Source organism: Aliivibrio sp. EL58 (genome assembly GCF_900312675.1).
Taxonomy (GTDB): domain Bacteria; phylum Pseudomonadota; class Gammaproteobacteria; order Enterobacterales; family Vibrionaceae; genus Aliivibrio.
In genome coordinates this window covers 288357-519042 of sequence record NZ_OMPC01000001.1, presented here as the reverse complement: position 1 = coordinate 519042, position 230686 = coordinate 288357, and the positions used below count along the sequence as shown (strand labels likewise).

The 230686-nt window shown below is 38.3% G+C and carries 181 protein-coding genes, 3 tRNA genes and 1 pseudogene (2 of these 185 only partly in view); 92 read left to right on the top strand and 93 right to left on the bottom strand.

Annotation, left to right across the window (positions count from 1 at the left end):
- The 3 genes from ED622_RS02160 to ED622_RS02150 all read right to left on the bottom strand — a co-directional run.
- On the bottom strand, positions 1–936 hold the 5' portion of the coding sequence (locus tag ED622_RS02160; RefSeq protein ID WP_122032321.1) for an alpha/beta fold hydrolase. The gene continues 372 nt to the left of window position 1, outside the view; 936 of the gene's 1308 nt are visible here — the first part of the coding sequence; its start codon is at positions 934–936; its stop codon lies off the left edge, out of view.
- Positions 937–1013: 77 nt separating this feature from the next.
- The gene (locus tag ED622_RS02155; protein WP_122032320.1) at positions 1014–1361 is read right to left on the bottom strand and encodes a RidA family protein; all 348 of its coding nucleotides are present in this window, start codon (positions 1359–1361) and stop codon (positions 1014–1016) included.
- Between the two features lie 355 nt (positions 1362–1716).
- The gene (locus tag ED622_RS02150; RefSeq protein WP_122032319.1) at positions 1717–3702 is read right to left on the bottom strand and encodes a replication initiator protein RctB domain-containing protein; all 1986 of its coding nucleotides are present in this window, start codon (positions 3700–3702) and stop codon (positions 1717–1719) included.
- Between the two features lie 1144 nt (positions 3703–4846).
- Here ED622_RS02150 and ED622_RS02145 point away from each other — a divergent pair.
- Positions 4847–6070 carry a ParA family protein gene (locus ED622_RS02145; RefSeq protein ID WP_105056535.1) on the top strand — a complete coding sequence of 408 codons (1224 nt, stop codon included), beginning with the start codon at positions 4847–4849 and terminating at the stop codon, positions 6068–6070.
- A 3-nt stretch (positions 6071–6073) separates the two neighbouring features.
- On the top strand, positions 6074–7048 hold the full coding sequence (locus ED622_RS02140) for a ParB/RepB/Spo0J family partition protein (RefSeq protein WP_122032318.1): 975 nt from the start codon (positions 6074–6076) through the stop codon (positions 7046–7048).
- A 103-nt stretch (positions 7049–7151) separates the two neighbouring features.
- On the opposite strand, the gene ED622_RS02135 is transcribed toward ED622_RS02140, so the two are convergent.
- Positions 7152–7724 (bottom strand): nucleoside triphosphate pyrophosphohydrolase family protein, encoded by a 573-nt coding sequence (locus ED622_RS02135; protein ID WP_122032317.1) that lies wholly within the window; start codon positions 7722–7724, stop codon positions 7152–7154.
- 154 nt (positions 7725–7878) lie between these two features.
- On the opposite strand from ED622_RS02135, the gene ED622_RS02130 reads away from it, so the two are divergent.
- From ED622_RS02130 to ED622_RS02110, 5 genes are all read left to right on the top strand, one after another.
- Positions 7879–9984: a GNAT family N-acetyltransferase gene (locus tag ED622_RS02130; protein WP_122032316.1), complete on the top strand. Its 2106-nt coding sequence runs from the start codon at positions 7879–7881 to the stop codon at positions 9982–9984.
- A gap of 208 nt (positions 9985–10192) precedes the next feature.
- Complete coding sequence (locus ED622_RS02125) at positions 10193–11584, top strand: HlyD family type I secretion periplasmic adaptor subunit (RefSeq protein WP_122032315.1); 1392 nt, start codon at positions 10193–10195, stop codon at positions 11582–11584.
- A 30-nt stretch (positions 11585–11614) separates the two neighbouring features.
- The gene (locus ED622_RS02120; protein ID WP_371413423.1) at positions 11615–12277 is read left to right on the top strand and encodes a transglutaminase-like cysteine peptidase; all 663 of its coding nucleotides are present in this window, start codon (positions 11615–11617) and stop codon (positions 12275–12277) included.
- A 4-nt stretch (positions 12278–12281) separates the two neighbouring features.
- Complete coding sequence (locus ED622_RS02115; protein WP_122032313.1) at positions 12282–14207, top strand: EAL domain-containing protein; 1926 nt, start codon at positions 12282–12284, stop codon at positions 14205–14207.
- A gap of 1 nt (position 14208) precedes the next feature.
- A complete protein-coding gene (locus tag ED622_RS02110) occupies positions 14209–16323 on the top strand; it encodes a type I secretion system permease/ATPase (protein ID WP_122032312.1) in 2115 nt (704 codons plus the stop codon).
- A gap of 80 nt (positions 16324–16403) precedes the next feature.
- Here the strand turns inward: ED622_RS02110 and ED622_RS02105 are convergent, their stop codons facing one another.
- Positions 16404–17009: an OmpA family protein gene (locus ED622_RS02105; RefSeq protein WP_122032311.1), complete on the bottom strand. Its 606-nt coding sequence runs from the start codon at positions 17007–17009 to the stop codon at positions 16404–16406.
- Positions 17010–17011: 2 nt separating this feature from the next.
- Complete coding sequence (locus ED622_RS02100; RefSeq protein ID WP_174213425.1) at positions 17012–18316, bottom strand: TolC family outer membrane protein; 1305 nt, start codon at positions 18314–18316, stop codon at positions 17012–17014.
- A 550-nt stretch (positions 18317–18866) separates the two neighbouring features.
- Between ED622_RS02100 and ED622_RS02095 the strand changes: the two genes are divergently transcribed.
- Together ED622_RS02095 and pdxH are read left to right on the top strand one after the other, a co-directional pair.
- Entirely contained in the window at positions 18867–26477 is a 7611-nt protein-coding gene (locus tag ED622_RS02095; protein WP_162922422.1) for a cadherin domain-containing protein, read from the top strand.
- Positions 26478–26591: 114 nt separating this feature from the next.
- Positions 26592–27227 carry a pyridoxamine 5'-phosphate oxidase gene (gene pdxH, locus ED622_RS02090; protein WP_122032308.1) on the top strand — a complete coding sequence of 212 codons (636 nt, stop codon included), beginning with the start codon at positions 26592–26594 and terminating at the stop codon, positions 27225–27227.
- A 60-nt stretch (positions 27228–27287) separates the two neighbouring features.
- Here the strand turns inward: pdxH and punR are convergent, their stop codons facing one another.
- Positions 27288–28196 (bottom strand): DNA-binding transcriptional activator PunR, encoded by a 909-nt coding sequence (punR, locus tag ED622_RS02085; protein WP_122032307.1) that lies wholly within the window; start codon positions 28194–28196, stop codon positions 27288–27290.
- Between the two features lie 130 nt (positions 28197–28326).
- Here punR and punC point away from each other — a divergent pair, with 130 nt between their 5' ends.
- Entirely contained in the window at positions 28327–29520 is a 1194-nt protein-coding gene (gene punC / locus ED622_RS02080; RefSeq protein WP_122032306.1) for a purine nucleoside transporter PunC, read from the top strand.
- Between the two features lie 95 nt (positions 29521–29615).
- On the opposite strand, the gene ED622_RS02075 is transcribed toward punC, so the two are convergent.
- The 3 genes from ED622_RS02075 to arfB form a co-directional block, all read right to left on the bottom strand.
- Complete coding sequence (locus ED622_RS02075; protein ID WP_122032305.1) at positions 29616–31256, bottom strand: DUF342 domain-containing protein; 1641 nt, start codon at positions 31254–31256, stop codon at positions 29616–29618.
- A gap of 109 nt (positions 31257–31365) precedes the next feature.
- Complete coding sequence (locus ED622_RS02070) at positions 31366–33285, bottom strand: ATP-dependent DNA helicase RecQ (protein ID WP_122032304.1); 1920 nt, start codon at positions 33283–33285, stop codon at positions 31366–31368.
- Positions 33285–33698, bottom strand: a complete 414-nt coding sequence (arfB, locus tag ED622_RS02065) for an alternative ribosome rescue aminoacyl-tRNA hydrolase ArfB (RefSeq protein WP_122032303.1) — start codon at positions 33696–33698, stop codon at positions 33285–33287. The genes ED622_RS02070 and arfB overlap by 1 nt, the downstream gene beginning before the upstream one ends.
- 86 nt (positions 33699–33784) lie before the next feature.
- On the opposite strand from arfB, the gene ED622_RS02060 reads away from it, so the two are divergent.
- The 5 genes from ED622_RS02060 (at position 33785) to ED622_RS02040 (ending at position 40700) form a co-directional block, all read left to right on the top strand.
- The gene (locus ED622_RS02060; protein WP_122032302.1) at positions 33785–34141 is read left to right on the top strand and encodes a YibL family ribosome-associated protein; all 357 of its coding nucleotides are present in this window, start codon (positions 33785–33787) and stop codon (positions 34139–34141) included.
- Positions 34142–34285: 144 nt separating this feature from the next.
- Entirely contained in the window at positions 34286–35248 is a 963-nt protein-coding gene (rlmF, locus tag ED622_RS02055) for a 23S rRNA (adenine(1618)-N(6))-methyltransferase RlmF (protein WP_122032301.1), read from the top strand.
- 177 nt (positions 35249–35425) lie between these two features.
- On the top strand, positions 35426–36544 hold the full coding sequence (locus ED622_RS02050; RefSeq protein ID WP_122032300.1) for an efflux RND transporter periplasmic adaptor subunit: 1119 nt from the start codon (positions 35426–35428) through the stop codon (positions 36542–36544).
- A gap of 1 nt (position 36545) precedes the next feature.
- Positions 36546–39698 (top strand): efflux RND transporter permease subunit, encoded by a 3153-nt coding sequence (locus ED622_RS02045; RefSeq protein ID WP_122032299.1) that lies wholly within the window; start codon positions 36546–36548, stop codon positions 39696–39698.
- Positions 39699–39902: 204 nt separating this feature from the next.
- Positions 39903–40700 carry a Cof-type HAD-IIB family hydrolase gene (locus tag ED622_RS02040; RefSeq protein ID WP_122032298.1) on the top strand — a complete coding sequence of 266 codons (798 nt, stop codon included), beginning with the start codon at positions 39903–39905 and terminating at the stop codon, positions 40698–40700.
- 81 nt (positions 40701–40781) lie between these two features.
- Here the strand turns inward: ED622_RS02040 and ED622_RS02035 are convergent, their stop codons facing one another.
- Entirely contained in the window at positions 40782–42332 is a 1551-nt protein-coding gene (locus tag ED622_RS02035; RefSeq protein WP_122032297.1) for a DHA2 family efflux MFS transporter permease subunit, read from the bottom strand.
- 21 nt (positions 42333–42353) lie between these two features.
- A complete protein-coding gene (locus ED622_RS02030; RefSeq protein WP_122032296.1) occupies positions 42354–43373 on the bottom strand; it encodes an HlyD family secretion protein in 1020 nt (339 codons plus the stop codon).
- Positions 43374–44182: 809 nt separating this feature from the next.
- Here ED622_RS02030 and ED622_RS02025 point away from each other — a divergent pair.
- Positions 44183–44521: a cytosolic protein gene (locus tag ED622_RS02025; protein WP_122032295.1), complete on the top strand. Its 339-nt coding sequence runs from the start codon at positions 44183–44185 to the stop codon at positions 44519–44521.
- Between the two features lie 121 nt (positions 44522–44642).
- Here the strand turns inward: ED622_RS02025 and ED622_RS02020 are convergent, their stop codons facing one another.
- The gene (locus tag ED622_RS02020) at positions 44643–44966 is read right to left on the bottom strand and encodes a Fis family transcriptional regulator (RefSeq protein WP_122032294.1); all 324 of its coding nucleotides are present in this window, start codon (positions 44964–44966) and stop codon (positions 44643–44645) included.
- A gap of 197 nt (positions 44967–45163) precedes the next feature.
- Entirely contained in the window at positions 45164–45601 is a 438-nt protein-coding gene (locus ED622_RS02015) for a PACE efflux transporter (protein WP_162922421.1), read from the bottom strand.
- A 138-nt stretch (positions 45602–45739) separates the two neighbouring features.
- Here ED622_RS02015 and ED622_RS02010 point away from each other — a divergent pair, with 138 nt between their 5' ends.
- Positions 45740–46639, top strand: coding sequence for a LysR family transcriptional regulator (locus tag ED622_RS02010; RefSeq protein WP_122032292.1), 900 nt, complete (start codon positions 45740–45742; stop codon positions 46637–46639).
- A 42-nt stretch (positions 46640–46681) separates the two neighbouring features.
- Here ED622_RS02010 and ED622_RS02005 read toward each other — a convergent pair whose 3' ends face one another.
- The 6 genes from ED622_RS02005 to ED622_RS01980 form a co-directional block, all read right to left on the bottom strand.
- The gene (locus tag ED622_RS02005; RefSeq protein ID WP_122032291.1) at positions 46682–48109 is read right to left on the bottom strand and encodes an aspartate kinase; all 1428 of its coding nucleotides are present in this window, start codon (positions 48107–48109) and stop codon (positions 46682–46684) included.
- A 102-nt stretch (positions 48110–48211) separates the two neighbouring features.
- Positions 48212–48598 carry an ectoine synthase gene (locus tag ED622_RS02000; protein WP_061003912.1) on the bottom strand — a complete coding sequence of 129 codons (387 nt, stop codon included), beginning with the start codon at positions 48596–48598 and terminating at the stop codon, positions 48212–48214.
- Positions 48599–48612: 14 nt separating this feature from the next.
- Positions 48613–49878, bottom strand: coding sequence for a diaminobutyrate--2-oxoglutarate transaminase (ectB, locus tag ED622_RS01995; RefSeq protein WP_122032290.1), 1266 nt, complete (start codon positions 49876–49878; stop codon positions 48613–48615).
- Positions 49879–49903: 25 nt separating this feature from the next.
- Positions 49904–50437, bottom strand: coding sequence for a diaminobutyrate acetyltransferase (gene ectA / locus ED622_RS01990; RefSeq protein WP_162922420.1), 534 nt, complete (start codon positions 50435–50437; stop codon positions 49904–49906).
- A 251-nt stretch (positions 50438–50688) separates the two neighbouring features.
- A complete protein-coding gene (locus ED622_RS01985; protein WP_122032288.1) occupies positions 50689–51114 on the bottom strand; it encodes a MarR family winged helix-turn-helix transcriptional regulator in 426 nt (141 codons plus the stop codon).
- A gap of 5 nt (positions 51115–51119) precedes the next feature.
- The gene (locus ED622_RS01980; RefSeq protein ID WP_122032287.1) at positions 51120–51758 is read right to left on the bottom strand and encodes a cytochrome b/b6 domain-containing protein; all 639 of its coding nucleotides are present in this window, start codon (positions 51756–51758) and stop codon (positions 51120–51122) included.
- Positions 51759–51890: 132 nt separating this feature from the next.
- On the opposite strand from ED622_RS01980, the gene ED622_RS01975 reads away from it, so the two are divergent.
- Positions 51891–52322 carry a cytochrome c gene (locus ED622_RS01975; RefSeq protein ID WP_122032286.1) on the top strand — a complete coding sequence of 144 codons (432 nt, stop codon included), beginning with the start codon at positions 51891–51893 and terminating at the stop codon, positions 52320–52322.
- A gap of 59 nt (positions 52323–52381) precedes the next feature.
- Here ED622_RS01975 and ED622_RS01970 read toward each other — a convergent pair whose 3' ends face one another.
- Both ED622_RS01970 and ED622_RS01965 read right to left on the bottom strand, forming a co-directional pair.
- Positions 52382–52999 (bottom strand): LysE family translocator, encoded by a 618-nt coding sequence (locus ED622_RS01970; RefSeq protein WP_122032285.1) that lies wholly within the window; start codon positions 52997–52999, stop codon positions 52382–52384.
- A 104-nt stretch (positions 53000–53103) separates the two neighbouring features.
- Positions 53104–53988: a LysR family transcriptional regulator gene (locus ED622_RS01965; protein WP_122032284.1), complete on the bottom strand. Its 885-nt coding sequence runs from the start codon at positions 53986–53988 to the stop codon at positions 53104–53106.
- Positions 53989–54136: 148 nt separating this feature from the next.
- Here ED622_RS01965 and ED622_RS01960 point away from each other — a divergent pair, with 148 nt between their 5' ends.
- Complete coding sequence (locus ED622_RS01960) at positions 54137–54823, top strand: cation transporter (protein ID WP_122032283.1); 687 nt, start codon at positions 54137–54139, stop codon at positions 54821–54823.
- Here ED622_RS01960 and ED622_RS01955 read toward each other — a convergent pair.
- Entirely contained in the window at positions 54804–55247 is a 444-nt protein-coding gene (locus tag ED622_RS01955; protein ID WP_122032282.1) for an Lrp/AsnC family transcriptional regulator, read from the bottom strand. The genes ED622_RS01960 and ED622_RS01955 overlap by 20 nt on opposite strands.
- A gap of 108 nt (positions 55248–55355) precedes the next feature.
- Between ED622_RS01955 and ED622_RS01950 the strand changes: the two genes are divergently transcribed.
- Together ED622_RS01950 and ED622_RS01945 are read left to right on the top strand one after the other, a co-directional pair.
- Positions 55356–55943, top strand: a complete 588-nt coding sequence (locus ED622_RS01950) for a LysE family translocator (protein WP_122032281.1) — start codon at positions 55356–55358, stop codon at positions 55941–55943.
- 101 nt (positions 55944–56044) lie between these two features.
- A complete protein-coding gene (locus ED622_RS01945; protein ID WP_122032280.1) occupies positions 56045–56884 on the top strand; it encodes a hypothetical protein in 840 nt (279 codons plus the stop codon).
- Positions 56885–56893: 9 nt separating this feature from the next.
- Here ED622_RS01945 and ED622_RS01940 read toward each other — a convergent pair whose 3' ends face one another.
- Positions 56894–57796, bottom strand: a complete 903-nt coding sequence (locus ED622_RS01940) for a LysR family transcriptional regulator (protein ID WP_122032279.1) — start codon at positions 57794–57796, stop codon at positions 56894–56896.
- Positions 57797–57973: 177 nt separating this feature from the next.
- On the opposite strand from ED622_RS01940, the gene ED622_RS01935 reads away from it, so the two are divergent.
- Positions 57974–58495 carry an NADPH-dependent FMN reductase gene (locus ED622_RS01935; RefSeq protein WP_122032278.1) on the top strand — a complete coding sequence of 174 codons (522 nt, stop codon included), beginning with the start codon at positions 57974–57976 and terminating at the stop codon, positions 58493–58495.
- 293 nt (positions 58496–58788) lie between these two features.
- Entirely contained in the window at positions 58789–60393 is a 1605-nt protein-coding gene (locus tag ED622_RS01930; RefSeq protein WP_122032277.1) for a mechanosensitive ion channel family protein, read from the top strand.
- A 61-nt stretch (positions 60394–60454) separates the two neighbouring features.
- Here ED622_RS01930 and ED622_RS01925 read toward each other — a convergent pair whose 3' ends face one another.
- Together ED622_RS01925 and ED622_RS01920 are read right to left on the bottom strand one after the other, a co-directional pair.
- The gene (locus ED622_RS01925; RefSeq protein WP_122032276.1) at positions 60455–60670 is read right to left on the bottom strand and encodes a hypothetical protein; all 216 of its coding nucleotides are present in this window, start codon (positions 60668–60670) and stop codon (positions 60455–60457) included.
- 120 nt (positions 60671–60790) lie between these two features.
- Entirely contained in the window at positions 60791–61717 is a 927-nt protein-coding gene (locus ED622_RS01920; RefSeq protein WP_122032275.1) for a LysR family transcriptional regulator, read from the bottom strand.
- Positions 61718–61948: 231 nt separating this feature from the next.
- Here ED622_RS01920 and ED622_RS01915 point away from each other — a divergent pair, with 231 nt between their 5' ends.
- The 3 genes from ED622_RS01915 to ED622_RS01905 all read left to right on the top strand — a co-directional run bounded on the left by ED622_RS01915 (position 61949) and on the right by ED622_RS01905 (position 64522).
- Entirely contained in the window at positions 61949–63466 is a 1518-nt protein-coding gene (locus ED622_RS01915) for a DUF1254 domain-containing protein (RefSeq protein ID WP_122032274.1), read from the top strand.
- A 345-nt stretch (positions 63467–63811) separates the two neighbouring features.
- Positions 63812–64021, top strand: coding sequence for a cold-shock protein (locus ED622_RS01910; protein ID WP_012552262.1), 210 nt, complete (start codon positions 63812–63814; stop codon positions 64019–64021).
- A gap of 291 nt (positions 64022–64312) precedes the next feature.
- Positions 64313–64522 carry a hypothetical protein gene (locus ED622_RS01905; protein WP_045104442.1) on the top strand — a complete coding sequence of 70 codons (210 nt, stop codon included), beginning with the start codon at positions 64313–64315 and terminating at the stop codon, positions 64520–64522.
- A gap of 38 nt (positions 64523–64560) precedes the next feature.
- Here the strand turns inward: ED622_RS01905 and ED622_RS01900 are convergent, their stop codons facing one another.
- From ED622_RS01900 to ED622_RS01855, 9 genes are all read right to left on the bottom strand, one after another.
- Positions 64561–65223 (bottom strand): HAD family phosphatase, encoded by a 663-nt coding sequence (locus ED622_RS01900; protein WP_122032273.1) that lies wholly within the window; start codon positions 65221–65223, stop codon positions 64561–64563.
- A gap of 1 nt (position 65224) precedes the next feature.
- Complete coding sequence (locus ED622_RS01895; RefSeq protein WP_122032272.1) at positions 65225–66244, bottom strand: ABC transporter ATP-binding protein; 1020 nt, start codon at positions 66242–66244, stop codon at positions 65225–65227.
- Entirely contained in the window at positions 66244–67029 is a 786-nt protein-coding gene (locus tag ED622_RS01890) for an ABC transporter permease (protein ID WP_122032271.1), read from the bottom strand. The genes ED622_RS01895 and ED622_RS01890 overlap by 1 nt, the downstream gene beginning before the upstream one ends.
- Entirely contained in the window at positions 67016–67903 is an 888-nt protein-coding gene (locus ED622_RS01885; RefSeq protein WP_122032824.1) for an ABC transporter permease subunit, read from the bottom strand. The genes ED622_RS01890 and ED622_RS01885 overlap by 14 nt, the downstream gene beginning before the upstream one ends.
- Positions 67903–68721, bottom strand: a complete 819-nt coding sequence (locus ED622_RS01880) for an alkaline phosphatase family protein (protein ID WP_122032270.1) — start codon at positions 68719–68721, stop codon at positions 67903–67905. The genes ED622_RS01885 and ED622_RS01880 overlap by 1 nt, the downstream gene beginning before the upstream one ends.
- 9 nt (positions 68722–68730) lie before the next feature.
- Positions 68731–69783 (bottom strand): ABC transporter substrate-binding protein, encoded by a 1053-nt coding sequence (locus ED622_RS01875; RefSeq protein ID WP_045104437.1) that lies wholly within the window; start codon positions 69781–69783, stop codon positions 68731–68733.
- 216 nt (positions 69784–69999) lie between these two features.
- Positions 70000–71238 (bottom strand): ferric reductase-like transmembrane domain-containing protein, encoded by a 1239-nt coding sequence (locus ED622_RS01870; protein ID WP_122032269.1) that lies wholly within the window; start codon positions 71236–71238, stop codon positions 70000–70002.
- Between the two features lie 471 nt (positions 71239–71709).
- On the bottom strand, positions 71710–72249 hold the full coding sequence (locus ED622_RS01860) for an NAD(P)H-dependent oxidoreductase (protein WP_122032268.1): 540 nt from the start codon (positions 72247–72249) through the stop codon (positions 71710–71712).
- Positions 72250–72334: 85 nt separating this feature from the next.
- Complete coding sequence (locus ED622_RS01855; RefSeq protein WP_122032267.1) at positions 72335–72769, bottom strand: carboxymuconolactone decarboxylase family protein; 435 nt, start codon at positions 72767–72769, stop codon at positions 72335–72337.
- A 126-nt stretch (positions 72770–72895) separates the two neighbouring features.
- Here ED622_RS01855 and ED622_RS01850 point away from each other — a divergent pair, with 126 nt between their 5' ends.
- A complete protein-coding gene (locus tag ED622_RS01850; RefSeq protein WP_122032266.1) occupies positions 72896–73792 on the top strand; it encodes a LysR family transcriptional regulator in 897 nt (298 codons plus the stop codon).
- Positions 73793–73798: 6 nt separating this feature from the next.
- Here ED622_RS01850 and ED622_RS01845 read toward each other — a convergent pair whose 3' ends face one another.
- Positions 73799–74686: a LysR family transcriptional regulator gene (locus tag ED622_RS01845; RefSeq protein WP_122032265.1), complete on the bottom strand. Its 888-nt coding sequence runs from the start codon at positions 74684–74686 to the stop codon at positions 73799–73801.
- Positions 74687–75056: 370 nt separating this feature from the next.
- Here ED622_RS01845 and ED622_RS01840 point away from each other — a divergent pair, with 370 nt between their 5' ends.
- The gene (locus ED622_RS01840) at positions 75057–75227 is read left to right on the top strand and encodes a hypothetical protein (RefSeq protein ID WP_122032264.1); all 171 of its coding nucleotides are present in this window, start codon (positions 75057–75059) and stop codon (positions 75225–75227) included.
- A 28-nt stretch (positions 75228–75255) separates the two neighbouring features.
- On the opposite strand, the gene ED622_RS01835 is transcribed toward ED622_RS01840, so the two are convergent.
- The gene (locus ED622_RS01835) at positions 75256–77142 is read right to left on the bottom strand and encodes a methyl-accepting chemotaxis protein (protein WP_122032263.1); all 1887 of its coding nucleotides are present in this window, start codon (positions 77140–77142) and stop codon (positions 75256–75258) included.
- 251 nt (positions 77143–77393) lie between these two features.
- Here ED622_RS01835 and yddG point away from each other — a divergent pair, with 251 nt between their 5' ends.
- The 3 genes from yddG to ED622_RS01820 all read left to right on the top strand — a co-directional run bounded on the left by yddG (position 77394) and on the right by ED622_RS01820 (position 80204).
- Entirely contained in the window at positions 77394–78281 is an 888-nt protein-coding gene (gene yddG / locus ED622_RS01830) for an aromatic amino acid DMT transporter YddG (protein WP_122032262.1), read from the top strand.
- A gap of 62 nt (positions 78282–78343) precedes the next feature.
- Positions 78344–79417: an AI-2E family transporter gene (locus tag ED622_RS01825; RefSeq protein WP_122032261.1), complete on the top strand. Its 1074-nt coding sequence runs from the start codon at positions 78344–78346 to the stop codon at positions 79415–79417.
- A 145-nt stretch (positions 79418–79562) separates the two neighbouring features.
- Complete coding sequence (locus ED622_RS01820; RefSeq protein WP_122032260.1) at positions 79563–80204, top strand: acetyltransferase; 642 nt, start codon at positions 79563–79565, stop codon at positions 80202–80204.
- 50 nt (positions 80205–80254) lie between these two features.
- Here ED622_RS01820 and ED622_RS01815 read toward each other — a convergent pair whose 3' ends face one another.
- The gene (locus ED622_RS01815; RefSeq protein WP_122032259.1) at positions 80255–81112 is read right to left on the bottom strand and encodes a PA4780 family RIO1-like protein kinase; all 858 of its coding nucleotides are present in this window, start codon (positions 81110–81112) and stop codon (positions 80255–80257) included.
- Positions 81113–81430: 318 nt separating this feature from the next.
- Between ED622_RS01815 and pepE the strand changes: the two genes are divergently transcribed.
- A complete protein-coding gene (gene pepE, locus ED622_RS01810; protein WP_122032258.1) occupies positions 81431–82168 on the top strand; it encodes a dipeptidase PepE in 738 nt (245 codons plus the stop codon).
- Positions 82169–82234: 66 nt separating this feature from the next.
- Here the strand turns inward: pepE and ED622_RS01805 are convergent, their stop codons facing one another.
- Positions 82235–83341, bottom strand: coding sequence for an FAD-dependent oxidoreductase (locus tag ED622_RS01805; RefSeq protein ID WP_122032257.1), 1107 nt, complete (start codon positions 83339–83341; stop codon positions 82235–82237).
- Positions 83342–83360: 19 nt separating this feature from the next.
- The gene (locus ED622_RS01800; RefSeq protein ID WP_122032256.1) at positions 83361–84023 is read right to left on the bottom strand and encodes a cupin domain-containing protein; all 663 of its coding nucleotides are present in this window, start codon (positions 84021–84023) and stop codon (positions 83361–83363) included.
- Between the two features lie 129 nt (positions 84024–84152).
- On the opposite strand from ED622_RS01800, the gene ED622_RS01795 reads away from it, so the two are divergent.
- Positions 84153–85058, top strand: a complete 906-nt coding sequence (locus ED622_RS01795; protein WP_122032255.1) for a LysR substrate-binding domain-containing protein — start codon at positions 84153–84155, stop codon at positions 85056–85058.
- A 225-nt stretch (positions 85059–85283) separates the two neighbouring features.
- Entirely contained in the window at positions 85284–86258 is a 975-nt protein-coding gene (locus ED622_RS01790) for a DUF3187 family protein (RefSeq protein WP_122032254.1), read from the top strand.
- Positions 86259–86261: 3 nt separating this feature from the next.
- Here ED622_RS01790 and ED622_RS01785 read toward each other — a convergent pair whose 3' ends face one another.
- Complete coding sequence (locus tag ED622_RS01785; RefSeq protein ID WP_122032253.1) at positions 86262–87218, bottom strand: AEC family transporter; 957 nt, start codon at positions 87216–87218, stop codon at positions 86262–86264.
- Between the two features lie 454 nt (positions 87219–87672).
- Positions 87673–88068: a hypothetical protein gene (locus ED622_RS01780; protein WP_122032252.1), complete on the bottom strand. Its 396-nt coding sequence runs from the start codon at positions 88066–88068 to the stop codon at positions 87673–87675.
- A gap of 304 nt (positions 88069–88372) precedes the next feature.
- Between ED622_RS01780 and ED622_RS01775 the strand changes: the two genes are divergently transcribed.
- The 4 genes from ED622_RS01775 to ED622_RS01760 all read left to right on the top strand — a co-directional run bounded on the left by ED622_RS01775 (position 88373) and on the right by ED622_RS01760 (position 94246).
- Positions 88373–90373: a hypothetical protein gene (locus ED622_RS01775; protein WP_162922419.1), complete on the top strand. Its 2001-nt coding sequence runs from the start codon at positions 88373–88375 to the stop codon at positions 90371–90373.
- An 89-nt stretch (positions 90374–90462) separates the two neighbouring features.
- The gene (locus ED622_RS01770; RefSeq protein WP_122032250.1) at positions 90463–91194 is read left to right on the top strand and encodes a hypothetical protein; all 732 of its coding nucleotides are present in this window, start codon (positions 90463–90465) and stop codon (positions 91192–91194) included.
- Positions 91195–91229: 35 nt separating this feature from the next.
- Positions 91230–91943, top strand: coding sequence for a hypothetical protein (locus tag ED622_RS01765; RefSeq protein ID WP_122032249.1), 714 nt, complete (start codon positions 91230–91232; stop codon positions 91941–91943).
- Between the two features lie 440 nt (positions 91944–92383).
- The gene (locus tag ED622_RS01760; protein WP_122032248.1) at positions 92384–94246 is read left to right on the top strand and encodes a PhoX family phosphatase; all 1863 of its coding nucleotides are present in this window, start codon (positions 92384–92386) and stop codon (positions 94244–94246) included.
- Between the two features lie 83 nt (positions 94247–94329).
- Here the strand turns inward: ED622_RS01760 and ED622_RS01755 are convergent, their stop codons facing one another.
- Both ED622_RS01755 and ED622_RS01750 read right to left on the bottom strand, forming a co-directional pair.
- Positions 94330–94722: a 3D domain-containing protein gene (locus ED622_RS01755; protein WP_122032247.1), complete on the bottom strand. Its 393-nt coding sequence runs from the start codon at positions 94720–94722 to the stop codon at positions 94330–94332.
- A gap of 138 nt (positions 94723–94860) precedes the next feature.
- The gene (locus tag ED622_RS01750) at positions 94861–95727 is read right to left on the bottom strand and encodes a LysR family transcriptional regulator (RefSeq protein ID WP_122032246.1); all 867 of its coding nucleotides are present in this window, start codon (positions 95725–95727) and stop codon (positions 94861–94863) included.
- A 115-nt stretch (positions 95728–95842) separates the two neighbouring features.
- On the opposite strand from ED622_RS01750, the gene ED622_RS01745 reads away from it, so the two are divergent.
- The 5 genes from ED622_RS01745 (at position 95843) to ED622_RS01725 (ending at position 100444) form a co-directional block, all read left to right on the top strand.
- Positions 95843–96217: a nuclear transport factor 2 family protein gene (locus tag ED622_RS01745; protein ID WP_065592004.1), complete on the top strand. Its 375-nt coding sequence runs from the start codon at positions 95843–95845 to the stop codon at positions 96215–96217.
- A gap of 81 nt (positions 96218–96298) precedes the next feature.
- Positions 96299–97174 carry a DMT family transporter gene (locus tag ED622_RS01740; RefSeq protein WP_122032245.1) on the top strand — a complete coding sequence of 292 codons (876 nt, stop codon included), beginning with the start codon at positions 96299–96301 and terminating at the stop codon, positions 97172–97174.
- A gap of 52 nt (positions 97175–97226) precedes the next feature.
- Positions 97227–97658: a GNAT family N-acetyltransferase gene (locus ED622_RS01735; RefSeq protein ID WP_122032823.1), complete on the top strand. Its 432-nt coding sequence runs from the start codon at positions 97227–97229 to the stop codon at positions 97656–97658.
- A gap of 442 nt (positions 97659–98100) precedes the next feature.
- Entirely contained in the window at positions 98101–99588 is a 1488-nt protein-coding gene (locus ED622_RS01730) for a SulP family inorganic anion transporter (RefSeq protein ID WP_122032244.1), read from the top strand.
- Between the two features lie 10 nt (positions 99589–99598).
- A complete protein-coding gene (locus ED622_RS01725) occupies positions 99599–100444 on the top strand; it encodes a universal stress protein (protein ID WP_122032243.1) in 846 nt (281 codons plus the stop codon).
- 76 nt (positions 100445–100520) lie between these two features.
- Here the strand turns inward: ED622_RS01725 and ED622_RS01720 are convergent, their stop codons facing one another.
- Positions 100521–101621, bottom strand: a complete 1101-nt coding sequence (locus ED622_RS01720) for an alkene reductase (RefSeq protein WP_122032242.1) — start codon at positions 101619–101621, stop codon at positions 100521–100523.
- A 165-nt stretch (positions 101622–101786) separates the two neighbouring features.
- On the opposite strand from ED622_RS01720, the gene ED622_RS01715 reads away from it, so the two are divergent.
- Positions 101787–102713: a LysR family transcriptional regulator gene (locus tag ED622_RS01715; RefSeq protein ID WP_122032241.1), complete on the top strand. Its 927-nt coding sequence runs from the start codon at positions 101787–101789 to the stop codon at positions 102711–102713.
- 83 nt (positions 102714–102796) lie between these two features.
- Here the strand turns inward: ED622_RS01715 and ED622_RS01710 are convergent, their stop codons facing one another.
- Complete coding sequence (locus tag ED622_RS01710; protein ID WP_122032240.1) at positions 102797–104146, bottom strand: magnesium transporter; 1350 nt, start codon at positions 104144–104146, stop codon at positions 102797–102799.
- A gap of 163 nt (positions 104147–104309) precedes the next feature.
- The gene (hdfR, locus tag ED622_RS01705) at positions 104310–105170 is read right to left on the bottom strand and encodes an HTH-type transcriptional regulator HdfR (protein ID WP_162922457.1); all 861 of its coding nucleotides are present in this window, start codon (positions 105168–105170) and stop codon (positions 104310–104312) included.
- Positions 105171–105301: 131 nt separating this feature from the next.
- Here hdfR and ED622_RS01700 point away from each other — a divergent pair, with 131 nt between their 5' ends.
- Entirely contained in the window at positions 105302–105640 is a 339-nt protein-coding gene (locus ED622_RS01700; RefSeq protein WP_122032238.1) for a DUF413 domain-containing protein, read from the top strand.
- A 62-nt stretch (positions 105641–105702) separates the two neighbouring features.
- Here ED622_RS01700 and tesA read toward each other — a convergent pair whose 3' ends face one another.
- Complete coding sequence (gene tesA / locus ED622_RS01695; RefSeq protein WP_122032237.1) at positions 105703–106320, bottom strand: multifunctional acyl-CoA thioesterase I/protease I/lysophospholipase L1; 618 nt, start codon at positions 106318–106320, stop codon at positions 105703–105705.
- 160 nt (positions 106321–106480) lie between these two features.
- On the opposite strand from tesA, the gene ED622_RS01690 reads away from it, so the two are divergent.
- Together ED622_RS01690 and ED622_RS01685 are read left to right on the top strand one after the other, a co-directional pair.
- Positions 106481–107158 carry an ABC transporter ATP-binding protein gene (locus ED622_RS01690; RefSeq protein ID WP_122032236.1) on the top strand — a complete coding sequence of 226 codons (678 nt, stop codon included), beginning with the start codon at positions 106481–106483 and terminating at the stop codon, positions 107156–107158.
- Position 107159: 1 nt separating this feature from the next.
- On the top strand, positions 107160–109637 hold the full coding sequence (locus ED622_RS01685) for an ABC transporter permease (protein WP_122032235.1): 2478 nt from the start codon (positions 107160–107162) through the stop codon (positions 109635–109637).
- Between the two features lie 110 nt (positions 109638–109747).
- Here the strand turns inward: ED622_RS01685 and ED622_RS01680 are convergent, their stop codons facing one another.
- Positions 109748–109999, bottom strand: coding sequence for a hypothetical protein (locus tag ED622_RS01680; protein WP_122032234.1), 252 nt, complete (start codon positions 109997–109999; stop codon positions 109748–109750).
- Positions 110000–110406: 407 nt separating this feature from the next.
- Here ED622_RS01680 and ED622_RS01675 point away from each other — a divergent pair, with 407 nt between their 5' ends.
- Together ED622_RS01675 and ED622_RS01670 are read left to right on the top strand one after the other, a co-directional pair.
- Entirely contained in the window at positions 110407–110778 is a 372-nt protein-coding gene (locus tag ED622_RS01675; protein ID WP_122032233.1) for a YgiW/YdeI family stress tolerance OB fold protein, read from the top strand.
- Positions 110779–110875: 97 nt separating this feature from the next.
- Positions 110876–111313 (top strand): cytochrome b562, encoded by a 438-nt coding sequence (locus ED622_RS01670; RefSeq protein ID WP_122032232.1) that lies wholly within the window; start codon positions 110876–110878, stop codon positions 111311–111313.
- 55 nt (positions 111314–111368) lie between these two features.
- Here ED622_RS01670 and ED622_RS19915 read toward each other — a convergent pair whose 3' ends face one another.
- The 7 genes from ED622_RS19915 to ED622_RS01640 form a co-directional block, all read right to left on the bottom strand.
- Complete coding sequence (locus ED622_RS19915; RefSeq protein WP_162922418.1) at positions 111369–111536, bottom strand: hypothetical protein; 168 nt, start codon at positions 111534–111536, stop codon at positions 111369–111371.
- Positions 111537–112117: 581 nt separating this feature from the next.
- Positions 112118–112345 (bottom strand): glutaredoxin family protein, encoded by a 228-nt coding sequence (locus ED622_RS01665; RefSeq protein ID WP_045104395.1) that lies wholly within the window; start codon positions 112343–112345, stop codon positions 112118–112120.
- A gap of 41 nt (positions 112346–112386) precedes the next feature.
- A complete protein-coding gene (locus ED622_RS01660) occupies positions 112387–112935 on the bottom strand; it encodes a DUF1415 domain-containing protein (protein WP_122032231.1) in 549 nt (182 codons plus the stop codon).
- 86 nt (positions 112936–113021) lie between these two features.
- Positions 113022–114914, bottom strand: a complete 1893-nt coding sequence (locus ED622_RS01655; RefSeq protein ID WP_122032230.1) for an EAL domain-containing protein — start codon at positions 114912–114914, stop codon at positions 113022–113024.
- A 142-nt stretch (positions 114915–115056) separates the two neighbouring features.
- Complete coding sequence (locus ED622_RS01650; protein WP_122032229.1) at positions 115057–115701, bottom strand: sugar transferase; 645 nt, start codon at positions 115699–115701, stop codon at positions 115057–115059.
- A 15-nt stretch (positions 115702–115716) separates the two neighbouring features.
- Positions 115717–116901: a glycosyltransferase family 2 protein gene (locus ED622_RS01645; protein WP_122032228.1), complete on the bottom strand. Its 1185-nt coding sequence runs from the start codon at positions 116899–116901 to the stop codon at positions 115717–115719.
- The gene (locus tag ED622_RS01640) at positions 116898–117986 is read right to left on the bottom strand and encodes a glycosyltransferase (RefSeq protein ID WP_122032227.1); all 1089 of its coding nucleotides are present in this window, start codon (positions 117984–117986) and stop codon (positions 116898–116900) included. Before ED622_RS01640 ends, ED622_RS01645 begins: the two co-directional genes overlap by 4 nt.
- 334 nt (positions 117987–118320) lie before the next feature.
- Between ED622_RS01640 and ED622_RS01635 the strand changes: the two genes are divergently transcribed.
- Positions 118321–119529, top strand: coding sequence for a BamA/TamA family outer membrane protein (locus ED622_RS01635; protein ID WP_122032226.1), 1209 nt, complete (start codon positions 118321–118323; stop codon positions 119527–119529).
- Here ED622_RS01635 and ED622_RS01630 read toward each other — a convergent pair.
- The 15 genes from ED622_RS01630 to ED622_RS01560 form a co-directional block, all read right to left on the bottom strand.
- On the bottom strand, positions 119453–120952 hold the full coding sequence (locus ED622_RS01630; RefSeq protein ID WP_122032225.1) for a chain-length determining protein: 1500 nt from the start codon (positions 120950–120952) through the stop codon (positions 119453–119455). The genes ED622_RS01635 and ED622_RS01630 overlap by 77 nt on opposite strands.
- The gene (locus ED622_RS01625; RefSeq protein WP_122032224.1) at positions 120949–122094 is read right to left on the bottom strand and encodes a glycosyltransferase; all 1146 of its coding nucleotides are present in this window, start codon (positions 122092–122094) and stop codon (positions 120949–120951) included. The genes ED622_RS01630 and ED622_RS01625 overlap by 4 nt, the downstream gene beginning before the upstream one ends.
- Positions 122084–122851, bottom strand: coding sequence for an acyltransferase (locus ED622_RS01620; protein ID WP_122032223.1), 768 nt, complete (start codon positions 122849–122851; stop codon positions 122084–122086). Before ED622_RS01620 ends, ED622_RS01625 begins: the two co-directional genes overlap by 11 nt.
- Positions 122852–122953: 102 nt before the next feature.
- Complete coding sequence (locus tag ED622_RS01615; RefSeq protein ID WP_122032222.1) at positions 122954–124390, bottom strand: O-antigen ligase; 1437 nt, start codon at positions 124388–124390, stop codon at positions 122954–122956.
- Positions 124387–125838 carry a lipopolysaccharide biosynthesis protein gene (locus tag ED622_RS01610; RefSeq protein ID WP_122032221.1) on the bottom strand — a complete coding sequence of 484 codons (1452 nt, stop codon included), beginning with the start codon at positions 125836–125838 and terminating at the stop codon, positions 124387–124389. The genes ED622_RS01615 and ED622_RS01610 overlap by 4 nt, the downstream gene beginning before the upstream one ends.
- The gene (locus tag ED622_RS01605) at positions 125835–126998 is read right to left on the bottom strand and encodes a glycosyltransferase family 4 protein (protein WP_122032220.1); all 1164 of its coding nucleotides are present in this window, start codon (positions 126996–126998) and stop codon (positions 125835–125837) included. The genes ED622_RS01610 and ED622_RS01605 overlap by 4 nt, the downstream gene beginning before the upstream one ends.
- Positions 126995–128272 carry a glycosyltransferase family 4 protein gene (locus ED622_RS01600; RefSeq protein WP_122032219.1) on the bottom strand — a complete coding sequence of 426 codons (1278 nt, stop codon included), beginning with the start codon at positions 128270–128272 and terminating at the stop codon, positions 126995–126997. Before ED622_RS01600 ends, ED622_RS01605 begins: the two co-directional genes overlap by 4 nt.
- Positions 128273–128448: 176 nt before the next feature.
- Entirely contained in the window at positions 128449–129477 is a 1029-nt protein-coding gene (locus ED622_RS01595) for a glycosyltransferase family 4 protein (protein WP_371413417.1), read from the bottom strand.
- On the bottom strand, positions 129458–130936 hold the full coding sequence (locus tag ED622_RS01590) for a sigma-54 dependent transcriptional regulator (RefSeq protein WP_122032821.1): 1479 nt from the start codon (positions 130934–130936) through the stop codon (positions 129458–129460). The genes ED622_RS01595 and ED622_RS01590 overlap by 20 nt, the downstream gene beginning before the upstream one ends.
- A gap of 68 nt (positions 130937–131004) precedes the next feature.
- The gene (locus tag ED622_RS01585) at positions 131005–133272 is read right to left on the bottom strand and encodes a response regulator (RefSeq protein ID WP_122032218.1); all 2268 of its coding nucleotides are present in this window, start codon (positions 133270–133272) and stop codon (positions 131005–131007) included.
- 45 nt (positions 133273–133317) lie between these two features.
- Positions 133318–134856, bottom strand: a complete 1539-nt coding sequence (locus ED622_RS01580; protein ID WP_122032217.1) for a SpoIIE family protein phosphatase — start codon at positions 134854–134856, stop codon at positions 133318–133320.
- Between the two features lie 2 nt (positions 134857–134858).
- Entirely contained in the window at positions 134859–135566 is a 708-nt protein-coding gene (locus ED622_RS01575; protein ID WP_122032216.1) for a CpsD/CapB family tyrosine-protein kinase, read from the bottom strand.
- Entirely contained in the window at positions 135566–137677 is a 2112-nt protein-coding gene (locus tag ED622_RS01570; protein WP_122032215.1) for an SLBB domain-containing protein, read from the bottom strand. The genes ED622_RS01575 and ED622_RS01570 overlap by 1 nt, the downstream gene beginning before the upstream one ends.
- A 1-nt stretch (position 137678) precedes the next feature.
- Complete coding sequence (locus tag ED622_RS01565) at positions 137679–138512, bottom strand: OmpA family protein (RefSeq protein ID WP_122032214.1); 834 nt, start codon at positions 138510–138512, stop codon at positions 137679–137681.
- Positions 138513–138547: 35 nt separating this feature from the next.
- The gene (locus tag ED622_RS01560; RefSeq protein WP_122032213.1) at positions 138548–138865 is read right to left on the bottom strand and encodes an STAS domain-containing protein; all 318 of its coding nucleotides are present in this window, start codon (positions 138863–138865) and stop codon (positions 138548–138550) included.
- A gap of 415 nt (positions 138866–139280) precedes the next feature.
- On the opposite strand from ED622_RS01560, the gene ED622_RS01555 reads away from it, so the two are divergent.
- Complete coding sequence (locus ED622_RS01555; RefSeq protein ID WP_122032212.1) at positions 139281–141392, top strand: LruC domain-containing protein; 2112 nt, start codon at positions 139281–139283, stop codon at positions 141390–141392.
- Between the two features lie 15 nt (positions 141393–141407).
- Complete coding sequence (locus ED622_RS01550; RefSeq protein WP_122032211.1) at positions 141408–141869, top strand: hypothetical protein; 462 nt, start codon at positions 141408–141410, stop codon at positions 141867–141869.
- Positions 141870–141950: 81 nt separating this feature from the next.
- Here ED622_RS01550 and ED622_RS01545 read toward each other — a convergent pair whose 3' ends face one another.
- Together ED622_RS01545 and ED622_RS01540 are read right to left on the bottom strand one after the other, a co-directional pair.
- The gene (locus ED622_RS01545; protein ID WP_254052572.1) at positions 141951–143702 is read right to left on the bottom strand and encodes a response regulator; all 1752 of its coding nucleotides are present in this window, start codon (positions 143700–143702) and stop codon (positions 141951–141953) included.
- A gap of 9 nt (positions 143703–143711) precedes the next feature.
- A complete protein-coding gene (locus ED622_RS01540) occupies positions 143712–146399 on the bottom strand; it encodes an ATP-binding protein (protein ID WP_122032209.1) in 2688 nt (895 codons plus the stop codon).
- 1006 nt (positions 146400–147405) lie between these two features.
- On the opposite strand from ED622_RS01540, the gene ED622_RS01530 reads away from it, so the two are divergent.
- Both ED622_RS01530 and ED622_RS01525 read left to right on the top strand, forming a co-directional pair.
- The gene (locus ED622_RS01530; RefSeq protein WP_122032208.1) at positions 147406–148287 is read left to right on the top strand and encodes an RNA polymerase sigma factor RpoD/SigA; all 882 of its coding nucleotides are present in this window, start codon (positions 147406–147408) and stop codon (positions 148285–148287) included.
- Between the two features lie 49 nt (positions 148288–148336).
- On the top strand, positions 148337–149932 hold the full coding sequence (locus tag ED622_RS01525; RefSeq protein WP_122032207.1) for a GGDEF domain-containing phosphodiesterase: 1596 nt from the start codon (positions 148337–148339) through the stop codon (positions 149930–149932).
- Positions 149933–150041: 109 nt separating this feature from the next.
- On the opposite strand, the gene ED622_RS01520 is transcribed toward ED622_RS01525, so the two are convergent.
- The 8 genes from ED622_RS01520 to ED622_RS01485 form a co-directional block, all read right to left on the bottom strand.
- Complete coding sequence (locus ED622_RS01520) at positions 150042–151109, bottom strand: porin (protein WP_122032206.1); 1068 nt, start codon at positions 151107–151109, stop codon at positions 150042–150044.
- A gap of 1 nt (position 151110) precedes the next feature.
- Entirely contained in the window at positions 151111–151548 is a 438-nt protein-coding gene (locus tag ED622_RS01515; protein WP_254052587.1) for a hypothetical protein, read from the bottom strand.
- 47 nt (positions 151549–151595) lie between these two features.
- On the bottom strand, positions 151596–154748 hold the full coding sequence (locus ED622_RS01510; protein ID WP_122032204.1) for a response regulator: 3153 nt from the start codon (positions 154746–154748) through the stop codon (positions 151596–151598).
- A 153-nt stretch (positions 154749–154901) separates the two neighbouring features.
- Positions 154902–157040, bottom strand: a complete 2139-nt coding sequence (locus ED622_RS01505; RefSeq protein WP_122032203.1) for an ATP-binding cassette domain-containing protein — start codon at positions 157038–157040, stop codon at positions 154902–154904.
- Positions 157037–158623 (bottom strand): ATP-binding cassette domain-containing protein, encoded by a 1587-nt coding sequence (locus ED622_RS01500; protein ID WP_122032202.1) that lies wholly within the window; start codon positions 158621–158623, stop codon positions 157037–157039. Before ED622_RS01500 ends, ED622_RS01505 begins: the two co-directional genes overlap by 4 nt.
- Positions 158613–160064, bottom strand: coding sequence for a TolC family protein (locus ED622_RS01495; RefSeq protein ID WP_122032201.1), 1452 nt, complete (start codon positions 160062–160064; stop codon positions 158613–158615). The genes ED622_RS01500 and ED622_RS01495 overlap by 11 nt, the downstream gene beginning before the upstream one ends.
- Entirely contained in the window at positions 160039–162270 is a 2232-nt protein-coding gene (locus ED622_RS01490) for a response regulator (RefSeq protein ID WP_254052571.1), read from the bottom strand. Before ED622_RS01490 ends, ED622_RS01495 begins: the two co-directional genes overlap by 26 nt.
- Before the next feature lie 3 nt (positions 162271–162273).
- Entirely contained in the window at positions 162274–163623 is a 1350-nt protein-coding gene (locus tag ED622_RS01485; RefSeq protein WP_122032200.1) for an HlyD family type I secretion periplasmic adaptor subunit, read from the bottom strand.
- 397 nt (positions 163624–164020) lie between these two features.
- On the opposite strand from ED622_RS01485, the pseudogene ED622_RS20150 reads away from it, so the two are divergent.
- The 9 genes and pseudogenes from ED622_RS20150 to ED622_RS01450 all read left to right on the top strand — a co-directional run.
- Positions 164021–172540, top strand: a pseudogene (locus ED622_RS20150) (tandem-95 repeat protein); the annotation flags it as partial.
- A 48-nt stretch (positions 172541–172588) separates the two neighbouring features.
- Complete coding sequence (locus ED622_RS20145) at positions 172589–177841, top strand: tandem-95 repeat protein (protein WP_371413422.1); 5253 nt, start codon at positions 172589–172591, stop codon at positions 177839–177841.
- Between the two features lie 147 nt (positions 177842–177988).
- Positions 177989–178318: an Hpt domain-containing protein gene (locus ED622_RS01475; RefSeq protein WP_122032198.1), complete on the top strand. Its 330-nt coding sequence runs from the start codon at positions 177989–177991 to the stop codon at positions 178316–178318.
- Positions 178319–178359: 41 nt separating this feature from the next.
- Positions 178360–179487, top strand: coding sequence for a hypothetical protein (locus tag ED622_RS20030; protein WP_254052570.1), 1128 nt, complete (start codon positions 178360–178362; stop codon positions 179485–179487).
- On the top strand, positions 179390–180817 hold the full coding sequence (locus tag ED622_RS20025) for an ATP-binding protein (protein WP_254052569.1): 1428 nt from the start codon (positions 179390–179392) through the stop codon (positions 180815–180817). Before ED622_RS20030 ends, ED622_RS20025 begins: the two co-directional genes overlap by 98 nt.
- A gap of 44 nt (positions 180818–180861) precedes the next feature.
- Positions 180862–181761: a diguanylate cyclase gene (locus ED622_RS01465; protein ID WP_122032197.1), complete on the top strand. Its 900-nt coding sequence runs from the start codon at positions 180862–180864 to the stop codon at positions 181759–181761.
- A 159-nt stretch (positions 181762–181920) separates the two neighbouring features.
- Positions 181921–182011: transfer RNA gene (locus ED622_RS01460), tRNA-Ser, on the top strand.
- A 51-nt stretch (positions 182012–182062) separates the two neighbouring features.
- Positions 182063–182138 (top strand) — tRNA-Thr (locus ED622_RS01455).
- A gap of 30 nt (positions 182139–182168) precedes the next feature.
- A tRNA-Asn gene (locus ED622_RS01450) sits at positions 182169–182244 on the top strand.
- A gap of 257 nt (positions 182245–182501) precedes the next feature.
- Here ED622_RS01450 and ED622_RS01445 read toward each other — a convergent pair.
- Positions 182502–182981: a DUF1097 domain-containing protein gene (locus ED622_RS01445; RefSeq protein WP_122032196.1), complete on the bottom strand. Its 480-nt coding sequence runs from the start codon at positions 182979–182981 to the stop codon at positions 182502–182504.
- Positions 182982–183503: 522 nt separating this feature from the next.
- Between ED622_RS01445 and ED622_RS01440 the strand changes: the two genes are divergently transcribed.
- On the top strand, positions 183504–186149 hold the full coding sequence (locus ED622_RS01440; RefSeq protein WP_162922417.1) for a beta-N-acetylhexosaminidase: 2646 nt from the start codon (positions 183504–183506) through the stop codon (positions 186147–186149).
- A 97-nt stretch (positions 186150–186246) separates the two neighbouring features.
- Here ED622_RS01440 and ED622_RS01435 read toward each other — a convergent pair whose 3' ends face one another.
- Together ED622_RS01435 and ED622_RS01430 are read right to left on the bottom strand one after the other, a co-directional pair.
- A complete protein-coding gene (locus tag ED622_RS01435) occupies positions 186247–186975 on the bottom strand; it encodes an oligogalacturonate-specific porin KdgM family protein (RefSeq protein WP_122032194.1) in 729 nt (242 codons plus the stop codon).
- A 66-nt stretch (positions 186976–187041) separates the two neighbouring features.
- Positions 187042–188598, bottom strand: coding sequence for a sulfatase-like hydrolase/transferase (locus tag ED622_RS01430; protein WP_122032193.1), 1557 nt, complete (start codon positions 188596–188598; stop codon positions 187042–187044).
- 411 nt (positions 188599–189009) lie between these two features.
- On the opposite strand from ED622_RS01430, the gene agaR reads away from it, so the two are divergent.
- From agaR to ED622_RS01375, 11 genes are all read left to right on the top strand, one after another.
- The gene (gene agaR / locus ED622_RS01425; protein WP_060993199.1) at positions 189010–189786 is read left to right on the top strand and encodes a transcriptional repressor AgaR; all 777 of its coding nucleotides are present in this window, start codon (positions 189010–189012) and stop codon (positions 189784–189786) included.
- 47 nt (positions 189787–189833) lie between these two features.
- Positions 189834–191135 carry a tagatose-bisphosphate aldolase subunit KbaZ gene (gene kbaZ, locus ED622_RS01420; RefSeq protein WP_122032192.1) on the top strand — a complete coding sequence of 434 codons (1302 nt, stop codon included), beginning with the start codon at positions 189834–189836 and terminating at the stop codon, positions 191133–191135.
- Entirely contained in the window at positions 191132–192301 is a 1170-nt protein-coding gene (locus tag ED622_RS01415) for an SIS domain-containing protein (protein WP_122032191.1), read from the top strand. Before kbaZ ends, ED622_RS01415 begins: the two co-directional genes overlap by 4 nt.
- Positions 192302–192315: 14 nt before the next feature.
- Positions 192316–192816: a PTS N-acetylgalactosamine transporter subunit IIB gene (gene agaV, locus ED622_RS01410; RefSeq protein ID WP_061012464.1), complete on the top strand. Its 501-nt coding sequence runs from the start codon at positions 192316–192318 to the stop codon at positions 192814–192816.
- A gap of 10 nt (positions 192817–192826) precedes the next feature.
- Positions 192827–193591 carry a PTS N-acetylgalactosamine transporter subunit IIC gene (gene agaW, locus ED622_RS01405; RefSeq protein WP_060993203.1) on the top strand — a complete coding sequence of 255 codons (765 nt, stop codon included), beginning with the start codon at positions 192827–192829 and terminating at the stop codon, positions 193589–193591.
- Entirely contained in the window at positions 193581–194489 is a 909-nt protein-coding gene (locus tag ED622_RS01400) for a PTS system mannose/fructose/sorbose family transporter subunit IID (protein WP_122032190.1), read from the top strand. The genes agaW and ED622_RS01400 overlap by 11 nt, the downstream gene beginning before the upstream one ends.
- Before the next feature lie 87 nt (positions 194490–194576).
- Entirely contained in the window at positions 194577–195014 is a 438-nt protein-coding gene (agaF, locus tag ED622_RS01395; protein WP_060993205.1) for a PTS galactosamine/N-acetylgalactosamine transporter subunit IIA, read from the top strand.
- Position 195015: 1 nt separating this feature from the next.
- Positions 195016–196158 carry an N-acetylglucosamine-6-phosphate deacetylase gene (nagA, locus tag ED622_RS01390; RefSeq protein ID WP_122032189.1) on the top strand — a complete coding sequence of 381 codons (1143 nt, stop codon included), beginning with the start codon at positions 195016–195018 and terminating at the stop codon, positions 196156–196158.
- A gap of 52 nt (positions 196159–196210) precedes the next feature.
- Positions 196211–197041 (top strand): 5-dehydro-4-deoxy-D-glucuronate isomerase, encoded by an 831-nt coding sequence (kduI, locus tag ED622_RS01385; RefSeq protein WP_122032188.1) that lies wholly within the window; start codon positions 196211–196213, stop codon positions 197039–197041.
- Between the two features lie 69 nt (positions 197042–197110).
- Entirely contained in the window at positions 197111–197866 is a 756-nt protein-coding gene (gene kduD, locus ED622_RS01380; protein WP_122032187.1) for a 2-dehydro-3-deoxy-D-gluconate 5-dehydrogenase KduD, read from the top strand.
- A gap of 23 nt (positions 197867–197889) precedes the next feature.
- Positions 197890–198939 carry a glycoside hydrolase family 105 protein gene (locus ED622_RS01375; RefSeq protein WP_122032186.1) on the top strand — a complete coding sequence of 350 codons (1050 nt, stop codon included), beginning with the start codon at positions 197890–197892 and terminating at the stop codon, positions 198937–198939.
- An 85-nt stretch (positions 198940–199024) separates the two neighbouring features.
- On the opposite strand, the gene ED622_RS01370 is transcribed toward ED622_RS01375, so the two are convergent.
- Positions 199025–199855: an FTR1 family protein gene (locus ED622_RS01370; RefSeq protein ID WP_254052568.1), complete on the bottom strand. Its 831-nt coding sequence runs from the start codon at positions 199853–199855 to the stop codon at positions 199025–199027.
- A 183-nt stretch (positions 199856–200038) separates the two neighbouring features.
- Here ED622_RS01370 and ED622_RS01365 point away from each other — a divergent pair, with 183 nt between their 5' ends.
- Complete coding sequence (locus tag ED622_RS01365) at positions 200039–200968, top strand: cation diffusion facilitator family transporter (RefSeq protein ID WP_122032184.1); 930 nt, start codon at positions 200039–200041, stop codon at positions 200966–200968.
- Positions 200931–201347 carry a MarR family winged helix-turn-helix transcriptional regulator gene (locus tag ED622_RS01360; RefSeq protein WP_122032183.1) on the top strand — a complete coding sequence of 139 codons (417 nt, stop codon included), beginning with the start codon at positions 200931–200933 and terminating at the stop codon, positions 201345–201347. Before ED622_RS01365 ends, ED622_RS01360 begins: the two co-directional genes overlap by 38 nt.
- Before the next feature lie 65 nt (positions 201348–201412).
- On the opposite strand, the gene ED622_RS01355 is transcribed toward ED622_RS01360, so the two are convergent.
- Positions 201413–203821 (bottom strand): polysaccharide lyase 8 family protein, encoded by a 2409-nt coding sequence (locus ED622_RS01355; protein WP_122032182.1) that lies wholly within the window; start codon positions 203819–203821, stop codon positions 201413–201415.
- A gap of 230 nt (positions 203822–204051) precedes the next feature.
- On the opposite strand from ED622_RS01355, the gene ED622_RS01350 reads away from it, so the two are divergent.
- From ED622_RS01350 to ED622_RS01310, 9 genes are all read left to right on the top strand, one after another.
- Positions 204052–205284, top strand: a complete 1233-nt coding sequence (locus ED622_RS01350; RefSeq protein WP_122032181.1) for an anaerobic sulfatase maturase — start codon at positions 204052–204054, stop codon at positions 205282–205284.
- A 41-nt stretch (positions 205285–205325) separates the two neighbouring features.
- Positions 205326–206939 carry a sulfatase gene (locus ED622_RS01345; RefSeq protein WP_122032180.1) on the top strand — a complete coding sequence of 538 codons (1614 nt, stop codon included), beginning with the start codon at positions 205326–205328 and terminating at the stop codon, positions 206937–206939.
- A gap of 72 nt (positions 206940–207011) precedes the next feature.
- The gene (locus ED622_RS01340) at positions 207012–208529 is read left to right on the top strand and encodes a DUF2264 domain-containing protein (protein WP_122032179.1); all 1518 of its coding nucleotides are present in this window, start codon (positions 207012–207014) and stop codon (positions 208527–208529) included.
- Positions 208530–208739: 210 nt separating this feature from the next.
- The gene (locus tag ED622_RS01335; RefSeq protein ID WP_122032178.1) at positions 208740–211379 is read left to right on the top strand and encodes a molybdopterin-dependent oxidoreductase; all 2640 of its coding nucleotides are present in this window, start codon (positions 208740–208742) and stop codon (positions 211377–211379) included.
- A 256-nt stretch (positions 211380–211635) separates the two neighbouring features.
- A complete protein-coding gene (locus ED622_RS01330; protein ID WP_061036864.1) occupies positions 211636–212490 on the top strand; it encodes a tagatose bisphosphate family class II aldolase in 855 nt (284 codons plus the stop codon).
- Between the two features lie 97 nt (positions 212491–212587).
- Positions 212588–213550: a sugar kinase gene (locus ED622_RS01325; protein ID WP_122032177.1), complete on the top strand. Its 963-nt coding sequence runs from the start codon at positions 212588–212590 to the stop codon at positions 213548–213550.
- Positions 213540–214184, top strand: coding sequence for a bifunctional 4-hydroxy-2-oxoglutarate aldolase/2-dehydro-3-deoxy-phosphogluconate aldolase (locus tag ED622_RS01320; protein ID WP_122032176.1), 645 nt, complete (start codon positions 213540–213542; stop codon positions 214182–214184). The genes ED622_RS01325 and ED622_RS01320 overlap by 11 nt, the downstream gene beginning before the upstream one ends.
- On the top strand, positions 214181–214762 hold the full coding sequence (locus tag ED622_RS01315) for a DJ-1/PfpI family protein (protein WP_122032175.1): 582 nt from the start codon (positions 214181–214183) through the stop codon (positions 214760–214762). The genes ED622_RS01320 and ED622_RS01315 overlap by 4 nt, the downstream gene beginning before the upstream one ends.
- Positions 214763–214905: 143 nt before the next feature.
- Positions 214906–216861, top strand: coding sequence for a CHASE3 domain-containing protein (locus tag ED622_RS01310; RefSeq protein ID WP_122032174.1), 1956 nt, complete (start codon positions 214906–214908; stop codon positions 216859–216861).
- A 129-nt stretch (positions 216862–216990) separates the two neighbouring features.
- Here ED622_RS01310 and ED622_RS01305 read toward each other — a convergent pair whose 3' ends face one another.
- A complete protein-coding gene (locus ED622_RS01305; protein ID WP_122032173.1) occupies positions 216991–217443 on the bottom strand; it encodes a hypothetical protein in 453 nt (150 codons plus the stop codon).
- 385 nt (positions 217444–217828) lie between these two features.
- Between ED622_RS01305 and speF the strand changes: the two genes are divergently transcribed.
- Together speF and potE are read left to right on the top strand one after the other, a co-directional pair.
- Complete coding sequence (gene speF / locus ED622_RS01300) at positions 217829–220021, top strand: ornithine decarboxylase SpeF (RefSeq protein ID WP_122032172.1); 2193 nt, start codon at positions 217829–217831, stop codon at positions 220019–220021.
- Between the two features lie 53 nt (positions 220022–220074).
- A complete protein-coding gene (potE, locus tag ED622_RS01295) occupies positions 220075–221394 on the top strand; it encodes a putrescine-ornithine antiporter (protein WP_060993223.1) in 1320 nt (439 codons plus the stop codon).
- Between the two features lie 62 nt (positions 221395–221456).
- Here potE and ED622_RS01290 read toward each other — a convergent pair whose 3' ends face one another.
- Entirely contained in the window at positions 221457–222695 is a 1239-nt protein-coding gene (locus ED622_RS01290) for a hypothetical protein (RefSeq protein WP_122032171.1), read from the bottom strand.
- Between the two features lie 75 nt (positions 222696–222770).
- The gene (locus tag ED622_RS01285) at positions 222771–224138 is read right to left on the bottom strand and encodes a transglycosylase SLT domain-containing protein (protein ID WP_122032170.1); all 1368 of its coding nucleotides are present in this window, start codon (positions 224136–224138) and stop codon (positions 222771–222773) included.
- A 140-nt stretch (positions 224139–224278) separates the two neighbouring features.
- Here ED622_RS01285 and ED622_RS01280 point away from each other — a divergent pair, with 140 nt between their 5' ends.
- From ED622_RS01280 to ED622_RS01270, 3 genes are read left to right on the top strand one after another with little or no spacing between them, the layout of a single operon-like run.
- Positions 224279–224815 carry a DUF2589 domain-containing protein gene (locus tag ED622_RS01280; RefSeq protein WP_162922416.1) on the top strand — a complete coding sequence of 179 codons (537 nt, stop codon included), beginning with the start codon at positions 224279–224281 and terminating at the stop codon, positions 224813–224815.
- Between the two features lie 28 nt (positions 224816–224843).
- Positions 224844–225695 carry a DUF2589 domain-containing protein gene (locus ED622_RS01275; protein WP_122032169.1) on the top strand — a complete coding sequence of 284 codons (852 nt, stop codon included), beginning with the start codon at positions 224844–224846 and terminating at the stop codon, positions 225693–225695.
- Between the two features lie 13 nt (positions 225696–225708).
- Entirely contained in the window at positions 225709–225981 is a 273-nt protein-coding gene (locus ED622_RS01270) for a hypothetical protein (protein WP_122032168.1), read from the top strand.
- Between the two features lie 30 nt (positions 225982–226011).
- Here ED622_RS01270 and ED622_RS01265 read toward each other — a convergent pair whose 3' ends face one another.
- From ED622_RS01265 to ED622_RS01255, 3 genes are all read right to left on the bottom strand, one after another.
- Complete coding sequence (locus tag ED622_RS01265) at positions 226012–226395, bottom strand: Mor transcription activator family protein (RefSeq protein WP_122032167.1); 384 nt, start codon at positions 226393–226395, stop codon at positions 226012–226014.
- Positions 226396–226781: 386 nt separating this feature from the next.
- On the bottom strand, positions 226782–227393 hold the full coding sequence (locus tag ED622_RS01260) for a toxin-antitoxin system YwqK family antitoxin (protein ID WP_122032166.1): 612 nt from the start codon (positions 227391–227393) through the stop codon (positions 226782–226784).
- 213 nt (positions 227394–227606) lie between these two features.
- Positions 227607–228476 (bottom strand): LysR family transcriptional regulator, encoded by an 870-nt coding sequence (locus ED622_RS01255; RefSeq protein WP_122032165.1) that lies wholly within the window; start codon positions 228474–228476, stop codon positions 227607–227609.
- A 112-nt stretch (positions 228477–228588) separates the two neighbouring features.
- On the opposite strand from ED622_RS01255, the gene ED622_RS01250 reads away from it, so the two are divergent.
- Entirely contained in the window at positions 228589–229782 is a 1194-nt protein-coding gene (locus ED622_RS01250) for an MFS transporter (protein ID WP_174213416.1), read from the top strand.
- Between the two features lie 15 nt (positions 229783–229797).
- Here the strand turns inward: ED622_RS01250 and ED622_RS01245 are convergent, their stop codons facing one another.
- On the bottom strand, positions 229798–230686 hold the 3' portion of the coding sequence (locus tag ED622_RS01245) for a sensor domain-containing diguanylate cyclase (protein ID WP_122032163.1). The gene runs 701 nt beyond the window's last position; only the last 889 of its 1590 coding nucleotides appear in the window; the start codon falls outside the window, past its right edge; its stop codon occupies positions 229798–229800.

Sequence of the window (230686 nt, the reverse complement as noted above, 5' to 3'; positions counted from 1 at the left end):
ACTCCCTCTCACTCGATGTGCTGACCACTTTGAAGCATTATGTTGACAATAAATCGACTCATGTAAAATCGCATACAGTGGATTAGTTAAATGCGCTTGTTGTGAAAGTACATAATTTAAAAAACCATAACCTAGCTCTTGTTGGCCATTTACATCGACAAAAGCCGTTTCTAATTGAAAATAGAGCTCTTCTGCTCCTCCCGCCATACCAAAACAGATCCCCATTTGTTGAAATTGCTCAACGGTGAAGATCTGGCCATTAGGCAAAGTAACCGAGTGATCTAGTAAGCTGTTCGCAATGCAATCACACAGCTCTTGCGCTCGTGGAAAGCGAGCAAAGAATTCACTATTTTTATCTAACGTTCGCTTATATGTCGCATGGTAAACATCATCAATATTACGTGTAATAGAAGGGATCCCACCTGTAATATACGAAGCCAGTAAACTATCTGGAAATAATGATAAATATGTTAGAGAACAGAAACCGCCAAAACTCTGGCCAATAATCGCCCACTTATCAACGTTAAAATGCTTTCTAATCGCTTCAGCATCACGAACAATGTTATCTGCTCGAAAGTGGCTTAAATATTCTGCTTGTTTTATCGGATCTAAATGTTGGATCGTTTGAGTTGTGATCGGAGAGCTTAATCCAGTACCACGCTGATCCAATAAGATCACACGATATTGTTCTAAGGCACGCTTTAACCAACCAGAATTACTGAGTGGACGAGCAGCAGGAAAACCAGGCCCACCTTGAAAATAAACTAAATACGGAAGATCAAGATCGCTATTTTCTGCTTTTACTAATTCTCGAGCATAAACGGAAACATGATCAGGGGTAGCGGTGTAATCATCATAATTAAGAGGCAAAGAAAAATGATGAGATTGATACTTTACACCGTCAAGATAAAACGCGGGTTCTGAATGATTGAGCATGACACTTCCTTATATCAAGCTTACTTAGCTACCCAAAGATAAACTAAGTAAGTTATTATTTTAGTTATCTATTTTTATTATTTTTCAGCGGCAACTACTGATATTTCAACAAGAAGCGCTTCACGAGCCATGCTCGCTTCAATACATGCACGCGCTGGAGCGTGACCTTCAGGCACCCATGCATCCCAAACCGCATTCATTTCAGCAAAATCTTTCATATCTTTAATGTAGATCGTGGCTGACAACATATGCTCACGAGAGCTGCCTGCTTGATCTAACAGTAGATCTACTTTATCAAGCATGGTTTGCGTCTGTTCTGCTATGCCCTTCGTCGCATCTGCACAAACTTGACCACATAGATAAACCGTCCCGTTATGTTTAACGATACGACTCATACGCTGCTTTGTTTCTTGACGTTCAATCATGCTTACCTACTTCTAAAATATTAAGGTGTAATTTAGAGTGCTAGAGTAATAAAAAATGAAAGAAAATACGAGGACTCTTCGCGTTAAAGCCTTATTTCATAATGGAAGAATGATCATGGTCCCATAAGATACGGGAAGTGCGGTAAGGATTTATTAGCAGATAAAAAAACGGCGAGCACTAGGCTCGCCAATACGATTATTGAAACCAATAAAAGTTAAGATGTGTAACAATATGAGCCAATCTTTCGATTGGTAAAGGACAAAGGTTGTCTATTCGTTAGAGATAATAACCTTTGAGCATATTGTTTTGTCATCGCTTTGTCAGGGTAAGGCTATAAAGCTGTCAATAGTTTGACTATCCTGCCATCTCGTCCAATGCGCGTAATACATCTTGATCATAGTTCTGTGAAAACACTAATTTACAGATCTTTCTTCGTACCGCTAAACCTGCGATCAAGTTCTCGATTGATAAGTGCTTACCATGATCTTGGCTATTATAGAATTCAATTGTCTTACTTAGTGTCTCATAAGGTAAAACCTCACCTGCCACCTGCAAATAATCTAATTTTTCCAACAGTTCTTTACACTCCTCTGAAATGGATGAAGAACTGTGGCCAGTCATCGCTGATAATGCAGTGATACTTCTTTCTAATGCTTGCTCAGATGTATATTTAGTCAATGTGATCGTTAATTCATCCGCATTAATCTCAGCAGAATGTTTACGGAGCTTCACTCTGCGACCTAAACGACCTGATTTATTAAGGGTATTTCGTTTAATGGGTTCAAACTCACCATCGATGATCGTTGACAGTTGATCTATCGCTTGTTTTGGCATGATCTCATTACGTAATGGGTTTGGCATTGTTGGTGCCATATTACGTTTACCAGCATTCGTCGTTCTTGCTCGCGAATAACGGATCACTTCTTCAGGATCACAGCGAATATCTACTTGATAATCTGGTAATTTTTCATTGCTATCCAGCATCGAGATCGTAAGGTGATAACCCCATAAGTTCACAATAAATAATTCATCAGTGACTTTATCTTTGGCTAATTTTTTTAACTCACGAATAAGATCTAATGAAAATCGTCTCCATTCGACGTTACGGGCGAGTTTCTGATTTATTTCACTTAGGAGTAAGTTATCAGTCATTCGACGCGCTAGACGGCTTCTGAAGAAGCTATAGAGCTGAAATACCAACGTATGTTGCTTTAAGATCTCAGGTGGGAACAAAAAGAAGTAATCTTTGGTTAGTAATTCATCGTAAAACGAAGGTTCCCACACCAAAATATACAAGTTAGGCTTAATTTTGATCTCGCCATCTTTGCCTTCTTTTGGCGCTTCATCAGATGCGGTAATAGTTCGAGCTAAGAAACGAAATCGATCACTTTTAAAGCCTTTAGGCATATTCTCACTTAACCAACGGCCAGTAAGTTCATGTAGTTGAAAGTCTGTAAATTCAATACGATCAATACTTTCGCGGATAGAATCACGTGCAGGTCCAGAATCTTTCTTACCACGTAATGTTAAGATATCGGTAATATAAATCGGTGTTTTATTACCCATTGTTTTGGTTTGAATATGATAATCATCTTGATGGTGATCATGATATTGGACTGTTAGAGTGAACAGAGCAAACAACGTCATCAGATCATCAACAGTCATAATATTTTTTGATGATCTTGTTTCAATGATCGCTTTAGTACCTGAAATGGCAACCATTGCTTTTTGATAGTTCTTACGAGTACGTGGTGGCGCTAAAGCTTGATCTATGATCCCTGCCCAATTCGTCGGAGATACAACAAATTGATCAGCTTCATCCCTCATGCTTGGTGGGATACCTAAACCATGCTCAGTAAGAAATTGACGATTTACTTGGGTCTGAGCAAGTGCTTTAGAGCGTTTTTGTTTTTCTTGTTCATGACTTTGTTCAGATTTTAAACTTGTAATACCTAATGTCGAAATTAACGAGGACGGATTAATAAACTTATGTAGCATTGTTTTTCCAGCTAATCCTTGCTCAAAACGAACTGGATATTGCTCAAATAATCCGATACTTACGGCAGTTCGTAATCGTTGCTGGATAGCTGCTCGTGTTAGATGTCCATCTGTTGTTTCGATAACTTCAGTTGTTGAAACTAAACCATCAGGCGAAGAGAATCCTTTTAATGAAATTAAATTCATTAATTCTAAAATACTTTTCGTAACACCTTTAAAATGTTGATATTGAGTGATCCAATCAACAAGGTTTGTTGGTATTTCGAATAAGTGTCCACCCTTGTGATCTCTTGGAAGAGGGATGTAGATCTTTTCGTTATCTGCTGTTTTTATATGATTCATTTTCAACTGACATTCATTGTATTTTAATCATTCTTTCGTATAGATTAAAGGAATTAGATCTTTAAAGAAAGAAAAAAATTATTATTCTTTTAAACTGATCTTTATGATTAATACTGATCTATATGATTATATTGATCTATGATCTGAACGGTTTTTTGCTTGCAAGTTATTGTATATAAATAACTATTTTTATTGCGCAATGAAAGCATGATCAAGGTTTTTTTGAAAGCATGATCATTATTGGCTCGGATCTATGATCACAAAACGACTAAAAGCATGATCATAAGCCTATTGAATCAATGATCATCATTTTTGTGAAGAATGATCAAGGTCTAAACACAACTTATCCACAGATATGATCTTATTCTTATCTAAAATGATAATTTTTGAGTTTATTTAAAGAGTGTTTTTGTTCGTTTCTGTGTTCTTGCTATTTTATTGGATGTTTTACACCATTTTTTTGTACATAGTTAAAGCTAATCTAGATCCAGAAGAATGATCAAGTAATTCATTAACTGGATCTATTTCTCTATTTTTTTATTGATCTTGCGTTAACCCTTATAGAATATACATTCTCTGTAATTTATATAGCTCTTATCATGCTTCCGTGATTAATTTTATCTTGATCATGCTTCCTTTAATTACAATTCAATTTACAGGGAATATTGCTTCTCAATGCGATTATTTTGCCCTTGATCATGCTTCATTATTTCCTTTTTAGAGCGCCTTACTTAATCCGGGTTCGGGTAATAATTCATTTTATTTCTAATAAGTAAGAATTTAAGTGGTAGATTAATGTTATTAATAGCGGTAGTTATTCTAATAAAAGATACTTTTTTAATATTATTTTCATTTTTTATATTGAAAATACATAGCCCGTAATTTGTTTGATATTTATCACGCTTCCGTAAATTTACACTGTAAATTTACCACTAGGTGACAGTGTAACATTTTAAGTTTTGTGATGTTCGTACCGAGTTATAGCCTAAATATTAAGTCTGTATTTAACATAAATGACAGCTTTGTTAGTATAATTATCTCTTTTTAATGTATATCACATTATTAAATTCACGTTCACCAATTTGTTGTAATTGACCTTCATTGCTGTACAATTAATTTCATAGTTACATTAATGGCGAATATTATGAACAGAGAAAAAACCATTGCTAATTTAGCTGCATTGGCAGAGCAGACCCAACAGGTACAATCCGACCGTATCGAACTGGTTCTTGAAGAAAGAAATAACGAACATTTCCCTCCAATGTCAAAAGCAATGATGGAAACTCGTTCTGGCTTAACAAGAAGAAAACTTGATGAAGCAATTACTCGTTTAGAGTCTGAGGGTCATCAATTTACGAAGAATAATGCAAATCATTATTCGATTTCATTAACAGAAGCACATATGTTGATGGATGCGGCAGGAATGCCAGCGTTTCATGAACAGAAAAAAAATGTGAACAATAAGCCTTGGGTTGTAAATGTTCAAAACCAAAAAGGTGGTACAGGTAAGTCAATGAGTGCTGTGCACCTTGCTGCTTGTTTAGCTCTAAATTTAGAAAAGCGTTATCGTATTTGTTTAATCGATTTAGATCCTCAAGGGTCACTTCGCCTTTTCTTAAACCCTCAAATTAGTGTTTCAGAGCAGGACACCATCTATTCAGCTGTAGATATTATGTTGGATAATGTCCCTGAAAATGAAGTTATTGATGGTCAGTTTATGGCTAAAAATGTACTTCTTAATACACAATATCCAAATTTAAAAACCATTTCTGCTTTTCCTGAAGATGCGATGTTTAATGCAGAAGCGTGGCAGGATTTATCAACTAATGGTTCTCTTGATATTGTTAAGTTATTAAAAGAAAAGGTTATTGACCCAATTGCTGATCAATTTGATGTGATCATGATTGATACAGGTCCGCACGTTGATCCATTAGTTTGGAACGCAATGTACGCATCAAACTCACTGTTAATTCCATGTGCTGCAAAACGTTTAGACTGGGCATCAACAGTAAACTTTTTCCAACATTTACCAACTGTGTATGAAATGTTCCCTGAAGATTGGCATGGATTAGAGTTTGTTCGTCTTATGCCTACGATGTTTGAAGATGACAATAAAAAACAAGTTTCAGTATTAACTGAAATGAATTATTTATTGGCTGATCAAGTGATGATGGCGACTATTCCACGAAGCCGTGCATTTGAAATTTGTGCTGATACTTATAGTACGGTTTTTGACTTAACAGCGGCAGATTTTGAAGGTGGTAAGAAGACATTGGCTGTTGCTCAAGATGCAGTTAAGAAAAGTGCATTAGAATTTGAGCGTGTTCTTCATAGTCACTGGAATTCGTTAAATAAAGGGGAGTACTAATCCATGGCAATTAAAACTTCTGATTTAAATGCAAAGCTATTTGGTAAGACAAATAAACGCCGTGCAACAACACCAGTTGAAGCTCAAAAAGCAGCAAAATCGCAAGCTCAAGTGATTGAACTTGCGGTTGCTGGTGAAGATATGGTGACTTTTGAGTTACGTAAAATTCCAGCAAAAGACGTACGTAACTCTACGGTTGTTTTTGCTGAAAATGCTCGTGAACAATCATTTTTAACCGAACATGCTTTATCGGATATTTTAACTACACTGCGTGATCGTGGTCAGCAATACCCAGCTGTGGGTCGTATTGTTGAAGGTGGAAAAATTGAGGTTCTTGACGGTAGTCGTCGTCGTATGTCATGTATTTTGGCAGAACAAGACTTCTTAATTTATGTTGCCGAAGGCATTAATACCAAACACGCTAAATTTCTTTCTGATGTAGCGAATGCTCATAAGCCATTATCACTGTACGAACGTGGTAAAGAGATGCATGCAATGCTTGCTCGTGGTGACGTTGCTGATCAAAAAGAGCTAGCGAAAGTATGCCAGTGCAGTGAAGCATTAGTGAGTGGCGCATTAAAAGCGGCGACATTACCTTTAGAATTGCTACAAGCGTATCCAAGTGTGAGTGAAATTGGTCGTCCAACCGTTGTTAAGCTTCATAAGCTCTATAATACGTTGTCTGACGAGGAACAAAAAACCTTACTTGGACAATGTGCTGGCGAGCAAGGAGCAGTTTGGACGCGTTCTACTGCGCTTGGCGTGAGTAGAATGACGAAAGAAGTGACAGAACTTATTGAAGTTTGGGTTGAAGATTTATTACCAAAAAGAGAAGCGGCTAAGCCATTAAGTACTGAATTGGTAAAAGGCCGAGCTTCATATAAACGTAAAGGTTCGGCTTTGACTCTTAATTTGAAAAAAGTCGATGATGCATTAATGGAAGATATTTTGGCGTACATTAGTCAAAAAGTATCTTAATACGTTTTTTAGCCATTAATTATAATAATAAAAAAGAGCCCGATTTAGTTAACTAAGCCGGGCTCTTTTTTGTATTTGAATCGTTGTTTTTTTTATTCTTAGATTATACTAACGGCGCAAGATCTGCCGGTCGGTAGTTTACTGATTTTAAAACCTTACCTTGCTTAATTACTTTGTTATCTAATTCTACGTTTTTAGCGCATTTAGCGATGATGAATCCACCTTTTTCAGTCGACATCAGTTCAATTCCTTGCTCTGCATAGAATGTTTTTGTCGCTTGGTATTCATCTTCTGTTTTACACACTTTACTCATGTTGCTTGAATGTACTTCATCCCAACATGGTACAAAATCGATATCTAAGTTTTTTGCAACGTTTAAGAGAAGGTCAATTAAGTACGAGATACTTAGATTGTCTTCTAAATTCTTCGTTCCTAAATGTACCGCACGTCCCATTAAGACATAAACTGTATCCACAATGGCATCAGCTTGTTCAAGCTTGCTGTCTGCTTCTGCTAATTCTGTTAACTCTTCGATCGCTAACGAGGTGTGTAATAAGTCATTTTTTTCATCTAATGATTCAGGTGCTTCTACTGCTAAGTCAAAGGTACTTCTAAATTGTTCGATGTCTTGATATAGCTTTTGGTAGATAGGTTGAGTAAGTTGACTTAAATGCATGGTCATTCCTAAATGATGAAGGCTTAAATGTAGCAAGCATTATACCTTCTCCCGATTTGTTTCGTCATACTTTCTTTTCTTAATAGATAGAAAATATTCATCTCATGCTACAATTTACGCATAATATCTTCTTATGTTAATGGACTTTTCTGCAATGCTTTCTGCGCTGTCATTTCTAAATTCGGTATCTTCTTATGCTGCTAGTGGTTATATCCGTTATCCCATTCTGCTTGAAGGTTCAAAGCAATGGTGTGAATCATTATTAGACTCTTTTTTTTCTCAGCAAAGTTCACGATTTGCCAACGTTGAGTTGTACGGTGATTTGACTATTCCTGAGTATGTTCCTTTTCCTATTAAGTCTGCTTTAAAGAAGTTAGGTCAAGAAACCGATTGTTTGGTGATTGATATTTCCCATGAATTTAATGCGAATGCCATTAATGCAATATGTGGAACCGTTGTTGGTGGGGGGCTCGTTTTTTTTATTCGTACTGATAGCTCTTCACTTTCTTTAGCGGTTAGTCAGTGGCTATCGCACTTTATGACTCAAATGGTGTGCTTAAAAGAAACGGATATTGACTACGTATTACCTGAGCGTCCTCTTTCTCTCGATAATATCTCTAAATGGCATGACGCGGTTTATCGTTCAGCGGATCAAGAATTAGCAGTAAAAGCGATTCAAAAAGTCGTTTCTGGTCATACAAAGCGTCCACTTGTCATGACTGCAGATCGCGGAAGAGGAAAGTCATCAGCGATTGGACTAGCCATTGCTGAGTTAGCGATGGAACGACCATTAATTATTGGCGTAACCGCACCACAGCGTGCAAGTGTCGATGAAATATTTATACATGCCGAACGTATTGCCCAGCTCAACTTTGATGTTGTAACGAAACAAAAAAATCAGTTAATGATTAATGACTCTCAGATTATTTATCTTGCACCCGATGAGTTACTTCGAAATCCCCAGACGCTGGATTTATTATGCGTTGATGAAGCGGCCGCAATCCCTGCTCCAATGTTACTTTCATTAGTCGAACAATATTCTCGCATGGTTTTTTCTACCACTATTAATGGCTATGAAGGTACCGGGCGAGGTTTTGAGATTAAGTTCAAAAAACAACTTCATAAGAAAAGACCAAATTATCGTTCAATTGAAATAAAGCAACCTATTCGCTGGAATAATAACGATCCGTTAGAAGAGTGGTTGTCGTCTGTATTTTTACTTAACCACAATAGAGCTGTAGATTCTGTTCAGACAGTTGAACCTTTAGCAAAGATTGATTATCACTGTTTACCTGTGTCTCAGTTAGTTAATGACAGTACGCTTTCTCAGGCTTTATTTTCTCTTTTAGTATCGGCTCATTACCAAACATCGCCAAATGATTGGATTTCTTTATTAACAGACCCAACGTTATTTTGTTGGGTTGGAATAGAAAGAAGCAATAGGCAGTTAGTGTGCTGTGCTTTAATGTCTAAAGAGGGAGAGTTAGAACTCGATTTAATTCATGCAGCTCAACTTGGAAAGCGACGACCAAAAGGGCATTTAGCTGCGATATCACTAACTCAAACATTATGTATTGATGAGCCAGCCATTCAATCGAGTTTTCGTATTATGCGAATTGCTGTCGATCCAAGTTTTCAACAACGAGGCATTGGCTCGGAATTTATTCGGGCGATAGAAAATAAATATAAACAAGAGGGGTTGGATTACCTTAGTACCAGTTTTGGTTCGACTGCGGAGTTGAATTATTTTTGGCAAGCTCTCGGCTTTCACTTTGTTCGTTTAGGTATAACAAAAGACAAAGCGAGTGGAACACACTCTTTATTAGCAATGAAACCATTAAGTCAAAAAAGTATTAATTGGGTCTCTATTGGCGATGAGTATTTTTATACCTCATTCCCTGAGCAGTTAATGTCGACATTTTCTGAACTGCCATACAAGGATGTACTTAGTCTTTTAGGTGGCGTTTCAATCAAAGATACTATGTCACCTTTAATTATTAAACGACTGACTACTTTTGCGTTAGGTGGCTTAGGATATGAATTACTTCAATATGAACTACGTCAATTCATTCTTAGTAATCTATCAATGCTTATTGATTTATCTGAGCCTCAAAAAGAACTGGCAGTGACCAAAATCATTCAAACCAAAGAATGGTCTGTCGTTATAGAAGAGTGCAATTTAATTGGTAGAAAAAATGCGGAGTTGCAATTGAGAGAGCTCATTAAATGTATGTTAGATAATTTACAGTGTAAATTGTAAACCCACTCATTCTACTGTCCTAATTTACAGTGTAAATTGAATTTATAACCTACACTCAATTTACACTGTAAATCATACCTTCTTACTTCTTCAGAAATGATTCAAGCTTCAAAATATAACTAATAAACCTTAGTGAGTTACAGTGAAATACGATATTCTAATGTAATGGAAATGTTATTCATTAACACGGTAGTCTAGGGAATTGGAAATGAATGAAAAGGGATTGAATCGCCTTAATAAAGAAGAGCTGGAATTTGTTGATGACAAAACGGCAGCGCTACTTCTTAACACCCCAACAAACGCTAAAATTCTCCTGTGGATTATTGCCGTCTTTTTCTGTATTGCTATTGCTTGGGCTTCATGGGCTGAAATAGATAAGGTAACCGTTGGACAAGGAAAGGTAATTCCATCATCTCAATTGCAAGTAGTGCAAAACCTTGAGGGTGGTTTAGTAAAGGAGATGTTGGTTAAAGAAGGGGATCAAGTCAAAAAAGGTCAACAGCTATTATTAATTGATGATACTCGTTTTCGTTCTGACTTTAGAGAGCGTAAAAAACAACTCGTCAATTTGACGGCAAGCGCTATGCAATTATCAGCATCAATGGACAGTATTTTAATTCAAGATATTAATAGTCGTAAGCGTTGGAAAGATTCTGTCATTATCTCAAAAGGTAAATTGAAATTTGATGCTGAGTTTATGGAAGAAAATCCAATCGTAGTCAAAAGACAGTTAGCTGAATATAACGCGGATATGAATAACTTAAAAAACCGTATTTTTGTATTTGACCAGCAAGTCAGTCAAAAGCAGCAAGAGCTTGTTGAAATTAAATCTCGAGTGAGAAGCTTGAAAGCAAGTTATGGTTTAGCGAGAAAAGAATTTGATATAACAAAGCCATTGGCTGATGAAGGTGTCGTCCCTCGAATAGAGTTACTTAAACTACAGCGTCAAGTTAATGATACGAAGCGAGAGCTAACCTCAACAGAATTAAAAATCCCAGTGTTAAGCTCTGCTATTCAAGAAGCAGTGTTAAACCGAATTGATGCAGCTCTTAAGTTTCGCTCTGAACAGCAAGAAAAATTGAACAGCATTCAAGATAAGCTTTCGGCATTAACTGAATCACAAGTGGGCCTAAAAGATAAAGTTAATCGAACCGTTGTTCTTTCTCCTGTGACGGGAACCATCAAGAAAATTTATATTAATACGGTAGGGGGGGTTATTCAGCCTGGTATGGATCTGATTGAGATTGTTCCTACCGAAGATACATTATTGATTGAGGCCAAGATAGCCCCACAAGATATTGCATTTCTTCGTCCTGGGTTAGCAGCGATAGTTAAATTCAGTGCTTATGACTTTACTCGTTATGGTGGTTTAAAAGGAACACTAGAGCATATTAGTGCGGATACGATTCAAGATGAGGAAGGAAACAGTTTTTATTTAGTTCGTGTTAGAACATCACAAGATGACTTAGCTGAGAAAACTCAATTCTACATTATCCCAGGAATGACAACGTCGGTAGATATCATTACAGGAAAGCGCAGTATTCTTGATTATCTACTTAAACCTATTATTCAAGCAAAAAGCTCGGCATTAAAAGAATAGTATGGATAGAGAGAGTAAAAACAGATGAGGATAAAATGGTTGTTCATTTTACCTCTTGCCATATTCTCACTCACATCTATCGCTTTAACCAAGCAAGACAACAGTTGGATTAAAGCCGTAAAAGATGAGTATGGTGAGAGAGCATCGAGGCGAGTGACTGCATGGCGTGAGCTGATAGCAACGCTTGATAATAAAAATGAAAGAAAACAGCTTGAAGAAATTAATCTATTTTTCAATCAACTTTATTTTGTCGATGATATTCGGTTATGGGGAAAGAAAGATTATTGGGCAACGCCTCTGGAGTTTTTAGGAAGTAACGCCGGAGATTGTGAAGACTTTACCATTGCGAAATATTTTTCCTTATTAGAGCTTGGTGTCCCCGATAAAAAATTAAGATTGATTTACCTTAAAGCTTTAGATTTGAATCAATTTCATATGGTACTTGCTTATTACCCAACACCATCTTCAGTACCATTGATTTTGGATAACATTGATAAAGAAATAAAACCAGCAACAGAGCGTACCGATCTATTACCAATTTATAGTTTTAATGGTCAACATCTATGGCTAATGAAAGGTAAAGGAAACGGACAGCAGGCAGGAAAATCATCTCGATTAAGTTTATGGAATGATTTACGAGCAAGAAACAAAGGCCTGAGATTAAACCACCCAATTATAAATTATGATGAGTAGCGATATGACATTATATAAACAGCTAGTTTCATGGATGACAGCCGTCTTTTTACTATTGATGATCTCTGTCTTTGCGATTGAATTTCGTAGTACACAAACGTTTCTAGAAAACCAGCAGCGTTCAGAAGTGAATAATACGATTAATACGGTAGGGCTTGCTCTTGCGCCTTATTTAGAAAATGAGGATAAGGTTGCTGCAGAGTCTGTGATTAATGCGCTATTTGATGGTAGTTACTATTCTGCAGTACGATTAACGTTGTTTAACACTAATGATGAAATTGTTCGTGTTTATCCATTAACGGTAGATTCTGTGCCTGAATGGTTTTTAGATTTTAATTTATTCAGAACTATTTCTGAAAGCAGAGTTATAACGAGTGGATGGTTACAATTGGCTGAGGTCGAAATTGTGACTCACCCAGGTTATGCTTATCAACAACTTTGGAAGGCATTAACTGAGTTGGCGTTTACTTTTGCTATCGTAATTGGATTAGGCATTATTATTATTTCGTTTGTTGTGAAGCGAGCATTAGCACCTTTACAGCAGATCATTATAAAAATGAAAGAAGTAGCAGAAAATAATTTTAGTAATGAATTAGCTAAACCAAAAACGAAAGACTTAGAAGCGGTAATTAATGGTATTAATACGATGTCATTACAGATAGCGCAAAGTTTCCAATCACAAGCAAAAGAAGCTGAGAAGCTAAGAGACAAAGTCTACCTCGACCCAACTTCTGGATTAGGTAACCGGTCGTTTTTTATGGCGCAGTTAAATACATGGTTATCTGAATCTTCAAAAGGTGGTATTGCTTTATTTCGCGTAAATTTTATTAATAAAGTATATGAGGAAGAAGGGTATGAAGCTGGAGATAAAAAAGTTAAAGAGTTATCTGATTTATTAAAAGCGACACTGCCTTCATCGAACATCATAATGACACGATTAAATACTTATGAATTTGGTTTTATCTTTCCAAGCATTGAAGAAGAAGAGTTAAAAGTAACTGCTGAAAATATCATTGCTTATACGCAAGATATTAAAGGTGATCCGACAGCTACGGCTCCTATTGATGCTGACTTAGGCGTTATATTTAATGAATCAAGAAAAACATCAACAGAGATCCTTTCACTTGCTGATAATGCGCTAGCTCAAGCACACTCTACGCCTGAGTTATTATTTGGTTATATTGCTGATGAAAGTGCCCATGAACTGATGGGTAAACAGCAATGGAAACAGTTTGTTGATGAGGCAATTAATGAGCATTTATTTAATTTCACATTACAGCTAGCCACAACTCAATCGGGAAGTATTTTCCATCAAGAAGTCTTTTCTGCAATTGAAAAAGATAACCAACGGTATTCTGCGAATCAATACTTATTTGCACTTGAACAACTAAATGAAACTACCTCGTTTGATCAATTTGTTATACGCACGATGGTTGAACGTATTCTTGCTGAAGAAATTACTCAACCGGTTGCAATTAACTTGGCCAATAGTAGTGTTGAAAATCCAAGTTTTGTCCGTTGGTTAACTAACTTACTTAAAAAACATAAGCCTATTGCCTCACTGCTGCATTTTGAAATTCAAGAATCATCGTTTATTGAAAATGAAGATCACACCGCTTTATTATGTAACGTGATCCGTTCTTCAGGGGCTGAGTTTGGGGTTGATAATTTTGGACGTAACTTTGAATCTCTAGAGTACATTAAGCTGTTTAGACCAAAATATGTAAAACTTGATTATTTATTTACTCACCAATTAGATGATGAAAAACAACGTTTTATTTTGGCATCTATTTCAAGAACAGCACAAAATCTAGGGATCATTACTATTGCCTCACGAGTAGAAAACAAACAGCAGTTAGAGTTACTAGCTGAACATAATATTGATATTTTCCAAGGATTTTTTGTTAATGAAAAAGTGAAGGGTCAATAATATGAAAGATTCATTATTACACTCTTTATGCTACGTAGGGCGCTATTACGGCCAGGTAAACTCACCTGAAGCGTTGATTAATGGTTTACCCTTACAAGATGGTAAATTAACCCCTTACTTGTTTTCTCGTGCTGCAGAGCGCGCAGGATTAGTGGCAAAGGAAAATCAAGCACCTTTATTAAGTATTCCACGCTTAGTTTTACCTGTTGTTTTGTTACTTCAGGGAGGAGAGTCGTGTGTATTAATTGGCTTTGATGCTGAAAATAAGCAGGCTGAAATCATTACTGAAAGTTCAGATATGTTGCCGATTTCTATCTCAATTGAAGAGTTAGAATCGCAATATATTGGGCGATACTTTTTACTTAAAAAACAATTTAGATACGATGAACGCTCCCCTGAGATACTAAAGAAACGTGAAGGCCACTGGTTCTGGAGTACTTTATTAGAATCTAAACATATTTATCGTGATGTGTTTATTGCTTCTATCTTGATTAATATATTTGCGATTGCAACACCTATGTTTACTCGTCTTGTTTATGACAAAGTCGTGCCTAACCTTGCATTTGAATCTCTATGGGTATTAGCTTCTGGTATTTTTGTTGTCTTTATTTTTGATTTTATTCTTAAATACGTTCGAGGATATTTCATTGATATCGCAGGGAAAAAATCGGATGTATTGATATCGTCTAAATTATTTCAGAAAATATTGGGGATTAGAATGGAGGCTCGTCCTCCTTCGGTTGGTGCTTTTGCTCGACACCTACAAGAGTTTGAATCGATCCGAGAATTCTTTACGTCAGCAACCATCGCGTCTCTTATTGATTTACCCTTTGCTTTACTTTTCTTATTCGTGATTTATCTGATTGCGGGCCCAATTGTCTTAGTACCGATTGTTGGGATCCTATTACTACTTATTCATGCGGCGATTATTCAAGGACCATTAAAGAAAACAATTGAAGAAGGCTCACGACTTGCTTCTCAAAAGTACGCTAATTTAATTGAGAGCTTAGTTGGCTTAGAAACACTAAAAATCTTCAATGCTCAAAGTAAATTTCAATATAAATGGGAAGAGGCGGTTACTCATATCTCGAATTGGAGTATTAAAAGTCGACGCATTACAGATTCCATCCAGAATATGGCGGGCTTTGTACAACAGGCCGTTAATATAGGTATGATCATTGTTGGTGTTTATCTTATTGCTAATGGTGATCTGACGATGGGAGCATTGATAGCATCAACTATGCTGAGTGGTAAAGCTATTGGTCCACTTGTTCAAATTTCACTACTATCAACACGTTATAATCAAGCTAAATCATCGATGACTATCATTGAGCAATTAATGGCAATGCCTGATGAACAAGAGGAAGATAAGCGCTATATTCATCGTCCAATTCTTCAAGGGAAAGTTGAGTTAGATAAAGTGAGCTTTAACTACCCTGAATCTCAAGTCTCTGCAGTTCGGGACATTAGTCTTACTATTAATCCTGGAGAAAAGGTAGCGATAATTGGCCGAATTGGTTCAGGCAAGACAACCTTAGAAAGGCTAATTATGGGCCTGTATCAAGCCACAGAGGGCTCTGTTCGAATAGATGATACCGATATCTCCCAACTTCATCATGTCGACGTACGACGTAATATAGGCTGTGTACCGCAAGATATTACTTTGTTTTATGGTTCAATCAGAGAAAACATCATTTTAGGGCGAGAATTATCTGATGATGCCGAAATGATGGATGCTGCAAACCGTGCTGGTGTTACCGCATTTACTCAGCAGGATCCTGCAGGATTAGAGCGTCAAGTTGGTGAGGGTGGTTTGTTATTATCAGGTGGTCAGCGTCAGTCAGTGGCTATTGCTCGTGCTCTAATTGGTCGTCCACCCGTATTACTAATGGATGAGCCAACCAGTAGTATGGATAACCGATCTGAGTTGTTATTTAAGAATCAGCTATCCCATCTAAAACCATCAGAAACCTTAATACTGATTACTCATAAATCATCTATGTTAGAAGTTGTAGATAGAATTATAGTGATGGAAAAAGGGCATATAATTGCTGATGGGCCCAAAAATCAGGTGCTTAATGAGTTGAAAACGGGAAAAGTAAAAGCAGCTAGTTAATATTTTTCTTCTGGAAAACAAAAAGGCAGTGATAATTCACTGCCTTTTTTATTAACTCGATTTAGTAAATTTAAGAGAGGTTATTTCTTTTTACGTGTAAATATATTCCATTCGTTTACTACATCACCTTTAAAACCTACAACCGTTGCAACAACACGACGGTTTAATGCATGGCTTACTGCTGAATCACCTTTCGCGGTTAATAGCGTGTCTCCAAAACCAATAGTTTCAATTCTATCGGGATCAACACCGTATTCAATTAAAGCAACGCGAACTGCTGCTGCACGTAGTTTTGATAAGTGGATATTATATTCAGCGTTACCTTGTTGGCTCGCAAAACCTTGAAGTTGAATGGATGTGTCTGAATATTCAGTAAGAAACTCAGCCATTGTTCTGATCTCTGTTTTAAAGATCGGAGAGATCTCTGATGAATCATTAGCAAAAAGGATCTTAAGATCTTTTTTATCCGAATGTTCTACATATTCAGCACAACCATCGTTATCTATTTCTGCACCACGCGGTGTACCTGGGCAAATATCTCGAGCATTAATAACACCATCATAATCATCATCTCTTAGATCGGCGATTTGATCTGACTTAGGCGTTTCAATGTAATCTTTATCACCTGAGACGCAACCAGTCAAAAATAGAGAAGCAATAATTGCAGGGTAAATTACTGTTTTCATTATTATTTATCCTCTTTTTTGGATTGCGTAGAATCCCATTCTTTTGGTGTATCGATTAACAATGAAGGTAACAGTGTCCCTGTTGCATGTAATACTCTGAATTTAGCAAATTGCTCTGAATAGTGAGCGTCTAAGTAGGATTTACGAGCTTCAAACAACTCATTTTCAGTATTTAATAAATCAAGTAGTGTACGCTTTCCTATACGATATTGTTTTTCGTATGCAATGACGGTATCTGAGGCTGCATCAACATGATCAGCTAGAAATTCTTTTTGTTGTAGAGTTAAATCTAAGGCACTCCAAGAAAGTCGAAATCCTTCTTCAACATTACGATAAGCACTGTCACGAAGATCTTTTGCCATGTTTAATTGATAAGCACTTTTATCTGATCTTGCACTGTCACTACCACCGTTATATAGGTTGTAACGCATTCTGACCATCGCAGAAAACTCATCACTATTACCCTCTATACCACCAGCATCATCGCGCCATGTTTGGGCGGCTTCAATTGAGAAGGTTGGGTAATTTGCACTTTTTGATTGAGCATATTGAAACTTAGCGGCTTTAATATCTGACTGAGCCGTTAAGATGACAGGATGATGTTCGTAAGCTCGTTCAATACCGTCCTGCAAACTCAAGGGTAAGGTTCTTGAATCAGCTCGAGGATAAATAAGACTTTGAGGAGGTGAGCCTACAATTTGTGTAAAGACGGTATGTGTATCAAATAAGTTGTTTTGAGCAGCAAGTAAATTACCGTGTGCTCGAGCAATACGTGCTTCTACTTGAGATACATCTGCAGTTGAGCCTACACCAGAGTTTGCTCTTTTCTTAATATCTTTGTAGATTTTCTTATGAATAGCGAGATTACTTTCAGAAAGCGCGAGGATCTCGGTCGCTTTTACTGCATCTAAATAGACTTGTGAAACATCAAGTGCTTTATTTTCAGCTAGAGAGATAAGTTGCAAGCGAGCTGATTCTGATTCAGCCTCTGTTCGATCCATATCATTAATTGTATTTGAACCATCCCAAATTAATTGAGTTAGCGATAAAGTTGCATCTTTTCGGGTCATATCTGTAGAGCTACCATCTGCAGGGTTGATGCTTTCCAATCCAATACCGGCATCTAAATCAATCGATGGTAAGTAATTACCTGAGACACTCTCACTATCCGCAACAAAGCTCAAATAAGAATTATATGCTTTTTTTACTTCTGGGTTTGTTGTTAGAGTTTGAGAGATTGCTTGCTCTAACGTTTGAGCTTGAGTAGATACGCTCAAAACAAGCAAACTACTGGTTGCAAGTTTCATCCATTTCAAAGTGTTTCTCCTAATCATCGTATCTTCTTTTCTGAACGTGACGGTTAAAATGCACAGGATTAATATAGGTAATTATTTAGCGTTAAACCAATGTGTGTGCTTTGTTTTATGCTTATTAAATAAATGCTACGTCATGTCTAATTAAAAAGCAAAAATCAAGTTATTGAATCTTATTAATTTAATAGTCTCTCACGTTTTAAAATCTGTTTATTTGATGAACTTTTGAAATTCGCAATATAAATCCGAATAAAAGAAGTCTTAAAATTAAGATTGTGCAAAGTTAAATTTTATAATTTGTTTCTAGATCTGTTTTTATTTGTTTTTTGATACACGAATTATGGAATTAATGTCACATTTTGTGATGAGTGTAATATTTTTATAAATTAAAATGATTTTTAAGTCATGATATTCGATATTTCGCCATTTATTAGTAATTCTCATATGTAGCTACAGTGTTAACTATGTGATAAATTTCATTGATAATATTAATGTCTGCATTGCAAAGTGGTGCTACTGGTAAATGGATTTGGGAATTAACGTCATGGCTTCTAAAACATCAGAAAATACTAAACAAAACATTGTAATTGATAAGAATGGTAATTTAAAACTGATTAATGCGGGCGAACCGCTTTTACCAGGTGAAATCGTTATTGGAAATGAATTAGGTGATTTTTCAGTAGAAGCTTCTGATTTTCCAGGAAAAAATGATGATGTTAATGAAATTTTAGATGCGATTTCTGATGGAGAAGACCCAAGTTTAGTTACTGAGGCCCCGGCTGCCGGTGAAGACAGCGGTTCAAGCTTAACGGCTTCTACTGAGATTGAAAGAATAGGAAAAAGCACGGTAGCTGAAACTAGCTTTGACACATCTTCTTTAGAGTCCATAGGTTTATCAAAAACCCAAAGTTTAACATTATTAGAACAATATAAGGTATATAGAGAGACTGGAGATCTTCAGGTTCCTGATCCAAGTAATGGCCTAGTTAAAACAGCGCCAAGTATTTCTATTGCTGAAATTGATGCAAATGGCGTGATTAATGAAGAGAGTGCTGCGAATGGTATTCAAGTTGAAGTGACGCTGCCTGCAGGAACAGATAAAGGCGACATTATTGAGTTGCGTGATGGTGCTGGAACAGTGGTTGGAACACACCCGATTACTGAAGATGACATTACGAATGGCAAGGTAGAGATCACGGTACCTACTCCTGATGCTGATGGTAATTACGAATATGTGGCAGACATCACTGACCCAGCAGGCAACACGGGCCCAGTGTCAGATAAAGTCGGTTTTGAATTAGATACGATAGCTGTTGGTCCGGTGAGCGACAGCGACACAGACAATAATACTGTCTCTGAGAATGCGGCGATTGGGGACGTGGTTAATATCACGGCGACAGCTACCGATGCAGATGGCGACACGGTGAGTTACAGCTTGAGTGATGATGCCAATGGTTTGTTTGCGATTGACCCAATCACCGGTGTGGTGACGGTGGCAGGCAACTTAGATTTTGAGATGGCGGCTAGCCACAACATTACAGTGGTTGCGACGTCAACCGATGGCTCAACGAGTAACAAAGAGTTCACCATTGGTGTGGATAACGCGGATGGGTCGACTCCAGGTCAAGGCGATACTGATAATGCGGTGGGTCCGGTGAGCGATAGCGACACAGACAATAATACTGTCTCTGAGAATGCGGCGATTGGGGACGTGGTTAATATCACGGCGACAGCTACCGATGCAGATGGCGATACGGTGAGTTACAGCCTGAGCGATGATGCCAATGGTTTGTTTGCGATTGACCCAATCACCGGTGTGGTGACGGTGGCAGGCAACTTAGATTTTGAGATGGCGGCTAGCCACAACATTACAGTGGTTGCGAGCTCAACCGATGGCTCAACCAGCAGCAAAGACTTTACGATTGGCGTGGASAAYGCYGATGGSWCRRCTCCAAGTCAAGGTGACACCGATAATGCGGTGGGTCCGGTGAGCGACAGCGACGCGGACACCAATACCGTTTCAGAGAATGCCGCGATTGGGGACGTGGTCAACATCACGGCAACAGCCACCGATGCAGATGGCGAYACGGTGAGCTACAGCTTGAGTGATGATGCSAATGGTTTGTTTGCGATTGACCCAATCACCGGTGTGGTGACGGTGGCAGGCAACTTAGATTTTGAGATGGCGGCTAGCCACAACATTACAGTGGTTGCGAGCTCAACCGATGGCTCAACCAGCAGCAAAGACTTTACGATTGGCGTGGACAACGCGGATGGGTCGACTCCAAGTCAAGGCGATACCGATAATGCGGTGGGTCCGGTGAGCGATAGCGACGCGGACACCAATACCGTTTCAGAGAATGCAGCGATTGGGGACGTGGTTAATATCACGGCAACAGCGACAGATATTGATGGAGATACGGTGACGTACAGCCTGAGCGATGATGCGAATGGCTTGTTTGCGATTGACCCAATCACCGGTGTGGTGACGGTGGCAGGCAACTTAGATTTTGAGATGGCGGCTAGCCACAACATTACAGTGGTTGCGAGCTCAACCGATGGCTCAACGAGTAACAAAGAGTTCACCATCGGCGTGGACAACGCGGATGGGTCGACTCCAAGTCAAGGTGACACCGATAATGCGGTGGGTCCGGTGAGCGACAGCGACGCGGACACCAATACCGTCTCTGAAAATGCAGCGATTGGGGACGTGGTCAACATCACGGCAACAGCCACCGATGCAGATGGCGATACGGTGAGCTACAGCTTGAGTGATGATGCSAATGGTTTGTTTGCGATTGACCCAATCACCGGTGTGGTGACGGTGGCAGGCAACTTAGATTTTGAGATGGCGGCTAGCCACAACATTACAGTGGTTGCGAGCTCAACCGATGGYTCAACCAGCAGCAAAGACTTTACGATTGGCGTGGACAACGCGGATGGGTCGACTCCAAGTCAAGGCGATACCGATAATGCGGTGGGTCCGGTGAGCGATAGCGACGCGGACACCAATACCGTTTCAGAGAATGCAGCGATTGGGGACGTGGTTAATATCACGGCAACAGCGACAGATATTGATGGAGATACGGTGACGTACAGCCTGAGCGATGATGCGAATGGCTTGTTTGCGATTGACCCAATCACCGGTGTGGTGACGGTAGCAGGCAACTTAGATCATGAAACGGCGACCAGCCACAACATTACAGTGGTTGCGAGCTCAACCGATGGCTCAACGAGTAACAAAGAGTTCACCATCGGCGTGGACAACGCTGATGGGTCGACTCCAAGTCAAGGTGACACCGATAATGCGGTGGGTCCGGTGAGCGACAGCGACGCGGACACCAATACCGTTTCAGAGAATGCAGCGATTGGGGACGTGGTCAACATCACGGCAACAGCCACCGATGCAGATGGCGATACGGTGAGCTACAGCTTGAGTGATGATGCCAATGGTTTGTTTGCRATTGACCCAATCACCGGTGTGGTGACGGTGGCAGGCAACTTAGATTTTGAGATGGCGGCTAGCCACAACATTACAGTGGTTGCGAGCTCAACCGATGGCTCAACGAGTAACAAAGAGTTCACCATTGGTGTGGATAACGCGGATGGGTCGACTCCAGATCAAGGCGATACTGATACCGCGGTGGGTCCGGTGAGCGACAGCGACACAGACAATAATACTGTCTCTGAGAATGCGGCGATTGGGGACGTGGTTAATATCACGGCAACAGCCACCGATGCAGATGGCGACACGGTGAGCTACAGCTTGAGTGATGATGCGAATGGTTTGTTTGCGATTGACCCAATCACCGGTGTGGTGACGGTGGCAGGCAACTTAGATCATGAAGCGGCGGCAAGCCATACCATCACTGTGGTTGCGACCTCTACCGATGGTTCAACCAGCAGCAAAGACTTTACGATTGGCGTGGACAACGCGGATGGGTCGACTCCAAGTCAAGGTGACACCGATAATGCGGTGGGTCCGGTGAGCGACAGCGACGCGGACACCAATACCGTTTCAGAGAATGCCGCGATTGGGGACGTGGTCAACATCACGGCAACAGCCACCGATGCAGATGGCGAYACGGTGAGCTACAGCTTGAGTGATGATGCSAATGGTTTGTTTGCRATTGACCCAATCACCGGTGTGGTGACGGTGGCAGGCAACTTAGATTTTGAGATGGCGGCTAGCCACAACATTACAGTGGTTGCGAGCTCAACCGATGGCTCAACGAGTAACAAAGAGTTCACCATCGGCGTGGACAACGCGGATGGGTCGACTCCAAGTCAAGGTGACACCGATAATGCGGTGGGTCCGGTGAGCGACAGCGACGCGGACACCAATACCGTTTCAGAGAATGCCGCGATTGGGGACGTGGTCAACATCACGGCAACAGCCACCGATGCAGATGGCGATACGGTGAGCTACAGCTTGAGTGATGATGCCAATGGTTTGTTTGCGATTGACCCAATCACCGGTGTGGTGACGGTGGCAGGCAACTTAGATCATGAAGCGGCGGCCAGCCACAACATTACAGTGGTTGCGACCTCTACCGATGGTTCAACCAGCAGCAAAGACTTCACCATCGGCGTGGATGATATAGATGAAGTTGCACCAGATGTACCAGTAATCACAAACATTACAGATGACTCAGCTGTAAGTGATAACTCTATTGTTACTATTCACGGAACAGGTGAACCAGGTGCAACCATTACCATTTATATCGAAGACAGTTATGGTAAAGTTCAACAAGGAACTGCATTAGTTCAGCCTAATGGTACTTGGACATCTGACTTTAGCGGCTTAGATGAGATGGTTAATTATCAAGTAACCGTTGATCAAACAGATGCTGCGGGTAATACAAGTGAAGAATCAGATTCAATTCAATATTTCAACGGAGATTTCACGAGTACAGATAACCTTGATGATTATGCTTTCCTAGGAGACGGCAATGACACCTTCTATCTAAATGACGATGACTTAAACGATCATGTAGTTGTTGATGGTGGTGCAGGTACCGATACCGCAGTACTAGATTCGAATTTATCAGATTGCAAAGTTAGCCTTAATGAAAACGGTGAAATTGTTATTGTTGATAGAGAAGGTGATAAAAACATCTTCCGCGACTTCGAACAATTTGAATTTGAAGATAAAGATGGTCCTCAATCGGTATCAGATCTATTTAAGCCTGTAGTCACAATTGTTGATGATAAAAACAATGATGGCGTTATTAATAAATCAGAGTTAGAGGGAAAAGTAACCGCAACCTTTACGCTACCTCCAGCAGCTGTAGCCGGAATGATTTTATTGATCACAATTGATGGTAATGCAGAACCTTACATACTAACGGAAGCAGACATAGAGTCGGGTACAGTCACTCGTGAGATTGATGTTCCAGAAAAAGGCGAATCAATTAACGTTGATGCAAGCATGAGTTATGAAGGGCAAACCTTCTCAGATACTGATAATGCAGTTATGGATTCAAACTCAACTCCTGACGCTGTCGATGATGTATTTTTTAATAATCCAATTAATGGCCTATCAGGTAGTTACTACGGTTATAACGATAAAGGGGCTGATAAAGATGGTAATAATTTGTCATCAATAGAACAGGTTCTTGAGTTTATTAATGGAAATGATCCTGATGCCACTTTTATAGCGAAAGAATTAGATTATGAGCGTGAATCTAATGATCTTGGTGAAGGTGATACTTTGCAAGATTTCTTAGGTGATGATGCGGATTCGTTATCGAATGATCCAGAAGATTCGACTGATGCAATCTTGCATATTGAAGGTCAAGTCGAACTAGAGCCAGGAAAATATGGTTTTAAAGTAACAGCAGATGATGGATATTTGATTAAGATCGATGGTGTTATTGTTGCTCAATATAATGGAAATCAAAGTGCTTCAACCACTAGACCTGGAGAAGATGGCCATATTTACTTTGATATAGATACTTCTGGCTCTCATGAGATTGAAATTATTTATTGGGATCAGGGTGGTGCTTGTGAACTTTCTATTGAGCTAGGAAAGTTTGATGAAAATAATCAATTAATAGAATACAAAGATTTAGGTGATTATCCATTATCACATCAAGGTGTTTTAGCAACAGAAGATAATATAGTCACTATTACGGCAGAAGATTTATTAGTAAATGATACCGATGCAGATGGAGACGAATTAACAATCGTAGGTGTATCAAATCCAACGAATGGAACCGTTTCGATTAATGATAACGGTGAAATTGAGTTTAAGCCAAATCCTGACTTTAGTGGTAAAGCCTCATTTGAATACACAATCAGCGATGGAAAAGATGGTAGTGATACAGCAACAGTAACAATCAATATTGATGCTGTCGCTGACGTACCTACTTTAACTATTGTATCTAAAACTGAGACTATATTTACTTCTAGCTTTGAAGACCAAGCTGGAGATGATAAAAAACAGTTCTCATTAGAAGTTGATGGATGGACTCCGATAAATGGTGAAGAAGCCATTGAAACTTGGGAAAGTGGCGTAGATATGAGCGATGGAGGAATCGTTAGTGCGAGTGATGGTAATCAATTTATCGAACTCAACTCAGCTTCTCATTTTGAATCAGCTAAAGGAGTAGAAAGAGAGATTAATACTGAAGAAGGGACTCTTTATACACTTACTCTCGATGTTGCACCAAGACCTGGCTTTGGCGAAGAATATAACTCATTTGATATTATTGTTGATGGGGTTGTTGTTGGCTCGTGGAGTGGTTCTAGTCCGAAAGAGCAAGGCTTAGATTGGAGTTCAATTGAAGTTAGTTTCTATGGTTCATCAGAGCCTCAGAATATTCAGTTAGTATCGACAGGTACTCATCATGATTCAGGTCGAGGCGTATTAATTGATAATCTAGCTATTAAAGAAGTGAATGATATTTCACTTGGTAATAATGGATTCGTCACTGATATCATATTAAGCAATTATATGGATGGTGAATTAACGGATACGGATGGTTCAGAGACGTTAAGTTATGAATTATCCAATCTTCCCGCAGATGCTTTAATATTAGTTGGAGATGAATTTATTCCAATTAATAATGGAATGGTTGAGCTAACAGCAGATCAATTATCAACAGCTAAAATTCAATTACCATTAAGCTATACAGGTAAAATTTCGGTTTCAATTGTTGCTATTTCAACTGAAGCGAGTAATGGCGATCAATCAAGAAGTGAAGCGCAAATCATTGACTGGGTAGTTACAGATATTCCAAATGTCGATAATGCAGATGTTAAATCAGAAGGTGACTTGGTTGATGCTGTCCAGGTATATGGCTCTATAGGAACAGATACTGAAAAAGTTCAGTGGAATGGAATTGATGTACCTAATCCATCTGAAGGGCTAATTATAGATGTTGGTGCTGCTGGTGATTCTGTTTACCTTGGTTCTGGTAATGACACTATTTATTTAGGTGACAGTCATGCTGGTGGGCTTGATGTTGACCTTAATGACTCTAAGCTTGCTGATGCGCATCATACACTTGATAGATTTAGTAGTGGTAGTGATTTAAGTCAGCTTCAGGGCAGTACCGAGGCTGGTTCACTTTTACTTGATAGTGAAAGTAAAGCTTATGTCGATCTCGGTCATGGCGGCAGTGGTAATGACAAGATCTTTGGTCAAAACGGCGTTGATATTATGTTCGGCGGTGAAGGTGACGATTACCTAAACGGAGGTAATGATAATGATGGTCTTCGCGGTGGTACTGGTAATGATATTCTTGATGGCGGCTCAGGTAACGATATCCTAATTGGTGGACTTGGAAATGATATTATTACTGGTGGTACTGGTGAGGATATTTTCAAATGGGTTGATCAAGGAGCTGATACAGGTACAGACACTATCAAAGATTTCACTGTCGGTGAGGACTTAATTGACCTAACCGAAATTATCGGTGGCGATGATGACGTTATTAATATGGAAGATCTACTTTCCCACATTACTGTTTCTGAAAGCGGAGATGATCTAACTCTATCCATTACAGACGATGCAGGTAAAGCTCATGAAATCATTGTTGAAGGTGCAGTTGATTCATTTGGATTAGAAGACGCTAACTTCTCTAATCAATCAGAAATACTGACTAAGTTGTTGAACGATCAAATGTTCAAATTAGATGATATTACTTAATTAGTGTATCAATCTTAAATTAAGGGCCTGTTTTGGCCCTTTTTTATTTTATCCCCTTGTTTAAAGGCGTTCAAAAGAGCACAATTTCAACAAACAAGTCGAAGTGAGATTTACATGGAATTAGAAGATATTCGTCGTGATTACAGCCTTGGAGGCTTACGTAGAGCTGATTTACCGCAAGAGCCCGTTGATTTATTTGAACTGTGGTTGAAGCAGGCGGTAGAAGCAAAATTGACTGACCCAACAGCGATGACTGTGGCGACGGTTGATAAAAATGGACAACCCTTTCAACGCATCGTGCTATTGAAGCATTTTGATAAAACAGGATTTGTTTTTTATACCAATCTTGCTTCTCGAAAAGCACAGCACCTGGAAGATCACAGTAAGATTTCTTTGCACTTTCCTTGGCATCCTCTTGAACGACAAGTTCATATTACTGGTACGGCAGTGAAGCTTTCAGCATTGGAAAACATGAAGTATTTCACTTCAAGACCAAAAGAGAGCCAAATTGCAGCATGGGCTAGTAAACAAAGTAGCCGATTAACCGCTCGTTCAGCGCTTGAAGGCAAGTATCTTGAGCTTAAGCAGAAGTTTGCTAAAGGCGAGATCCCTGTTCCTAAATTTTGGGGCGGCTTTAGAATTAATATTGAATCAATAGAGTTTTGGCAGGGTGGTGATCATCGTCTGCATGATCGATTCATATACAGTAAAGATCAAAGTGAATGGGTGATCGACAGATTAGCGCCATGATCTTGACGTGATTGCTATGATTTAAGAAAAATGCCGATGATCATAAGATCATCGGCATTTTTATATCTCTTTTAACCATTCAGTATTCAGTTTCTCTGTTTCCCCGAGATAATCCAATAACCACTGAATCGCAATAGATTGATTGTTTGTATTCCACGCTAAGCAGCACGGACTTGGAGCAATGTTATTTTCAATTTGTTTATTAATAATCTTTCTAGTCGAGAGTAAGCGCTTAGCTTTATGGCTTGGCATTACTCCAACACCTAAACCATCAATAAAACATTGCTCAGCACTGTGCCAGTTAGGAACGATTAAACGACGTTGATTATCCAATTGCCAGGTTGTTCTTTTTGGCAGCATACGGGATGTATCTTCTAAACATATTACGGGGTACTTCATTAATTCAGAATCTGGAATCGCACCATCATAATCTGCGAGCGGATGAGAAGTGCTCATGACAAAATCCCACGAAAGCTCTCCCATAGGACGATAAGAGAAATTACCACCAATAGGGATAGTTGCCGTAGCTCCAATACCAATATCCGCTCTGCCTGTCATTAAGGCATCCCACACACCATTAAATACTTCCATGGTGAGTTGTAGCTCGATATCAGGAAAAGTAGCGTAAAAATCACGTACTAATTGATTGACACTATCTTCACGAACCACATTATCCAAAGCAACCGACACACTTTGCTGCCATCCATTAGCGACACGTTGTGTATTTAAACGGATATCCTCCATTTCTTTAAGTAACTTTCTTGCTTGTTCTACAAAATACTCACCAGCAGCAGTTAATACGACTTTGCGATGTAAACGAGTGAAAAGAGTCACCGTTAATCGGTCTTCTACAGACTTAATTGTATAGCTAATTGCACTTGGAACTTTGTGTAACTCTTCAGCTGCGTGGCTAAAGCTACCAAGACGAGCAACGGACTCAATTGTGATTAATTCATGATAAGAAAACATAGAAAACCTGATGGTGAATTGTACACATCAAAAATATTGATACTAAGTGCAAATTATATCGTTTCACAAGAGTAGCAACTAGCACATAGAATGCAACGGATTTTAAATATGTTCAGCTTTGGAGAAGAACATGGAAAACAAAAAACAATCTATTCCTTATATCTGGCTTGCTGGCCTAAGTATGTTGGGATTTTTAGCAACAGATATGTATTTACCTGCATTCGATATTATTCGTGGTGATTTGGCAACAACCGAAAGTATGATTGGTTTAACCCTTAGTATTTTCTTGTTCGGTATGGCGATAGGTCAACTTTTTTACGGTCGTTTGACTCAAAAACTAGGCACTAAAAAATCGTTAATCATTGGTTTAAGCATTTTTGCAATCAGCAGCTTGGCTGCTTCATTTTCAACCAGTGTCGAAATGTTACTTGTTGCGAGATTCTTCCAAGCATTAGGTGCTTGTAGTGCTAACGTAATTTGGCAAGCAATGGTGATCCAACGTTATGATGCAAAAACATCTCAACGTATTTTCGCAACGATTATGCCACTAGTTGCTCTTTCTCCAGCATTGGCTCCTTTACTGGGTGCAGCTATTGAGAAGTTTTATGGTTGGTCGATGATTTTTGTTACGTTAACTATTATTGGTGTTGGCCTAGCAGTAAGAACGTTTGCGGATAAAGAGCCAGCTCAAGTAGTAAGCTCTAATGCGAAAACCATTACTTTCCGTGATGTTATCAAGTCAAAAAAATTCACAGGTAATATGCTAATTTATGCAGCAAGCTCTGCAATTTTCTTTGCATGGTTAACTGGATCACCTTTTGTTATGACTCAAATGGGTTATTCAGGTGCTGATATCGGTTTGAGCTACATTCCACAGACAATTGCATTTATTGTTGGTGGTTATGGCTGTCGTTGGGCTCTAGAGCGTTTTGAAAGCCAAAAGGTACTTCCTTGGATCTTAAAGCTATCTATTGCAAGCGTGAGCGTGGTGTTCTTAATTGCATGGCGCATGGAACCTACATCAATCATTCCAATGCTAATCCCATTCTGTTTCTTAGCAGCAGCGAATGGCGCGGTTTACCCTATCGTAGTAAACAATGCATTAATGGACTTTAAAGAGGGCAGCGCAGTGGCTTCAGGTCTATTAAACTTTTTACAAATGCTATTTTGTGTAGCGGCAAGTGCGATGGTATCAAGCATTAGTTATTTAGGTCCAATCTCAATGGGTAGCGTGATGCTATTGCAATTAGTATTCTTATTTATTGGTGCGGTTTTGGTATTTAAATCAAACAAAGAAGAAAACATGGTATTAGCTGGGCAATAATCTGCTTAGAACTTCTACCCTGTTAGAGTAAATAAAAATAGCATTGAGCGTAATTGCCAATGCTATTTTTTTGTTTGTAGAATACTAAACGATGTTTATTTTTTGCCTATCATCACCGGTTCAATATCAATGTTATATCCAGAATAAGAAACCTTACTTGGGCTATACTCTCTTTTTGTCACTAGGTGCTCTGTATTGAATTGGATATCTACTCGTGGAAATATTTTATTCGTCACAAATATATTATTTTTCTTAAGGTTAGAGTTAAAAGAGGTTTGTTCTTGTTTTAATGCCGATCTTAACGTCAGTAAATCCTGATTGGATTTTTCTTTTGAACGGAGGATTTTTTCTGCTAATTCAGGGGATTGTCGTTCAATATTAATTTGTTCAATTTTTATGATTTGTGAACTTACATCATCATAGCGTTTTTGAAGTGCGTGAAGCGTCTCTTTGTGAGTATTAAAATCGTGGAAAGCATGGATTTTAGTATAAGCCCCACCTTCAATACCTAAGTTTGCAGTCTTAATAAAACCATTAGCTGTAGCCTTTCCTCCACTAATCGTGCCGTGTTTTTCTGTATTATCAATAACAAAAATAGAGCCTAAGGACTCAAGGATACAGTGGTTTGCATGCAGAGTAATATGAATGTCGTTGTGTGCCATTATATGTGCATTTTGAGCCAGTTTTGTTGTTACTTTCCCCTCAGCCGTGACACTACAAGTTAGTGGGTCTTCGTCCGCTACAGGTCGACCAATGATGCCATTCATCACGGTAATATCACCTTTTGCGTTTACTTCTGCATTTTCAATAAATCCGCCAACCGTAATACTTCCTTCTGCGGATACTTTCATGCCGGGTTCAATATCTTCCTGAACGAAAATACTGCCGTTAAATGAGACATGACCTGATGTTGCGTTAATACTTTTTACCGTCAGAAGATTATCAATAGCGATACCTGAGGCATGAATTAGAGGTGTACCATCAATATCAGCAACCAGTAAATTTGAATCGATTGGTGAGATAGAAGAACCAGGGTAAAGTTGAAAATCAGAATCTATTCCAAAAGTCGCTATGATGGGTTTCCCTGTGATAGTAAGACCGTTTGTCCCTGGAGTTGCTGGGATTCTTTTCATTAAAGGTGTATTTTTTTTAACGCTAATTACCTCACCGAGGTTTCGCATGTCTACATGCCCATCATCGGTTTCTTGTGGCTTTAATACACGTTCAAGAATATTAGGAACAAGTGATTTAAAAATAGTGTCTTGCCCTGCTATTGGTTCACGCCCAATAGCAATAATATCTGAAGCTGTTTCTCCTGGTGCGAGATCTTTGCTTTTTAGTAATAATGCTTTGAGGTTGTCTTTATTAATACCCTTTAAAATTTGTTTATTTGTTAGTTCTTCTATTATTAATGGGCCGCGTAATGGTACGCCTCCATAAGCACCTGTTACTGTCATTGTTGCTGTCATTTCATCTTCTTGTACCTCAATGGATAACTGCGCATCTAAACGTTGTGAGATTAGAGTTCCATTCACGTTAGATATATTTCCATTTTTAATCGATGAAATTATGTTTTTTATTTCACTATCAAAGAGATAATAGTTATTTGTGCCTGTATTTTTTAAGGCTTGATAAATATGAATTGCTTCAATTTGGTGGGGTAATTCAGTATGTTCAGGAAGAGTAAAATGTACGGTAGATTTGTTATCTGATAAGACTAAGAACTGCTCAATCATATTCTCTCCAAAGAAACTTTTATAGTTTATTGAAGAGAATATTATCACTTATAACGTATGGGGTTTACATTATGTGTTGTAAGTGCAAACAGACTCACAATTTATAAATTTAACCATTCAGTTTTCCAATTAATTCAAGCACTTCAAAAAATGGTTGAGACTCAAATTTTGCGTAACCTGACATTTTATTTGCTTTTATTTTAGTCGTCAGTGGTGTTGGAATACCGCATAAAAATCGAGCAAAAACGGCATTGGCTAATGGGTCTTTACTGTTGTTTTGTAGCTCTTGGCACCAATGTTTTACTTGTTCATCATCAGCAATAAAATGAGCAGTATCTCTTGGTAAATGAGCGCCTTCAGAGCGACAAGCTGAGCAGTGACCACATTGTTCTGGTGCATTAAAGTCGGCAAAATAATTCGCTAAAGAATGACTTAAGCAAGTTTTAGTTTCAAAGAAATCAAGCATCGCATGAATTCGCTTAATTTCGCTTTCTTCTTTATTTTTAAACAGTTGGTGTTGTTCTTGAGAAAGAACATGAGTACTTTCTACTTTATTGAGTACTTGATAAACCTCAGTCATTAATTTGCTTTCAAGTTCTATCCAACCTTGTTCATGGAAATAATCTAGTGCTGCAATTACGCGTTTACGCTCCCCTTGGTATCCCATCCAAAGCGCATCAAAATCAACTGTGTGCCATGTTTTGGCTTTTGGCGAACACTGAAAAATAGTCGATACAAAATGCTGACGTTCTGTTTGAAATTTAGCAAGAATGTCATTAATTGGAATTAAGGTTTTGAATCGATAGTCCGCGTAATAGCTGAACTTTGCTTGAATGATCTTTTTGAGCTCTAAGTACACCAGTAATGTTTTTAAAGGCAACTGACGAACATTACTGTCTTTAGATAAACGAAGTAATTGGGTTTCCCATGTATCAGAAGATTTATAAATATCATCCAGTACATATTGAATCGCTTCTCTATCAGGCGTATCACCATAAACAAAGTTTTCTAACACGTTTAAGCCAGACGTATTCGCTAGGACAGTACAAAAAGAAGGATTACCGTCTCGTCCTGCTCGCCCAATTTCTTGAGAGTAGTTTTCAATCGATTTAGGTAAATCAAAATGGATCACTTGACGAATATCTGATTTATCAACACCCATACCAAAAGCAATCGTCGCAACAATGCAATTGATCTCACCATTCATGAATTGATGCTGTATCGTCTCTCTGATGTCGTGCTTTAACCCTGCATGATAGGCTTTTGCTTGGATGCCATTACTTTGCAGCCATTGAGCTACGTTTTCAGCGGTTTGTTGTAGCGTGACATAAATAATACTTGGTTGATTTGGTCTCTGTTGAAGTGTCGCATAAAGAGCTGAGCGCTTTTGTTCTTCTTCAACAGGAATAATGGAAATATCTAAGTTCGGACGATAGAAACCCGTAATCACAATATCGTCTTTTTCAATTTTGAATTTTTTACTCATGTCTTCAATAACGGCAGGCGTTGCTGTTGCCGTCAGAAGTAAAACATGAGGAATATTTAACGCCTCTCTATCTTGAGGTAGTTTAAGATAATCTGGTCTAAAGTTATGACCCCATTCAGAAATACAGTGAGCTTCATCTACCACTAATAAAGAGATATTAATTTGAGCAATGAATTGACGAAAGCGTTCATTCTTCAAGCGTTCCACTGAGATCATTAAAATCTTAATCTCCCCGTTTCTAACCCCTTGTAAGATGGCTTGGGTCTCTTCACGAGTTTGAGTCGAGTCAATAGACGCCGCTGAAATGCCTTTACTTTTAAGAAAAGTAATCTGATCTTTCATCAAAGCGAGTAAAGGGGAGATAACAAGCGTGAGGTTAGGCAATAATAGTGCGGGTAATTGATAGCACAAAGATTTTCCTGAACCCGTCGGAAAAATAGCAGCAGACGAGTGACCATCAAGCACTTTCTCGATAACTTGTTGTTGGCCGCCTCTAAGAGAATCAAAGCCAAAAACCTCTTTTAATGTCTGCTGATACGTCATTAGTAATCTACCTTTTTTCTCATACTTTTAGTTTGGCCGCGTTGGGTTTTGTTATCTACTCGTTTGCGCTGAGAGTTGCGTGTTGGTTTTGTCTCTCGACGTGCTTTTTGCGTCTCAGCGGCCGATTGAATTAATTCTTTTAAACGTTCCAGTGCATCATCTCGATTTTTTTCTTGAGTTCTAAACTGTTGCGCTTTAAGTACTATTACCCCTTCCTTAGTGATACGACTATCTTTCATTTTTAATAGTCGTTCTTTATAGAAGGCAGGTAACGTCGATCGTGCAATATCAAAGCGTAAGTGAATGGCACTTGAGACCTTATTCACATTCTGTCCACCCGCACCTTGTGCCCGAATTGCAGTCAGCTCTATTTCCCAATCGGCTAATTCGACTTGGTTTGAAATGGTTAACATGTAATAAACCTATGATCGTTGTTCTAATAGAGGTTATACTATCAGGTAGCGTCGATACGCACCATTTTCAATACAAAGGTAATTTCATGAGTGTAAAAGAAGAACTGCAAAAAATTCATAACCGTTTAGATCGTTGTAAGCACCGTTTAGATGCTGCACGAAAGCGTGACGATCAGCCAATCGTTAAACAGTTTTTGCATGAAATCCAAACGCTAGAAAAGAAAGTAGCAAAATTAAATGGTAAAAAGCAGTTTGAAACAGGTAATAAGGGAACAGAAGTTCGCAACCTTGAGTTCAAACGTGCAATTACTAAAGCAGAACAAGCTGATATGGGTAAACTGAAAAAATCAGTTCGCGGTTTAGTTGTTGTACACCCAATGACTGCGCTTGGTAAAGAGCTAGGACTTAAAGAAATGACAGGGTTCGCACCACAAGCGTTCTAATAACTTTTCATTTCAGACTAAAAACACAAGTATGTGTTGAAATATAAATAGCCATGATATCGATAAGAGCATGGCTATTTTTTTAAGTAATTCATTCATACATCAGCTATGATGTCCGCTATTATTCATTATCAGTAAACTTACATGACTCATTCTAAATCTGCTCCTACAAAAACACCGATGCATCCTCGTAATAAACATAATGCTAATTATGATTTTCCTGCGTTGATTGCAACATCTCCTGAACTGAAAGCATTTGTTGAAACGAATCAATATGGTAATGAATCAATCAACTTTTCAGATCCTCTTGCTGTTAAAGCATTGAACAAAGCACTGTTAGCGCATTTCTATGATGTACCATTTTGGGATATCCCAGAAGGTTACTTATGCCCACCAATTCCTGGCCGTGCGGATTACATTCATAACATTGCTGATTTACTTGCAATCACTAATGACGGTGAGATCCCAACAGGTAAAAACGTTCGTGGTTTAGATATCGGTGTTGGCGCTAACTGCGTGTACCCTATCATTGGTCACCGTGAATACAAATGGAACTTTGTTGGTTCTGATATTGATGTTCAAGCACTAAAAATGGCGTCGTTCATTGCGAACAACAACCCAAGCCTGAAGAAGGGTATTGAGTGTCGCCAGCAAAAAAATGAAGAGAATATCTTTAGAGGTGTTATCAAGCCACAAGATGAATTTGCGTTCACTATGTGTAACCCTCCGTTCCATGCATCAGAAGCAGAAGCAACAGCAGGTTCAGAGCGTAAGCAACAGAACTTAGCGACAAATAAATCGAAGAAAGGTCACGCTTACAATGAATTAAAAGGCGTGAAAAAACTGAACTTCGGTGGCCAAAAAGCAGAACTTTGGTGTGAAGGTGGTGAGCTTGGCTTCATTACTCAAATGGCGAAAGAAAGTTGTGAATTTGCACTGCAAGTTCAATGGTTTACAACATTGATTTCTAAGAAAGAAAACGTAGAAGCTTTACATCAAGAGCTTGCACGATTAGGTGTTAAAACTATTAAGACGGTTGATATGGCTCAAGGCCAGAAAATAAGCCGTTTTGTTGCTTGGACATTCCAAGCGAATGTAAATTTGTAAGCTTTTAGATTTCGATTTAATTCATTATCTATCAATGGGTTAGTTGTAAATCGTTTCTAAATTTGACTAAACGTAAATTGCAGACACATTCAGTAACAATCTCTGCAATTTAACATTAATAATTTCAACCATTTAACTGTCAGAATATGCAGAATCCGACAGTTAAATGGTTATTTTATGAAATCTAAAACTCTTCTTGCTTCTTTAATTAGCGCAGCTTTACTTGTAGGCTGCAGTGATGAAGCGACGACTAAAACGGCTCCTCCAGCGCCTCTTGTAGCAGCTCATACCGTTGAATCAATTCAATATCAACAAGGTAAAACTTATATTGGTCGTATTGAAGCAATGGAAGATGTGTCTATTGTTGCCCAAGTTTCTGGTTATATTCAGTCTCGCTCGTTCAAAGAAGGCCAAATGGTTGAAAAGGGCGATGTACTTTTCCAAATAGATCCCTCTACCTTTGAAGCTCAAGTAGCCAATGCCAAAGCGGGTATAACCCAAGCTAATGCGGCACTCAAAAAAGCACAGTTAGATTTTGAACGTGGTCAGAACCTGCTTCCAAAAGGCAATATTAGTAAAGCTGAATTTGATGGTTTAACTGCACAGTTATTAAGTACTGAAGCACAAGTTGAATCGGCTCAAGCCCAGCTACGAATTGCTGAAGTGAACCTGTCTTATACTCGCATTATTGCGCCATTCTCTGGGCGTATCAGTGACAGCAAAGTCAGTCTTGGTGATCTTGTTTCTCCTGCTTCTGGTGCATTAACAACTCTAGTGAGCTTAAACCCAATTCATACTCGTTTTACTATTAGTGAGCGTGAACGTTTATTGATGGGGATCGATCAAGTGAAAGGCGATGGTACTGGTGCATCAAATCAAGTTGAAGTGGTACTGAATCTTGAAAATGATAAAGAATATAACCACTTAGGTAAGATTGATTATATTGGTAACCGTATCGACCAAACAACAGGCACATTAACCCTTCGTGCTTTGGTTCAAAACCCTGATTTCACATTACTGCCCGGTCAACATATCAACGTCAACCTACGTGAAAAGAAACCAACCAATGTAATTGTTACCCCTCGACGTGCGGTGCAAAGTGACTTAGAAGGCAGCTTTGTGATGATATTAACGGAAGGAAATATCGCAGAAAGACGCAATGTGACCTTGGGTAAGCAGTTACCAGAAGGGGTGATCATTAGCTCTGGTTTAGAAGCAAATGAGCAAGTACTGGTTAAAGGATTGCAGCGTGTTCGAAATGGTGTTCAGGTTCGTTTAGAAAATACGGAGTCTTAATATGTTAAGTCGTTTTTTTATACAGCGTCCTAAATTTGCTCTGGTTATTTCTATTATTCTCACTCTTGCCGGAGCGATTGCGCTAGCCATTCTTCCTGTGGCGGAATATCCAAAAATCAGCCCACCTTCGGTAAGCGTGAATGCGTACTACACAGGGGCAAGTGCAGAGGTAGTAGAACAGGCCATTGCCGATCCAATAGAAACCTCGGTCAATGGGGTTGAGAACATGATTTATATGTCCTCAAAAAGTGCCAATGATGGGTCGTACTCCCTTAACGTTACCTTTGATGTGGGTACCGATCCCGACATGGCTCAGGTTAACGTTCAGAACCGTGTGGCGCAGATTGAATCTAAATTGCCACAAGAAGTACGCATGGTCGGTGTCACCGTTAAAAAGCGCTCACCTGACTTATTGATGGTACTGAACTTCTACTCGCCAGAGGGTAAGTATGACGATCAGTTCTTGGTTAACTACGTTAATTTGAATATCAAAGATCAGTTAGCGCGTGTTACCGGGATCAGTGAAGTGGGTGTTCTTGGTGGTGGTGAATACGCAATGCGTGTTTGGCTCGACCCAGATAAAATGACTAACTTAGGGTTAACAACCTCTGATGTACATGCCTCACTAGCGGAGCAAAACGTACAGGTTGCTGCAGGTAAAATTGGTGCAGCGCCTTATGCCAGTGCGCAAGATGTGCAGTTTAACTTGGTAACAAAAGGGCGTTTAGAATCAGTTGAAGAGTTTGAAAACGTCGTACTTCGTGCAAATAACGATGGTTCATCAGTTTATCTAAAAGACATTGCTCGTGTTGAGTTAGGTAAAAAATTCTACGATGGTAATGGTCAATTTAGAGGAAAAGATGCCTCTATCGTAACCTTATCTTTGCAATCCGATGCTAACGCATTAGAGAGTGGAAAAGCCGTAATGGAGATGCTGGATAAACTCAGCGTTACTTTTCCTGAAGGCTTAGCGTATGAGACCAGTTACGACACGACCTTGTTTGTTGCAGAATCAATTAAAGGGGTTATTAAAACCTTAATTGAAGCGATTTTATTGGTAATCGCGGTAACGTATCTGTTTTTAGGAAGTGCGCGTGCCACTCTAATTCCAGTCGTTGCCATTCCTGTTTCGTTAATTGGTACGTTTGCAGTCATGCTTATGACCGGATTTACCATTAATACCGTGACCTTGTTTGGTCTTATCTTGGCCATTGGTATCGTGGTGGATGACGCCATTTTGGTTATCGAAAACGTCGATACCATCATGAAGCGTGATCCCTCGTTAAGCCCAAGAAAAGCGACGTTAATTGCGATGAAAGAAGTAACCGGCCCAATCATTACCTCTACCTTGGTTCTGCTTGCGGTGTTTATTCCGGTAGCAATGCTTCCGGGTATTACGGGTATCATGTATCGCCAGTTCGCATTAACCATCTGTATTGCGGTAATTATCTCATCGATTAATGCCTTAACACTGTCTCCTGCATTGTGTTCTTTGGTGCTTAAACAAGGTGGTGATAATACCGCTCGTTGGTTTAAAGCCTTCAACCGTGGCTTAGATAAAGTGACCAATAAATATGGTGATATTGCTGGCTTTTTTGTTCGAAAAACAATGATATTGATGATGTTCTTTGCTGTAGCGCTTGGCTCGGTAACGTACCTTGCGAAAAACACATCAACGGCATTTGTTCCTCAAGAAGATAAAGGGATCTTACTGGTTAACGTGCAGTTGCCAGATTCAGCATCACTTTCTCGTACTGAAGAAGTGTCTGCAAAATTACTAGAGATTGTAGAGCAAGAGCAGGGTGTAGATGGCGTTACCATCGCCAATGGTTATGCGTTCTTAACGGGTGCAGCGGCATCTAATGGTGCTTCTTTATTCATTAAATTAAAGCCTTGGGATGTTCGTAATGAGATGGAAGGGGATAACTCTTCATTCGCAATTACCAATCGCATTAATGGTCGTGCTGCAATGGAACTACCAGAAGCAGTGATCTTTGCGATGGGTGCACCTGCCGTTCCGGGTATGGGCGCAGCCTCTGGTTTTGAATTTGTGCTGGAAGATACGTTAGGTCGTAATCGTACTGATCTTGCTAATGTAATGAATGAGGTGATCCAGACAGTAAATAAGCAGCCTGAAATCCAATACACATTCAGTACCTTCCGTGCCAATGTTCCGCACTACTATGTAGATATTGATCGTGAAAAAGCCAAACAACTTGGTGTATCACTTGGTTCTATTTTCCAAACGCTGCAAGGTAATTTGGGGTCGATGTACGTCAATGACTTCACCATGTTTGGTAAGAACTTCCGCGTAACAATGCAAGCGGACAGTGAGTACCGTAGCAGCATGGATGATTTAGATAAATTCCACGTGCGTGCGAGCTCGGGTCAAATGGTGCCATTAAGTACATTAGTGACTTATGACACGGTATTTGAACCTGATGTAGCGTGGCGTTACAACATGTATCGTTCAGCCGTTATTCAAGGCCAACCTGCTGAAGGCTATTCAAGTGGTGATGCGATTGCTGCAATGGAGCGTGTTGCCGCTGAAGTGCTCCCTCATGGCTACCAATACGAGTGGACAGGCATGGCTTACCAAGAAGTGAAAGCGGGTAACCAAGCGATTTATGCATTTGCTTTAGCCCTGATCTTTATCTATCTATTTATGGTGGCACAATACGAGAGTTGGAGTATTCCACTTGCGATCATTTTAGTGGTTCCTGTGGCGACATTAGGATCCTTTGTGGCCTTGAATTTAGCCGGAATGCCATTGAATCTATACGCTCAAATTGGTTTGGTTCTCTTAATCGCGCTGGCCGCAAAAAATGCCATCTTGATTGTAGAGTTTGCGAAAAACGAGCGTGAAGAGAAAGAGACGGATTTGGATAACGCATCAGTAAATGGCGGTCGTCTACGATTCCGCGCGGTTAACATGACATCGTGGTCATTCATCTTAGGTATTCTACCATTGGTGTTTGCATCAGGTGCGGGTTACATCAGCCAAAACTCTCTGGGTGTGTCACTGATTGGCGGCTTACTGTGTGTATTATTGGTCGGTACGCTACTTATCCCTGGTTTCTATGCCATGGTACAACGCCGTCGTGAGAAACTGCATGGTGGCAGTACCAAGCTTGTTCATATTGATGATGAGTAATTTTACGATACATTGAAATTAACGCATTATGCGATTAAATCAAAAGGGGCCTTCGAGGCTCCTTTTTTATTTACAAAAAGAGTGATATTAACCTCTCATTTTGCACTAGAGTGGTTCGGTTCAAATAATCTGAAGGTATATACTCTTTTGTCATTATCACGCCTCAGCGCATTCAATTTTCCAATTTATTCTGAGTATTAATCAATGCAAAAACACAACGTAAAATTTATTGCTGCCGATATGGATGGCACGCTACTTAATGAACAGAGCCAATTAGACCCAAGTTTCTTCGATTTGTATAAACAACTAGAAAACAAAGGCATTATGTTTGCCGCAGCGTCTGGACGTCAATACTACAGCTTATTAGAAACCTTTGAGCCAGTGAAAGATCGCATGATGTTCATTGCAGAGAATGGCACGCTAGTGATGCATCAAGGTAAAGAGCTATACAGTTGCTCGATGGACATGCCGTCGATCATTAACATCATTCAAACAGCGCGTTCAATCGAAGGTACGCAGATTGTACTTTGCGGAAAAAACTCAGCCTATATTGAAACCCAAGATCCAAAAGCGTTGGCTGAGTTTTCAAAATATTATCAACGTTGCCAATATGTAGACGATCTTCTTGCGGTTGATGATGAGTTTATCAAAGTGGCGATTTGTCATTTTGATGGTACAGAAGAACATGTCTATCCAACCATTAACGCTAAATTTGGAGAGACTCACCAAGTGGTGGTGAGTGCTAAAATTTGGTTAGATATAATGAATGCAGAAGCCTCAAAAGGTGCCGCTATTAAACATCTACAAAACACACTTGGCTTTAGTTTTGAAGAGACAATGAGCTTTGGTGATTACTTAAATGATTTAGAAATGCTGCAAGAGAGCTACTATTCTTATGCGATGGAAAATGCGCATCAACAAGTAAAAGAGACGGCCCGTTTTATGGCACCAAGTAACAAAGAGGCTGGCGTGTTTACGGTGATTAAAGAGAAAGTGCTATAAAAATCAGAATTTGAATAGTACGGATTGAATAGAATGCCATAAGTTGATACTCACCAACTTATGGCATTTTTTATTGAATTATCAGGCTTCTTTTATCTCTTGCTCTTGGTTTACCATCTTTTTCTTAAACAATGCTATAAAAGGAATAAGCAGTAAATAAGAGACCAAGATAAAACCAAAGGTAGAAACAAACGCCATCATTGTCGATTGCTGGTGCAACAATGCTTGGATGTGCGCTAAGAACGAAGGATCCGTTATTTGAAGCCCTTGAGAGTGAGCCGCTTGCTGTAATGCCGGATTACTGAGCGTTAGATCCCCACCTAAAGCGTTCCATTCCTGTTGTTCCATACGACTGAAGTAAGTATTCACTATTGAAATACCAAATGACCCCCCAATGGTACGGAACAGGTTAAACACCACCGCGCCACTCACCGCATCTTGTTTTGATAGCGTAGAGTACGCCAATTGACTTAATGGCGAGAACACCAAACCCATACCTGCGCCTTGAATAATACTTGGGAATAGAATCCAAAACATATCGATATTTAATGAGTATTTTATCATTAAATAAGTACCGTAAGCATTGAGCAGTAAGCCAATGACAATCAATACTTTCGCATTCAGTTTATCCATGTAACCGGCGAGCATCACTAACACAATGGCAGAGGTTAACCCTCGTGGCGCCATAGCAAGACCCGTAGTATCAACAGGGTAGTTTAATAATTGCTCTAACATCATTGGTTGCAGCTGGGTAATACCAAACATTCCCATAGCAAAAGCGCCCATAACTAAGCATGATACGGCTAAGTTACGGTCTTTTAATAACCATACGGGAGCAATATCCCCTTTGATTTTAAACGAACGGCGAACAAAATAAGCAATAGAAATAGCACTAATGATTGAAGAGAATAAAATCAAATTAGAGCTAAACCAGCCTTTTTCATTCCCCTGATCGAGCACCATTTGCAATAAACCAATCCCTAGTGCCATACCAATCACAATCGGCCAGTCGATCTTTGTTGGTCCTTTATTTTCAATCTTCACATAAAAGAAAATCAGAGATAAACAGATAAGACCAACAGGGAGATTGACATAAAATATCCAACGCCAATCCATATTCTGAGTAATTATACCACCCAATGTTGGGCCAAGAATGGGGCCGAGTAATATCCCAACACTAAACAATGCCATCGCTTTACCACGTTGTTCTGGAGGATAAATTTGGATCATAATCGACTGTGATAATGGAATAACAGAGGCACCAAATGCCCCTTGCATGATCCTAAACGTCACCATTTCAGCCAATGAATCAGCCTGACCACATAACGCAGAGGTGATAATAAAACCAGACACCGAAATTAATAGTAGTTTTCGAACCCCGACTTTTAACGCGAGAAAGCTGGCCAAAGGAATGAAGATAGCCTCAGCCATTGAGTAGGAAGTTAGCACCCAGGTTACTTGCTCTGAAGTGACTCCTAATGCGCCCATCATGTGTGGAAGGGCAACATTAGCAATTGTCATATCAAGCAATACCATGATGGCTGAAAGCATAATCGCGAGGGTGACTAAAGTTCGTTTAGAGTCGCCTTTATCCTTCAAGCTTTCTTCTGCCGGTGTAATGACATTAGTCATGATGGTTTCCTTTTTTGCCGGTTATTTCGCTAGAGGCGCTAATGTATCAACCGTTACCGATGCGCTAGCACCAACACGTAAAGGAAATTTCAGTTTGTTTTGGTCATTATCAAGTTTTATGCGAACCGGGAAGCGTTGCGGTACTTTTACCCAGTTGCCCGTTGCGTTTTCAGGTGGCAGTAATGAAAACGAAGCGCCACTGGCAGGAGAGATAGCCTCAATCACCCCTACATACTTAACGCTAGGATAAAGATCTAAGGTGATAGTGACTTTCATGCCTTTTGTTACACGGCCAACATGAGTCTCTTTAAAGTTGGCTTGAACCCAATAAGAGTTTGCCTCGACAAGAGGAGTTAAAGCTTGCCCAGGAACCACAACACTACCAGGATGAACTTGAACTTTACCAAGCGTACCATCGTGATCTGCAAATATATTTGTGTAAGACAATGATAAGCTAGCCTGACTTAATGCGGCTGCCGCTTTTTTAACTTCAGGTGATGCATCACCTTTTGCACCTTGAGATTTGATGAGCTGAGACATGCGTGCTCTTGTTGCGGTAACATTGTTTTCTGCGGATGATAATTTTTGACGGGCATCATCTAAGTTTTGTTCAGGCAGTAAATTTTTCGCCGCTAATTCTTTGATTCTTTTATATGAAATTTGAGCGTCGCTAAGGGTTGCCATTGCACTTTTTACATCTGCACTGGCAGCTAATATTGCGTCATCTGTTGCAGCGTTATTTGATGTTGCCATCTCATAGGCTGCTTTTGCTTCATCGAGTTTTGCTTGGTATGGGGCAGGGTCAATTTGTACTAATAAATCGCCCTTACTTACCGAGGCATAATCAGTCGCGTTACTAGCGATGATTTTGCCACTGACTTGTGGTGCCACATATACAATGTTGGCATGAACATAAGCATCATCAGTACTTGGAAATTGTTCTTGATGCTTAACGTAGAAGTATCCGGCGGTAATTAGTCCAGCTGCGATACAGCCAGCAGCAAGTAAGTTTCGAGCGAAATGAGTGTTTTTATTGTTCATGTTAAATCCTAACTTACTGTATTTTCTTATTTAGGAATAAATCACAGAATATTAACATCATGAATAAATATAAGGTTAAACATGTTGTTAATTTAAAGTGAATAGTAAATTTATATAAGTTTGATTATATTTATTGTTGTTATACATAAATTAGAATAATTAAATTATGTGTAACTTCTAGAATCTGTATATTATTATATGGATATAAATAAAGTGCTTGGTTTAACTAACCGCAGTCTATATAAACTATGGACAGTCTTAGATCAAAGAGTATCAATTCATTTATAATAAAGAGTTAAATATCACTTTTGATGTATTAACAGTCAGGTTTTGCAGTGCTTCCGACGTTTTTTAAATTCTGAAGTGACTATGTGGTACTGGTGGTTTTAGGTGAAAACCTTGGATAGGAATGTTCTTTGATAAAACAAGAAATAGGTTTCTGCTGTATTATTTTTCATGTTCATATTATCTATGTTTTTAGGTTAGGTTCCTGATTCTTTATTTAGAATGTTCCTCATTTTGCAAAATGTCTAGCGATAAATATAAATAAGATTTTAAGTTATCACTTGGTAAATAAAAAACTTGTACCCTATAATATAAAGCAAACGTTTATATTGGTATCTTATTTTTTGAAAATGAAGAAAGTTGATCTCGCAGTTAAATTCTTACGTTAGTCTTGTGTTTGTTGTTCAGATGGCCTAGCTAATGTCCGGAAATGGCACAGAATTACTGCCTTTAGTAACTAAATATCTACTACGATCTCACCTGATAGTGATACAATTTCCGCACCAGAATAACCGAGAAACTTTATGTTTATCCATCATGTTAACGACATCGACTGGCTGGTGATTACAGCTTTTGAAGAACTGAAAACGATGTTCATCGAAGAAGCCGGTGCGATCCCTTCTTGCTTCTCTACCGCCAGTGAATTGAGCTTGATTGCTCAAGCTAAGCGTACTTATGGATACTTGCCTACATTCAGCGGCGTAATCACCGATACAGGCACTTTTCAAAGTCAGGATAACGAAGAAGATTTGCTTCCACAGCTTGCTTGCCTAGTTGAGGGGCGCGGTCGAGTACTTATCTATCACGGCGGCTTTGTGGCTTTTGTGGATGACGAGCAAACCTTTATTACAAGAATGGACTGAAAATTATTCAGTAAGTTGAAATCGGTGAATTGGCACCCTTACTCAGAGGGCTGACATTAGCCTTCAGGCTTTATATCAAAACTCGTAATATAAAGCCTTAGCTCCCCACTAGAAACTCGATTCACTTTCTTTGATGAGCGCCCTCGTGATTTTCCTTTGTATCGTAACTGATGTGCTTATCTACGTTCTTTAGTTGGACTCCAGCCTTATTAAACGCCTTTTGGATAGTGGTTGAAACATGAAGCTGGTCTTCTCCCATTAAAAAATTTGCTCTATCTTGATTCGTTTCGAATACGCAGACGATTTTTAAGCTCTCTGGAAAAGAAGAAAATTTGACCGTATGAGTCACCCAAAGAAAACCATCGTAGCCTTTTAACGTATCTTCACAAACTTCGGTTAATACATATCTAATTTGATTTTCTATCTTCTTATCTGATTTACGCATAAAGCAAACCTCCTATTCAACATCTTTAAAAAGTTTTCGGTCAACATTGTCTTAAACGATATTGAGCACTGTGGCTGTTTCAAATGCAAAGTATTTAAAGTCACACAGTGTGGAGGTGTAATTGTAGTGGTCAAGTAAAACGACCCACCAATCAGCGGGTTGTTTACTATCTGGTTCTCTACATCACCTTCAATGCATTATGCAGCGATCGACTCATCTCTCGCCATTCTTCTCATCAATACAGCTCTTACATTGTCATATACCCAGTTAAAGGTGAATGCGTAAATGGTGATAAAAATAGTCACGCCAATATCCATCACAAACGCTTCCCAGGTGCCTACGTTTAATAAGTAAGCCATAACGGGAACAGTTGCGAACAATAATCCTAATTCAAACAAAACAACGTGGAAGATACGCAAAGACAGGGTGCGCTGTGTTTTCTCGCCAGTGAAGAATTGATCGAAAATCCAATTGTAAATAAAGTTCCAGATCATCGCGATAGTGGCAACAACTATCATAGTTCCTGATAGGACAGTAACATCGTGATTAGTAAAAATAGTTAACCCAAGAATAGACAGAGATACCGCCAATACCTCAAATAATACAGCGTGGAAAATACGTTCAGTTGTTTTCATAGCGATGACTCTTAATTATTATTGATACATTTAAAAATAATGAATCAGCGATTATAGAGAGCGAATAAAATAGATAAAGTTAACAGTCATCACGAATCGTGATAGTTTGGTGTTTAATCCAATTACTAAGCTAATGCCATGTACAGTTTTGAGCAATTGAAAATCTTTGTCACCGTGTGTGAGTGCGGCTCTTTCTCTGCTGCCGCTCGCCAATTAAAGCGCGCTCAATCCGGTGTGAGTCAGGCTATTGCCAATTTAGAGATCTCAATTAACCAAGAGTTGTTTAATCGTGATAAAAACACGCCTGTGCTAACAGAGAAAGGCAGAGCGTTATTGCCGATTGCTCAATCTATTTTGCATCAACAAAAATACTTTGACCAAAAAGTTGAATCGTTAGAAAGAGAGCACGAATATGAGTTAGTCATCGCCATTGATGAGAGCTTAATGAATGACGATGTATTACAAATATTGGCGGCATTGGCAGATAAGTTTCCTGTGACGGATTTTGAGATCATCACAACCTCAACCTTTGATGTTGAAGAGTTAGTAAAAAAAGGCAAAGCCCAAGTAGGGATTGTCTATGCAGATGGCGAGCTAAAAGTGGACATGGATTTCTTTACTCTAGGTCATGTGCGCTTTCTGACGGTAGTGTCTCCAGAGCATGATCTAGCCAGTTTGCCTGTCGTGAATGATGCGGCATTGAAAGGACATCGACAATTAGTACATCGTAGCTCAAAACGAAAAGAATTGTGGTTCAGTTATGGGATAAGCTCAAAGTTGTGGTACGCCAATACGCATCAAACTTTGATGGATCTTGCTTGTAAAGGGGTTGGTTGGACGATAGTACCAGAACACAGCGTAATGAGTTTGCTAGATCAAAATAAGCTAGTGGCGCTGCCGATTGCTCATGAATTTGATGGTTGGTTTACCCCAATGGGTTGCTTGGTATCGCGCAGTCATGTTTTTGGCCCTGTATTAGAAGAGTTATTGTCCTCTTTACAAACGATTAGCCAAAAAAAACCGCCAGCTCATCATTAATGAACTAGCGGTTGAGGGTTTATTTACACTGTAAAACGGAATTTAAGCGACTTGTTCAGTTTTTACTTGTGTGGTGGCTATATCTTCACAAAACTCGTGGTGTAGTGCTCGAATAGCATTTTGATAGTCTTGATCGCTTACTACAAATTGCACGTTTACGTTACGCATAGAAGCGTGCAGGGCTACAGGGGTGACGTCATTATTCATCAATGATAAAACCCCTTTTGCTAATGCTTTGTTGGTATCAATCTGAGAGCCAATCACCGAAATTAATGCCACCATACGACCTTTAATAGAGGCGTTTGGATAGCGTTTTTCTGCTTTGTATAACAACTTATTCAGGTTTTCAGTGCTACCGCCAAGATAATAAGTAATTGAATTTGCATTCATTTCTTTACCAATTAAACTAACTTGTGCGTCTGAGATAATTTCCATTAACTCATAACCGACATTATCCACTTGGCCGACCATTGCTTGATCAAACAGATGTAAGGCAAACACTTTTTCTTTACCTGCAATGATCTCGACTTTGTTGGTTTCTGGTTGGTAATCTGATGAGATCAATGTGCCTTTGTGCTCTGGCTCAAACGTATTTTTAATCTGAATTTCAATATCGCTCTCACGAAGCCCTGCCGCTGCATTAGGGTGAATAGCTTCCATTCCTAAGCTTGCTAATTGATCAGCAACATCGTAATTGGTGCGTCCAATTGGGAATACTTTATCTGTGCCTACAACACGCGGATCAGCTGAGCTTAAGTGATATTCTTTATGGATAATCGCCAAATCAGCATGAGTAAGTGAGGCGATGCGGCTAAAGGTCATTTCACTGTAACCACGATCGTATGTGCCCATTAAGCCTTCTTTGCAATAGGCATAGCCAGTAACAATTGGCAGCTCTGTGGTGACATCTATATCTTTAAATACATCAGTGATGGTTTCATCTAATGTTCTCGGAGTTTGGTTGTCCCAACCAGAGAGATCGACGAACTTCGCGTTAATTCCAACGGTTTTTAGCTTTAATGCCGTGTTAAAGGCGCTGTGCGCTTCACCAATAGAAGATAGAAATTCACGAACTTGAGGTAAATAGCGACGTAATGAAAATTGACCGTATTGACAGGTTTCAAGAATATTAGAAATACACGTTTTAGCTTCATCAATTCGTGAGCAAATGAATTTATCAGCTCTTAATCTGTTCAAAGGGTCAATAAATAGATGTTCATTGGTTAATAGCATACGATTTTTCACATACTCTAATGCTTCATCCCAGCTATCATCACGTTTAGCGATAAGCTTATAAACACCTGGTTTGCCTGTTTTCTTACATTCAAGCAATGAATCGGTAATGCCGCCATAGGCAGATACAACAAAAACACGGTTATATGGATTTTGAGGGCGAAGAAAGATGTTGTCTAAAACGGCGTCAAACGCAGTCATAGAAGTACCGCCGATTTTTTCTACGGTATAAGTCATGAAGAAGTCCTTTTTGACTTTAAAGAGAGTATCAACTTGGATCTTTATGGATCCAAGTTGATATTTATACCATCCTAAATAAATACTAAGGGGATTTAGTGTTTAATCTAAGATAGGGTAAACGCCGTTTTTATCGTGAACTTCAGCACCAGTGATCGGTGGATTGAAGACACACGCCATGACCATTTCTTTGTCTTTATAAGCACGTAAGAAGTGTTCGTCATGCTTATCAAGAATATACAAAGTGCCTGGTTTTATTGGGTAGGTTTCGCCGCCAATAACTTCGATCTCTCCTTCACCACTCATACAATATACCGACTCTAAGTGGTTCTTGTAGTGAATGTGAGTTTCTGTGTTTTCATAAATAGTCGTAATGTGGAAAGAGAAACCCATGTTGTCATTCTTCAACAACATTCTTACGCTTTCCCATGTTTCTGATGCTACGCGTCGTTCGCTATCACGACATTCGTCTAGTGTTCTAACAATCATTGTTTCGTCCTTGATTAAGATGCTTTTTTGAAGTGTTTTTCTGCAATATTGTCAATTGCGTTTTCAAAGATGGTTAGACCCTCTTCTAGCTCTGACTCAGTGATCGTCAGTGGGCAGAAGAATTTAACAACTTCATCAGATGGACCTGCAGTTTCAATGATCATGCCGTTCTTAAAGCAATCTTTAGCGATATCACTTGAGATAATGCCGTCTTTACACTCAATACCAATCATCATGCCGCGACCTTTTTGCTGAACAAACAGCTTAGGGTAGCGTTTTACGGCACGAAGAATGACATCACTGACTTTTTGAGAGATCTGTTTAATATGCTCTTCAAAATTTGAATTTGACCAGTAAATCTCTAGTGCTTTTGCAGCAGTAATGAAAGCGTGATTGTTACCACGGAAAGTACCGTTATGCTCACCTGGTTTCCATTCATCTAATTCTGGTTTTAGTAAGACAACCGCCATTGGTAAGCCGTAGCCACCAATAGATTTAGATAGCGTAACCATATCTGGTTTAATACCTGATGGTTCAAAACTGAAGAAGGTGCCAGTACGACCACAGCCAGCTTGGATATCATCAACAATCATTAGAATATCGTTGGCTTTACAAATCTTGCTTAAACGTTGTAACCATTGATTTGATGCGACGTTTAATCCACCTTCACCTTGTACAGTTTCTAAAAGCACAGCAGCAGGTTTATCTAGACCACTTGAGTTATCAGATAGCATGGTTTCAAACAGGTTAAGGCCATCGATATCGGCATAACCTTCAAAAGGAATGCGAGTGATGTTGTTTAAGCTAAAACCTGCACCTTGGCGATGGTGTTGATTACCTGTCGCTGCTAATGCTCCTGCAGTACACCCGTGGAAACCATTAGTGAAGGCGACAATGTTAGTTCGATTGGTGACTTTACGTGCCAGTTTTAAAGCGGCCTCAACGGCATTGGTTCCGGTTGGACCGGTAAACTGAACCTTATAATCTAGATTTCTAGGTTCAAGAATATAGTTATTCAATGCATTCAAGAAAGTGGCTTTTGCACTTGAGTGCATGTCTAAGCCGTGCGTAATACCATCTGTTTCGATGTATTCAAGTAAAGCTTGCTTTAAGACTGGGTTGTTGTGACCGTAGTTGAGTGATCCGGCTCCAGCAAGGAAGTCTAAGTAACGTTCGCCGCTTTCGGTTTCTAGCCAACATCCTTTTGCTTTTTGAAAGATAACTGGAAAACTGTTTGAGTATGAACGTACTTTTGATTCTTGCTTCTTGAAAATATTCATGATGAGTCCGTTTATGATTCCTATTTTATTTTAGAGCGATACGATACAAATATTCAGTATCGTGCTTGCCTTTGAAATGAGCTTCTTTGTCTAGAAACGTAGTCACTTCACCTCGGTTACCATGCTCGGCATCCAGCTTTTTAAATAGCGACCAAGAGGCGTCGTTGGCTTTGGTGATCGTTGTTTCTAAGAATTCTGTGTGCTTGAGGTTTTTTCGCTGTAAAAGCTCATTTAGCATGGAGTAAGCTAAACCTTTACCTCGGTAGCGAGGAGAGACTGCGACTTGCCAGATGAATAATGTTTTTGGGTCATCAGGCTTATGGTAACCAGAGATAAAACCAGCAAGGTTGCCGTCTTTCTCTGCTAAAACGCAGGTCTTACTGAAATGTGTAGATTGAAGGAAATTACAGTATGAAGAGTTGATATCAAGAGGGGGACACTCGGTGATCAATGCATAAACATCGTCACCGTCTGTCCTTGATGGTTCTCTAAATGTCCATTTTTTGCTGGGTTCAATATCCATGCTTGAACACAAGATTCTGGGCGCTGCAATAGTCATATGTAAATACATATCCTTTGTACTCTAATTAAATTCCTTTTTATTATGGGCATTTTTAGAGATGCAAAGGCAAGCTAATCACAAAAAAAGCGTGTTTCTTAGCCGTTTAATGCGACATTGATCTCACTTTTATGTTTTTATTTAGTTAGAGTTCTATGTATTTTGTTGTGTGAAATAGATCAATTTCGTGTTTTTTTATAAAAAAATAGCCCATTCTAGTGGGCTATTTATCGTGTTTTGTTAGAGATAATTTATACAGCAGCGACCATTTTCTGCAGTAATCGAATCATCTCTTTTTGCTCCTTTAGATCAAGAGAGCTAAGCACTTCTTTATTCACCTTCACAGGGATCGGCAAAAGTGTTTCTTTTAATGCTCGGCCTTCATCTGTGAGGTAAATACGAAATGAACGACGGCTGTTGGGATCTGCTTGTCGCTCAACAAGGCCAAGTTTTTCTAATTTATCTAATGTTCGTGTTGTTGTGGAGTTTTCCACTTTTGATTTTTCAGCAATATCACGTTGAGTTACTCCTTCTTCTTCCCATAAACACATCATGGTTGGCCAAAGAGCAACAGTTAAACCGTGCTGTTTTAATTCTGCTTCGAAATTCTTTGAGGCTTGGTTGGCAATAACGTTAATCATCCATCCAAAGCTGCTTTGACGATCAAATTCTTCCATTGTGTTTAAACTCCTGCGCTTACAACTATTGCAATGGTAACTAATCCGGTGGCAATAAGCACCAATAATGCACGTCTATTTGATACAAACATCAGGTTCGACGAGGCTTGATTTTCTGTCAGTTTCTTCTGTACGCCAGAGATCATTGCCCAAACAAGTGGTTTTGAGCGTAGTTTATAAAAGAGAATAGCAATTAAGTGCAAGATGACTAATGCCGGTAGTAAACGTGCACATATTCCATGCAGGGTAACGAAAACATCAAAGACATCATCATTTAAGACGATATCAGCGTAAGGGATGTGATCGAATAACCCCGCTAACGCTATGCCGGTAATACATTGAATAAATAAGGTACAAATTAATCCGATAACCATCCAAGATCCAGCTGGATTATGGCCTATTTTTGATGGTTCTTTTCCTGATAAATAACGAATGGTACGTTTTGGGGAAGCAATAAATTTTTTAAAACGACTCGTATCACTGCCGATAAATCCCCATACAATTCGCCACATAATAAGAGTAAATAGCGCTAAACCTAAATAGATATGTGGCCCTTCACCGTTAAAGCCACTTGCGGCTAATCCGATAAAAAGCAGTGCTTGAAGCCAATGATATATGCGTGTTGGTAAATCCCAAATCTTCATTTTCTTGTTCCTAATTGATGGATGTTTTAACTAACGGAAAACAATTTACATCACAATAGTTGCATGAGCAATTATTGTGATGTAAATTAAATGCAACTTGAAGCGAGACAGACATCTATTAGAGATAAAGTAATGAAAAAATTAGTACTTAGTTTATGTGTTTTACTACCAAATATTGCATTTGCTCAAGCGAGTGTTGACCTCATTAATACAAGACAACAGGCTTTTGTACATATCGAAAATCAATCAGAGCAAGTTGAAGGCATGATTGATGAAGATGCACCTAAGTGGAACGAAATTGAATTGATCAGCCATGAACTTTCTAAACATAGCCAATTACTAACTACAGCATTTCCGGAAGGTAGCCAAGATGGCAGTAAAGCAAAAGAAGCGATATGGAATAAACCTGAAAAGTTTAATCAATTGATGCAAGAGATGGATAGTGGCTTTGTTCAACTTTATCAAGCAAGCCAACAACAAGATAAGGCATTAGCAGAAGTGGGTTTAGAGCAAGCACAAGATACTTGTAATGCGTGTCACCGTTCTTACCGTTCACGTTTTTAAGTTAAAAAAAGGGTTGAAGATATGCTCACTTCAACCCTTATTAACGTTTTAGAACGGTATTAGTTAGTCAGCGCTAACTTAGCCCCAAAACCAACCAATAAAGAGCTTAAGCCATACTTAAGTAAGTTAGAGAATGCTTTGCTTTCTGCTATTACGGTTCTGAATTTAGCCGCAAAAACAGCAATGCAAATAAACCACATTAGCGCAATGATAGCGGTTGTTATTCCCAGCATTCCTATCATCGAAGGCGATGAGGTTTCAGGTGTTAAAAACTGAGGAATGAAAGCAACGAATGTCAGACAAACCTTAGGATTTAGCGCATTAGTAAGTATGCCTTGGCGGTATACTTTTAAGTCTGAAACACGATTAGCTTCTTCAACTTCACCGATCCCACCTTTAGCGGTAAACATTTTAAAGCCGATATAGCATAAGTAAGCTGCACCAATGTATTTAATGACAGTAAAAGCCGTCGCTGACGATAGCAATAAAGCACTTAAACCAATAACAGCTAAAAAGGTATGAAATAGAACCCCAGTAGCGACACCGAAAGCGGCATATATACCAGTTTTAGCTCCGCCTCCTAAGGCTCTTGAAAGGACAAAAAAGAAATCAGCGCCAGGCATTGCGCAAAATGCGAACATGCCAGCAATAAATAGAAGATAGGTTTCAATGCTCATAATGATCCATGTATCTAGGTATTAAAGATGTATGTTTTCTAAAAAGCTCAACTGAGCTTGAGAATTGCCGCTAATTTACTTCTTATTGAGCAATATATAAACCGTTATTCTGACACTTCGAGTAAATAATCTTCAACTTGCTCAGATAACCAATCAATAATTACGCCACGAGGCATACTTGTTTTTGTCATTTCTGCAAAAGATTGCCAGTTCATTGCTCGATTATGCTTTAACACTTTCAAAGTACCATCACGTAAATGCTCATTAATTAATAAAGCAGGAACTGATGACCACCCTGTTTTATCTAATACTGCATTTCGTAGATGCTCATAAAAAGTCAGAGCAATGTACTTACTTGATTTAGGTTCAGTCACCATTAATTCATCTTCATCAATGTAGTTCATTATGATTTCAGTATTACTTTCTAAATCGGTTCTACTGACTTTTCTAAGTTGGCTTAATGGATGATCTTTATGTGCAACAGACATTAAACGGATCTGGCCTAGTTCGTTTTGTTGAACATGCATCAACTCATTATTAATTGGCAGTAAACCATAAGCGACATCAACAATATTTTGCTCAACCATTTCTTCTAATTCAGGAGAAGGAGCAACATAGATTGAAATACTTGTGCTTGGAAATTTACGACTCATTCGGCCTAAGATCTGACGCCAAATCGTCTCAGGTAAAGCATCGTCACGTACAATTCGAATGGTTGATGCAACCCCATGATTATATTGAAAGCATTTATTCTCGATGTCATTACTGATGAGTGAAATTCGTTGGAAATCGTGAACTAAAGACTCCCCAATTTCTGTAGGAGTAATTCGATTACCTGTGCGATTTAACAGAGTAACGCCTAATTCGTCCTCGAGAGTATTGAGTGCTGCACTGACAGTGGTACGACTTTTCTGAAGCTTACGTGACGCTTCTGCGATTGACCCAAGCTCAACAGCATATAAGAACATCTCAATTTGACTGGTTTTCATTATGTATACCCGATAAAGAGGACAATAAAAGATGAAAAAACACTAGCGACGAATAAGTCGACGCTGACTGATTATCCTATCACCAATTTTAGATATATGATGCGTTGTATAAATAAAAAAGACGAAAAATAAGTCGATGGAGAGCAAAATGTCATATTCAATTAAGAAAGAAAGGCAATTATTATTGGCCTCAACGTTTTCAGCGTTGTTGTTTGCCATGATAGGAATTGTATTAGGTACACTGATCCATTCATTAGTTATTGTGTTTGATGGTGTCTATTCATTAGTTAGTTTATTTTTAACATTAGTGTCATTAGGTGCGGTGTTCTACATTCGAAAAGAAGAGGTAGCGAAAAACATTAAGCGCGTTAAGGTAATTGAGTCTGCTGTGATTTTAGTTAAAGGGATCGCAATTACCTTAATGTGTGTATTGTCATTTATTGCCGCAGTTCAAGCGATAATGCAAGGTGGTCGTGAAGTAAATACTGGTGTCGCACTCGCTTTTGGTGTGTTTAGCATGATCGGTTGTTATGGCAGCTATTGGTTAATGAAAACCCAAGGGGAAGAGGTTAATTCGGCACTAATCGATGCAGAAGCAAAGCAATGGTTAATGGATACCGTTATTAGTGCCGCCGTTTTTGTTGGCTTTATGATTGCGAAAATATTATTACTAACATCACACGCGCATTATGCTCAACTAGCCGATCCAATCATGGTGGTATTGGCTTCAATTTACTTCATCATAGTACCTGTAAAAATGGTTATTAATTCAGTAAAAGAGTTACATAAATTAAAAAACCATTCATTGGTAACCACTAAGTTCGCTCGTCCTTAGGGGAATCCATAACAACTAAGGTTCCGATTGAGTTGACCTGAGAGATCTCTCCAAGTACGTTTGAATGAAACTGCTTATAAGATGAGAGGCTCTCAGTCTCAACACGTAATAGATATTCATTTGCTCCCGTAATATTGTGGCATTCTGTCACTTCTTTAGACTCCATTATCTGAGCTTCAAAATCTTTTTGTGATTTTTTACTGTGATTAGATAATCCAATTGTCACATACGCAACAAATCCCACTCCGCATTTTTTTGGATTCAATACCGCTCGGTAGCCTTGAATCGTTTCATTTCGTTCTAATTCTTGTACTCGTCGAAGTGTGGCTGATGGTGATAATCCAATGCGCTCTGACAGCTCCACATTAGTTAATCGACCATTTCTTTTTAACTCTTGCAATATTCTTTCGTCAAACCTATCCATAGCGACTAATCCTTGCGTATTAAATTTATTTTAAGCAAATATAGACAGAAAATTTACTCAGTCTCGCATTAAGATACAAGCAGAATTTATTTTTATAAGATGTTTATTATGGATTACACCTATTTACTTGCTTTAACCACATTTGCTTTTGTTGGCGCGTTTACGCCTGGTCCAAATAACATCATGTTGATGACTTCTGGGGCGAACGTTGGTTTTGTGAGAACTATTCCTCATATGCTGGGTGTGATCTTCGGTTTTGCGTTTATGCTGATATTAGTAGGATTTGGTTTGGTTCAAATTTTTCAGACCTATCCACAACTAGAGAAAGCATTACAAATTATCAGTGCTGTCTATTTATTATATTTGGCGTATAAAATTGCGAGCAGTAAGCCTGTAGATAATATTAATGGCGATTATAAACCGATGTCTTTTTTACAAGCCGCGAGCTTTCAGTGGATCAACCCAAAAGGCTGGTCAATGGCGTTATCGGTAATGAGTATTTACGCGACCAGTGCTGATATGTTTAGTGTGTTTCTGATCGCATTCGTGTTTATTTGTATTAATGTACCAACCGTTAGCTTTTGGACTGCCGCAGGAAAGCAGTTACAAAAAAGATTAACGAAACCGAGTCATTTGAAAATGTTTAACTACAGCATGGCAGGGTTGTTAGTTGGTTCTATGGTGATGGGGTTTTAATTATTTCTAGCGGATTGCCTTGTTAATACAATGTAAGCGACTTGGATATGTTATCTTTAAATATATCCATCCGTAATTACACGATTAATAAGGCCAATTTTATGATTCGACCTCTCTTTCTGCTTGCCATGCTTATTTTTACCTCGCTTTCAATTCAAGCTGAAGAGGTGAGTTACTCAGAACAAGAGTACTTAGATCGTCCATTAATGGAGCGCTACATTCTTGATGAATTAAAAGCATTACGAACAGATCAGCAAGATTTAGAAAAAAGAATGATTATCCAAATTACAGACAGGGAGCTTGCTGTTGCGGATAAGTCTCTTAATTATTCAAATGTAACCGTGACCTATTTTTTCTATGTTATTGCAGCCGTTGCTTCTTTAGTTGCCTTGATTGGTTGGCAATCTCTAAAGGAAATGAAGCAAAATACGAGAGAGATGGCAGATAAGCAACTTAATAAAATTGCCCAAGATTATGAAAAGAAGTTTGTTGCCTTAGAGCGAGATTTAAAGCGAAAAACTCGAATTATTACTGAGAATAATCGTGAAATTGAAATTATCAATGAAGTGCATAATCTATGGCTGAGAGCTCAAAGTGTTCAAACGGCCGAACAGAAAATGGATGTTTATGATGAGATCTTAACGGTTAGACCGGGTGATTTAGAAGCATTAACGTATAAAGCCGATGCAGCAATGGAAATGCGTGAGTTCCATTGGGCATTAAACCTGTGTAATCGAGTGCTAGAAGTGGATGACCAAAACGCACATGCACTATTTCAACGTGCGTGTGCGTATGCTCAATTGGGTGCGGAAGTTCAGGCTATTGATGATTTACAACGTTCTATTAATGCAAGTTCTTCAATGCGTGAGCTTGTTGTTGAAGAAACAGATTTTGACCCATTACGAGGCCTTGAACGATTTGAAGCCTTGTTAGAAGAGTAAATTTATACATTATTCTCCAAGGTGTTCAGTGATGAAATCTAAAAAGCAGCGCACCTTGGCAGACATATGTTTACGACTTGGATACACAAAAAACACATCAATCGTAAGTTTGGGATAATCTGAAAACAGTTCAACTAGCTTTCCAGTTTCTAATTCATCAGTTAAGTGGAATTGAGGGATACGAGTGATCCCTTGTCCTGCCAAGCATAATGATAACTCCATAAATGAATTATTGGTGATGACCTGACATTGCAATGGTACAGCAATAGGTTGGTTGTCTTTATCTACAAAATCCCAAACAGCTCCTTGTTTTACATACGCATAACCAATGGTTTTATGTTCTGATAGTTCATTAGGGTGCAATGGTGCGCCATGCTTTTTTAGATAATCAGGAGAAGCAATAGTGATGGCTCTTGAACGTAAGAATCGACGGCTGATTAAGCTAGAATCTTCAAGTTGATGTGATGCTCGGAGCGCCATATCAAATCCTTCTGCCACAATATCAATTTTTCTATCATTTAAATCTAGCTCAAGCGTGATGTCTGGATATAAATCCGTAAATTTACCAAGAATAGGGCGTAAACGAGAAAGGGCAAAGCCAACAGGACAACTGACTTTTAATCGACCTTTAGGCTTTTCTTGCTGTCCGGAAATCGCATTTTCAGCCATTTGTGCATCTTCGATAAGTTGTTGGCATTGTTGAAAATAAAGTTCACCTTCAGGAGTTAGACGTAAAGTTCGAGTCGTACGGTGAAGCAGACGTACGCCTAAACGCTCTTCTAGTTTTCCGATCTCTTTACTAATGTAAGAGGTCGAATGCCCACTGTTTAATGCTGCTTGCGTAAAGCTGCTACTAGTAACAACTTCAACAAAAATAACCATGCCATCAAATAATGCTGAATTAAAGGCCATATTTACTTACTCACATTTTCATTACGAGTCATATGGAAATAATCATTGCACATTTAGGTTATTAATTAAAGTTTGTGGATGAACTATAGTTACTCCATCGCAAACAAGAACAATAAATTTGAAAAGAGCAGAGCATTAACTACTCTTTTTACTTAAATAGAATATGAAGGTAGGCCTATGAAAATTTTAGCATTAGCAGCAAGTAGCAGTTCAACATCAATTAACAAACGCTTAGCAACGTATGCAGCAGGCCTTGCGGCAAATGCTGAAGTTGAGGTTCTTGATTTAAATGATTTTGAAATGCCTATCTTCAGTGAAGACAAAGAAAAAGAGTTAGGACAGCCAGAGCAAGCAAAACGTTTTTTCCAAAAAATTGGTGAAGCCGATGCCGTTGTTATCTCTTATGCTGAACACAATGGCTCTTATGCTGCGGCATTTAAAAACGTGTTTGATTGGACTTCTCGTATCGATATGAAAGTCTACCAAGGCAAGCCTGTAATTATGCTAGCAACATCACCTGGCCCTGGTGGTGCAGCGACAGTACTTGCAGCAGCAACAGGATCTGCACCTTACTTTGCTGCTGATGTAAAAGGCTCTCTTTCTATTCCAAGTTTCTACGATAACTTTGATATGGAAAAAGGTGAGCTACGTAACGAAGAACTTGCAGCACAATTAACAGCAGTAATGTTTGCCTTATAGTTGCTTTGAGTTAGTCACAACCCAACACGAAAGCGCGTTCATTCTATTTTTTAATAATAAAAATAGTTGAACGCGTTTTTTTGTCGCTATCTATCAAAGAATATAGCAATAAAAAAGATGATAAATAGAAACAATAAACCTTAAAATTCAATTCAGATAAGTCCTTTTGATTTCACAAAAAAGCAACAGTTGAACGAGTTTTCAGCATTTAACGCTATTAATAAGAAGAGATATAGAACAGAATAGATAAGCTTAGATTATTATATGGTCATGATTTAAATAGGACGTTTTTTATGATTAAGAAATATGTGGCTTTGTTGCTATTGATGGTGAGTTTTATTGCACCAACGTATGCTCAAAGTATTGATGAAATGAAAGTAACACAGCAGAACTTACAAGAGCGTTTAGTTCAATTATCTACTGCTGATCCCGCCGATAAACTCTTTTTTGAAGATGTACTTCGTCGTCAAAATGAAGACATTAGAAATGAGATCGCTGTAAAAATTCAAAGCGATAGTAAAACCCCAGGTTTAGTTGCTGCAGTTCGTTCTGAAATGGTATTGGTTAATCAATTATTATCTTATAGCCAAAAAGAACTTGTACGTATTACTAAGGCATCAAGAAAAGCAAGCGGTGATGAAAAAGCAGATTTAGAATTTGCAGCTCAAAAACGTCTAACGATGATGGACCAGTATTATGTTGAGGCCTTTGAAACGTTAACGTGGGGGGAATCATTAAATATCGATTTCACCAATGAAGAACAAACGATTTTAAAAGAGTTAGAAACCCGTGCAGATCTATTATTCAATGTGATTCATTATCTTGATTCCCAAAGAAATGATATTGCTCAGCGTTTGAAATTTGCTTCTACTGAACAAAAAGAGACATTAAAGCAAACAGCAGTGACGATGACTGAACGCATTTCATTAATGGTCGCGAGCTTAGAAGCAACCACGACGTTAATGGAAGAGAATGGCATTGATATTACAAAATATAAGCAATTAATATTCTCTATTACGGGTGATATTAATAGTGATGTATTGGACGTTAGTGTTGCTTATGGTTTGACTGAAGAGTGGGTTACAGGCTTTAAAGATTGGGCAGTAGAAAATGCACCGTCGATCATCGTTAAACTTATAATCTTTATTATTATTCTTTGGGTTACTCGAATTCTTTCTCGTGTTGCAAAAGCAGCGATTAAAAAGAGTGTTTCTCATTCAAAGATGAAATTTAGTCACTTGATGCAAGATTTCTTTGTATCAATGGGGTCTAAGTTTGTCATGATGATCGGTATCTTAATTGCCCTTTCTCAAGTTGGCATTAATTTAGGTCCACTGCTTACTGGTTTTGGTGTAGCGGGTGTCGTGATTGGTTTTGCCTTAAAAGATACCCTTTCTAACTTTGCATCGGGCATGATGATCTTGATCTACCGTCCATTTGATGTGAATGACTTAGTTGAGATAGCTGGCATTACTGGTAAAGTGAGCCACATGAACTTGGTGTCAACAACCGTTAAAACCATTGATAACCAACAATTGGTTTTCCCAAACAATAAGATTTGGGGGGATGTGATTAAAAACGTGACAGCTGAAACTGTGCGCCGTGTTGATATGGTGTTTGGTATTGGCTATCAAGATGACATTGAAAAAGCGAAAGCTATCTTTAATGACATTTTAAGTAATCACCCTGCAGTTTTAAAATCACCAGAGCATATGGTGAAGTTACATACTCTGAATGAATCATCAGTTGATTTCATTGTGCGCCCTTGGGTGAAAACAGACGATTATTGGGATGTATACTGGGAAGTAACAGAAACGGTTAAGAAACGTTTTGATGCGGAAGGTGTAAGTATTCCATTCCCACAACGCGATGTTCATGTTTATAAGCACGATGCATAAACATATAGTGAAGTAGAAGTAATAAAAAAGAGTGGCCAAACGGTCACTCTTTTTTTTGGTATTAATCTAGGTTGTCTTCAGATTTTATTGCTATCGGTGTTGTTTTTTTGAATTTCTTAACGATGAGTGAAATAACAAAACAGATAGCACCAACAATAAGAGCTGAGCGTAAAATAGTGAAGCTATCGTGCTCTAATTGCTGAATATGAGGACCGACAGAAGCAAATAAGCGCAGGCTGAAAAAGGCGAGTAAGATAAATGGGACAATTTTTTTCATGCGTTAATGCTCCGCTCAATGGGATGATGATGTTTAATTAATAAAGTTATCATAACCAAAGCGGAGCGTAATTTAATCGTTTTTATCGGTAATGTTAGATTACGATTTTGCGCAGCGAGGTTATTCATTTTTTTTGGGGAAATGATTTTTTATTACGTTTTTAATAACTGTTTCTATTTGTGTAATGATTGGATGTTGGTAATAAGAGCGGTGGTACTGCATACCTAAATCAAACTTCATTCTTTTTCCATCGAGTTTTAATGGTACTTTTACTACGTTTGTTGGTAACTCTGTATCTGATGAATCAAATGAGACAAAAATGTGATGACCTTTAGCTACGCACGCCAAAGCAATAGAGGTATTTGCTACGGTGAGGTTCTGTTGTAATCGGATGCCTGTTTCAGTAAATATTCGTTGATAATAACGATGTGTATCAACACTTCCCATCGTTATTCTAACGGTTGCTTGGTTTTCTAGTTTCTTTAACTCAATAAATGAATTATCTGCTAATGGATGTTTTTTAGGTAAATAAACAAAAAGCGCTAAGCTTCCTAGTTTTTTATCAATCACACGATGATTGACGGTTTGTGGGTATCCAGTAATTCCAACAGGTAACGAATTCTTTTTTGGAGATTCGATATCATTTAAAGCCCAGTCTTGAAAAGCTAGTTTAGCTTCAGGATCTTGCTCTAAGGCATGCTCTATCAACCGCAGAGAGAATATTTCATTTAAGGTTGTAGGCAAATAAAAAGCCAACTCGATTTTCTTTTTCTTGGAATAAAGAGTGGTTGATATTCCATTGATATCATTTAAAAAATTTAATGGTTCTTCTATTTCCTTATGCAGATTAACCATGAATGCTGTGGGTTCATACTTCCCTTTCTCTGCAATAAATAGCTCATTTTCAAATAAATCTCGGCAATCAGACAAATGTCGATTAAAAGTGGCCTTGCTGATATCCAATTTATGTATAGTTTTATCGCCCGTTTTCCATTGATAAAGCGTGGTTAAAAATCGATATAGATTTAAATCAATACTGCTTGTCATCTGCGCGTCCTTTTTAATTGGCACCCTTAAAAATCAGTATGGCACAAAACTCAAATTTAAAAGCGTTCATTATCAAAAATGAGTTCATTAATTGATTAAGATAAATTCAGTTATTAAGAAGTAGCGATAATAATCAGCAGATTATCGATAGTGAACTAAGATTTATGTAACGTGAGCGCCACTGTAGTAATTAATAATTTTGGGGCGAATATAAATGATTGAGGTAAAAATATGATGACATTTAAGTTGAAGGCTCTGGCATTATTTACAGGGATCGTTTTTTCAAGCAGTGCGGTATCTACGGAGAACTATAATACTGATATTCCTAAAAGCATAATGACGCCAGATAACGTAGAAACCAGTATTGGTGAGCTTGAATTTAAAGATGGTGCACCAAGTTTAGAAACGACTCAAAAGATTTACGACAACCTTGATACTATTCGTGCTACTGAGGTTTTTTTAAATGCGGTTCCTATGGCTTCAATAGAGGCATTAAGGCTTGGCCATGAAGAGTTAGGAGTCACTAAATCAAATCAAGTGGTTCTCTTTGATAAGTTGATGGATTCAAATCCACTATTTTTGACAGGGAATACTGATACTGTTTATGCATCAGCCTTTTTGGATTTAGAGAGAGATGGCCCTACGGTCATTGAAGTTCCTGCAGGTATGGGACCGACCACGGTTAATGATGCTTTTTTTCGATTTGTGACAGACCTAGGTATTGTTGGTCCTGATAAAGGCAAGGGAGGGAAGTACCTTATTTTGCCACCAAATTATAAAGGAGAGGTACCTAAAGGGTACTTTGTATCACAATCAACAAGTTATACTAATTGGTTTATCGCGCGTGGTTTCTTAAAAGATGGGAAAACGGATTCAGCGGTAAATGCATATAAAAATAAGTTAAAAATTTATCCGTTAGCGAAAAAAAATGTAAAACCAAAAATGGAATTTATCTCTGGTAGTAATAAATCATTTAATACGGTTCATGCTAACGACGCTCATTTTTATGCGGAGCTTAAACCTGTATTAGATAAAGAACCAGTGAGTTTTCTTGACCCTGAATTAAGAGGTTTGATGGCAAGTATTGGCATCCAAAAAAGTAAACCATTTATGCCAGATGAAAGGATGCAAGAGATCTTGCAAGATGGCGTAGCGATAGGGAATGCAACCGCTCGTACTTTGATGTTCCAGCCAAGAGATAAAAAAGCGTATATCTATGAAGACCGTTTATGGAAAACAGCATTTATCGGGAAAGATTATCAATGGCTAATTGATGGAGGAGAAGGTGGGCGCAATCTAGATGCTCGTACTTACTTCTTCTATATGGCTACGGTTAATACTCCTGCGATGGCATTAAAAATGATAGGCAAAGGATCTCAATATGCCATGGTTGATAAAGCAAAAGGTGGCGAGTATTTAGATGGTGGTAAACATTATACATTGAATATTCCTGCGAATGTGCCTGCGAAGAATTTTTGGTCGGTTGTGGTTTATGATCCTCAAACTCGCTCTGAATTACAAACAACTCAATCATTGCCAAGTAAGAATAATCAAAGGGATGATTTTGTGAAGAACCCTGATGGTTCGGTAGATATTTTCTTTGGCCCAACCGCGCCAAAACAAAGAAAAGAGAATTGGATACAAACTGTGCCAGGGAAAGGATGGTTCACGTTATTGCGTTTATATGGCCCTGAAGAGGCATGGTACGATAAAACATGGAAACCCAGTGATATCGAGTTGATTGATTGAAATAGACTTTAAAAACAAGATTATGCCGCCTTTAATGTTACGGGTTTGTTGGTAGATATCGGCGGTATTTGTATGAGACTGATTTATTTGAGTTATGGCTTCAGGCCTAAGAAACGTTAAAATAACTAAAGAAAGTACTTTACAATTTTTAGCACTAAGGTATTATTCATCTCGCTCTGTTGCTCAGAGTTGTTAATGAACATCAAGTAAAGTAAGCCTTAGTATTTCTTCGTAATGTCGTTATTCTCAGTGTTTCCCTTAGCTTTGTCGTCACATTTAATAATTCAAGCTCTAAGCACATCGCATTATGCGATTTTTTATGAATTTAAATATAAGGGACATTACATGTCTAAAACAACTGGTATCGTTAAATGGTTTAACGAAGAGAAAGGTTTCGGTTTTATCACTCAAGATAACGGCGGCGCTGACGTATTCGTACATTTCCGTGCTATCGCTTCAGAGGGTTTCAAAACTCTTGCTGAAGGCCAAAAAGTTTCTTTTGAAGTTGAGCAAGGCCAAAAAGGCCCTCAAGCTGCTAACGTTGTAGCTGCTTAATTTCAAATAAGTTGCGCAGGTGGTATTAGTACCATTTGCGCTACTTTTAAATGTTCTATTAATACTCGATTTAGTTCTACTTTGTAAGATATCAACATTTCAAACATCCACTCCTGTTTTGTACTTGTCAAAAAATCTCTTAGTTACTTCTACCATCTTAGTTTTAATCCAATCATTTTTCTGTAATATTTATCAACTACTCTATATTAAATAATTTTTAGCCTCATTTTATCTTAAATCTATGAGCTCAAAATTAACTATTTTTCTTATCTATAAAATCAAAGGTACTCAATGAAAGTAAATTTTACTATTTTTAAAAATAATGTGTCATGGAATGCACTAATTCACCAACTAAACAGCGATGTTTTATTACGAAATGTTCTGATGAAGGGCAATTTAGACTCGTTTGATATCGGTTTTTCATACTGTGAAGAGACTGGTGAAGGAAATATTACCAACAGCAATAACCAGGCTATTGGCAATTTTTCGATTGCTTATTAATCAATTATTATTCTTTATAATCACAGTATTTGGGTTATTCACTCCCCCCAAAGCAATATAGGCCAATTCTTTTTATCTGAATAAGCCGCCAACTGTTCGCAAGGATTTACTAAGTACGTATGGCTCGCGTACAAACATAATGGTAAATCATTAATAGAATCAGTATAAAAATGTATTTCAGAATAGGTTTTATCCCCTCCACTTAACCATTCTGATAAACGTTCTACTTTTCCTTCTCTGTAACTCGCAACACCTAATATATGACGTGTATAGAGTTCCCCTTTTTCTTTTAAATCAATCCCAATCGCATGCTCTATACCAAGGCGGTCTGCGACAGATTTAACTAAGAAAGCGACAGATGCAGAGATAATTATCATGTCGATATTATCGCGTTTTAATTGAGTAATAAGCGTTTTAGCCTCTGGAAATAATAGAGGTAAAATCCGTTCCTCGACACATTCATGAGTAAGTTGTGCTATTTTTTCTCTTGGTATTGTTTTTAATGGCTGCATTGAAAAGGACAAATAATCTTCCATATCCATCAAACCACGAGAGTATAGAGCCATTAAGCGCTTATCTTCGTCTAGAAAGTCGGGATCAGTCACTATTCCTTTATCAACTAAAAACTCATTCCAAATCATTGCACAATCGCCGTTAATCAAGGTTTCGTCCATATCAAAAACGTATAATGGTTGCGTCATACTAAGCTCTCACTGGTTGAATTTCATTAAGGTTGAAGAGTAAGTCTAGTGTACTTCCTGCGGCTAATAGTCTTTCTGATGAGCGATTGAGTAAATCAACAGTCAAACTGCAATCATTTACTTCTACTTGGTATCGTATTACATTTCCAAGTAATTGGTGGTTTTTAATAATACCTTGTTTGGGTGTTGATATATGATCTGCATAATGGCGTCCTTCTTCTTTTACATAAATAGATTCTGGTCGAATAGCGACTTTCCACTCGGTTTCAATATTAAATAATTGCTTGGCCTTTAGTGCGTCAACTAAGTTGTAATGTCCCATGAATCCAGCAACAAACTCATTAGCTGGTTGTGTGTAGATCTCTTCGGGTGATCCTTGCTGCACTATCTCACCTTGGTTCATTAAAAAGATGCGATCCGACATGATCATGGCTTCTTCTTGATCGTGAGTGACAAAAATTGTGGTTAAATTCAGCTCTTTTTGAATGTCTCGAATCTGTTGACGAAGGCGTTTTCTGATCTTGGCATCTAGTGCGGATAAAGGCTCATCTAATAACAATATTCTTGGTTTGACGACTAATGCACGAGCCAATGCCACTCGTTGACGCTGTCCGCCTGATAATTGATGTGGGTAGCGATTTTCTTTACCGTTTAAATCTACTAATTCAATGACTTTATTTACTTCCTTTTCAACGGTCTTTGCATCAATTTTTTTCATTTTTAGTCCAAAAGCGATGTTTTCTGTTACCGTCATATTTGGAAATAATGCATAAGATTGAAATACCATTCCAATACCACGTTGTTGTGGTGTTTGGTTTGTAATATTTTCACCGTTAACCCAGATTTCGCCATTATTGAGAGGATCTAACCCTGTTAAGCTGCGAAGTAGAGTTGATTTTCCACAACCGCTTGGACCTAGTAGTGTTATGAACTCGCCTTTTTCTATATTGAAATTTATGTTTTCAAAGACTGTGTTATCACCAAATGATTTCGTTAATTGACTTACGCTTACATAGCTCATTATTTAATGCCTCGGCTAAAACGACTTGCTAACCAAGTCAGTAAAAAGATGAATAAGAAATAGGTCATCACTAAAGCAGACGTAAAGTGCCCGCTGGTTTGACGCATGTTATAAAGGTAAATTTGTAAGGTCTCGTAACGAGTACCAACTAATATGTTGGCGAAAACAAACTCCCCGAGTAAAAAGGAGAAGGATAAGAAGATCGATGCCATTAATCCTTTCTTTAAATTCGGAAGAATGATCAAGAGAAATGCTTTTGTCGTACTAGCACCAAGCAAGTGGGCTGCATCCATAAGATCGTTTAGATTAATGGCTTCAAAGCTGTTTGCTACGGCGCGATACATAAAAGGAAGTGCAATTGTAAAGTAGGTTCCAATCAGTATCCAAGGAGTACCAACTAATGGAATTGTGCTGTCGGCATAGAGTTGTAATAAGCCAACGGAAGAGACGACAGGCGGAACAGCAAAGGGCAATAAGATAAGTATATTCATTACTTTATCTAGCTTGGGGAAGTAATAAAAAACCACAAAAATAGCAGGAATAATAAGAAAAACACTTAGCGCTAACGCTGAAATACCAATGAAGAGTGATCGTCCAAAGGCTGCAATAAAGCGTTGATCTGTTAGTAGTTGACCGTACCACGAGAAGGTAAAACCATCAGGTAATATGGTTGCGCCCCAACGTGAAGAAAGAGAGTAAACTAAAGTGGCGATAATAGGGATTATCATGATCCCCACAATAGAATAGACGATTGATTTATGGAATATAGAATTAACGTTTTGCATGATAACTCCTAGCGATAAGCCACTGATTAATGATGGTAATAAAGGCTAAAATCAGCATCAAAATAACAGAAATTGCAGCGGCTAAGTTTGGTTCTAGGAATAAGTCTCCAGAGACAAGGCTAGCAATACGAACGGTAATAACGTTGTAGTTACCATTAGTTAAGGCGTATACGCTAGCGTAAGCACCAATCGCGTTGGCAATGAGAATAATAAACGTACCTAGTAATGCTGGAGATAACACGGGTAATGCTATTTTGAACCAATACTGCCATGTTTTGGCACCAAGAAGGGCTGAAGCGCCTTGCCAATCGTCACTTAATGCATCAAAAGCAGGATAGAGTAGTAACACAGCTAATGGAATTTGAAAGTAGATATATAAAGTAAGTAATCCCCATTTTCCATAGAGATTAAAATCATCAATCAAACCATATTGTTTTAGTAATAAAGTAAATGCGCCATTAACGCCCAGAATAATAATAAAAGCAAAAGCGAGTGGTACGCCTGAAAAATTACTACTCATATTAGTAAATGCGATAACGCCATCTCGGATCTTGCTATTTATTCTTCGAAGCGATGAGACTAATAAGGCAGCAATAGAAAGCCCAATGAAACTAGACCATATCGCTAACCATAAGCTGTTACTGAACCCTTGCAGCATAAAACTGGAATCTAGTATTTCATGATAGTTTTCTAACGAGAACACATCTTCATAAATAAAACTATTAATGAACACCCACAGCATGGGAGCAAGTTGAAATAGATAGAAAAACAAGGCGAGAGGAGCTAACCAAATTGCTGGTTTGAGTTTTTTTAGCCTGTTTTTGGGCGAGATAATTGATGTTCGTTTAGATTGAGTGACAACTGAACTACTCATCATGCTAATAATTCCTGAGGGTATGATTTATTGTGCTCAAGTGCTAATAATTGACACACTGCACCACAAATATCTGTTTGCTTAATCTTCATATCTTTCAGCGTAGGGTCTTGATGACTGAAGCGATTACCAATAACAAAGAGTGGAATTTCGCGCTCTTCTGGTAAAATACCACCGTGTGATAAGTCGTTGTTCATACCATGATCGCTGGTGATAAGAATTTGATAACCATTGTTAATCCAATCATCAATGTAGTTGGATAAAATAATATCAGCGGTACGTGCGCTGTTTCTGTATTGACGAGAATCTAAACCAAATTTATGTCCTACATCATCGATGTTCATCGGATGGATCAATAGAAAATCAGGCTGATGTGTTTGGCGAAGGTACTCTGCATCCAAAAAGAGCGCTTCATCTGGGTAGTGATCCCAATGGTAGAAACACGCGTGTTGAATGTTGAGAGCTTTATTATTAGTAAAGCGATCACGAACAGCATGATAAGGGGAAATATTGTAGAGTTCACTGACCCAATGATATGCCGCTGCTGCCGTTGTTCTGCCTTGTTGTGTAGCTAAGCTAAATATGGAATCTTGATTAGATAAGCGCACAATATTGTTATTCACAATGCCACTGTTTACTGGTGATACGCCTGTTAGCAAGCATTCGTACAATGGACGTGACATCGAGGGTAGCTCTGATTGAATTTTATATAGTGTTGCTCTTTGGTGCTCAATTAACCCAGTTAAGTAACCCATGCAATCATGGGCTACTTGGTAATTAAGGCCATCGAGAACAACAAGAATCGTCTTACTGCTCATTGTGATCTCTTATTGTTGGTTAATTAATACGTTTTCTTGCCATTGACGAGGCAGTTTTCTTGCTGATTTTTCCCATGCGTTGAAGTCAGCAACAGGATGAACGTTAGTGTATTGGTCGTTAGGAATTAATTTATCTTGAATAGACTGAGGCAACGTAACATCACTGCGTATTGGACGCGCATAGCCTTCAGCTAAGTTGATTTGTCCTTGATCACTGAAGATATATTCACGAGCCAGTTTTGCTGAGTTTGGATTTTTTGCGAATTTATTGATAATGGTGGTGTAGCCTGAAATAACAGAACCATCTTGAGGAATATTGACACTGAATCGTTCACGACCTAGTTTATCGCGGTAATTAAGAGCATTAAAATCCCATAATACTGCCACTTCAACTTCGCCTTTTTCTAAGTTTGCTAAGCCTGGGTCGGTATAAGAAAGGCGACCTTGTTTTGCTAGTTCAGCAAAGAATTTAATTGCAGGTTTTAGATTGGCTTCATCGCCACCGTTTGCAAAAGCAGCCGAGAGTACGGCATTATTTGCTTGGGCTGCAACACCAACATCACCGATGCTTACTTTGTATGAACCTTCTAATAAGTCGTTCCAAGATCTTGGGGCATTTTTTACTAATTTGTTGTTAGATATAAAAGAGATTGTGCCTGTATAAGCTAATGCCCAGTGACCTTCTTTATCTTTTGCCCAATCAGGAATTGAGTTCCACGTTGTTGGTTTGTATGGCTGTGTTACGCCTTTTTTTACAGCAACTCGTGCAAATGCAAAGCCCACATCACCAATATCTGCCGTGGCATTTTTCTTTTCTGCGGCAAATTTTGCGATTTCTTGAGCTGAACTCATGTCAGTATCTTGATGTTTTAAACCGTAGATACTGCTTAGATCATTCCATGTATCTTTCCAGTTTGCCCAGCTTCCAGGCATGCCTACACTGTAAACTTGGCCTTCTTTTTTTGCCGCATTCACCAGAGATTGTATGTCTGTATCTTTGGCCAATACCTGCGTTGATAATGTTGCTGTAATTAAAGTGACACCAGTTAATAATGTTTTCATTTGTCTCTATCCTTTGGACTACATCAATAATTTGATTGTCATCCTAGAGAGAGTTTGTGACGGTTTTGAGGCGGATTTCTGACAGTTTTAGTGAATTTTAATGTCATTAATGTTTCACTGTAGAGTAAAGAAAGTCTTTATGTTTGTTGAAAAGCATTAAATTATACTGCTCATAAAAGTAAGCAGTATAGTTTCACGTTTAGTCTTCATGGATATTTAACGCATGGCAAAATTTTCATTATGCCATTGTGTCTCTTTCATACCTTTTTTACTTAACTGAGATTTTAATGCTTTTAGCATAGGAGTGGGGCCACAAGCAAAAACTTGGTGTTGGGTCAATTCCTGATTAATAACAGTAGATATTTTATCTCCTGTTAAAAAGTCATTTTCATTTTCTTGTTTATGCAATTTCACTTTATCTGATGTGATCAGTGCAGTGAGCTTAGCCAGCATAATGCCGTATAACTTGCCACGACCCGTATAAAATAAGTGAACTTCTTGGTTTGTCGTTTGGCTTTGTTTTAACCAAGAAACAAAAGGGGTGATACCAATTCCTCCCGCTATCCAAATTTGTGGTTTATTCATGTCTCTTTTTGTATGTAAACGCCCATAAGCACCATCAATTTTTACTGTTTGTCCTACGGTCACTCGTTGCTGTAGCTCAGAAGTATGCTTACCTAAAGATCGAATAATAAAGCTTAAATCTCTTTCATGTGGTGCAGAAGTGATGGTAAATGGATGATAATGTTCAATACTATCAAAGCCAAAATCAAGATAAGCAAATTGGCCGGAATGATATTGAATTGATTCTTTATGAGCTATTAGACTCACTTCAATAGCATCATCTAATGGTATGATTTTACTTACATGATAGGTTTTGACTGTTCGTTTTTTAAATAAAGTTTTATATATCCAACTGATAGATCCAATCAAAGAGACAATGAATAAAGCGATGCCTGTTTGACTATTAAATTCAAAAGGAACATCAGAGAAAAAGGTATGATAAACCGAGATTAAAAAGATAGGCCCCATTAATTTATGAGTATAAAACCATAAGCGATATGGAATTTTTCTGACCATGCTAATACCACCTAGCAGTAATAAACCATACATAGCGAATTGACCGAATTCTTCTCCTATGTCTGCTAGCTGAGGGTTTATACCATTGCCAGCAGGTCCTGGGACTAATAGCCAATGAAATGAAGCGCCAATTAAGCCTGTAATACCTAACCATTTATGCCATACATATGCCTTATCCATTCCTCCAGTAATCGGTTCTATCCATTTAGGACGAGCACTTATAAGCATAGCAAGTGCCATGCAGATCATTGAGATTGCAGCAAAAAAGGCAGGGATTTTTCTTACTAACTCAAGATTATCAGGGAGTAAAAACCATAAACCAATGGATGCTATGATGATAAAGCAAGGAAATAAAAATCGTTTTAATGTATTCATAATAAAATTCCTAAGGCATTTTATTGTATGATATATCATTTAATGTGAATGAAAGGTGAATGGATTATTCATCAAGTTATAATAAATGTGGTTATCTTCTTTTAAGAAGACAGCATAAAAAATTGTTACATAGATCATAAAATATAAGTAAAAAAACGAAGTACGTTTAAAATTACGTGATCTTGATCCTCGCAAAGAGCTCAACTCTACTATAGATTGAATAGGTCATTAAGAATTATGACAGCAGCTCAAAGATGAGCGAGTGATTAAAGGAAGTATTTTATGAAAAGAACAAGAAAAGCCCAATTGCAACGTGCGCGAATTCAATATTGGAAAGACACTGCAAAAGACACGGCTAAAAAGTGGTAAAAATAGAAAACTCCTGATGGTCAGGAGTTTTTTGGTTTTAGAGCTTTGTAAAACATTAAGACACTGCTGAAATACCCACGCTCGATATAATAAACCTTTCTTTTATTCTTCAGACAACAACGCATTTATTTTATCCATACAATGAGTAACGTGAGGGGCTAATCGACCTTCTTCTACTGCTGTTCTTGAACCATATAGAGTAATTGGCTCGAGATAATTTAATCCTGTATCTTGAGCCATTTTCTCAATAGGCATTAATAAGGTTTTCAGGATTGACTCTTGGCTATCATCTGGTTGATAAGCTGAAAGCGGGCTGCCTGTACTTGTCATGCATAATAACGTTTTACCGTGAAGTTTATTGCCTTTAGAACCATAAGCAAACCCATATTCTAAAACGCAATCTTGCCACTCTTTTAATAAAGACGGACTAGAGTACCAATAGATCGGGAATACAAACACGATAACATCATGACAAAGCAGCAACTCTTTCTCTTTCTCTGTATCAATCTGGAAATCTGGGTAGGTTTGGTACAAGTTATGTGTAGTCACTTGTTCATGCTTAGATAATGCTTCTACCAGCGTGCGGTTAATCGTAGAGCTTTCAATTAAAGGGTGGGCAAGTAAGACTAAAATACGTTTCATGATGTTCTCATTTTATGGCGAAAAAGCTAGCCATGATCATTGGAATAACCAACGAACGTGACTAGAAGGGCAGTAATGTGGCTGATTAGTGCGTCATTTGTGTTGCTAATGCAAAGCGATTCCAAGCATTAATCATGATTACTTGCATCATTGCTTGTGCTAGTTGTTCTTCACCCAGAACCTCTAAAGCTTCTTGATAGACTGTATCTGAAACACCATCAAGAGCGATTAGTGTCATGTCATCTGTTAATGCTAATACAGCACGTTCTGTTGCGTTGAATAGTGGTGACTCTTTCCATGCTGCTAGAGCAAACAGTTTTTGTGCTTCTACACCTGCTTTTTCTGCTTCTGGCACATGCATTTGAATGCAGTAAGCACACTTATTGATCATTGAAGCGCGGATCTTAATTAGCTCTTTTAATTCAGCAGATAACGCCACGCCAGCTAGGTAAGATTCAATAGAAAGCATTGCATTTAAAGCTTTTGGTTGGATTTTTGCAATATCAATACGTGTAGTCATAATTAATCTCTCTTTATGTTTTTTGTTAGCGCTTTATTGCGATGTGTGTATTGTGCATAATTCGATAAAAAGAGAGAATAGTCATTAAAGCTGAAATAATTTTGCATAAAACGCAAAGGTGGGGGCATGTTAGATTTAATTCGAGTATTTGATCAGGTGGTAGAGTCTGGTAGCTTTTCTCAAGCTGGCCATGCGTTACATATGGCGCCATCATCGGTTGCGAGAAACATCGATAACCTTGAAAATAAAGTGCAGACGACATTATTTAAAAGAAGTACACGCCAGTTAATTTTGACTGAAGAGGGGCTTTATTTTCACCAACAATCAATTAAGTTGCTGCAAGAGAGTGATAAGTTATTGAGTGAAATGAAGGGGCATAATGAAGAGCCTGAAGGTATGTTACGTATCTCTGTCTTTGAAAGCTTTGGTAATTTAGTACTCGCTTCTTTAATTCCTGAGTTTTTATCTTTATATCCAAAAGTACAGATAGAGTTAGAACTAGATAACAACTTGGTGGATCTTAATAGTGAAAATATCGATATAGCGATACGTATTGGCACCCCTCAAGATAGCCGTTTGAAAGCTCGTAAGTTAATGGAAAATAACACATCTTTAGTGGTTTCCCCTGATTACCTAGCGAGTCATGAGACAATAGAGAAGCCGGATGATTTGATTCATCATAATTGCTTACTTATTACTCATGAAAGGCAGAGAAACCACTGGTATTTTAAAAAAGGAAATACATCGAAAAAGGTCACAGTCTCGGGGAATTTAATTTCTAAAGGAGGTTCGCCACTATTGAACGCAGCACTAAAAGGGACTGGGGTACTGCTGCTCTCTGATTGGATGACGGCGGATTACATTGAAAGTGGTGTATTAATTCCAGTATTGCCTAAGTGGACAGTGACTCATGGTGAAAATGGCAGTGGTGAGATTTTTGCGATTTACAAAAGCGCTCAATATCCTAAGCCATATATTCGTGCTTTTTTGGATTTCATCATTGAGAAAGTGAAAGAAAACTAATTCAACTTATCTCAGTGTTTCTTTAAGCTTTTGAATCAGAGTTTGGTATCTCTTCGGTAAATCTCTATTTCTCTTTTGTACTAAAAATAAGCTCTCTAAAACCGGGGTTGTTGGTTGATGTATATGTAGATCCTGCTTGTAAGGAAAGGCATCAATCGCACTTTGTGGAAGAACCGTAAAGCCAATCCCTTGAGCAATAGGTAACAGGATTTGGCTTAATTGATTAATGTAACTGGTTACTGGAATTTCATTCACATTGCCTTTTTCTAGGGCTACATCTTGGCAAAGATCAAAATAAAGTGACAGATAATGCTCTGCATCGGGGTGTTTTATTAATCCTAATGCCTGTAAGACCTCCCAAGTTATGGCGGTGTTTTTATGGTGTTTTGGTAACACTAAGCAGAGTGGCTCTTTACTAACTTCTTCACTACGAAATAGATTTGGCGTTGGTTGATGAGTTACGATCCCAATATCAATTTGTCCGCGTTGGACCTCATCTAATATTTTACTATTTGGTGCAACTTCAACATGAGTTACTAAATCAGGGTGACTCTTTTGTAGATTGATAAATTCTGGGTACAGAGATAATGCTAAGGCCCCTGAGCAAGCAAACTTACACAATCCTTTATATGGGTCATCAAAACTTAATGCTTCAACTAGGTTGGCTGCATCGCGTCGCTGCTGGTGTGCATAATTGTATACTAGGCGGCCTTGCTCGGTGAGCTCGACGCTTTTCCCCTCTCGCTTTAACAGATCATACCCACACGCCAGTTCTAGCTTCTTAATGTGCTGACTAACCCCAGGCTGAGTCATAAAGAGTTTTTCTGCCGTGTGAGTAAAATGGCCGATATCAACCAAAGTACAAAAGGTATTGAGCCAAAGAGGATTAAGCATAAATCACCAAGAAAATGAGACTAAAAACAGATAACAAAAGATTATTAGATTAAGAGTAATTGATAATTTCTAGTTTGATAAGAGGGTGGTGTGATTTATTTCGTCTGTAAGGTGATGACTTTTTGTTTTAGGTGATTTAACCTCAGCTCGGGATAATCTAAGCCATTCAGCACTGTTTCTTTAGCGCCTAACTACTTTAAAATCAACGCAATAGGCAAGCTATTGACTTATGATTTTGCCTTGTTACGCATCTAAATTAACATTACTGACTTATTGGTTTAATTTAAGTGTATGAAAAATATATTCTCGACTTTCTTATCCCGAGTTGAGGTTAATTATACTCGCCGAAAATAGTTAAGAGGAATGAAAAATGGACTGCCCAAGTTGTGAAGAACATATTGGCTGGGAATGGGTTGAAGAAGAAGCCATTGAGTCGAATGAGATTTTTGAATGTCCAGAGTGTGAAGAATCGCTACGTTATCTGATAGATGAAGGGACGTATTTAGGTCCTCAACATAAAACGGTAGAAGTGGTGAGTTAAGTATCACTCCTACCATTTAGACTGCTTATTATGAAAGCTTAAAGGTAGCTACTTTTTCACTTAAATTAACGGCTTGCTCTTTGAGTGAATGGGATTGATCTAAACTATCTGTCGAATCGATAACAAGTAGGTCTGTCACATCTTTAATGGATGTGACATTTTGAGTTATCTCACCAGTTACGTGAGTTTGTTCTTCAGCGGCTGTCGCAATTTGAGTCGCCATGTCGCTGATTAAAGTAACTGACGAGCTAATTTCTTCGAGTGCTAGTGTTGCTCTATCTGCGTCTTCTACAGAGCTATTTGCCAGATCAGAGCTACTTTTCATCAAGTTAACGGCACGACTTGTTGTTTGTTGAAGGATATCAATTGTCGATTTAATCTCTTCTGTTGATGTATGAGTTCGTTGAGATAACACTCGAACCTCATCAGCAACAACAGCAAAACCTCGCCCTTGCTCTCCTGCTCGTGCGGCTTCAATGGCTGCATTTAACGCAAGTAAATTCGTTTGTTCTGCAATACCTTGAATCGTCGCCAATACAGTATTGATTTCTTGAGAGTGTTGCTGAAGCTCACTGATTACCATGCTGGCTTCATTCACTTCATTTGCTAGGTTATTGATTGATGCTTTTGTTTCAATAACAAGAGAATGACCTTTTTGGGTACTGCTTGATGAGTTTTGTGCAGCTTCTGCCGTTTGTTCCGCGTGAGACGCAATTTCACGCGTAGCTGATGCCATTTCAGTTACAGCGGTAGCAACCATGGTGATTTCTTGCTGTTGAAGGTTTAATTCTTTCACTGAATTATTTACACGACTAGTACTTTGTTCTGAACCTTCAGTAAGTTGCTGCGATTGTAAACGGATATGTTGAATTAGTTGCTGAAGGCTCTCTACAAATGTGTTGAAGTTATTAGCCAGTTCACCAACTTCATCTTTATTTTCAACATGAATTCGTTGAGTTAAATCTCCACTACCATTGGCAATTTGAGCAAGGGCTTGAGAGACATTATTTAATGGACGGAATAAAATACTACACAGTAAATTGAATAGTAACGTACAGATAATGACGACAATCGCTGTGACTAGAACCTGTCCTGATACGGCATCAAATAGAGGGACAACTAGCGAGTCATAATAAATTACACTAATAGTGATTAAACTTGTGTCTTCAATTTTTTGAGCATACATAATGTATTCATCACCATCTATCTCAATAGAGATATTAGAGTGACTATTTGTTGCTTTTTGAATGGTGGAGAAGTCCAAGCCTAAAGTAGAAACTGATTTATTTAGTAATTTTGTATTCGGGTGTGTAAAAATATTACCTTTATCATTAGCAATGAACATAAACCCAGAACCAGGAATAATTACTTTTTCCATGCTGTTTAAGATATCAGTAATCTCAACGTCTGCGCCAAGAACCACTTGCTGACCGTGAAGGCTTAATGCCTTCCCTAAAGAAACAACATTTGCTCCAGTTGCAGCAGCAATGGTTGGATTATCCATAAATACTTTTGACGGTGTGGCAACTGCGTTTGTGTACCACCCCCACTTTCTTGGGTCATCATTACCAGGAGGTAGGATCACCCCATTCGCATTAGCTTGAGAACCATCTGGGTACGCAAGAAAAACGTTATCAAATTTTGCCGAGTCGCGGACTTGTTTTAAATGCACTTCAATAGTGTCAGCATTGGCTTCTTGAGGAAGTGCTGTGATGGCTCGTTCTTTTGATAAAATCCAATCAGTGACGTATTGATTATATGATGCAGTTGTACTTTCTAAGCGTTGTTCTACTTCGATATCTAAACGATCTAAAGAGGCTTTAAATGATAAAGCTTCAACTAATACTCCCCCAAGTATAATGGCCGCACTGGCTGAAATTGCGAGTTTATTTTTTAGCGATAAATTTTTTAGCATAATGTGTTTCATCTTTTGTTGTAATGATAATTATATAAATAATGTGTATTTAATATTTTAGTAATAATTTTTAGCTTCGAAATAAATAATGACACAAATAGTATATTGAAGATAATATTAGTGGCGAAAGAAGTATTTCTATTGTGAATCATTAAGCATTGTTCATACCGTTTCCATTTTTATTTTGAATATATGGATGACTTCAATGGTAAAATATAGTTTCTCTCTTTGTTCATTAGGATATTGTTAAGTTGAATACTTCATATAAATACACCGTAGCAGGTTGCTCTGCCATTTTATTATGGAGTTTAATTGTTGGGTTAATTCGTAATGTGACCGAGCAATTAGGGCCGATTGGCGGTGCCGCAATGATATACAGTGTTGGCTCGCTGTTTTTAATGATTGTTATTGGGTTACCAAAACTTAGTTTGTTTTCACCGCGTTATTTGCTGATTGGTGGTGGTCTATTTGTTAGTTATGAAATGTGTTTATCGCTAGCGCTTGGTATGGCAAACAGTCGTAATCAAGCCGTTGAGATGAGCATTATTAATTATTTATGGCCTTCATTAACGGTGCTCTTTGCTGTGCTTGTGAGCAATAAACCCGTAAGTAAGGTGATTTATCCTGCAATATTATTGTCTTTTTTTGGGGTTGCATGGACATTGAGTGGCGATAAAGGTTTATCTGCTTCTCAACTAATGGCTAATGCAGCAACCAATCCTATCAGCTATATGTTGGCATTTACGGGCGCATTTCTTTGGGCCATTTATTGTAATGTCACTAAAAAACTAGCTAATGGAAAAAATGCAATTACTTGGTTTTTTATCGCAACGGCAGTTTCCTTGTGGTGCAAATACGCAATCAGTGATGAAGGTGCAATCGTGATGACGAGTGATGCCATAATTGATTTATTGTTTGCTGGAATAGTGATGGGCAGTGGCTATGCGTTATGGAATATCGGGATTATTGGCGGCAACATGGTACTGTTAGCAACGTTCTCATATTTTACACCTATCTTTTCAACGTTCTTTTCTGCGTGGATTCTAGACATTGAGCTAACAATGCAGTTTTGGCAAGGCGTTATAATGGTGACATTAGCGTCATTAATTTGTTGGTGGTTTACTCGAGAACAAAAGTAATTATTGGTAAATATAAGCTATACATAGTAAGTGAAGCCCTTTATTTGCAACAAGGAATGTTTATGAAACTCGGACACAATTTCTCCAACCAAGCTATTGATGCGTTTATTAAGATCAGCGCACTTTCTGTTTTGGTCTTATGGTGCTTTTCTATTCTTAAGCCTTTCTTATTATTGATGGTGTGGGGTGGTATTATTGCGACTGCTCTCTACCCAATTGTTGATTATCTTGGTAAAAAAATGCCAATCAGTGAAAGTAAGTTGAGCATACTCTTAACCATTATTGGTGTCGCATTACTGCTTATTCCTTTAGTCGCGTTATCTACAGGAATTTATACCAGTGGAACGGAGTTATTTTTAGGGTATCAGGATGGGACTATTGCGATACCTAAACCAAAAGAGAGCATGCAAGAGTGGCCAATTATTGGGCATGAGGCGTATTCATTTATGTCTCTTGCGTCTTCAAATCTTGAAAGCCTGTTATTTAAATACAGCGCAGAAGTGAAAGTCGTTGCGAGTAAGGCTGCTTCTTTAGTCGGCTCTCTTGGTGGTGGTTTTATTCAGTTTATTATCTCAACCATCATTGCGGGTGTTTTCATGGCAAATGCCGCTAAATGCGAGCGTGCCTTCATTCTTATTTCAAATCGCTTAACCGGAGAGCATGGTGAAGCGCTAACTAAACTATCGAAAACGACGGTGAGAAGTGTCGTTCAAGGGGTTATTGGTGTTGCCGTGATACAAACTACCATGGCCGGACTTGGTATGGCGGTTATTGGTATTCCTGCGCCAGCACTTGGTTTGTGGGTATTTTTAGTACTTGTTTTTGCTATTATTCAATTGCCACCGATTTTAGTCCTTTTACCTGTTATCTTTTATGTTTTCAGTGTTGATACAACAACATCAGGCGTGTTATTTGCTGTTTGGTGTGTATTGGTGAGCAGCAGTGATGCGGTATTAAAACCAATATTATTGAGTCGTGGCTCTCATATTCCAATGATCGTTATTTTACTTGGGGCATTAGGAGGGATGGCGATGTCTGGTATCGTTGGTTTATTTGTAGGGGCGGTAGTTCTGAGCTTAACCTATCAATTACTAACAGTATGGTTGAATAGTGAAGCGGAAGGGAAGAATACGTAGTTCTGGGCTGTGGGTTAACTCTATACATTGATGATCACAGTTATGTATATGATTTATTGTTAATTGTAATAAATCATATTTATAGGCTATGAGAACTATTTCCTCCTGATATAGTCTTATTAAGAGTTAATTTTGGGAGTAGATAATGGCGAACATAGTTGTATTGCATGGTTTATATATGCATGGCGTGGTAATGAAGCCTCTTGCGGAACGATTGAAAAAGAAGGGGCATACCGTACAAGTCATTAGCTATAATTCACTGCGTATTAATGAAATGGTACTGTTTAAACGCATTCATAGTTGCCTATCGGTGTCTAAAAAAAACGTAGTACTTGGACACAGTTTAGGTGGCATTTTAGCTGTGCATTTTGCTAACTATCATCAAGACATTAATACCCCTTTAGACTCTATTGTAACCATTGGTTCTCCGCTTCAAGGGGCTTCTATTGCGAAAGAACTTCAAAGTAAAAAGTTGGGTTTTATATTAGGAAGCTCAAAGCAGCAGGGCTTGGTAGATGTGGCTAAATTGACAGCCAATTGTCCTATTGGCTCTATTGCAGGGACATTACCTATTGGTTTACGCCCGCCAATGATACGAGATCATCAACCTTCAGATGGGACAGTGACAGTTCAAGAAACTCTACTTCCAGAGCTGACAGATCATTTGTGTTTAAAATATTCCCACACGAGTTTGCTTTATGCGACAGAAACAGCAAATCAAGTGGATTACTTTATTGAGAATCATAAGTTTAAAAAAGAAGAGAAGTCAGAGGAAGAGGTGGCATGAGAAAGTAGATAGTCCGTTATCTACTTCTATCGTGTTTGATAAAGTATGGATTAATCCAATTCTTGATCTTCAAGCTGGCGCTCTTTACGTAATCGAGCTTCTTCCATTACGGCGTTGATTTCAGCCATCAAACCGTCAACATCGGCATCTGCTCCATCATCAATAAATACACCAGTAAGCTTGGTGTTTGGAGTCAGTTCGCCTATTTCATACAGCGCCCACATTTCTTTAGCGTATTCAGTGCCAAGTAATTCAGGTGCGTATTGTCCATAGTACGTCGTCATGTTATTTACATCACGCTCAAGCATCCACTTTGCATTGTTGTTTGCAGAAGCATCTACCGCTTGAGGTAAATCGATGATCACAGGGCCAAGATGATCGACTAAGACGTTAAATTCAGATAAATCTCCATGCACAATCCCCGCACATAACATACGAGTGACGTATTGGATCATTAAATCATGGTCACGTAGCGCTTGTTCTTTGGTTAATGTAATGTCGTTTAAACGAGGGGCTACAGAGCCTTCATCGTTTGTCACTAATTCCATTAAGAGAACACCATCAAAACAGCCATAAGGCGTCGGTACACGAACGTCAGCTTCAGATAGCTTGTATAGCGCATCAATTTCTGCGTTTTGCCATACCTTCTCTTGCTCGTCTCGTCCGAATTTAGAGCCTTTTTCCATTGCCCGAGCTCGACGACTGTTTTTTACTTTTCGTCCTTCACGGTACGCTACCGCTTGTTTAAAGCTACGTTGTTCAATCTCTTTGTAGACTTTGGCACATTGAATATTATCGCCACTACGTACAATGTAGACCGAGGCTTCTTTACCACTCATTAATTGGGTTAGAACTTCATCTATTAAACCATCTTCAACTAATGGTAGTAATCTGTTTGGTATTTTCATTGCACCTCATATGAGCATAGATAGACGTCGCAACTTGTGACGTATTTTGAGCTATGTATAAACTTCAGTAGGGCATTATGCCTATATTTCTCTTGGTCACAAGTTTTGGTTAGTAGTTATTTATTGTCTTGTTTGTGATCACGCTGCGATTTCTTTTTGTTCAGAGATAATTTATAGACTACAGATCCGATCTAACACAAGTTTTTCAGAGGTTATTTCTGGTATGTTTTTTATCTCTTTCGTAATCGCATTGCTTATTTTTCTTAGATTGAGAATAGGGTAAGTAGCGATGTTAAATAGACATAAGGCAGTTAGAAGATGGATATTTTATTATTAAGTAACGGTAAGATCGCGGGTAATAATTTTGTGATGGAATTTGCAAGTGAAGCGATTGTTGAGCAAATTCAACGAACAAAAGCTAAGAATCTTGTGCTTATTCCTTATGCCGTTATTCGCTCTAGTCATGATGATCGTGTTGCCTTGGTTCAACAAACATTTGATCATCTTGGGTTAGATTGTAAAGTTACCGGTCTACACCGTTCAGAAGACCCAGTAAAAACCATTCAAGAAGCGGATGGTATTTTAGTGAGTGGCGGTAATACCTGGGTGTTAAATAAAACGCTGCATGATTTAGGCTTAGTTGGCCCAATTCGTAAAGCGGTATTAACTGATGGTGTTCCATACATTGGTTGGAGCGCTGGAACTAACATCGGTTGTCCAACGATTCGTACGACCAATGATATGCCTATTATTACAGGGGCTATTCTTCCTTCATTGAATCTAGTGCCATTCCAAATTAATCCTCATTATCTAGAAGCGTCTGTTGAAGGGCATTTTGGTGAAACTCGTGATGAGCGTATTCAAGAATTTCTAGAAGTGAATAAACATGAGCCAGTGGTAGGGATCCCAGAGGGCACATGGTTACATATCCATGATGGTAAACTGAGTTACCACACAGCCAATGAAAAGCCATTGAAGTTGTTCTCTCACGGTAAAGATCCTGTTTATTACACTGCTGAAGACGATGTACAGTTCTTAATGGAACACAGCTGCTAGTCATGAGCTTATAAAGTGATAAATTAAGAGAAGGCCAAGTTATCAAATAACTTGGCCTTTTATTTTTTAGCTGTTACTGAGACTTGAAAGTACCACATCGGCTGCTTCTAATGCGCCTTCTAAATAACCACCATTCTCTTGTGCGGCTTCTGTTCCTGCAAAATACCAATGAAATTTATTCAACGCTTTTGCTGATGCCGGTAATCCATAGTGAGGGTGAGTGCTAGGAGCTTGATGATCAGCTTCTGTTGCCGTTAATGTTTCTTGGCTCCAATCTAAGAGTTTAATATCAATGGGAGTACTAGCTTTTGAACCAAAGATCCTCGTTAGTTGCTCAATGGCTGCTTGTTTGATTAATGCCTCACCTGCTTTTGCACGAGTAGCCGCATCAATACCAACAAATCCAAATAAAGCCCCTACACCTTCAAAGGTACTTGCGTCATGAATTTCAACTAAGGGTCCAACACGACTGCTTGCTGAGCCTGATAATCCTTCTTCGCGCCAGAAAGGAGATTCATAGATAGCAAAGAACTTTGCGTGTGCAGCCATCCAAGTGGTGGTTGCAGAAAAACGCTGTGTTAACTCATAAGGTAACGCTGGAGTAAAAGAAATACTTTCAGCTAATAAACGTAAAGGCAGGGCAAAAATGACCTGTTCAGCTTCAATGCTTTCCTGTTTATTATTGTGATTTATCGTTACAGTGGATTGGTTTTTCTCATGGTATTCAACATGGGTTACTTTACGGCTAAGTTGTACTTTATGACTTGGGAGCGCCGCTAGTAAGGTATCTACCAAGCATTGCATTCCCCCTGCAATTCTCATTGATGTTGGTGATTGCTCAAACCCTGACTCATAACGAATAGGCGCGCTGTTTGATTGGTTTTCTAATAAATAAGCACCTTGTGAGTACTGTGGAAAAATAGGTAGCATTAAATCATCAATCAATTGAGTGATGCGAGGATGCATTTGCGGCCAAAACCAAGAAGGGCCCATATCTACCGTATTGAGAGGTGAGGTTGGTAACTCAAGACCAGTAATAGATGAGGATAAAATACGGCCACCAACACGTTCTCTGGCATCAAGTAATAAGTAGTCTTTACCCATTTTTTCAAGTCGATATGCCGTGTATAACCCACTAAGGCCCGCGCCAACAATAAGATGTTTAGTTTTCATTCTTCGTTCCCTACGCTTGTTACTGATGTAAGTGGTGACCTGTTTTTATCCATACGAGACACTCTGTTTGAGCCGTCGTAGCCTGCAGTGAGTGCCCGATAGGTAGACGTAACCAATCAAATTTTTGATAGTTACTGCCTTGGTGAGTAAATTCGCCCTCTACGACAAGAATTTCTATTCCACCGTGGTTTTCTAGCGCAATATTTTGGTCTTCTTTCCATTTTTCAAGGCGAACGCTCTCTTGCTTAAAGTTGTGTAGAGGCTGAAATAATACCCCTGTACGATTATCGTCTTTAACAAACTCTTGTTCTTGAGTTTTGATATGTACCGGTGCGGTATCCCCTTCTTGATATTGACCTAGCTTTACTAAAATCATGCAGCCATCTTTTACTATTGGCGCGTGAGATGTGCCGATAGGGTTGCGCATATAAGTGCCAACAGGATAACTGCCATGTTCGTCAGCAAATATCCCCTCAAGTACTAAAAACTCTTCACCACCAGTATGAACGTGCGATGAGAAATAGCTGTTTGGCTCGTAATTTACTAAGGTTGTTGCGGTTGCAATTTCACCGCCATCACGCTCTAACATTTTTCGTGATACTTCTTTAATTGGAGAGGGAACCCAAGTGGACTGAGTAAAAAATACGTTCGCTTTTTGGGATAAGTCAGTATGTAATTTCATGGTAAACCTGCGTGAATGGCGAGTAATTAAGTCTATTGTGTAATGTTTATCTAGGCGTAACAAATCAGAACTTCTATACTATCGATAAAGATTTTCTTTAGTGTCTTGTTGTAGGGTAAATAGAATATTATGAAAATTAACCATTTGAATGGTCTAAGAGCCTTTGAAGCGGCGGCAAGGCATCTGAGTTTTTCTTTAGCGGCAAAGGAGTTAAATGTCACTCCTGCAGCGATAGGGCAGCAAGTGAAATTACTGGAAGAGTGGCTTGGTCTCTCTCTGTTTGAGCGACGCTCTTCTGGTGCTTCTCGTTTAGTATTAACCAAGGAAGCTCTGCAAGGTTTACCTGATATTACACGTGGATTTAACGCTTTATCACAAGGGCTAAGCCAGTTAAAACCGATAGAGGTCAACCCTATTTTAACGGTTGCCGTTAGTCCTGCCTTTGCTGCTAAATGGCTATTAATGCGTATTGATGACTTTCAAACGTCATACCCTGAATGGGATCTCCGGTTAGATACCAATATTCGAACGCTTGATTACCTTGCTGAGAGCATCGATATTGGCGTCCGATATGGAAAAGGAGATTGGGAAGGGTTAGAAAAATCATTATTAATGACAGAGTCTGTCTTTCCTGTTTGCTCACCTGATTTAGTAAAGAAGGGGCTGTTTAGTTTAGATAACCTTACAGATTTTCCCTTATTGCATGATTTGTCTTTACCTAAAGAGAGTGGGTTTCCTTCTTGGTCTAGTTGGGCAAAGAAAAATAATATCCATAATATAAATACAGAAAAGGGACTGAAAATTAATAATTCAGCGTCTGTTATTCAAGCGGCGATCAGCGGGCAAGGCATAGCATTAGGTCGAAGTGTATTAGTGCAAGATGATTTAGATTGTGGTCGACTGGTTAAGCCCTTTTTTGACTTGAAATATCATATAGAATTGGCGTATTACATTGTCTGGAAATCAAATGGACTTGAACATGAAAAAGTTAAGGTATTTAAAGATTGGCTACATCAACAATCAGGCAAAGAGTAAGGAGTTAGCACGTGAATGCAATTGGGGGTTAGTTATATTTATTGTGAATAATTACTGTTTTTCTCGTTTTATTATGTGTATTTAAAAGGATTCTTATAGACCTCGCTCCCACATTTTTTTAGAACCGTTAGGATAAAATATAACATAAGTGATAATGGTTTTTGTTAATCTTACTCTCCATTTTTGTTACCAAAATATTAGTAGCCGTCAATTATATGGAAAATTATGCCAACTAAAACATTGATAACTTATCTATTTACCCCTCTAATAATTTTTGGTGGCTGGTCCTCTCTAGCTGCTGCCAATACTGTAGTTACACCACTAAAAACCTACGCCCAAGCACCTATACATTCTAATACATTAACTACTGAACTTCGTTCTGCTTTTGCTATGAAAGACGATAGTGTTGAGTTATTTGCAACAGGGACAATAGCGAGTGTATGGGCGCATTCTGAAAGCTTTAATATGGATTATTATCAAAATCAAGCCATAGTAGGTGCTCAATGGCAGGTGACAGAAAAGTTTAAAGCTGAGTTAAAATACCAATATAGTTATGCGGCAGATAATGGGTTAGATTCTTTTATTTACGGCTTTCATGACCTGTTTGGTATTGGTCATAATGGACGAGATGAGGTAGCTGAAGATCGTTTTAGCATTTCAGTTCCTAAATATGGTATTGAGATCCATGATTTTGAGAATGAAACGTTAGCGAGTGCTTTGCATAGCTATTTGGAATATCAGGTATTTGAAAATAAGTATAATGCGGTGAGCCTAGGGGCTAGCTTATATCTTAATCAGGTTAATAGTGGACCATTTAAGCGTGATAGTTTTGAGCAGGGTTTACAAATTAACTACAGCTTTAATTATGAAAAACACGCTTTATTTTCTACGGCAGGGATGACTTTCAGAGACAGTGATGCCGCAGGAAACTCAATGCCATATAAGAACAGTACACTTGCGTTTGCTATTGGTTATGGCTATGCGATCACGCCATCTCATCATATCATTACGTCTTATCATTTTTATGAAGGTGAGATTGATGATGGAGGGGACTTCTCTGAACCATCACATGAATACGTACTGGGTTATCGTTATCTTTTAGGTTCTGCGGCATTTGAGTTTTCAGCTATAGAGAATGCAGTGAATATGGATAACTCAACCGATATCGCATTTACCTTTGGTGTTCGATATATGTTGTAATCACTAAATCAAACCAAATGAAGATAAAATAAAGATCCCAAGCGTACAAGTGACTAATGATGCCACTGTCGTTTGGGCTATAATGTTGGCAGCCAGTGTTGAATTTCCACCCATTGCTCTTGCCATGACATAACTAGCGGCAGCAGTTGGAGCTGCACTCATAAAGAATAAAAGTCCTAAATCTACCCCCTTAAAGCCGAATAATATCCCTCCTGTCGTGATTAATAATGGACTTAATATTAGTTTGTAACTACTTGCAAACCACGTTGCTAGGCTGTCTTCTTTCATTGAAGTTAGATTGAGTGAACCACCGGCGCATAATAGTGCTAATGGTAAGGTCATGTTAGCGAAATATTGTCCTGCTTGAGTAACCATCTTAGGAATTGGAATAGAGAGAAAAGAACATACAACGCCCAATAAAATCGAGAGAATTAATGGGTTCTTAGTTAATGTTTTTACTATTACACTAAATGCTTGTTTTTCGTTATGTTCATCTTTTGGAGTCAGTGCGATCACGGCTTGAATATTGTAAAGCACGGTTGTAGCAGCAACATAAATAGCGGCCAAGGCAACCCCGGGATCACCATAAGCATTAGCAACATAAGCGAGGGCAATAATCGCAGTATTAGCTCGAAAGCCACCTTGGATAATCACGCCATGATCTTGTTTGTTTTTAAAAACAAGTTTAGTTGAAAAAGTTGTGAATAAGAAAAAGAGAAAGTTAGTGATTAACCCGTAAATAATTAAACGACTGCTGGATGAGAAATCATGATCCGCACTAACAATACTTAAGAAGAGCATCGCAGGCAAAGTGACTTGGAATACGAGCTTAGAGGCGATTTCAATAAAGTTATCGTTAATTAAGTTAATACGTTTAAGAACCACCCCCAAAAACAACATTAGACAAATAGGGCCAGTAATTGAGGCTGAGAACAGTAATTGAGTTATGAGGTTATCCATAGATCTTTTCTTATTAGCTTCCCTAGTAAGTGTTTATTTTACACACAATATATAAAAATTCAGTTATAGATGGGGTGATTTAGCATTGTTTGAGATGAATGTTGATATTAGGTTAGGTTTTGGCGCATAAGCATTGAATTGATGTTGGCGCTATTCTCAATCTTTTCTGCGTAATTACCTCAGCCATGATCTATTCGAGTTGAAATGAGTAAAGATCTGGCAGCGGTTTTTCCCATAAACTAGTTAGCTTTATGCTGAAAAATAGGTGAATAGTTGCACTTTTTGATGATGTTAAAAATGAGGAGAAACTGAGAGCATTATCAATTGTTAATTTGGTCTATTTATTTGGATTTTTAGCCATTTTTGTTTGGTGGAAATGGTTGATGTAATGCCTTTTTAGTTGATTTAAAGCCTCTGCAATCGAGGCTTTTTTATTAAAATATAATCTCCAAAGTTACTTGATTAGCTCAAAAAATAAATTTCCATATTTTATTTCTTTAAATTTAATTTTCATTCCCGATACGTGTAAACCAGAAAATCTATTATTATTTAATTCGACATAAATGGGCGGAGTAGATAATCTATCTGTTACTTGGAAACAAGGGTCATAGAGCGCTTTTTCTGAATAGTTAACTACAATTTCACATGCAGAAAAAGAACGATGGTCATTTTCTCCCTTATCCCAACAAACAAGTTCTATAGAAGCCTGATCTACTGGGTCTAACTTATAAATATCGCCAACTTTTGGAATTTCTCTCAGATTACTTAATGACTTGAACGGGTATATATTATCGGCAAAAGTAGATGGCGATATAAGAGTTAAAAGTAACAACGTTGATATTTTTTTCATAAAATCCTTCTTTTATATTTCTAACCTTTCGTTCGGATTTTATATGAATAATTACGCTTATGCTCCTGTAGTTTATTGCAGGTTTATCTTTAATTATTAATATTATTTTCATATAAAGTGGTAATAAAATTGTCATATTTTGTGTGGTTAGTAATATTATTAATAATAAATTCAATCGCAGCTAATAAATAATCATCTAAAAAATTAACACTTTCTTAAATATTATTCTAACATACTTACCAATGATTTTTTCGCATAAAAACACAGTATCACAGGGTATTAAAGTATGTTGATTAAGAAGAGTATGTTAACAGGATTAATTTTATCTTGTTCATTTAGTGAAGCGGTTTATGCACACACTAAATTTAATTTTAGTAGAGTGTGTAAAGTTCCGGAACTTGAAGGTGATATTAGAAATTTCGAAGAAAATATAGCTGATTTATACAAGATAGACATTAGCGATCCTAATATTACACCAAAAGAAATAGAGCAAAGTATTAATCAAGAGCTACCAACGTTTGAGTTTGGTTTAGCTGAATTCGCAAATAAATTTGCCGCTGCAATAAGTCTTTCTGTTGGTGGTTTTGATTTGCTCGAAGGGGTTGAAACAGGTAACTCAGATAAAACAACGGAAGGTATAGTAACGGCAAGTACTTATTTAGCTCCAGAGATAGTAGGAGAAGTCATTGGCACACTTTTTTCAGAATCAATTGCAGAGGCAGTCAATCCGATAACAGGATTAATAGTTATTGAAGCGCTAGCTATTAATCAAGATATAAAATTAGCTTCAGAAGTTAGCAAGATGATCGAGGCAGATCATAAGTTAATGAAGATCTACCAAAAGTCCATAAAAAAAACTAATAAACAACTAGAAAAACTAAGAAAAATTATAGTTGGAGACTATGCAGAAATATACAACTATGATTATGAGCGTTTCGGTGCTATAACCTTACAACTTCATAAGAACAGTTTTAATACACTCGTAAAGAGACTATTTATGGATAATTTTAGAAATAAAATTCAATATATATCTGATAAAAAAAAGTTATCTAGCCTTATTAATTTTAACATCTCATCAATAGATAACATGACAATAAATGATGTTATTTCATCTCTTCAGTATGTTAATAATCAGATAAGAAGTAAATACTTTACAACGAATAAATTCGTAAACGTACATGGCGGGATACATATCAAATTAAATAATGTTAATTGGGCAGACAAACCTGGCATTTATGCCGTCTATAAATCTATAGGTTTCAATAATGTCTTCCATGATTCTTTGGTTTGGATGAAAGTATTTAAGTCTGCGGTAAACTCCGTTGCTGATAAGATTTATGATGATAATACACAAATCATGAATGACTTTAAAACCATATTAACAGATGTTCGTTTTATTAACGGTATTCAGCATTCAATGATAAAACCATATAATGATACCGTGAAACAAAATGTTGCATGGCAAGAGTTTGGTTACCAGGTACTCGCCATATTAGATTACAACGATGCTGAAACAATTGCAGCACTTGCTAATGTAATAAATGTCCTTATACCTATTATTGGTTCTGTTATAGATATTCCTTTAGTTGAAAAAATTTCAAATGAGGTTAACGTAGCACCGTTAGTATTTGCTCTTACAAAATCATTTGTTAATAGAAAAATTGATATTACAGACAAAGAAGCATTTACAAATATTTTAAACGAATGGAAGAATAAAAACGGCAGTTCAGATAAATTATACGATAAATTACTTCAAGCTCATAAAACGGTTGCTGATAAATACTCTAAGATGACTATTTCAGAATCAGATATAACCTTAAAACCGATTAACCATAATAAATTAAATACCCTATTAAAAAGAGTGGATGAAAATATAAAAAATGGAAGCCTTAAGAAAAAAATAAACATAGCTATAAAAGAAGAAATTGACTTGAAACTTCCTTTTGGAAAAAACAATATAGATACAAGCAATAGATTACTTGATATTGCTCAAGTTACAAGTTCAATTCAAAACAGTTATTTCAGAGTAATTGTAAATAATATAAATCGTACCACATTAGAGTTAAGCGCGACTAATGATAGAATGATTGCAGCAACTCGTTTAAGTGAATTACGAGAAAGATTAGTAGCCATTAAAAACAATCATTATAATATGAATTATACATCAGGAGAACTGAAGAAATATTCAAATGCGAACTTTAGTTGGTTAACATTTTCAACTACGCCATATTTAGATATAGAACATAAAACGTTATTAGAGTACTTAGATAAAATAATAAAAACACTTATTGATGAAAATAAGTAAAAATCAACTTTGATAATATAAGAAATTAATTATAGTTTGAGTTTAATTATTTAATATAAAAATTAGAAATTATTACAATGGTCAAATGTATGAATATAAAATATATTTTTAGTGTTATTATTTTTTGTTTTTTTATTTTCCATAAAACAGCCTTTGCTGTTATCCCTTCTCAATTGGATTTAGATATAAGCTCTTTGTCTGATCAAGAGCTTACCCCAATCAAGCCATTATTGGTAACAAAAGAGCGAGTAACTAAAATTTCAGATACATTATTTGTTAATAGTAAAGTTAGATTAAACAAACCTCAATCTGAAAATCCGTCAAGAAAAATATTAAAAGAAACCGTTGATAACTTCCTGAATAAAACAAAGGAGACAATAGAAAAAATACGTAGAAAGGAAATTTTAATACCAGATTCAAAATTAGAAAAGAAAATATTGGACGACTTAGAAAGGAATGAATTTTTCTTAGATTCTTCATTGGGCGATTTAAAAAATGACACAATGTTAAGTGATAATGTATATTTGTTTACAACATCTCACGATGATAAGACGTTGATAATTGCACGTACACAAATAAAAAATTCTAGTGTGCTTCAAATCGATACAGTAATGTCAGACCCTACTAATATCTTGAATACAAACTTAATGAACGAGGGAGCTGTAAAGCGAGCAAGTGTAGAAAATATCAGGAGTATTGCAAGAGATGTCAGACAAAATCAACCATTAATCAAAAAAATATCGGCTTTTGTTATATCCCCGACTTTGGAGTCAAATTATAGAAGAATGGGATTTAAAGAATCCCCATGCGAATGGTTTTAAGTAAAATAATTAATTATTAACATAGGCAGAACACTATGAATAAAGTATTAATAAGTTTCTTATATTTGTGTTTAATTAGCTTATCTACATTAAGTGTAGCTGGGAAAAGCTTAATTATAGATGTAAATGATCTAAAAAATCAAGATCTTACTTCTGTGCCTCCATTATTGATAGGAGAAAATGGAACTAGTAAAGTTTCTGAAACGATATTTACTAATGAGAAAATAACATTAGAACAGCCTATTGCAAAAAGTGAACCAAGAAAAAGGTTAAAAATCATAGTTAATGGTTATATTAGTAAGTCTAAAGAGATATTAGATAGTATAAATGATGGTTCTTTTATAATTTCTGATATATCACAAAAAAATGAGTTACTTGTTGACCTTAGAAATAATTATGATTTCCTAAGAAGAACAATTGAATTTATTGATTCTAATACGACCTTTCCAAAATATAATTTTCATACCACCAAATTTAAAGGTAAGACTTTAGTGATAACTAAAACATATAAGTATGGTGATGAACTTGATATTTCACTCGTGATGTCTAACCCAGAAAATCTTGTTAATAATAAACTAAAATTGATTGGAGGTATTAAAAGAGCAAGTGTCGAAAATGTCAGGAGTATTGCTCGGGATGTTGTGACTAATGAGCCTTCAATGAAGTTACTTTCAGCTTATGTTGTATCCCCAACTTTAGAGTCAAACTATCGAAGATTTGGTTTTACTGAAGAGCTATGTAATGAATAGATATTATATCAAAAAACAGTATATTTTACGTTTAATTCCTAAACTAAATTTCTGGAGTTAAAGGCAAATATATTAGAAATACTAGATGGATAGGGCTTGGAAGGCAAGTGCCCATTATGAGCCAGACCTAAATATTATCAACCCTACACTTATAGGCGGGTCAAGCGTTAGACTAGAAATAGCTATAATGCTTGTCAAAGCTAATTTACATTACTGTTTTTTACAATAAACAGGATAATCAATATAACCTTTCTTATTACTACCAAATAAAGTATTACCGTCTAGTGTTGCTAGCTCATAATCGTTTTTATATAGAGTAGTAATAAAAATACGCAATAAAATCGTCATGTCCTTTCAATATTTCTGTCATAAAGCACCTTTAGTCTACCTTTGATTGTAAAAATACACTTATAAAAATAACAGTTTAAAAGGGAAGTATGATGAATAAGTTTGTAGAGAAAGAATCAGATTTTAGCAACATGGTTAATGCACGTTTATCTCGTCGAGGTTTTTTAATGGGAACCGCGGCGGCAGGTGCAGGCGCTTTTTTAGCGTTAAATCCAGTAGCGAAAGCCATTGCAGGTAGCATGGATAGTTCATTATTAAATTTTGAGGCCATTACCACTTCTACCAGTGATTCTATCCTTCTTCCTAAAGGTTATAGCTCTAGTACGTTGATGTCGTGGGGGGACCCAATCTTTGCTAACGCACCTCAATTTAACCCTAACGGTAAGCAAGGCTCAAAAGCACAAGCACTGCAATTTGGTGATAATACCGATGGTATGAGTGTATTCCCTTTATCAAAAGATCGCGCCATTCTTGCAGTCAATAATGAATACACCAATTATGAATACTTGTTTGCACATCAAGGCAAAGCGATGACGGCAGATGATGTTGCCAAAGCACAAGCTGCGGTAGGAATTACCATTGTTGAAATCGTAAGAAAGAACGGTCAATGGATGATGGATCCAACAGGTAAAGCAAATCGCCGTATTACCGCAAATACAGAGATGTTAGTAACAGGCCCTGCAGCTGGCCACAATTTATTAAAAACCAAAGCTGACCCAACAGGTAAAAAAGTATTAGGTACTTTCAATAACTGTGCAAATGGTGAAACGCCGTGGGGCACTTATTTAACTTGTGAAGAAAATTTTAATGATTTCTTTGGTTCAGAGCAAAACGCAACCTTAACTGCCGATGATAAACGTTATGGTATTAAAGCAGAGCAAAGTGATTATCAATGGCATAATTTTGATGATCGCTTTGATGTGGTTAAAAATCCGAATGAACCAAATCGTTTTGGCTGGGTGGTTGAAATTGATCCGAATGATCCAACCTCAACCCCATTAAAACGAACAGCGCTAGGTCGATTTAAACATGAAAATGCCGCATTAGTGGTGAATGATGATGGTCATGTCGTGGTGTATCTTGGTGATGATGAACGTGGCGAGCATTTGTATAAATTCGTATCAAAAGATAAATACCAAGAAGGTAATAACGCAGCCAATCGTAACCTTCTTGAAGAAGGCTCCTTGTACGTTGCTAAATTTACAATGAAAGACGATAAGTTAGAAGGCGATGGCCAATGGCTAGAACTCACTTATGGTAAGAATGGTTTAACCAAAGAAAACGGATTTAATAGCCAAGCTGAAGTGATGATTTTTGCTCGTCGAGCAGCAACACAAGTGGGCGCAACCACAATGGACAGGCCTGAATGGGTTGCCATTCATCCAGATAAAAAACACGTTTTCTGTACATTAACGAATAATAAATATCGTGGGGTAAAAGAAGGTCAAGATGTCGATGGCGTTAATCCACGAGCTGAAAACCATTATGGTCAAATTGTGCGTTGGGCACCAACTAATGCAAATCATGTGAGTGATACATTCCAATGGGATTTGTACCTAATAGCAGGGAACCCAACGGTTCATAAAGGCAATTTGTACGCTGGCAGTGACAACATCAATAAAGACAATATGTTTAATAGTCCTGATGGTATTGGTTTTGATAAAGCAGGACGTCTATGGATTCAAACTGATGGTAATTACTCAAACAAAGGGGACTTTGCAGGACAGGGTAATAATCAAATGTTGTGTGGTGATCCTGAAACAGGCGAAGTGCGTCGTTTCTTAACTGGGCCAATTGGCTGTGAAATTACCGGACTTACTTTTTCTGAAGATCAAAAAACCATGTTTGTTGGTGTGCAGCATCCATCTGGACACTTCCCTCAAGGGGGAGATAGCAAACCACGCTCAACTATTGTGATGGTGACTAAAGATAATGGTGGTGTGATCGGCAGTTAGGATCGCTATATTTAGATATAAAAAAGTGGCCTCATTACGAGGCCACTTTAATTGAAAGTGTTGAAGTGATAGTTATTAAGTGTCTACTTCTTTTCTTCTTCTACAGTCCAATGGATAACGACTTCTTTTTTACCCCATTGTCTTGCTTTCTCAACATCTTCACCCATGTAAATATCAATCTTCTTTTTCCAGCGCTTATTCATCTTATCTAACACTAGGTATGTGCCATCAAGTCCTTCGATTGTTACTTCTTGATTATGAGTAAGGCCCATATCGATAAGATCTCTTGATACCGCAATTGATTTCATTCCTGGTTTTAATGTATCACCCCAAGCCGCAAGATTTGGCGTGTCATCGGTTTCACCAACACTTGATGTGTATGCGCTTGCTGTTACTTTTAGAGATTGTTCGCCTTCTGCGCAGCCAAAAAGTGACGTCATAGCGAGTGCTGCAAAAAGATAAAAACGAATTTTCATGATTTTTTCCTTTGAATATAGGGGGTTAGTAGGTAATAAATGTATCCGTACATAATACCTTTTTCTTTGGTTGGTGCTTTGCTAAATATTGAGACAACGCATGATTCAATGAATAAAATGAAGTGTATAGGTCGATAACTAGGCTAATGCCCTTTCAATGGCATCAATTGCCATTCTTACACTAATCGGAACTTGGCCATGAAAGGGATGAAGCGCATAGACATTAGACGCTTTCATTTCATAAGTAGGTAATACTTCTTTTAACTCATCTTGATGTTGCAAATAGATAAACTCAGGAAGAAGCCCAATTCCGAACCCATTTTTTATTAACGCTAAACTATTTTGAACCGTGTTGACTTGATGCGCTGCGATAAAGTGTATAACGCGGGCGTTTTTTGTTGTTGTATTTACTAGCTGATGCGAAATTTGCTTTGATTGCCAGTGGTTTGCAGCATAAGGCAAAGCTTCAATGCTATCAATAGTAAATTCTGGATAGTCTTTGGCGATACACAATACGTCTTGTATGGTTCCAATGCGCTTTTGCTTTAGGTTACTTAATTTTGATTCACCAACACGGATAGCTAGGTCGATTTCTTCTTGCATTAAATCAAGCTGTCCATCATGCGCAATTAAGTTTAGTTCCACTTCTTTGTGCGTGTTAAATACGGAGCTAAGAGCCGGTATAACAATGCTGTTCATTAAGGCGTGCGGAGCGGTGACAGACAATTTCCCTTGAGGCGATTCTTGCTGATGTAAGATATCACTCCATGCCTTTTCTGCTAATTTGTGCATCTCACAACATTGTAGATAGAAATGCTCTCCAGAGGCGGTGAGTGATTGTTTTCTTGTCGTACGTTTGAGTAATGGAATAGCAAGTTCATGCTCTAGTTGTTTTAAGTGTTGGCTAATAACTGACTTAGACAGTTCTAATTTTTCAGCCGCTTTAGTGATTGATCCTGTTTCAACAATCGTCATAAAAAGGGTCATTTGTTTAAGCTTATTCATGCTCTTTTAAATCCTATTGTTCTATTTTATTAAACAGTGATTTCTTATTGGTTTGTTTTTCAATCTCAATAATGCACGTATAGTTCACTTCATACAAATATTAGGAGAAACAATCATGACTCAAGAACAAATTTTAGCAGCATGCAAAGCCGGTATTTCAGCATGGCAACAGGCTTTTAATTCTCAAAATGCAGCAGGTTGTGCAGCACAATACGCTGAAGGTACGGTGATGGAAGCACGCCCATTTGGTACATTTACAGGCCGTGAAGAGATCCAAGTATTTTGGCAAAACATTATGGATCAAGGTTTTGCTGATGTTGATTATACAGAGGTTAAATGGGAGCCAATCGGTGAAGATGGCTATCTATTAACGGCGAATTGGACGATGAACAAAGCATTTGGTGTTGTACACCGTGAACATTGGACAATTCAAGACGATGGTAAAGCGCGTTTAATTTCTGATGACTTTGAAGTGCAAGGCGAGCGTTAGAAAGCATTTTTTAGTTTATGTGGTTGAGTAATTTGTCATTATCAACCACACTAAAAAATTACCCACAGTTTGGGATCATGGATGATTAATATATTAAGTTTATTTACCTTAGCTGCGTTGTGGGGCGGTTCATTTTTATTTGTTAGAATTGCAGCAAACCCGTTAGGGCCTGCGGTATTAATTGAGACACGGGTTGCTTTCGCCGCATTGACTCTATTTGTTGTTTCTTTCTTTCTGAAAAAATCCCTACACTTTATGTCAAATATTAAACACTTCCTTATTTTGGGGTTGTTTAATTCAGCACTACCTTTCTTATTATTTGCTTATTCTGCACAAATTTTAAATGTATCTACTTTAGCTATTCTTAATTCTACCGCTCCAATTTGGGGTGCGATTATTGGGGCGGTATGGACTCGAACTTGGTTAACCAAAGAGGTCGTATTTGGTTTGGTTCTAGGTATGATCGGGGTTAGCGTTCTGGTTGGATGGGAGGCGATTAATGTTGGTGATGAAGCCATTATCCCGATGATTGCAGCCTTAATGGGCGCATTTAGCTATGGTGTTGCAACTAATTATGCCAAAAATGCACCAAGCGTTGAGCCGTTTAATAACGCACACGGCAGTATGTGGGCTTCTGTTATCTTGGTGTTACCGCTTGTTCCTTTTATGCCAGTAAGAGAAGTGGTGAGTGTAGATATTGTTTTCGCTGTATTTGCCCTTGGTGCTGTGTGTACGGGTTTAGCGTACTTGTTGTATTTTAGACTGATTAAAGAGCTTGGCGCTTCTTCAGCCTTAACTGTTACCTTTATTATTCCTGTTTTTGGGATTTTATGGGGCTACTTATTTTTATGGGAAACTGTTGGGATAAATGCCATTATAGGTACGGTTCTCGTGGTGATAGGCACCATGTTTGTTACTGGATTTGCGTCTAAATTTATGTCTAAAAAAGGTGTATAATAGTAAGTTCGCGGCTGCATATATCAATATGATCCGTTTAAGTGAGAATAATATGATTATCGAAAATGTGCTTCCTGAATATTATGCAGAAATGCTGTCTGTTTGGGAAAATTCAGTCCGAGCAACTCATGGCTTTATTAGTGATGAAGATATTGAGTTTTTTAAACCTATTATCATGGAACATGCATTTCCTGCAGTAATTTTGCGTTGTATAAAGAATAATGATGGTGCGATTCTTGGTTTTGTCGGTGTACTAAATCAAAAAATTGAAATGTTATTTATTCTAAACGAAGCAAGAGGGGAGGGAATTGGGACAGCATTATTAACCTATGCTGTGAATGAGCTGAATGCCAAGAGTGTGGATGTGAATGAACAAAATCCACAAGCAGTTGGCTTTTATCAACATATGGGTTTTAAAGTTGAATCACGTTCTGAACTTGATGATATGGGAAAACCATTTCCAATCTTACACATGAAGTTATAACACTCGGTTTTTTAATCGTGTTTTGTTAGAAGTAACGCCTAAAGCTAATAACTTTAGGCGTTTCCGTTTTTGAATTGGTTGTATCATTTTGTGCTTATAAAAATGGCGACTAGCGTTCCTTAAATGATAATCATGTAATCATAGATTCTGATAATGGAAATTGAATTGATTCCCTCGTAAATATACACTGGCCTCCTGTTTGATTTAGAGGATATTGATCACTGTGTTAATTACGCCGCCTTAAACGCTCCATCCCCCCTATAGCTCTCATTGCTAACCTAAGCACTGTACTCGACTGAGTATTCGGCTTAACTCTTTGCGCTTGTTAATTCTTTGCCGTACTTTCGGCTACTTTTCCGCGCCAAAATTTTATCAAAGAAGCACCTATTTACACCCCAGATCTATCTCTGGTGCGTATTGCCGTGCATAAATTGAGAATTCAATGTTTAAAAATTTCAAAATTGACTGGATGTCTAATATCCGTGGTGATCTCCTTGCGGGCATCGTTGTTGCTCTTGCTCTAATCCCTGAAGCCATCGCTTTTTCTATTATCGCAGGTGTTGATCCTAAAATTGGGTTATACGCTTCTTTCAGTATTTCAGTTGTTATTGCTTTTACTGGCGGTCGCTCTGGGATGATCTCAGCCGCGACGGGTGCAATGGCACTATTGATGGTCACATTAGTTAAAGAACACGGGCTAGAATACTTACTTGCTGTGACGGTTCTTACTGGTGTACTACAGATTTTAGCGGGTTATTTAAAACTCGGTAGCTTGATGCGTTTTGTTTCTCGCTCAGTGGTTACCGGTTTTGTGAATGCGTTAGCCATACTTATTTTTATGGCGCAACTTCCTGAATTAACCAATGTAACTTGGCATGTTTACGCCATGACAGCCGCCGGTTTAGGGATTATCTATCTGTTCCCATACCTACCGGTTGTCGGTAAATTAATTCCTTCGCCTTTAGTCTGTATTATCGTATTAACCGCCATTTCGATGTCATTTAATATTGATATTCGTACCGTGGGAGACATGGGGAACTTACCTGATACCTTGCCAATTTTCTTATGGCCTGATGTGCCTTTAAACCTAGAAACGCTATTAATTATCTTGCCGTATTCTATTGGTTTGGCTGTGGTGGGTTTATTAGAATCCATGATGACAGCAACGATTGTCGATGATCTCACCGATACCAGCAGCGATAAAAACCGCGAGTGTAAAGGCCAAGGGCTTGCCAATATCTTTACGGGTTTTCTTGGTGGTATGGCAGGTTGTGCGATGATCGGACAATCAATGATTAATATAAAGTCGGGCGGCCGTGGACGTTTATCAACGTTATCTGCTGGCGTGTTTTTGTTAATTATGGTGGTTTTTCTTGGTCCGTGGTTAAAACAAATCCCAATGGCAGCCTTAGTTGCTGTGATGATAATGGTATCTATCGGTACTTTTTCATGGAGTTCAATTACTGATTTAAGAAAGCACCCAATATCAACTAATATTGTTATGTTAGCCACGGTGATTATTGTGGTAATGACGCATAATTTAGCTATTGGTGTTCTGGTCGGTGTCTTGCTTGCGTCATTGTTCTTTGCAAATAAAATCAGTCGTATGATGGTGATAAAGACTAATTCGGACGCACATAAATCGCGTGAATATACCGTAATAGGGCAAGTGTTTTTCGCCTCATCGGATAAATTTATTACTTCTTTTGATTTTAAAGAAGTGATCGAGAGCGTGACGATTGATTTATCGGCTGCGCATTTCTGGGATGTTACGTCAGTCTCTGCATTGGATAAAGTGGTGGTCAAGTTTCGCCGAGAGGGGACTCAAGTCGAGCTTATCGGAATGAACCAAGCAACCCAGACGATTGTTGATAAATTTGGTGTACATGACAAACCAGAAGAAGTTGAAAAACTATTGGCCGGACATTAAGGATTAGAAAATGAAAAATATAATAGCTTGTATTGATGGTTCTCCGATGACGCTTGCAACGTGTGAAGCGAGTGCATGGGTTGCATCTAAGATTAATGCGCCGCTTGTCTTATTGCACGCTCTTGATAAAACGACCAGACCTGTTGTGAGTGAGCTTTCAGGGCAAATAGGATTAGGCAGCCAAGAAGAGTTGCTTAATGAACTTGCAAAATTGGATGAAGCTCGCAGTAAAGTCGCACTCAAGCATGGAAAGCAATTGCTGGAAGAAGCGGCTGAATGGGTCATGAATAAAGGCATTAGCCATGTTGTTCAACTACAACGTCATGGAAGTTTACTGGAAAGCCTGATTGATTTAGAAAATGAACTAAGAGTATTAGTGATTGGTAAATTAGGTGAAGAGCAGGGCAGTAATAAAACGATAGGCTCTCAACTTGAGAGTGTGATTCGTTCTATTAAATCCCATACGTTAGTGATGAATGCGCCATTTTCTATCCCAACGTCTTATCTCATTGCTTTTGATGGCAGTCCAACGAGTGAAAAACTGATTGAAAAAGCAATCAATACGCCTCTGCTTTTGGGATTGGATTGTCATTTAGTGATGGTGGATGATTTTGCAGAAAAAAGTGCGGCTTTTGAGAAAGCGGCCATTAAATTAAAAAATGCAGGACTTAGTGTGCATGAAGACATACTGTCAGGATCTGTTGATGATGCTTTGCTGAAGTACCAGAAAGATCACCAGATAGGCATGATGGTAATGGGGGCTTATGGACATTCAACGCTAAGACAGTTTTTTTTAGGCAGTAACACAACCAAGGTATTAATAAAAAGTGAGGTGCCTTTGCTGTTAATACGTTAACTATTGATATTTAAGTAGAAAGTTAGAAGTGAATGAAACGCCTAAAGTGAGTTTCTTTAGGCGTTTTTTATAGGTATTACAGACTTTTACTGTAGGCTGGGTAGTCAATATAACCGTGTTCATTACCGCCAAATAACGTATTGCCATCTAATGTAGCGAGGTCATGATTGTTTTCTAAACGTGAAACCAAATCTGGGTTTGATACGAATGGGCGACCAAAAGCGATAAGATCGGCATAGCCTTTATTTAGGATTTCATTTGCACGTTCTTGTGTGTAGCTACCTGCAACAATAATGGTATTGGTGAACCGTTTTCTTAGTTCAATGCGGAAGTTTTCAGGAATAACAGGCGCATCGTCCCAATCTGCTTCAGATAAATGCAAATAAGCAATATCACGTGATTGTAATTCTCTTGAGGCTTCAAGAATAGTTGGCACAATATCTGGGCAATCCATGTCTTTAAATGTGATGAAAGGAGCAAGGCGAACACCAACTTTATCGGCACCGATCTCTTTGCTTACTGCGTCAACAACTTCAAGCAGAAAACGAAGACGGTTCTCACGAGAATCCCCATACTTATCCGTTCTATGGTTAGAGTTAGTACGAAGAAATTGATCAATTAAATATCCGTTACCGCCGTGTATTTCAACACCATCAAAACCGGCTTCGACTGCACGTTTTGCAGAGTAGGCGAAATCTTGAATGACACGATTGATGTCGTCATGAGTCATTGCTCGCGGCTGGATACAATCAACCATATTACCGTTACCTTGTTCATCCGAAATCCACACTTTGGTTTCGACAGGAGCGAGAGCAGATGGCGCAATAGGCAATTCATCTTTTTGGAAAGTAGGATGAGATACACGGCCTACATGCCAAAGCTGACAGAACATAGCCGCACCTTGAGAGTGAGCAGCTTTGGTTATTGGTTGCCATCCTTTTACTTGTTCATCGGTATAAACTCCTGGGGTAAATGAGTAGCCTTGGGAGTCATCTGAAATTTGGGTCGCTTCAGAGATAATTAATCCGGCAGTTGCACGTTGCTTGTAGTAGGTCGCCATCATGTCATTTGGAATGTTACCCGGCTGGCTAGTACGAGCGCGAGTCATTGGAGCCATGACAACTCGATTTTGTAGGTTGATTTTTTTAAGGTTTGTTTTTTCAAATAATGAATTCATGATGATTACTACCTTTAATTTATTCTTTGTCGTTATTACTTAATGACAGTTATTCTATCTGTTCGCTTTAATTTGATAATTGAGTAAAATATAAAATCATTATTCAGGTTTTCTAAATAATGGTGGTTGGCAATATTTAAGATTGAAATAATCGAGAAGGTGGCAATGGATAAGTTTTCTGATATGACAATGTTTGTGAGTGTCATCAAGCATCAAGGGTTGGCGGCGGCTGGGCGAGAGTTGGGTCTTTCTCCTGCAACGATGACAGCAAGATTACAGGGCTTAGAAGAGCGATATGGTGTAAAGCTACTGAATCGAAGCACAAGGCATATATCCCTTACCGATTCTGGTTACCTGTATCATAAGGCGTGTCTTGAGATCCTTGATAATGTAAAAGAGACAGAGAACCTGATATTAAATGGAGTCAAAGAAGTAAAAGGGCCACTTAAAATCAGTGCGCCAAAAGACATTGGTAAGCAATACATCCTTCCTATTTTGTCTGAATTCTGTGAAAAATACCCTGAGGTGGTGCCGTATTTATATTTGAATGATGATGTTTCAAATATTGCAGAATCAGGCGTAGATATTGTGGTTCGATACGGAGAGCTCGCTGATAGTAGTTTGATATCCCGACGCTTATCGTCAAGCCATCGAGTATTATGTGCATCACCTAAATATCTAGCAAAGTATGGTACGCCGTTAACCCCACAAGATTTAGTCAATCATAATTGTCTTGCTATGGTGCGCAGTAACGAAGAGCTTAAAACGTGGCATTTTCAAGATACAGATAAGAAGAATGTAATAACGGTATTACCTAAACGATTTTCAGATGATGGTGAAGTCGTTCGATATTGGGCGCTAGAAGGCGCAGGCATTGCTTTGAAGTCGATATTAGATGTGCAGGATGATATTAATAACTTACGCCTTGTGACAGTGCTTAATGGTTATATGGCAAATTTCAATACATCGACGTCAGTATCAAGTGCCGATTTGAATGTGGTATACATTAGTAAAAAATATCAGCCAAAGCGAATTCGATTATTTTTAGATTTTCTTTTTGAAAGGTTTGGTGCGTTGAAAGCGAATGAGTAAATTTGAAAGGCTAATAAAAAAACACTGAGCCAAAGGGGTGACTCAGTGTTTATCTGTTGGGGGCTATTGTTACGATCTCGTGTTTACATCATCACCAAACTTGCCGTTCCTAAGAAAGCAAAGAAGCCGACCACATCCGTGACTGTGGTTAAAATAACAGAGCCAGCAAGCGCAGGATCTAACTTAAACTTATCTAAGGTGATAGGAATAAGAACCCCAAACAGAGCCGCCGTAATAATGTTTACAATAATGGCGAGTGAAATTGTGGCACCTAACGCGAACGACTGGAACCAAGCACCAGCAAGACCACCGATGATTAATGACCATAACAAACCGTTGATTGAGCCAATCCCCAATTCATTCTTTAATAATGCAAAACGGTTACCAGGGGTGATTTGATTTAGTGCCATTGCACGAACCATTAAGGTTAATGTTTGGCTGCCAGCAATACCACCCATAGAGGCTACGATTGGCATTAATACTGCCAGTGCAACCACTTGGGTGATCACATCTTCAAATAACCCAATGGTTACAGACGCTAATATTGCTGTCAAAAGATTAATACCAAGCCAAACGCCACGTTTTTTTGAACTCTTAAGGATAGGAGAGAAAAGATCGTCCCCTTCATCCATACCAGTACCGGCCATTAAACGAGTTTCGTAAATTTCACGTTGGGTATTAATCGCAAATTGCCAATCAAGTTGCCCAATTAAAACGTTATCGTCGTCGATAATCGCCACACTTGGTACGGCTGAGTGTTCAACGGCTTCAATACTTTCATTAAGGGGCTGATGTACATTAAGAACTAAGCAATCTTCTAATTTTAATGTGTTGATTTTAACGGAATCATCAGCAGTCAAAATGTCTGTATACTGCACAATACCGTGAAACTTATGCGCTCGGTTAATTAAGTGCATATATTGATGCGATTGAAATAAATTGGTTTTTAATAGTTTTTTAGCTCGCCCAACACTGACATTAAAAGGCAGTGTTGCGATCTTCCTGTCCGCCCAGTGACCAACTTCGTCATCTTCATACTGCTTTGCATCATCATATAAATCAAGCTCATCACGGCTGATAAGTTGCAAAGCAAGACTGAATATTTCATCAGGTAGAGACTCTGCCCACTCAATTAACGATAAGTTATCCAGTTTAGCTAAGGTGAAGTTTAATTCTGCTTCTGACAGTTCTTCTAGAATTGCGACACGAGCATCAGCACGCATTTCAGTTAATACTTCAATATGCATTTCTAGTGGCAGGTGACGCCATAATTGCACACGGTCATCAACTGGAAAAGATTCTAAAATACGCGCAATAGAACCGGTATCTAACCCGTTTTCTACAAATTCACCCAGTAGGCGTATTTGTTGCTGTTGGTCGTCGGCATTGAATAGCGTTTCGAGTTGGAATGATAAATCTTGATGTTCGTTCAATGTCGTACTCCGTGGATGGAAGCAGGATTTAAAAGTAATACGTAATTATAGTAACTAGAGAAAGTTTATTAAACCCTTTAATACAACGATTTACCTAAGTGACAGATAAAATTAAGGACTCATTAGAGCCCTCAAGTTTGTTACTATATTTAATCTGAACAAGTTAGACGCTTTTCGTTACCATGTTTGGGTTAATAGCGGTTATTTGTTCGATAAGTTCAGCTTTATCGCTTTTTTCTTGCCACACTAAATATAACGCTTGTTCCATAACAGGAGCGTCTTCAATTACATAAAGCTCACCATTATCAACGCTCTGGTTAATAACAGGTGCAGGTAAGTAACCAACACTTGGGTGTGTTATCAAATAATCCAAAGCCATTCTCGATGAGTGAGTGTGCAGAATGGGTGTTTTTTGTAATTCATTTATCTTGCTATGTTGAATAGAAAAGCGTGCTCCCCAATCTAAATAAACCAAAGGCAAAGGTTGAATGCTGCTTATTGTGCTATGGGCTTGGTTAGAGACTAGTTGCAATTGATAATCACGAATTTTACATACTCGAATACCATCTATTTTTGGGGGCTCGCTAGTAATAAATAGATCGACACTTTTATCGAGTAATGATTTCGCGAGATCTTGTCTAGGAATTGATTCTAAACGTAGAGCTAATCCTTGAACGGTATCGTAAATACTGTTGATCCAATTAGAAATACCATCGAACTCCCAAATGAGTGCACTCGCACCAATAGTTACTTGAGAGTTATAATCTTCGGTAAGCGCGACATCTTGCTTGGCTCGTCCCCACGTTTGTAAAATAGCCTCAGCATAAGGTAACAATCGTTCTCCAGCTGCAGTCAATTGAACATTATGGCGTTGACGAGTAAATAATGGGTTTCCTAATTGTGACTCCAATTGGCGAACACGGAAACTCACGGCAGACTGTGTGAGAAATAAATGCTCTGCAGCACGCCCAAAATGGCGCGTTTTTGTGACTTCTAAGAAGGTTTTAAGCAGATCAGTATCCAAGGTATTCATCTCTTTGATGGCGATATTAGCCACAATAAAATATTTTAATTGAAAGCGCTAATATTTTTTGTTTTACAAGGCACTCACTCTGAATTACATATACGTTTTCTGTGGTTATAAAGAAGCATCAAGTGAGAATAACAGCGAAATTTTATGATGATAAAAACTTCAAAAGAGGTTTTAGCCGTAGTGGTTTTACAATTCGTGAAGCGACTATTTTAGAAACGTACGGTCGCACCATGCAATCTTTGCTAAATGGTGTGTTTGCGCCAGAATCTGATGCAGAGCACCGTTTTGTTGAACAGGTAAAGGATCAACCTACGGAGATCTCTGAATTTGCTCAATGTTGGCTTAAATATCAAAATAAGATCAATTTTAAACCAAAATTCTATACATTATGTAGCACTCAACGTTCGTCAGCAGATAGATCTGATGACAACGATGACTCATCATCAGATGATCTTGATTAAGTAATTTTTCAAGTCTCAATAAAAAACCGGATATTTATATACCCGGTTTTTTTATTTTTATATTACTTCAAATATGGTGAGAGCTCTTTTGCCATAAACTCTGCAATCCAAGGTTGTGCTTCTGGTTTTGGATGCAATCCATCTTTCATTATCCATTCTGGCTTTACGATCACCTCTTCTAAGAAAAAAGGCAGTAAAGGGATGTCATGCTTTTTACTTAATTTTGGATAGAGTGATCCAAACGCTTGGCTGTAACGTTTTCCATAATTAGGTGGTACTTGAATTTGCATTAGCAAGGGTTGAGCGTTAGCCATTTTAATTTGCGTAAACATCATTTCTAAATTGGCGTTAATTTTTTGTGGTGGAAAGCCTCGTAATCCATCGTTTGCTCCTAATTCAATTAAGACATAATTAGGTTGATGCTGCTCAAGTAGGGTAGGTAATCGATCTAGTCCATTTCCTGTCGTATCTCCAGAAATACTGCCATTAATTACCTCTGTTACTTTGCCTAGTTTTTTTAGTTGTAGAGGCAGCAATGAAGGCCAACTTTGCTCAATAGGCATGTTATAGCCAGCGCTTAAGCTATCACCAAGGATCAATAGCGTTTGGCTATAGGCTGATTTAAGGATAAATAGTTGGCTACTTAATAGCAGTAAAAAAAGAGTGAGGAATTTACGCATGTTCAACCTTTTAGATAATCGAGTCGCAATAGAATAACAGAAATAGAGATGCCGACGTATAAGGATTAGTTAAAGAAGTGTAAAGGAAATTGCAGATCTTATCGTGCTTGGGTATACAATATGCGGAATAGCATAAAAATAATCGCAAAGGGAAATGACAATGACAGCGGCCATAAAAGTGAGCTCAGTAGGAAAATCAGTACTTTCTAACGAGGCTGAATTAACCATTTTAAAAGACATCTCTTTTGAGGTTCAATCAGGACAAAGCGTCGCGATTGTAGGAACCTCTGGTGCCGGTAAATCAACCTTAATGACCTTGCTTGCAGGATTAGATATTCCAACCTCTGGTGATATTGAATTATTAGGGCAAAGCCTATCTCAGCTTGATGATGAAGCTCGTGCTCAAATACGCAGTGAATCGATTGGTTTTGTGTTTCAAAGCTTCTTACTTATCCCTTCTTTAACCGCCCTTGAAAATGTCACCTTGCCTGCGATTTTACGTGGTGAAGGTGAAGATATTGCAAAAGCAAAACAGTTGTTAGATTCAGTTGGCCTTGCAGGGCGAGAAACACATCTTCCTTCTCAACTTTCAGGTGGAGAGCAACAACGCGTGGCCTTAGCGCGAGCGTTCATGACTCAGCCTCGCATTCTTTTTGCAGATGAACCAACAGGTAACTTAGATCAATCCACTGCGGAGCATATTATTGAACTCTTATTTGAGATGAACCAAAAACATGGCACAACATTGGTTCTTATCACTCATGATCCCAAATTGGCAGAGCGATGTGAGCGAACACTTACCATCAATGCAGGACAGATCCACGAAGAGGTGAAGTGAAATGAATGAGAAATCATTAGCGCCAAGATCTTCTCGAAATAGAAAGCCTTCAGGAAACAATCGAGCTTCTGGCAACAAAATGATATTACGTTGGAGTTGGCGTGAGATCTGGCAAGGACAGCTGTGGCCTGTAATGGCAGCATTAACTTTGATCGTTGCTTGTGTTGTCGCCTTGTCAGCGTTGGCGATTCGAGTAGAAAAAGTTATGACAGATCAAGGTCGCTCCATGATGGCGGCCGATCTGGTGTTTAGTTCAGCTAATCCAACCCCTGAGCTGATTTTGCAACAAGCGCATGACCAAAATTTAGTGTTATCTTCTCAAGTACGTTTTCAAACCATGGCATTCAGTGATTCAGGAATGCAGTTGGTGAGTGTGAAATCGGTAGAAAGTAATTACCCACTTCGCGGTGAACTCTTATTAAGCGGGGCTGATAACCAAATCCATAGCCAAGTTAAACCTGGAGAAGTGTGGATAGCTGATCGTCTTTTATCATTACTTGAACTCAATATTGGTGATGTTATTGCCATTGGTGATGCTGAAATGCCAATAAGTGGCGTGATTGAATCGGAACCAGAGTTAGCGTTTAACCCATTTAGAACCATGCCAAGTGTGTTTATTCATCAGGCAGATTTAGATAAAACAGGCGCAATTCAACTGGGCAGCCGTGTTAAATATCGCACCTTATTTAAAGGTAATGATAGTGCGATATCGTTATTGCAAAGTGATTATGAGTTGCAAGCAGGAGAGCGTTGGATAAGCGAAGAGACTCAAGGTCGAACTGCAGATTTAATGCAAAAAGCCAAACAGTATTTGTCACTGACTATCTTGATGGTGATATTAATGGCATCTGTCACCTTGGTATTAACGTGTCAGCATTATGCAACCAGTCGTGCTAATACAGTTGCCATGTTAAAAAGCATGGGTGCAAGTAAGCAGTGGTTGAAACGTTGGTTATTAAGCCAAGTAGGTTTGATGTTCTTTACTGGCGTAATTGCAGGTTCATTGATCGGTCTTGGGCTAGAGTTGTTACTGCGTATCCCACTGGCAGGAATTTTACCAGAAGACTTACCAAGTTACGGTTGGCAGCCATTTGCGTTTGGCTCGGTTGTGGCGCTGTTTATCGGTTTACCCGCTTTAGGCATCCCACTATTGCGTTTATTAGACACTCCTGCGATAGCGGTACTTCAATCTCAAATGACCGCATCGTCTAAAAAAGGCTTATGGTTAATTGCGGTACCAGTAGTCGCTTTCTTATTTATGTATGGCAATAACAGCCTAGTCTGGATGGTATCAGTTGGCTTAGTGGTGCTATTTGTCTTACTTGCTGGTATTAGTTATGGCTTAGTACATCTGTTTGGACGCTTTAAATGGGGGGCTGCGATGACCCTAGCGCTTAGTCGCATTAAACGTTCTCCAAAAAACAGCATGATGCAATTAGCCGCATTGTCGGGTTCATTAATGTTAGTTGCAGTGATCTGGCTAGTGAGAACCGATTTACTAGGGGATTGGCAACAAACGCTTCCACCTGATGCTCCGAATGTATTTGCGATGAATATTGCACCTTATGAGCAACAAGAATATTTACAAGCATTAGATAATGAAAAGCTAGATAGATCGGATGGTTATCCAATTATTCGTGGTCGTTTAACTGAAATTAACGGGGAAAGTACCAAAGAGAAAATGAAAGGTGAAGGACAAGGCTCAGATGCACTACGTCGTGAGATTAACTTTACTTGGCGTGATGAGTTGCCGGTTCATAATCAAGTTACAGCAGGGGCATGGACGAAAGAAAATGGCGTCTCTGTTGAGCAAGATGTGGCGAATGATTTGGATATTCAAATTGGCGATACGTTGAGTTTTTCGGTAAACAGCCAATTCTTTTCTGCTGAGGTGAACTCTATTCGTGTTGTGGATTGGCAGAGCATGAAACCGAACTTCTATTTTATCTTCACACCCGATGTGATTGCTGATTTACCTGCCACTTGGTTAGTGAGCTTTAAAGTCGATGACAACGAAAATACACTATTAAATCAACTGGCTCGTGATTATCCAACCGTGAGTTTGTTGGATTTTAGAACCATGGGTGGAAAAATCCAAGCGATGCTTGCTCAAATCACGTGGTCATTGAGCGTTTTAGCTGGTTTAGGCGTGGTGAGTGGCGTGTTGTTGATATTCACTTTACTGCGTTTAAGTCTGTATCAGCGTCAACGTGAAATTACCCTTTATCGAACCCTTGGAGCAAGCCGTCAGCGTATTAGCCAGACATTATGGAGTGAATATGGGGTCATGGCATTAGCCGCAGGCTTTGTTGCGGTAATGGGGGCAGAAGCAATCGTATTTAGCTTAGTGAAATGGGGCTTTAAACTTGAACCCACATTGCACGTAAGTATGTGGATTGTGCTGCCGTTACTCGCCATGATGATTGTATTTATGAGCTTAGTAAGTGTGATAAAACAGTTACTAAAACCGTTAAAGTAAGCAACTATCATTCGTTAATTTAATAATACGATTGAAGGAAGACGGTATATATTCTTCCTTCAATCGGCTCTTTGATATATTTTAAGATTAATCTTATGCACTATATAACGTTAATCTAAAACGCGTTTAATGATAATCTGATTTGGAAAATGTGTGGTTATATTATTAATTGTATAAGGTGACGTTCCCTGTTTAATATCATTAATAGGTGCTTCTGTTACCACTTCAATGGTTACACCAAATTCATGAGCTTTGGACTCAAATTTATCAAACACTTCTTTTTCTTGTTTAGTTAACTTGGTTAAATCTTTACCTTCTAATTCTAGTACTTGATCTAATAATAATTTGTCTTCTAATTTCATTTTATATCTTCTCGCTGAAAATGTTATTTTGACTCTACTCCTTAAATTTTATAATTAAAAGTATAAATATTTACTGAAGAATAGGCTTTAAGGTTCTTTATATCAACGAGTTAAACTCTGGTTATTTAAGGTTTCAATATTGTTTTATTTGCATTTTATAAACGCCATACATATCAATTTTGTTATTTAAAGTAAGCTAATTAAATAGTGTTTTTTACTTCAAATAGACTACAGTTAAGAAGAATAAAGAAACAGTTGATATGGTATTAAACTAAGAGTAATGTGAAAAATAGAGGATGTTAGAACTACTATATATTTATAACTCATTTTTAATAAAGTCATTAAGTTGAGTTACAAATGTTAATGTGGTTTTAATTTTACATATATAACATTAACGGTATTTAATTATGAAAATGAGAAATGTTTTATTTACACTTATATTGGCATGTTCATCAACTCTTGCATTGGCTAACGATCAAACCGCGAATTATCAGGATCAATTCTCAAAGCCTGTTGATGGGATAAATACAGTAGAATCTGTATTGAATGCCAGTGCTGTCATTGAAGATACGCCAATTTTACTTTCAGGGTATTTAGTTGAGCCTTTAGGTAAAGAAGTGTATGTATTTAAGGATGATACCGGAACAGTAAATGTCAAAATTGACGGTGATAAGATGCCAAGCTTGCAAGTCAAACCAAACGATAAAGTGACGCTGAAAGGTGAAGTAAATAAAGAAGATAATTACCTTATTTATGTAGATAGCATTACTATTGATTAATAAAAATATGGGTCATTATGGTATTGAAACATATTAATCCTGTGAGTATGAGAGGCAATACATTACACTGCCTCTCTTGCTTATTTAAAGGATTATTATGAAAACTTTATTTTTAACTGTAGCCCTGACTTTTTCTGCGGGTGTTGCTGCAAATACAACGGCAGAGTCAACGGATATGATTGGTGACCAATCAATGGTTGTTAGCGCACCTGTAGATATGAAAGCCGTCATGAAAGAGATGAGATTAGAGTATAAGTTAGGTGAGCGAGCGACCTCTATTGAGGATATGAATCAAGTTGTGACTAAACTAGAATCTCTTATTGATCAGTTAAAGCAGGGCGAATACACCCCAGAAAAACAAGCTATGTATCAAGAAGGGTTCAATAAGTTATCGGTTTCTGTTGCTCTGGTTAAAACAGAGCTGGATGCGGGTGATTTAGAGAAAGCACAAGCGGCCCTTGAGCAAGTTGACGAACTACGAGTTGAATACCACAAAAAGCGTAATCCAAGTATTTGGAGCAAGATCTTTGGATAATTGATTCTGTTTATTATTAAATAAGAAGGAGATATTTCTCCTTCTTATTTTTGGATCATACTAAGTTAATATAACTTGTATGCTCTAATACGCTGAAAAACCATTTTGAAACCCCAACTACAGTAAACAAAAGTTTTGCATTGTACTTCAACTCAAAAGTGACTGTTTTTATAGTCTTTTTTCCTTCTGAGTTTTTTTCTTCTTCTTTAAACGTGAATTTCATATATGAAATCCTCAATTAAAAAGTTTGAACATTGATGGCTTTTTGAGAGTTTCTTTGTTAAATTTCATTTTGGAATCACAATTCAACCACCGCTTATTTTTAAGCCTAGCTACAACTAGACGTTGTTTGTATTTCAAGATTTTTATCTAAATAGTTGAACTCCTTCTGTGTGTTAACTAGGTTTATGAAGTAAGTAGAGGTCAGAGACTACTTACTTTATAACCAAACCTTTTCCTATCAAGTCATAGATTACTTAATCTTAAATATAACTACATAGTGTTATTAATTAATTTGACTACAAGATAATGATAAAAATAGAACAGATCAAGTCTGAAATTGAGGGAGTCCTGTGGATAACTTATGAATTAAAAAAAACAGTAAGTAGCTACTAACCGAATTGGATTAGGTATATCAAGACATCAGAAATAACGTATTTCATAATGGTTGGTAAGTAAGCAGTGAAAAAAATATTCTTCTTGATTTTTGTAGTTTCGGTGGATCTCTGATAATTTAGCTTTTATAGTAAAATTATAAACTTACAGATAAAAAAATGGAGCTAATCAGCTCCATTTTTGTTTTAATTAACTGTTATACATTTTATCGAAATTCTTCTGATTCCAACCAACCATCACTTGATCTCCAATCTTAAGAACAGGGATAGAACGAGCACCCATGGCTTGTAATTCCTTGCGCCCTCGTTGCATTTTTGCATTGGTTAATCTATATGCAATTTTTTTAGAATCAAGGTAGCGCTGTGCGTCTTTGCAATGTGGGCATTTGTCAGCGACATATAAAACAACACGTTTCATTATTATCTCTCAGTTAAATCTAGTGATACAGATAGCGTAGCTTATACAAATAGGTACGGGAATAGTTTTCGACGCTCTTCAGGCGTTAACGCTTCTACTCGGGCAATATTTGTATCAGGAATAGCTTCAGGGTTTGGATAGTGTTTTAGCACCTTTTCCATGCTCTCTTCACGAATAAGGTGAAGAACTGGATATGGAGAGCGATTTGTTAAGTTCTCATCGTCTTCAGGTTCAGCGCCGCCAAAGCAGTAGTCAGGGTGGAAAGTGGCGATTTGATAAATACCTTCCCACTCTTGCTGTTTAATAAGCGCATCAACCCAATCTAAGAAGAAGTTATAATCCATAAAATCTTGCAGCATATTAGGGATAGCAACTAGAGTTGTTTCTAATTCTTCAGCAGTTTTAGAATCTAAGTTCATTAGCTCTTGAAGCACATCTTCAAGCAATTCTTCTTCTGTTGTTGCTTCAGATACAAAAATTTTGATTTGCTTATTACGGTTTGGTTTTGCAGCAAAAGGGCAAAGATTAAGGCCTATCACCACATCTTCTAACCATTGCTGAACTTCTTGTTCGATTTTTTGAATACTCATATCTGACTTATTACTACTCTTGTTATTTTCAGCAAGAATAACAGATTATTCATTCATTTTCTGTACCTAGAAATACTAAAATTCACCTACATAAATTGAAAATAGGGAGTTCCGATTGAAGATTGATTGAACAGACCTTCTTCAAATTTATCAGCACTAATGGGTTTTGAATATAGATAACCTTGAATAGAGTCGACGCCTTCAAGCGTAACAAATCGTTCTTGGTTATGATTTTCAACGCCCTCTGCTACGACTTTTAACTTTAGTTTTTTTGCAATATTAATCATGGCGCAAACAATGTTTTGATCGTCAGTACAATGCTCAACATTTTCAATAAAACTTTTATCGATTTTTAACGTATCAAAAGGGTATTTTTTGAGATATTGGAAAGAGGCATAACCTGTTCCAAAATCATCAAGGGCAATCGATATACCCATGTCATGAAGTTTGTTTAATGTTTTAATCGCTAGATCTTCGTCAGCAATGAGTCCACTCTCAGTCACTTCTAATTCTAAATTTTTAGGAGGCAGTTGGTAGAGCTCTAAAAGTTGTTGAACATGTTGTACAAAGTGCGGGTCTTTTAATTGAACGGCAGAAATATTAACGGCGGTGATTAAGTTTGGAGAATTAATTATCCATTCAGAGGTCTGTTGAATCGCATTTCTTAGCGCAAAATTCCCCAACTCATAAATGAGGCCATTACGTTCAGCAAGCTGGATCAAAACTTCATTAGAAATAGCGCCTAGATGAGGATGATTCCAACGTAATAATGCTTCACTGCCTAGCCAACGTTTTGTATAAGGACACACTTTAGGCTGGTAGCTTAAGAAGAGATCATTATTACGAACGGCTTCGAGTAAATAGGCTTCAATTTTATGTTCAGATAAACTTGATTTAAGGGGAAGAGAGCTACCTGAAATCGTAAATGTCTTACCTAAATTCTGGCACTCTATTACGGTGTTATAAGCACATTTAAGTAAGTCGTTTCGAGATACATTTTCTTTAGAATGGACAGCTCCGATGTAGCTTTGTAAGTGTATTTGGTCTTCATTATTAAAAAAACATGCTTTACCAATTTCAGATAAATGTTTGCACAACTGCGGTAGCTTTCTTTTGTCGGCATGAATAATTAATAGGATATCAGAAGAGTCTAAGCGGCCAGTAACAGAGGTATCCGTTATTTTGGTTAATTTAGAACGATACTCTGTTAATAAAAGATCAAAAACAGAGTGTCCATGTTCTTGTTGAATTGTTCTACTATTTGCAAAGTGGATATGCAATAGAACAAACTTTTGATTATTATTGATTAGCGCATCCATGTGGCGATATAAAGCAACCGCATTGAGAAATCCAGTGCCAACATCATGATTTTTATGATATTCCACTTTTTGTTCTGCAGCTCGACGGCAATCAATTTCATTCGCTAATTTTCTGTTTACTTCATTTATATTCTGATTACTTTCTGCGATTTCTAATTGTAGTTTTTTATGATTATTGAGCAATTCTGTGTGCTGAAATAAGATGTTGAGCTGTACTTCGATAGATTTCTGATAGGTTTCTAATAAGTTTTGATATACAGGATCAAACGAATTTTCTTTAGTATCAAGAATGCAGACAGTACCAAAAGGGGTATCGTCTGGCCAGAAGATAGGCAGTCCACAATAAGCGACCATGTTATGGGTAAGATCTGGATTACCTTGCCATTCAGGATCTTTTAATGCATTTGAAATTATTAATTTTTGACGGTGTTTAATGGTATGTTCGCAATATAAGTTCTGGTGTAATGCTTCTTTATCCCCAATAGAATATGGATTATCTAATGAGGTATTAGCAGAGAATACTTCCATATCCTGTTCATTAATACGCATAACAAGAGCTACAGGTACCTGCGTCAGTTCAGCAAGTACGCTAAGCATATTTTGCCAATCTTGCTGAATCTTTTTAGGAATGACAATTGAAGATGTCAGGGACTTCTGCATTTTTAAGGCATCCAATAACCAGTAACGAATAAAGCATTTATAGTAGCAGCTTAATACTGGGGTTATGAGTCTCATTTTTAATATTGCGACGTCTTACTATTTATAAATCATTAGATTAAGTAATAATACAACATACTTAACATTATTGACCACGAGCAAACAGCATCACTTTAATGGTCATAAGTAAAATAGAGGTGTCCGATTTAATCCAACTAGAGATAGACCGAAGAGAAAGGGCATAGCTATGATCAAACCCTACTTTTGAGCGGACATCTTCTATACAGGTGTCATAGCCTTGATTAACCTGGGCAAGACCTGTAATTCCGGGTAGTACACCATATGTACGATCACTAAAATAAGGGATCTCTTGTTCTAGTTTATTGTAAAATGCGGGTCTTTCGGGTCTTGGGCCTACAAGAGACATATCGCCATTTAGTACATTAAAGAATTGTGGTAATTCATCCAAACGTGTTTTTCTTAAAAACTTGCCCACAAGAGTAACTCTAGCATCACCTTTAGTCGCAAGCGTTGCCCCTGTTGTTACTTCTGCATCTTCTACCATGCTTCTGAATTTAATCATTTCAAAAACATGCACTTGTTCTGGCATTGCTTTACCAACTCGTAGTTGGCGATAAAACACAGGGCCTCTTGAGTTCAGCTTGATAGCCAGTGCAATAAAAGGAAACAGCGGCAGAGTAAGCAGCAAACCAATTAAAGATAAGCTGACATCAAAAACTCGTTTTGCGCGAATAATTGGTTGGTTAATGGTGTTATAAGAATCTATCATAATCAGTTCCTTTTATTATTTATGTACGCGAGTCCAAGAAGATTTCGGCTTATTGAAAAGGTAATTAAGACCGCCAAGTAAATTCGCGGTGTGTCCAATTACGAGATAGGTTAAGGCTTGGCAGTATTTATTTGAGAAAATACGAGGAAATACGAAGCCCATAAAACCTAAGCTATATCCAAGCGTTTGCCCTATAAACGCGATAAAAAATAATGGATTAGATAGCAATAATGCAGAGCCAATATAAGCCATTATCATAAAGTAGGGCATGGTAAATCTAAGTCCTTTACCTGATAAGAAAGTAAAGGCAGTGCCCTTGTATTTGGGACTGAATAAAGGAAATAATCGCAGTAGTTGTTGAAGGTTTCCAGCTGATATTCTTAGGCGTCGTGAAAAATCCTCATCTTGAAAAACTCGTTCGAGCTCTAATGCGCGAATGCTAGGGTCATAAATTGCTTGATAACCTTGTTCGACAATTTTCATTGGCAGGATAAAGTCATCATTGATGGTGTCTTTATCCAAGGCAATAAATAGCTCATGTCGAAAGAGATAAAAAGCACCATGAGATCCCAAGCTTGAACCTAGAGCCGCCTCTTGCTGTTTAATTTTGGTTTGGTATTCCCAATATTTTTTTTCACCTTCAGAGCTTGGTTTTAATAAATGGTAGGTTGGATTAACTACACCAATATTTGGGTCTTCAAAGTGCTTTGCTGCAACTAATAAGGCGTCGTAAGAGAGCAGGGCAGAAACATCACTAAGGGCAATGATATCGCTATTATATTGAGGTATTAATTGATTGAGTAAGGTGACTTTTCCTTGATTATCTTCAAATACGAGAACCTCGATATGTACATCAGAGCAAATAGCTTCTTGAATTGTATTATGCGCAATGGTTACCGTATCATCTGTACAGCCGTCACAAGCGATAATGATTATTAGTTTGTCTGATGGGTAATCAATACATGCTAAATTTCTAATCTTATCAGCTATCCATTCTTGCTCATTATAAGCAGGAATAATCATAGTAACTGTCGGTAAAATACGATCTTTTTTTGATTGATGGAATCCTCTTGGCGTTATTTTTATACCATGCTGAGGGTGTTTTTTTGAAAACCAATGTAAAAATATTGGGTATAACGCATGATGGTATACCACGGCAATAATACTGATAGAGGTTATTATAATAAGGATATTATTCATATAGTTACTCCTGGAAAATAGAGATTTTCATACGCCGTTGCCATCGATTTTGCATGGTTATTATTTAAAATATAATCCCTTGGGCTGCCTGTTTTAGGGAGAGCCGTAATGCTAATAATTGCAGACGTTAATGCAATGGGTAAGTTACTGTTTACCAATTGACTGTATTTAGGACACAGTGTTTCTGAAACTCCTCCTACATTATGAGCAACACAAGGTATACCGCATGATTGAGCTTCTAGAGTCGATAGCGGGAAACCTTCATTATTTGAGGGCAAACAAAACACATCTAGTGCCTGATAAAATGTCGGCATGTGATCGATGTGTCCTAGAAAATGTACTCTGTCTTCTAATTTGTACTGGGTAACTAAGTTTTTTAAATACTCTTTTTGTGACCCAGAGCCAGCAAGAAATAAATGATATTTTTTATCAAGAAAAATCATGGCTTCTATAAGATTTGGCTGGCCTTTTACTTCTTCTAGGCGGGCTGCATTACCAATAATAATAGCGTTACTGGGTAAATTTATACCGAGTGCTTTTCTAGCGATTTTCTTATTCCCAATATTAAATTTATAAGGGTCAATACCATTTTTTATCGTATAAATAGGATAGTTTAAAAAGATCTTATTTAAGGCTTTTTTAACGAAATTAGCGTCAGCAACGAGTATAGGCTTCGATAAAAAAAGGATTAATTTTTGTATATAACGATCTTTTTTTTCATTTAAATGCCAAGCGTCATGTTCAGTATGAATATGTTGGACTTTATTACTCATTTTTGCAGCCAAGCCTGAATAGAACATTGGGCCAATATGGTGTGAATGAACGATATCAACGTCATAGCGTTCAAAGATATTCATCAGTTGTTTGACTGTCTTCATTGATATCCCTGCGGGTTTATCTAGACAAATCACTTGGTCTTGATATTGAACCAGTCGTGGCCAGTTCTTAATTGTATTAAGGAGTTGTCCTTCTAAGCTAACTACCATGATGCGATGATTGGGATTAGAAAAGGTCAACATATCTAATACCATGGTTTCTAATCCTCCAGGAGAGAGGTGTTGTACGACATGAATAATGGTCTTCATAATAAACTCCTTTATCGTTTAGTTATGAAGTTGCAGAGTTCGTGCCATAAACATTAACCTTTTTAATCAAGTGTTTATGTTTTCATTTTTTATTTTTTGCAAATTGAGAATTAATATAATAATTACCAATTTGCATTTTAGAAGAAAGTTACAGCATGCGAGAGGTTACTCTAAATAGGTAAATGAGAGATGACATAGTTAGGCCTATACGGTATATTCTGTCAGCACGTTGTACTTTTAATATTAAATTAGACGTGAGTGTTATTCTGTTTATTTGAATCCGAACCAAAAATGGAAGAAATGGTGCCATCATGTGGCTGGAGTAAGGTAGTTTATGAAGTTGTTTTCTACTGTAGTAAGTGCGCTTACTTTATCAGTATCGTCCTTAGCATTTTCTGCGGATACTGATGTAGATGATCCGACAATTGAAGCAACTTCTGCCTCAGAACGCGAAGATAAATTTCGCTTTGTTGTTATGCCTTTTTATGACCCAAGTACTGATGCTGGGATCACGGTCATGCCTATTTGGGCTTTCTATCCTGATGAATCAAGCTCAGAAGCGTCCTCTATTTCCCTATCTCTTATCTATACGCAAAATGACAGCTATATCGGAAAAATAAATACGGATTTTATTTTAATGAATGACGTGTTGCAGGCTTCCACTGAAATTAAGTTTAGTCATACCAATATGACCTTTGATGTTCTTGACACTGGGACATTTCAAATTGAAGCAAATGCGGCTCATGAAGAGTTATCGATTGATGGTGATGTTTTTTATAAGCTGCATAAAAACTTCTTTGTAGGATTAGGCTCTAACATAAAGTCAACTCGTTACATTGGTAAAGATAATGCGGATAGTATTATTTTAGCTGCCGTTGATTTACCTGCTGAGTTTCAAACGGATGTTGGCATAAGTGCGTCTATAAAGTGGGATTCAAGAGATCATTATTATTACCCGCATAATGGTGTGATGTGGAAATTGGTTTATGAAGAGCATGCCGAATGGATGGGTAATGACCCTGATAACACTTATTCGTCGTTGTATGGTGACTACCGTCATTATTATAGTTTAGATAACAATGAGCAGCATATCTTAGCTACGAAATGGGTTGGACGCTATTTACTGGATGCTGAAAATGCACCAACCAGTGCCTACACGACTTATGGACGCCAAGGTCGTGAAATTCAAAGAGGATTTGTGGTTGGTGATTATACTGCCTCTCATTTAGCCAATGTTGAGTTTGAATACCGATATGCTTTCAAAAATACCAGCTATCAATGGTTAGATAAATCTATTTTGGTTGCTATTGCAGGAGCAGGTAAAGTATTTGGCGAGCAACTTGTTCAAGTTGATGATTGCCAACAGAACTGGTGTGAGAAATACCAAAAAGTGCCCTTTAAAGAGGCTGATACGTTAACCGCTGTTGGCGTAGGTTACCGTTATACCATTTTACCTAAAGAGCGTATTAATTTGAAAATGGACGTGACGTATAACAGTGATCAAGAGTGGATTGCTTATTTTGGAATAGGTGAAAGCATTTAACAGGTTGTGGTGGTATACGACTTAACACTGGGGCATCGCTAAGTTGTTGTATCTCATCTCTTCTTCGTATTGTTGTATCGCATAGCTCTGCAATAACAGCCATTCCTATACCAAGGCCAATACCTCCAATTAATCCTGCAATAACAAAAAGTATATTAGGTAAGTTTGATGGACTATTTGGTGTATAAGGTCTATCTATTATTTTTACTCGTTTTTCTTGCTCAAAGACACCAAGAGAGCGAGTTAATTTCGCCATTTCAAATCGCTCTACTAAGTCATTGTATAGCTCTCGCTTTAAGACTAAGTCTCGTTGTAATTGGTATAACTCTTTTTCATTCTCACCAAATTGCGATGCTTGTACTTCCATATCCTTGATCATGCTTTCGAGAACTCGCGTTTCTTCGCTTAAGGCATCGACTTTACTAGTAGCCTTTTGTAGTTCCTCAAGTTGAGAGAGCAAAATAGGTGGCGCTTTGGCAAGATCTTCAACACTATTGCTGCTGGCAATATCCCACAGTTGCTCACTACTTAATCCTGGTTGAGTTTGAGAGAGCAGACGAGTTCGTTCTTCTTCTAGTCGATTCAGGTTTCTTAATTTGCCCTGAACTTTACTGTGCTGAGGGGTGTATTTGGCTTGAAGTAGGGTTAACTCTCCACGAATTCGAATGATTTGTTCTTCTATTTTACCGATAACTGGATTAGTTTTTGATAATTGTAAGTCAATAGACCCTAAGCGTTTTTCAGCACCAGCAAGCTCTGCTTGACGCTCATATAAACGCTGTTTGAGCTTGGTTAAGCGATCTAAACTGGTGATTTGCATTTCAGGAAGAATGGTATTTTCACGGCTTTTAAATTCAGCAAGTCTTCCTTCTGCGAGATCTAATTCTTTACGACGTTGATCTATATTGTCTGATAAGAATTGACTTGAATCCTTCATTGATGAGCGCTCAGGAGCCAATAATTGTTCAGTAAAATGACGGCTCACGGCTTCTAAGGTCTCTTTCATACCTTCAGGTTGGTTAGATTGGTAATCAATGCGGATTAAATCCTTCCCCGCCATGTTGACTGATAAACTATCAGATAGGCGAGCAATGGCATTATCAATAGCTTGAGGTGACATTGATTCATGAACATAGCCTCTTTCTTTAGCAACTAGCCCTAAAATATGGCGGCTGTGCAATAAGGTTTGTAGTGAGCTTAAACGTTCTTTTAGCATGGTTGATACCGCTAAATCCTCAAGGAAAGGGTTCATTTTTGCGGTTTCTTGAATAAGCATACTGGTATGAGAGTCGTAATATTTTGGTGCCAATTTACCAATTACTAATCCAATGATTGGCATCAGTAAAATAGGAATAGCGATCAGATAGCGACGACGCCATGCTGATTCAAACATAATAAGAAAACGTTGGCTTAATGTGATCATAATGCCTCCAACCAAGCCTCAAGTTGCTTAGCTTTTGCTTGCCATGTATGTGACTTGATGAGTTTAGTTTGTTGCTGCGTTCGTTTATAAAGTGCTTCTTTATTCTGTTTTAGCCATTCTTGCTGTATAGAGTTTAAGCTTGAGTTGAATTCGGCTACTGAATTTACAGTGTGAATCGCTGATTTATAAGGACGTAACGCCGGAAAATCAGTACTGATAATGGGTGTTCCTGTTGCTAGATATTCCAAAAGCTTAAGTGGATTACAGGCTCTTATTTGCTCGTTATCGACAAATGGCAATAGACTTACTTGCCAATGCTGACTGTAGCGTGGCAACTGGCTATGAGGTTTTGGTCCCATAAGATGTACATTTTCACGTGGTGTTATTGGGTTATAAGCTAATTCATTTTGTCCAATAAAAACAAAATGCCAATCTGGATTGATTTCAGTTATTTGATTAATTAACTCATAGTCGAGCCATTTGGATAAACTGCCATAAAATCCAGCAATGGGCCTGCCATCTTTAGGTAAATCTTTTGCTCTAAAAACGGGTTGGTTAAATAAAGTAAAATCGACACCATGAGGTAAGAATTGTACTTTTTCTTCAGGAAATTTATGGCATAGCGTTGGGCTCGCCGCGAGAATTAGGTCTGATTTTTGTATGAGTTTTTGTTCATGTTGAAGAACAACGTCATGATCAACACCAGCCAATGCACCAAAATCATCTCCGCAGTAATACACAATGCCTGACTCACCTAGACTGCCACAAATATCAGCAACAGTAGGAAGAGAAGTCCATAAGATTGGACGGTGAAGCTGGGCTTTTTTTATAATCGGTTTTAATTGCTGAACAATTAGCTGCTTGGCTACCCAACGCGTAAACCTTCCTTTTGGTGCTGGAATTGTTTTTAAATTCACGGTTTGAAAAGGGGCCGATTGATTTTCTTCTTTGATGTCTGTGGTGGTTTTTGTCAGTTTAGTCCACACTCGTTTAATATCATGCAAAGACCAATTAGGTTGGCGTAATCCAATCGAGTTTACCCAAATCACTTTACGAGTCAGTGACAGTTGTTTAATTAAATGTTGGGTACTAGAGGGTAAACCACCCCAATCTTCGCCAAAAACGATAAGATCACGCTTCATAATTAACTTCCTCTTTGTTAGTACCTGAGGTTGTTATTGAAGAGCTTATATCTAGAGGTTTAATAACTTTTGCAGGGTTTCCTCCAGCTAATACAAAGGGGGGCAGACTTTTGGTTACCACGCTGCCAGAGGCAACAATGGTACCTTCACCCACCGTCACATTACCAATGATACTAACTCGAGAACCAAGCCATACGTCTTTTTCTAAAATAATGTTCCCGACTTGGCTGTCTAAATCGGCTTTACCACGTGCTCGTTCTGTAGGATCAATTGGGTGTCCGGGGTAGCCACATAGGAAGCCTTGCCCCGCAATACGTACGTTATCGCCAATCACCACTTTATTACCAACTGCAATGGTGGTTTGCCAACAAATATCGACATTATCGCCTACGGTGAGAGTAGGGTTAGCTGAGTTTGTACGACCGCTAAAGGTAGTTTGCCCTGAGATGCGACAATCATTACCTATGGTCATCGTCAGTGGGCCGCTAAAAAAGGGCAAGCCGCCGTATAGCAGTGTGCGTTTACCATAGCTATTTAATCGCCCTTTAAATGCAGGAACATAAAATACAAGATGGGTAAAAGCTTGCCATTGAGTAATGATGGTTTTATGTAGCCCATAAAAGAGCTTATTAAGAATTTTAGGTGTTGGTAGCTCAAAGTGACGAATGGCTTTAGCAATGTGAAATAGCGTTGTTGCTAATGGGCTCTCACCATTTTTTAGCCATTGCTTTAGGCGATAGACAGATAATGTACTCATAATGGCATTCCTTTTTTGATAACTCTTATAAAGAGTGTTTCATAGATTGTGCCAATTATTTTCTGGTTGTTTTTCAGTGTGTTATCGGTTTGTGTTTTTAATTTACTGGTTTTTCTCATTTTGAGAATCGTTTTGAATTTCGCTTTCTCTCATATCTATCTCTATTTTATTGAGCGCAATCTCACTGGTTTTAGTCACTGCAACCACTAAAGCGGCTAAAATATAAATCGGCCAATTAAAACCTTGAGTTAAAAAAGTGCCTGATACTATGGTACCAATTAAGCCTGCAAATATAGATTGAGCACTGGCATAAATGGCGGGATTGATTTTATCTTGTACTGCTTTTACTGATTGTAATGTTCGATTGGCACTTTTGATTAGAACGACGATTAAAGCAATAAAAACGCTGAGCCCAAGGAAGCCTGTTTCAGCAAGTACACCAAACCAAGTACTATGAACTGCATGGTTTAACCCATCCCAATGAGGGCTGTAATAAAAGTAATTAGAATAAAAATTATCCAAACCTACGCCAGTGATAGGGTTGCTCACCGCCATTTTAAAAGCGGCTTCCCATGCGTATAAACGTCCCATTGCAGATGCATCAACCCCTGCTTCTGCTGCGCCTCCTGATGATCTATCAGAGATCCCTGCAACTACAAATAAAATCCCACCAGCAATGACAGCTATCGTCATTAATAGCACTTTTGATTTTATTCTTTGTAATCCATAGATCCCAAAGACTGCGATCATACCTAGTAACCCACCTCGACTTTGCGTTGCCATCACCGCCCAAAATAAAATGGGAATGGCGATAAAGCCAATCATACGCTGATGCCAAGGTAGTTGATGTGTCACCAATAAACCAACGGCAAATGAGGTAGGGAACATCAATACAAGAGCAAGATCATTAGGATCACCAAGCATAGATCCTAACTCTCGACCTATGGTAACTCGGGTTTCTTCTACTAAGCCAATACCTCCTAACTTGTTTTGAATGGCGACAATACCGACTAAGACACCTGCGATGGTGATGGCTTTTAGAGTAAAAGCAAGCTGCTGAGGGCTACGCACTAATACAGCGATAGCGAATGTCATTAAAATGATTTTCCAGTAAATATTTTTGAAATACTCAATAGCAATAGGGCGATTCCCCGCTAACACAATACCAAGAATAACGAGCAGTAAAAAACAGCTTAATAAGGTAAATTCTCGGCACCAAAACAGCTTTATTTGTTTAGTTATTCCCACTTGCCAGCCTAAAGCGGCCAAAGAACCTAATGATAATAGTAGGGGAATTTTTAAGTTATAAAGTTGAGGAAAGACTTCGTGAATACGGAAAAAAGAAAATATCACAAAGAACAGTACCATTAAGAAGGGACGATTGAGTGTATAAAGCACAGCAAGAGGAAGAATCCCCAAAACAACCACAAGTGAAGGGTGAGGAAATAAGCGCCATAATACTCCGGCAAACAGTGAACAGATGATCGCTGTAAACCATTGCAACGGTTTTGATTGAAGTGGCGCGTTATTCATATTCATAGGAATTTCTCACCTTGTTCATTCTTAGGTAAAGTAATTAATTGTAATTGCGAAGCAAAAATAACCACTGAGGTGGTGCAGAGTCCCGCCATCATTAACTGAATACCAACAGAAAATGAAGAAAGACTTAGCGCAATGGACACACTGGTAATTAGTAATAGCACGCTTAATTTTCCCAACGAGTAAGGTAATGGATGAGCGCTCTGAGAGAGTATAAAGGTGAGTATTACTCGCATTGTTTGAGCTAAGATTAGGGAGGTAATGACGCCATTCACGCCATTCACGCCGTAAATAGGTGTAAGAACTAGAATAGCAATCATGCCAAGCCCTGTGGCAAAACTGTTAATCCATAATAACTTTTTAGTCTGTTTCTCAGCTAATGCACCAAGGTTGATTAATTCGTTTAATTCCTTAATTGCTGAAACGATGATCAAGGCAACGGCGATGTTTTTGGCTTGTTGATAGCTTGCTGGCATTAACCACTCAATTAATACTGGAGCCAAGTAGCAAACTAAAACGGTTAACCCGCACAGTAAAACAAGGCTGCTTTGGGTCATTTTAGCGGTAATTGCTTTTCCGCGTGATTGCAAATAGTCAAAACGTTTAGGCATCCACCACATACAAAAGGGCTGCATTAATAAGGTTAATGCTAAGGCAAATTTTAGGGCAACAGCATACAGAGCAAGATCAGAAAAGCTTGTGTTCTCAGCTAATATCCATCGCTCAAATCCATTTAATCCAAAAGCGACTAAGCCACTGGCCATTAGAGGTAAGCAGTAAGGAATACAAAGAGTCATCATTTCTTTGTTAAATAGATAACTAGTGCCATGTACTTTTTTGTTCTGTTTGGTTTGTAGATAGACAAGTACAACGACTTGCAGAGCAGCACTGATAAAACCAGCGAATAGAATAGCAGTAACGCCATAACCCTGATAAAGCACAATTACGGTTAATACAGCTTGAAGCAAAGCGCGGCCAGTGGTTAAGTAAAAGAACAGTTGGGCTTTTTCTCGCATTCTTAATGAAGCAAGAACAACGGCAACCATACCTTCAAAAGCCAGAGGCATTAATAGTAGTTCTAACTCAATAGTGTCGGCGTATTCTGGTTTCCATTCACTGATAAAGGGGCTTAATAACCAAATGATAGGAAGAGCAATCGCACCAACAATCATAGTAAGGGTAAATATTTCACCTGTGATCCGTCGTTTTTGATGTGGATCTTGCTCTGCACCAGCAAAGCGATACAGTGCTTCATGTAGCGATAATCCTAAAATTACGCTTAATATCATTGCAAAGGTTGATAATAACTCTAAGCGTCCTAGCTCATGTTGAGATATGTGATTAGCAATATAAGGCAGCATAAAAAGAGATACCCCTTTCATTAATACAATGCTGCTGCCATAAAGTGCCATGTTCTTTAATGCGGGTGATAAAGAAAGTAATTTCATTGTTTCACCTCATTTAAAGCCAGTGAGGTAATCGAGCGTTTTTCCATGGCTAATTTAATTGGTAAATAGCACTTTTCTGCTTGATAGCCTTGAGATAGGTGTGCACCTGATTGACCTAATTGTGTAATGAGATTTAGATTACCATTTGCTATTGATAGCTGATGCTGTAAGGAGCTCATGTCATTAGGTTTGTATTTAAGGCAATTTTTATTGTGAGTTAATATTAAATCCCAAAACGCACCATCAGAAGGGATTACCACACACATCCCAGCCATAAGCGCTTCTAAAATTGAAAGTCCAAAAGGTTCTTGATGACTAGTGGATACAAAAATATTGCTTTCAGATCGTAGCGTATTTAGATTAGATGGCTGATGATGCCAAGTAATACTTTTAATCTGTCTTGGGGCTTGTGTTGTGGGTAGTGCATTGTTTTCAGGGGTTAAATAACAGATATTTGTTGGAATTCGCTCATTCGTAGGAATGTTCTCTATGGTTTCTAACAGTAAATCCAACCCTTTCCATTTTAAAATTGAAGCGGCCCAAAATAGCTGTGGTGATTGATACTGACATGGTGTAGGACGGTTTTTCTCACCTATCCCATTAACAAATGGTTCAAAGTGATGGGTTGCCAGTAATTGTTCTTGTCTTTCCATTTGGACTGATGCGCTCTCTTTTCGCCATACCTGCTTAAGTGCAGCAAGCAAAGAGGGATAAGTACTTTGAAGATAAAAAACATGCTCAGCATGGCAAAGGCATAAACCAATAGAGCGAGATAAGCCAACAGGACCGTGAATAAGTTGCGTAATTTGATAGCCTAAAAACCACTTCATAATATAAATAGGCATATCAATACCAGGGCCAGAGGCTCCCACGGCAACATCAATTTTTCCGTAAAATAGTCTTGTGTATAGTAACCAAAAACAGAAATAAAGCTGTCTAGCCCAATAGCTTTTTCCATACTCAGAAATTGGTAGCCAATTAGGGTGAGTCATCTTAATAATTTCGACATTTCTTAATAACCAAGAGCTTGGGTTCGTCGTTAAGATGGTTATGCGGTTATTTTTACGATCAAGTAAATCCAACATTTCACGAGTGGCGACTTTTGAACCACCTGCATACGTAATTGGGTCAAGGACTAAAATATGATTGGGTTTATTCATGATTTGTCTCCTTGTTTAGGAAGATCTTTAGGACTTGAACTTGAAGAGAAAATCTTACCAATTAATAGGTTAGATATATAAGCTAGATTTGAGAATACAGGGTGAAGCGCTTGTGTTAATGGGCGTGCATAGGGGGTAGTTGCTGTTGTGCTTAGTTGTTCTTCATACACAGCTTCAAATTGTTTGGTGTATTGTGAGAGAGAAAAATAGCGGTAAACGGTTTCTTTTCCTTTTCTGCCCATCTGCTCAGCAAGGTGAGGGTTATGAATAAACACCATAATCGCTTTGGCAAAAGAATCACTGTCTTCTGGTTGGGTTAGTAATCCTGTTTCATAATGGCTGATCACCTCTGGAATGCCACCAACCATAGGTGCAATAACGGGTAATTGAGCTAATGAGGCCTCGACTAACGCTAAGCCAAAAGCTTCATCTCTTGCCCCACTTATATAAGCGTTAATGTTGCTTTTTAATAGGCCGACTACATTGCATTTCTCCCCTAAAAAATGCACATTGTTGCTTAAATTCAGTTGTTCTGCTTGATGTTCAAGTCGGGCTCTTTCTTCCCCTTCGCCAATAATAACGAGATGGATGTTAAGCATGACAGCATCAACTTTATCTAGGCTTTCAATAATTAAATCAACGCCTTTTCTATGAATTAGTGATCCAGAGGTAGCAAGAACAAAGGCGCTCTTATCAATATTTAATTGGCCACGTAATAATGTGGGTTGTTGAGTATTTAGTTTGTTGGTATTTATACCATTTGGGATTATTGTTATTCCATTTTCATCATAACCATCTTGTAATAAACTTTGACCAATCGCATTGCTGACAGTTACCAATTTAGGACTAAGATGAATGCCTAAACTTAGGCGATCACGCAATGGATATTGAGTGTGAAGGTGGGTAACTAATGGCGTTTTAGTATGACGAGCGACCATACTCATCCACTGGCATGGAGCTGCGCTATTACAGTGAATTAAGTCGACCTGATGGAACTTTATTATCTCTTTTCCTTGTTGGTAGAAATCGTGCCAATTTAAGAAAGAGAAACGAGGGGCTTGCCATCCAAGTAATAAAGTAAAGGGGGTTACATAACTCGCACTTAATTGCTTTTCAACCTGATCAACAAGGCGCTGTTGGTTACACCATAAAATGCAGTTATATTTTTGGTGATTAATGCTTTTAATTAGATTGATTAAGCAGACTTCAGAACCACGGATCCAATCATCACCATAATGAACAAACAGTAAGGTTGTTTTTGTTGTTTTTTCCATAGCACACCTTCCTCGTATTCTCTCTGATATAAGAGATAGAGCAAGGGCAGTGCCAGATTGTAATTATTAGTATTTTGTTGATTTTTAAAGGGAATTATTATGTGTATAGATTAGCTTTCTCAAATTGAGAATCTATTTATCAATTTGAGAAAAGAGTTAGGAAAAAAATTTGATAGTTATACCTCATATACTTTTAATATTTGCGGTATAACTGTGTTGCTAGAAAATTGTTTTTCAATGGTCTGTTGGGCTGCGTGTTGGATTTCAACTTTATTAATAGGTGATAACTCAAGCCAGTGAGAGAGCGTTTTAGATAAGTCTTCTGGCTCGACGATCCATCCATTCATTTCTGGCTGTATGAGTTTACTCATATTACCCACAGGAGTTGATATTACCGGTATTCCTCTTCCCATCGCCTCTAATGCAGTCATCGGTAGCCCCTCGTAGCGAGAGCAGATAATCAGTAAGCCAATATCACTCCAAATGGTGTCCATTGAATCTTGATGTCCATGAAAAACTACGTTATTTGGAATGTGTTTTGTCAGCTCTTGCCCCATCGGACCTGAACCGTAAATATGAAAAGGGTAATCAGGGTGTTTCTTTGCTAGTTCGATGAATCTATCGGGAGCTTTTTCATGACTTAGGCGTCCCACAAACGCAATTTGATTACCTGATGACTGATTGAGACCTTCGGTATTAATAAAGTTATTTAATACCGTAGTTTGAGTAGGTATTCGTTGGTTTATTAGCTCACTGACCGAAAAATTATGATGACTAAATGGCGCACTCCACCGGTCGAACATGTCATACAAGGCCAGCTTTCCTTTGCCAATCTCACCAGCATGAAAGGTATTAATAAATCGTATTTTTTGATGAGATGTCAGTAAGGATAAGCGTAGTAATCGAGAGTATATTGCGGCCTTGTACCCATGAGAGTGGATAACGCTAGGGCAATGATGTCGAGTGTAATCTAAAAGATCACGTAATCTACCATCTAAAAAACGATACGAAATATTCGCGTTATTTAGTGCTATGGTGAGTGGGTGGTTTTGTTCATATTTACAGAGAAAGATAACCCGAACAGATCGTTGAAATTGCTTTAATCCCTGCGCAAGTTGCAAGATGTGGGATTCAATTCCACCCACATCTCGGCTATCTAGAAATAACCAGATTTCATTTTTTTGATTATGAATCTGACTCTTCATAAGCTTCCCACGCTTGTTTTTTTCGATATAAAGTTGATGGACTTAGTTCAAGCAATACTGCCGCATTAAGGACGTTACCATCACAGTGATCAATGGCATTTTGTATCACTTCTCTTTCTATATCAGCCATTGGACGAATTGAATTGGTACTTGTTGTGCTGCTAGGGTGACTTGCCTCAATCGCTTCAATTGGAGCTGTAACTACCGTTTTCTCAAAAGTTGTTTGAGGTTGTTGTGTTACCGGTTTCTGAGTGCTTGTTAATTGGGGTTTAGCAGCCGGTTTTGTGATCGGTTGATTAAGTGGTGGTGGTAGATGCTCAACCGTTACGTGAGTTTCATTATGCAGTACCACCACATTACGAATAATATTTTGCAATTGTCGAACATTGCCTGGCCATGGGTAGTTGCAAAGTATCAGCTCTACGTCTCGCTTTATGGCTGTAAATTTTTTCTTATCTTCTTTAGCGTATTTTTTTAAGAAGAAAGCTGCAATATCGATAATGTCTGTTCCGCGCTCACGCAGTGGTGGCATTTGAATAGGAACAACATGAACACGATAATAGAGATCTTCTCTAAATCGCCCTTCGTTAACCTCTGTTAATGGGTCACGGTTGGTTGCACAAATAATGCGTAAATTGGTACTGAGTTCTTTGCTTCCGCCTAGTGGGGTGAATCGACCTGTTTGTAAAAAACGCAGTAATTTCTTCTGCATTTCCAATTCCATTTCGCAAAGTTCATCTAAAAAGAGTGTTCCCCCATTGGCAAGCATGGCGGCCCCTTTTCGATCTGTTGTTGCACCAGTGAATGCCCCTTTTACATGCCCAAAAATTTCACTTTCCATCAGATCTCGAGGGATTGCGCCACAGTTAATGGCAACAAAAGGTTTATCATGACGCTGACTCTGATAATGAATAGCTTCAGCGCATACTTCTTTACCCGTTCCACTTTCACCATAAATAAAGACACTGGCAGTTGTAGGGGCAACAGCATCTATAATCTTGTAAACCGCTTGCATAGGAAGGCTTGAGCCAATAAAACCTTGGTATTTTTTTCGATTAAATGTGTTTTGTAGATCTTCGACTAAGCCTTCAAGTTTTGCTTGTTTAAGGTGGTTTCGAATAGAGGTTTTGAGTCGGTCGGCTTGAATTGGTTTTTCAATAAAATCATCAGCGCCACTTTGTAATAAATTCACGGCAATATTAATGGTACCGTGAGCTGTTGCGACGATAACGGCGGTAGGTAATTGGTTTTCTTTCATCCATGCAAGTACATCTTGCCCTGACATGTCAGGCAATTTTAGATCAAGAATCACCAGCTGCGGTGGATTCTTTTTCATAAATTCAATGGCTTCTCCGCCTGTGGTTACATGAAAGAAGTCATAGGGCTCATCTTTAACGTATTGCTTGTAGAGAATGGCCAAAGAAGTTGAATCTTCAACTAATAGTACTTTTTGTAGCATAAGCAACATCCTGTTTTTCCTAGCAATTTTTAATTATCCAATCTATTTATGATACTGCTAGCTTAATTTTATTCTGTGAAGCCTCGAGCATTTCGTTTCTCTAATGCCAAAAATGATTTGCTGGCGATATCTGGCAATAATGCTGCTTTTTCAAGGGCTTCATCAAATTGTTGTTGTATACAATGTAGTTCAATTTCACGTGCAATTGCAGATAAAGCGATGTTTCCGAGAGTTAGCGCACTACTTCCCAAGGTATGAGCTTCAAATTCGAGAGCGTAGAGGTCTTTTTCTTTTGCTGCTTTGTTTATGGTATCGACTCGTACTTTTGATTCGATAATGTAAAACGTAATCAATTCAGGCATGACACTCGCATCTGTATCTCGGATGATTTGTTGAATAACATCTTCATCGATGTACTTTAGCTCGTTAGGGGCCTTGTCATTTTGTATATTATGCACACTAGATCCTTCTTCTGTTACATCATGCTCGGCGCGCGATAAATAATGATGGATACACTCTAATAGTTTGGTTCTATTAAATGGTTTAGACAAATAATCTGTCATTCCAGCATCAATAAATCGTTCCTTATCCCCAGAAAGTGCGTGAGCTGTTAAGGCTATGATAGGCATTTTTTTGTGCTTTTTCGAGAGTGATCTGATATTTTTTGTGGCGATCATTCCATCCATCCCAGGCATAGAAATATCCATAAAAATCAAGTCATAGGCTTTTTCTTGGTTCATGGAGATCGCCTCTTTCCCATTATTCGCTATATCAATCTCGTAACCAGCATAATGTAATGTGTTTTTTATAACAATTTGGTTGGCATGGTTATCTTCCACAACAAGTATCTGAGCTTGTATTTTTGTACTTTTAGGGATCAAGGTATGTGGTAGTTTTTTATGATTTTGTATTATTTCTATTTCTTCTGCTGTTGAGAGATCAAGCATAAGTTGGTATGTAAATTCACTGCCTTTTTGATGCTCACTTTTTACCTTGATGTCACCATCCATTAGATTAACAAGTCGTTTGGTTATGGCTAATCCTAATCCTGAACCTTCGTGAAAACGAGCGAAGCTGTTGTCTGCCATGGTGAACTCTTCAAATAGAGATTCTAATTGTTCTGCTTTAATACCTATGCCAGAGTCTTTAACGGTACAAGTGAGTTGAAGCCGGTCATTAATAGGATGAACATCAACCGTAACAAGAATGAAGCCACTATCGGTAAATTTTAAGCTATTTCCGATGAGATTAAGCATAATTTGACGCAAGCGATTTACATCACCGCTCACGTATTCAGGGACACTATCAGATAATGATAACGACAGTTGCAGTTGTTTTTTGTCCGCTTGGTTTTGAAAACTATGCAGAGTTTGCTGCAAGCATTCATGGATATTGAAGGTATGATTACTCAAATAAAAGGTGTTCGCTTCCATTCGAGAAAAGTCCAAAATATCATTAATTATTGATAAAAGAAGTTCACTAGAGTCGGTGGCGGTCTCAACCAGTTCTTGCTGATTTGGCTTTAGTTTACTTTCTTTTAAAATGGCAAGTATACCGAGCACTGAATTCATTGGTGTTCGGATCTCATGACTCATTGATGCTAAGAATCGACTTTTACTTTCATTGGCTGTTTCTGCTTCTTGTTTTGCTTTTTGTAAGTCATGGTAGCCTTGCTCAAGATTGTAGGACATTGAATTAAAGGCTTGCGCGATTTCTTCTAAGTCTCTGCTTGATTTAATATCGACTTGTGTACCCGGACCTTTTTCTTTTACCGTATTAACGGCAATTTTTAATTTTTGTAAATTACGAGTTAGTAGATTTCCGAGTAAAAAAGAGAGCCCAATAACGAAGATTAACTCAATAGATGCAATCGTATATATCCACGATTTTGATTTAGCTAAAAAGGTGTTCATTCCATGAGTACCAAACCCAACTTCGACTTTACCAAGAGGTATATCTCCATTCTTTATTACAGCTTGAATGTCATAACTACCATCTGAAGCATTGTGTAAAATTGGGCTGTCCGGATTTGGGATCTCGTGTAATTTAGGGCCTCCTTTTGTAATAAGATCTCCGTTAGCGTCGTATATTTTCACATAACAAATTTTGCCAAGAGCGATGAGATCATTCATTAACGTTGTTATGGCTTTCTTATCACCTGAATTTAAGGGCTCTTTTATGGCTTTGGTGAACATATGTAGAGTGGCAGATGATCGGGTAAGCAGCTGTTGCTCACTAGAATCAGAGAGAAATTTGACAGAGCTAAAGACTAAAACCAGTAACATAAGGCTCTGAATAATCGTAATACTAATGATGGTTTTAAGTCTGAATGTCATAATAAACTCCTTGACCTTACGTGTTTACAATTAGTGCATACCGAGCTATTGCTTTTCAATGATAAGTAATAAAGCGTCATCGTTGGGTGGTGTACCTGCCAGTGAATCGAAAGTCTGCATTACGGTTTCAATAGCGGTCTCTAAAGGTAAATTAATCGTATTAATAAGCTGTTCTTTAATGGCTTTTTCTAATGTTTCTCGTTCTGATATTGAGTTTCCGGATTCAAATAATCCATCGGTAAATAGAGCAAGTCGCTCGCCTTTTTGTAGAGTAATTTCTGTTTCTTTGTATTGGGTATGAGGCAGTAAACCAAGCAAGGTCCCCTCGGTTGATATTGTGGTTAGGGTTGCTTGAGAGATTGGACCTGATTTTTTAATATGAAGCGGAGCAGGGTGTCCGGCGCTGCTCATTTTCACGGAGGACTCACTTGTCAGGCTGACACAGCAACTGGTCAACATAGTTTGAGATAGCAGTTGATCGTTAAAGGCATTATCTGACAATACAGAGAGTAATTGAGCTGGTTGGCTTCGTTTGGTGCTTTGCATCAAGCCTCTAATGTAACCGGCATAAGCGTAAGCAAAAAACTTAGCACTTTCATCATGGCCCATAACATCAGCCAGCAGCAATTGAGTGGTGTTTTCGTCGCTCATTGATAATACAAAATCGCCACCACCATGGCCTGTATTTCTTTGTCTTATTGCTAGTTTCCAGTCGGAAGAATTAAGCGTTACTTGCGGTAATAACGTGTGTGTTATTTTTTGATTTACTTGCTGTGAAAGTGAACGATACACTTGATTAAATCGAGCAAGTACTCGCGATATTGAACGGATTAAGGTTTCTTTTTTAATCGGCTTTTCTAGATAATCATCAATACCAAGATCGGCGGCATCCATTAAAGTATTGTTATCTTGCAGGCGAGATAAAAAGATAAAGGGAATAGAAAAGGTATTTTCTGATTCTAAGCGTTGTCTTAACTCTAATCCGCCCATTTTTGGCATTTGAATGTCTGAAATTATCAAATCAACTGTTTCATTTTTGAGGAAGTTTAGGGCTTCTTCCCCATTCGTTTTAATCACGACATGAAACTGATCGCGAAGATAAGCTTGGTATAGCTTACATTGGATAGCGTCATCTTCTACGATAAGAAGGCGAGGTCGTCTTTGCTCTCCTTCGCGACTCCATCTCATGGTAAATACATTTTCTTTTTCAGTGCTGTGGTAACTAATATTATCCGTTTGGCTTTGAATGATATCAATGCCACGACCATTGCATTTTAATGAAAAGTCACCAATGTCATTCTGTTTTTCTTTTAAGGTTGGATCCCAAGCTTCGCCATCATCTGTGACACTCAGTTGCCAATGAGTTTTGGTTTTTTTTAAGGCGACGGTAAGGTATAGGCTTGGCTTATTAGGATGAAGCACAAGGTTGGTGCTCCACTCAGAAAAACAAAGTAAACATTGGTGTTTGAATGTTTGTTGTAGATCTAATTGATCAAGTATTTTAGACAGCGATTGACGCAGCACTCTAACTGACTCTAGTGAAGTTGGTTGGGTATTTTCAAAAAGTAAAATAGCGTCAGTCATAATTACACCACGGTAGATAAGAATCGATTATTTTGAACAAAAGTAATTAGCTTGTTGGTTATTATCTTGGGAAGAAAGCGTAGTCGCTCAATTTTTCTGCAAATTTCATTTTTTAGTCGAGGTTGATATTTATCATTGAAAACGTGACCGATGAGGTTCGCGTGATGATTGTCTAATGATGTTAATGCTTCTTTTAATTCGGTCTGTAATGTTTGTCCTGATAACACGACCATTATGGTGCCATCACAGCAGCCTGCAATACTTTGTGCTGGGATGTTATTGGCATTTAATTGAGAGAGGGCAGAGCTGTCGATGATTATTTTGTCGAACTCTTCATGCCATTTTTTTATTTGCTCACTTAACTTTTTTGGCTGACGTAACTCAACTATTTGTGCTTTGTTTTGTGGCACAGGAACGCCAAGAACGACTTGAGAATTATGCTCGATATAACTTAAACAATGTGATGTATCCGCCTCATTATTATTAATTGTAAGATCTAAAGATAAGGCGGTTAAACTCGGATTTTGCAAGTTTAAATCAACCAAAAGTGTGCGATAACCTGCAAGTAAGTGCCTTTCAGTTAATGCTTGAGCAAGAGAGCTTACCCCCTCGCCAGGGTTAGTGGAGGTAATGCACAGTGAGTGGCATTCGTGTTTTTCTAATTGTAAAAACACCTGCTCTATTTCCATATGACACGAAGGAATTCTCATTATAGTGCTCCTATTAAGGCGATGGTTGCGACCACTTGGAAAACATCTTTCATTACAACACGTACTTGCTCCATAGTGCTTTCGTCTTTGTTTGGAATATAGACGGTATCACCAGCTCTGAGTACGGGAATGCTTCTAAAGTCGGCAGTACGGCTAAATTTAACAAGATCAAAGGTTCTTGCTTGCCCTTCATCTAGTGCGTGATTTACAACACTGATCTTTTCAAGGTAAGCCACATCACTTGGCCCGCCAGCTTCGGCAAGTAGGTCGAGTAGCGTCATTGAATCATTAAAACGGTAACGGCCGGGTTTATTAATGGCACCTAATACTCGGATGGTGCTTTCTTTACTTTCATCTACCCAAATACGGTTTTTTTCTGGGATGTAAATGGTGTCGCCTGTTTTCACTTTTGGTAGTAGAGATTCATCACCAGTTTCAAAATATAAAGCCAGATTCAATTTACTTACTCGTGCGTAACTTTTATCTCTATGAGTAATACGGATGTTATGAATATCGGCATCCATTGTTGGTCCATCCGCGGCTGATAGAATGTCTAAAAAGTGCATGTCGTTGGTAAAACGGTAACGACCTGCGGCATTGACCTGACCAAAGACATAAATTGAGCTATCAGAGCTTTGGCGTACCCATTGTGATTTATTATCTGATGGATCTTGTGGTAAATCATGAACTCGAATGGTCGCTCCTGCACGAATGGTAGGCAGTGCTGAATCGGGTTTACCTTTTGAGATAAAGGTATCTAGGTTAAACGTATAAACGTGATTTTTGCCACTGGCGTCTGGGGTAACAATTTCAATTCGCGTGGTATCTCCGCGTAATGTTGGGCCGCCTACATGCGCTAATAAATCAAGAAATGACATTTCATCTGACCATTCAATACGACCAGGATGTTGTACTTCACCTAGTACTCGTACGGCACGGCTTGGCGCGATTTTTAACCATGACTTTTCGTTCATGTCGGTTTTTTCAGGAACAAAGATAGCATCTCCTGCTGCAATCGCAGGGGGACGCATATAATTTGTTCCTTCGGTATATCCAGATAAATCAAAATTAATCACAGCTCCGTTGGCTTTTATTACACGGATCTGGCGAGATTCAGCAAAACGTGTTGGGCCACCGGCATTGGCTAAAATATCCATAAAAGTTGCGCCTTTTTTTCCTTCAAAGGCACCGGGTTTTGCTACCTCACCCATGACATACACCATGTTTGAACCAGATTTAATTTCTTCTTCTTGTTTTGGGACAAAAATAGTTGAACCCACTTCGAGTGGCGGTAATAAGCTCGAGTCTCCCGTATCTAAATAGCGCTTAAGGTTAAATAAAGCGGGTTGATTTTTAGATATCACTCGAATCTGCTCTACACCAGCATAACGAGTAACGCCACCAGCTCTCATAAGAACATCAACCAGATTGGTCCCTGATTTATATGAGAATGTCCCCGGTGAATTCACCTCACCAAATACTTTGATGGCTTTTTTTCCATCCGCAGCATCACCGGCTTGAGACAGTTTTGCAGGATCAAACTCTTGTTCAATATTACCTACCATAGGAGAAGCGGGGATAAATAGGGTATCCAATGATTGAAGCGTAGGAAGAAGAGATTGGTTACCTGAATCTAAAAAGGCTTTGTAGTTAAAGGTGGTAACTTTATCTGCTCGACGAAGTTGTAAACGATTTAATTGGGCGCCAGATCGTAGGCCTCCGGCAGCATAAAGAGCGAGTTGAACAGAGTCACCATCCGCTAAAGTGTATTCCCCCGGCTGTTTTACATAACCTTGAATATTGATGATTAGCTGACGTTTACTAATAAAGACCTGAAGATTAGTGAGATCTTGTAATATGGTTTTAAGACTTAATGTGATGCTAGATACCATTTGGGCTTCCGTTTTTCCTGCCACAAAAATAGGACCTACTTCAGGTAAAATAACGCGTCCCTGTTTATCGACTTGAAAATCTTTATTTAGAGAGTCCTCACCTGGTAGCATTATGGATATGACATCACCCACTCTGACATGATTGTTCGTTTCATTGGAAACAGCTAGGAGAGAGGTGTTTAACGTTAAAATGAACAAAACTATTTGAAAAATACGCATTTTAATTCCCTCCATTAGAGTGGTTGTTTTCTAGCATTAACGGTTGATCTAATTGTAGTAATTCAATGGTAACTCGGCGGTTGGTTAGTCTAACGTGAGGCTCTGTGCCCGCTAGATATGGGTCATTTGAGCCAACAGAATCGACATGTATGCGATCAGAAGATAGACCAAAAATACTTAAGTAGCGTTTTACCTGTTTGGCTCTATTAAGAGCGAGATCTTGGTTGAAATCTTCTTCACCCATGGCGTCAGCATGGCCTGTGACTAATAATTTGAAGTCTTGATGTTTATTAAGAAGTTGTGAGGCCTCTGATAAATTCACTATGTATTTAGGATTTAATTCAGCGGAGTTAAATGCAAACTGGTTGTCTCTATTTAGTAAGTCATAAATAGTTTGTGCTAACGCAATATCTGAATTCCCATTGTTGGAATCTGAGGGTGGTGTGCACGTTTCTTGGCGTTTTACGTAATCTAACTGTCGTTCTAAACGCTTTAATAGGTTCCGTTGAATGACTAAATCATTCGCGGCATCCAGTTGTAAACCTCCTTCTAGTTCTCGAGCAATTCGAGCTTCATTTTGTTTGGCTTGATGAACGGTAGCAGGAAAACACCATTCCGCTTTTTCTAATATGAGAATATCAAGATGACGAGCGGCTAGTTCCCAATCAAACCGTAAGCCGTGCTCTGGACCTAGAGGTTGATCTGGCATCACTGGAGAAAATGCCGCTTGTGGATAGTTTTCTGCTTCGCCACCTTTTCCAGGCTCTGCAAATGAAGTGCAACCAGACAGTGCAAGTAATCCTAAGCTAAGGCCGAATAAGTGTCGTTTATTCATGATGATGCTCCCTGTCCAACGGTTCATTTTTAATATTAGTGGGTTGTATTATTTACTGGTATGGCATTTTCAATACGTAATAGTTTTAGCAATTCTAAAGGTTGTCCGTGTGCATTTTGAATTTGCATGGTGCGTTCTTTTTCAATTAGGCGTTTATAGAGATAAACAATTGCTCCAATGCCTGATGAATCAAGAAAGGCGACTTGTGCGAGATCGATTTGTACTTGGTGATGCTCTTGTTGAAGTACTTCGTCAATCGCAGGTTGAATATCTCGACAACCAATCGCATCCATATCACCTTGAACGGACAAAATTAATGTTTCTGCATTTGATTCAAATTGATGTAGTTCCATAATAAGCTCCTAAGGAAATGTCCTTTTGTGTTTGTATTATGAATAGAGCAGTAACTGTGCCACTTTTTTTTATTAATATTTTCAAATGGTTATGCTTTCTTTTATGTTTTTAAATCTCGATAGTAAAGTGGATTCTCAAATTGCAATGCAGTTTGCAGAATGAGAAGTTAGTAATGAATCAAAAACAGTAAGGGGAATAATTTGATATGGAAAAATAGAGGGGTAAATAAAAATTTCTGGAGGAATAACGCTTAATAAAGAAAGGAACTTAGTATTTATTCTGATATTCAAAATGACTTTCATTTTCATAATTTAATAAAGATGAAATATAAAACACCTTAAAATCAAAGGCTTAAAATTGGCACGCCTTTTGTATTAGCTAATATATAGAGAAAAATAACAAAAGGAAGATGCTATGTCTCAATTTATTAGAATACTATTTTTAGTCTCTTTATTATTCAGCTCTAAGTTGTTGGCTGATCCATTCGATACGTGTCCAAGTAAGGCTTATTTATTTCAAGGTAACCCAGTAGCAGTTTATGGTGTGAATTTAGTGACTGGTTCATACAGTGTTTTGCAAAGTGATACTGGATTGAATGCTAATATTAACGGTGTTGGCTTTGACGAAGAAGACCGTTATATATACGGATTTGATACCACTAACTATAATGTTGTTCGATTGGGGGAAAATTTTCAAGCAACCACATTGTCTGTCAGTGGCCTTCCTGCAAGCACCACATTTTATATTGGTGATGTTTATGAACATTACTATTATATCTATAGGAAAGGCTCTGGTTTTTACAAAATAGACTTGTCGCCATTAGATTCAAATGTATCAGCTGCATTAACGGCAGAGCTTATTACTTCAACTACCAGCGTGAACTTAACAGACTTTGCTTTCCACCCTGATAATGACCACCTTTATGGGGTAGATAATGGGTCTGGCTGGTTATATGAGTTTGATATCAATACCGGGGTTTCTACTTATATTGGTGATACTGGAGAAACAGGCACTTTTGGTGCTATGTATTTTGATGTTGATGGTTATCTGTACTTATCTCGTAATCAGGATGGTCAGGTTTATCGAGTTGATTTATCCACCCAAGCGATTATTGACTCTGGTGTGGTTCCTGCTGTGAAGTTTGCTGATGGTCCATTTTCAAGTCAAAACGACGGTGCTCGTTGTGCTAATGCTCCCTTAATTGATACGGATGAGCCAGCAACCATTGATTTTGGTGATGCGCCGGATAGTTATGGAACGACTCTAAATTCTAATGGGGCTCGTCATGAAATGGATGAGGTGACTTGGTTAGGTAGCAGTGTCGATGGTGATTATCTTGCCGCACAATCTCCTGATTCTGATGATTCAGTCACCAGTGATGATGAGGATGGTGTGGGTTTTGTTACGGCACTAGAACCGGGGTTAGACTCTGTTATTGCGGTTACCGCATCGACTTCTGGTTATTTATCTGCTTGGTTTGATTGGAATGATGATGGTGATTTTTCTGATGAGGGCGAACAAGTTATCACAGACAAATCATTAGTGGCTGGGCTTAACTCACTAGTGATTACGGTACCATTTGGTGCAACGGTAGGAGATACGTGGTCTCGATTCCGTTTTAGTCAACAAACGGGGTTAGCTTATTATGGTGGTTCAACCTCGGGTGAGGTGGAAGATCATGTGGCAACAGTTGTGGCTGCAAATACTACTCAACGTCATTTCCCATCAGCCAGTGGTTACGTAACCCTTGCGTATGAGGATAATTGGCCAGAAACTGCTGACTACGATATGAATGATTTAGTATTGAGATATCGAATTACAGAAGTACTAAAGGATGGTTTAGTCGCTAAAGTGACTATTTCAGGTCAATTAGTCGCTGTAGGTGCAAGTTATCATAGTGGTTTTGCCGTTCGTTTATCTGGAATTAATGACGAGTTAATTGATTCTACGAAAACACAGCTTTACCACAATACAGTATTACAAGGGAGTGCTCCTCAAGAGTCAGATATGAGTGAGGCCAGTTTCATCCTTATTAATGACGCCATCGATGTTTCTAGCTATGAGTGTGCTTTCTTTAGAACTCAGAATGATTGTCGTGAAAATGTAGGATTAGAGTTTGAGCTTAACTTTAGCTTTACAGCCCCTATAGCAACAGCAAGTATGCCAGCAATGCCTTATGACCCATTCTTGTTTGCTACTCCAGGCTATTATCATGGACCAAGCTTTGCTCAAGCTCCAGGTCGAAGCTACGAGGTGCACTTAGCTGATCAAGCACCAACAGAATCCTTTGATACTAACTTCTTTACTTTAGCTCAAGATACAAGTGATCCAAGCAGCGATCGTTATTTTAAAACGATAAATAATATGCCATGGGCGTTATTGATTTACGATGAATGGCAATGGCCAAGAGAGCGTGTTGATTTAATGACGGCTTACCCTGACTTTGCTGATTACACGACTTCTGGCGGTATCAGTAATACCGATTGGTACGATAATAGCAATGCTGTTGATAATAAATATTACTAAGAAGAGGACGTCACAATGAAAAATAAAATACTAGTAATAATAGCGTCACTGTTCTTAATGGCATGTAGTGACAGTGGTGGCTCTGGCAGTTCTGGTAGTACTGGAGGAGGAGGTGGAGCATCACCAGCGACGGTGCCACAACCAGAACCAGTTAAAACACAGGATTTGGTTGCTCCTGATGGGTTTACATTTAACCCAGTTACCGCTCACACACTTGAGATTAACTTAAGTGGTTCTTTACCAGAAAGGACACATTTGTCTGTGTATTCTGCTTATACAGAAGGGGATGATGGAAAGTATATTGTTGATTATGATAGTAAAGTCATTGATGCTGCGATGGTAAATGGGGCATTAACCATTGAATTCTCGCTTGCAGAAAGTCAATCAACTATTGTTGCAGAAATATGGTCATACGATGGAAGTCTACCCTTACAGAAAGAGTTTGTTATTGATAGTAACCCACTAGTATGGGATTGAGTATAGATACAAAAGTTAAGCCGTTTTCATATTCTTGAAAGCGGCTTTTCTATTGATGGTACTTTTACTTGAGAACGAACGTTAAGGCAATAACATGAAAGTAGGTTTACGTGATAAACTAAGAAGTTCGGTGTCTTTTTCTATATATAAATTGTTAACATTTAATTTCAAATCAGTAGTTCCTCTCTCTTCTATATACCCTTCATGAGCGTGTAAGATTTTAAATACAGCTTCTCTTCGGTGCATTAATTTTTCAGATAACGGCATATTGCTGACCAATGCCATCATGGAACTGATTATCGCTGGATTATCTATACTGAGGGAGGCATAGCATTCAAGTAAACTGATACATAGCTCTGATGAGTATGGGTATTGAGGTAAGATATTTTGATATCTATGTTTTAGTTGCTCTAAGGCTTCGGCTGTTACATTATTATTTTGAATGTTATTACCATCAGTGAGAATATTAGAGAGCATCTTTAATGATGCATTTAATTCTTGATCGCATTTTAGAATCTGTAAAGCATCTAGGCAGTAGTCATTAAATTGGTGTTTTGTTTTTATCACCGCATTAACTTTTTCTAGTAGCCAAAGCTCACCATAAAATGAGAGTAAATAAAGTAATTCTACTAAGATTATCGAATTTAGTTGATGCAAATCATCAACATAAGGGTTAACTGCTTTTAGCATCATTCGTTTTGCTTTTATTATATTGTTCTCTTTAATTAGTCGTTTACATTCGCTTAAACTAAAAAGTACTGATAATTGTTTTTTTTGTATTGCGGTTAAGCGATATTCCGAACGTCTTACAAAGTTCTTTTGTTCAAGAATTAATTGCTTTCTATCGTATTCAGATTGACAGTTTTGGATATATTCATCGTAATAAGCAAAGCACTCTACTATGTACACACACCAATTATGGTCAGCTATTGGTAGATGGTTAGCCAGTAGGTGAGAAGCTTTAATAAAGTAATTTTTGTTATTACAAGTTAAAGCAAGTTTTAAGACAGATAAAGCACGATTTGAAATACTTGGCGTTAGAACTAAAGCTGAGTTAGCAGATAAAAGAGCACCTTCAAAGTGACGTAGCTTTATTTGTAGTTCAACGAGTAAATCGAAAGCGTCTACAAATAGTGGATATTGTAGGCATAGCTTTTCTGTGCTGTTGATAATTTTCGTTATGGGAGCTAAGTCCAATTCATACTCAAGTCGTAACCGGGTTAAAATGTAGTTACGACGATGAATAAATTCAGGCTTTAGACAAAGTGTTAAGAGATCCTCTTTTTCATTAGGAAGAAATAAATCAAATAAAAACAGGTCTAATTCATTGATATTTTTAATTTTTGCATACTTAATTGCTTCTTCTTTTTGCGCAGATAAATCTAGGTCACGATCAAATGAATGTAAAGTCTTAAACATTTGGTAGTCATCCCATGCGGCACTGAGTTTATGACTAAGAATCGATTTACTGATGGGTTTACAAAGATAATCCCCATTTCCTTTCGAGAGGGTACCTAACACGGTTTGAGTCGTATGATCGCCAGAAACAGTAATCACTCGTGTATAAGCTTGAATAAACCCTTTTTCTTTTAGTAAATCATAGAGCTCAGAACCATTGAGGATTTGTTCTAAATGGTAGTCAATGAATAACAAGGAATAGTGCTTCTTAGAACAAAATTTAACAGCCTGTTGATAAGAATTGACACGATCAATAGAGTTAAAACCTAACTGAGATAAAAGCTTTGATAGATACAAAGAGGATACCTGACAGTCGTCCACAATTAATATATTAAATTGTTTTGTGTTCAGTTTATTTTTGTTTAATACAGTCATTATCATAACCTATTTCATCTTCATTATTTTTTCTAGTAAGACTTCTTTCTTAAATGGTTTTGCTACGTAATCATCCATACCTGATTCATAGCATTTAGAAATATCTTGATCGAGTACACTGGCAGTTAGTGCAATGATAGGGGTCTTTTCTCTTTTTTGTTTTTGTTCTACTTCTCTTATCTCTTTTGTGGCCGAAAATCCATCTTTGATTGGCATCATACAATCCATTAAAATTAAACTATACGATTCACTTTCTGTAAATTTATCAACGGCTTCTTGTCCATTGCTTGCAATGTCGAAGGTATAACCTGAGCTGGTTAAAAATAACGAGGCAACTTTTTGATTTACTAGATTATCTTCAACGATCAGAATATGTTCTTTTGTTTGATTTTGGTAGGAAAGTTTATTTTCTTTATTGTTTAGAGGAACGTTAACCATGTTGTCTATAAAACTCAGACTCTGATGGTTTGAGTTTTCAGTGTGGAAAACCAACGAGTTAATTAATGTTTTAGTAAAGCGGTAGCCAAGTAAAGGATAGGTAATTAAACCATCGATGATAGATTCGTAATTTGTCGCTCTATTTTTATGTTTTTGTATAAGTACAATCGGTAAATTGTGATGTTGCTGACGAAGTATTGCTAGGCTATTTTTACAGCTCATATCCATGCGTTCATCAACGCAGAAGAGTAAGATAGCTTCTTCACCCTCAAATAGAACAATGTCCTCTGAGGTATTGGCTCGTATGACTTTGGGTAGATTGTAATAATTACATTCATTCGCGACTTTCTCTTCAAAGTTACAGTCATTACCAAATAAAATAATTGACGTATGTTTCAATTCATTTAATGGTAGGCGCTTTTCTGAGGCTATGGATGTTTTAATTGAGAATGAAAAGGTACTTCCTTGCCCTTTTTCTGACGTTACTATTAATTCACTATCCATCAGATTAATTAGCTGACGTGAAATTGCTAAGCCTAGCCCCGTTCCACCATATTGACGAGTAATTGAACTGTCTTCTTGCGTAAATGGTTCAAATATTTTTTCTTGCTCGCTTTTTTCTATACCAATACCAGTATCTAAAACTGCAATATTGATGTAGCCATTAACCCCATCAGTAGGAATAAAATCAGCGGTGATAGTCACGCTTCCTTTGTGAGTAAATTTAATGGCATTAGATGTTAAGTTCATTAAAATTTGTTTAATTCTATGATCATCAAGAATTAAATGGTCTGGGAAATTAGGAGAAAGCTGAATATCAAGTTCAAGATTCTTTTCTGTTGCTTTAGATATACCTATAGAGACCGTATCAAAGATAACTTCTCTTAAGTTTGTTTCATGTTTATGCAAAGTTAAATTGCCAGCTTCAATTTTTGATATATCTAAAATATCATTAATTAGAATTAATAATGCCTGAGATGAGGTCTCAATAGTATTCAAGTAATCATGCTGGATGGGGGATAGCTTGGTTTCAGAGAGGATCCCTGACATACCAATGATACCATTAAGTGGAGTTCTGATCTCATGAGACATATTCGCTAAAAAAGAGCTTTTTGCAAGGTTGGCTAGTTCAGCTTCATTTTTGGCGAAGATGATTTTTTCTTCATTCTGAGCCCTTTCAAGCACCAAGGTATTGAGGTGTTGTGAAAAAACAGATAATTCATCGTTGCCATCGACTTTCATTTGAATCGTGTAATCATGTTCTCTCTCTATTTTCGCCATTGTTTTAGTTATATTTTTCAAGTGAGTAATGATACGTTTAGATAGAGAAACGCCAAGGTAGGAGATAACAATAAGCGATAAAATAAGAAGGCTAATGAAAATTAAAATCGTAATATGTATGTGTTTTAGTTGATTGGTAAGATCCTGTTTAAGATCTGCTGTTATTCTATGAGTAACCGACTGAATGAGTAAAAGGCGATGATTCAATGCTTGTGTACCAGAGCTTAGTTCATTAATAGTGTAGCCTTTTGCTTTATCTCTTATCACATCATTACGAAATTTCATACTTAAAGCAAAGCTATCATTACTGAATGTCTTCAATAATAATTCAATATTTTCAGCATTAGCATTCATGGCAATAAATTGCTCAATATATAGCTCTTGACGATAAAAGAGAGAGTTAAGTTGGTCATGATATTGAGTATCTGGTGTATTTAGATCGAGATTAATATACCAGTTCTCTTTCGTTGCCCAAAAACTTAACCATTGTAACTGTAGAATAACCTGTTGTTTTTTATTTATTATTTCTGATGGAGTTAATAGGGCTTGTTTATTTTCGAGTAAATAGACTCTATTTAATACATCTGAAATCCAATTAGACCACTCTTCAATATCAATAGAGCTATAATTATTTATTTCAGCGTTAACTTTGCTAAGCTCATTAACCGCATCATAGAGAGCTGTCTTATTTTCTTGATCAATTTGTGAAAGTAAAAGGTTAAGAGTGATTGTTGAAGATGATTTTTCAACGTTATTATTATTGGAATACAAAGCATTTAAACGAAGGTTATGCATAGCAGTAACATAGCTAGAAATTGTTTCATTTAAGAGTAAACGTTCGTTTAGTGAATTGAGAGTATTTAAATTCAGTAATTGTGTTTTTATCTCTTTTACAGAAAGAGCACACAAGATAATTAGAGGAAGGATAACTAAAGTTAGTAGTCTTGATTTTACTGAAAATTGATTCATTAATGCCATAAAACACAATCCTTGTTGGAAAAAGTCATCCACATTGACCTATATTGATGAGCATAGGATATTAAACCTAAAAAGGTAGCGATTTACGTGATTTTTTTTAAAAAAAACAAGTCGGATTATTTATTTTATTTGTTGATTTTAATGTGTTTTTTCTATGCTCCTTCAGCATATTCAACTGGAAGTACGGCAGCATTCGTTATTTTTCAATGCATGATGTTTATAGGACATTTAGTAAAAGTAAGGCCAGAATGATTTATCGAGGAAAGATAAAGTCGTTAGAAAAGAAAAAAGTTCAGCTTTCAGATTGGCCTGATAACGCGATAGAGAAAAAGAATTCTATGATGCTTTATCAGGACAAATCTTGTCTCAAGTGAACGGATATTGGGCTAGTTTGACTTTTTCTGGGTATTGATTCTTCTGATATATCAGCATTAGTTGATTGGTTACAACAACATCTTCATGGTATTGGGTATACGCCGTTGTCCCAATTTATGGTAGAAGCTCAATCAAGTGACGTTCAAAGTAGTTGGTACGCGATTATTTCTTATATATTTGATTTATTTACACCTTATATCGTCTATTCAGAAAGCTACGACTGGAAGGAAAACTACAGTATTACCTCTGGCTGATATATGACGTAACATCAAAAATATCAATTAATACAGAGTGGCAATTAATGAAACTGAAAGGTAACTCAATATTTAATTCAGGGTAGTTTACCGAGAACCTTGGAGATGATGATTCATCATTACTTACTTTATTGTTAATTTTAAAATATTGTTATCATTGTCATTATTCATCTTTATTATACGTGTCAATATAATGGCGTCTTAATAATGATAAATCATGTTAAAAACTTGTGATCTAATCCACAGATACGCTATTTGACATGTTAGCTTATTACTTATCGAATTGTGTGTTGCCTGCATCTGAGCCATAGTTAATTGTACCTTCTGAATATACAGAAGGATGAAAATAATTAGTTCGCTAGGTGCAAGGATGTATTATGGTCAGCTCAAAGAAAGAAACAAAATCAATAAATAATGATACTTTAGATAATTACGCTATATATTTGAAAGAAATAAATAGGTATCAATTACTTACAGCAACAGAAGAGTTAATTTATAGTCGGTTATATAACTCAGGTTGTATGGATTCAAGAAATAAATTAATTGAATCAAATCTACGCCTTGTTGTTAAAGTTGCCAATAAATATAGAAATCGTAATCAAAGAGACCTATCACCTTTAGATATTATTGAAGAAGGGAACTTGGGGCTAATGAAGGCTGTTGATAAATTCGATCCAGAACTAGGTTATCGATTTTCAACTTATGCTGTTTGGTGGATTAAAGAATCTATTGAAAGTGCGCTATTTAATCATTCAAGAACAGTGCGTCTTCCTGTACATATCACAAAAGAACTAAATACGTACCTTAGAGCCGCTCGTGAGTTAACAAAATCACTTAAAAAAGAACCTTCGATTAGTGAAATTTCTAATTATTGCGAAAAAGATATGATCAAAGTAAATAAGATCATGGGGTTAGTTCCTGGCGTATCGACTTGCCGCTCTGCATTAATTGAAGATAGTTCACCCCTTCATATTGATTTATGCTCAAATGAGAATGAAAATAATCCGGATGAATGCTTATCTAAGAATAATCTTGAAGACAATTTATCGTTATGGCTAGATACGCTCCACGGTAGGGAAAAAGATATCATAATTAATCGTTATGGTTTGTTTGGTTGCGATATAAAAACTCTAGAAGAGTTAGGCTTAGATTTGAAATTGTCAAAAGAAAGGGTAAGGCAGATACAGTCTGAAACATTGATAAAGTTAAATACTATATTTACAACAAATCAATTAAATCTAGAGATCGCTCTTGGGTGAAAAGTCTGAGTTTATCTTGGGTTATATTAGTGCGATTTAGGTGGTTTGTATGGATATGAATTTATTATTCAATATATTGACTGTTTTTAATGTTTTATCATTGTCTTGCTCACTATATTTTATTTACAAAATAGGTGAGCTAAAGATTAAATCAATTAAAAAATATTTATCAATAATTGTAGTTGTTTACATTGTAGGATTTTTATATGTTGAAGCTTATTTTATACAACATAACTTTGTTTATGAATCAGATACGCTTGCATTAATTGTTGTTACAATCTCAGCTCAGATGCTACTCCTTGTTTTTTATACAGTAACACGATTGCTTACTTATGTTTCTTTACCAACAGAGAGAGGGGGAGAAGAGCGGTTTGAGTTGAGTTCGACTGTTACAGCGTATAGAGAAATCATATCAAGTAAGATTAATCTTGGTATTCCGTTTAATGTAATGAAAGTTAAAATTATAAATCATAGAAAACTTATAGAGATCTCATCAGAAAAGATATTTAATAAAACTATGTCTTATGCCGTTCTTGTTCTTAAAAAAACGTTAAATAATAAACATTTAGATATATTTTTTGATGCAAATGAAATTACTATTATTGGTTATTCAACAGATAAAGAAGAAATAGAACAACTTGCCAATATTGTTAATGAGCTATTAACGCCTCCTATTTTAATGAAAAATCAAAATATACTACTGCAACCCGTGATTGGTTGTGCTATATCGTCAGCCGATATGGATAGTAGTGAGGAATTTCTAAAGCAGGTTGATATTGCATGTTATAAGGCAAAAAAATTAGGGTTAATCATTGATTTTTATAGAAGTACTTACTCTGATTTAATTCATGAAGAAGTCTTTATTTTAAGTAAATTAATTAATGCTGTTTCACATGATGAATTCGAGCTTTATTACCAACCTATCGTAAACAGTATCGATAAAACGGTTCATGGGTACGAAGCGCTTATTCGTTGGCCTCAAAGCGATGGGAGTATGATCCCTCCAGACAAGTTTATTGCTATTGCTGAAGCGAATAATTATATCAAAGGGATAACTCATTGGGTTATCAAACAAGTTTCTTATGATATTGCAGCTTTCAAAAGGGAAAATATATATCCTCAAGTCCATGTCAATATATCAACCCTCGATCTTCATGATAATGATCTTTACAATCAATTGTTTGGGTTAGTAAGTAGCAAAAAGTTAGAGCCATCAGATCTAATTCTAGAAGTCACGGAAAGTGCGCTAATGGTTGATGTAGATGCTGCTTATCTCATGTTATCTAAGTTTTCTGAGTTGGGCTTTTATATCAGTATTGATGACTTTGGAACGGGTTACTCATCACTATCGTTACTTAGAGTATTGTCATTTAATCAGATTAAGATCGACCAATCATTTATTCGTAATATGGCTATTGGTAATAGTGATTATGCAATTGTCGCTTCAACTATTTATTTGGCACATAGCTTAGGGTGTAATGTCGTTGCCGAAGGAGTGGAAGATTTTGATTTATTTGATGAGTTGAAAGAACTTGGATGCGATTATATCCAAGGTTATTGCATTAGTAAGCCTAAAGAGTTTACCGAGATTCTTCATTGGTCTCTTAGAGAGATAGAAATTAAAAAATTAGCCGTTATTGCTTAATTACCGTTCTAATATCTGGCTCTACAATGCTTTTAGTCATTGCAGAGCCAGATTTTTTTTGCTGAAATTTCGTTATCCCAAATTTTGTGATGCAATTGATATTATGACTTTAGAAAACAAAACTTAACATTACTGTGTATAAAATGGCCTCTTTATTATCAAAATGATTGGGTGGTGTGAAATTTTCGATAAATGAGCCGTTAGATTTACGAGCCTCAAAGTATTGAACTTCCCCATTGATTGATACATTTGGTAGCACATCGTAATCAACACCAATCAAGTAGCTATTGCTTTTTAAATGTTCGTTTGCATCAAATTGAGCGCCATAAACTATATATGGAGTAAATGAACCTAGATGATAGCCTAAGTTTGCATACATTGATGATGATGTGTCACTAATTTGCCCTTCAGAAGCAAAAATTGCCTGTCCAAATTCATATTCAGCACCTAACGACCAAAGTTGAATGTGTTGATTTTTATCCGTTGGTAAAGTGATAACGTTTTTACGAGTGATCGTTTGATCAAAGTTTGAATCTAGGAAAGATAGGTTCCAACGGTAACTTTCGCCACTTAGTTGTAAATTAGCACCAAACATTCTATTTGTTTCAAACTCTAGTTCGGTAGAAGAGTTGTAGTCGACCTCATTGTTATCTTTAATTCCATAAAATGGAGAGATAACTATAGTTTTTTCATCGCTAACGTCATATGCCCAACTGACTTTGATCCCGTTAAAGGCGGTAATTCCTAATATACTGTTATATACCTCTGTTGGAGGTCTTGCTGTCATGTAAGCTTGGCCGACGTAGTAGTACTCAGAGCTAAGAAATAGTGGAAGCCTTAATCGACCAATGCTTACATCAAGATAATCAAATTCATAACCAATGTAAGCCCATTCTAGCTGTGGATCGTTCCAATCATATTGTGGAGGCTTTACGACCTGTATAGAAGCTTTGAATGAGTTGTAGAAATAGTCTAGCTGAACGCCAAATGTAGTATCGCAATCATAGCAGCTCTCATCAGTAAATCCGCGGTTGATGATTAAAGGATTATCGTTGTCTGATTTTGCCCAAGAAGTTGAACCAAAACCACTTAACGAGAGGTTGTCAGTAAGTTCAATGATGGCAAAAGCCGGAGAAGAAATAGAGATACATAGTACTGATGTAATTATTTTTTTCATGTTATTTCTCCGAGCTTATAGTGTAGAGAATGTTGGCATTTTTAGGAACAGAGGAGAGGGGAGAGTAGCCAATACGATTAGGTTTGTCATTCAGCCAATTGATTAAACTATCTGCTGATGCTGCTTTTATTTCTCTTGGGTATCGAGCTTTTCCTGAGAAGGATAGGCCTGCCCAATGGGCGTTCATTTGAGCTGTATTTTTACCTAATAAAAGTTGATAAAAATCTTCTCGTTCTATGCTGTTTTCTGGCCAATCAGATAGTTCTATACGTTTTCCATTCAGTCGTTTTGTTTTACCTCGATATAACTTGCGCGCTTTATTGATTGATATCGCTTCAAATCCGGCATCTAAAGAGAAAATAGCGTAATCGTCAGTAGCATGCGCTGGGCTTATGAAAGCGAATACACAAAATAAACCAATGAGTGCTGAGCCAGTCATTTTTCGCTGTAAATAAATAGGTGCTTTACTCCAATCCATTGGGCCTCCTAACTGGTCGCATTTTCAATTTGGTGGAAGAGTTTTTCTTTTCTTACAGGTTTTGCTACATAGCCATCCATGCCTGATTCAAAGCATTTTTGAATGTCGTCATCAATAACGCTAGCTGTGAGCGCGATAATTGGAGTTTTGTTTAATCCTAAACTCTTCTCAAGTTTTCTGATTTCTTTTGTAGCGGTGAAACCATCTTTTACTGGCATCATGCAATCCATTAATATGATGTCATAACTGCTGTCGTTTTTGTACATATCAACAGCAATTTGCCCATTATCTGCGATGTCAAATGTGTAGCCTGCTTTTTTCAACATAACGGAAGCCACTTTTTGATTTACTCGGTTATCTTCAACCAGCAAGATACGTTCAGGTTTACTTGGTGGAGCTTCTAGTTCTGGTTGCTCTGGAATGCTTAGCTGCTGTTTTTGTACTGGATGTATTGGGATAGTCGTAGTTTCTGTTGATGCAGCTTCAATCGCTGTTAATACTTTCTCCTTAAGCATCTCAAACTTAAATGGTTTTGGTATGTAATCATCCATCCCCATGTCGAAACATTTTTGAATGTCATCATCAATCACACTTGCGGTCAGAGCAATTATTGGGATCCGACGAGGTGATTTGTTTTTTTGTTCGACATCTCGGATGTTGGCCGTTGCTGAGAAACCATCCATAATCGGCATCATACAGTCCATTAATATTGCTGCGTAATTAGGGTTAGCGATATACATGTCGACGGCTTCTTGGCCGTTATTGGCAAACTCAAACTCTAAGCCGCTCTTCTTAACGTGAAGGCCTGCTATCTTCTGATTAATTTTGTTATCTTCAACGATCAGTATTTTTTGTGTTACGACGGTGCTTTCCTGAACACTTGTGAATTGCTCCGCGATGCTTTGAGATTCGCACCGTTCAATCGCTTTTATAAGGCGCAGTCCAAGAAGAGGTTGAGATATCTGAGTGGTTATATATTGCCCAATGTTGGAGGCTTCACTAAGGAACGAGCGTATTAAGCAGACTGTGATGTGGTTGTTATGCAGTTTTTCTAATAGTTCCGAATAGTCATTTGCTTGCAATAAATCGTCTTCAGCGAAGATAACCGTAACGGGCTTTGTGTGTGAGGTATTTGTAATTTTCTCAGTGAGAATGGATGGCTTATTTGTTTTTTGAGTAACGTTTAAACCATAGAAGTTAAGATCGCTTTCGATGCGTTTTGATAAACTATTAAAATTAGCAATTAGGTAAATATCAGTGGTAGCTTGACTTAATTTAGGTGAATTTGAATTGATGCTTAAGTCTAATTCAAAGTAGAAACAACTGCCTTCCCCTTTAATCGAGCTAAGTTGGATTTGACCTCCCATAAGTTCTACAAGCTGCGTACTGATGGCCAAACCTAGACCTGTTCCTCCAAACTGTCTTGTTGTTGAATTGTCTTCTTGAGCGAAGGGTTCAAAAATTTGTTTTTGTTGTTCTTGATCGATTCCTATCCCTGTATCCTGAACGGAAAACCTTACTTTAACGGTGTTGTTAGACTTGGTTTTAGTATCTATCGATAAGGTAACTCCTCCTTTTTCTGTGAACTTAACGGCGTTAGACATAAAATTCATCAAGATTTGTCTGAGTCGATGATCATCAATCATTACACGAGCAGGTGTATCAGGATGAATATCTACATTGATAAAAATGTTTTGTTCTTTCGCTTTAGGTGCAACGACTGAGGCAATGTCGTAGATAGATTCTCTAATTGATGCTGAATGAGGACTAATTAATAGCATTCCAGACTCTATTTTAGAAAAATCGAGAATATCGTTAATCAGGCTAAGTAGAAGCTGTGATGATGTTTCAATGGTATCGACATAATCTCGTTGAGTCGGTGTAAGGGGTGTATCAGAAAGTATCTCTGAAATACCGATAACACCATTTAAAGGCGTTCGGATTTCGTGAGACATATTTGCTAAGAAGCTACTTTTTGCTTTGCTTGCTTGTATCGCATTGTCTTTGGCTTTCTCTGCATCCTCTTTTGCTAGGGTCAGTTTTTCTTTTGCATACTCTCTTTCGATGGTTAATCGTTCAACTTGTTGAGCAAACAAACTGAGTTCATCTTTACCTTGGAGTAGCTTTTCTAAAGAAGGGCGAGAGTCATCGTTTTCACTTTCTAAGAAGTTAAGCACTAACTTGAGATTATTTGTTACTTGTCTTGCTAAGCTTAGCGCTAATCCCATAACTATCATGGTGAGAAGAGTTACTATTGAAATAAATAGGGTTCGCTGTATTTGAGCATCAGAGATAGCCTGAGCAACCTCTACTTGAAACTCTTGTTTTATAACATCGCCAAGATTTTGCAACAGGCTTAATCGAGAGTTCATGGCTTTTAGCCCAACAGAGATATTGTCAGGCGTGAGTTGACTAGTTGTTGAAACGTTATGAAGCGCATGGCGAATCTCTTGGCTTTGCATGAAAACGTCATTTCTAAATACTTCTACCATTAGTGACACTTGGTGTTCGTTGGCATTTAATGATACGAAGCGTTCTAGAAAAAGGAGTTGGCGTATACTGAGGGATTCGATCATTTCTGCAAGTTCAGAATCGTATTCTTGCTCTGTTTGGTAGATATCAATTAAGAATGTACTGAGCTTAAATTCTTCGTTAGACCAATACATTAACCATTCTAATTGCTGCAAAGCTGTCAAGTGTTGCTGAATCTCTCGTTTAGTTACATCGAAAGGTACTTTTTCTATCGCTAGTAGCAGCTGTTGGTACAAGTCACTTTGCCATTCAACGGCGTCGAGCTTATCAAAATTATCAGTCGCTTCCATTGTTGATAAGGTTGCTTCGCTGAAGTCGATGAGCAGTTGATTTACTTCTTTAGCAGCACCTTTAAAAATACTTGGGGAGAGTGCTTTTAATTCGCTATTAACTTTCTCACTTTGGCTTATAAATTTTTCAGGGCTGTGTGTTAAAGTACTGCGATACAGCAGCGAAATATCTTCAAGATACACCACTAATTGGTTGGTTCGCTCAAAGTCATTTAACTGAGTTGTTAATACATGAGCCTGCCTACCAGCTAAAAAAAGCAACAGTGAGATAGGGAGTAGTACTAAACCAAAAAGTTTGTGTTTGACTGATAGGTTATTCCAAGCCTTAAGTATTGACATATAACATCCATTTAACCTTCTTTTATATAGCATAGGATGAAATTGGGGCTGTAGAAATTTTAAAACGAAAAATGTTTAAAAAATAAAACATTAAGTCCAGTTTTTCTACTCATTTTATTCTTTTCAAGTCATTCATATGTTTTATATTCTTAATTAACTTAAGCTATTTAAATATTTGTCTGTTAAACCAAAGTATTTTGAATTTCCGTCAGATTCCAATACAAAGCTCATGTTTGAAGTTGCGATTAGTCTTGGATCATTTGTCGAAAATAGTACGGTTTTATTAAGTAATTTATCGCTAAACAGACGGTTAAAATACTGAGCGTTTTCTTGCTCTGCACCATTAAAGGGCTCATCAATAATAATAACCGATTGTTCACAAGCGCCTAGCCCAAGAGCTAGCCGTAGTTTTTGTTGGATACCGTTTGGTAGACTTCTGTACTTGTCTTGACTCAGTTGAGTATCTAGCCCTTCAGGCAGCCATTCCCCTAATTCAAAGAAATGGATCATTTCGGTCATCTTATCTGTTGGGATTAACCCATTATGAAGAATGAAGTTGGTCTCTAATGAGCCTTCAAAAATATGTAAGTCGAACGGAATGTAGTTAATTGATGTTCTATAGCGATAGTTATTGAATTGTTTGATGTTGTAACCATCGATTGATACTGCGCCCTGATAACGATCTTCTAAGCCTGCAATGATGGAAATCAGCGTGGTTTTACCGCAGCCTGTTGGGCCACAGATCACGGTTTTAGCTCCTGGTGGTATTTTGAACCCTAAGTTGGTTAACCCAGTTGCAGCACCTGTGTATCGATGGTTTACGCCACTACCAATAATACAGCCTTGGAATGAACGAATTGGCGGGCTTTTTTCAAGAGAGAGTTTATCGTCATTCATCGACATTAAGTTGTTGATTTGTGCTGAGGAGGCTTTGATTGATTGGAATTTCGAAATGGAGTTGTAGATGCCCATGATAGGCCCAAGAGCTTTCCAAACTAAAATAACAGTAGCAAGCATAGCGCCCGCATCGGAGGTTCCATCCATCACGCCAATCACAGCAGTTACGATACTAGCGGTACCTATCACTTGGATAAGCCCACCGCCCGCAGCTTGAATCTTACTATTAGTCACTGAAACGCTTTCTGCGTCATTGGTACTTTGCATATGAGAAGCACTAAATCGAGACTGAACCACGCGCAGTAATGGCAGGCCTTGAATGGTTTTAATACCACGAAGGATTTCATTCCATTGATAAGAGACCATCGCGTTTGCTCGTGAACTTTTTGATGTTGCTTGTGAGTAGATGTAGCGTGAATACACACAGAAAACGAGCATCAATATTAAGCCGGCCATTACAACCAATGCTGCGGTGCCTGACATGATGGCAATCGCAATGATAAATACAATCACAAACGGCATATCAAAGTAGCTTAACGTTGATTCTGCGGTGACTAAACGACGGAACGTATCGATGTCTTTTAAACGAGCTAATTGTGATGACACTCCTGCTGTAGAGGTCATGGCATAGGGTAACCACAGTAATTTAGATATTACGTTTTGAGATATGTGTACCGCTAGGTCTTTACCAGAGGTTGCTATAATATTAACCCGCATCTTTTTAAAAAAGTATTCCGAGAAACCAATAATGAAAGCGAATAAGGTTAGCCAATAAAGAGTCGCTTGAGAGCTAGAGGTTAGGGCAAAATTATAAACACTCATAATGAAAAAAGGTTGGAGTGCGCCTAATACACTGATCACAAAACTGAGTATAATCAGGCTTTTTAGTTCGTTAGTGTATCGATAAAAGGCATATTTAACCCAGTTACTTCTATCTTGTGATTCTGGTGGAGGTTCACGGAACAATCTTGAATATTCACTGATAGACACCAATAAACATGATTTATTACATAACGGATATTCGATGGTGTTGTTGTTGGTGTAGTCGAAAAGGAGTAGCTTGCCATCTTGCGTACCTAAGTAAATTGCAGAGAGGTTTTCTATTTCAATAAAGCAAGGATGGGGGTGGCCTTCAATAGTTTCTAATGTTTTAAGTTTAGTTACCTCACAGCGGTAACCAAGGCGCTCAATCGTGGAGATAAAACTGTCGCTGTCTTTTTGTTTTGAAATAAATGCATCACTCAGGATCTCAGGTGTACCTTCCCACTCCAGGGCGATTAATGTATAAGCTAAACCGTGAACTAACGGCGATTGAGCATAACGCTCATCATAACTAGGCGAATCAAAATCTTGTAATCGCTGATTGATATTACTGAAGTCGACTAAAATACTCATTGGTTGCCTCCTGTCAATTTAACGCGCTTGAGGCGGTGATTGAGTTTATCTATTTTATTACTGACAATAATGAAGATCTTGTCGTTTGCTCGGTAAGCTGTACTGGTGAGTACAAGTCGTGCAAAATCGTCATCGTATACGCAATCTATGTCATCGAATATTAAGACTTGCTTGTTGGCAAGTAGGGCGCGTACGAGTAAAAGAGCATAACCGACTTGGCGGGAAAAAGGGTTTCTGGTATGGCCTTTAAGATCAGTGTAGAAGCCAGAAGGCAGCGCATCAATTTGGTTTTTAATATTCATCGTGTCACATAAGGCAAAAGCAGTATTATTGAGACTAGGACGGAAACAAGTCAGATTATCAATGATGGTTCCCTCGACAAAAGAGCTGGTTTTATCAACCATTAATACACTATTTCTCCAAACGTTATAATTGATATCAGTAAGTGGCGTTTCATTGATTAAAATATCGAGTTGTTGGTCTAATGTTTGGCGAGTGATGCAGTTGGCTAAATGTGTTTTTCCGCTGCCACTTTGACCTGTAAGCAGGTATGCCTGCCCACGCTCAAACTCAATGCGTTGCTTTTTCGAATATTTTATCGAGACATGCTCAACCTCGGTGGTTGCATGCTGATGATCGACCGATGCGGCTAGTTCTAAGAGTTCTGCGATACGTTGAATATGCAGTTTGTTTAGCTTCCAGCGGCCTATGGTACGCATTACTTGTTGGTATGGTGCAAAGTAGCGGTTGGTTAGCATGATGATGGCAGCCATGATACCTTGGCTTGACTCCATGTTGATTACCGCCATCGCGAGCACCACAACTACGCCTGCAATAGAAAGTTGTTGGATGAGCGACAAGATCAAATTGAAGTTCGACTCAATTTGTTCGTACTTGATACTTTCAACTTCTCGTTCTTCAATTATCTGAGTCATTAAACTTTCGACACGATACTCCATATTTCGAGCTTTTATATCGAGTGGACTTGAAATTATTTCGATGATTTTGGATGTGGTTAATCCTTCTATATCTGACTTATTTTGTAGGCTGTCGATTTTTTGCTTAGAAAGCACTAAGGCAAAAATGAGTAATATCAAGGACGCAGCCAGAAGTGTTAAACCAGCCCATATATTGATGATTCCAATCAGTAGGATGGTGATGATACTGACGGATAGGTTAATTAGCGCGCGAACAGATTCACCACCAAAGAATGATTTAATTTCTGGAATGGTGGCGATTCGCTCTAGATATTCCCCAGGTTCTAGAGCTCGAAATTTCGAAATTTCGGTTAGACAAATTGATTGAAATACCTTATTGGTCAGGTTGGTTTCAAACTGCTTCATAATGACAGATGAAATTTTTTCTTCTTGGTTTTTAATGTGATAGTCGAGAAAAATGGAGAACAAAATGATAGCAAACAGTAAAAATAAGGTATCTTCTGACTGATTTGGTAATACGCGATCAAAAATGATCAGGATTGAGAAGGGCAGTACCAAAGCCAACAGAGTCGAAACGACTGTTGAAAAGACAAGGTAGCACTTATCAGCAAGATTGATTTTTTGTGAAAACGGTTCAGTTTGCATTTAAGTCTCCGCCTTTTTTCGTCCCATTTCTTGTGCTGCTTTTATTTGATACGTTAGTCAGCAGGTGTTTGGGTACTAAATCTTGATTGTCACGCCCCTCAATATTGCTCATTAATGTCATGATGTTTTCAATTGATGAAATCGCCAGTATGCCTTTTATTTGTTCAAGTTTAATGACTTCGATAATGTAATCGTAGCGTGCACTTTCGTAGTCTCGCAGTGCACTAAAGAGTTTACTTTCAGCTGACAGCAAATCGGTGATGGTTCGAGTGCCTAATTGGTAGGCTCGCTGTATGCCTTTGTAGGAAGAGTAGTTAGCGCGAATGATGTTTTCGTAGCTCTCAATCGACTGAGAATAGTCATTAATGTTAAGAACGGAGTTGTTAACGTCATTGCGAGTCGAAAACAGAGAATCCTGATAAAGCAGTTCGTTTCTATCTATGGCTGACGATGACTTTTGATAGTCGTAGTAGTCGGAGCCTCCGGATAGGATAGGTACTGCTAAATTAAGCTTTACGTTTGTTGAATTGCTTTCACCGGCTGCGCTTGGATCGGTTCGGTCATAATTATTGGTGTCATCGTGTCGGTAACTGGCTGATAGAGAGACGGTTGGTAAAAAATTAGATCCGCTTTCTTTAAGCGATCTACGGCTTCGTTCTACGGTTTTCTTTGCGATCAATAAATCGTTGTTGAGTCGTAAAGCTTGTTCAAGAATAGATCGTTGTTCAGATTCACTTATTGCTAATAAAGGCACGCTTTCATAAATGTCTTGCGATGGGGTAATGGGATATTGAATTTGAATTGAGAGACTATTAAGAATGACACGACGATCCTTTTGTAAGGTTCTTAGTCGATTTGCAATTCCTTCTTTTTGAGCAATCACTTCATACAGCTCACTAGCTGCGGTATTACCTAAATCCACATTCCTTTGCATCTGACGAGTTCGTGTTTCTGAAGATTTTAATTCAACCTTGGTTGCTTTAATTTGGGCGTTATTTTTAAGGTATTCAAAGTATTGAATGGCGATTTCAGAAATGGTGCTTTGCATTTTATTTTGGTGTTTGATTTCTTCAATGTTGAAGTCGAGTTTAGCAGTGCCGTATTTGAATATATCACCAAGATTGAATAAGGTTTGTGCTAGAGAAAGGCTATAGCTGTTTGAGTTGTAGCTAGACGTACTATCGGATTCCCCGGCTAATAACGTTTCGTTTTCATTCCATGTGGTATCGGCCGCACCGTTAAGTGAAGGTAAAAACTTAGAACGACTAATACCAATGTTGTTTTCGCTCTCGTCAATACCTTTGTTACTCGCTCGTAATGATAGGTTATTTTCAAGGCCGAGTGTGACCGCCTCAAGCAGGGTGGTCGCCGATGCTGAAGGAGTAATGTTGAGCGCTAAGGTAATGAATACACCATTAATTAAGTTTTTGTACTGCAACATACTTATTGATCACCTTGATGATTTCTTCGTTTTTATAAGGTTTACTGATCACGTAATCCATCCCCGCTTCAATGCAAGCTTGATGTTCATTACTGCTGGTCAATGCGGTTGCTCCTATGATAGTACAGGGCTTTTGGTTACTCTCTTTTTCGTATTTTCGTATGCGTTTAGTCGCTTCTATCCCATCCATGCCGGGCATAATGCAGTCCATAAAAATGATGTCTGAGCGATACTTCATGAAGTGCTCTACGGCATCTGCACCATCATTCACCGTATCAGGCTCATATTCTTGCTTCATTAAGATTCGTTTCAGTAAGAACTGTTGAACTCGATCATCTTCAACAATGAGGAACGAGCTATTTCCCAGTTGCTCTTCTGTTGCTTCCGCTTCCATGATGGTGAGTAGGTTCGGAACAAATTCATATGGAATGGCAGGAGAATTAATAATCTTATCAACAAAGTTGTGGCTTTCTTGTGCTTGTTTAGTACTGGTAACAGATAATAATAATTTGGTATTAGGATGGTTACGTAGTTGAGATTTAACAGTCTTGCTGAGTGATGAAAGTTTGTTTGATACAAAGGTGTCGCTTAGCATGACAGCGTCATACTCACCGAAGGTCTTTGCTAATGAAAACAGTTCATTTGGTGTGCTTACTGTGGTGATATCGAGCCCCAAATTGCTCAGCATACTTTTCATAATATCAATTCTCAGTTGAGAGTTGGCACACAGAAGCAGGCGCTTGTTATCGAAGCGGGTTTTTTCAGTGTAGAAATTTTTTGCCTTGAGATCGAGTTCAATTTGAAATCGTTCTTGATTGCCAGATTGGAACCAATGGCTTTCATAATGTCTGTCATCACTTAATAGATTTTTTGCTAAGTTGTCTTTGTTCGCTGTGTATTCTTTGTGGTCACTCCAATGTAGTTTGTTTAGTTTTGCTAAGGGCATATCGAACGAAGTTAGAAAGTTAAGATTGATGGTTAAACGAGTGTTTTCGATATCAACCGCCGCTCCTGATTCAATAGTAACGAATAGCTTATGATTTGCTTTCAATTGGATTGCATTGGAAAGCTGCAAAAATAAAACCCAGAATAGACTTGTGGATTGGCCTTCTACTCGGTTAGGAAGGTTATCGGTAAAGAAGCACTCTAATTGACTTTCGTTACGTTGTACTTTCGCATTTAAGTGAATCATGAGATTAGACAGTAAACTCAATAATGAGAAGTCTTTTGATTTACTTTCAGTTCCTTGAGATATTAACCGGTTATAGTTCTCGGCCAATTCTGAAAGAGTATTCGCCGCAGAGGTGATATCTTGTGCCATTAAAACACCGCTTTCGTCAGTCTCTTGGATAAGATATTGTACGCCTCCCTGAATGGTATTGGTGATGCCTCTGATTTCATAACCGATCAATGCATATAGCTGTTTATAAAGATCATTGTTGCGTTTTTGGGCTTCTAACCTTGTGAATATTTGCTGTAGGTTAGAATAAATGCGGCGTTGTTTTGGTGCGGTGCTGACGTCATTCAAAAGTGCATTAAGTCTTTCTAAATCTAAGTTTTCTAATTCATTAGCTAGGTGGCTAAGCTCTAGATCAATAGTATGTTTATTGGTGTTTGATTTTTTAAGTTTGAATATAGCGATCAGGTTAGAAACAATAGCAATCAAGGTTAAGCAGATAATGATAATAGCCAGCCAAATAAAATATTGGTTTCGTTCTACCGTAATATCGTTAACATGATTGCTAAACATGGTTTGATAGTTCTCATTTAACTGGATTAGATTGGTAGTGAGAGCAAGATATAGAACCAGTATGTTATTGTTTGTTATTTCGCTGTCCTCGAATCGATTTATAGCGAGTTCAAGCTGTATGTATTCTGTAGCACCAACTAGGCTAAATTCGGTTTTGTTTAAGGATGCGAGAGACTTAAATTCATATAATTCATTCTTGAGTTCACTAAGCGTTAATGTATTAATATTGCAATCTTGAAACGTTAAACATTTTTGAAGCATATTAATGTTAGTTTCTATTGTTTGGTTCAGATTTTTAGCTTGTATTAACAAGGGCGCACTTTGTACTTGTTCAACGGTATCGGAACGAGACCATGATAGAAATAAATAAATGGCGAGAGCGGCTAGCCCTATACTAAAGGCAATACTTATCCGAATAACAGGAATGGTGATATTATTTGATGTATTATCTTTCACCTATTACCTCTCATCAAATGCATCTTCGATAGCTGACATAACAGGTTTTGCTGCATATTCGATAACTCGACGTGATCCAGTTTTTACATCTGCAGTAAACTCCATATAGGGTGAAAGCTTGTATTGGGTTCCTCCTCGCTCGAGAAAATTTTGATTAATTTGAATTTCTGCTAAGTAGAATTCAGCATCTTCTTCTTCATAAGATGAGCGGCTTATTGAAGCAATTCGGCCGTCTAAAAAGCCATATTTAGCGAAGTTATAGGTGTCCATTTTTACTTTGACCGCTTGGCCAATTTCCACAAAGCCCATATCTTTACGCGGGATCTTAGCTTCGCCATGTAATGTGTTATTAATTGGCGCAATGTCAGCAATACTTTCACCCGGTGGGATGACCGCAGAGCGAAAATTGAAGTGAACTTTATCAACAACGCCATTGATTGGAGCATACACAATGAGACGATCGACCTTATCTGAATGCTGTGGAAGAAGAATGCGTTTGAGTTTCAGGTCTTTATTCGCTTGAATGATCTGTGCTTGATACTCGGAATTACGATTGGCGACTAGATCTCGGTGTTGTTTTTCAAGTTTATCGAGTTGAAAACGTTCATTCATAATGGATTCTTCGAGGTTTTCAATTTCTCGTACCATGTTAGATTCTTGTACTTGCATACTCAATACATCGACATAAGAGGCCATTTCTTCTTTATACAGAGTATTTTTGATATTGAGTTGTTTTCGAATTAAAGATAACTGATTTCTTGAACTTATCCGACGTTTCAGCATGGATTTGATGAGAGAGTTTTTGTGTTTAATATCGTGAGTGATGAGATCTTCGTTTGATTGATTCTTAGAGAACTCTTGTTTCCATGTATTAATATTTATTTGTGCGAGTTTTGGATATTTATCTAAATAGGAAGTGAAGTCCGGCTCTGTCATATCACGCAAATTTTCGTAACGCAGTTTGTCTAACTCTAGTTGAATTATTTCAGTTTCTACTGTATCTAGCTGAGTATTTCGGTCGAGTGAACGTATGCGAGCAATGGGTTGTCCTTCATAAACGACGTCTCCTTTTCTTACTAACATTTCATCCAAAATCCCCCCTTCTAAGTGTTGAACCTTTTCAACATCAGATTCCAATAATAACTCACCTCTTACTGAGACAACAATATCGATACGGGCCTGTGAGGCAACGGCAATAGAAATGACGGAAACAAGAAAAATGATTAACAAGGTTTTATGTACACTCGTCATCGCGCTCGCAAGGACAATGTTGTCATCTGCGGTCATATTAGATGACTCGCTATTGGAAACGAGTGCTTTTTTTAAGTGATGCTCAATCTTTTTGTTATTCATTATTCATCTGCTGCCTATTGACGCAATATTCTGAAGTAAGTGACCAAAATATTGCGATGTATTTAGGTTCGATTCTTATTATCTCAAATATTACCTAAATCTCTGAGTTATAGGTTATGAGATATTTAGTTAGTTTTTCTGAGCTAACGGTGATTTTAATTATAATTAAAGATCTTTTTTTAATTTATGGTAGTTCAGTAAATATAACAAGAATTTATTGTACTTATGTTTAATAAATTTGATTGGGATACATGATGGAAATTTAATTGATTTAAAAATTGATTTTTGGAAATTATATCCTTTAATAGCTTTGGGTAGGATAACCTTTGCTTTTAATTAAGGATAGTAAACACCGAAATGTCTAGCGCGTAATTAATATAAAAATCATCAGTTGGAAATGGAATCGGAGGTTGTAATGGCAGGTGAAAATCAAGGTAATCAAAATAATCAAGATCTTAATGAAGCTGTAGAGCAGACGGAAACGAATGAGGCAAGTTCATCTTCACAACAGCAAAATCAGCAAAATCAGCAGAATTCTATTGCATCGACAATTGCTACAGGCGCAGAAAATACAGATATTTTGGATGAAGCCAATCAGGCGATGACTGATGATCCAAGTGGAGCCGGTACAAATGATGATTCTACATCCGGAGCAACAGGAGGAGCCGTTCAGGAAGAAGGAGCCTCTGATAATGATAGTGGTGATGCTGAACAATCCAATGTGGTGGGTGGGACTGCTAAAACGAGCGGAGAAGAGGCTGCTTCAGGTAGCGGTGGGTCAGCTGCCGGAGTAGGTGCTCAGTCAGTAGGTGGTGACGTATCAGGCGCAGGGTCTGGTACTGATGCGGAGGGGAATGACGCACAAGCTCAAGCTGTTCAGACCTCCGCAGACCAAAGCGAGCCTTCTGCTTCCGATACAGGAATACAGCAAGAAATTGATGACTTTGATTCAGAAACCACTGATGAAACGTTTGTTGTTGATATCCAAGAGTCGAGTGATGCTGGAGTTTCTGAAGTAGAGGATGACTTTGACTCAGAGACAACCAGTGAAACCTTTAAAATCCAAGTTGAATCTGAAAATGATGCTGCAGTTGTTGATGATGTGGCGTATTCCATCGAAGAAGATGGCTCGTTAACTTTTACTGATGAGCAGCTGTTGGTAGGAGCTTCGGATATTGATGGTGATGATCTTTCTGTTTCTGATGTGTCTTATTCTGGTACTGATGGTGTGTTCACCGACAATGGGGATGGCACTTATACCTTCGCACCTAATGAGAACTTCAATGGTGACGTTGATTTAAGTTTCTCTGTAAGTGATGGCACAACCACCACTCAAGCAAATATTGATGTTACTGTAGATGCGGTTAATGATATTCCAGTAGCGGGTTCAACGACTTACTCTGTTCAAGAAGATAATTCAATCACAATTACTGACGCTCAGCTTCTGGCAAACAGCTCTGATGTCGAAGGTGATGTGTCGATCCAAGAGGTGTCTTATTCTGGTACAGATGGCATTTTTGCAGATAATGGCGATGGTACATATACCTTCTCTCCAAATGAAAACTTCTCAGGTGAAGTTAGTTTTGACGTTACGGTTGCTGATGAAGATGGTGCTATTGCACAAACCAGTGCAGATCTAGAAGTGATTGAAGTGAATGACCCGCCAATTGCCGGTTCAACGTCATACACTATTGATGAAGATGGCATCATCACCATCAACAATGAGCAGCTATTAGCAAACTCAAGTGATGTAGAAGGCGATGTATCAGTAAGCAGTGTAGTTTACTCAGGTACAGATGGTGCGTTCACTGACAATGGCGATGGTACCTATAGCTTTGTACCAAATGAAAACTTCAATGGTAACGTGAGTTTAGATGTTTTAGTTATTGATGAAGATGGTGCAACGGCTCAAACAACCGCAGGTATTGAAGTTCTCGCCATTAATGATGCACCAGAAACAACGGGTGTTCAGGCTGAAGTGGATGAAGACAATGCTATAACTATTACTCAAGAGCAGCTACTGGCAAATGCAACAGACATCGATGGTGATGCGCTTGTTGCTTCTAATCTTCAAACCAACGATCCAGATGCAATTATCGTTGCCAATGATGATGGCTCATTCACCATTACTCATACTGAAAACTTCAATGGCGAATTGGACTTCACATACAACATCAGTGATGGTGAAAGTGAAGTTCTGACGACACTCGACTTGAGGGTTAATCCTGTAAACGATGCGCCGGAAGCGGGCGATGAAATCTTTATTCAAGCAGAAGAAGATCAAACCGTAGGTGTTACTCTGCGAGAAGAGCCTGCATTGCGTTTAGATCAAGCACCAGAAAATGGCATCATTGAAGCGAATGTGAATGACGAATGGGTGGTACTGGAAGTAGGACAAGAAGTTCCTGCCGACACAGAAGTGCGCTTTATTCCAAATGATGACGCACTGGCTAACGGTACACACACCACGCAAATCGGTACGTTTGATGATAACGCGAGTGTCGATGATTGGGGTACAGAAGTCGACCCTTACACTCGTGAGTTCTCGGATGGCGACTTAACGGTAACCGTTCAAAGTAACGATGATCCTCTTGGTGCCTGGAATGGTAACACCCACATTGGTCACGGTATTGGTGATACCGACCGCCAAGGCCTAAGTGGTGATGAGAAACTGACAGTTTCGGTTGAAGGTCAAGACATCAATGAAATCAGCTTCCACCTTGATGGTTTGGGTGGCTGGTTCATGGAAGAGTCTCGTCACTTTACTGAAGTGGAAATTCGCGCTTTCAACGATGATGGTGAGTTAATCGATTCGATGACTTACCACAAAGAAGACCGAAGCAATTACGAGACTGACTATACCCTTACGGTAAATGAGCCAGTGTCTTACTTTGAACTTGGTACCGTGCAAGGTAACGGTACTTACGTTGTTCAAAATATGACGGTATCACAAACTTGTCATGATGAGGCGATATTTACTTCAATTGGTGTCGATGGAGCTGAAATCACTGAAACGATTAACCTGAATATTCATGAAGGTGACAGTGAGATTGAATTAACGGCAGATCTTCCAAATATCACAATTGATACGGCAGGCTCAACCGATTTTGCTTCTGTAATTATCACTGAAGAGCAATTGTTGGCGCAAGCATTTGATATCGATAGTGATAATTTAGATATCCAAAACCTAGAGCTAGTGGGTGAAAACTCAGAGCATGCTACGCTGACTGACAATGGCGACGGTACTTGGACGGTAACACCGGATGAAAACTTCCATGGTGAAATCGAACTTGGTTACCAAGTTACCGATGGTGAGCTGACAGACAGCAACATCATTAATATCAACTTCGAATCGGTGAATGATGCGCCAATCGTTTCTGGCCCGATTGTTCTATCGACAGACGAAGATGAAGGCATCACGTTCAGTGCGGATGACTTGTTAGCGAACACCACAGATGTGGAAGGCGATACGCTGTCTATTTCTGACATCACTTACGGTGGTGACAACGGTGAGCTGGTTGATAACGGCGATGGTACGTTTACCTTTATGCCGAATGAAAACTTCAATGGTGAAATCGACATCGACTACAAGGTGTTTGATGGTACTGATGAAGTTGCAACGCACCTAGACCTAACGGTTGTACCAGTCAATGATGTGCCGGTTCCGGGTGAACCATTGCATACTCAAATGCTTGAAAATGGCTCTATGATCATCGAAGCGAAAGACCTACTGTCTGGCGCAACCGATGTTGATGGCGACATTCTTCATGTTGAAAACCTATTACTTGCAGATCAAACGCAAGGTACCTTAACGGATAATGGTGATAATACCTTTACCTTCGAACCTGCAGAAAACTTCTACGGTGAAGTTAATCTGACTTTCGATATCAGTGACGGGCAAGCAAGCGCACCAAGTACAGCAAGAGTTGACGTTGAAATTGTCAATGAAGGCCCAGAGGTTAGTGGTCCAATTGAAGCTGCTGTTGATGAAGATGGTTCAATCACTATCACTCAAGAGGATCTGTTAGCGAATGCAACCGATGTTGATGGCGATAACCTTGAAGCGGTTAACTTTGCGACCAACGATCCAAATGCGGTTATCGTCGAAAACTCAGACGGTAGTTTCACTATTACACCAAGTGCAGATTTCTTTGGTGAGATTGAATTTACTTACGATGTCACTGACGCAATCGAAACTGTTGCCGCTGACCTCAACCTAACCGTAAACCCAATCAATGATGCGCCAGACGTGCCTGACATGTCTTTCACTACGGAAGATGGTCAAGCGATTACTATTACTGAAGCTGAGTTACTGGCACAAGCGACAGACATTGAAGGTGATGAACTGTCAGTTGTGAATGTGACGAGTGCAAGCGATACGGTAGAAGTAACAGACAATGGCGATGGAACATACACATTAACACCAGAACAGGGCTTCTTCGGTAATGTTGACTTAGCGTTTGATGTGAGCGATGGCACTGATGTGGTTGCCGCAAACATTGACCTAAAAGTTGAGTTCGTCAACGATGCACCAGAAGCGACGCCAATGGTGGCAGATGTCGACGAAGATGGTTCAATCCTCGTTACACAAGAAATGTTGTTGGAGAACGCGAGCGACCAAGATGGCGATGAGTTGTTTGCAAGCGCGCTTGAAACTAACGATCCAAATGCCAGCATTGTAGACAATGGTGATGGCACGTACACAGTGATACCTTCAGAGAACTTCAATGGTGATATTGCATTCACTTATGAGGTGAGTGACGGTGAGCTGAGCACGTCTAATGATATGACATTGACCGTTAATCCGGTGAATGACATTCCAATTGTTGCTCCAGGCATGTACCACATTGAAGAAGATGGCAGCATCCTCTTCACTCAAGAAGATCTGTTGAGTGGTGCGATTGATATTGATGGCGATAATCTAAGCGTTACTAGCGTCAACTACTCTGGCGATGAAGGCACAGTCACCGATAACGGCGATGGCACGTTCAGCTTCGTTCCGGAAGAGCATTTCAGTGGTGATCTGCAGTTCAGCTTTACTGTGACAGACGGTACGGATGAAGTTGAACAAGACATTAATGTTCACATTGAAGCAGTTGCTGATGCGCCTGACTTAGTTATTATGGATGGCGACGGCGTTAACGTTGATGATGAAGCAATTCTGGTTGAGCCAGGCGGCATTGTTGAGCTTAATATTGCGGCTGCACTGGTAGACCAAGATCTATCAGAAACACTGACTGTAACGGTTGATGGTGTGCCAGAAGGTTCCGTAATTAACTATGATAATGAAGGTGTGCTTAATGACCAAGACAACGGTATCACCAGTTATAGCGATACTGAAATTACGGTAACGTTTGAGGGTGAAACCGCGGGTTATCAAAATACGGCGGGTTATTACAAAGTTGATGAAGACGGTAATATCACGGGGGTTGAAGTTGTTTACGAAAACGCATCACAAGCTGGTGGTGGAGGTGATCTTGTTCCGGGACAAGATCAGTTCAGCTTCCAAGTTGCGGAAGGTGAAAGCTTTAACCTGTTCTTGATTCCAAACGGACATCAGCACAACGACTTTGATGCGATGCAAGACGGTCAGTACGAGTTCCGTGCTGCGGATGGTTTGCCAGCGAACATGGACACGGTTGATCCTCAACTTGTTTTTGTTGCTGCTGATGGAACCGAAACCGTGGTTCAAAGCCAGAATGGTGACGCGATCTTCCATGGTGGTTCAAGCTCTCAGCTAAACCAAGATGGTATCGAACATACACGCACAACGGTTAATGAAGATGGCGAACTGGTTTACGGCTTTGAAGATTTGTATGGTGGCGGTGATGCTGACTACACCGATTTTAATTTCACAATCGATGTCGGTGAAGTGAACAGCCAAATCTACAGCGGTGAAGTGACGGTTGGTCCTGATGGTTCGGTGAACTTACCAACAGCGGCTATCGAAAATGCGCTACAAATCCAGTTGCCAGAAGACTTCAACGAACAGCTTGAAGTTCATGTAACCGCAACCGCAACAGAGCTATCGAATGATGATTCTGAAACGGTATCTCAAACCATCTACATTAATGCGACAGGCGCGCACATTGAGCATGCACCGGAAGCATTACCTGTTGCAGCAACAGTAGAAGAAGATGGTTCTATCATCATTACGCAAGAAGACTTGCTAGCTAATGCTCGTGATCTAGATGGCGATCAGCTAACGGCTCTGAATTTAGCAACTGATGATGAGAGCGTTACGATTACCGATAACGGTGATGGTACGTACACATTAACCCCAGATGCTGATTTCAATGGCGATGTTAGCTTTACGTTTGATGTGTCTGATGGTGATGATGTTGTCTCTACCAACCTTGAGTTAACGGTTTCACCAGTGAACGATGGTCCAGAAGCACAAGACCAGACATTCACAGTCGGCGAAGATGGTGTGTTAACTTTCAATGACCAAGACCTATTAACAGGTGCGACGGACATTGAGGGAGACGACCTAAGTGTTGAAGGTGTAACGTACACTGGAACAGACGGTGTCCTAACTGATAATGGCGATGGCACATACAGCTTCGCACCAAATGAAAACTTCAATGGCGATGTGAACTTCTCGTTTAATGTATCAGATGGTACCGATACGGTAACCGCTAACATTGATGTGAGCGTGACGCCAGAGAATGATCCACCGGTTGCGGGTAGCACGTCTTACACGGTTCATGAAGACAACTCTATTACGATCAGTAACGAACAATTGCTAGCGAACTCTTCGGATATCGAAGGCGAAGTGGCGATTGATAGCGTGACTTACAGTGGTAGCGATGGTGTTCTGGAAATCAACGGTGACGGCACATATACCTTCTCTCCAAACGAGAACTTCAATGGCGAAGTTAGCCTTGATGTGGTTGTTGTGGATGAAGACGATGCAGCCGTATCGACTACAGCGGGCATTACGGTTCTAGAAGTGAACGATCCGCCAGTTGCTGGCCCAACGTCATACACTATCGATGAAGATTCAGTACTGACTTTCAGTGAGTCTCAAGTTCTGCTGAACGCATCTGATATTGAAGGTGATGTTGAGCTTGTTGAGATCAACTACGACGGTCCAGACGGCATCTTCTCAATTAATGGTGATGGTACATGTAGCTTCGCACCGAATGAAAACTTCAATGGCCAAGTGCAATTGGATGTAACCATTCAAGATGAAGACGGCGCTCAAGTTGATACTGTTATTACGGTTGATGTCTTACCAATCAACGATGTTCCAGTATCAGGCGGCCTAGCATACAGCGTTGGGGAAGACGGTTCGATTACCTTGAGCCAAGCGCAGCTTCTTTCTCAAGCAAGTGATGTGGATGGTGATGACCTTACTGCTTCTAACTTGATTGTTGATGGAGACGCGACGGTTGTTGCTAACGATGACGGCAGTTTTACCATTACGCCAGATGCGAACTTCAATGGTGACATTGACCTAACGTTCGACATTAGCGACGGTGCAGATACGCTTGTTGCGACGGCTGACCTAACCGTTAATCCAGTTAATGACCTTCCACAACCACAAGATCAAACGTTCAGCATTGGCGAAGACGGCATCTTGAACTTCACTGATGAAGACTTGCTGACAGGTGCTACTGATATTGATGGGGATGACCTATCGGTTGAAGGCGTTACTTACACAGGTGCCGACGGTGTTCTTACTGATAATGGCGACGGAAGCTACAGCTTTGCGCCAAACGAGAACTTCAATGGTGATGTGAACTTCAGCTTTGATGTATCAGATGGCACGGATACGGTTCAAGCTAACATTGATGTGAGCGTGACGCCTGAGAACGATCCACCGGTTGCAGGTAGCACGTCTTACACCGTTCATGAAGACAACTCAATTACCATCAGCGACGAGCAACTACTTGCTAACTCTTCGGACATTGAAGGTGATGTGGCCGTCGATAGTGTGACTTACACTGGCGGTGACGGTGTCTTTGAAGACAACGGTGACGGTACTTACACCTTCTTACCAAACGAAAACTTCAACGGCGAAGTTAGCCTTGATGTTGTCGTAACTGATGAAGAGGGTGCAACTGAAGCGACCACCGCGGGTATTACTGTACTTGAGGTGAACGATCCACCAATCGCAGGCTCAACGAGCTACTCAGTCAACGAGGACGAAGTTATCACCATCAGTTCAGAGCAACTGTTGGCGAACGCTTCTGATATCGAAGGTGAAGTGGCGATTGATAGCGTTAACTACACAGGTTCAGACGGTATCTTTACCGACAATGGTGACGGAACATTCAGCTTCGCACCTAACGCTAACTTCGATGGCGATGTAAGCCTTGATGTTGTCGTTACTGATGAAGAAGGCGCAACCGTAGCGACCAACGCAAGCATTGATGTTCTGCCTGTTAACGATGCTCCGGTATCGGGCGACTTGGCGTACAGCGTGGACGAAGATGGCTCAATTACTTTGAGCCAAGAGCAATTACTTGCTCAAGCGAGTGATGTTGACGGCGATGACTTAACAGCGGCTAACCTAACCGTTGGTGGTGATGCGACAGTTACAGCAAACGATGATGGTAGTTTCACTATCACGCCAGATGCTAACTTCAATGGCGACATTGATTTGAACTTCGACATTACCGATGGTGATGCGACGCTTCAAGCAACGGCTGACCTAACGGTTAACCCAGTTAATGACTTGCCAACAGTCGGTGAGCCACAATTTGTGACTCAAGAAGACACCAGCTTTACCTTCACTGAAGAGCAACTGCTGCAAAATGCGGGCGACATTGATGGCGATAACCTATCGGTTGAAAATGTTGCTTCAGATAGCGGTACTTTGGTTGATAACGGCGACGGGACTTACACATTCGCACCGAATGAAAACTTCGACGGTAATGTGAATGTGACGTTCGACGTGAATGACGGTACAGCGACAGTACCAGCAGAAGCGACGATTGATGTTCAATCTGTGGTTGATATGCCAGAGCTGTCGATTGCTTCTGACCTAGTGATTGCTTCTGACAACTTCGAGTCTGGCTCAAACGGTTGGAATACCGGTACTGAAAGCTCACAAGGCTTCGAATCTGGTGACATGCTAGGTCGTATTGGTGGCACTGGTGGCGAGGAGGCCGTAAGCAAAACTTACGACATTCCAAGTGATGTGAGCGAAGTTAATATCTCGTTCAGTTTCTACGAAATAGACTCTTGGGATGGTGAGTCGTTCCAAATCTTTGTCGGTGGCGAAGAGCTTACCTCGTTAGATAACTTAGCGTTCCGTACCGAAGATGGCATGACAACGTTGTACGATTCAGAGGGCAATGAAGTCGGTGAAGTCGTTCACGGCGTATCGCAAGGTGAAGGTTTCAGTGATTGGAACGACCAAGCACACCAAATCAACCTAACGGTACCCGTTGAAGACGGCCAACTTGAATTAGGCTTTGGTTCAACCCTGAATCAAAGCGTGATTGACGAGTCGTTTGGTATCGATAACATCGAAATCACAGTGTCTGACGCGGACTACCAAATCATTGGTACCGAAGATACGCCTGTACCACTTGATATTGATGCCGCTCTAACCGATACCGATGGCTCAGAAAACCTTGCTATCTTGATTGAAGATGTGCCAGAAGGCAGCTCACTTTCTGCAGGTATTGATAACGGTGATGGCACTTGGTCATTGCAACCTAGCGAGCTAGAAGGGCTAGAGTTTATCCCTTCAGGTGACTTCAATGGTGATGTGGTACTAACCGTTAATGCGACATCGACTGATGTTGATAGGGGCACCACCGCAACGGCAACACAAGATGTGACGATTCATATATCGCCAGCGAATGATGCTCCAGAAGTTGATGGTGATATCAGTGCCGTTACAGCCGAAGACAACAGCATCACGCTAACTCAAGAGCAGTTGCTAGAACACGCTGTTGACATTGATGGTGATGACCTATCAGCAATCAACCTAACCACCAATGATGAAAATGCGACCGTTCAAATGAACGACGATGGCAGTTTCACCATTACACCAAGTGAAAACTTCAACGGTAATATCGAATTTAGCTACGATGTCACCGATGGGGAAGACATGGTTGCTGCCGGCTTAGACTTGACGGTAACACCAGTCAATGATGCACCAGTGCCGCAAGACCAAGCATTCACTATTGGTGAAGATGGGGTTCTTAACTTCACTGACGCTGACCTGTTAACGGGTGCAACGGATGTAGAAGGTGATGACCTAACAGTCGAAGGTGTGACATACACTGGCGCAGAGGGGGTGTTCACCGACAATGGCGATGGCACTTATAGCTTTGCTCCGAACGAGAACTTCAATGGCGATGTAAACTTAGGCTTCACAGTGACTGATGGCACAGAGACAGTCGATGCTAACATTGATGTGACGGTAACGGATGTTAATGATGCGCCGGTTGCGGGTTCTACGTCTTACCAAATGAACGAAGATGGCACCATCACATTGAGCCCTGAGCAGTTAATTGCTAATAGCTCCGATGTTGACGGTGAAGTGTCGCTTGATAGCGTGAGCTACTCAGGTGCAGACGGTATCTTGGTTCACAATGAAGATGGCTCGGTAACGTTCGCACCAAACGAAAACTTTAACGGCGACATCAATCTTGATGTGACGGTTATTGATGACGACGGTGCAACGGCTCAGACTACCGCTGGTATTGAAGTCATTGCTGTTAATGACGCACCAGTATCGGGTGACTTGGCTTACTCAGTGGATGAAGATGGTTCAATCACGCTAAGCCAAGAGCAGCTACTTGCTCAAGCATCAGATGTGGACGGTGATGATCTTACCGCTGCCAACCTAACCGCAGGTGATAACGCTACCGTTACGGCAAACGATGATGGTTCATTTACCATTACCCCGGATGCCGACTTTAATAGCGATATTGACCTAAGCTTCGATGTTTCTGATGGTACTGAAACGGTTGTTGCAACGGCCGACCTTACAGTGAATCCAGTGAATGACATCGCGGTTGTAGAAGATGTCGCTTATACCATTGAAGAAGATGGTTCACTTACCTTTACAGACGAGCAACTGCTAGCGGGTGCTTCTGATATTGATGGTGATGAGCTTTCAGTTGCCGATGTGTCTTACACTGGCGCAGAGGGTGTGTTCACCGACAATGGCGATGGCACTTATAGCTTTGCTCCGAACGAGAACTTCAATGGCGATGTAAACTTAGGCTTCACAGTGACTGATGGCACAGAGACAGTCGATGCCAACATTGATGTGACGGTAACGGATGTTAATGATGCGCCGGTTGCGGGTTCTACGTCTTACCAAATGAACGAAGATGGCACCATCACATTGAGCCCTGAGCAGTTAATTGCTAATAGCTCTGATGTTGATGGTGAAGTGTCGCTTGATAGCGTGAGCTACTCAGGTGCAGACGGTATCTTGGTTCACAATGAAGATGGCTCGGTAACGTTCGCACCAAACGAAAACTTTAATGGTAACATCAGCCTAGATGTGGTCGTGACCGATGATGACGGTGCAACTGCAACAACAACGGCAGGAATCGAAGTTCTGGCTGTGAACGATGGACCTGAATCTGAGGATGTGCAACTAACCACAGCCGAAGACAGCACCATTCTTATCACACAAGACATGTTGTTGGCTCAAGCTACCGACATCGATAACACCGCAGACGAGCTGTCAGCTTCTGGTCTACAAATCGACCCTAGCTTCGGTGAGCTGTTAGATAACGAAGATGGTACTTGGTCATTTACGCCAAACGAAAACTTCAATGGCGATGTGCCAATGACGTTTAACGTTAGCGATGGCCAAGAGACTATTTCAGTCGATGGCAACATCGATGTCACGCCAGTGAATGATGCACCTGAAGCGCCAACCATTGAGATGCGAGGCGAAGAAGATGTGGTCATGGTGATTGACCCTGCTTACATCGCGGGTCAAGTAACAGACCTTGATGGCGACGAGATCAGCATTGAGAGCATCACGGTTCGAGCTCCAGCGAACGCGACCTTAACTCAGCAACCAGACGGCATGTATCACTTAGTGACTACTCAAGACTTCAATGGCTTAGTAGAACTGGGTTATCAAGCTACTGACGGTGAAGAAGTGGTTGATGGGTCGCTGAATGTGGATGTCATTCCTGTTAACGACGCACCATTCAACGTCGGCAACGCAATGATGACCACAAACGAAGATGGCGCGTTCACCTTCGATGCTGGCGACTTGATGAACTTGTTTGGTGACATTGATACCGCTGACCTTGTTGTTTCTCGCATTATCACCGCAGACGGTGAAGATGGCGGAGAAGTAACAGATAACGGTGATGGAACTTGGACATTTACACCAACAGGCGACTTTGCGGGCGTTTCTGACCTACAAGTGGTTGTGAGTGACGGTGAGTTTGAAACGGTTCTCGATGTTCCTGTGTTCGTACGTCCTGTCGCAGATGGCGCGGTTATTTCAACTGACCATGACGGTCCATTGGTGTTCGGTGAAGATGAAACGGGTCACTTGGGACTGAACGTTGGCCTAGTCGATGACTCAGAAACACTAAGCAACTTGGTGATGACAGGTTTCCCTGTTGGATTCGAGGTAACCGATGGTGTGAATACCGTGATGATCACCGAACCGGGTCAATACATCGACCTGTTCGACTGGGATATATCAAACATTCAAATGACGCCTCCTGAGGACTTCCATGGTGAGTTCTTCGTGACCGTAAGTGCAACAACCGTTGATTACGGAGATGAGCCAGAAGCGTTTGATGATGGTATCGATACGGGTGATTTCGAAACCGTAGCGGGTGCTTCAATTATCCTCACTGCGGAAGATCTAATCGGATTGGCTGAGAATGTGGATGCAGACAGCGATGATGAAGTGAAACTGGTTCATCTTGCCGACCGCAGCCAAGGTGAGATTGTCGATAATGGCGATGGCACTTGGACGTTCACACCAGCACCAGGCTTCACTGGCGAAGCAGACATTGCTTACGTAGTTGATAAAGATGGTGTGCTTCATGATGAGCAAACTGGCGTAGTCGTGAAAGAAGGCGACTCGCAAGAGAATGCAGCACCAGAAGTTAACAGCATCACGACGACGGAAATCGCAGCAGATGCTACCTTATCGTTCACTGATGAAGACATGTTAGCGAACCTGAGCGATGCAGAAGGCGACAGCTTGAGCATTGAATCAGTAAGCTTGATGGAAGGTCAGGGCGTAATTGAGAGCGATAATCAAGGTAACTATCAATTCACACCTGCTGAAGACTACACCGGCGATGTTCAAGTTGGATTTATAGCGACCGATGGCGAAAATCGCATCGAAAGCTTCTTCAATGTGGATATCCAAGGCGGAGATGAAGCGGCGGCGAGTGAAGGTTATACCTTAGCTGATGATGGTTCACTAACTATCACGGATGCACAGCTGGTGGATGAGTTGGGCGTGAGTGATTCTGCACAAGTTGTTGATGTTGCAGACGCGAACGATGCTGGCTTCTTTGCCGAATCAGGTGAAGGTGAGTGGACTTACTGGCCGAACGAAGACTTCGATGGCAATTTAGCGATGAATGTTGAAGTTAACGACGGCGGTGAAGTATCAAGTCACAGCTTAAGTATCCAAGTTGAAGATGATTCAGTACAAAGTGATGAACCACAAGTCCAAGCTGCTCAAGCAACAGAAGAGCAACAAGTGGAAGTGGCTCAACAAGCTGATGACCAAGCTCAAGATGCTGAAACTGAAGATAGTACAGCAGATGTAACAGCGGCACCGGGCGATACCATCTCTATCTCGATTCCAGATGAGGTGAGTGGTAACGAATCGGTTGATTACGCTGATATGTCTGGCTTACCTGAAGGCGCTACTGTGAGCAACGCACTGGATAACGGTGATGGTAGCTTCACAATCAGTGGCAACCTAGAGCAGCCTGTATCTGTCGAACTACCAGAAGGTTACGAAGGTACTAGCGAGATCCAATTCCAAGGTTATGACGAATTGGGTAGCTCAATAGACGGTGCTAGCGGTTCTGTTGAAGTTGAGGTTGATGAGCAATATGTAATGCAAGCCTCTACTCAAGAGCAACCAACAGATATGTCTAGTATGGAATCTGGAGGTACAGGTTGGACGAACGATGATAACCAAGAACAAGGAGTCGACTTTACTGATGATTCAGGTAGCTTCGATTCGGATTCTCAATCATCATCAGACCATAATCATGATATTGATACATCAATTTAACCCAAGAGATAAAAGGGCTGCGTAAAACTGCCCTTATTAAGCCATGAAAGCGTGTGTTTTCATGGCTTTTTTATGGGAATTTATTATGGATAATAGAAGGTTCTGTCCTATAGTAATTATATGTATTGAATTAATAGGTTAGTGATAGTGATTAATATAGAGATATTAGAAGAAATGTTCGATGGAGATAAAGAAATAACTCAACAGCTGTTTGAGTTGTATCTTGTCGATAATGCCGCAATGGGTGATACCATATTAGCACAATATGAAGCAAATGATTTATCAGGGCTATTTCATACTGCGCATACGCTTTCAGGTGCTTTAGGGAATTTATGTGAGATGGACATCTTACCTGCGATTAAAGAGGTTGAAGCGGCAGCTAAAACAGAAAATAGACCAAGTAAAGACACAATAAATATCGTAGTTGAAGGACTAAACAACATAAAAAAACAAATGGAGAGTCATTTGAACAATTAGCTTAGACCCCTTTTATAATAATCGATGTCATAAGGATATGCATGAAACGGTTAACCTCTTCCTCCATAAAATCGTTATTACAAATAGCAGCGAGTGTTATTACCTTTCTCTTATTACTCTATTTTTATATGAATTACCAATTCCATGAACATGAAGAAAAGTTAACAGAACTGCAATTAGAGATAAAATTAGCAGAAAATAATATGCTGATGATCCGTCGTAATGAAAAAGATTTTATTAGTCGAAATGACAGTAAATACCATGATTCATTAGAGCTTGAAATTGGTAAGTTTGAAGATAAATTGATTAATATCCACAGAGTACTAGTTGAGGAAGGGATACAAATTGAGTACGACAGCCTAGAGCTTATTCAGTCAATAGAAGAATATGGACATTCATTTCATGAGTTTAGTGAGCTTATAGAGCTGCTTTATGGAAGTGGCGATGAGCAAGGCTTATTTGAAATATTAAAAGATGAATCAATTGCGTTGGAAACTAAATTATTAGAGATAAATGATTTTGAATTAAATAAAAAAATGTTGGTATTACAAGAGAAAGTATATGATTTTTATTCTGGTATATCAGGAAAAAAAGAAGTAAAAATTTTATTTGAACTTGAACATATTCTTCAGCTGATAGATATAATGGGAAATGATATCTATCAGTTTAATGATGAAAAAGTAATGAATTCTTATTTGATGTTTAAAAATAATTTTGTGAAAATTCATAATATACAAAGTGTTGCAGGGTATAACCATCGCTTAGGTTTACATGGTGACTTGAGATCTACAGTACATGATATAGAAGAGCGATTAAATAGGTTGTTTAAAATCGTATCAGAGAAAACAACATTACAAATTGAACGATTATATTTTTATAGTCAGGTACTTTCTATTGTGTTGTTTTTTCTTATCACTACAGTTTTAGGGTCAGCTGTTGTGCTTACTTCTCGTTTAGAGAAAGGTATTGTTCGTTCTCAAGATAAAGAAATAAAAGCCAATAGAGCGAAAAGCTCTTTTTTAGCAAATATGTCTCATGAAAATAAGAACACCTTTGAATGGTATCATCGGTATGACAGAAATTTTATCTGCTTCAAAATTAACGCCTATCCAAAAAGATTATTTAGCAACAATAAATGCCTCATCTCAAACATTATTAATGCTAATTAATGATGTGTTAGACCTATCAAAGATTGAATCTGGAAATATAGAACTCAATGCTCACAGTTGTAAAATAAAAGAAATTATTTTCGATACTGCCGCTTTAATTGCCCCAAAAGCTCAGCAAAAAGGTGTAAATATTAAAATTATCATGAGTGATTATTTTCCCACTTATGTGAAGGCTGATGAGCAAAAGATAAGACAAGTATTGATGAATTTAGCATCTAATGCAGTCAAGTTTACAGATGCAGGCTCAATTACTTTTGAGTTATCACAGCTTGAAGAAACAGAATCATCTTATCGTTATCTCTTTTCTGTTAAAGATACAGGGTTAGGAATAGAAGAAAGTAAGCATGACCAAGTTTTTGAAGAATTTAAACAAGAAGATGATGACACATCAAAGAACTATGGCGGTACAGGGTTAGGGTTAGCTATTTCATCTAAAATGATCAAAATGATGGGAGATGAAATAAAACTAAAATCAAGTAAAGGCGTTGGCAGTGAGTTTTATTTTTCTCTTGAGTTAGAAAAAGATCCAGCGGAAGAGCATATAAAGAAAAAAGTGAATAACCAAACCATAATCTATTGCTCAAAATCACCTAAAGATTTGTTTATTAGTGAGCTTAATGAATATGGATATCATCTTGAAAAAGTGTACTCGATAGAAGAAATAAAGAGCCAAGAAACGTCAGAGTCTTTAATTGTATTAGAGAAAGAAGACTTTAGGGAGCAAATAGAAACGGTTAAAGCAAAATATCCAGAGTTACCAATTGTATTAATAAGGAATAATACAGATCAAAATCCAGAGGTTGAAAACTTGTCAGGTTACATTACTTTTCCATTGCTAGGCTCACGTTTAGATAATTTACTTCGTTCTGTTTTTGAAAGTAATCGTGGAGATAAAAATCTCCAAATTGGTGGGTCAGAAAAACAACAGCTTCAACGCGAAGGAGGCATGGTGTTAATTGTCGAGGACAACAAAATTAATCAACAAGTGGTTTCTATTAACCTTCAGATGTTGGGTATTGATTATAAGATCGCAAATAATGGAGTAGAGGCGGTTGAGCTATATAAAAGGCATTGTAAAGAGATTCTTGTTGTCTTGATGGATTGTATGATGCCGATAATGGATGGTTTTGAAGCAACAATAGCTATAAGACAGTTAGAACAAAATGAAAGTATGACACCAACTAAAATTATTGCACTTACTGCTTCTATATTGGACGATGATATTCAAAGATGTTTTGATAGTGGTATGGATGATTACCTACCTAAACCTTTTAGAAGAGAAGTACTTCAAGAAAAAATAGCGAAACTTCAGCTAATCTATAACAAGTAACACAAAATATTACCGTTATGATGTAGGTAAAGGTTAGGAGATGTATGTTAGAAGAACAAAAAATATTAATAGTTGAAGATGAACCGATTAGTCGAAAAGTTTTACAGCATTTATTGAAGCCACTAACGTCAATTTTAACTAAAAATGGTGCTGAAGCATTAGATGTTATTGAGTATGAAAATATAGATTTAGTATTGTTAGATATTCATATGCCTATTATGGGTGGTTTTGAGGTGATTGAGCGACTCAAAAATAATGATAAAACCAAAGATATTCCTATTATCGTTATTACCGTTAATCACTCTACAGAAGATGAGATTCGAGCTTTAGATCTTGGTGCTGTTGACTTTATCACTAAACCATTTAACTCCGTTATTTTACAAAAGCGGGTACGTAATCAGCTAGCATTAAAATTAAAATCAGACTTACTTGAAAAACATGCCTCATTAGATGGGCTAACTAATCTTTTAAACCGCCGAATGTTTGATTCTGATTTGGAAAGTAAGTGGGCTGAAGGGCGTAGACTTGGAGTGAAGGTCGGGCTGATAATGTTCGATATTGATCATTTTAAGCAATATAACGATAACTATGGACATTCCGCGGGTGACCTCGTTCTTGTGCGCGTAGCAAGGGCATTAATGAAGTCGCTGCATAGGCAAACAGATCGAGTGTATCGCTACGGGGGGGAAGAGTTTACCCTCATTCAGTTTGATACCGATCTTGAACAGTTAAACCAAACAGCAGAGTTGCTTCGTCAATGTATTTATAACTTAAATATTATTCATGAATATTCAACTCATCAAAAAATAAGTATTAGTGTAGGTGTTGCCTTGATTGACTATAAAGGGGATGATTCAGAAACTGTACTATTACAAACGGCAGACAAAGAATTATATAAAGCGAAAGGTAATGGACGTAATTGCATTTCATCCATAACTATTTGATAATTGTTGCTTATTTATTCGAATTAAATAAAAATCAATCAATTAGAGTTACTTTTAATCAAACGAACATTTTTTTTAAAAAAAGGCTTGCGCCTGATCTCATTTTCTCTATAATGCGCGACATCACTTGATGAGGCAGATGCTTCAGAAGAGTCCCGTGGAGGGATGGCTGAGTGGTCGAAAGCACCGGTCTTGAAAACCGGCAACCGTTAATAGCGGTTCTAGGGTTCAAATCCCTATCCCTCCACCACATTCCATTGCTGAGCTAAGTTAGCTTGATGATGACAAAAAGATATAGTGTGCCGACTTAGCTCAGTAGGTAGAGCAACTGACTTGTAATCAGTAGGTCACCAGTTCGACTCCGGTAGTCGGCACCATATTTTCTCTTTATGAGATGCAATACCTGTTCCCTTTTAGTTCAGTTGGTAGAACGCCGGACTGTTAATCCGTATGTCGCTGGTTCAAGTCCAGCAAAGGGAGCCACCTTTAAGAACGCCGCTTGATAGCAATATCAAGCGGCGTTTTTGTATTTGTCAGTTATAAAATAATCTTCTTTTTTGAATATATTTACAAAGATGTCTCATAAGTGATTGTTTTTAAAGTTATGAAATATGTTTAAATTCATTTTGTCACTTTACAACACTAGAAGCTCAGGAAAGTATTCAAGGATGAATAAAAAAGCCTCTTACTAGTTATCATTAGATTAGTTAAGAGGCTTTTCTCTGAATTGGGATTTACTTTTAGCTTTTGCTCACTGCCATTAATTTATTATTTTCTAATTTTTCTTTTAGCCACAAGCCAGATGTCTTCATGGCATAAGCAAATACAACACCTAAGATTAGTGAAGGAATAACTAGCTGCCAGTTACCGTTTGAAGCAAAGGTTGCACATGAGCCGATAAAGGTACCAGGAATAAAATTTAACCAACTCTTCTTTGCTTGTGCACACATAAAGAAAGCAACAATAGCAGTAATAACGTAACCGATGATTTCTAGGCTAACCATTGAAGAAAGCTTGATTATTACCATAGCCCAGAAGACACCACTTAGATTTGTTGCAATGCTTAAACCAATGCCTTTTATACCATCAGTAGGAGAGGCAAAGTAGGTAGTACAGCCAAGAAAGCCTGCCCAACTTAATAGACCTAAGCTAACAGCTACCCAGCCCCAAAGACCAGAAAGAATGCCTGTAGTAATGGCAATGGCAATTAGTGTACTCATGGTTATACCTATAATCGGTTATTTGCTAATCACCTATCATAATGTCTTTAATTACGATTTTTAGTGATTAATGTCTCTTAAATTAATTTTTGTTACATGGCTCTCCTTTAGAAGTGAGAGTGCAATCGATTACTATTTAATTGCGTACAGATGTAAACCGAATAATTAAATTCGAGCTATAATGTTCATATATTTGTAAAACTTTATTTCCGTGTGAATTAAGTGTTTTTTAGGTCGTTAATATGTATTGTTTGTCTTAAATATTTATTTTGCACCTCAGTTCCTTAGAGGTAATTGCGGGCTACTTCACATAATGATAATTATGTTTTTAAAGAAATCGGTAGTATGGCGTTCCATTATATGTTGATGTGATTCTCATTATTTTAATTTATACCGTGAAATATAGAGTTATTTGTGATTCAAAGCATAAATTGAATTTATCTTAATTTGTAAAACTAAAAAACTTTTGTATTGTAATTCCAGATTTGAAATTTAATTACTTTATTTATTAGGAATGGAATCATGTTGAAAAGAACGCTTCTTTCTACAGTTATTATGGCAAGTTTAGCGGCTTGTTCTTCTACTTCTTCTGAGCAATCAACAGTTAACCAACTGGCTGAAAACCTAGATGTTAACTACACAGTTATTACTAACCAAGGTGCTGATGACGGTCTTGCATGTAAAGACCTTCAAGCTGAATGGGCATCATGTAACAAAGTAAACATGACAATCACTAACACTGGTGAAGCGGTTGATTCAGCTGATTGGACAATTTACTTCCACAGCATTCGTTTAATTCTAGATGTTGAAAATGACCAATTTAAGATTACTCGTGTAACGGGTGACTTACACAAACTTGAACCAACAGATAAGTTTGATGGTTTTGCTGCTGGCGAAGAAGTGGTTCTTCCACTGGTAGCTGAGTACTGGCAGTTATTTGAAACTGACTTCATGCCAGGTGCATTTGTAACAGCTCCAGGTGCTGAAGCTCGTAATATCATTTCTTTGGATACTGAAGATACTGGCGAATACGTAGATGAAATTATCGGTGTTCAACTAAAACGTACTCTTGCTGATAACAACGTTGTAGCAACAGCAAACACTCGTTTTGAGAAAAACGCTGATGTAGCTGAAGTTGATGCGTCTTCTCATATTATTCCGACACCGTTAAAAACAACGCTAACGAACAAAACCGTTGATTTAGCAAAAGGTATCTCTATTACAGCAAACGGTATTGATGCAGACCAACTTGCTGCATTAAACCAACGTGCTGAACTTCTAGGTCTTGAAACTTCTGGTGAATACCCAGTATCAGTTTCTGTAGATAAGAAGCAATTCAAAGATGGCGTATCTGGCGCATACAAACTAGATGTGACTGAAGGTAAAACAACGGTTGTTGCTTTTGATGAAGCAGGTGCGTTCTACGGTGTTCAATCTTTATTAGCACTAGTAAGCCTAGATAGTTCAGAAATCCCGACTCTAAACGTAGAAGATGCTCCACGTTTTGAATACCGTGGCGTAATGGTTGATGTTGCTCGTAACTTCCACTCAAAAGAAGCGATTCTTGCGACAGTTGACCAAATGGCAGCATACAAACTTAACAAATTACATCTTCACCTAACGGACGATGAAGGTTGGCGTTTAGAGATCCCTGGTCTTCCTGAACTAACTGACATCGGTGGTAATCGTTGTTTTGATGAGTCAGAAACATCTTGTCTACTGCCTCAGCTAGGTTCAGGTGCTGATTCAGATAACTTTGGTTCTGGTTTCTTCACAACAGAAGATTACCTAGAGATCCTAACGTACGCGAAAAACCGTAACATTGAAGTGATTCCAGAAATCGATATGCCAGCTCACTCACGTGCAGCAGTTATGTCAATGGAAGCTCGTTACGCACGTCTTGCCGCTGAAGGTAAGATGGAAGAGGCGAATCAATACCGCCTGATGGATCCAAAAGACGAATCAAACGTAACAACGGTTCAGTTCTACAATAAACAAAGCTTCATTAACCCATGTTTAGATTCATCTGCAACGTTTGTAGATAAAGTGATCACTGAAGTTGCAGCAATGCACAAAGCGGCTGGTGTTCCTCTATCAACATGGCACTTCGGTGGTGATGAAGCGAAAAACATCAAACTTCACGCTGGTTTCCAAGACATCAACGATGAAGAAAAAATCGCATGGAAAGGTGACTTAGACTTATCTAAGCAAGACTTCCCATTTGAAAAATCACCACAGTGTCAGTCTCTGATTGCAAGCGGTGAAGTTGCAGATTTCGAACATCTACCAAGCCATTTTGCTGAACAAGTATCTAAAATTGTTGCAGCTAAAGGCATTCCACATTTCCAAGCGTGGCAAGATGGTCTGAAATATTCTGAAGGTGCTAATGCATTCGCAACTGAATCAGTACGTGCAAACTTCTGGGATACTCTATACTGGGGCGGTGGTGCTTCAGCGTATGAGTGGGCTGAAAAAGGTTACGACGTAGTTATCTCTAACCCAGATTACGTTTACATGGATTTCCCATATGAAGTTGACGCAAAAGAGCGTGGCTACTACTGGGCAACTCGTGCAACAGATACACGTAAGATGTTCGGTTTCGCACCAGAAAACCTACCTCAAAATGCGGAAACATCAGTTGACCGTGACGGTAACGGCTTTGAAAGTGCAGGTACAGTAACACCTAAGAAACCTTTCTACGGTCTGTCTGCACAACTTTGGTCAGAAACAGTACGTACTGATGAGCAATATGAGTACATGGTATTCCCACGTGTTATCGCAGCAGCAGAGCGTGCATGGCATGAAGCGTCTTGGGAAAATGAATACAAAGCAGGTGTTAAATACTCTCTAGAAACAAACCTAGTGAACAAGAAAGCACAGCTTACTGATTGGACGAACTTTGCAAACACTATGGGTCAACGTGAATTAGCGAAGCTTGAAAGAGCGGGTATTGATTACCGTCTACCAATCCCTGGTGCAGAAATTGCAAACGGCGAACTAAGCATGAACATTTCATTCCCAGGTGTAACGCTACAATACTCTGTAGATGGCGGCAAAACATGGGCTGCATATGATAATGCGAACAAACCAAAAGTAACGGGTGATGTTCAAATTCGTTCAGCATCATTTACTGGTGAGCGTGTTAGCCGAGTAACTAGCGTTAAATAATTACGCTAGAAAAAATTAGAAACAGTCATTAAATAACCAAACGGCACTTCTTTTATAAGAGGTGCCGTTTTTATTTTTTATAACTTCAAGTTATTGTTTACCAAGTGTATTTTATACCAACACGATAACGAGTTTGGCGGTTGTCGCTGTAACTGTCTTGTCTTACGTTACCAACTTCAACAAATGGACGCCATTTAGTGCCATCAGGATTTACAAAACTATACATGATGCGGAAATTGTGTAGATAGTCATAGCTTTCGTTATCAAATTGAGGTTTTGCATCATCGTTCATTTCATTCCAAATTTGGAACTCATATTGGAAATCCCATTTACCAGTGTTATAGCCAAGCCAAGTATCTACTTCTTGAATTTTAGATGTATAGCTTTCGCCTGCTTTATTAGTTTGTGAATAATCCCAAAGTTTCCATTTATAACGTGCTTGCACTCTAAAACCGTTATCAAAAGAGTGGTTCACACGAACATAAGGAACATAAACTAAACCGTCAGGATTAAAGTCAAGTGATGAACCAACTAATCCCGTCGTATTTTCAGCAATTTTATCGTAATAGAAAATAGACAGTTCAGAGCCATTCATGCTCATCTCATCAAACATCTGATCTTCGTCTGTATTGTTGTATCTTGCATCTAATTCAAACCCAATATTCTTCCCTGTATCTAAGAACATTTTTACTCTATCTGCATGTTTGTTATTACCATCTTTATATTCATGACGGTATTCCACCGTTGTTTTATAGTCATTTGCTAAGGCTTGAGACGCAAATACGGCTAAACCAGAAGCGATAATGATTTTGTAAGATTGTTTCATAATATTCCCTATTTATTATTAGTGTTTCACTGCTAAATCTTGAATGTATTTTTTATATTGATTTAATTAGGTGTAAGCATTGGCGGTATTTTTAGGTACTTCTGTTGGGCGCCAAGGATCACCTGTGTGCTCAAGCCAAGGCATTAATTCATCTTGGATAAGTTGAGTAATAAGCTTGGGTTGCTCTGTTGCTATGTTTTTCATTTGATATGGGTCGGCTTGGTTATCATGAAGAACATAGGTCAGTGGTTTACCTATTTTTCTGTCAATCATAAGCGTGTATTTTTCGTTGCGAATTCCGCGTCGACCGTAAGATTGTCCGCCATAAGGCATAAAGGTATAAAACTGTGAGGTTGGTTTTTCATCACCGCTTTCCCCTTTTACAGTTTTTGAAAAATCAGTCCCTTCTACTGTATCTGGGATCAAATCGTTCATTCCCATTAACCCAAAGAGTGTTGGATAGATGTCAGGAGCGGAGAATAATATGTCGTCTGACGTCGGTTTTATTTTTCCTGGCCAACGAAACATCATTGGTATACGCATTGCTTCTTCATAATGAACATTTTTGGTTGGATTTCCATTAGAGCCCATACAGCAACCATGATCAGAGAAGAAAACGACCAAGGTATCTTCGGTAAGATTTAAGGCATCAAGTTCGTCGACAATGCGACCAAATTGTTCATCTACACCATTGACCATCGCCATGTATTCTTTGAAATATTCAGGACCATAACCGTCAAGGTATTCTTTATTCCATATGACATTTGGGCGAGAGTTTAGCTCTCTTGAACTCTTGTTAAATCGATCAAGATATTTTTGAGGGACTTGATCATAAGGAGAGTGAGGAGGGTTCATTGAAACAACAAGCGTAAAAGGTTTCGTGTTATCTCTATATTCACCATTTTCATTTCTTAGGTAGTTAATTGCTATATCAGCTTCATGCTCAGGACTCCATTGATTAATGTGAAGAGGTTTGTCACGTGGCGTATCATTCGTCCAATACATTGGCGTTAAATGTTTATCGTAAGTCCCGTATGAATACCAAAAATCAAAACCATGACGACGATCTGGCGCAGTCCAATCATTCCAGTAACGGCCTTCCATTGGGTTGTTGTAGCTAGGGACGAAAGGTGCTTCTGGGGTATCTAAATGCCATTTTCCGATATAGCCCATGCTATATCCTTCTTTGCTTAGAATATCAGACCATGTTGATTGGTTTTTTTTCAGCTCAATTCCAAAGTCTCTCCCACCAAACATGCCAGGGGTTGCTGTATGACTATTTCCTTGAATACCATTGCGATATGGATATTGCCCAGTCATTAACATTCCTCTAAATGGAGTACATAAAGGAAAGTTTGAAACCGCTTGTTTTAATACTGAGCTTTGTTTAGCAAATCTATTTAAATTAGGAGTAAGAGAAGGATCTTGATTCATAAAACCGAGAGCTTGAGTTCTCATTTCATCAGGGAAAATAATCAGTAGGTTTGGGCGCTTAACTTTTCCAGCCAGTTCGCCCATAGAATTTTGCACTGTATTTTTTTGGCAACCAGTTATTGCAGACGTTGCTGCAAGGGCTCCTGTTGCTGCGACACCTTTTAAAATGTCACGGCGAGTAATAGACATAATGTCTCCTTTCATATTCTATTTTTGTAGGGTTACGTTATTTGTTATTTATTTTCGAATTCTTGCGGATCGTAAGTTATCGAAAGTTAATTTGCTGTGTTAGGGATCACAAATCTTAAGAGTATCGATGGGGTTTTAATCAAAGAGAATTTTCTTTTCCCATAGATATAAAGATAAATGAAAGGTAAGTCGCATTAACTATGCGTTTTATTTGGTATTTTTACTTTCAAAGAGTAATATATGAAGAAATACGAAAAGTAACGTAAGATAAAAATAAAGCGAAAATTAACGAAAGAATGTGAAAGAGATCAAAAGTTTTATACTTCCATATTGTGGGAATAATTTTTAGGTGTAAGGTTAATTCGAAATCAAACGAAAGAGATTTCGTTGATTTTAGGGAGACGAGAAAAAATGATTAGTGCTGTCGAAAGGCGCATGGAAATCGTAAACGTGGTGAACCAAGATGGTAAAGCACGTGTAGAGGACCTTGCTGCACGATTTGATGTCTCTAGTGTCACTATTCGCAGTGATCTGAGCTTTTTAGAAAAGAATGGGTATGTTGTTCGATCTCATGGGGCGGCGATTCCAAATACTGGCGTAATTGCAGAACTTACGGTTCATGAAAAACGCCATCAAAATATTGGAACGAAATCCTCCATTGGGTATGCAGCAGCACAGCTGATTGAGAATGGTGACACCGTTATTCTGGATTCAGGTACGACTACGCGAGAAATTGCATCTAACTTAAAATTGTTAGAGCAAGCAGTAGTCATGACTAATGGTCTAGATGTAGCTATGGAGTTAGCATCAGCTTCTGGTATAGAAGTATTGATGTCAGGTGGAGTTCTTCGTAAGAAGGCTCTCTCTTTCTCTGGATCTCAAGCAGAGGCAAGCCTGAAGAATTACCGTTTTGATAAGGTTTTTCTTGGGGTTGATGGTTTTGATTTGAGGTCAGGTATCACCACACATAATGAACAAGAAGCAAGTTTAAATCGACTCATGTGTGATATTTCAGAACAAGTCATTGCTGTTGCGGATTCTACCAAATTTGGTAAGCGCAGCTGCCATATGATTAGAGAGTTTGGAAATATTGATATCTTAGTAACGGATTCTGATATTCCCGAAGAATATTTACAAGGTCTTCGTGAAATGAAAGTTGAAGTTATTATTGTAGAGAAAGATAAATAACCTAACTAACTCCATAGCTGCATTTAGATACAGTATGGAGTTAGTAAATGAACACCTTTCAACACCTTGTACAGCGTCATAAAGCGGGTGAACAAAATGGTATTTATTCTGTTTGTTCTGCACACCCGCTTGTTATTGAAGCGGCGCTTTCTCAAGCGTTAAGTGATGATTCCTTGTTATTAATTGAAGCAACTTCTAATCAAGTTGATCAATTTGGTGGCTACACAGGAATGAAGCCTGCTGATTTTCGAGACTTTGTACTACAGCTAGCAAAATCACTTAATTTCCCAACCGAGAAACTCATTCTTGGTGGTGATCACCTTGGTCCAAATCGTTGGCAGAAACTAACGGCTAAAGAAGCCATGATAAACGCTGACGATCTCATCGCAGCTTATGTTGCTGCTGGATTCAAAAAAATCCATCTTGATTGCAGTATGTCTTGTTCTGATGATCCAAGTCCTCTCTCTGATGAAATTGTTGCCGAACGTGCAGCAAGATTAGCTAAAATTGCAGAAAAAACTGCAAATACATGTTTTGGCCATAGTGATCTTGTTTATGTTATTGGCACTGAAGTTCCTGTTCCTGGTGGCGCTGCAGAAGAGTTAGATACCCTCCAAGTTACTTCCCCGGAAGCGGCCCGAAAAACGATCCAAGCACACCAATTTGCATTTGAAAGAGCAGAAATTGCGGAATGTTGGCAACGTGTTGTCGGATTAGTTGTGCAACCTGGTGTTGAGTTTGACCACACTGGTGTGATTGATTACCGCCCTGAAGACGCAACCGAACTGAGTAAAGTTGTAAATGATTTTGATCACATGGTGTTTGAAGCTCATTCAACGGATTATCAAACCGATAAAGCCTACCAGTCTCTTGTTAAAGATCATTTTGCTATTTTGAAAGTAGGACCAGCATTGACTTTTGCTCTACGCGAAGCCTTATACAATTTATGTGATATCGAAGAACAACTTATCCCTAAAGCACATTGTTCAGATCTACGTGAGCATATCGAAAAAGAAATGTGTGACTCTCCAGAATATTGGCAACCGTATTATCAAGGTAATGAAGCGCAACAACGATTCTCTCGTAGTTACAGCTTTAGTGACCGAATTCGTTATTACTGGCCAGATGAAAATATTAATCAAGCGCAAGTAACGTTATTTAACAATTTATCCCGTAGTGGTATCCCACTTCCTTTACTTAGCCAACATTTATCTGCGCAATTTCATGCAGTTCGTGAAGGTCAATTAAGCTCAGATCCGAAAGCATTAGTACTCGACAAAATTCGTCAAACTCTTCGTAGTTATGCGAAGGCATGCAAACAAAATAAAGAAGAAGGCATTGCATTATGAACCATTATCTTGGCTACTCAGAACCTGAATTAGAACAAATCTCTGGCTTTTGGACTGCGAAAGAAATTACTCAACAACCAATGAGTTGGAGAAGAACCCATGCAATAATCCAAGACAATATTGTCGAGATCTCAGCTTTTATGGATGAGTGGAACACGCATTCTGAACGTCGAATTATCTTAACCGGTGCTGGCACTTCAGCATTTGCAGGGCAAGCTATTGCTCCGACATTATCTCGTGTATTGAAATGCCGTGTAGAAGATATTTCAACAACCGATATCGTATCGAACCCAGCAGAAGTATTGGCAGAGGATATCCCAACATTATTGGTTTCGTTTGCACGCTCAGGTAATAGCCCCGAAAGCGTAGCTGCTGTAAATCTGACCAATCAGTGCTTATCTAATAGTTATCATCTGATCTTAACTTGCAATGGTGAAGGAGCGTTGTTTACTCAGTTTCAGCATGAGAAAAATGCACTTGTTTTATTGATGCCTGAAGAAACAAACGATAAGTCATTCGCGATGACCTCTAGTTTCTCGTCAATGACATTAGCTTGTTTTTCTGCTTTAACGCACAAAAATAACAAATCGAAAGAAATCGAAAGCATTTGTAAGTGTTCTGAGGAGTTGATCAAAGAAATTAATTCCAATGTCAGAGATACTGCTTCCCATGATTTTAGTAGGGTTATTTATTTAGGTAGCGGTGGTTTGAAAGGATTAGCTCAAGAGTCTGCATTAAAGTTATTAGAGCTTACAGCAGGTAAAGTCGTTGGTTATTTCGATTCACCTCTTGGCTTTCGTCATGGCCCTAAATCTATCGTTAATAATGAAACCATGATTATTGTTTTTATTTCAAATGACCCTTACACCCGTCAATACGATTTAGATTTATTAGCTGAACTACGTCGTGACAATATCGCTAAAAAAGTCATTGCAATCACCGCTCAATTTAATGATGTGGTTGCTGATGAGAACATCATTCGTGTACCTGAGATGGAAAAGGCTTCAGATGTTGAACTGCTGTTTCCTTATATGTTGTTTGCTCAAGCTTACGCATTCCATCGCGCAGTTGCACTTGGTAATACCCCTGATAATCCGTGCCCTACAGGTGAAGTTAATCGGGTTGTTCAAGGTGTCAATATTCATACTTTTAATAATAAAAATTAAAGCAGGGAACTATTATGACAGGACCACAAATCGTTTGGACGCGTATCGATGAGCGTCTACTTCATGGCCAAATTCGAATTACTTGGGGAAAACATTCTGAAGCTAATTTGATTCTTGTAGCTAATGATGATGCAGCTGAAGGACCGAATGCTGCATTTATGCAAGCAGGAATGAAAGCATCTGCTGGTGGAGAATATGCAGTGCGTTTCTTCTCAATCCAAAAAACAATCGATGTGATTCATAAAGCATCACCGAAACAGAAAATTTTCATCTTATGTAATAACCCAACAGACGTGGCGCGTTTAGTTGAAGGTGGGGTTCCTATTACACATTGTAATGTTGGCAACATGCATTATCACGATGGAAAACGCCAAATAGCTAAAACGGTTTCAGTTGATAAAACCGACATACTAGCGTTTGAAAGAATGGTAGATAAAGGGGTGACATGCACCATTCAGAATACACCAGACCAAACACCAATTAACGTTCTTGAACTAGCAAAAACAGCAGCCTAGGTAGGTATTTATGTTATTTGAAGCAAGTTTAGTGGCGGTATGGGCATTCTTTTGTGGCATCGATAAATACGATGTCGCACTGAATATTCATAGACCACTTATCACTGGGCCAGTTGTTGGCCTCATTATGGGCGATATGCAAATAGGCTTAATCGCAGGTGCAACACTGGAATTAGCATGGTTAGGTTTAGTGCCTAATGCTGGAGCTCAGCCGCCAGATGTAACTATGGGGACGATAGCTGCTGTTGCGTTTGCTGTTATGACTGGTCAATCACCAGAAGTTGCAATGGGTGTTGGTATGCCTATCGCAGTACTTATGCAAATGCTGATCATTGGTTTCTTTGCTATGACCTCATTCACTATGGGTAAAGCAGACAAATACGCTGAAGAAGCAAACACGAATGGCATAGATTTTCTCTTACTTTCAACCATTACGATGCGGTCAATGCTCTACGCTGTTGTTGCCTTTCTTACCGTTTACTTTGGCGAGCATGGTGCCGCTTGGATTGATGCCAACGCGCCAAAAACATTATTAGAAGGCTTAGGTATTGGCGCGAAGATGGTTCCTGCAATTGGTTTTGCAATGTTACTGAAAATTATGTGGTCAAAAGAAGTGGCAGGGGTGTTCTTTATTGGATTTGTAATGACGACTTACTTACAACTACCAATTATGGCCGTGGCAATTTTAGGTGCGTCAGCTGCTGCCTTATATTACTTCTTTAGTGGAAATGGAAATTCAAATCAAGAGCCAGAGGATTTTGAAGATGGTATCTAAAACAGAAATTTTAATTGATGGTGCTGATGAATACCAAGGCACGCAAGTTGCGAATCCAAATAGCTTAGTTGATGGTATTGATGAATATCAAGATACAGAAGTTAGAAAAGTTATTTCGAAAAAAGATTTATGGAAATGCGCCATTCGTGGCTTGTTCATGGAAGGCAACTTTAACTTTGAACGAATGCAAGGTGGTGGTTTTGCTTATTCAATTGTCCCAGCGTTGAAAAAGATACATGGCAATAATAAGCGCGATTTAGCAACAGCAACAAAAAATCATCTTCAATTTTTTAATGCTAGTCCAAAACTATTTACTTTCTTGCTTGGTACTGCCATTGCAATGGAAGAGAACAAAGAAAAGCCATCCACTGTTAACGTAATGAAAGTAGCAGGTATGGGACCAACAGGTGGGATCGGTGATGCAATTGATCACATGACACTTATGCCTTTGACTCTTGCATTAGGTGCATCAATCGCAATGCAAGGCTCAATTGCTGGTCCATTTGTATTCTTCTTTCTATATCAAATTGTACACTTCTTTGTGTATTTTGGTTTGATGTTTATGGGGTACAAAGCGGGCACCGCAGCCATGGTTAACATGAGCGATGCAACTGAGAAATTGGCAAAAGCCGCGAATATCATGGGTATCTTTGTTATTGGGGCATTATCCGCTTCCTTTATTAAGGTTCAAACTACGCTTTCACTTGAACTTGGAGGAAAGATCGTTGAATTACAAACAGCGTTATTTGACAAAATCATGCCGAATATTTTGCCATTAGCTCTTGTTTTCTTCATGTTGAAAATGGTTAAAGGAACTGGCTTTTGGGCGAAGCCTCCTGTTCTAATATTCTCAACCTTAGCGGCTGGCGTTGTTGGCCATTACCTCGGTATTTTGTAAAAACACAACTGAAAGCGATATAGGGGGAGTGATTTCCCCCTTTAATTTCAAAAGATTATATAACGCATTGGTAACAGGGATTAAATCATGATTGGTATTGTAGTTTCAGGCCACATTAATTTTGCAACAGGGGTTGAGTCGGCAGTAAAAGCAATTGCTGGCGAGCAAGAACAAATGGAGTTTGTCGATTTTGTTGAATCAATGTCGACCGATGAGTTAGAGCAAGCACTGCGAGCTGCGGCAAAACGTGTTGATTCTGGTGAAGGGGTACTTTTTTTAACGGATATCCCAGGTGGTTCTCCTGCAAATCGTGCTTTAACCATTTTAATGGACACTGAAAACGTTGAGTTGATAGGTGGTGCGAACTTACCAATGATTGCTAATGCTGCTTTTGAGCGAGACGACACGACAGTTAAAGAGTTGGTCGTTACCTTATTAGAGATTGGTTCTTCATGTATGCAAGACATGCGATTACAGCTTGAATTGTTTATGGAACCAGAACCTGAATGTGAAGATGGATTGTAATATGCGTTATGCCTTATATCCACAACGTGTGTTTGTCGCTGATGGTATTAAAGAAAATCATTACGTTATTGTGAACGATGGAAAAGTCGAAGCTATAACAGAGTACAAGCCTAAAGATTGTGAGATCTTGCCTTTAAAAGGGAAAACATTGCTACCGGGCTTTATTGATATTCATATTCACGGTCGAGCTGGTTCTGATGTGATGGATGGAACACCTGATGCATTACAAACGATTTCTGACGCCTTGCTTCAAACGGGTGTTATTGCTTGGGTTGGTACAACGGTAACAGCACCGTGGGACAGCATTGTTAGTGCAATTGAGGCCGTGAAATCCTGGATTCAAGGGTCACAAGAATGCGGAGCAGAATTATTAGGTTGCTTTCTTGAAGGCCCCTATTTTACTGAAACTCATAAAGGCTCTCATCCGAGTGCTTATTTAAAATCACCAACACAGCAAGAGTTAGAAGAGCTTCATCTTGTTGGCGGTAACTCTTTATTACGCGTAGCTGTTGCTCCAGAAGCTGATGGAGCGATGGAAGCCATTAAATGGTTGCATGACAGACAGATAAAAACATCGATCGCGCACACAGATGCGACTTTTGAACAAGTCACTCAGGCTTATCAATTAGGTGCTGATTGTGGTGTGCATTTATTTAATGGTATGCGTGGATTACACCATCGTGAGGCGGGTTGTACTGGTGCGGTTTTATACCATGACATGCTTGCAGAGCTTATTGCTGATGGTATCCATGTTCATCCAGTCATGATGCAACTTGCTTATCGAATGAAAGGCTACCAAAACATCGCGCTTATTACTGATTGTATGCGAGCAGGAGGCCTTGATGATGGTGATTATCAACTTGGCGCTCAAACCATCACAGTCACTAATGGTGAAGCCAGAACAAAGTGTGGGTCGCTTGCTGGCAGTACGTGCAGTTTAGATCAAGCTTTGAGAAACATGATTCAATTAAGCGGAGTTCCTGAGTGGGAAGCTGTGCAAATGGCAACCTCAGTTCCTGCTAAATACTTAGAAATAGATCAACGGTTAGGAAGTATCGCTTCAGGAATGGATGCAAGTTTTACCGTCGTTAATCAAGATTTTGAAATACAAAACACAATGATGAAAGGCAAATGGGTTTATTAACCCTTGCCATTTATATGAATGAAAATATTAAGATAATGTTTAGAGGTTTAAAATGGAAATTCGCCAACCAATTCATAGTGACCATGCAAAACAATTAGATACTGCAGGTCTACGCGAGCAATTCCTTATTGAAGGTATGTTCCAAGAAAATTACATTACGCTTACTTACAGCCATATCGACCGTATTATTGTCGGTGGTGTTGTACCAACATCAGAAACAGTTCCATTTGAAGGTGGAAAAGAAATTGGTGTTGACTTCTTTTTGCAACGTCGTGAGTTAGGGATTATCAATATAGGTCAAGCAGGTCGAGTTACTGTCGATGGTGAAACCTTTGAGATTGCCGCACGTGAAGCAATGTACGTGGGTATGGGTGCAAAGGAGATCAATTTTGAAAGTATTGATCCAAAAGATCCAGCTCGTTTTTATTTAAATTGCGCGCCAGCACATCATGCTTATCCAACTCGTAAAATTACACGTGAAGAAGCCTCTCCTGAAACATTGGGTAATCAAGAAAACTGTAACGTTCGAACCATTTATAAGTATCTACATCCATCAGTATTACCAACCTGCCAGTTATTAATGGGAATGACAGAATTAGCCCCAGGTAGCCTATGGAATACCATGCCTTGCCATACTCATGAACGTCGTATGGAAGTGTACTTATACTTTGACATGAAAGACGACAATATTGTTTTTCATTACATGGGAGAGCCACAAGAGACTCGTCATATGGTTATCCGTAATGAGCAAGCAGTAATTAGCCCTAGTTGGTCTATTCACTCGGGTGTGGGAACCTCGTCATATACCTTTATTTGGGGAATGGTCGGTGAAAACCAGACTTTCCATGATATGGACCACGTAGCAATGGCTGATATTAAATAGTCATTTTAATTATATTGTTATGTTGCCGGTATTCATTGGCAACATATTCTCAAAATAATAGGGATAAACATGAAACTTTTTGATTTAACTGGCAAAGTTGCCATCGTCACGGGGTGTAATACTGGCCTTGGTCAAGGTATGGCATTAGGGTTAGCAAAAGCCGGTGCAGATATTGTAGGTGTTGGTCACCAAGCCGCACCAGAAACAGAAGAGCAAGTGAAAGCATTAGGTCGTAAATTTCATTACATTACTGCAAATCTGATGGAGCAAGAAGGATTAGAAGAACTCGTTTCAGAAGCGGTCGAGGTGATGGGACATGTTGATATCTTAATTAATAATGCCGGTATTATTCGTCGAGAAGACTTACTTGAGTTCTCTGAAAAAGATTGGGATGACGTTATTAATATTAATCAAAAGACATTATTCTTCCTTTCTCAAAAGGTGGCTAAGCAATTTGTTAAACAGGGAAATGGCGGTAAGATCATCAATATTGCATCGATGTTGTCGTATCAAGGTGGCATCCGTGTTCCTTCTTATACCGCAAGTAAATCAGCGGTTATGGGATTAACTCGTGCTCTAGCAACAGAACTTGCAGAACATAATATCAATGTTAATGCGATTGCTCCGGGTTATATGGCAACAGATAACACAACAGCCCTCCGCGCCGATGAAGCTCGAAATGCGGCTATTTTAGAGCGTATCCCTGCAAATCGCTGGGGATTACCTTCTGATCTCGAAGGACCAGCAATATTCTTGTCATCATCAGCAAGTGATTACATTAATGGTTATACGATTGCTGTTGATGGTGGCTGGTTGGCTCGTTAATGTAATACAGAAGGAGCGGTAAAATGGCATTAGGAACAAAGCAAGACGTATTACAGGCAATGAAACGAGTGTATCGTTACCAAGCTGAAAACCAAACAAGAAGTGTAATAAGACGGAGTGGTAAAACACGTTTTATCAAAGATACTGATTGGGAGCGTGGAGTATTCTGGTCGTGCACAGCTGCAGCATGGAAAGCAACAGGCGATAGCGAGTATTTAGATGGAGTAAAAGGTTATGCCTTACATACAGGGTTTAGATCTGGGCCTAATGCTCGCTTTGCTGATGATCATGTATGTTGCCAAGCATATCTTGATATTTACCCAGAGTTTAATCAACCAGAAGCATTAGAACCAACAATCAAAGCGCTTGATATTATGGTTGATTCACCAGAGCTCGGTCGTAAAGATTGGTGGTGGTGTGATTCGTTGTTTATGGCCCCACCTGCATTTGTCGCGTTATCAAAACAGACGGGTAACTCAAAATATCTGGATTATATGAATACCGCTTTTTGGGATTCTGCAGAACATTTATTCGATACAGAAACAGGGTTGTATTATCGTGATCATCGCTATATTCCAACGGGAAATGGCGAAGAGTTACGAGAAGAAAATGGTAATAAAGTTTTCTGGAGCCGTGGTATAGGGTGGGTATTAGCCTCTATTCCTCGTATTTTAGCGAATATGCCAGAAGATTATATGAACCGTTCAGAGTACATTACTCTATTCACACATTTAGCGGCTGAAGTTATTAAATACCAGCAAGACGATGGTTTTTGGCGTACTAGCTTATTAGCGCCAGAAAATTTCCCTGCCCCAGAAAGTAGTGCAACCGCTCTGTTTTGTTATGGTTTAGCATGGGGGGTTAATACGGGTGAGTTAGATAAAGAAACCTACTTACCTGTCATTGAAAAAGCGTGGGCAGCGTTACTCGAATGCATTCACGATAACGGTATGATTGGTTGGGTACAGTTACCAGCCTTTAATCCACGTGACGTGAAGTTTGAACATAATATTGATTATGGCGCGGGAGCATTTATGTTAGCGGCTACTGAGGTTGCTAAGCTAGCTGAATAAGAATTTCTCTGACACCTTGAATCCAAAAAGCCGATCATGTGATCGGCTTTTTTATTTATTGATTCAGTGTCATTTTACTCAATCATTAAGCTGCAGTTTTTGCTTTTATTAACTGCTTTGTTTGATTTTTCGTTAATACAAAAAGAATACTCAATGTAGCTACGTATGCGATGAGTTGCGCTAAACTTGGTTTTTCTGTGTATCCAAACATTACGTGAATAAATAAGCCAAACCAATTTGAATGGTGATCAAGTAAAGCAGTGCTATTCCATAATGGATTGATGATTGGGTTAATGAGCCCTGCAGAAGTAAACTTACTTACCGCATTCATCGCCATGCCTGCTGCTAAAAATGACATCAATACGGCAAAGAAATTGAATACTTTACCAAGATTGATTTTGATGAAGCCAAAGTACATTGCAACGCCTGCAGCAATCGCACCAACAGCTCCAACTAAGCTTCCACTTAATATTGAAACCCCAGTGGTTTCGCTATCGCTGGTTAAGCCTAAAAGGAATAATACAACTTCAATACCTTCACGGAACACACAAAAGAAAGCGACCAAACTTAATGAAAATAAAGGTTTATTGTTTTCTTTGATATCATTTACTGAAGCTTTGATATCTTGAGAAGCTTTCATTCCGTTTGATTTCATCCAAATAACTGTATAACCAATTAAAATACTAGATAACGCGAGAATAATCCCACCGGTCATTTTTCCTTCAATTAATGTCGTAATGGTTGCGTTGTTTAACGCTAGAATAGCTAGTAATAAAGAGATAAGGATTCCAACTCCTGTTCCTCCTAGAATCCATCTTGATCTGCTGGGTATATCTTTTGTCGCGGCTAAAAGCAAAGAAACAATAATGGCCATTTCTAAGCCTTCTCTAAATACAATTGTCATACTGGCAAACATAAAAAACATCCTATTTCGTTGAGTGAAGTCATGGTAATGCAAATCATTATTAATTCCATTTGTATTTATGGAAACTTATGTTGATAAAATCGACCGAAATTACGGCATTATTTCTAATAATGAATTTGATTTGATCGTCAAACTATATATATAATGTTTTATTTGATAATCAAGGTAATTTACATGGCTAATTTTTTAGAACAACAAGGGAAGCACACTCATGACTTTGTTTCTCATAACCATCAAGGTGAAAAAGGAGCACTGTATGTCCTGATTCTTACTGTTGCTATGATGATTGTTGAAATTTCAGCAGGGACAATATATGGCTCAATGGCATTATTAGCTGATGGTTGGCATATGGGAACTCATGCGGCGGCATTTTGTATTACTTTGTTTACTTATAGATACGCACGAAAATATGCAGACACTGGTCGATTTTCTTTTGGGGCAGGTAAAGTGAGTGTTTTAGGCGGATATACAAGTGCTATTGCGCTTGGTATTGTTGCTATTATTATGTTTCTTGAATCTATTCATCGCTTATTTTCACCCTTATCAATTCAGTTTAATGAATCTATCGTTGTAGCCATCATTGGTTTAGTTGTGAATGTAGCAAGCATGTTTTTGTTACAAGATCACCATCATCACGACCACCATCATGATCATAATTTAAAAGCAGCATATATGCATGTACTGGCTGATGCCTTAACATCTTTATTAGCTATTGTTGCGTTAATTGTCGGTAAATATTTAGGTTTGACGTGGCTTGATCCTATCATGGGTATAGTTGGTGCTTTGGTTATTACTAAATGGGCGATTGGTTTAATGCAGCAAACGAGTCCCATATTGCTTGATGAAAGTATTTTATTGGATTATAAAAAGCAGGTTATTTCAGAATTAGAATCAGATGGCACTGAAGTGTCTGATATCCATATTTGGAAAATCAGTGCTGATCATTATTCTGCTGTAATTTCGTTAGTATCGAATGAACCTCAATCTGTTGATTCATATAAGCATCAATTATTAAAGTTTGATAAAATCCATCATCTAACCATTGAAATCAATCACGGAAACGATAATGGAAGAACTAAAAGTATTAAATCAACTGCTCACTGAATTCTATGACAAGCTTTCTTCGTGGGAACAATCTGTTGTAAAAGATACGGGCTATTCATTAGCACAAGTTCATACGATTGAAGTACTAGGTGCTCATGATGCAATGCGGATGAAAGAACTTGCAGATAAGTTAGGTATAACGACAGGCACATTAACAGTTCAAGTTGATAAGCTTGTAAAAGCTGGATTGATTGAACGAAGCCCTCACCAAGATGACCGACGCTCGATTTTAGTTGTATTGACTGAAGCAGGAAGAGCAGTGCACGAGCACCATAATAGTTTGCATCTTGAGCTTGTCCAAGATTTGACTCGTCATATTGAGCCAAAGCAAATGACTGCATTAATAGATGGTATGAAATGCATGAATCGAGAGTTTTGATTTGTATATATTCTATTAAAATAGAAGCCATAAGAAAATCGTCTTATGGCTTTTTTATAGGCTAATTAATCTTGAGTTGTTATTTGGAAAGAATAAGACTGTCCCTGTAAACCAGAGGTATTAATGGTAATCGTTGTGCCATTTAGTACCACACGGTTCTCAATATCTTCTTTAATTACAATGCGTTGCTTATCAAAGGTAAAGTTTACGCTATTGATAGTCTGAATTGGTTCACTAACTGCAACAGTGAACGTATTTGAACTTTCTTCTTTAATCATAAAGCCCATCATTGAGTTCAGTGTAATAGTATCGGTGATATCAACGGGACTACTTTTCCAATTATTTGCAGCAATGATATTTAAGGTGTTTTCTTGTACCGCGTGTGCTTGTTCATCTTGACGTAGAACAGTGACATCAGGATGTTGAGCATAGTTTTGTACAGCATCGTTGTTTTGGTTAGGAAGTAGGGCGTATTGGTAATTTGCTTGATCAGCTTGAGTCAGTGTCGCTTTTAAGTATGAGTCTGAAACATCACCTTTGCTATTGCCAATATCACTCCAATTACCATCTACATCATTTTGGCTTATTGATATGGTTTTAGGCGTTAACATAACGTAGCTTAAATCACTGTTAGTGAGTGTTTCATTACGAATGCTAAACGTGGTTGGTGCTCCTTGATATGGCAGTGCTGTTTGCTCTGTGCCATCAATAAATAATTGCGTATCTGCTAAGCGCTTTCTATTTTCAATCGTAGTTATGTTATTTCCATTACTTTGGTCTTTAATGTTAGAACCAAGCATGACGACTTCATTATCAAACATAAACCAAGATTTATAGGCACTTAGTGTGTCACTCCAATTATAAAATTGCATCCCAGCAATACCGTACTGGCTTAGTGACGTGCTACCAACCCATTGCATGTTGGTATTTAAATTCTTACCTCCTCGCTCACCAGTACAATCGGTCATTATTTGATTATCAACGGTAGTTCCTGGTATGCGAGATGAATCTACGGTTGGCCAATATCCAGTGTAATGATCAATTTGGTCATTATATAAATAAGTCATACCATCGCCAGTGAACCAACCTTTAAGATTTTCACCATTCATACATTCGTAGTTACCAATACGATATGAGTGCATTGCTAAAGCGAAAGCCCAATCATTTCTACGGTGCACAACACGATCCATTGAAGGGTAGCTGAAATTACCAATCAGAGGATCTTTAAGTGAAATCGTAGGGTCATTAACAATATGCTGAGCAGCCTGATACGTGGATACATAGTAAATTTTATCAAAGAAGTTTTGATAAGTATCATCGGTTATTTGGGTTTTGATCAGTGATGACAGTTGTTTATTCTTATCGCTATCTGGTCCATTGGTATAGAACACCATAGAGTTGACAATGTTTAACCCAACATCATGATTTTGTTCCGCGCTTCGAGAAATAGAACGGCCATTAACCATATCCATCATTGCTCCTTTATACAGCAAAGGTTCATACGATTGGTTAATGATATTGTAAACGGCGCTAATGGTTTGGCTATCCATACTCCAAGGTGAGCCTGCGACTGCGTTCATTTGAATGCCTAAACCACCAAGTAAAACATTGCCATATGTGCCGTTATAAGCAATATCAGAGTGCTGCAAGAATGACCCGTCAGTGTAATAGCCATCCCCTTCGCTAACATATTCAATAACCGCTGGCAGAGCCGCAATTGCTTGGCTGATTTCTTCACTATTGTTTTCAAGCATGCCACGAATAAGTACAACTTGAGCGTTGTCGGTTCGGTTACCCCCTGTTGATACTCGATAATTAGGATTGGATGATTCTGCGGCTCCAGAGCTTACTCCTAAGTGGGTTGGGTCTGGAGTAAAGTAACGTGTAGCGTTAAGGTGATTGATTAAAATAGCTTGGTAATTGTCTTTTATATCATCAAAAAGTAAGACTAAAATGTTATGAATATCTTTTGGAATTGCTAACTCCCATTGCCACCAATTTCCATATTCTAATTGATTAACAAAGTAAAAGTTTTGATTTATGTAGTTCATGGCAGTCATGATGTTATTTAGCAATAATTGGTTATTTTCTAAGTTACCATCACGTAAACGATAGGCTTTTGCCATGGTGAATAAACGTTGGTAAGAGCTACGTATATTAGGGCCTAATGTGTCGCTTTTATCTATTAATGGTAAGTCATCCCATACACCTAAACTGTTTGGTTGCGGTGTCATGCTATCCCAGTTCTTTTGAGCTGAAGTGTTGGTACTGGTCACCATAGTTTTTAGTGTTTGATCAAATGTGGTTGTGGGATCTCCTAAATAGTTTTCTGCCCAATTGCTTCTTACTTGTTCAAAATCACTTGCTAAATATTGTGCTGACTCAGCATTTTTTTCAGCGTAAGTACTCCCTGTAAATAGAAATAACATAGAGAGAGCAATCGTATTTAAACGATGTTTTCTTGCGTTATACATAATCCATTCCCTTTAAATATTGATGAATTTGTGAAATTTATAATTAAAAAAATTTACTTTCGATGAGTTTCGTTTATAGGGTAATGAAAATGAATTGGTTGTTTATCGATCAGTATCGCAAATTTTTTATTTTTGTTTTCTTTCGTTTGTTTGTGATGTCGATCTTTAAATCTTAGTTTGCTTTCGTGTATTGTTGCTCTTGCTTTCAAATACTTTCGATAGGGAACGTTATGGCTTCTAATGCACAACATGCTGCTTTTCATATGATGGCAAAACCAACCAGTTTTCACTGCAACTTAAAATGCGATTACTGCTTCTACTTAGAAAAAGATGGCGTGGTGAACAAGACGAGATCTGAGCCAAGTGAAAATATGTCGAATGGAATGCTCAAACGTTATGTACGTGATTATATTCGTTCACATCAGGGGCAAGAGGTCGATTTCTCTTGGCAGGGTGGTGAGCCAACATTAGCAGGCTTAGATTTTTATCGAAATGCGGTGATATATCAGCAGCAGTATGCTGAAGGTAAAACGATTACTAATAGCTTTCAAACCAATGCTGTAGCTATTAACCGTCAATGGGCTGAGTTCTTTTCTCAACATGATTTTTTACTTGGTGTTTCTATTGATGGGATTGCTGAGGTTCATGATAAATATCGTATTTCAGTTAATGGTAAGCCTACGTTTGAGCGTGTGAAACGAGCACTTGAATTATTAAAAGAATACAAAGTTGAGTTTAATACCCTAACGGTAATCAATGATCAAAATTGGCAACGTGGTAGAGAAACGTATCTAGCATTAAAAGATCTCGGTTCAACTCATATGCAATTTATCCCAATTGTTGAAGTTAATGCGAATTGCCAAGAACCAAGCAGTAGGCATTATTCTCCACAGAAAAATGCAGAGTTAGCACACTTCTCTGTGCCTTCTCATGGTTATGGTCAGTTCATGATGTCAGTATTTAATGAATGGCTTAAAGAAGATGTAGGCCACATTTTTATTCGCATGTTTGACAGCATTTTAGGCAGTTGGATGGGATACCCAGCATCGACTTGTGTTCAATCAAAAGAGTGCGGACAAGCAATGGTCATTGAAGCTAATGGGGATATTTATTCTTGCGATCACTATGTTTATCCCGCAAATAAATTAGGAAATATTGAGCAGACGACATTGGCTCAAATGGCGACAAGCAAACAACAAAAAAGGTTTGGTACCGCAAAATCTCTTAAATTAACGAGTCAATGTGAGACATGCGATGTGTATCGTTTATGTCATGGAGGTTGTCCTAAACATCGACTTGTTTCTCTTGATGGAGAAAAGCATAAACATAATTACCTTTGTGAATCCTATCAGCAAATTTTTACGCAAACCGCACCTGCCATGCATTTAATGTCGCAAGCCATTCAACAAGGAGGGACTGCGATTGACGCGGTATCGCTTATCAAAAATACCCTACGGATCTAATGCAACAATATAAATTTAAAAATAATAACAAGGAGTGAAAAATGAACCTGTCCTCATCGAAGAAGACAGTAATTGCAAGCCTAGTCGCTGCTGCCTGTGTAGCTGCACCTTCGCTTTCTTATGCTGCAAATCAAAATCCTGATCAACCTAACGTGTTACTTGTCGTGATGGATGATTTAGGTACGGGCCAACTTAATTTTGCCCTAGACAGTTTAGATAAAACTGAGTTAGCTAAACGCTCTGTACCTGTTCGGTATCAGGGCGATTTGGATAAGATGATCGATGCCGCACAACGAGCGATGCCAAATGTTGAAAAACTGGCGGCGAATGGCATAAAAATGACCAATGCGTTTGTGGCTCATCCTGTATGTGGCCCATCACGTGCGGGTATTTTTACAGGCCGTCACCCAACCAGTTTTGGTACGTACAGTAATGATGATGCTAAATTGGGCATCCCGCTTGATATCAAACTATTACCTGCTCTTTTCCAAGAAAATGGTTACCGAACTGCGACTATTGGTAAATGGCATAATGCTAAAATTGCTGGGAAGAATCTAGTTGATGAAGATAAACGCACCCGTGATTACCATGATAATCAAATAACAGTAACACCAAAAGGTTATGGACCAGAAGATCGTGGTTTTGATTATTCTTATAGTTTTTATGCATCTGGTGCCGCTTTATGGGATTCTCCTGCAATTTGGCAAAATGGAAAAAACATCTCAGCTCCGGGTTATTTAACGCATAACTTAACAGATCAAGCGTTGAAGTTCATCGATGAAAGTGGCGATAAACCTTTCTTTGTTAATCTCGCATTTAGCGTGCCTCATATTCCGTTAGAAGAAGCATCTCCTGCGAAATACATGGATAGATTTAATACAGGTAATGTCGAGGCAGATAAGTATTTTGCGGCTATTAATGCGGCGGATGAAAGCCTTGGTATTATCATGGATAACTTAGAGAAGAAAGGGGAGTTAGATAACACCATCATCTTCTTCTTGTCTGATAACGGTGCAGTACATGAGTCACCAATGCCAATGAACGGGATGGATAAAGGCTTTAAAGGACAAATGTACAATGGCGGTGTAAGAGTTCCATTTGTTGCTTATTGGCCAAAACATATTCCTGCAGGGGGTGAAAGTGATTCACTGATCTCAGCATTAGACATTTTACCAACAGCATTAGCTGCGGCGGGCATTGATATTCCAAAAGATATGCAGGTTGATGGTAAAAACATTATGCCTGTTTTGGAAGGGAAAACAGAGAGTTCTCCGCATCAATATTTATATTGGGCAGGCCCAGGAGCTAAACATTATAGCGAGGAAAATGATGCGTTCTGGTACGGCTATTGGAAATGGATCACTTACGAAACTAACACAATTCCTGATAATCCAAATTTAGAAAAACTATCTAAAGGTTCGTGGGCTATTCGTGATCAAGATTGGGCTTTATATTTTTATGATGATGGTTCAAATAAAGTGAAGTTATTCAATGATAAAGAAGATCCGTCTGAGTCGATTGATTTAGCTAAAAAATACCCAGAGAAAGTAAAAGAGATGAAAAACGCCTTTTATAACTGGATTAAAGATAAACCAAAACCAGTCGCGTGGGGTCAAGATCGTTATCAAGTTTTAACTGAATCTGCCAAAGAGTAAATCAGCACTTTGTTTAAGCCACATAACCTCTGTGTTTTGTGGCTTTTTTCGTTTTTGAGAGGAGTATAAAAAATGAAGCAAAAAGTCGAAAATCAAACGCTTTTATATCAACCAAAACAGATAAGAGAAACGGGTCGGCCAACCATTACTTATGAACACCCAAATGTAATGATGTATGTAACATCGATTAAAGAAAATATCATTAGATACAAAAATAAAAAGCCTGCATATACGCAACATGATGAATATATAAAAAACCTTCTTTCAGATGAAAATACAGTTTTAAAACAACAATGTGATTTCATTGTTAGTTATATTTCAGAGGCGTTTGTACATTACTCAGTATGGGATTATAGCCATGCTTATTATCCGGGAAGACCAAGCCAGCAAACAGCAAGAACAGATGCAATGGAGGGAACAAGTCGAACTTTGCCTACATTAGCGGTGTGGCTACATGCCAATGGAAAATCTAATACAATAATTACAGGTTTAAATCAGCAACCAATTTTAGTTCCAGAAGTCCTCCGTAAGGCTTTCTTAGCAGGAACCAATCCGCAACATAAAGGATATTGGGGCACTCTTCATCATTGTGATCAGAGAGTCTGCGAGAGTGCAGATTTAGCTTTAGCATTATGGTTGAGTAAAGAATGGGTGTGGGACAGTTTCTCAATGAGTGAAAAACTACAAATAGTGACGTGGTTTAAACAAGTTAATCATTGTGAAACGGTTGATAATAATTGGCATTTATTTGTACTGACAGTGCAAATTGTATTGAAAGCGTTAACAGGTGAAGACGACGTTCAATATGATAAATACGAAAGAATAAAAGAGTTTTATGTCGGTGATGGTTGGTTTCGTGATGGGGCGAAGGGTAATTACGATTATTACAATGCGTGGGCTTTTCATTATAGTTTATATTGGTTCACCCAGATTAACCCTGATTTTGACTCTGATTTTATAAAAAATGTATTGTCTGATTTTGTCGGCAATTATCGTTATTTTTTTACAGAGAAAGGCTTACCGTTTTTTGGGAGGAGTGCATGTTATCGCTTAGCTGTTGCTGCACCATTATTAGCGGCTGTGGATCTACAAAGCGACAAGATAACGATTGGTGAAGCGAAAAGAGCTTTTCATTGTAACTTGAAATATTTTATTAGTAACGGTGCGTTAAAAGCAGGAATACCCACACAAGGGTTGTTTGATGAAGATGTACGCTTGATCGATAATTACAGTGGACCTGCCAGCAGTTTATGGTCATTGAGAGCCCTCAATGTAGCCCTCTTCTGTGGAGATAAAATCAACCTTTGGGAGGCAGAAGAAGTGCCATTAGAAATAGAACAGGGAGGCTTTGCATTCGATATTCCCGCAATTAATATGAAGGTGCTTGGCATATACGAAACTCAAGAGGTGATAGCCATATTTAAAAATGAGTATATTGCGGAGCAATCCCCATTAAGTCGTCGCCTGTTAACACAATCTGCATGGCGTGAATTAAAAGAAAAGGTAACGGGGCGAGCAGATAGACCCAAGAATAATTTATTAAGGAAAGGGGTCACTTGCTATTCATCAAAAATGGAATCATTCTTTTAATATTTAGAAGTTCATAATTACGTTGCTAAAATTAGAGAAAATGCAGCCTAAAGTTATTAACTTCTGATAAGACATGCTTTATTTAATAGCATGATTTTTCTAACCTTTAAATGTGCATGTAAAATGAATCTTTAAAGGTTTACTATATTCCCAATGAATTATTTATCGAATCATCAGTATTGATAAGTAACTAAAACTACGGAATGTATTATGGCTATTTCTCGACGTACTTTTTTAAAAACATCCATTGCTACCGCCGTTGTTGCTGGTGGTGGTTTAATGGTTTATCCGGCTTCGAAATTCTTTGATGATGAAGATGTCGAAGTGATCCCACATGCAAGTCACTGGGGTCCATTTAATGCGATAGTAAAAGCAGGTGTACTTGTTGGTATTCAACCGCGTAAAGAATTAGACGCGATGCCAACCGAAATGTTAACGGAAGGGCTGATTGGCCGAGTTTACGATAAAACTCGTGTTAAATACCCTATGGTAAGGGCATCTTATCTCGCTGATCCTAAAGGTGATACCAAACCACATTTACGTGGAAAAGAACCTTTTGTGAGAGTGAGTTGGGAAACCGCATTATCTCTAGTGGCAGGCGCCATTCAAACTACGGCAACAGATCATGGTAATGAGGCTATCTTTAGTAGCTCTTATGGTGGTTGGTCGCACGCAGGCTTAATGAGACCGCAAGTATTACAAGGTCGTTTTTTCAATCTAATTGGTGGACAAAGTACGACTACGGGTGACTATTCTGGTGGTGCCTCTCAGGTGATCCTTCCTCATGTTATTGGTGATATGGAAGTGTATTCACCACAAACAGCGTGGCCTGTAATTAAAGAAAATACCGAAATATTTGTACTAATAGGCTGTGACCCTTGGAAAAACAACCGCATCGAGTTTCGAGTTGCCGATCATCAGATGTATCCACATTGGAAGCAATTTGCCGAAGATGGGATCAAATTCATCTCAATTAACCCACAGCGAACCCGAACAGATGATGAGTTAGATGCGGAATGGGTGAAAATTGTGCCTAATACCGATACCGCCTTATTCTTAGCCATGGCGCAGCATGTGTATGTTAATGATCTACATGATACCTCTTACTTAGATCGCTACACCGTAGGGGCAGATAAATACATTGATCATTTAATGGGTAAAACTGACGGGGTGGTTAAATCTCCAGAGTGGGCAGCGAAAATTACAGGGATATCGGTAGAAGATATTCAGGCAATGGCGATTAAGTTCGCAACCAGTAAAACTCAGTTTGCGGCTGGATGGTCGCTGCAAAGAGCCGATCATGGTGAGATGATCCATTGGGCAATCATTAACTTTGCTGCCATGTTAGGGAAGATTGGTAAACCGGGGGAAGGGGTTGGTTTTAGTTGGCATTACGGTAATGGTGGTATGCCACAATCAGGGAAAACATTGCCGATTGGCTTGTCTCAAGGTAAAAATCCGGTGAGTGCGGTTTGCCCGGCATCTCGCATTTCTGAAATGCTAATGAACCCAGGAAAAACCTTTACAAGAGATGGCATTGAGTACACCTATCCAGATGTCAAAATGGTGTATAACGCAGGCAACAATCTACTTTCACATCAACAAGATACCAATCAACTGATTGCAGCACTGAATGACAAAGTAGACACCTTTGTATGCCAAGATCCATGGTGGTGTGCATCGTCGCGTTATGCTGATATTGTTTTACCTGCAACCAGTACGTTAGAGCGAGATGATCTCTCCTCTGGTGGGACTTACAGTAACGATAAAATTTATGCGATGCGTCAGGTGATTCAGCCTTACGGGGAAAGTTTAGATGACTTTGAAATTTTCCGAAGATTAGCTGAAATATTTAACGTTGAAGATAAATTTACTGAAGGGTTGTCGTTTGATGAGATCTTAAAACGAGCCTATAAAGCCTCTTCTGCAACGTTATCGTTTGATGAGTTTTGGAAAAATGGCGTCGCTTTATTACCAGTGCCACAAGAAGCAAATCAATGGGTAAGACATGGTGATTTTTATCAAGATCCAGAGAAGAGCCCACTGCATACGACATCAGGAAAAATAGAGTTGTATTGCCAAGATATCGCCAATTTTGATGTGAAAAATTGCCCGCCAATGCCAACGTTTTTAGAACCGTTTGAATACCTTGGTAACGCAAAGCCTAATGAAGTTCATGTTGTTAGCCCACATCCTTATATGCGATTACATTCACAACTGGCAAATACAGAGGTTCGTAAATACGAAAGTGTTCAAGGACGGCAATACGTACTTATTAATGATAAAGATGCAGAGAAGCACGGGATTCGTTCTGGCCAATTAGTTGAGATATTTAATGAACGTGGTCGAGTGATTGCTGGAGCGAAAGTCTCTGATCAGATTATGCCCGGCGTGATCAGTTTAGAAGAAGGGGCATGGTTGCAATTTGATAGCCAAGGACGCTGTAATAGTGGTGCTATTAATGTATTAACCTCCGGTAAAGCATCAAGTGATTTAAGCCAAGCGACGACGGCTAATACGTGTCTGGCTTATATTCAACGTTGTCGAGATCCTGAATCACCCAATTTAGCGTTTGAGCCACCAAGAATAGTCACTGTAGATACGGATATTCGCATTGATAAAGTGAATACAACATTAGGTACAGAGGTGGAGGTTACGGCACAAAGTGTTGGTGAGGCGCTATTTTATCAGCGCTGTACTATGTGTCATTCAGCCAAAGATCCTAAACAATATACAAAAACTCAATGGCATGGGATCACTAAAAGTATGTTTCCTCGTGCAGGGTTAAATCCATTAGAGCGAGAAGAGGTGATGGCTTTTTTAGAAGCCAACGCTAAAGACGCACAATAATGTAAGTGAGTTCCCGTTTCATTTAGGCCCAGATAGCATTGCAGCTGTTTGGGCTTTTTTATGCATTATGATAATAAAAACAAACAATGAAAGACTTCGAAAGTTAATTTTGTCAGTTTATTTGCATTCACTCTTACTTGTTTACTTTCATTTGCTTTCGCTGATTGTTTGTTCTGTGATCTTGCTCATCTTATTTATGTTTTCTTTCGAATACTATAATAGCGAAAGAAAACGAAGAATTTAATTTGAGGTTATTATGTTTCTTGTATCATCCCGTGAAATGCTCCATAAAGCGCAGTTGGGTGGTTATGCCGTTCCTGCATTCAATATTCATAACTTAGAAACAGCTCAAGTTGTTGTTGAAACAGCGGCTGAAATGCAAACCCCAGTCATTCTTGCTGGCACTCCCGGTACTTTCTCTTATGCAGGGACCGATTACTTAATTGGCATTTGTAAAGAAGCAGCAAAGCGTTATCACATGCCAATTGCTCTTCATCTTGATCATCACGAGTCTTTTTCTGATATTCAACAAAAAGTAGAAGCGGGCATTAAATCTGCCATGATTGATGGTTCTCATTTAAGCTTTGATAAAAATATTGAGTTAGTTCGTAAAGTGGTTCAATTTTGTCATCGTTGGGATTGCTCGGTAGAAGCAGAGTTAGGTCGTTTAGGTGGACAGGAAGATGATCTAATTGTTGATGCTAAAGATGCACTATTTACTGACCCTGATGCTGCGGTTGAATTTATCGAAGCGACAGGAATTGATTCATTAGCGATTGCAATTGGTACTGCTCACGGCCTTTATAAAGAAAAGCCATGTTTAGATTTTGATCGATTAGGCATTATTCGCCGTAAAACAGATGTCCCATTGGTATTGCATGGTGCATCAGATGTACCAGATGAAGACGTTCGCCGTTGTATCGAATTAGGCATCACAAAAGTGAATGTCGCAACCGAATTAAAAATTGCATTTTCAGATGCTGTGAAAGCGTATTTTATTGAGAACCCAGGAGCTAACGATCCTCGTCATTACATTATCCCTGGTAAAGAAGCGATGAAGAAAGTCGTGCAAGATAAAATTCGAGTTTGTGGCAGTGAAGGTAAATTATAATTTAAGATTTTAACTCTGTTTTGAACCTTACATGGTTTTGTCACATTGGTTTAATAAACCCTCTAGTTGAATCAATGTGGCTTTTTTAGGTTGTCTTATGAAAAAAACAAAAATAGCTATCATTGGCGAATGTATGATTGAGTTAAGTGGCAATGCTTTTTCTACACAAACTCAAAGTTTTGGCGGGGATACACTAAATACGGCTGTATATTTATCTCGTTTACTTCCTCATATATCCCCTCATTACATAACCGCATTAGGCCTAGATGAATATAGCTCATTAATGCTTCAAGCTTGGGAGTCTGAGGGGATCAATTGTTCATTAGTTCTACGAGATAAGGAGCGACTTCCCGGTTTATATAGTATTAATATCGATGATGCAGGGGAGCGCAGTTTTCATTATTGGCGTGATAATTCAGCAGCCAAACATATGTGTCAACACCTTATGTTTGCACCGAATATAGCTAAAATCATGGATGTTGATATTGTCTATTTATCAGGCATTTCTCTCGCAATATTACCCATTCATGATCGTGAAATTCTTTTAGATGTACTGGCCACATTGAAACAACATGGCGCAACGATTATTACTGATTCAAATTACCGTCCCACTCTATGGAAAGACCAAATAGATGCTAAATTTTGGTTAGATAATTTGTATCGATTAAGCGATATCGCTTTAGTAACAGGAGACGATGAAGAATTACTTCTAGGAACTGAACACACACCAGCACAAGAAATAGCAGGCCGTTTGCATACTCTAGGGGTAGAGCAAGTTGTAGTAAAACTTGGAGCAGAAGGCGCTATGTGGTCCATTAAAAACGGTGATATGGGCAATATCAATGCTGAACTAATTAATAAATTGGTAGATACGACGGCTGCTGGTGATTCATTTAATGCGGCATTTATAGCTGCCTATAGTCAGGGAGAGTCCATCGCAAATTGTTGTGCTTGGGGGAATCAATTAGCCTCTAAAGTTATACAGCATAAGGGGGCGATTATCCCTATTTCATACATACAAACACTCATTACGAATATGGAACAGATTAATGAAAAATAGCCTTTGGATAGAAACAGTAAAAGCATTAAAAGTCATGCCTGTAATTCAAATTGAAAACGCAGATGATGCTGTTCCTTTAGCTAAAATACTTGTCGATAATGGATTACCTGCCGCTGAAATTACGTTTAGAACGGCAGCTGCAGAAGAATCGATTCGTCGTATTCGTCAAGCATATCCAGATATTATTTTATGTGCAGGAACAGTATTAACAAAAGAGCAAGCCAAGCTCGCTGTCGATGCAGGAGCCGATTTTGTTGTGAGCCCTGGTTTTAATACAAAGACGGTTCAATATTGTTTAGACAACAATATTAAGATTATTCCGGGAATCAATAATCCAAGCTTAGTTGAACAAGCGTTAGATATGGGACTCTCGGCATTAAAGTTCTTTCCTGCAGAAGCATCTGGTGGGTTGAATATGTTGAAATCATTAACCGGACCTTATGGCAATATTCAATTAATGCCTACAGGTGGAGTTAACCTGAAAAACTTATTAAGTTATTTGGCAATACCACAGGTTATTGCGTGTGGTGGAACATGGATAGCTCCAACAGATGCGATTCGAAATCACGATTGGGAAGCGATTGCAAAAAATGTACAAGAAACCTGTAAGTTATTATCAGGAGGCTCTAAATGAAAAAAACAATCGCTTATAAACGAGTTGCTGTATTACTCGCTGATGGGTTTGAAGAAGGTGAGGCGGTTGTGTTTATCGACATTATGCGTCGATTAGATATAAATGTTGATGTCCTTTCTTGCATGGAAACCACTGAATTAGAAACCTATTTTGAAACTCGAATTACTGCAGATTATACATTAGCAGAAAAACAAGATGTTCTTTATGATGCAGTTATGATGCCGGGTGGCCCTAAGGGGACGGATAACTTATCAGCGAATTCAATGGTTATCGATTTTTTAGTGCGCCATATAGATAAAGATAAATATATCTGTGCATTGTGCTCTTCGGGTGCAAAGGTGCTTGCGGCAAATAATTTATTAAATGGACGAAATTACACAACAGGCGGAGGACTTGAGAAGAAGTTTTCGGATGGTACTTTCCAAGATAAGAAAGTTGTTGTAGATGGACATTTTATTAGTGGTAAGGGACTTGGTGTTAGTTTTGAATTTGCATTTACAGTAGCTAAACATGTACTTTCTGACAATATTGAAAAAGTAGAGTGGCAAGCTCAGCATATTTATTTTGACCATATTTAAATATGTAGTAATTTGCTTTACAAACGGCACTTCTTAGAGGTGCCGTTTTTCTTTTCTTTTCTTTTCTTATATTTATTGGGTTTTATCCAGTCTTATTCTATGCTTGTTAATTAAGTGTTAAATGTGAGGTTGGAGAGATATAAATGGATTTAAATAATGTATCAATCAAAGGGCGATTATTAGGCAGTAACCTTGTTATTTGCTTTTTATTAGTGGCGCTAAATGTGGTGGTGTATCAGTCCATTTCGACCATGGAAAGGGCGTCAAAATGGGTAGAGCATACTGAAAAGGTTATCGAAAACAGTAAAGGCCTAGTGAGTTCAATGGTCAATCAAGAGACCGGTCTGCGAGGATTTGCAATTGCAGGACAAAGTGATTATTTAGAACCTTATATAGCCGGAAAGGCGGATTTTAAAACCTATTATCAAACAGCAAAAAACTTGACCTCAGATAATCCTGCGCAACAAGTTCGTTTTGATGAAGTTGCAGCACAAGCAAAAAATTGGTCGGAATATGCGGAATCTATTATCCAATTAAGAAAAAATATCCTGGAAGGGGAAGACGTTAATAATCAGCTTACAGAATTAATAAAATCGGGCGTCGGTAAAAATAAAATGGATGGCCTGCGTGCAGAAGTCGACACGCGAAGTTTTGGAATGGTCGGGAATATTATCATTAATGCCATGGTCAATATGGAAACGGGCTTAAGAGGTTACATTCTTAATCGTGAAGAGCAATATTTAGAACCATATTATACTGGTCTAGAAGTGATTAAAAAACAAAATCAATTTATAGAAGGGACGGCGCTATCTAAACATGTAAATGGATGGATAAATGATTATAGTGAAAAAGCGATACCTCTTGTAAAAAAATCAAATGACTATAAAACAATGGCAGATCTTTATATCGAGCTTGAAAAAAAGAAAGGCAAAATCTATATGGATGATCTTCGTAGTAAGGTATCGGCAATTATAGATATTGAAGCGGGTTTAATGGTTCAAAGAAAGGTTGAATCAAGTAGTGCAGCTACGATGGCAAATAATGTCATTATTTTTGGTAGTGTGATTGTTGTTATATTAGCATTTCTTTTCTCATACTCTACAGCGATGAGTATTACAAAACCAATTCAAAAAGCGGTTGATTATGCTAAACAATTAGCGGCAGGTGATCTGAATATCAATGTTGGTAAGCAAGGCTCTAATGAATCCGGTACATTACTACTTGCGATTCAAACCGTTTCAAACAACCTAAAAGAAATGATTGGTCAGATAGCAGATACCAGTAATAAATTGAATGAATCATCAAGTTATCTAAGCAATGCTCTGGATAAAACAGGGAATGGGGCGAAAGAGCAATTAAGTCGAACAGAGCAAATTTCAGACGCAATGCAGCAGCTGTCTATTGCGGTTCAAGAAGTCTCTCAAAATACTGTGAATGCAGCACATGTCGCGACGAATGCAGATGAAGAGGCACAAGCCGGTTTTAGTGTGATTCAAAATACTATTCAGCATATTGGACAATTAGATGAAGAGATAAAACAGACCTCTTCTCAAATTACAAATTTAGCGGAAGAAACTAATAATATCGGTAAGATCTTAGAGGTTATTGGGGGCATTGCAGAGCAAACTAATCTGCTAGCACTTAATGCTGCGATAGAAGCAGCAAGAGCTGGTGAGCAGGGCAGAGGTTTTGCTGTGGTTGCTGATGAAGTTAGGGTATTAGCAAAACGAACTCAAGAATCAACAACGGAAATTCATACTTTGATAGAACGAATTCAAAGTGGCACAAATGGGGTTGTCACAAGCATGGAGCAGAGTACTAGTCTATTAACCTCAAGTATTGATTCAGCTAATAAATCAGGCGATGCGTTTTCTTCGATTACAGAATCAATTACTAAAATAAACGATATGAACACGCAAAGTGCAAGTGCATCAGAAGAGCAGAGTGTTGCTACTGAGCAAGTGAATGAGAGTATGCAAGCTGTGAATGGTATTTCTCAAGAAAACCATACAATTATGATGGAAACGGTTAAATCTTGTGAAGATCTAGCTAAGTTATCAATTGTTTTAAATGACACGGTGAAGCAGTTTAAGATTTAAATTTATCTCTAGCTAAATAGCTCTCATTTATGAGAGCTATTATTGTTTATACTTAAAGCTATGTACATTTTTATTTATTATTAATAGTGACAGTTATAACTGATTGCTTATGTTTTTTTGTTTGGATTTTCATTTTTTCATATATAAAAAATGTGATAAATAGATACCTTTATTTTGCCATGAATAATATCTTATAGCTGAATCTTTACTTGAATACATTGTTTTTTTGCATTTCATACATTCAATGAAATAAATCCCTTCTTTTATTTTCATAACATGTAATTTTCTAGAATGGCATTTTGAACAACTTAATCGACTTATTTTTTCTGATTTGTTTATTTTCCTACAGAATCCTTCTAGATCGTCACTTTCTAATGAATGATATATCTCCTTTGATTTTTCTTCTTGTGAAATCAAACTATTAAGAGCAAATGAGTAGATTGCCGGTATTCTACACATATTTGATTCAATTCTATTTATCTTGGATAAAGGAACCCCAAATAATTTTGCAAGATAAGCACTATTAAATTCAAGTAAAAAACGGGCAGCAACAAACTTATAGTGAGTATTAATATCATACATAGCTATATTCCTATAATAATCATCTATAAAAAATTATATTTTAAATATGTTATTTTTATATATTCCATCTCTATTGAGTGATGTGTTTTTTTTGAATATAAATTATGAGATAGAAATATGCAACCATATATTTACAGAATGATATAGATATCAATTATGTTAAAATAGTTAATTTTAGTAACAACAAGATAGTCGTCATAAGTATTATGTGCGCGTATTTATCATTATTTTTTTTGAAATAAAAGTATGTAACACCTCTATTTAATAAATTATTTTTTATTAAATTTAATCTTGTGAATTAGATCAATAAATTACTCTTCATGTTGTTTTTCATTCTTTGAATATTTTAACTTTCTTCCTGTCATTCAAACAGAAGAAATTAATTATGAAAAATTTAAGCATTGCGATAAGTAATAATCTTGGTGATTACTTCATGCCTCTCGCTGATATGTTAGTTGAAACGTTTAATCGAGAATTAAGACCTATTGATACAGTGACACTAACAGACGTTAGTGCTGTTATTTTGTCAATTGAGGATGTGTCGGGAAACGTACATAAGCAAATTGAAGAAACGTGTTATGGCATTCCAGTGTTTGTTATTTGTGGTAATGGAACACGTCAATTGTGCTCTTGTGATTATGCGAAAGTAACCAGTGTGATTGACTTAACTCAACAATCTATCTCGTATTATTGCCGTCAAATTAACGAAGCAGCGCATAAATACGAATCAAAAGTTCTGCCCCCATTTTTTGAAAAGATTACTCGATATGTTGATCAAGGGAATGCGGCGTTTGATTGTCCGGGGCATCAAGGTGGCCAGTTCTTTAAAAAACATCCAGCAGGTAAGCAGTTTTATGATTTCTTTGGTGAAAACTTATTCCGAAGTGATTTATGTAATGCGGATGTCGCGTTAGGTGATTTATTGATTCATGAGGGACACGCGTGTGCTGCACAAAAACATGCAGCAAAAGTGTTTAATGCAGATAAAACCTATTTTGTTCTTAACGGAACATCGGCATCGAACAAGGTGGCTTGTAACGCTATTTTAACCCCCGGGGATTTAGTGTTATTTGATAGAAATAATCATAAATCAAATCACCACGGTGCATTATTTCAAGCGGGTGCAATTCCTGTCTATTTAGAAACCGCTCGTAATCCTTATGGCTTTATTGGTGGTATTGATGAGCATTGTTTTGATGAAAGTTATATTCGCGATCTCATTGCAAAGACAGATCCAGAAAGAGCAAAAGCTGAGCGTCCATTCAGAATGGCGATTATTCAGTTAGGTACATACGACGGTACTATTTATAACGCTCGTTTTGTTATGGATAAAATTGGGCATCTATGTGATTACATTTTGTTCGACTCTGCGTGGGTAGGGTATGAGCAATTTATTCCTATGATGAAAGACTGTTCACCGCTGTTATTGGATTTGAAACCAGAAGATGCAGGGGTACTTGTTACTCAATCTGTTCATAAACAACAGGCGGGTTTCTCTCAAACGTCCCAAATTCATAAAAAAGACAGCCATATAAAAGGACAAGCTCGCTACTGCAATCATAAACGTTTCAATAATGCCTTTATGATGCACGCATCAACCAGTCCATTTTATGCGTTGTTCTCAGCATTAGATGTGAATGCGAAGATCCATGATGGTGCCTCTGGTCGTAAGTTGTGGCATGAATGTGTGAAAATCGGTATTGATACTCGTAAAGAGTTATTGAATAGCTGTGAATACATTATTCCGTTTATTCCTGAAAAAGTAGACGGTCAATTATGGCAAGAATACGATACCGAACTTATTGCGAATGAGAAAAAATTCTTCTTATTTAATCCAGAAGATACATGGCATAAGTTTGAAGGTTATGGAAATGAACAATACTTTGTTGACCCTTGTAAGTTATTACTAACAACGGCGGGTATTAATGAAGATGGTGGTTATGCTGATTTTGGTATTCCAGCGACCTTGTTGGCTAACTTCTTACGTGAAAATGGCATTGTCCCTGAAAAATGCGATTTGAACTCAATCTTATTTTTGCTTACACCTGCAGAAGATATGGCAAAAATGCACCAACTGGTGGCACAAATTAATCGTTTTGAACAATTTGTTAAAGACGATGCGCCATTACAAGTGGTATTGCCAACCGTATATGAAGCCAATAAAGAGCGTTATAGAGGATATACGATTCAGCAATTGTGTCTTGAAATGCACAATATGTACCGAGAACTAAACGTGAAAGAGTTGCAACGTCGTATGTTCCGAGAAGCTTATTTTCCTGAGATGAAAGTCGTTCCTCAACAAGCGAATACTCAGTATTTTCGTGGTGATTGTGAATACGTTGAATTAAAAGAAGCAACGGGTCGTATCGCCGCTGAAGGTGCTCTTCCTTATCCTCCAGGCGTGCTATGTGTGATCCCTGGTGAAGCATGGACTCAAGAAGTCACTCAATACTTCTTAGCGTTAGAAGAAGGGATTAACCAATTCCCAGGATTCGCTCCTGAAATTCAAGGTGTTTATTTAGAAGAAGTAAATGGCCGAACAACCGCATTTTGTTACGTCCTTAACGAATCAAATTAATAACTAATGAGCGCGGGGGGAGCCTCTTTCCGCGCCACTTCAGTGGTGAACTTATGACACAAAAATCAAAAATGGGCGTAGTGCAACTTACTGTCCTTACTTTCATTAATATGGCCGGCTCCGGTATTATTATGTTGCCAAGTAAATTGGCACAAGTAGGCTCGATTTCAATTATTTCATGGCTTGTGACTGCTATTGGGTCTATGAGTTTAGCTTATGTATTTGCTAAGTGTGGGCGATTTAGTAAACGTCCAGGTGGTATGAATGGTTACGCGTCTTATGCCTTTGGTGATTCTGGTGCTTTCATGGCGGGGTGGACTTATGGTTTATCTTTACTGATAGCGAACATTGCCATTGCTATTACTTCTGTTGGCTACGCTCAAGCCTTTTTTGAAGTATCGCTAACACCGATTCAAACTTGTATCGCTACAATAGGAGTCTTGTGGTTATGTACTGCTGCTAATTTTGGTGGTGCAAAAGTGACAGGCCAGATTGGTACGTTTACAGTATGGGGGGTAATTTTACCTGTATGTAGTTTAGGGATTATTGGTTGGTTCTGGTTTAGCCCTGAGATGTACGTTAACTCTTGGAATCCACACAGCTTACCATTTGGTGAGGCGGTGAGTGCTTCAATAGCCATGACATTATGGGCATTCCTTGGGTTAGAATCAGCCTGTGCGAACAGTGATTCAGTTGAAAATCCAGAGAAAAATGTACCTATCGCAGTACTTGGTGGTACGTTAATTGCGGCTGTGGTTTACATTGTGTCGACTAACATTTGTGCTGGTATTGTTGAGAATGGTGCTTTAGCTGCATCAACTGCGCCATTCAGTTTAGTATGGCAAGTAATGCTTGGCTCTTGGGCTGGTAAAGCTGTGGCAGGTTTAGCCGTAATCGCATGTACAGGCTCTTTATTAGGATGGCAGTTTACTATTGCTTCTGTATTTAAAAGTTCTGCGGATGAAGGTTTTTTCCCAAAAGTATTTTCTGAAATTGATCAACGAGGCACCCCAGTAAAAGGGATGATCATCATTACCGTTATCCAAACCGTCTTATCTTTAATGACGATTAGCCCTACGTTGAATGAACAATTCGAATCGCTAGTTAATTTAGCAGTAGTGACTAACGTAGTGCCTTATATCCTATGTATGGCTGCTATCTTTATTATGCAAAAGTTTGCCCATGTAGATAAAAAAGAGATGAGTAAAACAAACTTTATTGCGGTAGTTGCTGCGGTATACAGTTTCTATGCACTGTATGGTTCTGGTTATGAAGCCATGATGTGGGGTTCAATTGTAACCTTCTTTGGTTGGACTATGTATGGCTTTATCGCATACAAGCATGAAGATGTAGAAGCAGAAGAAGTTAGATAGAAAGTGAATAAATCAATAAAAACCCCCATTTCGACAGTGGTTGAAATGGGGGTTGTTTTAAATTAATCGATAGAGAATAGTAAAAATTCATTAAAAAACTCTTCAATTTCTTTACCAAAAAAATTACTGTGATTTGGTATTAAATCCTTATCGACTTGAACAACCAAGTACGGGTTTCTGGCTTTTATTATTGGATTTCTTATTAATCTTGTATTACTAAAATTAAGTGGGTTTACTCCATTACCCCAATCAGATTTTAAATTTTTTATTAGTTTAATGCGTTGTGTTGAACTGATGTCGGTATTTTTATTTGTCATTTCAAGTCGATGGGTTATAAAAGGCTTAAAATGCCCAATACTCGTTTTTCCTGCCACGTTTTGATTGATTAGTACGTTTTCTCCACCAATGGTTGCTTTCATATAGCGATGTGATTCAAATATACGAGAAATAGCGTTGCCTGCAGGGAATGCATACTTAGTTGCCCAATCAGATTCTGATGTAAAAATAGAAAGTATAGGTTTTTGTGTCCCTAAAAATTCATTGTATCGTTCGTTTATATCTTGAAAATGAGCATATTTTAATGCATCAAATGCTGGATTGATTAACAAAACTAAATCGCCAAATCCAGATGTACTTGTTTTATATTGTTTATTTACGCTTGATTCTATTAGGTCATTCACTAGTGTTTTATTGATTGCTGTAAATACGATTTCAGCACCAAAGCTATGGCCTACGGTTACGATTTTTGTATCTGAAATACTATTATTTTTTAACTTTCTTAGAAAACTCCATATTTCAATGATATTCCCATCGGCAACACGTTTAGCACTATTTTGTCTATCCCAGAACGTAAGGTACTTAAGTAAGGGTATCGATGTGGATTTTCCTCGCCATCCAATATAAATCCCAATAACTTCTCGTTTACTTACGGCAAGTTGGTTACTTATTTTATTAAGTTGTTCTTTAAAATGCTTTACATTACTGTCGTTAATATTTGCATCATGTTGCCACCCATGTACATAGACATAAATAAAAATATTATTTTTACGTGTTTTACTTTTAATGTATTTTTGTAACACTGCGAATTGCGAACGATCGAAAAATAATCCTTGGTCATCTATTTCTATAAAACTCAACGTATAAGGTATGTCATGTCCCCTTTTCTGTAATGAATGACGTTGACAGTTTTCTGTATTATTACATGTGGCGATACTGAAAATATCACGATGGACTTTTTGATCTGAACAACCTGATATTATTAATAAGCTGGAAAATAATAATATATTTATATAGTTAATCATGTGATTATACTCTTTATAGTTGATGGGAAATAATGTTAACGTTGTATTTGTTTGTTGCTCTAGTGTATTACCTAATTAATAGGTAAATCTTTCGTTATTAGAATATAATTTATTTTGTAAGAATATTTTTCTAACATAAGCTTTAGTTTCGCTACCTCTACAATAACCATATTTAATATATGGCAAAGTAAAAACGGCTTTTTTCTCTAATCTAATAATATGATTTTCAACATTATCAAACCAAATGTTTGGGTCATCTCCAGCTCGTAAAGCGAGACGCTGTGCATCCATTACATGCCCAACACCTGCATTATAAGACGCAAATGTAAAAGCAAGAGCTTCTGTTTCTGGTAAATATTTCCAATAGGTTTTATATAGCCATTTATTATATTTAGCACCAGCTTTAATATTATCATTTGGGGAAAATATTTGTGTTATGCCCATATCTTTAGCTGTTTCTGGCATTAATTGCATCAATCCTTTTGCTCCAGAAGAGGAGATTGCATTTGGATCAAATGAAGATTCAGCGAAAGCTTGCGAAGTTAGCCATAACCAATCAAATGGTGGGGAGGCACTTTGTTTAAATATACTATCCCAAGGCGTAATTGAACGTTGTTTTAGATTGTCTGTTTTATTTCTAGAAGTTAGGATAGATGTAGCCTCTTCACTAGTTAGCCAAGTATTTAAATTTAATAGTAATTCTTGATCGTTTTTGAATAAAGCTAGGCTAATTTTTCGCGGTTGTCCTATTGTTAGTGATGGCCCTAGTTGAGAATGCTGTGCATGTTGATTTTGCGCAATGTGTTGATCTGATAAGGTGTAATCCCAAAGACCATTTGCGACACCTTTAATAATTTCTAAGGTTGATAGGGTTTCAGGAAGTAATTCTACTTTAACATTTATATTCATTTTCTTTTGTAATATTAATATTACGTCTTCATAAGTACTTCCTTTTCTTATAGAAACTAATTTTCCATCTAATTGATTTAACCTGGATATAGCATTGTCTTTTCTTTGTATTAACCACTCTTTAGTATGAAATAATGCATTAGAAAACAATAATTTTTTCTTTCGTTCATTATTTGGAGTGAGGTCTGAAGCAATAATATCAACTTTTTTATTTTCCAATGCCATAAAAAGACTGGATAAATCAGGAAGGAGTATAATATTTAGCTCTACGTTAAGATAGTTAGCATACGCTTGTAATAACTCACATTCAGTTCCTTTAATTTTTCCTCGCTTGTAGTAACAACCTATTCCATCCAATTTTGTTGCAACCAATAAAAAACCTCTATTCTTGATCTTTTCTAATGTGTTTTTTTCTGACTTATTGTCCGTATTAGTTAGATGTATTATTTCAGGACTGAAAATTAATGGATAGATTATGACGGTGATAGATATTAATGATGAAATAATAATTAAATTAATTAAAGAACGGAGCATAATTTCTCTCTATATTACATGTAAATTAATTTTCATCTTATATATTTATCATTTTATTATTATTTGGAATTGTTTCCCTATGATATTACTGATAATGAAGCTTTATTGTTAATCCGTTATTTAATAATAAAGGATATGTTATGAAGTTTTTTGAGAAAAAGAATAAACCGATTTCACCTCAATACTTGGATGGGATTATAAGAGGTTTAAATTATGTTGCTAATTGCGCAAGTGATATGAGCTTATCTCATTATAGTAACTTGATTTCACAATATTTTGATTATGATGAAGAACAAAAAATACATAAGCCCAAAGTCATCCAGTTAATGCTAGATGATGAGCATCAAATAACGATGCCTTTAATTGCTATTACTGATGCGAAAGGGCTTTATCTTGATGAGCTAAACGTTGATTTTTCTGTACGAGTCACTGGTATTGATGCTGATAATTTGCAACAACAAGTTCAAGGTACATATCCAAAGTTAATTGTAGATATTGCACCAAGTCATCGCAGTAAAGATAACATGAGTAAAGATATTATTGATTTTAAAGTGAAATTTAAATCAAGAGACTCTCCTGAATGTGTGATGAAAATTATTGATAAATTTAACTCCCAGGTTATCCCTCAAAAAATTGTTTCAGATCCGTCATCAAAGATGACACCTCCCGAAGTTTAATACTTCACATTAGATAAAGGAAAATAATATGGCTTTAGAAAGTATGAAAAATCAATTTACAGGTTTACCAATGGAAAGCTTAATTGGTTCACCTTTAAAGGCAGCTTGTGACTCACAAATTATGTTGGCACGTTCGACTGTTAATTTTATTCAAAATGTTGGTTTTGATGGTGGAAAAACACGTGTGGCGGATTTTTCTTATGTCCGAAATGTGGTTATAGGTAAAGATGGTTTAGATAATGATATTATTGAACAAGAAAAAGTGGGCCTAGAGGTTCCTGTCCTTGCGATTGTTAATGTACCAAGTTTAATGGTTGATGAAGTTGATATTACATTTGATATGGAAGTCAAATCATCAGAAAGTCATCATGACACAGAAGATAAAAAAGGAGAGTTTTCTGCAAAAGCATCAGTAGGGTGGGGACCCTTCAGTATGACAGCGAGTGTTTCAGGTAGCATTGCGTCGCATAAAGAAAATACTCGCTCAAGTGATAACTCTGCCAAATATCATGTTGAAGTACATGCATCACAATCTAGTACGCCTGAAGGATTGATGCGCGTATTAGATATTATAGGAGGTTCAGTTGCGCCAAAGTCTATTGAGCGTTCTAGTAAGATGAATGCAAATAGTAAAAGTGCCATTGCAGTCGTTCAGGCTCGAAAAAAAGTAGTGAAGGCTAAAGCTGATTTGGCTCTACAACAAATGAAATTAGAACAAGCCAAGCTAAAGACACCCGAAGGTGATACGGCTGAATTAGAAAAAAAGACAAATGAATCAAACATCGCGGTTGTAGATGCTGAAATAGAATTACACGAGGCAAATATAGCTTTACAAGACGACAAAGACGCAAATACAAAAGAAAGCAAGGGTGATGCATAAGTAAGGTAATAATATGCTATCAGATAAAAATTCTTCAGTATTAGATTTGGCGGATGTTCGCTATATAGAACGAATCGTTATTGGTCGTTATAATCCCAATAACTCTGATGATGATGGTTTTATGCAACGACAAATAGATAAATTAAATCATTGTCTAGATATTTGTCCAAAAGGTATTTTGATTGGTAAAGATTCTGGGTTTAAAGTGATAAAAATAGGTGAGAATACAGTTATATCTCAACAAGTTGCTTACCATATAGGATTTAAAAGAAAACCAACGCTATAATAATTAGGGGGAGTTTTCCCCCCTAAAATTTTATTTTTTTATATTACCGATGTGCCTAACACTTAAGTTAAAACGAGTTGCCAGCTGAGATCGTGAAACACCTTCCATACTTGCATTTTTTATTAATTTATTCCTAACTTGTCGATCTAGATGCTCTTGTTTAGGCACTTCAATAGTTGAACCGCCATAATTGGCACATAGACGTTTAAGCGCTGTTTCATTCATAACATGTTTCATTTCGGTTCTTGATGGATTTTTTGCTATATATTTTATTTTTCCGCCGTAATGACAGAGAAATGTATACGTATCAACTGGACCAATTAACTCAATCAATTCTTTAAGTTGTTTTGGTAGGGTCTCTACATTTATTTTTAATAGAAATGATTCGATGAGGTTGTTGCGTTTTTTATTCATTATTAACTCCTTTCTTGTTGTTAATAAGGAGATGGAATCAGTTTACAACAACAATAACTATGAGGAAATATTTCCCTGTTAAAATGAAATAAAATTTGATTTTTTATTATTACGTTGCAATAAAAAGATATACAGCTTTATTTTATTGATTTTTCAATACGATTTTTAGTGCTGTGGATTTGCTTTTTTGGTTATATAAAATAAATTACGTTTTTTATTACATCGTACAATATATAAGTTTTTTATTTTTATGTGAAGTACTTAACAAAATCTAATGTTAAACTACGGACGTTTTCTATATAGAATGACTTTGTCGACTAGAACCCAAAAACCCTTGTACCATAAGGCATAAGGGCTTTTTTATTAATACTAAACAGGTTTTATGATTAACTTTCAGGCAACCAAGTTTGTTCAGAAACCACTTTTTGATTTTTGAAAGTGAGTTGTTCTACTTTATCACCATGGTTATTCCAATGAGTTACTGAACCATCTTTGATTTTTCCGTCATCGTAATTTGCTTGTGTGGCTTTTTTGCCATTAGCGTAATAGCTGGTGTATTGGCCATCTTTTTTACCATCATCATAATTAATGGTTAAATTCTTCTCGCCATTGTCGTACCAACGCGTTGCTTGGCCATCTAACAGATTATTCTTGTAAGTAAATTCTGTTTTCTTCTGACCATTTGCATACCAGGTTTGCATCTGGCCATTTAACTTACCGTTTTTGAAGTTAAGTTTTGATGCCATCTGGCCATTTGGATACCAATTGGATTCGGTACCTATTTCTAACCCTTTGTTAAATTGCGCTTTGGTTGATATTTGTCCATTATCGTATTTTTGAACAAATAACCCTGTATACGGACTTTCTTGGTTCACTTGATAAGCAACACCATTACGCAATTGTAAGTAATCAACAGAACTTTCTTTTGGTGCTGTTGCGGCGTAACTGGCGCCAGATACTGTACTTAGAGCAATTAGAACAGGAATATATTTCTTCATTTTGGCACCTCATTTTTTGCTAATATTTCACATTGACTGGCTATGTTGTTTTGACTTATTTCGCTTTCATCATTTTTATTTTTTTGATGTTGAAGCTAAGCTGTCATTCAATATTCCACTTATTTTTAGTAATGTCAGTACCGAATTTTGTAGTCATACTTTTCATTAATGAGGTGTGAATTTAGGGAACTTTCCGTGTTTCTTAAGGTAGTACTAATGATTATTTTTCACAAATTCTAAAAAAGTACGGTCTGCTTTTGATAGATAACCATTCTTTCGCCATGCAATTGAAATATCTAAAAAGATAGGTTCACTAAAGGGAATTGAGACAATATCAGGTTCGTTTTCTGTGGCTAATTCAAGCAAAGCACTAATGGCAAAGTCTCGTTTTACTATTTTTAGAATGACAGCTAATAGATTGGTTTCAAAAGAAAAATTAGCCGTTAGGTTTTCTTGTTTGCAAATAGCATCTAGCCTTGCACGATGAAAGTAACCTTGCTTGAACATAACTAACTCTTGAGAGAAGAACTCTGAATAGGAAAGACTTTTCTTATTGGCAAATTCATGGTCAGTACTCACAACTGCCATCATTTGTGATCGCAGTAAATGATCGGAATCTAATTCATCAGGCAGGTCTCTCACTTGGGTTATCCCAAGATCAATCTCGCCATCAAGTAGCATTTTTTGTATTGATTGTGCACCAGCTTCTACCATCGTGAGCTTTAATTTTGGATAACGGTTCTTAAATGCCATTAGTACTTCTGGAAAATAGTAAGTTCCCATAATACTCGGTACGCCGAATCGAACTTCTCCCTTCTCTAGCCCCCTCAGTTCTTTCATCGCTAAACTGGCATCATCGAGTTGTTGTAAGATCAGTTTTGCATGACTAAGTAGCGTTTCACCTTCGTGAGTTAGGGATATTTTTCGTTCGTGACGACGAAATAGCTCAAGTTCTAATTCAGTTTCTAATTTCCTAATTGCTACACTTAATGCGGGTTGAGCTATATGTAAGCTCTTAGCTGCGTGAGTGATATTTTTATGCTCTGCAACTGCGACAAAATACTTCAGTAATCGTGTATCCATACTTATTAACCACCATAATTAAAAACTATCAAATCAATAATTATTATATATTTTCACTATTACATCGAACTTGCTACTGTTTTGATATTGTTTCTTAATGGCGATCACTGAGATGATTGAATTTCGTAGTAAGGCGTATTACCAAGTGAGTGCTGCTCTGGCATTTGGGTCATTTATTATCTTTTGTAATCTGTATTTATTTCAGCCGATGTTACCAGTGCTGGCTGACCACTTTACTGTCTCGGCGACTCAAATTAATTGGTTGCTTGCTGCAGGGACATTGATGTTAGCCCTTAGCTTGCTACCGTGGGCGATAGCGTCTGATTTTATTGGTAGACGTAAGGCCATACTGATTAGTCTATTTTTACTTCCTGTTATAGGGTTAACGTCGTTATTAACGGAGAGTCTTGTCGTTCTTATTTTAAGTCGTGCTGTGATGGGAATGGCATTAGCTGGTTTTGCTGCTGTCGCTGTGGCTTATATGGCGGATACCTTTACAACAAAAGCCTTTAGTTATGCCATTGGTGCTTATATTAGCGCAAATTCATTAGGGGGCATTTCTGGACGATTATTCGGAGGGGTTATCACGGATCATTTTAGCTGGCAGACCGCGGTGATTCTAATGGCTATGATAAGTTTGATTGGAGCAATCGTTGTGGCTTTAGCTTTGCCTAAAGAAGAGACACCGCAAGCAGAGAGAGTTTCATTATCTGATTATCATCGTGTTCTTATTCAGCATTTAAGAAATAAACGAATTTTTTTAGCTATGCTCATTGGCGGTGTTAATTTTGCTTTATTTGTTAACCTATATTCGGTAACAGGCTTTCGTTTGATTGCAGCACCTTATTCACTACCTTTAAGCGTGACGTCGATGATTTTTCTTTGTTACTTATCTGGTACTGTCAGCTCTCGTTTAGTTGGATTATGGTGTCAGCGATTCAATGCCGTTTCAGGTATGTTTATAGGAAGCTTACTTAGTTTAATAGGTATGTGTATCACCAGTAGTGAATCACTTATTGCGATTGTTTTGGGCTTAAATATATTAAGCTTTGGGGCTTTCTTTACCCACTCACTCGCTTATGGTTGGGTGAGCCAAAAAGCTGAAACGGCGAAATCAACAGCCACCGCATTATATTTAGTGCATTACTATGTCAGCGGCAGTTTAGGCGGTTTTTATTTAATGTACTGTTGGCAACATGGGGGATGGGAAAGCGTGATGCTAGGGGCTGGAGTGCTTTATATTGTTATCTTTGCACTATGCTGGCGCTTATACCATTACGCCCATACCAAGGTGGCATGGGCGTAAGAAGGTCTGTGTTACTTATAGTTCAAATACCTTAAATCCATTCTTTCCTGAGCGTTTAATGTCATACATTGCAGCATCAGCGTTATGCATTACATCATTGATGCAACCGCCATGTTCAGGGAAGAAAGCAATGCCAATACTGGTACTTAAATAATAAGGCATCTCTTCTAACATTAATGGCGCATGACTATTTTCAATAAATTTTTCTACTTGTGTGATCGTTGTTTGTTGCTCAACAAGATCATAAATAAGTACGGCAAACTCATCACCGCCAAGTCGAGCTACATAAGCGTTATCAGTGAATGCACTGTATAGGTTTTTTGCTACTGCTTTTAAAGCCAAATCACCAGCACTGTGACCGAAATTATCATTAAGATCTTTAAAACCATCTAGGTCGATAAAAATTAATGCTAATTTAGTATCGTCTTTTCGTGCGTTTTGCATTTTCCAGTGAAATAGCTTTTTAAAATAACCACGATTAATTAAACCAGTTAGACTATCATGATGTGCTAGTTTCTTGATTTTATTGTGGTTCATTCGTTTTTTCAGCTGTAGCTGTGCAATTAATAACGCCATGAGCAAAGAAAAAAGAAATAAACTAATTACAATAAGTAGCTCACTTTGAACAATTTTATCTAAGCTCCAAATAGGGGCTCTTGGTACAAAGGTAATTAAACGCCAACATGAATCTTGCTTAATGATTGAAACGTGTTTATTGGTTTCTATGTCTTTAGGGTATGAGAAGACAGAATCAAAAGTCAGTATGCCTGAGCCTATTAGATATTGGCCTTTTGAGCGATTTTTAAAACACTCATATGTTATGGGATAAATAGCAGAATACTTTTTATCTGCATTTTCACCAAACATAAATGCAAACTCTAGCTCTGGTCTTTTATCATAAATA

What these genes read in the sequence shown, in the direction of transcription:
- ED622_RS20030 (WP_254052570.1), top strand. Translation starts at nt 178,360, where the DNA reads ATGAAACGGTTAACCTCTTCCTCCATAAAATCGTTATTACAAATAGCA.
- ED622_RS01940 (WP_122032279.1), bottom strand. Translation starts at nt 57,796, where the DNA reads ATGGCCTTTAATTCAGCATTATTTGATGGCATGGTTATTTTTGTTGAA.
- ED622_RS01540 (WP_122032209.1), bottom strand. Translation starts at nt 146,399, where the DNA reads ATGGCATTAATGAATCAATTTTCAGTAAAATCAAGACTACTAACTTTA.
- punR (WP_122032307.1), bottom strand. Translation starts at nt 28,196, where the DNA reads ATGTTTTCTTATCATGAATTAATCACAATTGAGTCCGTTGCTCGTCTT.
- ED622_RS01750 (WP_122032246.1), bottom strand. Translation starts at nt 95,727, where the DNA reads ATGAATAAGCTTAAACAAATGACCCTTTTTATGACGATTGTTGAAACA.
- nagA (WP_122032189.1), top strand. Translation starts at nt 195,016, where the DNA reads ATGCGTTATGCCTTATATCCACAACGTGTGTTTGTCGCTGATGGTATT.
- ED622_RS02070 (WP_122032304.1), bottom strand. Translation starts at nt 33,285, where the DNA reads ATGACGTATCAGCAGACATTAAAAGAGGTTTTTGGCTTTGATTCTCTT.
- ED622_RS20145 (WP_371413422.1), top strand. Translation starts at nt 172,589, where the DNA reads ATGCCAGAGCTGTCGATTGCTTCTGACCTAGTGATTGCTTCTGACAAC.
- ED622_RS01730 (WP_122032244.1), top strand. Translation starts at nt 98,101, where the DNA reads ATGTTTAAAAATTTCAAAATTGACTGGATGTCTAATATCCGTGGTGAT.
- ED622_RS01815 (WP_122032259.1), bottom strand. Translation starts at nt 81,112, where the DNA reads ATGAAAATACCAAACAGATTACTACCATTAGTTGAAGATGGTTTAATA.
- ED622_RS01620 (WP_122032223.1), bottom strand. Translation starts at nt 122,851, where the DNA reads ATGAGTACATTATCTGTCTATCGCCTAAAGCAATGGCTAAAAAATGGT.
- ED622_RS02060 (WP_122032302.1), top strand. Translation starts at nt 33,785, where the DNA reads ATGAGTGTAAAAGAAGAACTGCAAAAAATTCATAACCGTTTAGATCGT.
- ED622_RS01850 (WP_122032266.1), top strand. Translation starts at nt 72,896, where the DNA reads ATGTTAGATTTAATTCGAGTATTTGATCAGGTGGTAGAGTCTGGTAGC.
- ED622_RS02030 (WP_122032296.1), bottom strand. Translation starts at nt 43,373, where the DNA reads ATGAACAATAAAAACACTCATTTCGCTCGAAACTTACTTGCTGCTGGC.
- ED622_RS01715 (WP_122032241.1), top strand. Translation starts at nt 101,787, where the DNA reads ATGGATAAGTTTTCTGATATGACAATGTTTGTGAGTGTCATCAAGCAT.
- ED622_RS01515 (WP_254052587.1), bottom strand. Translation starts at nt 151,548, where the DNA reads ATGACTGGCTCAGCACTCATTGGTTTATTTTGTGTATTCGCTTTCATA.
- ED622_RS01955 (WP_122032282.1), bottom strand. Translation starts at nt 55,247, where the DNA reads ATGGATAGGTTTGACGAAAGAATATTGCAAGAGTTAAAAAGAAATGGT.
- ED622_RS20025 (WP_254052569.1), top strand. Translation starts at nt 179,390, where the DNA reads ATGACAGAAATTTTATCTGCTTCAAAATTAACGCCTATCCAAAAAGAT.
- ED622_RS01845 (WP_122032265.1), bottom strand. Translation starts at nt 74,686, where the DNA reads ATGCTTAATCCTCTTTGGCTCAATACCTTTTGTACTTTGGTTGATATC.
- ED622_RS01375 (WP_122032186.1), top strand. Translation starts at nt 197,890, where the DNA reads ATGGCATTAGGAACAAAGCAAGACGTATTACAGGCAATGAAACGAGTG.
- ED622_RS01965 (WP_122032284.1), bottom strand. Translation starts at nt 53,988, where the DNA reads ATGAAAACCAGTCAAATTGAGATGTTCTTATATGCTGTTGAGCTTGGG.
- ED622_RS02125 (WP_122032315.1), top strand. Translation starts at nt 10,193, where the DNA reads ATGAATGAAAAGGGATTGAATCGCCTTAATAAAGAAGAGCTGGAATTT.
- ED622_RS02050 (WP_122032300.1), top strand. Translation starts at nt 35,426, where the DNA reads ATGAAATCTAAAACTCTTCTTGCTTCTTTAATTAGCGCAGCTTTACTT.
- ED622_RS01685 (WP_122032235.1), top strand. Translation starts at nt 107,160, where the DNA reads ATGAATGAGAAATCATTAGCGCCAAGATCTTCTCGAAATAGAAAGCCT.
- ectB (WP_122032290.1), bottom strand. Translation starts at nt 49,878, where the DNA reads ATGAATATTTTCAAGAAGCAAGAATCAAAAGTACGTTCATACTCAAAC.
- ED622_RS01570 (WP_122032215.1), bottom strand. Translation starts at nt 137,677, where the DNA reads ATGCGTATTTTTCAAATAGTTTTGTTCATTTTAACGTTAAACACCTCT.
- punC (WP_122032306.1), top strand. Translation starts at nt 28,327, where the DNA reads ATGGAAAACAAAAAACAATCTATTCCTTATATCTGGCTTGCTGGCCTA.
- ED622_RS02075 (WP_122032305.1), bottom strand. Translation starts at nt 31,256, where the DNA reads ATGATTGAGCAGTTCTTAGTCTTATCAGATAACAAATCTACCGTACAT.
- ED622_RS01915 (WP_122032274.1), top strand. Translation starts at nt 61,949, where the DNA reads ATGATGACATTTAAGTTGAAGGCTCTGGCATTATTTACAGGGATCGTT.
- ED622_RS01370 (WP_254052568.1), bottom strand. Translation starts at nt 199,855, where the DNA reads ATGTTTGCCAGTATGACAATTGTATTTAGAGAAGGCTTAGAAATGGCC.
- ED622_RS01960 (WP_122032283.1), top strand. Translation starts at nt 54,137, where the DNA reads ATGTCATATTCAATTAAGAAAGAAAGGCAATTATTATTGGCCTCAACG.
- ED622_RS01720 (WP_122032242.1), bottom strand. Translation starts at nt 101,621, where the DNA reads ATGAATTCATTATTTGAAAAAACAAACCTTAAAAAAATCAACCTACAA.
- ED622_RS01510 (WP_122032204.1), bottom strand. Translation starts at nt 154,748, where the DNA reads ATGTCAATACTTAAGGCTTGGAATAACCTATCAGTCAAACACAAACTT.
- ED622_RS01885 (WP_122032824.1), bottom strand. Translation starts at nt 67,903, where the DNA reads ATGAGTAGTTCAGTTGTCACTCAATCTAAACGAACATCAATTATCTCG.
- agaW (WP_060993203.1), top strand. Translation starts at nt 192,827, where the DNA reads ATGTTATTTGAAGCAAGTTTAGTGGCGGTATGGGCATTCTTTTGTGGC.
- ED622_RS01665 (WP_045104395.1), bottom strand. Translation starts at nt 112,345, where the DNA reads ATGAAACGTGTTGTTTTATATGTCGCTGACAAATGCCCACATTGCAAA.
- ED622_RS01355 (WP_122032182.1), bottom strand. Translation starts at nt 203,821, where the DNA reads ATGTATAACGCAAGAAAACATCGTTTAAATACGATTGCTCTCTCTATG.
- ED622_RS02105 (WP_122032311.1), bottom strand. Translation starts at nt 17,009, where the DNA reads ATGAAAACAGTAATTTACCCTGCAATTATTGCTTCTCTATTTTTGACT.
- ED622_RS01320 (WP_122032176.1), top strand. Translation starts at nt 213,540, where the DNA reads ATGAAAAATAGCCTTTGGATAGAAACAGTAAAAGCATTAAAAGTCATG.
- ED622_RS01760 (WP_122032248.1), top strand. Translation starts at nt 92,384, where the DNA reads ATGAATAAGTTTGTAGAGAAAGAATCAGATTTTAGCAACATGGTTAAT.
- ED622_RS01930 (WP_122032277.1), top strand. Translation starts at nt 58,789, where the DNA reads ATGATTAAGAAATATGTGGCTTTGTTGCTATTGATGGTGAGTTTTATT.
- tesA (WP_122032237.1), bottom strand. Translation starts at nt 106,320, where the DNA reads ATGCGTAAATTCCTCACTCTTTTTTTACTGCTATTAAGTAGCCAACTA.
- ED622_RS01280 (WP_162922416.1), top strand. Translation starts at nt 224,279, where the DNA reads ATGAAGTTTTTTGAGAAAAAGAATAAACCGATTTCACCTCAATACTTG.
- ED622_RS01525 (WP_122032207.1), top strand. Translation starts at nt 148,337, where the DNA reads ATGGATATGAATTTATTATTCAATATATTGACTGTTTTTAATGTTTTA.
- ED622_RS01645 (WP_122032228.1), bottom strand. Translation starts at nt 116,901, where the DNA reads ATGAATAATATCCTTATTATAATAACCTCTATCAGTATTATTGCCGTG.
- pdxH (WP_122032308.1), top strand. Translation starts at nt 26,592, where the DNA reads ATGGAATTAGAAGATATTCGTCGTGATTACAGCCTTGGAGGCTTACGT.
- ED622_RS01925 (WP_122032276.1), bottom strand. Translation starts at nt 60,670, where the DNA reads ATGAAAAAAATTGTCCCATTTATCTTACTCGCCTTTTTCAGCCTGCGC.
- ED622_RS01900 (WP_122032273.1), bottom strand. Translation starts at nt 65,223, where the DNA reads ATGACGCAACCATTATACGTTTTTGATATGGACGAAACCTTGATTAAC.
- ED622_RS01755 (WP_122032247.1), bottom strand. Translation starts at nt 94,722, where the DNA reads ATGAAAATTCGTTTTTATCTTTTTGCAGCACTCGCTATGACGTCACTT.
- ED622_RS02155 (WP_122032320.1), bottom strand. Translation starts at nt 1,361, where the DNA reads ATGATTGAACGTCAAGAAACAAAGCAGCGTATGAGTCGTATCGTTAAA.
- ED622_RS01600 (WP_122032219.1), bottom strand. Translation starts at nt 128,272, where the DNA reads ATGGAAAAAACAACAAAAACAACCTTACTGTTTGTTCATTATGGTGAT.
- ED622_RS01495 (WP_122032201.1), bottom strand. Translation starts at nt 160,064, where the DNA reads ATGTTGCAGTACAAAAACTTAATTAATGGTGTATTCATTACCTTAGCG.
- ED622_RS01635 (WP_122032226.1), top strand. Translation starts at nt 118,321, where the DNA reads ATGAAGTTGTTTTCTACTGTAGTAAGTGCGCTTACTTTATCAGTATCG.
- ED622_RS01485 (WP_122032200.1), bottom strand. Translation starts at nt 163,623, where the DNA reads ATGAATAACAAAAAGATTGAGCATCACTTAAAAAAAGCACTCGTTTCC.
- ED622_RS01555 (WP_122032212.1), top strand. Translation starts at nt 139,281, where the DNA reads ATGTCTCAATTTATTAGAATACTATTTTTAGTCTCTTTATTATTCAGC.
- ED622_RS01795 (WP_122032255.1), top strand. Translation starts at nt 84,153, where the DNA reads ATGAAAATTAACCATTTGAATGGTCTAAGAGCCTTTGAAGCGGCGGCA.
- ED622_RS02100 (WP_174213425.1), bottom strand. Translation starts at nt 18,316, where the DNA reads ATGAAACTTGCAACCAGTAGTTTGCTTGTTTTGAGCGTATCTACTCAA.
- ED622_RS02115 (WP_122032313.1), top strand. Translation starts at nt 12,282, where the DNA reads ATGACATTATATAAACAGCTAGTTTCATGGATGACAGCCGTCTTTTTA.
- ED622_RS01680 (WP_122032234.1), bottom strand. Translation starts at nt 109,999, where the DNA reads ATGAAATTAGAAGACAAATTATTATTAGATCAAGTACTAGAATTAGAA.
- ED622_RS02010 (WP_122032292.1), top strand. Translation starts at nt 45,740, where the DNA reads ATGTACAGTTTTGAGCAATTGAAAATCTTTGTCACCGTGTGTGAGTGC.
- ED622_RS01920 (WP_122032275.1), bottom strand. Translation starts at nt 61,717, where the DNA reads ATGACAAGCAGTATTGATTTAAATCTATATCGATTTTTAACCACGCTT.
- ED622_RS01675 (WP_122032233.1), top strand. Translation starts at nt 110,407, where the DNA reads ATGAAAATGAGAAATGTTTTATTTACACTTATATTGGCATGTTCATCA.
- ED622_RS01610 (WP_122032221.1), bottom strand. Translation starts at nt 125,838, where the DNA reads ATGAAATTACTTTCTTTATCACCCGCATTAAAGAACATGGCACTTTAT.
- ED622_RS01870 (WP_122032269.1), bottom strand. Translation starts at nt 71,238, where the DNA reads ATGAATACATTAAAACGATTTTTATTTCCTTGCTTTATCATCATAGCA.
- ED622_RS01780 (WP_122032252.1), bottom strand. Translation starts at nt 88,068, where the DNA reads ATGAAAAAAATATCAACGTTGTTACTTTTAACTCTTATATCGCCATCT.
- ED622_RS01275 (WP_122032169.1), top strand. Translation starts at nt 224,844, where the DNA reads ATGGCTTTAGAAAGTATGAAAAATCAATTTACAGGTTTACCAATGGAA.
- ED622_RS01520 (WP_122032206.1), bottom strand. Translation starts at nt 151,109, where the DNA reads ATGAAAAAAATAATTACATCAGTACTATGTATCTCTATTTCTTCTCCG.
- ED622_RS01625 (WP_122032224.1), bottom strand. Translation starts at nt 122,094, where the DNA reads ATGAAGCGTGATCTTATCGTTTTTGGCGAAGATTGGGGTGGTTTACCC.
- ED622_RS01330 (WP_061036864.1), top strand. Translation starts at nt 211,636, where the DNA reads ATGTTTCTTGTATCATCCCGTGAAATGCTCCATAAAGCGCAGTTGGGT.
- ED622_RS02110 (WP_122032312.1), top strand. Translation starts at nt 14,209, where the DNA reads ATGAAAGATTCATTATTACACTCTTTATGCTACGTAGGGCGCTATTAC.
- ED622_RS01790 (WP_122032254.1), top strand. Translation starts at nt 85,284, where the DNA reads ATGCCAACTAAAACATTGATAACTTATCTATTTACCCCTCTAATAATT.
- ED622_RS01335 (WP_122032178.1), top strand. Translation starts at nt 208,740, where the DNA reads ATGGCTATTTCTCGACGTACTTTTTTAAAAACATCCATTGCTACCGCC.
- agaF (WP_060993205.1), top strand. Translation starts at nt 194,577, where the DNA reads ATGATTGGTATTGTAGTTTCAGGCCACATTAATTTTGCAACAGGGGTT.
- ED622_RS01580 (WP_122032217.1), bottom strand. Translation starts at nt 134,856, where the DNA reads ATGACTGACGCTATTTTACTTTTTGAAAATACCCAACCAACTTCACTA.
- ED622_RS01400 (WP_122032190.1), top strand. Translation starts at nt 193,581, where the DNA reads ATGGTATCTAAAACAGAAATTTTAATTGATGGTGCTGATGAATACCAA.
- ED622_RS01265 (WP_122032167.1), bottom strand. Translation starts at nt 226,395, where the DNA reads ATGAATAAAAAACGCAACAACCTCATCGAATCATTTCTATTAAAAATA.
- ED622_RS01655 (WP_122032230.1), bottom strand. Translation starts at nt 114,914, where the DNA reads ATGCAGAAGTCCCTGACATCTTCAATTGTCATTCCTAAAAAGATTCAG.
- ED622_RS01595 (WP_371413417.1), bottom strand. Translation starts at nt 129,477, where the DNA reads ATGAAGAGTCAGATTCATAATCAAAAAAATGAAATCTGGTTATTTCTA.
- ED622_RS01805 (WP_122032257.1), bottom strand. Translation starts at nt 83,341, where the DNA reads ATGAAAACTAAACATCTTATTGTTGGCGCGGGCCTTAGTGGGTTATAC.
- ED622_RS01430 (WP_122032193.1), bottom strand. Translation starts at nt 188,598, where the DNA reads ATGTCTATTACTCGCCGTGACATTTTAAAAGGTGTCGCAGCAACAGGA.
- ED622_RS01575 (WP_122032216.1), bottom strand. Translation starts at nt 135,566, where the DNA reads ATGAGAATTCCTTCGTGTCATATGGAAATAGAGCAGGTGTTTTTACAA.
- ED622_RS01345 (WP_122032180.1), top strand. Translation starts at nt 205,326, where the DNA reads ATGAACCTGTCCTCATCGAAGAAGACAGTAATTGCAAGCCTAGTCGCT.
- ED622_RS01270 (WP_122032168.1), top strand. Translation starts at nt 225,709, where the DNA reads ATGCTATCAGATAAAAATTCTTCAGTATTAGATTTGGCGGATGTTCGC.
- ED622_RS01285 (WP_122032170.1), bottom strand. Translation starts at nt 224,138, where the DNA reads ATGCTCCGTTCTTTAATTAATTTAATTATTATTTCATCATTAATATCT.
- ED622_RS02015 (WP_162922421.1), bottom strand. Translation starts at nt 45,601, where the DNA reads ATGAAAACAACTGAACGTATTTTCCACGCTGTATTATTTGAGGTATTG.
- ED622_RS01565 (WP_122032214.1), bottom strand. Translation starts at nt 138,512, where the DNA reads ATGAATAAACGACACTTATTCGGCCTTAGCTTAGGATTACTTGCACTG.
- ED622_RS01630 (WP_122032225.1), bottom strand. Translation starts at nt 120,952, where the DNA reads ATGATCACATTAAGCCAACGTTTTCTTATTATGTTTGAATCAGCATGG.
- ED622_RS01895 (WP_122032272.1), bottom strand. Translation starts at nt 66,244, where the DNA reads ATGAGCTATGTAAGCGTAAGTCAATTAACGAAATCATTTGGTGATAAC.
- pepE (WP_122032258.1), top strand. Translation starts at nt 81,431, where the DNA reads ATGGATATTTTATTATTAAGTAACGGTAAGATCGCGGGTAATAATTTT.
- ED622_RS01890 (WP_122032271.1), bottom strand. Translation starts at nt 67,029, where the DNA reads ATGCAAAACGTTAATTCTATATTCCATAAATCAATCGTCTATTCTATT.
- ED622_RS01560 (WP_122032213.1), bottom strand. Translation starts at nt 138,865, where the DNA reads ATGGAACTACATCAATTTGAATCAAATGCAGAAACATTAATTTTGTCC.
- ED622_RS01500 (WP_122032202.1), bottom strand. Translation starts at nt 158,623, where the DNA reads ATGCAAACTGAACCGTTTTCACAAAAAATCAATCTTGCTGATAAGTGC.
- ED622_RS01800 (WP_122032256.1), bottom strand. Translation starts at nt 84,023, where the DNA reads ATGAAATTACATACTGACTTATCCCAAAAAGCGAACGTATTTTTTACT.
- agaR (WP_060993199.1), top strand. Translation starts at nt 189,010, where the DNA reads ATGATTAGTGCTGTCGAAAGGCGCATGGAAATCGTAAACGTGGTGAAC.
- potE (WP_060993223.1), top strand. Translation starts at nt 220,075, where the DNA reads ATGACACAAAAATCAAAAATGGGCGTAGTGCAACTTACTGTCCTTACT.
- ED622_RS01945 (WP_122032280.1), top strand. Translation starts at nt 56,045, where the DNA reads ATGATTCGACCTCTCTTTCTGCTTGCCATGCTTATTTTTACCTCGCTT.
- ED622_RS01905 (WP_045104442.1), top strand. Translation starts at nt 64,313, where the DNA reads ATGAAAGTAAATTTTACTATTTTTAAAAATAATGTGTCATGGAATGCA.
- ED622_RS01640 (WP_122032227.1), bottom strand. Translation starts at nt 117,986, where the DNA reads ATGAAGACCATTATTCATGTCGTACAACACCTCTCTCCTGGAGGATTA.
- ED622_RS01980 (WP_122032287.1), bottom strand. Translation starts at nt 51,758, where the DNA reads ATGAAGATTTGGGATTTACCAACACGCATATATCATTGGCTTCAAGCA.
- ED622_RS01975 (WP_122032286.1), top strand. Translation starts at nt 51,891, where the DNA reads ATGAAAAAATTAGTACTTAGTTTATGTGTTTTACTACCAAATATTGCA.
- ED622_RS02140 (WP_122032318.1), top strand. Translation starts at nt 6,074, where the DNA reads ATGGCAATTAAAACTTCTGATTTAAATGCAAAGCTATTTGGTAAGACA.
- ED622_RS01775 (WP_162922419.1), top strand. Translation starts at nt 88,373, where the DNA reads ATGTTAACAGGATTAATTTTATCTTGTTCATTTAGTGAAGCGGTTTAT.
- ED622_RS01315 (WP_122032175.1), top strand. Translation starts at nt 214,181, where the DNA reads ATGAAAAAAACAATCGCTTATAAACGAGTTGCTGTATTACTCGCTGAT.
- ED622_RS02035 (WP_122032297.1), bottom strand. Translation starts at nt 42,332, where the DNA reads ATGACTAATGTCATTACACCGGCAGAAGAAAGCTTGAAGGATAAAGGC.
- ED622_RS02005 (WP_122032291.1), bottom strand. Translation starts at nt 48,109, where the DNA reads ATGACTTATACCGTAGAAAAAATCGGCGGTACTTCTATGACTGCGTTT.
- ED622_RS01740 (WP_122032245.1), top strand. Translation starts at nt 96,299, where the DNA reads ATGATTAATATATTAAGTTTATTTACCTTAGCTGCGTTGTGGGGCGGT.
- ED622_RS01325 (WP_122032177.1), top strand. Translation starts at nt 212,588, where the DNA reads ATGAAAAAAACAAAAATAGCTATCATTGGCGAATGTATGATTGAGTTA.
- ED622_RS02145 (WP_105056535.1), top strand. Translation starts at nt 4,847, where the DNA reads ATGAACAGAGAAAAAACCATTGCTAATTTAGCTGCATTGGCAGAGCAG.
- agaV (WP_061012464.1), top strand. Translation starts at nt 192,316, where the DNA reads ATGACAGGACCACAAATCGTTTGGACGCGTATCGATGAGCGTCTACTT.
- ED622_RS01660 (WP_122032231.1), bottom strand. Translation starts at nt 112,935, where the DNA reads ATGAGTATTCAAAAAATCGAACAAGAAGTTCAGCAATGGTTAGAAGAT.
- ED622_RS01855 (WP_122032267.1), bottom strand. Translation starts at nt 72,769, where the DNA reads ATGACTACACGTATTGATATTGCAAAAATCCAACCAAAAGCTTTAAAT.
- ED622_RS01530 (WP_122032208.1), top strand. Translation starts at nt 147,406, where the DNA reads ATGGTCAGCTCAAAGAAAGAAACAAAATCAATAAATAATGATACTTTA.
- kduD (WP_122032187.1), top strand. Translation starts at nt 197,111, where the DNA reads ATGAAACTTTTTGATTTAACTGGCAAAGTTGCCATCGTCACGGGGTGT.
- ED622_RS02025 (WP_122032295.1), top strand. Translation starts at nt 44,183, where the DNA reads ATGTTTATCCATCATGTTAACGACATCGACTGGCTGGTGATTACAGCT.
- ED622_RS01825 (WP_122032261.1), top strand. Translation starts at nt 78,344, where the DNA reads ATGAAACTCGGACACAATTTCTCCAACCAAGCTATTGATGCGTTTATT.
- ED622_RS01650 (WP_122032229.1), bottom strand. Translation starts at nt 115,701, where the DNA reads ATGATAGATTCTTATAACACCATTAACCAACCAATTATTCGCGCAAAA.
- ED622_RS01935 (WP_122032278.1), top strand. Translation starts at nt 57,974, where the DNA reads ATGAAAATTTTAGCATTAGCAGCAAGTAGCAGTTCAACATCAATTAAC.
- ectA (WP_162922420.1), bottom strand. Translation starts at nt 50,437, where the DNA reads ATGACTATTGCAGCGCCCAGAATCTTGTGTTCAAGCATGGATATTGAA.
- ED622_RS01910 (WP_012552262.1), top strand. Translation starts at nt 63,812, where the DNA reads ATGTCTAAAACAACTGGTATCGTTAAATGGTTTAACGAAGAGAAAGGT.
- speF (WP_122032172.1), top strand. Translation starts at nt 217,829, where the DNA reads ATGAAAAATTTAAGCATTGCGATAAGTAATAATCTTGGTGATTACTTC.
- ED622_RS01350 (WP_122032181.1), top strand. Translation starts at nt 204,052, where the DNA reads ATGGCTTCTAATGCACAACATGCTGCTTTTCATATGATGGCAAAACCA.
- ED622_RS01875 (WP_045104437.1), bottom strand. Translation starts at nt 69,783, where the DNA reads ATGAAAACATTATTAACTGGTGTCACTTTAATTACAGCAACATTATCA.
- ED622_RS01365 (WP_122032184.1), top strand. Translation starts at nt 200,039, where the DNA reads ATGGCTAATTTTTTAGAACAACAAGGGAAGCACACTCATGACTTTGTT.
- rlmF (WP_122032301.1), top strand. Translation starts at nt 34,286, where the DNA reads ATGACTCATTCTAAATCTGCTCCTACAAAAACACCGATGCATCCTCGT.
- ED622_RS01835 (WP_122032263.1), bottom strand. Translation starts at nt 77,142, where the DNA reads ATGCTAAAAAATTTATCGCTAAAAAATAAACTCGCAATTTCAGCCAGT.
- ED622_RS01820 (WP_122032260.1), top strand. Translation starts at nt 79,563, where the DNA reads ATGGCGAACATAGTTGTATTGCATGGTTTATATATGCATGGCGTGGTA.
- ED622_RS01950 (WP_122032281.1), top strand. Translation starts at nt 55,356, where the DNA reads ATGGATTACACCTATTTACTTGCTTTAACCACATTTGCTTTTGTTGGC.
- ED622_RS01770 (WP_122032250.1), top strand. Translation starts at nt 90,463, where the DNA reads ATGAATATAAAATATATTTTTAGTGTTATTATTTTTTGTTTTTTTATT.
- ED622_RS01590 (WP_122032821.1), bottom strand. Translation starts at nt 130,936, where the DNA reads ATGCTACAAAAAGTACTATTAGTTGAAGATTCAACTTCTTTGGCCATT.
- ED622_RS02020 (WP_122032294.1), bottom strand. Translation starts at nt 44,966, where the DNA reads ATGCGTAAATCAGATAAGAAGATAGAAAATCAAATTAGATATGTATTA.
- ED622_RS02150 (WP_122032319.1), bottom strand. Translation starts at nt 3,702, where the DNA reads ATGAATCATATAAAAACAGCAGATAACGAAAAGATCTACATCCCTCTT.
- ED622_RS01310 (WP_122032174.1), top strand. Translation starts at nt 214,906, where the DNA reads ATGGATTTAAATAATGTATCAATCAAAGGGCGATTATTAGGCAGTAAC.
- ED622_RS01465 (WP_122032197.1), top strand. Translation starts at nt 180,862, where the DNA reads ATGTTAGAAGAACAAAAAATATTAATAGTTGAAGATGAACCGATTAGT.
- ED622_RS01585 (WP_122032218.1), bottom strand. Translation starts at nt 133,272, where the DNA reads ATGACATTCAGACTTAAAACCATCATTAGTATTACGATTATTCAGAGC.
- ED622_RS01605 (WP_122032220.1), bottom strand. Translation starts at nt 126,998, where the DNA reads ATGAATAAACCCAATCATATTTTAGTCCTTGACCCAATTACGTATGCA.
- ED622_RS01250 (WP_174213416.1), top strand. Translation starts at nt 228,589, where the DNA reads ATGATTGAATTTCGTAGTAAGGCGTATTACCAAGTGAGTGCTGCTCTG.
- ED622_RS01435 (WP_122032194.1), bottom strand. Translation starts at nt 186,975, where the DNA reads ATGAAACAATCTTACAAAATCATTATCGCTTCTGGTTTAGCCGTATTT.
- ED622_RS01860 (WP_122032268.1), bottom strand. Translation starts at nt 72,249, where the DNA reads ATGAAACGTATTTTAGTCTTACTTGCCCACCCTTTAATTGAAAGCTCT.
- ED622_RS01290 (WP_122032171.1), bottom strand. Translation starts at nt 222,695, where the DNA reads ATGATTAACTATATAAATATATTATTATTTTCCAGCTTATTAATAATA.
- ED622_RS01735 (WP_122032823.1), top strand. Translation starts at nt 97,227, where the DNA reads ATGATTATCGAAAATGTGCTTCCTGAATATTATGCAGAAATGCTGTCT.
- ED622_RS01725 (WP_122032243.1), top strand. Translation starts at nt 99,599, where the DNA reads ATGAAAAATATAATAGCTTGTATTGATGGTTCTCCGATGACGCTTGCA.
- ED622_RS01550 (WP_122032211.1), top strand. Translation starts at nt 141,408, where the DNA reads ATGAAAAATAAAATACTAGTAATAATAGCGTCACTGTTCTTAATGGCA.
- ED622_RS02040 (WP_122032298.1), top strand. Translation starts at nt 39,903, where the DNA reads ATGCAAAAACACAACGTAAAATTTATTGCTGCCGATATGGATGGCACG.
- ED622_RS01305 (WP_122032173.1), bottom strand. Translation starts at nt 217,443, where the DNA reads ATGTATGATATTAATACTCACTATAAGTTTGTTGCTGCCCGTTTTTTA.
- ED622_RS01415 (WP_122032191.1), top strand. Translation starts at nt 191,132, where the DNA reads ATGAACCATTATCTTGGCTACTCAGAACCTGAATTAGAACAAATCTCT.
- ED622_RS01445 (WP_122032196.1), bottom strand. Translation starts at nt 182,981, where the DNA reads ATGAGTACACTAATTGCCATTGCCATTACTACAGGCATTCTTTCTGGT.
- ED622_RS02045 (WP_122032299.1), top strand. Translation starts at nt 36,546, where the DNA reads ATGTTAAGTCGTTTTTTTATACAGCGTCCTAAATTTGCTCTGGTTATT.
- ED622_RS01670 (WP_122032232.1), top strand. Translation starts at nt 110,876, where the DNA reads ATGAAAACTTTATTTTTAACTGTAGCCCTGACTTTTTCTGCGGGTGTT.
- ED622_RS01985 (WP_122032288.1), bottom strand. Translation starts at nt 51,114, where the DNA reads ATGGAAGAATTTGATCGTCAAAGCAGCTTTGGATGGATGATTAACGTT.
- ED622_RS01255 (WP_122032165.1), bottom strand. Translation starts at nt 228,476, where the DNA reads ATGGATACACGATTACTGAAGTATTTTGTCGCAGTTGCAGAGCATAAA.
- ED622_RS01615 (WP_122032222.1), bottom strand. Translation starts at nt 124,390, where the DNA reads ATGAATATGAATAACGCGCCACTTCAATCAAAACCGTTGCAATGGTTT.
- kbaZ (WP_122032192.1), top strand. Translation starts at nt 189,834, where the DNA reads ATGAACACCTTTCAACACCTTGTACAGCGTCATAAAGCGGGTGAACAA.
- ED622_RS01765 (WP_122032249.1), top strand. Translation starts at nt 91,230, where the DNA reads ATGAATAAAGTATTAATAAGTTTCTTATATTTGTGTTTAATTAGCTTA.
- ED622_RS01970 (WP_122032285.1), bottom strand. Translation starts at nt 52,999, where the DNA reads ATGAGCATTGAAACCTATCTTCTATTTATTGCTGGCATGTTCGCATTT.
- ED622_RS01260 (WP_122032166.1), bottom strand. Translation starts at nt 227,393, where the DNA reads ATGAAGAAATATATTCCTGTTCTAATTGCTCTAAGTACAGTATCTGGC.
- ED622_RS01840 (WP_122032264.1), top strand. Translation starts at nt 75,057, where the DNA reads ATGGACTGCCCAAGTTGTGAAGAACATATTGGCTGGGAATGGGTTGAA.
- ED622_RS01785 (WP_122032253.1), bottom strand. Translation starts at nt 87,218, where the DNA reads ATGGATAACCTCATAACTCAATTACTGTTCTCAGCCTCAATTACTGGC.
- ED622_RS01690 (WP_122032236.1), top strand. Translation starts at nt 106,481, where the DNA reads ATGACAGCGGCCATAAAAGTGAGCTCAGTAGGAAAATCAGTACTTTCT.
- kduI (WP_122032188.1), top strand. Translation starts at nt 196,211, where the DNA reads ATGGAAATTCGCCAACCAATTCATAGTGACCATGCAAAACAATTAGAT.
- ED622_RS02135 (WP_122032317.1), bottom strand. Translation starts at nt 7,724, where the DNA reads ATGCATTTAAGTCAACTTACTCAACCTATCTACCAAAAGCTATATCAA.
- ED622_RS01545 (WP_254052572.1), bottom strand. Translation starts at nt 143,702, where the DNA reads ATGACTGTATTAAACAAAAATAAACTGAACACAAAACAATTTAATATA.
- arfB (WP_122032303.1), bottom strand. Translation starts at nt 33,698, where the DNA reads ATGTTAACCATTTCAAACCAAGTCGAATTAGCCGATTGGGAAATAGAG.
- ED622_RS01360 (WP_122032183.1), top strand. Translation starts at nt 200,931, where the DNA reads ATGGAAGAACTAAAAGTATTAAATCAACTGCTCACTGAATTCTATGAC.
- ED622_RS01745 (WP_065592004.1), top strand. Translation starts at nt 95,843, where the DNA reads ATGACTCAAGAACAAATTTTAGCAGCATGCAAAGCCGGTATTTCAGCA.
- ED622_RS01505 (WP_122032203.1), bottom strand. Translation starts at nt 157,040, where the DNA reads ATGAGTATTTTAGTCGACTTCAGTAATATCAATCAGCGATTACAAGAT.
- ED622_RS01340 (WP_122032179.1), top strand. Translation starts at nt 207,012, where the DNA reads ATGAAGCAAAAAGTCGAAAATCAAACGCTTTTATATCAACCAAAACAG.
- ED622_RS02130 (WP_122032316.1), top strand. Translation starts at nt 7,879, where the DNA reads ATGCTTTCTGCGCTGTCATTTCTAAATTCGGTATCTTCTTATGCTGCT.
- ED622_RS01440 (WP_162922417.1), top strand. Translation starts at nt 183,504, where the DNA reads ATGTTGAAAAGAACGCTTCTTTCTACAGTTATTATGGCAAGTTTAGCG.
- ED622_RS19915 (WP_162922418.1), bottom strand. Translation starts at nt 111,536, where the DNA reads ATGAAATTCACGTTTAAAGAAGAAGAAAAAAACTCAGAAGGAAAAAAG.
- ED622_RS01880 (WP_122032270.1), bottom strand. Translation starts at nt 68,721, where the DNA reads ATGAGCAGTAAGACGATTCTTGTTGTTCTCGATGGCCTTAATTACCAA.
- ED622_RS02000 (WP_061003912.1), bottom strand. Translation starts at nt 48,598, where the DNA reads ATGATTGTTAGAACACTAGACGAATGTCGTGATAGCGAACGACGCGTA.